The following is a 217,974-nucleotide window of genomic DNA, read 5'->3' on the forward strand; positions in this document are numbered from 1 at the left end:
TGGAGGACGCCGCCGGAACGGTCCAGGCCCTGCCGCTGGCCCACAGACTGGTGCGGGTGGACGGGGTACTGGTCTACGACCCGGGCCCGACCCTCATGGACCTCCTGGACCGACAGCGCGACGGGGAGCGCGTCCCCGCGCTCGCCGCGGCGTTCCACCTCACCCTGGCCGTCGTGACCGCCGAACTCGTCGCCCGCGTCGTCGATGACGGCGCCCCGCGCACCGTGTGTCTTGCCGGAGGCTGCTTCCTCAACCGCCGTCTGCTCACCGAGGTCATGCGCGGGCTGCGCGCCCGAGGGCTGCGGGTCCTGGTGTCCCGTGCCGTCCCGGTGGGCGACGGCGGCATCAGCTACGGGCAGGCCGCCGTCGCAGCCGCTCGACTCGCGAAGGAGTGAGCACCATGTGCCTGGGCATTCCCGGCAGGGTCCTGGAGATCAGGGACGACACCGGCCTCCGCATGGGCACCGTCGACTTCGGTGGCGTACGGCGCCAGGTGTGCCTCGCCTATACGCCGACGGCCACGGTCGGCGACTACGTCATCGTGCATGTCGGGTTCGCCATCACCGAGGTCGACGAGGCCGAGGCCGCCAGGACACTGGACGTGCTGCGGGCGATGGCGGGTGCGGTGGAAGGTGAAATCGGCGAGCCGCTGCCCGACCCGCCCCCATAGGGCCGATCGGCCCCCGGCCCTACCCGGCCAGCCCCTGGGGCGCCGCCCCCGGCCGCCGGATCCTCGAAGGGTCAACCTGCCGTCAGGAGGCCCGAGATGACGAACGACGAGGGCAGCCGACCTCCGGTCCACGCCCTGCTCGCCGACGGGACGACCACCCGCATCCGGGCCGTCCGACCCGACGACCACGCTCAACTTCAGGGCCTGTACGAGGAGATGTCGCCGGAGAACCTGCGACTGCGCTTCTTCGCCGCGAGCCGTCGGTCGGCCGCACAGTCCGCGGACCGCGCATGCGCCGCTCCGCGCCCCGGATACCGGGCGCTGATCGCCGAGACGAAGGACCAGATCATCGGCCTGGCCGAGTACGAGCGGACGGACGATCCCGGAACCGCCGAGATCTCGCTCGCCGTGGCCGAAGGCCTGCACCACCGCGGGATCGGCACCCTGCTCCTGGAGCACCTGGTGTCCGCCGCTCGCGCGGAGGGCATCACCGCGTTCACGGCCGACGCCCTGGCCGAGAACCACGAGGTCCTGAAGGTCTTCGCCGACCTCGGGCTGCGCACGGCCCGCCACTTCGAGGGCCCCGAGGTGCGCTGCACCATTCCGCTGGAGGAGGACGAGGCCTACCTGACGGCGGTCGAAGCGCGCGGCAGCACCGCCGACGTGGCCAGTCTTCAAGGGCTGCTGCGGCCGGCCTCGATCGCGGTGGTCGGGGCGGGCCGCAAGCCCGGTTCGGTCGGCCGGGCCGTCCTGCGCAATCTGTGCACGGGCGGATTCACCGGGCAGCTCTTCGCCGTGAACCCGAGCGTGTCGTCGTTGCTGAGTGTGCCCGCCCATCCGTCGGTCGCCGCGCTGCCGCAGGTCCCCGATCTGGCGGTGCTCGCGGTCCCCGCGCCGGCCCTGTGCACCACTGCCGAGGAGTGCGGCAAGGCGGGCGTGCGTGCCCTGGTGGTCGTCACGGCGGGCCTGGACGGCGCACAGGCAGCCGCGCTGCTGGCCACCTGCCGGACGTACGGAATGCGCCTGGTGGGGCCCAACTGCCTCGGCATCTCCAACACCGACAAGGCGCTGTCGATGGACTCGACCTTCGCGGCCCGGCACCCACGCCCCGGCACGGCCGGTGTCGCCGTGCAGTCCGGGGGAGTGGGGATCGCCCTGCTGGACGGGCTGTCCCGGCTGGGCCTCGGTGTCTCCAGCTTCGTCTCGCTCGGCGACAAGTACGACGTCAGCGGCAACGACCTGCTCCAGTGGTGGGAGCGTGACGGCGTCACGGACCTCGCCCTGCTGCACCTGGAGTCCTTCGGGAACCCGAGGGCCTTCTCACGCACCGCGCGGCGGGTGACCCGGCGCATGCCCGTCCTCACCGTCGACGCGGGCCGTACCGAGGCAGGCCGGCGCGCCGCCGCCTCGCACACCGCTGCGGCCGCCACGCGGACCATGACCCGGCAGGCCCTGTTCACCCAGGCAGGCGTCACCGCCACGCGCACGATCGGTGAACTCCTCGAAGCCGCCGCGCTGTTGCACTGTCAACCCACACCCGAGGGGAACCGCGTCGTCATCGTCACCAACGCGGGAGGCGCGGGAGTCCTCGCGGCGGACGCGTGTGCCGAGGCGGGGCTCACCCTGCCGCCCCTGCCCGCCTACCTCATCGACGACCTGCTGGCCGTGCTGCCCGCGGGCACCTCCACCGCCAACCCGGTCGACGCCACCGCCGCCGTCACCGAGGAAGAGCTCAAGAACTGTGTGGACCGGCTCGTACTGGCCGGCGCCGTCGACGCCGTCCTGGTCGTGCTGGCACCCACCGCGGTCGCCGCGGCGACCGGCGACGATCTCGTCAGGGCCCTCACCCGCGCCCCTGGTCGTCGCTCCCGAACGGTCGCCGCGGTCCGCCTCGGCCAGGCGCTGCCCGTACAGCTCCTTTCGGCCACCGGAGGCGGCTCCGTGCCCTCCTTCGCCGATCCGCAGGCGGCGGCCCGCGCTCTGGCCCACGCCGTCCGTCGTGCCCGGTGGCTGGCCCGGCCGCCCGGCACGTGTCCGCGCCTCGCCGGGGTGGAGACCCCACGCGCCCGTGCGGTGGCCGAGACCTGGCTGGCCGGACATCCCGAAGGAGGCTGGCTGGACCCGCATACCTGCGCCGAGCTCCTTGCCTGCTACGGCATTCCGCAGCTGCCCTGGGCCTGGGCCGAGACCGAGGACGAGGCCGTCGCCGCCGCCGAGCGATTGCGCGGCCCGGACGGCCGAGTCGTGATGAAGGCCCACTGGCCGGGACTGCGGCACAAGAGCGAGCAGCGCGCCCTCCACCTCGACCTGCGGGGAGACAGCCAGGTCCGGGCCGCCTTCCGGGATTTCGAGACCCGGTTCGCCGGTCTGCTGACAGGAGTGGTCGTGCAGCCGCTCGCCGAGCGCGGCACCGAACTGTTCGCGGGCGTCGTGCAGGACGAGGTGTTCGGTCCGCTGGTCCTGTTCGGACTCGGCGGCACGGCCACCGACCTGCTGGCGGACCACGCGGCCCGGCTGGCCCCGCTCACCGACCTCGACGTACACGACCTGCTCACCTCGCCACGCTGTGCCCCGCTGCTCTTCGGGCACGGCGGCCACGGCCCGGTGGACATCGAAGGGCTTGAGCAACTACTGCACAGGCTGTCCCGGATGGCCGGTGACCTGCCGCAGCTCGCCGAGGCCGACTTCAACCCGGTACTGGCATGGCCGGGCGGCAGCACAGCACTGGACGTACGTATCCGGCTGCTGCCTCGGGCCGCCCACGACCCGTATCTGCGCCGACTGCGCTGAGGAGGAGGCAGAGATGAAGCACAGCACGATCGGATCGGTGATGACCAGCGAGGTCGTCAGCGTCCAGTACGGTACGCCGTTCAAGGACGTGGCCCAGCGGCTCGCCGAGCACCGCATCAGCGGACTGCCCGTGATCGACACCGACGACAAGGTGGTCGGAGTCATCTCCGAGACGGATCTGCTGACGCGTGAGGCGCAGGCTCCCGCCCCCTGCCGGCCGTCGCGCCGCTTCCGGATGCGCCTGATGAGCCGCGGCGCGCGCAGGGACCGGGCCAAGGCCACGGCGCGGACAGCAGGTCAGCTCATGTCCGAGCCACCTGTCTGTGTCCACGCCGACGACACCGTCGCCGAAGGTGCCCGTCGCATGGCCCGGCACAAGGTGGAGCGGCTGCCCGTCGTCGATGACGACGGCAGCCTCGTCGGCATCGTCACCCGGCACGACCTGCTCCAGGTGTTTCTGCGCCCTGATGACGAGATCCGGCACGAGGTGATCGAGCAGGTCCTGGTCCACACCCTGTGGCTGGCGCCCCGGACGATCAAGATCGACGTGCGCAACGGTGTGGTGACCCTTGAGGGACAGCTGGAGCGGCGCAGCGAGATACCCGTCGCACTGCGCACGACGCGCGAGATCGACGGTGTCGTCGCGGTCGTGGACAAGCTCACCTACCGCCTGGACGACTCCCACCTCCGGCCGAGCGACCAGGCCCTGCGAGGCGTGACCGACGACTGGCTGCGCAAACTCTGAGAGGAGGCAGCGGCGACATGACCATCAAAGTGCTCGTCGCCTACGCGACGAAGAACTGGTCCACGGCCGAGATCGCCCGCACCATCACGGAGGTCCTGCGCAAGGAGGGCCTCGGCTCCGAGATGCGGCTGGCGCGCGATGTCGGGGACCTGCAGGCCTACGACGCCGTCGTGCTCGGCAGTCCGCTCTACGAAGGACAGTGGCACAAGGACGCCCGTCGGTTCGTCAGGTATCAGAGGGAAGCCCTCACCAAACGGCCGGTATGGCTGTTCAGCAGCGGTCCCCTCGACCATTCGGCGAGCGAGGGGAAAATCCCTCCGGTGCCGGCGGTGCGCCGTGCCCTCATCCAGATCCATGCCAAGGAACACGTCACCTTCGGCGGCTGCCTCTCCGACGGCGCCAAGAGCTGGGCGACCCGGGCGATCGTCAAGGCCGGCAAGGGCGGGGACTTCCGCGACTTCAAGCAGATCTCCGCCTGGGCCCAGCGCATCGGTGCCACGCTGATGGGCGGGGTCCCGGCGCTGTCGCAGGAGTACTGACGGCGTGAACGCCGCGCCGCCGCGGCGACATCGTCGAGGCGTGCGCGCGGACGGAAGAGGGGCCGGTAGTGGGCCCTGAACTCGGTCCGGCCGGACCTGGATAGGGCCGCTCGGCCCCTGCCTCGCGCGCGCCTCCTCTTCGAGCCTGGTGGGGAGCGCACCACGCTGACTGGGAGGACGAGCATGGCGACCATCGGAGTCACGGCAGTACTCGACCGAAACGGCCTGAACGCCCTCGTCGCGGAGCTGCTGGCCGTCGGCCGCACCGTGGTCGGACCCACGGTCCGCGACGGCGCGATCGTCCTCGCCGACCTGGAGTCGGCCGACCAACTCCCGTACGGCTGGGGCGTGGAACTGGAGGCCGGACACTACCGGCTGCGGCGCCGCGAGGACGGGGCGGCGTTCGCGCACTCCGCGGGCCCGCAGTCTTGGAAGAACTTTCTCCACCCGCAGCGCGAGAAGCTGTGGAGTGCGGACCGCGCGCCCGACGGGACGGTGTCCATCAGCGCTGCGTCGGCTGAGCGGCCTGCGTACGCCTTCCTCGGGGTCCGACCTTGCGACCTGCGGGCCATCGCGATCCAGGACCGGGTGCTGAGGGGCGGTCACCACCAGGACAGCGGCTATGAGGAACGCCGGAGGGGGGCGTTCCTCATAGCCGCCGAATGCACCGAGCCGGGGGCCACCTGCTTCTGCGTCTCCATGGGCAGTGGCCCCGGAGCCGACGCCGGCTTCGACCTCGCCCTCACCGAGGTCGTCGACGACGCGGGGCACCGCTTCTACACGCGCGTCGGCAGTGAGGCGGGTGCGGAGCTGCTGGCCGGGGTCCCGCACCGGGAGGCCGACGACCGCACACGCGCCTCGGCGATCTCCGCGGTCTCCGGCGCCGTCGACAAGATGGGCCGGGCGATGCCGCCGGTGAGCCTGCGGGAGCTGATGGGGTCGAGCCTGGAGGCCGACCGCTGGCACGACGTGGCATCACGCTGTCTGACCTGCGGCAACTGCACGATGGTGTGCCCCACGTGCTTCTGCACGACCACCGAGGAGGTCACCGACCTCAGCGGCGACCACGCGGAGCGCTGGCAGCGCTGGGACTCCTGCTTCGACCTGGACTTCTCCTACGTCCACGGCGGACCGGTGCGCTCCTCGGGCCGCAGCCGCTACCGGCAGTGGCTCACCCACAAACTCGGCACCTGGCACGACCAGTTCGACAGCTCCGGCTGCGTGGGCTGCGGCCGCTGCATCGCCTGGTGTCCCGTCGGCATCGACATCACCGAAGAGGTGGCGGCCCTCAATGAGGAGGCGGAGCGGAAGGAGACGGAGCGATGACTCGCACCACGACCATGATGAGCGCCCTTCCGGCCGAGCATCGCAGTCGGCTGATGCGGATCGCGCGGCAGGTGTCCTTCCCGGCCGGGGCGCGGATCTTCGAGGAGGGCGGGCACGCCGACCGGTTCTGGATCGTCCGCGCCGGATCGGTCGTCCTCGACATGCACGTTCCGGGCCGCCGCGCACCCGTGATCGAGACCCTGGGGCAGGGTGAACTCGTCGGCTGGTCCTGGCTGTTCCCGCCCTACGTCTGGCAGCTCGGCGCCACGGCCCAGAGCCCCGTGCGGGCCGACGAGTTCGACGCCCTCGCGGTCCGGCTGATGTGCGAGGACGATGCGGCCCTGGGCGCGGTCGTCGGACAGTGGGTGGGGCGCGTTCTCGCCCATCGCCTGCAGTCGGCCAGGACCCGCCTCCTCGACCTGTACGGCCCCTACGGCAGCGGAAGGGGTGCGCGGGGATGACCGCCACGCCGGTTGCCTACCGTGTCGTCGCCCGCCGGGCGGAGACGCCGGACACGGCCACCCTCCGCCTGGAGCCGGTCGGGGAGCCGCTGCCCGCCTTCGTGCCGGGGCAGTTCGCCATGGTGTGGGCGTTCGGACGGGGCGAGATTCCGCTCTCGGTGAGCGGGATCCTCGCCACCGGGGGCCTGACGCACACGGTGCGCGACGTCGGCGCGGTATCCGAGGGTCTGTACACCGCCGAGGTCGGCGACGTGCTCGGGCTGCGCGGTCCGTACGGCACCGGCTGGGAGCTGGAGAAGGCCGTGGGGCAGGACCTCGTGATCGTCGCGGGAGGCATCGGCCTCGCTCCGCTCCGCCCCCTGGTCCTCGATGCCGAGGCCGATCCGGGATCGTACGGACGACTGAACGTCCTGGTGGGCGCACGGACTCCCGCGGACCTCGTGGCGAGGACGGAGACCCAGCGATGGAAGACCGCGTACACGGGAGTGACCGTCGACCGCCCCGACGACGGCTGGACGGGCCAGCTCGGCGTCGTCACCAAGCTGCTCGACCGGGCGCGTTTCACTCCGTGCGCCACCACCGCGTTCGTCTGCGGCCCTGAACCGATGATCCGGGCGACCGCCCGCGACCTGCTGCACCGCGGTGTGCCCGGCGACCGCGTCCGGGTCTCCCTGGAACGCAACATGCGGTGCGCCACCGGGCACTGCGGCCACTGCCAGCTCGGTCCGCTGCTGCTGTGCAGGGACGGTCCCGTCGTCGACTGGAACCAGGCGGAACCACTGCTCTACGTCAGGGAGTTGTGACATGCGTCCACCGACTCTTGCCGTGTTCAAGCTCGCCTCGTGCGACGGCTGTCAGCTCACCCTGCTCGACTGCGAGGACGAACTTCTCGGTCTCGCCGGGCAAGTGGAGATCGCCCACTTCCTCGAGACGTCCAGCGCGATCGCGCCGGGCCCCTACGACCTGGCGCTCGTCGAGGGCTCCGTCACCACGCCCGCCGACGCCGAGCGCGTCCGCGAGATCCGGGAGGCCTCCCGGCGCCTGGTGACGATCGGGGCGTGCGCGACGGCCGGCGGCATCCAGGCGCTGCGGAACTTCGCGGACGTCGAGGAGTTCAGCCGGACCGTCTACGCGCGCCCCGACTACATCGACACGCTCACCACCTCCACCGCCGTGTCCGACCACGTGGACGTCGACTTCGAACTGCGCGGCTGCCCGATCGACCGCCGCCAGCTCCTGGAGGTCATCACCGCGTACCTGGCGGGCCGGAAGCCGGACGTCCCCGCCCACAGCGTGTGCTTCGAGTGCAAGCGGCGCGGCACGGTGTGCGTCACCGTCGCCCACGGCACCCCCTGTCTCGGGCCGGTCACCCACGCGGGATGCGGGGCGATCTGCCCGGCGTACGGACGTGGCTGCTACGGCTGCTTCGGGCCGTCCGGTTCGGTGAACCTGCCCGCCCTGATACCCGTCCTGCACCGCGACGGCATGGGTGACCGCGACACCGACCGCTTCCTGCACACCTTCAACTGCACGGCTTTCGAAGAGGAGTTGCGCCGATGACGCACCGCGGTTCCCGTGTCCTGCACGTCGGCTCGCTCTCCCGGGTCGAGGGCGAGGGCGCCTTGCGCCTGAGCGTCCACGACGGCACGGTCACCGAGGCGCGGCTCCAGATCTACGAGCCGCCACGCTTCTTCGAGGCGTTCCTGCGGGGCAGGTCGTACACCGAGCCTCCGGACATCACCGCCCGGGTGTGCGGAATCTGTCCGGTCGCCTACCAGATGAGCGCCTGCGCCGCGATCGAGGACGCCTGCGGAATCACCCTTGATCCGGCCCTGCGTGAACTGCGCCGGCTGCTGTACTGCGGGGAGTGGATCGAGAGCCAGTCCCTGCACATCTACCTTCTGCACGCCCCCGACTTCCTGGGCTGTGACGGAGCCATCGAACTGGCCCGTACCGACCGTGCCGCCGTCGAACGAGGACTGCGCCTGAAACAGGCGGGCAACGCGGTCCTCGAACTCCTGGGCGGTCGTGCCATCCATCCGGTCAACGTCCGTCTCGGCGGCTTTCACCGCACGCCGACGAAGGGGGAACTGAAGCCGCTGGCCGAGCAGTTGGAGCGCGCCCTGAACGATGCCTGGCAGACCGTCGAGTGGGTCGCCGGCTTCGACTTCCCGGAAGCCGAGACCGACGCCGACCTGTTGGCGCTGGCAGCCCCGGGAGCGTACGCCATCGAGACCGGCACCCCGGCGGTCCTGCGCGCGGACGGCACCCCGACCACCTTCCCGCTCCCCACCTTCCTCGACCGGGTCCACGAGGAACACCTCCCGCACTCCACCGCCCTGCACTCCACCCTCGACGGGCGCCGTCACCTCACCGGTTCGCTCGCCCGGTTCGCGATCAGCGGCCGGTGGCTCTCGCGCACCGCGCTGGAGGCCGCCCGCGCCGCCGGGCTCGGCGATCCGTGCGCGGGGGCCGTCTGCCGCAATCCCTTCCGGTCGATCCTGGTCCGGGCCGTGGAGGTCGTGTACGCCGTGGACGAAGCCCTGCGGATCATCGGGACGTACGAGCCGCCGCGCCGCCCGTACGTCGAGGTTCCGGCCGTCGCGGGCACCGGCCACGGCGCGACAGAGGCCCCTCGCGGACTCCTCTACCACCGCTACGTGCTGGACGGCGAAGGCGTCGTCGTCGACGCGTGCCTCGTGCCGCCCACCGCACAGAACCAGGGCGCAATCGAGGCCGACCTCCGAAGGGTCGCGCAGCGGGCGATCGCTCAAGACGACGTGACGGATGAGGAGTTGACCCGACTGTGCGAGCGGGTCATCCGCAACCACGACCCGTGCATCTCGTGTTCCACACACTTCCTCGACCTGACCATCCACCGCACCTGACTCTCCGGGAGGACGCCATGATCCACTCCCCGCGCACCGTGAGCGACGTGATGACCCACACCGTCATCGCCGTGGGGCGCGAGGCCCCCTTCAAGGAGATCGTCGAGCTGATGGGGCAGTGGAAGGTCAGTGCGCTGCCCGTCCTGGCCGGGGAGGGCCGGGTGATCGGCGTGGTCTCCGAGGCGGACCTGCTGCCCAAGGAGGAGTTCCGCGACAGCGACCCCTCGCGCTTCGACCAACTGCGCCGCCTCTCCGACCTCGCCAAGGCCGGCGGTGTGACCGCGGGCGAGGTGATGAGCGCTCCCGCCGTCACCGTCCACGCGGACACCACGCTCCCGCAGGCCGCGCGGATCATGGCACAGCGGCGCGTCAAACGACTCCCGGTGATCGACGCCCAGGGGCTGCTGCAGGGCGTGGTGAGCCGCAGCGACCTGCTCAAGGTGTTCCTGCGCGCCGACGAGGAACTCGCTGATGAGGTGACGCACACCGTGACCGCCCTCCTCTTCCCGGACGGGGCCGTCACGGTGGCCGTCGAGGGCGGCGTGGTCACCCTCAGCGGCGAGGTCCGCAGCAAGGGCCTCGTTCCGGTCGCCGCGCGGCTCACCCGGGCCGTCGAAGGCGTGGTGGACGTGCGCACGGACCTCACCGAATCCGCTCCGGCGCCCTCCCGATGAAGTACCTCGACGAGTACCGCGACCCAGCGCTGGCCCGGCAGTTGCTGGGGCGACTGCGGCGCACCGCGACACGCCCCTGGCGGATCATGGAGGTGTGCGGGGGCCAGACGCACACCCTGGTCCGCCAGGGCATCGACGAGCTGCTCCCCGCGGGAATCCGCATGATCCACGGCCCCGGCTGCCCGGTCTGCGTCACCCCGCTGGAGACGCTTGATCGTGCCATGGCCATCGCCGCCCGCCCCGGAGTGATCTTCACCAGCTTCGGCGACATGCTGCGCGTCCCCGGCAGCTCCACGGACCTGCTCGCCCTGCGGGCCCGCGGAGCGGACGTGCGGGTGGTCTATTCACCGATGGACGCGGTCCGGATCGCGCAGCAGAACCCCGACCGTGAAGTCGTCTTCCTCGCCGTCGGATTCGAGACCACCGCCCCCGCCAACGCGATGGCGGTCCTGTACGCCGCCCGCCGGGGGTTGCGCAACTTCTCCCTCTTGGTCAGCCATGTTCTGGTGCCGCCCGCGATGACCGCCCTCCTGGAGCACCCGGACTGCGAGGTCGAGGCGTTCCTGGCCGCCGGCCATGTGTGCGCGGTCATGGGCTGGACCGAGTACGAACCGATCGCCGCGCGGTACCACGTGCCGGTCGTGGTCACCGGATTCGAACCGCTCGATCTGCTGGAGGGCGTCCTGATGGCGGTCACGCAGTTGGAGGAGGGCCGCTACGACGTGGAGAACCAGTACGTCCGCGCCGTGCGCCGCGCTGGCAATGCCCAGGCCCGGTCCGTCCTCGCCCGCGTCTTCCGGATCACGGACCGGGCCTGGCGGGGGATCGGCACACTCCCGGCGAGCGGGCTCGAACTCGCGCCGCGGTACGCCGCGTTCGACGCCGCTCGCCGCTTCGACACGAGCGGCCTGCACTCCGTCGAGGATCCGGAGTGCATCGCCGGGGCCATTCTCACCGGAGCGCTGATGCCCACCGACTGCGATGCCTACGGGGTGCGTTGCACGCCCCGGTCCCCGCTCGGTGCCCCGATGGTGTCGAGCGAGGGCACGTGTGCGGCCTTCCACGCCGCCGGACGAACCAGGAGCACGCCGGAATGAACTTCGACTGCCCCCTTCCGTACGACGAGAACGTGCTCATCCAGCCGGGCCATGGCGCGGGTGGGCGGCTCACCGCCGAACTGCTCGACACGCTGGTCCTGCCCGCGCTGGGCGGCCGGCCGGAGGACCCTCTCGAGGACGCGGCGCTGGTGCCGGGGGAGGGCGAACTCGTGGTCTCCACGGACTCGTTCGTGGTCAGCCCGTTGGCCTTCCCCGGCGGGGACATCGGATCGCTGGCCGTGCACGGCACGGTCAACGACCTCGCCATGCGAGGCGCCCTGCCCCTCGCTCTGACCCTGGCCGTGATCGCGGAGGAGGGGCTCCCGCTGGGGGAGCTGCGCTCCGTCCTGGACTCGGTGGGGAAGGCGGCACACCAGGTGGGGGTCCCCGTCGTCACCGGTGACACGAAGGTGGTCGGGCGTGGCGCCGCCGACCGCTTGTTCCTCAACACGACCGGCATCGGCCGCCGTATCCCCGGCCTGACTCCTTCCGCCGCGGGAGCACGTCCCGGCGACGCACTCCTGCTCTCGGGCCCCATCGGCCTGCACGGCACCGCTGTCCTGTCCACCCGCGAAGGACTGGGCTTCCAGGCGGACATCGCCTCCGACAGCCGCCCCCTGCACCGCCTGGTGCGGGCACTCGCCCCGCTCGGCGGTGCCGTCCACAGCCTGCGCGACCCCACCCGGGGCGGTCTGGCCGCCTCGCTCAACGAGATCGCGGGCTCCTCGGGTGTCGGCGTGGAGATCGCTGAGAGTTCCCTGCCCGTGCCGCAGGCGGTCGCGGCAGCCTGCGACCTGTTGGGTCTGGACCCGCTGATCGTCGCCAACGAGGGCTGCCTGGTCGCCTTCGTCGCGGCCGATGCCGCGGAAACGGCTCTCACCGCGCTCCGCACGTATCCCGAGGGGGCAGCGGCGGTACCCATCGGGCACTGCACGGCAGGCCCGCCCGGCCGGGTCGAGCTGCGAACGCTGATCGGAGCGCGCCGGGTGGTCGACATGCCGCTGGGAGAGCAACTTCCGCGCATCTGCTGAGACGGGACCGGCCGATCGGGCGGGGGAGATCCGGCCGCAGGCCGCGATGGCCCGACAGGCCCTGGGAAGGGGGACCGCCCGGCCTCGGAGAAGCCCTGGTGGCCCACTGGTGAGTGCCGGTGCGCGCGCGACCATGGAACTGGTACAGATGCGATCCGACCCACCATCTGTACCGGGACCGTCCCGGCAGTGACGGTGCCGTCGGGGCGGCAGGCGTATGCGCGCGGGACCGCGGGCGCCTGGATGCCCGTGTGGTCGGGGTCGGACTACGTCGCACGGACATTTCCCTCGGCCGGCAGAAGTCGAAACCACCGCGGTCGAGTTCGCGGACAGGGCTGCCGAGCACCTCAATCAACCGCTCCTGCGCCGAAGCACTGCACTCCTATGCCGCTCCTATGCTGCGTCCGCTCATGCTCTCGGGCTCTATGCGCACCCACAGATCGCGCGGACCACCGGCCCAGGGCGCGCTGTAGGACCGGTCCCGCAACGCGAGCACGGCGTCAGCGTCCGTCACGGCTCGGGCATGCCCACGGACGAGCACACTCCAGCCGCGGCTGAGCGCCTCGTCGATGTGGTCGACCTCGAAGGCGACCGAGGCTCCGATCGCCGCGGCGGGCGGTGTGCCGGGCGCGGTCCGGAAGACGATCGCGTCGTCAATGGTCGTGTAGTTGACGGGGACGATCGCGGGCCCTTCATCGGTGGAGACCGCGAGGCGTCCGACGCCGTGGGTGCCCAAGCGCGCCCGGCACGCCTCGGCGCTGAGCTCCGCCAGCACGGGGTGGCGCCCCGCCCGGCCGAGTCCGGGCGGCTCGTCGATGCCGCCACCGCGGAGGGCGGCCATGCTGGTTTGCAGTGCGTCGGCCAGCCGGACGAGGACACCACTACCCGGGTCAGCGGTGGGGTGTTCCTCCAGGTGCTGAAGGTAGCCGGGGGTCGTCCCCGCACGGTCGGCCGTTTCCTGCCGGGTGAGGCCGAGTTGCGAGCGTCGCTGAGCGAGTCGGCGCCCGATGTCGCTCCGAGGGCTTCCACTGGGCTCCGACGCGGCGTTCGACGGCTGTTGACCCATCATCGGCAATCACTCCTCGGGTTGGGGCGTCCTGTCCATCAGACCCGCTCGGCCCGCCTCCAGGCGGGCGGCCGGTATCCTGAAGGGGGAGCAGGAGACGTAGTCCAGGCCCACCCGGTGGAAGAACTGGATCGACTCGGGATCGCCGCCGTGCTCGCCGCAGACGCCTGTCTCCAGCCGCGGGTTCACGGCTCGCCCCGCTTCGACGGCGAGTTCCACGAGCCTGCCGACGCCCTCCTGGTCGAGCGATTCGAAGGGGGACACGCTGAAGATTCCCTCCTTCAGGTACAGGGGGAAGAAGGATGCTTCCGCGTCGTCCCGGGACAGGCCCCAGGTCGTCTGGGTCAGGTCGTTGGTGCCGAAGGAGAAGAAGTCCGCGAAAGCGGCGATGCGTCCGGCGGTGAGCGCGGCCCGCGGCAGCTCGATCATCGTGCCGATCGGGCAGTCCACCGCCCGGCCCGACTCGGCCGCGACGTCGGCGAGTACGCGCTCCGCCTCGGCTCGTGCCGGACGAAGCTCCTCGACCGTCCCCACCAGCGGGATCATGATCTCCGCTCGCGGCCGGCCCCCGGCACGGAGCCGCTGGACGACCGCTTCGGCGACGGCCCGAACCTGCATGGCGACCAGTCCCGGTACGGCCAGGCCCAGGCGCACGCCGCGCAGGCCGAGCATCGGGTTCTGCTCGTGCATGCGCTCGACAGCGGCGAGCAGCTCGCGGTCGTGGGCCTCCGGCTGTGCGGCCCGTGCGATGCGTACGGCGAGCTCCGTCCGGTCGGGCAGGAACTCGTGCAGCGGCGGGTCCAGGAGCCGGATGGTCACCGGCAGCCCGTCCATCGCCGCCAGGATGCCCGTGAAGTCCTCCCGTTGGAGCGGCAGCAGCGCCTCCAGGGCCTGTTCGCGGGTGCTGTCCTCACGGGCAAGGATCATCTTCTCGACCAGCTCGCGGCGCTCACCGAGGAACATGTGCTCGGTGCGGCACAGGCCGATTCCCTGAGCACCGAGCCTGCGGGCACGTTCGGCATCGTCAGGCGTGTCGGCGTTGGCCCGCACTTCGAGGCAGCGAGTGGTATCCGCCCGGTCCAGCGCGCCCAGGACGGCTTCGGTGAGTGGTCCGGTGCCGACGCCCGTCTCCAGCGCACGTCCCACATCAGACGGAATGAGCGGCAGAGCACCCCGGTGGACGGTGCCCGCGGTGCCGTCGACCGAGATCGTGTCGCCCTCGCCCAGCACAGATCCGGAGGCGGTGGTGAGCTGACGCGCGGAGGTATCGACGGTGATCGCATCGGCGCCGCAGACACAGACCTTGCCCATGCCGCGGGCGACGACCGCGGCATGGCTGGTCTTGCCGCCGCGACTGGTCAGGACCGCCTGCGCGGCGATCATCCCGGGAAGGTCGTCCGGGGTGGTCTCGCGGCGCACGAGGACGACGTGCTCGCCGGCCGCGGCCCTCCGTACGGCTGTTGCCGAGTCGAAGACGATGGCGCCGACCGCCGCACCCGGCGAGGCGGGCACGCCCCGGGCGAAGGGCACGTCCGTGGGACTCACCTCGAAGCGGGGGAACATCAGCCTGTTCAGCTCGGCGCCGCCCACGCGCCCCAGGGCCTCGTCCGCCGTGATCGTCCGCTCCTCGCACAGGTCGTGGGCGATACGGAACGAGGCCTCGGCCGTGCGCTTGCCGACCCTGGTCTGCAGAATCCACAACCGGCCGTGTTCCACGGTGAACTCGACGTCGCACAGATCGCGGTAGTGGCCCTCCAAGGTGCGCAGATGCTCTTCGAGTCGGGCGTACGAGCGGGGGTCGAGGGCCCTCAGTTCATCCAGGGGGACGGCGTCGCGCACGCCGGCGACGACGTCCTCGCCCTGCGCGTCGGACAGATAGTCGCCGTACATGCCCGAGGCGCCCGTGGCCGGATCGCGGGTGAAGGCGACTCCGGTACCGGAGTCGGAGCCGAGGTTGCCGAACACCATCGCCTGGATGTTGACGGCGGTTCCCAGGCCGTCGGGGATGTGCTCCCGCCTGCGGTAGATCCGGGCCCGCTCGCCGTTCCACGAGTCGAAGACCGCCCGGACCGCGCGACAGAGCTGCTCGACCGGGTCCTGCGGGAAGTCCTGGCCCGTCTCGCGGCGGACGATGGACTTGAACTCCTCGGTGAGCAGCGCCAGTTCGTCGGCGTCGAGATCGTGGTCATCGGTCACCGCCCGCTGCGCCTTGTGCTCGGCGATGGCCTGCTCGAACACCTCACCGGCCACGCCCATCACGGTGTGCCCGAACATCTGTATGAGGCGCCGGTAGGAGTCCCAGGCGAACCGTTCCTGGCCGGACGTCTTGGCGAGTCCGCCGACCGACGCGTCGTTCAACCCGATGTCGAGGATCGTCTCCATCATCCCGGGCATCGAGAACCGGGCACCCGACCGAACCGACACGAGCAGCGGGTTGTCCTGCTGCCCGAGCGTGCGGCCCATGGTGCGCTCCAGGGCGGACAGGGCCCGGGCCATCTCGACGCTCAGCTCGGATGGTTCCTCGCCGGTCGCGAGGTACACCTTGCAGGCGTCGGTCGTGACGGTGAAGCCCGGTGGGACGGGCAGCCCGAGCCGGGTCATCTCCGCCAGGCCGGCACCTTTCCCGCCGAGCAGGTCGGCCATCTCACGGCTGCCCTCGGCGAATCCGTACACGTACTGGGTCGGCGCGCTCGTCATGGCTCAGTCCTCTCGCTGGTGGGGGACGACGGCCACGGGGCAGCCGACGTGATGGACGACGGCAGGGACGAAGGGACCGGTACGGGGCTCAAAGGCCGGCCGCCCAGGCGTCTGAGGTTGGTCTGCTCCACATGGCCAGCGTCCGTCCTCGGCGGTGCGGGGTGGAGAGGCCACCCGGGACCCACCCGGGACCATCCGGCCCATGCACGCCTCGGGGGTCGGCGGCCAGGGTGGGGGCGCGGAGGGCTTGTTCTCGCTCCTGGGGAGGGGCTGTCATGGAGCGAGTGATCGTTGCCGGGGTCGACCGATCGGCGCGCAGCCGTGTGGCAGCGGACTGGGCCGCACGGGAGGAACTTCTGCGCGGGTGCGCCCTCCGCGTGGTCCACGTCTCGGCTCGGGGCGGACCGGATGGGGCGGGGCAGTGGCCCTACCGGCCGGAGACCGCGGCGGACCGGGTGCGGGAGCGGCTCACGGCCCGGCACCCGGACCTGCGGTCCGAGAGCCTCCGGCTCGCCGGCCGGGCCGCGCGGGCGCTGTGCGCGCGGAGCGAGGATGCGGCGATGATCGTGCTCGGGCTGCGCGGGGAGGGCGGCCATGCGGGGCTCTCCCTGGGAACGACCGCTTCAGGGGTGGCCGGGGCCGCCGACCGCCCGGTGGTGCTGGTGCCCAGCGGGCTCGCCTGCGAGGGCCCGGCGCACCGACCGGACAAGATCACGGTCGGGGTCGACGCACACGACCCCGCGGGCGGGGCCATCGACTTCGCCTTCGATGCGGCAGGCCGTCGCGGCGTGCGACTGCACGCGCTGCATGCCTGGACCCTTCCCCCAAGCGCGGCCGACTGGCCGTTCGGCGTGCCGGAGGCCGAGCGTGCCACCTGGGAGGATCAGGAGGTGCAGCTGCTGGCCGACGCGCTGCGACCGTGGCTCGAGAAGTACCCGGAGGCCCGCGTCCTCGAGGACGTCGTTCTGTTGCCCCCCCGCAATACCCGAGCGGGCCTGTCGTTCTGTGTACGGGATGTATACGGCTGTGTGCGGGCCCGCTCGGGCAGAGGGCTCGTGTCACGAGGCGAACAGCGCCACCTTGAGTGCGCCGCTCTCCTCCGGTCGGCCGAAGACGTCGTACGCCTCCTGCATCTCCGGCAGGCCGAAGCGGTGTGTGACGAATCCGCCGACGTCCAGCTGCTCGGCCGCCACCATGCGCAGCAGCGTCGGTGTGGAGGAGGTGTCCACAAGGCCGGTGGTGATCTTGACGTTGCGAATCCAGAGGTCCTCCAGATGGAGCGTGGCCGGGCGGCCGTGGACGCCGACGTTGGCGACGCGTCCGCCGGGGCGGATCAACCGGGTGCAGAGTTCGAAGGTGTCGGGGATGCCCACCGCTTCGATCGCCACGTCCGCGCCGAGCCCGTCGGTGAGCCCGGCGATACGGTCGACGACGCCGGACGCCGGTTCCAGCGTCAGGTGCGCGCCGTGATGTGCGGCCATCTCGCGCCGCTGGGGAGCGGGATCGACAGCGATCACCCGGCTGGGGCTGAAGAGCCGGGCCGTCAGGATCGCGGCCAGGCCGATCGGGCCGGCTCCCACGACGACCACCACATCGCCGGGCGTCACCTCGCCGTTGAGGACGCCCACTTCGTACGACGTCGGCAGGATGTCGGCGAGCATGAGCGCCGTCTCGTCGGTCACCTGCTCGGGCAGCACGTGCGTAGAGGTGTCGGCGAACGGAACGCGGGCGTATTCGGCCTGGACGCCGTCTGCCCGATGGCCCAGGATCCAGCCCCCGCCGCCCAGGCACTGGCCGTACTGGGCTTGTCGGCAGAAGCGGCAGCGACCGCAGGCGCTGATGCAGGAGATCAGCACCCGGTCCCCGGGACGCACCGTGGTGACGGACGCACCGGTCTGCCGCACGGTGCCGACGGCTTCGTGGCCGAGTATCCGTCCCGGCTCGACGGCCGGGACGTCACCCTTGAGGATGTGCAGATCGGTGCCGCAGATGGTGACCGCGTCGATGCGCACGATCGCGTCGCCGGGGTCCTGTATCGCCGGGTCGGGAACGTCGGCCCAGGATCGCTTGCCGGGGCCGTGGAAGACCAGTGCCTTCATGTCTGCCTCCTCGAGCTGTCGCATGGCGGGGGCGGCGCACGGTGGCGGACGGTCTCTCCGTCCGCCACGCGATGCGCAGGGTCAGTCGGCTTTCGGCTCGTCCGTGAGGCCGGTCGCGATGCGGCCTGCCCAGGCCTCGATCTCCGCGAAGTCACGGAAGTCCCCACCTTTGCCGGAAGACACGATCTTCCGGGCGATGAATCCCTTCGCCCCCTCTTCGAGGCATCCCCCGAAGGTCACGTGGTCCCTGGCACCGAGCCGGACCATGGCCCGCTTCACGCCGGGTACGGGTGCGATGTCGCGCTCCGAGGCCGAGGCGTCGAGCGGGCCGCTGCTGAAGAGCCACAGCGGGCGCCGGGTCAGTTCGCGGCCGTGGCGACGCACGAACCGGCGGGCGTCCTTGTGCCAGCGCCCGGCGTAGAGAGCGCCTCCGACCACCACGGCGTCGTAGGAGCCCACGTCCGTCACGGATCGGGCCGGCACTGCCGTTGCCGACATGCCCCGCTCGCGCAGGACCTCGGCGATGGTCCGCGCGATCCGCGCGGTTGACCCGTTCGTCGTTCCGTAGGCGACCAACACGCTGTCGAGCATGGCGGTTCGCCTCCTCTCACAGCTTTCGCAGCCATGCGTCGGTGACGCCGTGCAGTGACTGCTCGTCCGGCTTGAGGTGTGAGTCGTCCAGCCGGTAGGTGAGGTTGGCGACCACCGCGACGACGCCGTCGACCTGGTGCGTCATGGAGACGGCGATCTCCGTCTCGCTCTTGCGCTCCATCTGGCCGGTGAGGGTGACCACGCCTTCGGTCACGGAGACGTCGATGATCTGAGGCGCCAGCCACAGGGTGCGTACCAGAACCTCCTTGATCACCTCGTCACGGATGTCGGCGTCGGGCCGCAGGAACACCTGAAGCAGGTCGTGCCGCGTGACGATGCCGACGAGCCGTTCCTCCTCGTCCAGAACGGGCAACCGCTCCACGCGCCGCTGCGCCATGGTGCGGGCGGCTTCGACGATGGTGTCGTCGGCGTGCACCGTCACGGGCGGTTCGGTCATCAGCTGGCCTGCGGTGCGGGCCTTCGCCTTCGCGGCCTGTTTCCTGGAGCCGCGGGTCAGCGCGGCGAGCCGGAGATGGTGCTGCGGCTCGAAGGGGTCGGGGGCGGCTGCTTGACGGGCCATCAGGTCGGTTTCCGAGATCACCCCGACGACCTTCTCGTCCTCGTCCACCACCGGCAGCCCACTGATGTGGTGGTCGGCGAGCAGGCGTGCCACTTCCTTGAACGGGGTGCCGTATGCGGCACGGATGACCTCCGTGGTCATCACGGAGCCGACCTTGTCGTGCTTCATGAGTGTTCCTTCCTCAGCGAAGTCGGCGCAGAGGACCGCGAGGTCGACGGGCCGCTGCGAGCACGGGGGGCAGCCTGTCGTCCGTCATGACGGATCTCCTCCATGTCTGGTGACACTTCGAGCATCCAGCCGCCGGGAGCGGGGCCCCATGGGCTGTCCGGGGGCCATATGGGGCCGGTCGGCCCTAAGCCACGGTGTCCGGCGCGACGTCAGCTCGGCAGGGTCAGTGCGCAGGACTCCCCGGGTGCCACCGACACCGTGCGATCCGCGAAGGCGACGGAGATCGGTTCGCGATCGGAGTCCGGCACGGTGATGCGCAGCGTTCCCGCCCGCAGTCGCAGTCGGATGCCCCAGTGGCCCTGGTAGCGGATCGAGAAGCCGTACTCCGACAGCTCCGGCAGCGGGACGGGGTCGAACCGCAGGGCACCGCCCCTGGTCTCCAGGCCCGTCAGACCCCGCTGTACGAGATCGAGCGTGCCCGCCATGGCACCCAGGTGGATGCCCTCGCCGGTGGTGCCGCCCTGGATGTCGGCGATGTCTCCGGAGAGCGCCTCCTGCACGAAGTCCCAGGCATGGGCGCGCCGGGCGCGGGCCAGTACCCAGCCGTGGACGAGGCTGCTGAGGGTCGAGCCGTGGCTGGTGCGGGCCAGGTAGTAGTCGACGGTGCGCTGCCAGGTGATGTCGTCGAGCGTGTGGCCCAACCGCCGGAACGTGCCCTGGAGTTCGGCGGGCGCGAAGAGGTACCCGAGCATCAGGACATCTGCCTGTTTGGACGCCTGGTAGCCGTTGACGGTGTCGCCCTCGGCCTCCAGGATCCGGTCCAGACGCCGGATGTCCCCGTAACGGTCCCGGTAGGCCTGCCAGTCGAGCTCGGCGAGGTCGCCGTATCCCTGGAACTGGCTGATGACACCGGCGTGGAAGGGCACGTGCAGCTTCCGGGAGACGTCCTCCCACGTGTCGAGCTCGGCGGAGTCGAGCCCGATGCGCTCGAAGAGGTCCCGGCGGCGGGGCTCGGGCAGATCGCGCAGGACATCGAGCGTGCGGGCGAGGACCCAGGACGCCATCACGTTGGTGTAGGCGTTGTCGTCGAGGCCGGGGGAGGCGGCGCCGGGGTAGCTCTCGTGGTACTCGTCGGGGCCGACGACTCCGCGCATGCGGTAGCGGCCCAGCGTTTCGTCGTACGTCGCCATGCCCGTCCAGAAGCGGGCGATCTGTGCCAGCATCTCGGCGCCCTTGGTGTGCAGGAACTCCGTGTCGCCGGTGGCCTGGCAGTACTGCCACACGTTGTACGCGACGGCCGAACCGACGTGGTGCTGGAGCCGTGAGTGGTCGGGCAGCCACCGTCCTGAGCGTGGGTTCAGGTGGAGCTGCTGGGTCTCCTCGCGGCCGTCGCTGCCGCTCTGCCAGGGATACATCGCACCGCTGTGCCCGGCGTCGCGGGCGGCGACGCACGCCTGCTCCAGGCGCCGGTGACGGTAGGTGAGCAGAGCTCGGGAGACCTCCGGGAAGTGCAGGTTGAGGTAGGGAAGGACGAACAGCTCGTCCCAGAAGACGTGGCCGCGATACGCCTCTCCGTGCAGCCCACGGGCCGGGACACCGACATCGAGTTCCGCGGTGTGCGGGGACAGGGTCTGCAGCAGGTGGAAGAGGTGGAGCCGCAGCACCGGACCCGCACCGGTCGGCACGTCCAACTCGGCGTTGCGCCACAGCTCTTGCCACGCGGTGCGGTGGGAGACGAGCAGGGAGCCGACCTCGGGGGCGCGGCCGACCCGGTCGACGGCCGCGTGCAGCGGGTCGCCGATCGCCGGATCGCGTGAGGTGTGCAGGGCGACCGCCTTGTCGACGGTCACGGTCCGTCCGTCGGTCAGGGAGAGGCGCAGCAGTTGGGAGGCCCGCCCGCGCTCGTGCTGTGTCGTGGTGCGGGCGGGCGCGTCGGTGACCGTCCGGGCGGCCAGGCTCACCCGGATGTCCGAGGTGCTGGTGCGACAGCGCAGCCACACCGTGTCCGGCGCCGAAGCGCCGGTGTGGACGTGTGTGAGGTGCTGGGAGGCCAGTGAGCGGTAGCGCTCGACGCCCTCGTTGGCCACCGTCCCGTCGAGGGCGGACTCGACCTCGGCTTCTCCGGACCAGCCCTCGGCGGTCAACTCGGTGCGCAGAACGGCCAGATGGGGGTCGGCCATGTGGGCCAGGCTCAGTTGGCGCACGGCGAGACGCCGGCCATGCTCGTCCTCGTAGCGCACGGTGCGTTCCAGGGTGCCGGCGGCCAGGTCGAGAGCCAGGTGGTGGTCGAGCAGCTTGTGGGTGTCCGGTGTGAGCCAGGTGCCCGTGTCCGTGCGGACGCGCAGCGGCAGCCAGTTGGGCAGGTTGACCATGTCCTCGTTCTCGACCTGGCGTCCGGCCACTTCCGAGGTGAGCCGGTTGTAGCAGCCCGCCACGTACGTCCCCGGATAGTGGACGGAGTCGGCTGCGCACTCGGGGGCCGCGCCGCGGGTGGCGAAGTAGCCGTTGCCGAGGGTGCACAGGGACTCGCGCAGACGCACCTCCGCCGGGTCGTATCCCTCGTACTCCCAGGTCCAGTCGTGCATCCTCAGTCCTCCGAGTCCAGTAGCTCCGCGAGGTCCTCGACCACCAGGTCCGCCCCGTGCTTCAGCAGCGCGGCACGGGTGGCCGAGGTGCGGGTCCGGTCCACCCCGATCACCGCGCCGAAGCCGCCGCGGCGCCCGGCCTCTACTCCGGCCAGGGCGTCCTCGACGACGGCGGCGCGAGCCGCGGGGGTCCCGAGACGGCGGGCCGCCTCCAGGAACAGGGCCGGGTCGGGTTTGCCGGCCAGCTGAAGGCGGGCGGCCTCGGAGCCGTCCACGAGTACGTCGAAGAGAGCGCGCACTTTGGCGTGTTCGAGAAGTTCACGCGCGTGCCGGGAGGCCGACACCGCGGCTGTCGCGAGGCCGGCGGAACGCAGGACCCCCAGCAGCCGGACGGTGCCGGGATAGGCGTCGATGCCGTGCTCGCGCAGGCGGTCGGTGAACAACCGCTCCTTGTCGGCGGCGACGGTCCGGACCTCGGCCCGGGAGGGGGACAGGCCCTGGGACTCCAGGTAGGCCCTTGCTCCGTCGAGACGCGACTTGCCGTCGACGTACCGGAGGTAGTCGTCCTGTACGTCGAAGGGGTGCCTGCCGCGCAGCAGAGGGAAGGCGTCGAAGGCCGTCTTCCACGCGGCGGCGTGCACCCGGGCAGAGTCCGTGATCACACCGTCGGTGTCGAAGACCACGGCCACCAGCGCCGTGAGGTCCAGGAGCCGGTTGGTGTAGCCCCACTCGTTGTCGTACCAGCCGAAGACCTTCACCAGGTTTCCGTTCGCCTGCGTCAGGGCGGGGTCGAAGACGCACGACGCCGGGTCCCCGATGACGTCGCGGGAGACGATGGGCGACTTCGACACCCGCAGGATGCCGTTCAGCGTGCCGTTCGCGGCTTCGGCGAAGGCGGAGTTGACCTCGTCGGCCGTCGTGTCGCGGCGCAGCACCACCGCGAGGTCGGTGAGCGAGCCGTCCTCCACCGGCACGCGGACGGCGATGCCGTCCAGGGCACCCGCCAGCTCCGCCAGCACCAGGCCGACGGCGCGGGCCGCACCGGTACTGGTCGGGATGATGCTCAGCGCCGCCGAGCGGGCCCGCCGCAGGTCCTTGTGCGGGCCGTCCAGCAGGGCCTGGTCGTTGGTGTAGCCGTGGATGGTGGTCATCACACCCCGGTCGATGCCGAAGGTCTCGTGCAAGACCTTTACCATCGGCGCCACACAGTTGGTGGTGCAGGAGGCCGCCGACACGATGCGGTCACCGTCGTGGTCGTACGTGGCGTCGTTGACGCCCATCACGATGGTCGCGTCCGCGTTCTTGCCGGGTGCGGAGAGCAGCACCGTGTGGGCGCCGCTCTTCAGGTGCAGGGCGGCCGAGTCGCGGTCGCGGAACCGGCCGGTGGACTCGACGACGATGTCGGCACCGTGGTCGGCCCAGCGGAGGGCCGCCGGGTCGTGCTCGGCGGTGACGGCGATACGCCGGCCGTCGACGGTGATCGAGCTGTCGTCGTGGGTGACCTCGCGGTCGATCCGGCCGAACGTCGAGTCGAATTCAAGCAGGTGGGCCAGGGTGGCGGGTGGCGCGACGTCGTTGACGGCGACGACCTCGACGTACTGCGTCCCCGCGTCCGCCCGGTCCAGTGCCGCGCGCAGGTAGGTGCGGCCGATGCGGCCGAAGCCGTTGATGCCGACACGTAGGGTCATGGCGATGAACTCCTTAGCGACGTGAGGGTTTCGGGCGGTCCAGGACCAGTGCCGACCGGTAGCTACGCCCGCCGGGTGACCCGCGGACGTACACCTTTGGCCACGGCACTCACACTCTCTGCGGTACGACGGCGACCGGGCAGGCGGAGTGGTGCAGGACGGCGTGCGCGACCCGGCCCAGCTGGAGTCCGAAGCGCCCGTGCCGGCGTCGGGCGCCGACGACGAGCAGGTCGGCATCGGCCGAGGCGGCCAGGAGCGCCTTCTGGGCGGGGCCTTCGACGGTCCGCCGGTGCAGCTCCACTTCCACCGGGAGGTTCAGCAGCGCCGCTTCCAGGAGCGAGGCGGCCCGCTGCTCGTGCAGCCGGGCCGGTTCGCCCGTCAGGAGCGGATGGTCGGTGGTCTCGTGCGCCGGGCACCGCCAGGCACGTACCGCCTCCAGGGACACCCCGCGGTGCGCCGCCTCCTGGACGGCGAAGCGCACGGCCGCCGAGCTCTCCGGCACCTCGCCGACCCCCACCACCACGCGTCCGTGCGTCGCGGGCCTCGCCCGGTTGTCGTGACTGCCGCGCAGCACGATCACGGGGCAGTCGGCACGGGCCGCGACCGCGAGGCACACCGAGCCGAGCAGCAGCTCGGCGATGCCGCTGCGGCCGCGAGAGCCCAGCACCAGCGCGCACGCGTTGCGCCCTTCGTCCAGCAGCGCGGGCACCGGCTCGTCGAGCAGTACCTCGGTGGAGATCTTCACGTCCGCCTCGCGGCGGTGTGCGCGCTGCGCGGCGGCATCGACGATGGTGTCGGCCTGTACGGGTTCCGAGGTCTGGCCCATCTCCCCGGCGAACGCCGTCCCCTCGTAGCGCTCCCACAGCGAGGCGTACACCAGCCGCAGCGGCGCCCCGCGCAGGGCGGCCTCGCCCACAGCCCAGTCGACGGCGCGAAGACTGGTGTCGGATCCGTCGACGCCCACCACCAGGGGCAGTTCCATCGTCGTCACCTTCCTGTGTCGCGATCGAAGCCGAAAGCTCGTACGACGGCTGCCTTCATGACGTCCTCCCGTCCCGGCCGGTCATTGGTGCGCGACGACGGCGACGGGGGCGGCGGCGTGGTGCAGGACGGCGTGGGTGACCGGACCGATGTGGGCGCCGACGGAACTACGCCGGATGCGACGGCCGACCACGACCAGGCAGGCCGCTCGGGAGGCGGCGACCAGCTGGTCGGCCGGCGTCCCGTACCGGGACTCCTCGACGACCTCGACGGAGGGGAATTTCCGCCGCCACGGCCGCATGATCTCCCTGAGCGCGACGGCCTCCTGCCGGGACAGCTCGCTGTGGAAGTCGAGGTCGGCGCAGAGGCCGTAGGCGTAGTAGGGCGGTGGATTCCAGGCGTGGACGACCCGCAGGGTGGTGGCGCGGTGCTCGGCCGCGTCGAAGGCGAACGCGACGAGCGAGGCGTCCGGGTCGTGGTCGGTGGCCAGACCCAGGACCACGGGCCGATAGGGGGTCGCGGCGGACGGGATGCCCGCCGGGTCCATCAGATGCTCGTCCGCGGCCTGTTCACCGGCGCGGACCAGGACCACCGGCCGCTCCGCGTGCGCCACGACGGCCTGGCCGACCGAGCCGACCAGGAACCCGCCGATCCCACTCATGCCGCGGGAGCCCAGGGCGAGCAGTTCGGCGTCCTTCGCCAGCCCCGACAACAGAGCGGCGGGCTGCCCGGAACGGTCCTCCGCACTGATCTCGACACCGGGGTGTCGCAGCCGCAGGCCCTCGGCCGACTCGCGCGGCACCCGCTCGCCCCAGTGCTGCTGCGTCTCCGTGCCGAGGAGCGGTGCCTGCGCGATCGGATCCGGCAGGGGCTCCCGGACGTGGACCAGCTTCAGCGGCAGTCGGCGCATGGCGGCCTCACGGGCCGCCCATTCAGCTGCTGCCTGGCTCTCGGGCGAGCCGTCGAGGCCCACGACGATGGGGCGGGGCATGGTCTCCACCTCCTGAAGTCCTTGTCCGGTTCCAGCTTCGTGCCGATCGGAACGGTCGTGCAGGGGCCACAGGTACCTGGCTGGGGCCGTTCGGCCCTAGGGCATTCAGTACGCCGACAGTCCGTACGCGCGGAACTGGTCGCGGACCCGCTCGGTCAGGCCGGGGGCGGGGGACGGGTGGTCGCGCAGCGGGAAGGGAAGGCCCAGAGCCTCGTACTTGGCGGCACCGAGCTTGTGGAAGGGAAGGACGTCGACGCGTTCGACGCTGCCGAGGCCCGCGACGAAGCGGGCCAGACCGTCCACGGCCGCCGGGGCGTCGGTCCAGCCGGGAACCAGGACGTACCGAATCCACATCGGGACGCCGAGCAGGTCGAGCCGCGTGGCGAAGTCGAGGGAAGGCAGCAGCTCGGCGCCGGTCAACTTCCGATAGGTCGTGGCGTCGAAGGACTTGATGTCCAAGAGCACCAGATCCGTGTCGGTGAGCAGCTCGTCGGTGGCGCGGGCGCCGAGGAAACCGGAGGTGTCCACGGCGGTGTGCAGCCCGGCTTCCTTGCAACGGTGCAGAAGTTCCGCAGTGAAAGCGGGCTGGAGCAGGGGCTCGCCGCCCGTGATCGTCACCCCTCCGCCGGCCGCGGTGACGAAGGCCCGGAACTTCTCGATCTCGGCCATCACTTCGTCGACGGTGGCGCTCCGCCCGTCCCGCATGTGCCAGGTGTCGGGGTTCGCGCAGTAGAGGCAGCGCAGAGGGCAGCCACTGGTGAAGAGCACGAACCGGGTCCCGGGGCCGTCCACGCCGGTGGACAGGTCCCAGGAGTGGATCCGGCCGGTCGTCATCGTCTTCACCGTGCTCACAGCGCGCCGTGGAAGGTGCGGCTGATGACGTCGAGCTGCTGCTCGCGGGTCAGACGCACGAAGTTGACGGCGTACCCGGAGACCCGGATGGTCAACTCCGGGTACTTCTCCGGGTGTTCCATCGCATCCTCCAGCGTCCCCCGGTCCAGCACGTTGACGTTCATGTGAAAGCCGCCGGACGCGGTGTACGCGTCGAGGACGCCGACCAGGTTGGCCGCGCGCTCGGCCGGGTGGTGGCCCAGGCCCTCCGGCGTGACCGTCGTGGTCAGCGAGATGCCGTCGCGGGCCTGCTCGTACGGGAGCCTTGCGACCGAGAGCGCGGAAGCGGCCACGCCGTGGCGGTCGCGGCCGTTCATGGGGTTGGCGCCCGGGGCGAAAGGTTCACCGGCACGGCGCCCGTCGGGAGTGTTGCCCGTGTGCTTGCCGTAGACGACGTTGGAGGTGATCGTCAGCACCGACTGGGTGTGCTCGGCGTCCCGGTAGGCGGGGTGCTCGCGCACCTTGGCCATGAAGGACTCGACCAGCTCCACCGCGATGGAATCCACGCGGGCGTCGTTGTTGCCGAATGCCGGCCAGTCGCCCTCGGTCTCATAGTCCACCGCCAGCCCGGTGGCGTCCCGGATCACCTTCACCCGCGCGTACTTGACGGCGGACAAGCTGTCCGCGACGACGGAGAGCCCCGCGATGCCGCAGGCCATGAAGCGGTGCACGGGATGATCGTGGAGGGCCATCTCTATGCGCTCGTAGGCGTACTTGTCGTGCATGAAATGGATGACGTTGAGCGTGTTGACGTACGTCGCCGCCAACCAGTCCAGCACCTGGTCATAGGCGGCCATCAGCTCGCCGTAGTCCAGGTACTCGCCGTCCAGTGCGGGCCTCTTGGGCGCGATCTGCTCCCCGCTCATCTCGTCCCTGCCGCCGTTGATCGCATACAGCAGCGCCTTCGCGAGATTGACCCTCGCCCCGAAGAACTGCATCTGTTTCCCGACGGCCATGGCCGACACGCAGCAGGCGATCGCGGTGTCGTCGCCGGTGCGCGGGCGCATCAGCTCGTCGGACTCGTACTGGATGGAGCTGGTGTCGATCGAGGCCTGGGCGCAGAAGTCCTTGAACCCGGCCGGCAGCCGGGGCGACCACAGCACCGTCAGGTTGGGCTCGGGCGCCGGCCCGAGGTTGTAGAGGGTCTGAAGGAAGCGGAAGGAGGTGCGCGTGACCAGCGGCCGGTCGTCGGCGCCGATGCCGCCGATGGATTCCGTCACCCAGGTCGGATCGCCGGAGAAGAGCGCGTCGTACTCAGGAGTGCGCAGGAACCGTACGATCCGCAACTTGATCACGAAGTCGTCGATCAGTTCCTGGGCGCGGGTCTCGTCGATGGCCCCCTCGGTCAAGTCCCGCTGAAGGTAGATGTCCAGGAAGGTGGACGTGCGGCCCAGCGACATCGCGGCGCCGTTCTGCTCCTTCACGGCGGCGAGGTAGCCGAAGTAGAGCCACTGCACGGCTTCCCGGGCGCTGGTCGCGGGCCGGGAGACGTCACAGCCGTAGGTGGCCGCCATGCGCGTCAGCTCGTCCAACGCCCTGATCTGCTCGGCGAGTTCCTCGCGGTCACGGATGACGTGCTCCAAGGACGGCTGCGCGTCCAGCAGAGCGCGTTCGGCGCGCTTGGCCGCCGTGAGCAGGGCGGTTCCGTACAGGGCCACCCGTCGGTAGTCGCCGATGATCCGGCCGCGACCGTACGCGTCGGGCAGCCCGGTGATGATCCCCGCCTTGCGGGCGGCCCGCATCTCGGGGGTGTACGCGTCGAAGACCCCGTCGTTGTGTGTCTTGCGGTACGTCCCGAAGACGCGGGTGACGAAGGGGTCGAGCTCGTACCCATAGGCCTTGAGCCCGCTCTCGACCATCCGCAGGCCGCCGCCCGGCATGATGGCGCGCTTCAGTGGGGCATCGGTCTGCAGGCCGACGATCAACTCCCGCTCGCGGTCGATGTACCCCGGCTCGTGCGAGGTGATCGTCGACGGAGTCGCGGTGTCGATGTCGAGGATGCCGTTGCCGCGTTCCTTCGGGAACAGTGCGCTGACCGTCTCCCATACGATGCGCGTGCGATCCGTGATCCCCGACAGGAATGCGGAACTGCCTTCGTAGGGCGTGTAGTTGGCCTGAATGAAGTCACGCACGCTGATGCTGTCGCGCCATCGTGCCCCGATGAAGCCACGCCACGCGCGTGCCTGATCCCGGTCCACCGTCGCTGCTTTCATCGCGGGTCTCCCTCGGTCCGTCACGGCCGTTTCAGTTGTGCGGGACAACGGCCACCGGGCAGTGGATGTGGTGCAGCGCCGCGTGCGTGACGGCGCCGATGTGCGCGCCGAGGCGCCTGTCCCGTATCCGGCGTCCCACGACGACGAGAGAGGCTCCCGCTGACGCGCTCACCAGTGCGGTGGCGGCCCGCCCTTCGCGGACGGTCTCGACCACGGAGACCTCCGGGTACTTCTCGCACCACGGACGCAGCGTCGCGTGTACGGCACGTTCCTGTGCGGCGAGCAGCTCCGGTCCGCGGAACGGAACCTGCGGGCCTTCGGCCGGCTGGTCGTGTGTCACGCGAAAGGCGTGGATCACGTGCAGTTCGGAGCGGTGGCGCCGCGCGAACTCGAAGGCGAACTCGATCAGCTCATCACAGGGGTGGTGGGTGTCCAGGCCGAGGACGACATCGCGGAACGGGGTCTCGGGTATCTCGTCGGGGGAGATGCCGTCCACGGCGGGAAAGTGCTCGGCGGCGCTGGTCTCGCCCATCCGTACGAGCACCAAGGGGCGGGAGGACCTGGCGATGACCCGCTGGGAGACCGAACCGAGCATGGCTCCGGCGACTGCGCCGAAGCCACGGGAACCGAGCACCAGAAGCTCCGTGTCGGCGGCCGAGGTCAGCAGGGCGGCCACCGCGGAGTCGGTCACCAGCCGCTCGACGACCGGCAGCCCCGGGTGCGCCGCGCGAATGGCGCTCGCCGCCCGGTCCAGGATCTGTTCGGCCCACTCGTGCTCGCTCCTGTCCGCGGGGACGGAGGGGGCGGGCCGGGGGTGCCACGTCCAGGCGTGCACGAGATTCAGCGCGGCACCACGACGCACGGCCTCACGGGCCGCCCAGTGCGCGGCGGCGAGACTTTCGGCGGATCCATCGATTCCTGCGGTGATGTGCGGACGCATGGTGGGGGCCCTCCTGTATCCGTTCCCGTCCCGTCTCGTACCGAGCCTTGTACGGGAGCGCCCTCGCGCGCAGGGGCCGCACAGCCCTTTCACGGGACCCTTCGGCCCAGGGGGGCACCGCCGCTCTTCGCCGACGTGCCGCGCGCCTTCGCCGGACCAAGGGTGCGCCGTGCGGTGCCGGTTGGCCCGGTCGGCGGGCCAGGTGGCCCATGGTCTGCGATCACGGCACGGGCACATGCTGAACGTGGCAGGTCAGTACGCCCGTCCTGGAGGGCCGTCATGAACTCTTCGACCACTCACAGCATGCTGCGGGCCCTGCCCGCCGAGTATCACCAGCGGTTGATGCGCATCGCGCGCGAGGTGTCCTTTCCGCAAGGAACCCGTCTCTTCGAGGAGGGCGGACGCGCCGACCGGTTCTGGATCATCCGCACCGGCGCGGTCAGCCTCGACATCCACGTGCCCGGCCGGCGGCCCGCCGTCGTCGAGACCCTCGGACACAACGAACTCGTCGGCTGGTCCTGGCTGTTCGCACCGCACACCTGGCACCTGGGGGCCGAGACCACGACGCCTGTACGGGCGTACGAGTTCGACGCCGCCGCGGTTCGGGCCCTGTGCCAGGACGACCCCGCCCTGGGCTGCGCGGTCAGCCAGTGGGTGGGCAACATCCTCGCCCGCCGGCTGCGTTCGTCCCGCGTCCGGCTGCTTGACCTGTACGCCCCGTACGGAAGCGGAAGCACCCTGTGACAGACCGGACACCCGACGCGATCAAGGAGGGACGATGCACGGCACGCCGCACATCGTGAGCGACGTCATGACCCACACGGTCGCCGCCGTCGGCCGCGGGGCGCGCTTCAAGGAGATCGTTCAGATGATGCAGGAGTGGCAGGTCAGCGCGCTGCCGGTCGTGGAGGGCGAGGGCCGCGTCGTCGGTGTGGTCTCCGAGGCCGACCTCCTGCCCAAGGAGGAGTTCCGCGACAGCGACCCCGACCGCTCCACGCAGCTGCGGCGCCTGACCGACCTCGCCAAGGCCGGCGCCCTGACCGCGGGAGAGCTGATGACCACTCCCGCTGTCACCGTCCACCCGGACGCGACGCTCGCCCAGGCCGCACGGACGCTGGCGCACGCCAAGGTCAAGCGCCTCCCCGTCGTCGACACCCTGGGCTTGCTGGAGGGCATCGTCAGCCGCGCGGATCTGCTGAAGGTGTTCCTCCGCGACGACGAGGAGATCGCCGAGGAGGTCCGCAGGGAGGTCGCCGCGTACCTCTTCCCTCCGCCGGCCTCAAGCGTCCGGATAAAGGTCCGGGAGGGAGTCGTGACGCTCGCCGGGCACGTCCGCGACACGTCCTTGGTCCCCGTGGCCGCGCGGCTGGTCCGAGCCGTCGAGGGCGTCGTGGACGTGGAGTTCGAGGTTGACGGGCACGGCCGGTCTTCGGAGGAAGCGGCCGCCATGTAGAAGAGAAAGGTGGCGGCCGCAGCACGCACACCGTGGTCAGTGGGCCGGGCAGGGCGCATGGTGGGTATGAGTGGGCCGGTCGGCCCTAGTGGATCCAGACCCGGAGGGTGATGATCGCCTCACGGACAGCCCGCAGTCTGTCAGCCGTCGGGGAACAAGGGGTCGTCATGACCGAGGCACGCATCTTCACTGAGCAGCACCCGATCCGCGTCTTCCTGCTGGACGACCACGAGGTCGTACGGCGTGGTCTGGCCGACCTCCTGGACGCCGAACCGGACATCTTGGTGGTCGGCGACGCCGAGAACGTCGAGCACGCGCTCGTCCGCGGCCCTGCCCTCCGTCCGGACGTCGCCGTCCTCGACGTGCGCCTGCCCGACGGGGACGGGATCACGGTCTGCCGCGAGCTGCGCAGCCAGATGCCGGAGCTTGCCGTGCTGATGCTGACGTCCTTCGACGACGAGGACGCCCTGCTCGACGCGATCATGGCGGGAGCCGCGGGTTACGTCCTCAAGCAGATCAAGGGCTCCGATCTGATCTCGGCCGTACGTACCGTTGCCTCGGGCCAGTCCATGCTCGACCCCGCGACGACCGCCCGGCTGATGCGCTCGCTGCGCGCCGATCCCGCCGACACCCCGGCCGTCGCCCCCGAGCTGGCAAGCCTTTCGCCGCGCGAGCGGGACATCCTCGAGCTCATCGGAGACGGGCTCACCAATCGCGAGATCGGCAAGAAGCTCTACCTGTCCGAGAAGACCGTCAAGAACCACATCTCCCGCCTGCTGGCCAAACTGGGCGTGCACCGGCGGGTCCAGGCGGCGGTCCTCGCCTCCCAACTGGACCGCCCCGAATCGGGTGAACGGCCCGCGCGGTGACGTGTGTTCGGGCCGTCCGGCGCCGGCGGAGGCCGGTCGGCCCCTCCTCCCTCGGCTCCCGGCAGCCGCACGCTGGCAACGGCCGCCGAAAAGCCCTGTTGCCCCTCGGCGCAGGGCGGGGAGGAGTTTTGATGAAGTCTCCGACTCTCGATGTCCCGACCCTGGAGACGCTCGTCTCCGCCGCGGTGGCAGCCCCCTCGATCCACAACACCCAGCCCTGGCGCTTCCGGCTCGACCCGGACACCGTCACGCTGGAGATCCGCGCTGCCGCAGGCCGCGGTCTGCGGCACACCGATCCGAGCGGGCGTGCCCTGCACCTCTCCGTCGGCTGCGCACTGTTCAACCTGCGGGTGGCGGTGGCGCGGTTCGGCTGGGAACCGGTGCCTCGCGTGCTGCCCAGGCCGGACGAGCCCGACCTGCTCGCCACCGTACGGCTCGGCGGCGCAGCCAGGACCTCCTCGTCGTGCACGCGCCTGTACGACGCCCTGTGGCGTCGGCACAGCAGCCGGTTCCCCTTCTCTGACCGGCCGGTGCCCGCGAGTACGGGCGCCGAACTCACGGAGGCCGCCCACGCCGAAGGGGCGCTCCTGAGCCGTCCCGGGGCACGCGAGACCGACCGCCTGCTGCAGATCACGAGGGAGGCCGAGCACCGCAACACCGCCGACCCCGACCGGGCCACCGAAAGCCGCCGCTGGGTGCGTGAGCCGGACCTCATGGACCTGGGGATTCCGCTGGAGACGATGGGACAGCAGGACTTCCGGGAACTGCTCCCGATGCGCGACTTCGGCGCACACCGGCACCCCTCGGTGCTGTCCGCCAGGCCCTTCGAGAAACGGCCGACGATCGCCGTGCTGTCGACCGGCCACGACCGCCGGGCCGACTGGCTGCGTGCCGGCCAGGCACTTGAGCACGTACTGCTCGTCGCCACCGCCCACGGCCTGCGGGCATCGCTGCTGCACCAGGCGCTGGAATGGCCTGACCTGCGAGTACGGCTCCTGCCGCTGGTGAGCGACCGGCGCGGCTACGCTCAGATGGTGGTCCGCCTGGGGTACGGCCCCGAGGGGCCCGCCTCTCCGCGGCGCGCGGCTCGGCACGTACTCGACGGCGCGCCGTCAGCTCCCTGAACCCGTCGGCACACGCCACATCAGACGGGTCCCGCCGCCACCGGGCCGCTCACCGAGCGTCAGGATGCCACCCAGTGTCCGGGCCCGGTCCTCCAGGTTCTTCAGCCCGCTGCGCTCGACCCCGGCGGGCACCCCGCAGCCGTCATCGGTCACACTCAGCGCCAGCTCTCCCTCAGCGCAGCGCAGATGCACGTCCACCGACCGTGCCCCCGAGTGCCGGGCCGCGTTGCTGAGCGCCTCGCCGAGCACCGCGAGCGCATGATCCGCGACATCGCCGGGGACGTCGGTGTCGACCAGACCCTCGATCCGCAGCGCGGGAGCGAAGCCGAACGAGGAGGCGGAGGCCTGTACCACCGCGGAGGCCCTGCCGCGCAGGCCGCTGTCCTCCTTGGCCCCGCCCCCGTGCGTGCGCAGCCCGAAGATGGTGGACCGAATAATCTTGATGGTGTCGTCGAGGTCGTCGACGGTCCGAGAGAGCCGTTCGGTGGCCTCGGGGTGGTCCACGAAGCGCTGCGTGCTCTGCAGGGTCATGCCGGCCGCGAAGAGCCGCTGGATCGCCAGGTCGTGCAGATCGCGTGCGATCCGGTCGCGGTCCTGGAGCAGCGTGATCTGCTCCGCGTCCCGGCGCCGCTCGGCGAGCTCCAGCGCCAGTGCCGCCTGGTCCGCGAAACCGAGCAGCGGCCCGGTGTCGGCGTCCGAGAACGGCGTGTGGCCCGCCAGCCGCCCCAACAGCAACACGCCGCGCGCCTTGCCGCCCGCTCCCAGCGGCACCGCGACCACCGGCCCGAGCCCGGCCCACTGCGAGTCCCGCTCTCCGGTGCGGGCGTCCTCCGCCACGTCGGCGCTGACGACCGGCTCCGTCGTCGTGAGCACGGCCCCGACGAGTCCCTCCTGAGCCGGGAGGACCAGCCCGCTGCGCTGCCCCGCGTCCACCCCGACCGCGAGCATCGGCTGCAGCTCCTCGGCTCCGGACACGTACTCCGCGATCATCCCGACATCCGCGGAGGCGATCTCCCTGGCCTGCTCGACGATCAGTTCGAGGACCTCGGCACTGGGGGCGCCCGACAGCAACGTGCTCGTGACCTCCGCACTGGCCCGCATCCACCGCTCGCGCAGCCGGGTCTCCTCGTACAGCCGCGCGTTCTCGATGGCCACCCCGGCCGCGACGGCGAGCGTGGACAGCACCGCCTCGTCCTCGGCGTCGAACTCCTCAGCACCGCGCTTCTCGGTGAGGTAGATGTTCCCGAACACCCGGTCGCGCACCCGGATGGGCACTCCCAGGAAGGAGTGCATCGGCGGATGGTGGGCCGGGAAACCGTAGGAGGAGGGGTGCTGCGACAGTTCCGGCAGCCGCAGCGGGACGGGGTGCCGGATCAGCTCGCCGAGGATGCCGTGGCCGCTGGGCAGGTCACCGATCTCCGCGCTCTGCTCCTCGTCGATCCCCACCGTCAGGAACTCCGAAAGGCGGCGGTCGTCCCCGATCACGCCCAGCGCTCCGTACTCGGCGTCCACCAGCACCACGGCAGCTTCGACGATGCGCCGCAGCACCTGCGGCAGATCCAGCTCCCGGCCGACCGACAGCACCGCTTCCAGCAGGCTGTGCACGCGGTCCTGCGTCCCGCGCGCCGCGTCGATCCGCGACTGCAGCTCGTCCAGCAGCTCGTCCAGCCGCAGCTTGGGCAGGTGCTGCTCGGCGCCCTCGCCGCGTCCCTCCCCGCTCATGGCTTCCTCCAGCTGGTGCAGACAAGGCGCAGCGCATCGCGCTCCTCAGTCTCACCGTAGTAGTTGAGCAGCCGGACGGGGACTCGTGCGTGCCGCGGGTGGAGGCTTGGCCAATTTGCGCGCACGTCGGGGGAGGCCGGCCATCCAGGGCCGAATGTCCCTTGTTGGGGCCGGTTCGCCCCTGCCGGGTCGGCCTGTTCGGTGGAACGGTCCGCAGCAGAGCCCCTGCCGGGGGCGTGGTGGAGGGTGGTGGCAGCGTGGACAGGCCCCTGATCGTCGTGGACAGGCCCTTGATCGTCGGAGTCGACGGCTCGGATTCGAGCCTGCGCGCCCTGGACTGGGCGGCGGACCAGGCCGCGGCGCACGGTGTGCCGCTGCGTGTCGTGCATGCCTCACGGTGGGAGTGGTACGAGGGGCACCAGCCCTCCTTCGGCAGCAACCGGCCCTCCGCGCAGGTGCTCGCGGGCCACATCGTGGCCTCGGCGGTCGAGCGCGCCCAGCGGCGCACCACCACCGTGAAGGTCACCGGCGAGGTGCTTTCCGAGGATCCGGCCCACGCCCTGGCGCGGGTCGGCCCGGACGCCGGCGCCGTCGTGCTCGGCAGCCGGGGCCGCGGCGCGTTCGCCGAACTGCTGCTCGGCTCGGTCAGCCTGTCCGTCGCCGCCCATGCCGCCTCGCCCGTGATCGTGGTACGCGGCCGCGAGAAGAACCTCCAGGCCGGATTCCACAACCTCGTCCTGGGCATCGACACCCCCCAAGAGGCCGCCCCGGCCGTGGAGTTCGCCTTCCGCGAGGCCCAGGCGCGCAACGCCTCGGTGACGATCGTCCACGCCTGGCGCTGCCCGGCCCGGGAAGTCCCCGACTTCCCCACGATGGTCCACGACGAACACCAGCAGCGCGCCTCGGCCCAGGTCGACGAGGCCGTACGGGAGGCGATGGCGACCCACCCCGACACCACGGTCTGCCGCGAGATCACCGAGGGACACCCCCGCACGGTGCTCCTCGACGCCTCCCGCACAGCCGACCTCCTGGTGGCCGGCGCCCGCCACCGCAAGGGCCACATCGGCATGCAACTCGGCCCCATCAACCACGCCCTGCTGCACCACGCCGCCTGCCCAGTGGCCATCGTCCCCCACACCTGACCACCGAACGCATGCCCATCGCCCCCGAACACGGAGAAGCGCGCCGTCGATCGGAGCTACCTCCCGAGCACCGGCTCGGGCCGACCGGATCTCGACCCGTTGATCCCCTGACCGAACCGTGGAGGTGCGCACCATGACCCCGCAACAGACCGTCACCGCAGGCATCGACGGTTCCCCCGAGAGTCTGGAGGCCGCCGACTGGGCGGCCCGGGAAGCCCTGCGGCGCGATATCCCGCTCCACCTGATCCACGCCTACGACCAGCCGGCGGAGCGCAGCCGGCTGCCCGAGATCGAGGTCCCGTTCCACCGTGAGAGCGGTGCGCTCGACCGTGCCGTCCTGCGGCTCTCCCACGCGCACCCCACCCTGGGGATTCTCGACGAGCAGGTCACCGGCCCACCGGTGCGGGCGCTGTCGGCAGCGGCCGAATCCTCGGCCCTCCTGGTGCTCGGCTCACGCGGCTTCGGTGCGCTCGCCGGTGTCCTGGTGGTCTCGGTCGCCCTGGCCGTCGCGTCCCGGGCGGCCTGCCCTGTCGTCCTGGTGCGGGCGCGAGAGCATTCCGAGGACGAGCGCGAGGGCTCGGTGGCAAGCCCATCGCGCCCAGTTGTCCTGGGCCTCGACCTGGACCATCCTTGCGACGAGCTGATGGAGTTCGCCTTCTTCGCCGCGGCCGTCCGCGACGCACCGCTCCATGTCGTCCACACCTGGGCCATTCCCCTGATGCCCAGCGCCGACGCCACGGACCCCGCGCCGGAGAAGTCCCGTCTCCTCGCGGCCGCGCTGACACCGTGGAAGCACAAGTTCCCGGGGACGCAGGTCACCGAGCAACTCGTGCACGGACTGGCCGGACACCATCTGGTCAGGGCCGCGGCGGGGGCCGACCTGCTCGTCGTGGGCCGTCGGCTGCCTGCCGGGGAACGTCTCGGACGGACCGCACACTCGGTGATCCATCACGCCAAGGGGCCGGTCGCGATCGTTGCGCACAACTGATGTATCTCCGTCACGCCAAGGGCGGCACTCAGGGCGCGGAGCGCCAGCGGACGTGACGGCGTGACGGTCCGCACGGCGTCGTGCGAGAGCAGGGCCGGGTGGCCCGGCTCCGGGACCTCCGGCCCATGGAGGGCATGCCCGCGTCAGCGTGAGGATCAGGGGCGAGGCCGGTGGCCACAGCCGCAGGCCCGTCGTACCGGACCCGGAGGTGTTATTCATGCTCCGCCCCATCACCGTAGGCCTGGACGGATCGCCCGAGAGTCTGGCCGCCGCCCACTGGGCCGCCCGCGAGGCACGACGACGCGACCTGCCGCTGCGCCTGGCGCACGCCTGGATCTGGCAGCCGCACGATGTGCCCGTCGCCCAGGACAGGGAGGCCCAGAAGCACTGGGCGCTGCGCATCCTGCGCGAGACCAAAGCGGAACTGGAGGGCCTGTACCCAGAGCTGACGATCGACACTCGGCAATTCTCGGACCTGGCGGTCGAGGTGCTGCTCGATCAGGGGGAGAGCGCCGAGATGCTGGTCCTCGGCTCCAGTGGGCACGGCGCCATCGCCGGCTTCCTGCTCGGCTCCGTCGGTCAGACGGTGCTCGCCCGGGCGCGGTGCCCGGTGGTGATGGTACGGGCGAACGAGCGCTCGACCGCGGCGAGCGACGACAGCGAAGTGGTCGTGGGGGTCCAGGACTTGGGCGCCCCGGCCGAGCCGCTGCTGGAGTTCGCCTTCCGTGCGGCCGCCGCGCGCGGGGCCGCGCTGCGCGCCGTGCACGCCTGGAACCTCCCGCCGCTGTACGGGCACAGCCCCGTCGCCGGGCAGATGGCCAGCAAGGAGGGCGGTCTGACAGGGCAGATGGAGTCGGCCCTGTCAGACGTGCTTCAGCCGTGGCAGGACAAGTACAGCCAGGTCACGGTGGTCAAGACGGTCGACCTCGCCTTCGCGTCCGGAGTGGTGCTGCAAGCAGCCGCGGACGCCGGGCTCGTGGTCGTCGGCCGTCGGATGCACCGTCCCGCCCTCGCCATGCGCATCGGCCCTACCGCTCATGCCGTGCTCCACCACGCCGCCGCCCCCGTCGTGGTCGTCCCGCACGACTAGGAGGCCCCGGCTCCTGGCCCCCGCCTCTCGCCGATCCGACCAGGCAGGAGTGGTGGACCCGATGCTGTCGGTCGTGCCACGTCAGCGCAACGCGCGTCCAGCAGCGGCCCATTCCGCTGTCCTGGTAGGTCACCTTCCAAGCGCTCGGTACGCCGTGCCCCGAAGAACCCCGTCGCGGTGGTGCGCGGAATCGCGAGGGGCCGGGCTCTTGAGCAGCCCGGCGGTGAGGCAGGGGTGGCGCAGGCTGTTCGGCCCTGGCCGTCCTCAGCGCCTGGTCCGGCTCAGGTGGGCGGGTGAGGCGCCGGGAAGGCTGCGGAGGAGACGGTGACAGCTCCTGTACGCACACCGATCGTCGTCGGCGTCGATGCCGCTTCGCCTTGCCGCACGGCCCTGGCGTGGGGAGCCGACGACGCGCACCGGCGCTGTCTGCCACTGCGCCTGGTCCTTGCCCAGAGGCCCGTCGATCAGCGCGGGCCCGTGCCCCTACGTCGTCGTGGTCGTGCGACCCGTCTGCCTGGAATCCGGCAGGCCCGTGACCCGCGCGCCGCCGCGGAGCAGGCCCTCCGTGAGGCGGTCGCCTTCGTGCGGAGCCGGCACCCTCGGCTTGAGGTCTCCATGCTGCTCGCCGCGGACGCGCCCGTGCCGGTTCTGCGCCGGCAGGTCCGCACCGCCGCAGCCCTGGTGCTCGGCTCCCGGGGGCCGAGCCGGCGCCAGGGCCCCTTCCCCACGGCCTCGGTCGCGCTGCCGGTCATCGCGCACGCCACCTGTCCGGTGGTGCTGGTGCGCGAGACCGCGTCCAGCCGACAGCCACCCTTCCTCGTCGTGGGTGTGAACGTCGGTTGGGACGGCCGCCGTCATTCCGCGGCCGCGGTCATCCATGCCTTCGAGGAAGCCGCCCGGCGCGGTGTGACGCTGCGGGTGCTGCATGTGTGGCGCCCTCCGCTCCTCGGCGTCCTGGACGAGCAGGCGGCCGTCCGCGAATGCCGCCGGATGCTGTCGGACATGGTCGCGGGCTGGCGCGTCGCTCACCCGGAGGTGGACGTGCACCACGCGGTGCTTTCCGGCCACCCGGCGCAGGTACTGACCCAGGAGTCCGCACACGCGCTCGCTCTCGTGGTGGGCACGCGCGGCCACGGCGGTGCGAGCGGCCCGCTGCGCGGTTCGCTCATCTTCCGCACGCTTCGTCGCGCCCGGTGCCCGGTCGTCGTCGTCCCGCAGCCGGGCGCCTGTCACCGGACAAGGGGAGGGCCGCGCCTCCGGCGGCTGTCCCGCGGGCCCCGGGTGGCTGTCGGCCGTTGGGTCCGCCTGGTCGCCTCCTTCGCCCGTGCCCGGCCGCAGTAGCCGAGGGGGAGCAACGCGTCCGCTCGGCACCAGGATTCCGCTCCGCTCGGATCCGGCAGGTCTGTTACGGCCAGATGTATTGACACGGCCCCAGGGGCGGGCGAGCATCTCTCCCAAGTTAATTAACTATCTAGTGCGTTAACTACAGCACGTGCCGGGTGCGCACCCCCTCGCCACCCGTTCCGGCGTTCCCCCCAGCAGCGCCGGCGCCGGCCCCCCGTCCCCCTCGCAGCCCGCCCCAGCCCGTGGGGGCGCTGCTCTCCCCGAGGAGTTCACGTGTCCGCTCACCCACACCCACACCCACACCCACACCCACAGGCCGACAAGCCGTCGGCCGAGCCGCCCCGGGGCAGGCCCCGCAAGGCCGCCTTCGCCGCCTGGATCGGCAGCGCGCTGGAGTACTACGACTTCTTCATCTACGGCAGTGCCGCCGCCCTGGTCTTCCCCAAGGTCTTCTTCGACCCGGACGACCCGGCCACCGCCACCTTGATCTCGATGGCGACCTTCGGCGTCGCCTACGCCGCCCGCCCCCTGGGGGCTCTCGTCCTTGGCCACTTCGGTGACCGGCTCGGCCGCCGGAAGATCATGGTCTGGACGCTGATCCTGATGGGCCTCTCCACCTTCCTCATCGGCTGTCTGCCCACGTACGCGCAGGTCGGCACCGTCGCTCCGGTGCTCCTCGTGCTGATGCGCGTGTTCCAGGGGCTCTCCGCGGCCGGCGAGCAGGCCAGCGCCAACGCGATGACGCTGGAGCACGCGCCGGAAGACCGGCGCGGCTACTACACGAGCTTCACCCTCAACGGCACCCAGGCCGGTCAACTCCTCGCCACCCTGGTGTTCCTGCCGGTCGCAGCCCTTCCGGACGAGCAGCTCTACAGCTGGGGCTGGCGCATCCCGTTCCTGCTGAGCGCCCTGGTCGCGGTCGCCGGGTACGTCATCCGCCGCACCCTGGAGGAGACCCCCGTCTTCCGGCAGGTCTCCGCCGACCAGGAGGTGGCCAGGATGCCGCTGGCGGAGCTGGTCAGGAACCACTGGGCCGATGTGCTGCGGGTGGTCGCGGCGGCGCTGATCGCGACGGTCAGCACGATCTTCTCCGTCTGGGCCCTCTCGTACGCCACCAGTGACGCGGTCGGTCTCGACAAGACCGGCATGCTCTGGGTCGCCGGCAGCGCCAACGCGGTGGCCCTGCTCGCCATCCCGCTCTGGGCCAGGCTCTCGGACCGCATCGGCCGCAAGCCCGTCTTCCTCGTCGGAGCGCTCGGCAGCGCAGTGATGATCTTCGTCTATCTGTGGGCGATCTCCACCGGCAGCTACCCGCTGGTCTTCGTGACCGGAGTGCTGCTCTTCGGTGTCGTCTACAGCGCGGCCAACGGCATCTGGCCCTCGTTCTACGGCGAGATGTTCCCCGCCAGGGTCCGCCTGTCCGGCATGGCCATCGGCACCCAGATCGGCTTCGCCGTCGCCGGCTTCGCGGTCACCTTCGCGGCACAGATCGCGGGCCCCGACGGCGACAACTGGCTCGGCGTCGCGATCTTCACCGCCGCCTTCTGCGCGATCTGCGCCATCGCCGTGGCCACCGGGCGCGAGACGCACCGCGTGCCCACGGCCGACCTCGGCCTGCGCGCCGGGGACGCGAAGGCGCCGACGACCGCGCCCGAGGCGGCCGCCCTCTGAACCGGCCGCGCCCACCGCGACATCGTGAACGACCGTGCCAAGCCGACCCCCAGGAATACTCGATGACCTCGTACCTCACCGGCCTGATCGGCTCCGGCATCGGCCCCTCGCTGAGCCCCGCCCTGCACGAACGCGAGGCGGACCGGCACGGCGTGCGCCTGGTCTACCGCACCCTCGACATCGACGTCCTCGGCGTCGCGCCCGAGGCCGTCGGTGACCTGGTGCACGCCGCCCGGAGCCTCGGCTTCGACGGACTGAACATCACCCACCCCTGCAAGCAGTTGGTCATCGAGCACCTGGACGAACTCGCCCCCGATGCCGCCGAACTCGGCGCGGTGAACACCGTCGTCTTCCGGGACGGGCGTGCCATCGGGCACAACACCGATGCCACCGGCTTCGCCCAGTCCTTCGCCCGCGGCCTGGCCGACGCGCCCACCGGCGACGTCGTGCAGCTCGGCGCGGGCGGTGCGGGCGCCGCCGTGGCGCACGCCCTGCTGAACCTCGGCGTCGACCGGGTCACCCTGGTCGACACCGACCCGGCCCGCGCCGCCGCCCTCGCCGCCGCACTGACCGCTCGCTTCGGCCCCGGCCGCGCGGTGTCCGCGCCGACCGGGGCGATGGCCGAGCGCCTCGCCGCCGCGGACGGGCTCGTCCACGCCACACCGACCGGCATGGTCGCGCACCCGGGCCTGCCCCTGCCGGTCACGCTGCTCAGGCCCGGACTCTGGGTGGCCGAAGTCGTCTACCGGCCGCTGGAGACCGAGCTGTTGCGTGAGGCCCGTGCCGTCGGCTGCCGCACCCTCGACGGTGGCGGTATGGCCGTATTCCAGGCGGCCGACGCCTTCCGGCTCTTCACCGGGCTCGAACCGCACACCGGGCCGATGCTCGCCGACCTCGGCGATCTGGCCGCCTTCCCGGCCTGATACGGCCTCATGCCGCTCTGGTAACCGGCCTCGTACCGGCCTCACAGGAGGACATCATGCGTAAATCGATCGCCACCGTCTCGCTCAGCGGCCCGCTGTCCGAGAAGCTCACCGCCATCGCCACCGCCGGATTCGACGGCGTGGAGATCTTCGAGAACGACCTGGTGGGCGGGCCTCTCAGCCCCGAGGAGGTACGCCTTCGCTGTGCGGATCTGGGCCTGGGCATCGACCTCTACCAGCCGTTCCGCGACTTCGAGGCCGTCCCCGCCGACGTCCTCGCCCGCAATCTGCGCCGCGCGGAACGCAAGTTCGCCGTGATGGAGCGCCTGGGCGCGGACCTACTCCTCGTCTGCTCCAGCGTCGCCCCCGAGGCGGTCGACGACGACGCGCTCGCCGCCGAGCAACTGCGGCTGCTCGCCGACCGGGCGGCGGCCCACGGCATCCGCATCGCCTACGAGGCCTTGGCCTGGGGTCGGCACGTCAGCACGTACGACCACGCCTGGCGGATCGTCGAACAGGCGGACCACCCGGCCCTGGGCACCTGCCTCGACAGCTTCCACATCCTCTCCCGCGGCTCCGACCCCAAGGGCATCGCGGACATCCCCGGCGAGAAGATCTTCTTCCTCCAGCTGGCGGACGCACCGCTGATGGCGATGGACGTCCTCCAGTGGAGCAGGCACTACCGCTGCTTCCCCGGCCAGGGCGGCTTCGACCTCGCCCCGCTGGTCGCCGCCACCGTAGGGGCCGGATACCAAGGGCCCCTGTCGCTCGAAGTGTTCAACGACGTCTTCCGGCAGGCGGGGGCGGCATCCACCGCCGTCGACGCGCTCCGCTCGCTGCTCCTCCTGGAGGAATCGGCCGGCCTGTCCACGCTCCCCGCCGCGGCCGTGCCCTCCGGCTTCGCCTTCGCCGAGCTGACCGCGGCCGACACCGAACCGCTGCGCGGAGTGCTCGACGCCCTCGGCTTCGCCCACACCGCACGGCACACCTGGAAGCCGGTCGAGCTGTGGGAACAGGGGGAGGCCCGCATCCTGCTCAACACCGGGGTCAGCGGCCGTCGTCAGGACCCGGCGCTGACGGCCATCGGCGTGGAGACCCCCGAACCGCACCGGGCCGCGCGGCGCGCCGAGGCGGTGCTCGCACCTGTGGTGCCGCGCCGTCGGGCAGCACGTGACGCACCGCTTGACGCGGTGGCCGCACCCGACGGCACGGAGGTCTTCTTCTGCCGCACGGACCAGCCCGACCACCCCAGCTGGAGAGGCGACTTCACCGACCTGCCGGCGCGCGCCGTGCCGCCGCAGCGGCGCGAACCGGCCGCCGCCGTCCGCCGCATCGACCACATCGCCCTCACCCAGCCCTGGCACCAGTTCGACGAGGCAGCGCTGTTCCACCTGGGCGTGCTGGGCCTGGAGGCGGACGGCAGCCTCGATCTGGCCGATCCCTATGGCCTCGTACGCAGCCGGGCCGTCGCGTCCCCCGACGGCGGTGTGCGCGTCGTCCTGAACATCGCCCCGGCGCCGGACGCCGAGGGCGCCCGCCTCCAGCACATCGCGCTGGCCACGGACGACATCGTCGGCGCCGCCCGGCGCGTCCTGGACAGCGGCACGGGCCTGCTGCCGATCTCCGCCAACTACTACGACGACCTCGCCGCCCGGTACGAGCTGGAGCCCGAGCGCCTGGCCACCCTCGCGGAGCTCGGCATCCTCTACGACCGGGACGAGAACGGGGAGTTCCTCCACTGCTACACCGCCACCGTCGGGCGCGTCTTCTTCGAGTTGGTGCAGCGCACGGGAGGCTACCGGGGCTACGGAGCGCAGAACGCGGCCGTACGGCTGGCCGCCCAGCACCTTCATCAGCATTAGCCGCCATCCGCACCAGCATTAGACTGACCGGCGCCGATGAGTCCGCCCTGAGGAGCCGCATGGCCGCCGCCGTCCCCCCGCCGTCCCCGCCTGCCAAGCGAACACGGGACGCGGCCCGTACGCAGGGGGAGATCCTCGATGTGGCCACCGAGGAGTTCGCCCGCATGGGCTACGCGGGGGCCAGGGTGGACGAGATCGCCGCCCGCATGCGGACCACGAAGCGGATGATCTACTACTACTTCGGCAGCAAGGACCGGCTGTTCACCGCCGTCCTCGAGCGGGCGTACAAGGTCATCCGGTACGAGGAGCAGCAGCTCGACGTCGGGCATCTGGACCCGGTGGCCGCCATCCGCCGCCTGGCCGAGCTCACCTTCGACCACCACGAGGCGCACCCGGACTTCATCCGCCTCGTCAGCATCGAGAACATCCACGAGGCGCAGCACATCGCCGCGTCGCCGAGTCTGGCCTCGCTCAGTTCGCCGGCGATCGACGTCATCGCCTCGATCCTCGAAGCCGGGCGTGAGCAGGGCGTGTTCGCAGCCGAGGTGGACGCCGTCGACCTGCACGCGATGATCAGCTCGTTCTGCTTCTTCCGGGTCTCCAACCGGCACACCTTCCGCACGCTCTTCGGCCGCGACCTCACCGAGGTCTCGCGCCGCGAGCACTACCGGACGATGCTGGGGGACATGGTCATCTCCTACCTGACCGCGGATCTGCCCGGTCCGGACCGGAGTTGACCCCTCGACGGGCGCGTCACCGATCGCGGGCAGGCACCACCATCACCTCGGTGCCGGCCGCGCGCACCGCCCGCACCTGCTCCGCCGCAAGGCCGTCGTCCACGATCAGCAGATCGAAGTCGGTGAGCGGCGCGAGCGCGTACAGACCGTCCTTGCAGAACTTGGTGTGGTCCGCGACCAGTACCCGCCGCGCCGCGCACTCCATCATCGCCCGCTTGACCTGCACGGTCTCCGGCGAGGTGTGGTAGCAGCGGCCGTTGGTGACGGCCGTCGTGGACATGAACAGGACGTCGGCGCGGAAGGCACGGACCGCGTCCGCGGTGTGCAGGCCCATGAAGGCGTCGTACGCCGGGAAGTACGCACCGCCCAGCGTGATCAGTGAGATGCCGGGTTCCTTCGCGAGCGTGGTGATGGCCGGCAGGGAGTTGGTGATCACGGTCAGCGGGGTGTGCTCGGTGGTCTGGTGCGCGAGCAGCAGGCAGGTCGTGCTGTCGTCGAGCAGCACCGTCTGACCCGGCACCAGCAGCGTCGCGGCGGCCCGCGCGAGCAGCTGCTTGGTCTGCGCCATGGTCGCCATCCGCTCCGCGACACTGCCGTGGAACTGCGCCGACGGCAGCCCGGTCGCACCGCCGCGCACCTTGCGCAGCCAGCCCTGTGCCTGCAGGGCGTCCAGATCGCGGTGCGCGGTCATCAGACTGACGCCGAACTCCTCGGCGAGGTCCGCGGTGCGCACGAAGCCGCGCCCGATGACGGCCTCCCGCAGCTGCCGCCGCCGCTCCTCCTGCGCCTCCACCCGGTCCATCGCAGCGCTCCCTCCGGTATCCGCGCCCTGGCCCGCAGGTGGCACGTGAACTCGCCGCGATATGTTCGCACGGATCTAACGCGCCCCGCCCGCGGAGCGCGGCGTCGGCGAGCGGCTCCGGTTCGACGCAACACGGCAGGTCGCCGCCCCGATGGGAAGATTCCGGCCGCCATTGACTCGTCTTTCCGGCCAGCTGTTCCATCAGCTCGTCCGTCCCTCCTGCCGCCGCCGCAGAAAGGGGAGAGCCGATGCCGACTCCTCCGACCCCTCCTCCGCGTTCGCTGATCACACGCCTGGGCATTCCGCCGACCCTCGCCTGGGGCTACCTCGGGCTGCTCCTCTTCATGATCGGGGACGGGGTCGAGTCCGGTTATCTCTCTCCGTACCTGATCGACGAGGGCATCTCGCAGCCCCGGGTCGCGCTGCTGTTCACCGTCTACGGAGCCGCCGCGGCCATCGCCGCCTGGCTCTCCGGAGTCCTCTCCGACCTGTGGGGCCCGCGCCGTGTCATGTGGGCCGGCCTGGGCATCTGGGGCGTCTTCCAGCTCCTCTTCCTCGTCCTGGCCATCCCCATGACCAGCTATCCGCTGATGATGCTCGGGTACGGCCTGCGGGGCCTGGGCTACCCGCTGTTCGCCTACGGGTTCCTGGTCTGGATCGCCTCGGTGGCGCCGCGCGCCCGGCTCGGCACGGCCATGGGCTGGTTCTGGTTCGCCTTCACCGGCGGCCTGCCCACCCTCGGCTCGCTGGTCGCCAGCGGACTCATCCCGCAGATCGGCGCCTACGCCACCCTGTGGTCGGCGCTGGTCCTGGTGGCCGCGGGCGGTCTGATCGCCCTGCTCCTCGTCCGCGACGACGGGGGCGGGAAGCGGCCGCGGGGCGAGACCGAGGGGCCGCTCGCCACGCTCGTCGGCAGCGTCACGGTCCTGTGGCGCAATCCCCGGGTCGGCGCGGGATCGCTCGCCCGGGTCATCAACACGGCCTCGCAGTTCGGCTTCTTCGTCATCATGCCGATCCACTTCACGAAGACGGTCGGCTTCAGCCTCACCGAGTGGCTGCACCTGCTCAGCGCGATGTTCGCGACCAACATCTTCGCCAACCTGCTGTTCGGCGTGGTGGGCGACCGGTTCGGCTGGCGCCGCACCATCGCCTGGTTCGGCGGCGCGGGCTGCACCGTCAGCACGCTGCTCCTCTTCTACGTGCCGAACGCGGCGGGCGACAACTTCCCGCTCGCGCTGCTGGCCGCCGCCTTCTACGGCGCTACGCTGGCCGGGTATGTACCGCTTTCGGCACTGGTGCCCTCGCTGGAGCCGCGGCACAAGGGGCAGGCGTTGGCCGCGCTCAACCTCGGCGCGGGCGCCAGCACGTTCATCGGCCCCGCGGTCGTCGCCGTCTTCGTCGGGCCGCTCGGCGTCACAGGGGTGGTCTGGATATTCGCGGGGATGCATGCGGTGAGCACCGTGCTCGCGCTCTTCCTGAAGCTGCCGGACGACGCGGGCGCGGCACCGGCGGACGGCGCCGCGCAGGACACCGGCGCCCCGCAGGACACCGCCGCGCCGGAGCACGCCGCACCGGAGCACGCCGCGCCGGACGCCGCGCCCGCCACCGCCGCGCCCGCCACCGCCTCGGCCGGTGTGAAAGGACTGACCTGATGTCCGTACTGACCATCGACGTCGGCACCACGATGATCAAGTCGGTCGTCTTCGACGACCAGGGCAAGGAGATCGCGGTCTCCCGGCTCGCCACCGAAGTCCTGCGGCCCGACCCCGGCTGGGCGGAGCAGGACATGGACGCCGTCTGGAACGCCGTCGTCCATACCGTCCGCAGCGTGCTCTCCGGCCTCGGCGACCCCGTCTGGCTGGTGTCCTTCACCGCCCAGGGCGACGGCGCCTGGCTCGTCGACGAGGCCGGCCGCCCCACCGGGCCCGCGATCCTGTGGTCCGACGGCCGGGCCGGCGACCTGCTCACCGCCTGGCAGCGCGACGGCGTACTCGAAGCCGCATTCCGCCGCAACGGATCGCTGACCTGCGCCGGCATGCCCAACGCCCTCTTCAGCTGGCTCGCCGCCCACGACCCGGACCGCCTCGCACGCTCCAGCACCTGTCTGACCGCCGCGGGCTGGCTCTTCCTGCGCCTCACCGGTGTCCGCGCCTGCGACGAGTCCGACGCCTCCGCCCCCTTCCTCGACCACTCCACCGGCGACTACGACCCGCGGATCCTCGACCTGTTCGGCCTGAGCGCCTACCACCGCCTCCTGCCGACCGTCCTCGGGGAGTCGGAGCGGATCGCCGAGATCACCGGCGAGGCCGCGGGCCAACTGGGGCTGCCCGCCGGCCTTCCGGTCGTGATGTCCCCGTACGACATCGCCGCCACCGCCCGCGGCGTCGGCGTGGTCAATCCGGGCCAGGCGTGCAGCATCCTCGGCACCACCCTGTGCACGGAGATCGTCCGCACGGACGTGGACACCGGCGGCGAACCCTCCGGCATCAACATCGCCTACCGGGGCCGCGAGCGGGTGCTGCGCGCCTTCCCAACCCTCAACGGCGCCGAAGTCCTCGGCTGGGCCGCGCAGATGCTGGGCCTCGCCGGGCCGCCGGACCTCGCGCGGCTGGCCTTCGCATCGGAGCCCGGCGCCCGCGGGCTGCTGTTCCTGCCTTACCTCTCCCCGGCCGGCGAACGCGCGCCCTTCCTCGACCCGCACGCCCGCGGCTCCTTCTGGGGCCTGTCCCTGGAACACTCCCGTGCCGACCTGGCCCGCGCCGTCTTCGACGGGCTCTCGCTGGTCCTGCGCGACTCGCTGGCCGCCGCCCGCACGGAGGTGAGCGAGCTGCGGCTGTGCGGCGGCGGCGCCAACAGCGACGCGTGGTGCGCGCTGATCGCCGACGCGACGGGCGTGCCGACCGCCCGCTCCGGCGACACCGAACTGGGCGCCAAGGGGGCCTTCCTGACCGGCCTCGTCCGCTCCGGCGCCGAGAGCAGCATGCACACCGCCGCCGCCAAGTACGTCCGGATGCAGAGCAGTTGGGAACCCGACCCGGAACGCGCCCAGTTCTACGCCGCCCTGTACGAGGACTTCCTCGACCGGCGGGCCATCGCCCGCGGGGCCGGCTGGCGGGGCGGTGCGGTCTGGCGGGGGAGCAGTGCCACGGGGTCGACCGGGAGCCCACAGGACGGCGACCGTTCCCCCATCGGCCCAGGAGGCATCCATGCCTGAGAGTCCTTCCGCCGACGCCCTCCTCGACGGCACCGGGCGGGCCATCGCCCGCGGGGTCGGCTGGCGGGGCGGTGCGGTCTGGCGGGGGAGCGGTGTCGCGGGGCCGACCGGGAGCCCACGGGACGGTGACCGTTCCCCCATCGGCCCAGGAGATCTCCATGTCTGAGAGTCCTTCCGTCGACGCCCTCCTCGACGGCACCGGGCGGGCCATCGCCCGCGGGGTCGGCCGGCGGGGCGGCGCGATATGGCAGGGGAGCAGTGTCGCGGGGCCGCGCGACGACGGCGACGACAACCGCACCGACCCGGGAGACATCCATGCCTGAGACCCCCTCTGCCGACCACGCCCCGGGACCCCTCGACGGCATCTGGCTCGGCCTCGACCTTGGCACCCAGAGCGCCCGCTGCGTCGCCGTCGACGGCACCGGGCAGCTCCTCGCCAGTGCCTCCCGGCCGCTGACCAGCCACCGCGACGGCGTACGCCACGAGCAGGACCCCGAGCAGTGGTGGACCGCCCTGTCCGCCGCCTGCCGCGAGGCCCTGGCCGGACTCGACGCGCGGCGCGTCCGCGGGCTCGCCGTCGACGGCACCTCCGGGACGATCCTGCTCGCCGACGCCGCGGGCCGCCCGCTCACGCCCGGCCTGATGTACGACGACGGGCGCGCCGCCGACCAGGCGGCGACCGTCAACGAAGCGGGCGGCGAGGTCTGGCGCGAGCTCGGCTACCGCAGCATGCAGCCGTCCTGGGCGCTGCCGAAGCTGGCCTGGCTCCTGGACCACGACGCGGCGGCGTCCCGGGCGGGGGCCCGCCTCCTGCACCAGGTCGACCGGGTCACCTGGCGACTTGCCGGACACCAGGTCGCCGCCGACGCCAGCCACGCCCTCAAGACCGGCTACCACCTGGTCGACGAGCGCTGGCCGCACAAGGTCATGGCCGAACTCGGGGTGCCCGAGGGCCTGTTGCCCGACGTCGTACGCCCCGGCAGCGTGCTCGGTACGGTGTGCGCCGCGGCCGCGGAAGCCACCGGCATCCCCGAGGGCACCACCCTGGTCGCCGGCATGACCGACGGCTGCGCCGCCCAGATCGGCGCCGGAGCCCTGGAGCCCGGCGCATGGAACGCGGTGCTCGGCACCACCCTCGTCCTCAAGGGCACCAGCCCGCACCTGGTCCGCGACCCGGCGGGCGTCGTGTACTGCCACCGCGGGCCGGGCGACACCTGGCTGCCGGGCGGCGCCTCCAGCAGCGGCGCCGGAGTCGTCTCCCGGCACTTCCCCGGCGAGGACCTGGACGCGCTCACCGCTCAGGCCGCCGCGCTCGACCCGGACGCGGTCGCCTACCCCCTGGTCTCCACCGGCGGCGAACGCTTCCCCTTCCGCGCCCCGCAGGCCGAACCCTTCATCCTCGGCCAAGTCCCCACCCGTGCCGCCGAGTTCCACGCCTACCTGCTCGGCGTCGCCTGCCTGGAACGGCTCTGCCTCGACTACCTCGACCACCTCGGCGCCCCCGTCGACGGCCCCCTCACCCTCACCGGCGGCGGCGCCCGCAACCGCTACTGGTGCACGCTGCGCGCCGAGGTCCTCGGACGTCCCGTACGCCTGCCCGAACAGGCCGAAGGCGCCATCGGCATGGCGGTGCTCGCCGCCACCTCCTCCGGCGCGAGCCTCCAGGAGACGGCCGCGGCCATGGTCCGGACCGGTGCCGAGATCCACCCGTCGCCGGACCGCACCGCCCGCTACCTCCCCGCCTATCTCCGCTTCATCGACGAACTCACCCGCCGCGGCTGGCTCGACCAGGCCGTGGCCGACCACGCCCGCAGGAGGGCAGCGCAGTGACCGACTTCATCCTCGTACGCCACGGCGAATCCGTCTGGCACGCGGAGAACCGCTACGCGGGACGCACCGACGTACCCCTCACCCCGCACGGCCGCGAACAGGCCGCCGCGCTCGCCCAGTGGGCCGTCACCGCCGAACTCACGGCCGTCTGGAGCTCCCCGCTCTCCCGCGCCCGGCTCACCGCCGCGCCCGCCGCCGAGGCCTGCGGTCTGCCCCCGCGCGTCGACGAGCGGCTCAACGAACTCGACTTCGGCGAGGGCGACGGCCTGACCAGGGACGAGATGCGCGAGCGCTTCCCGGAGCAGCTGGCGGCCTTCCTCGACGACCCGGTCGCCCACCACCTCCCCGGCGGCGAGGACCCGCGCAAGGCCGCGGCACGCGCCGCCGACTGCCTGGCCGACATCGCCCGCGCACAGCCGCACGGCAGGGTCCTGCTCGTCGCCCACTCCACCCTCGTCCGGGTGCTGCTCTGCCACCTCCTGGGCATTCCGCTCGCCGACTACCGCCGGGTCTTCCCCCAGCTGTACAACGGCGCCCTCACGGAGATCCGGATCGAGGACGGACACACCGCGCTGCTGCGGCTCAACACCCCCGCGACGCACCAGACCCCCGACATCCGCTGACCGGCCACCCCACCCCACCGCCCTTCAGGAGAGACCCACCCATGAGCACCACCGTCCTCGCCGCCGGCAACCACTTCATCCGCCCGAGCCTGTTCACCGAGGCCGTGCGGGCCGCCGCCGGGGAGCTGCCGCTGGACGTCCGTGAGCTCCAGTTCCCCTGGCCGCACACGCCGTTCGGCCCGGTCGGAGAGGTCATCGAGGCGTCCGGCAGCGAGGAGGAGATGATCGAGGCGCTCCAGGGGGTGCAGGTCTGCGTCACCGAGCACGGCCCGCTCACCGAGCGCATCCTCGCCAACTGCCCCGACCTGAAGCTGTTCTGCACCAGCCGCGGCGGCCCGGTCAACGCCAACCTCAACGCCGCGACCCGGCACGGCGTGGCGGTCTGCTACGCCCCCGGCCGCAACGCCACCGCCACCGCGGAACACACCCTCACACTCATGCTCGCCGCCGCCCGCGGCGTCGGCGACACCCACACCGCCCTGCGCGAGGGCACCTGGCGCGGCGACTACTACGACTACGACAACTGCGGCATCGAGATCGACGGCGCGACCGTCGGCCTGATCGGCTACGGCGCCATCGGCAGCCGGGTCGCCAAGGTCCTGCGCGCCATGGGCGCCGAGATCCTGGTGCACGACCCGTACGTGCGGCCCGAGGCGCTGGCCGGTGTCGCGGAGCAGGTCTCCCTCGCCGAACTGCTGCGCCGCTCGCGCATCGTCTCCCTGCACGCCCGGGTCACCGACGAGACCAAGGGCATGATCGGCCGCGCGCAGATCGCCGCGATGCCCCGCGGCTCGATCCTGGTCAACTGCGCCCGCGGCGCACTGCTCGACTACGAAGCCGCCTGCGACGCACTGGACTCGGGCCACCTCGCCGGAGCGGGCTTCGACGTCTTCCCCGAGGAGCCCCTGCCCGCCGACTCCCGTCTCCTCACCGCCCCCGGCGCCGTCCTCACCCCGCACATCGCGGGCGGCAGCCGGCAGGTCGCGCACAAGGCCGCGAACATCGTCGCCGCGGAGGTCGGCCGCTTCCTGCGCGGCGAGCCGCTGGAGCACTGCGCCAACCCCGAGGTGTTCAAGGCGGGTTGAGCCTGGCAGCGGCGGCGTAGCCTGCGGTCAGGAGGTGGTTGTATGCGCGAGACATCCTCATCGGGGCAGCCGGGGGCGGCGGACCGGGCCCCGGCCGACCCGGGGCTCTTCGGGCCCTCGTCCGTGACCTGGCAGATGCACGGCGACCCGATGATGTGGGTCGCCGGTATCCGCGCCCTGTATCTGCAGGCCCTGCACCCCCGCGCGGTCCGCGGCGTCATGCAGAACTCCGATTTCCGCAAGGCTTTGAGTACTGAAGGTCGTTTGACCTGCATGTACACGGAGATCAGTTCGCCCGAAGGAGCCCGTGGGGAGGATCTGGGGAGATCCAGAACTGTCAGGTCTCAGCAAGCACTTCAGGCCCCGCAGGCGCTGGCGCCTGCACCTGCCTAGCAGTATCCAGCATGCGCCCCAAGGCGGCCACCGCCCGCTTCCCCGACTTCGGCATGAAGTGGACGTAGGTCCGTAGGGTGAAGGCAGGGTCGCCATGCCCCAGCCAGTCTGCCAGCTGGCCGATCGTCTCCCCTTCGGCGAGCACCACGCTGGCAAACGTATGCCTCAGCACATGGAAGCCCTCCTCGCGAGGCATCTCCCACGTCGTCCGACGCCACGGCTTTTTGCCCTTGCCAGGCACGCGCTCCACGACCGGCCTGGGGATGACGCCAGCCTCGGCGAGCGCAGGCTTCCACTGGGTGTTGTTGAAGGTGTCCCGGTAGACAGAGTCCGCCGAGGAAGGTGTCGTCACGTACAGACGAACCGTCCGCAGCTCCCGATCGGCCCAGGGAAGATTCGGCCGGTCGGGATCGATCCACGGCAAGGTGACCTGCACCGAGGGAAACCGCTCCGCATACTCCGTCAACGCGTGTCCCAGCTCGGGCGGGCAGGGAGCCTCGCGTGTCTTGTTGCCCTTGGGTGGCGCGAACGCCATCTTGCCGCCCACCACTACGACTTGCCGAGTCACCTTGATCACGTCGTCAGTGCCGCCGGTGATTTCGACGTCGTCGGGCGAAAGGCCGAACGTCTCGCCCTGGCGCAGCCCGGCCGTAACAGCCTCGTCCAACAGGATGCGGTAGCGGTCGTCCAGACAATTCCTGACAGCCATGACTGTCTCCAACGGCCACGCCTTGGCCCGAGACTTCGGCGGCCTGGGCGCCTTCAGCTCCGGGTCCCTGAACGGATTCTCAGGGACCCGTCTGGCCTTGTAAGCGGCCTGCAGGATTGACGAGAAATGTGCCCACGTGGCCGCGAGGGTACTGACGTCCAGGCTGCACTCTGCCCTGGTTGACCAGCTCTTGATCTCGTCGTGGCCGATGCGGCTGAGTGGAAGCGCACCCACGTGGGGCAGGATGTGGTTGAAGACCCGGCGCTTGACGGACTCCTTGGTCGTCGGCGGCATCCGAACGTTGGGCCACCAGTGCTTGCGCACATACTCGTCCAGCGTGATCTTGCCGTCGCGAGGGTCGTAGAACGCGCCGCGGGTCGTGTCGGTGGCCGCTTCCTTCAGCCAGGCCTTGGCCCCGCCGTCTCCTTCGAGCTTAGTGAAGGACCGACTCCGCACCCCGGGGATGCCGGCGACCTTCCACCGCTTGCCCTGATTGCACCGGGCCGTCGGCACGCGTGTGGCCTTGCCCGTCTTGGGGTCGGGCGGCCCCTTCTTGTACCAGCGGTCCTCGATGTACCCCGGCATGGAACCCCCTCGAACGAGCCGTCAGGCGGGGACAATCTCAGGGGAGTCCATCGTGACGATCTCCCCGCGCCACAGCTGGAACCAGCATCCCCCAGCCAGGAACTCTTCTATGGCCGGGTTGATGGCGTTCACGAGCACATCGACTGACGCGAGGGGGGAGATGTGCAGGGCGACCAAGCCCTTGTCCTCGCATATGTCCAGCAGAGGTGCTGGCCGGAGGCGGGACAGTTCGAAGGTACAGCTGAGCGGACTGCCGGGGGACTTGGCGGATATGACCTCGCCCTCCCAGATCTGATACCACTCCGCCCGCGAGAGGAAATCCGCAAGCGTGCGGTTGAGGGAGGGGATGAACTGGTGCGGCCTAGCGTCCCGGGCGACGGAGATCTCCACGAGCCCCCGATCTTCCCGCCAGTCGGAGAACGCGCCTCCCGCAAGGTCATCAGTGGCTCTGTACACAACACGCAGCATGGATGCCTCCCCACGTTCGGTACACCTGTGGCCAAAAGGTCGCAGGTGCACGGTTGTGGAAGAGTACGACCCGTGCATAGTCATCGACAATCGGTTGTCGAGAATGCCTACTTGAGAATCTTGTCGATCAACCATCCGGGCAGGGCGGGGCGTTGTGCTACTCCTCGCGGCGTGACCGTTGGTCGGCTTCGATCATCGCGAGCCAGCGCTTCTTCTCCTGCTCCGACATCTCGCCCAGGTGCGAGACGATGATGCGCGTCGTGTCCCCGTAGCCGGTTAGCTCGGTCGCCCGGTACTCCAGCCACTGCTCGGCGGCAGCTTCTTTGACGCGTCGCTCCGACTTGCCGATCGCGGCGGCGATGGCGCGCATCTGCAGGGGGGTGGGGGCGCTCGCGGGCGGGTTCTTGATCAGCTTCTGGAAGTACTGCCAGGAGATTTGTTCGCCCGTCTCCGGGTCGATGGCGGCCTTGCCGAGCTGCCGCAGACTCTTGCCGGCGTCGAGGGCTTCCTGGATGAGCTTGGAGAGTGCGCCTGCGGGGGAGGGGGCGGCCGTGCCGGGGTCCGGGGTGGTGGCCGGGGCCGTCATGTCCTCGTTGTCCTCTCGGTTCACTCTTCCACCTGCTGTTTCTGTCTGTGGGGACGGGCGTCGGGAAAATAGCAGGTCAGCCCGTACAACCATCCCCGTTTGTAGACGGATCGTCTACGGATCGATGCTATCCGGCCGGAAACTTTGCCGATACTCGACACCAGGGTGACCCAATCTGTAGACACGGTGACTACGGGAGTGCTCTACTGGAACCAGTCAAAGCCACTCCGTACCACTGGAGATCCACTTGAGCCACGCCCGCTATCCACTGAAAAGTCCAGCGATCTTCAAGTGGGCCATGGAGAACCCCGGCAACGGGATCCCCTACTCGGTTCGGAAGCTGGCCACCGCCAGTCAGTGCGACGCAGGGACTATCCAGAAGCTGCGTGACGGCAAACAGCAGACCGTGAGCGTCCCCGATGCTCACGCCCTCGTGGAGGCCCTGGGCTATCCCCTCCTCGGTCTTTTTGCGCCCCCGGTGACGCCGAATCGCGTCACTTCGACTACGGATCAAGAAAAGGAGTGATTGTGCCGCGTACCCCCCAGTACTCCCAGCCCGCTCCGCCCGGCTACGTCTACGCGGATGAAGCGTCCCGCCTCACCGGGCGCGCCATCGAAACCCTCTACAAGGACCGGCAGAAGGCCCCTGAGGACAACCCAGGACCCCGGTCCGAAACACGTAACCGCAAGGCCGTCTGGAGCCTCGAAGCCATCGCCGAATGGCACGAGCAGCAGAAGAACCCGAGCCCCGACGCGCAGCGCGAAGCGGAGAACCGGCCGCCGGAGCCCCGTCGGCCCCGCAAGAAGAGCCGCGCGCACAGCCCGAAGCGTTCCACCGCCGCTTACGACCCCGCCGCCTAGAGCGGCATGCGGCCCCGACGCCGGGGGCTACCGGCAGCCGGGGCCTGGATCCACCCCTAGAACCCTGAAGAAACAGGAGTGAACCGTGAGTTCATCTTCCCATTCCCAGAACCCTGGCGTTCCACAGATCACGACGATGCGCGGCTACGTCGAGGCAGTCAACGAACTGCGCGACCTGACGCCGGTCGAGTCCCGTGACCGCATGTACGACCTGCTGACGGGGATCGTCGGCTACGTCGAGGACCAGGCCCGCGCGAAGGTCGTCGAGCGCGCCGTTCGCGCCGAGGTGCTCCGCAAGGCCGAGGGCGTCGCCTCGGAACTGTTCGACGCCGCCGATGAGCGCGGGGACCGTGCTGGTGCGGAGGTGGCCGAGCAGATCGCCGACCGTCTCGCCCGTATGGCCAACGAGACCGAGGGAGGCGCGTCGTGATCTCGATGACGTTCCCCGACGTGCCGACACCTCCCGCTGTTGAGGTCCGCATCGGCAGGAGTCTCCCGCCGCACGTGCTCGACGCGCTGGCCGAGCAGAAGACGGCTGGCAAGAACGTCGTCACGATGTCCCGCCTGCTGACGGCGGGCGAGATGTCTGCCGACGCGCGCCGTGCGGTGAAGGTGCGGATCGCTGAAGACCTTCGTCGTCAGGCTGCCGCGAACAAGGTGCTGGCCGCGTACAACCCGGGCCTGATCGTGCGGATCGGCGGTGGCGAGCGATGAGCGCCCGCCTGTCGCCGCAGCGCGAAGCCGAGATCGCCGCCCGTCTGGAAGCCGCCGCTCCTGGTCCCTGGACTGCTGTGGAGCTGCCGCCGAACGAGGAGTCCAAGCACCCTGCGCACTGGGTGAAGGCCGAGTACGAGGACAGTTCGGGCTTCGTCACCTCCGAGGTGATCGCGGACTGCCCGTGGCGGCAGACCGACGCCGAGTTCATCGCCCACGCCCGCGAGGACGTGCCCGCACTCCTTACTGAGGTCGAGCGCCAGCGCGCCGAGTTGGCTGCGGTCCGCGCTGCGGTCCGCGCCGAACGCGACGAGGTGGCCGTCGAGGTCGCCCGCTTCGGAATCTACGGAACGGCGACGTCGGCAGCGAAGGCGCTCGTCGCACGGGCGAGCGAACTGGTCGACGAGAACGCCAGCTTGCGCGCCGAACGCGACGAGGCGCAGGAGCGGGTCGACGAGTTGGAGGCCGAGCTCGCGGACCGGAACGAGCCGGACGTGGACGGTGCCGGGCGCACCTACGAGTCGTACCACCCGCAGGAAACGGATGAGGGTCGCTGCCTGGACGCGCATGCCTTCAGCCCGCGCGACGGCTGGCGGATGGTCTGCGCCCGCTGCGACCACACGAAGGCCGCCTCCTGCCACGAGGGCGGTGCCCGATGACGACGACCCCGCACCGCACCATCGCCGACCTGGACGTGGACCCCGACACGGTGGCCGCCGAGGCTGAGCGGCTGGCCGCCCAGCGGAAGGTCGCGGAGTCGGTGGCGAAGCTCCGCTACCTCCTCGCCCACCCTGGCGAGTTCGCGAAACCCGCCGACGACGCGCACCGCGCCGAGTACGGCCACCTTCTCCACGACGCGGACCCGGACTCGACCGTCCGACCCTTCCCCGACCTCACCAAAGGCACCCCCTGGAGGGCGTCATGACCGACACGAAGGCGTGGCCGTTCGGCGCCGACGCCATCCAGGACGACCCGCTGACCGCGCTCCGCATCCCGGTCGTCACCAGCTTCAACCCGAACTGGTGCTACGTCGCCGCCTACCTCGGCACCAACGCCGACACCGGCAGCGACTGGAGCCCACCGTGGCCGTTCGCCAGCGCCGAACGGCCCACCGACGCCGAAGCCCAGATGCTCGTCTCGTTCCTCCAGGAGCACCGCAACTACTGGTTCAGCAACCAGGGCTACGCCCGAAAGATGGATCAGCGGCCCCTCGACATCGACTCCGGCTGGAACACCACCGTCTTCATCAAGTACGGGCCAGACGACTGGGGTTACCGCCGCTGCTCGTGGATCTACGGGCCGACGTTCGTGCCGGGCCCGCCCAACTCGCGTGGCACGAAGTACGCCCACGCGAAGCACCCCGGCCCGCTCTCGCTGGAGCAGGTCATGGACCGCCGACACACGATCGTCGACGAGGTCATGCCGCACTGGGCTGACTGGAAGACCGCCCACCCGACCACCTTCGGCGTCCAGGAGGCGTCATGAAGAACACCCGCATCGTCCACGTATCGGCGTTCCTCGACGGCGCCCCCGACAGTGTCCGCGTCGACCACTACGACGGGCAGCCGGTGCTGCAGGTCGGCGACGCGCTGACGCTGCATCTGGAGCACGCCACGCCGGAGCTGCTGTTCCGTATCGCCAGCGTCCTCGCCGACACGGCAGCCGAGAAGCAGGTGGCCCTCAGCGTCAAGGCGGTGGCGGCGTGAGCGAGTACCCGGAGATCGCCGAGCGGTTCGCCCGCGAAACTGCCCGGCACGAGATGGTCGTACTGCAAGACCACGGCCTGTACCGGCGCCTGGTGTTCAGGCCTCAGGGCCACAGCTTCTACTGGTTCGAACTGATCACGACGCCCGGCCAGCTGGTCTTCTCCGGCGACGGCGAGAGCTACGTCTTCCGTCGCCTTGACGACATGTTCGAGTTCTTCCGCAGCGGCTTGCGGCGCGACGGCTCGGTCCGCATCGACCCCGGCTACTGGGACGAGAAGCTCGCCAGCAACCGGGACGCGGCCCGCACCTACAGCCAGAAGCGGTTCGATGAGGAAGTCGCCCGCGATCTGGAGATCGCCGAGGAGAGCTACCCCGGCGTCACCGCAGCCTGGGCCGAGCATCTCGAAGACGAGTTCAACACCGAGTACGAAGAAGAGGCCCGTCGAGCCCTCGACGAGTTCAGCTTCGGCGAGAGCTACAAGGCCACCTGCAAGGCGTGCGACTGGTCGACGGAGCGGAGCTCCTGGTGGTCGACGCATAGCGAACTCACGAACCACCGCAACGATGCAGGTGCCGAGCACAACGGCCCCGTCCGCGATCAGACGTTCCACTTCACCGACACCTGGGAGTGGCAGCTCCGGGATCACGACTGGTGGTTCCTGTGGGCCTGCACCGCGATCGTCTCCGGCATCGCCCGCTACGACAAGCTCCGTAAGTACGGCCTGCTGAACACCGCCCGCAGCACGAAGGCGGTGGCGTAGATGGCGACCGCGATCCGCCCCCGCGACAAGGCCGTAGCCCAAAGCGTCAAGGTCGACGCCAGCTACCGCGACTGCTACGGCACCGACCTCAATACGTGGCCCAACGGCGCACTCGCCGCGTACTTCGAGACGCTCAGCTCCCACGACACCGAGACACTGCCCATCCACCCCAGGAGGGTGTCGGCAAGCCGACGCCACCGCAACCAGAACCGGCTCGCGTACCGGATTCACGAGCTCGCTCCGGGCGCCGCCTCGGTGCTGATGATGCCGATGCCGATCGATGACGCAGACCGCGTGATGGTCACCGTGCGGGTCCTCACCGGCGCGGGACTACCTGTGCGGCTGCCGCTCGGAGGATCGCACCGGCTCGTCGAGCTGATCCAGGCCGCCTACCCGGTGGCTGACTGGAGCCGAGCCCAGACGTGGCATGCCGACAACAACCGGCTGACCACGTGGGGTCCGACGGCCCGCGACTTCCGGGCCAGCACGGAAGCCGGACACGTCGAAACGCTCGGCGCCGACAGCATCCGCCTGGCAGCCAGGGAGGCCCGCGATGCCTGAGCTCGCCAACCAGCCCACCGCCACCGACATCGCCGACGTACTCGACAAGGCCGTCCAGGTCATCGACCGTGTCGGCTGGCACCGCGGCTACCTCTACGACGAGGAGCAGTACGAAGAGGGTACGGCGTTCGGCGAGTGCCGGGTCGACACGCTCGGCGCGATCAACACGGCCGTCACTGGAAGCCCGCTGCTCGGCGTCAGCAAGCACCGCCTCGAAGACCGCATCGAGCTGGCCGACGCGACAGCGCTCGCAGTCGCCCGCCACCTCAAGATCCCCGCCATCCCGCGGCAGATCGCCTGGTGGAACGACGAGCTGGACCGCAAACAGGACGACGTCATCCAAGCGTTCCGCGACACCGCGGCCGAACTCCGGGCGGGGGCGACGGCATGAGCGTCCTCGACACCGCCCGCGCCTACGCCGACTGCCGCGGCCTCACCCGCCGCCAGGTCATCCAGAAGGTCGGGCAGCTGGTACGGGAAGCCGACAACGCGGCCTGCCAGATGGTCGCCATGGCTACCGAGGTCGACGAGCTGAAGGCCTCACGTGACGAGGCGCAGGACAACTTCGATCAGGCCGCTGTCGCCTATTCGGGAATCCTCGAAGACCTGCGCGGTGTCACCGACCAGCTCGCCGTGGCGAACGCCGAACTCGCCGAGCTGCGCGCCTTCAAGGCCAACGCCACCGCCGTCGACGTCCCGCCGATGGAACGCGACACCCGAGCCGTCGAGGACCAGGCCACCGGACCCATCGACGTCCGCCCGCTTCACGAGGCCGCCGCGGCCGGGCTCCTCGGCCCCGTCGTCCGCGTGTCGACATCCGGCACCTCCGCCGACCCCGGCCACGTGCCCGTCGCGTCGGGCCGCGGCGGCGAGGACACGCAGCCGCTGACGACCGTGAAGGGGGTGGCGTCATGAAGCACGTGGTGATGACGTCCGGCGGCCTCAGCAGTTACGAGGATCTGCGGCGCACGATCAAGCAGCACGGCGTCGACAACGTGGTCGCTCTGAACGCGAACGTTCACGCCGAGGACGAGGACAACTACCGCTTCCTGAAGGAGATCGCCGCCCACCTCGACATCGAGATCATCGAGGTGTCGGATCCGCGGCAGCGGACGCCGGTGCAGGTGTTCTTCGACGAGGGCATCCTTGGAAACTCGCGGGTCGCCCCGTGTTCGAAGCGGCTCAAGCAGGACCCCACCTATGTGTGGCTGCGGGCGAACTGTGTGCCGGCCGACACCGTGATCCACGTCGGGATCAAGTGGGATGAGCAGACCCGCATTCCGGGAATCCTGGCCGGCTACCACCACGACGGCAAGGCCTGCCGCAACAGGGACCGGTGCAAGCCCTTGTTTACCGAGGGCGGCCGGCTGCCGGGGGAGGGCTGCTCAAACCTGCTGCCCTTCGATGAGTCGTACACGGTCGAGTTCCAGCTCGCCCAGCCCCCGTACTTCGAGCACCGTGACGTCGTCGCCGAACTCGCGGAAGCAGGCATCGCCGAACCGGCCATGTACCGCGAGGGCTACCCGCACGCCAACTGCGGCGGGCTGTGCGTCCGCGGCGGCCAAGCGTACTGGGAGCTGACGCTGCGCATCCACCCCGACCGGTTCGCCTACATGGAAGCGGAAGAGAACCGCTTCCGCCGCGAGAAGGACCCCAGCGTGGCAATCCTCCGCGACTGGAAGGACGGCGGACGACCGCTGCCGCTCACCGAGCTCCGCGAACGCATCGAGACAGCCCGAGCCGCACAGCCCACCTTCGACGACCTCGAAGACGACGCCCCGTTCGACCCCGACGACTGGGGCGCCTGCGGCGGCTGCTTCACCGACGCCGCGGACGCCGCCTAACACTCCGTCGGCCGTGCGGGAGACGGATCACCGCACGGCCGACGGCCAACTACCTGGAGAACCGCATGAACGAGCACGTCACCGCCGAACCCGTCCAGTCCGCCCTGTTCCCGCTGGCCGCGGTGCAGACCGAGGGCTACGCCAAGCCGGAGCCGCGCGGCGCGCAGGCCGAGGTTACCGACGACACGGAGGAGGAGGCAGCCTGATGTTGGCCACTGTCCCGCAGCCCGAACTCGCCGCCGCGGCCCGGTGGGCGGCCCGCCAGCTCCCGGCCAAGCCGTCGCAGCCCGTTCTGCTTGGCTCCCGCCTCGAAGCAACGGAAGGCCGACTGAGGATCAGCGTGTGGGATGGCGCGAACGCCGCCCACGCCACCCTCAACGCTGACGTCGAAACGTCCGGCGTCGTCATCCCGTCCGGACAGATGCTGGCGAATGTCGTCGCCAACCTCAACAAGACGGACGTCACCTTGGCTGGCGACCACGATCTCACCGTCACCACCCCGACCGCCGAGTTCCGTATCCCCGGCATCAACGTCCACGACTATCCAACACTGCCGCAGCTACCCGAGACGCTCGGCAAGGTCGACGGTAACGAGTTCGCCGTCGCCTACCAGCGCGTCCACCGGGCCATCTCACCGAAGGCTGTCGGCCAGTTTGCTGGCATGGCCGGGATCCGGCTGAAGGTACTGGCGGGCATGTTGAAGCTGTCCGCCACCGACAGGTTCCGAATCGCCTCTGCCTGGCTGCCCTGGGACGGCGACTTCGAGACTGAAGCAATGGGCGTCGTCCCCGGCAAGGTGATGGCGGACAACGCCAAGGTCTTCGACGGTGACCTTCGGATTGCGCTGCCCGCAGACGGCAACGGCACGGTCGCGCTGATCTGCGGCGAGAACGCGGTCGCTGGCCTCCTTATCGATCCGACCGTGTTCCCGCACAAGGTCGACACTCAGATCCCCAATGAGTTCACCGGCCACATCCTCGGATCCGCCGCCGACCTGGTCGCTGCGATCCACGCAGCGATGGCGGTATCCACCGGCAACCTCCTGTGGATCAACACGAGCGGCAGCAAGGTCACCCTGCGGGCCGGCGCTGACGCCTCCAGCAAAGTCACCGCCGACGCCAAATACGACGGCGACCACAACGAGTTCGAGATCGCCATCAACGCCGGCTACCTCCTCGACGGGCTCGCCCCCATCGCCGGTGACGCCCTCATCTCCCTCACCACCCCGGCGCGCCCGGCCCTCGTCGCAGACGTCTGCGACGACACCTACCAGTACACCGTCGTCCCGATCCGCGACCCCGCCAAAGCCGCCGCCTGACCCAACTCCCATAGACGGCCGCTGGAATCCCCCATCCGCGGCCAGCCAGGGCCCCGCTGCCCGACCAACCCCCCGGTCTGCGGCGGCGGGGCCCCGGCACCTCACACCCAGAAAGCGAGCCTCATGAGCAACACAAGCCCCACCATCCCGGCGGAAACCGCCCGCCACGTCCTGTGGACGTTCGCCTGCGAAGGCGGCTACCAGCCCGGCAGCTTCACCCAGAAGCTCCTCGAACTCCTGGCCGCCGCCGACGTCGTCAACACCGCAAAGCTCGGCCTCGCGTTCCCGGCCGAGGCGGAAGCCGTCCGTATGGCGAAGAACGACGAGGACGGCATCGCCAAGCTCACCGCCATCGCCGAGGGGAAGCCGTCCACCAACTGCACCTGCGGTGTCGGCCCGTACACCCTCGACGGCCGCTGCGAGACCTGCACCGAGGCCGCCGCATGACCGCCGCGCAGCCTTCCCCGCCCGCCGGCCGCCTGCTCGGCACTTTCGTACCCGGCAGCCCCGAGTGGCACGCCGCCCGCGCCAACGGCATCGGTGGCTCCGAGATCTCCGCCGTCCTCGGCCTCAGCCCCCACGAGTCGATGTTCTCCCTGTGGCACCGCAAGCAGGGCAACATCGGCCCGGTCGCAGAGTCCCGCGAAATGTACTGGGGCAAGAAGCACGAGCCGACGATCTGCGACGAGTTCACCGAACGCCATCCCGAACTGATCGTCCTGCCGTCCGGCACTTACGCGGCCACCGACCTGCCCTGGTGGATCGCCAACCCTGACCGCCTCGGCTTCACCGCCGACGGCGACCTCGAAGTCATCGAAGCCAAGACCGCCTACGACGACTTCGAGTGGGGCGAGGAAGGCACCGACCAGATCCCCGTCCACTACAAGGCGCAAGTCCGCTGGTACATCCGCGCACTGGGCGCGACCCGTGGCCGTGTCGCCGTCCTCATCGGGCTGTCCGACTACCGCGAGTACACCGTCGAGGCAGACGACGCCGACACCCAGCTGATGCTCACCGCAGGCCAGGCCTTCATGGACTCCCTCGCCGCCGGCCAGGCCCCCTCCATCGACGGCCACACCGCCACCTACCAGGCCGTCAAGGAGATCCCCGACGGGCTCGCCGACGTCGACGTCCCCATCGACCCCGTCCTCCGCGACCGCTACTTCGCCTCCCTCGCCGCCTTCAAGGCCGCCGAAGAGGAGAAGCGTTGCGCCTCCGGCCTCGTCCTCGACCAGATCGCCGACGGCCGCCGCGCCGTCGTCGGCGACGACCGTGTCGCCACCCGCACCGTCCGCAACGGCAAGACCTACTCCCTTCAGCCCGCACGAAACAGGAGCACCGCCGCATGACAGAGCAGACCGTCTCCACCGCCATCGAGAAGCGCGACAACGGCCCCGCTGCCATGGTCGAGCAGTACCGCGAAACCCTCGCCCTCGTCATGCCCAGCCACCTCCAGCAGCGCGTCGGCGCCTGGATCCGCTCCACCCAGGGCCTCCTGCGCCGCGACCCCAAGCTGATGGAGGCCGCCCAGAACGACGTCGGGCAGTTCATCGCAGTCCTCATGGACGCCGGACGTCTCGGCCTGGAGCCCGGAACCGAGCAGTATTACCTGGTCCCGCGCTGGAACAAGAGGAAGCGGTGCACCGAGATCACAGGGGTGCGCGGCTATCAGGGCGAGATCGAGCTCATGTACCGGGCCGGAGCCATCTCCTCCGTGATCGTCGAAGTGGTCTACAGCAACGATCAGTTCCAGTTCCGGCCCGGTCACGACGAGCGCCCCGTCCACGACATCGACTGGGACGCCGACGACCGCGGCACCCTCCGCCTCGTCTACGCCTACGCCGTCATGAAAGACGGTGCCACCAGCAAGGTCGTCGTCCTCAACAAGGGTCACATCGCCAAGGCGCGCGCAAAGTCCGACAGCGCGAGCGGCAAGTACCCGGAGCGCTCCCCGTGGAACACGGACGAGGAAGCCATGTGGCTCAAGACCGGAGCCCACCGACTGACCAAGTGGGTGCCGACCTCCGCCGAGTACATGCGCGAACAGTTGCGCTCCCAGGCCGTCGTCGACAGCGAACAGAGCCCGGAACCCTCGCCTGTTGCGATCCCCACGCCCGCGCCGGGGACGGTCGACGGCGACTACGACGAGGGCCCCATCGAGGGCGAACTCGTCGAGGACTAGCCCGCACACGCCAGAGCCGCCCGCGGGCTTAGCGCGGGCGGCTCGTAACCCCAAGGGAACCAGATGACCAAGCACCTCACCGTCGCCGAGCGTCTAGCGTCGACCGAGAAGGACGCGCTCCTCGCCGACATCGCCAAGCACTCCGAATGGGACCGCTTCCTCGTCGAGCAGGCCGTCCTCCACTTCGGGGAACGACGCGCCGAATGGTCGTGCAACCAGATCCGGGACGTGCTCCCCGACCTCGGCCCCGGCTTCCTCGGCGCTGCGATCACCTCGCTGCGGACCGCGGGAATCATCGAGCACACCGGGCAGTACGTGCCCTCCACCAGCCCCAGCACCCACGCGCACGTGATCGCCGTCTGGAGGCTGACCGCGGACGGACTGCGGATCGCACGGCAGCGACGTGCCGCCCGCGCACAGCAGCGGAAGGCCGCCGCGTGATGGACCTCCTCGACCGCATCCCCGACCACTGCCTGACCGTCGGCATCGTCATCATCGCCGCCGCCCTGTACGCCATCGGCTGGGGCTCCGGGAGGCGGACGTGACAGTCATCGACGCCGCCTACTGGGGCCACCGCGCCACCACCACCTTCGGCCCCGGCCTCGCCGTCGCAGCCGCCATATGGCTGCTCAGCCGGGCCATCGACCCCCTCGTCGGGCGACTCGTCGACCACGCCGTCCACCGGCGGACCGTCGCCGCCCGCAGGCGCGCACTCGCCGCAGAGCGACGAGAAGCCGCCCAGCGCCGCGGCGAACTCCGCGCCGAAACCCGGGCCGGCCATGACCAGAACGCACTCGACACCTGCAACGCCATCTACCAACTGCCCGCCCGAGAGGGGGAGAACCAGTGACCATGCTCTCCGCCGCCCGCTGCCGCATACAGCGACGCCCCTTCAATCCGCCCACCACCGAAGACCAATTCAGCACCGAAGCGATCGACTGGATCGCCGTCGCGCGGGTCGTCAACGAAGACCAGCCGCTTCCCCCACTCAACGAGGACGAGCTCCGCGAAGCCGCCCTCCTGCTGCGCCGCCGGGGCATGGCCCGCATCGAGGTGTCCGTCTACCTCTGCCTGTACGAGCGGCTCATCAAGGAGTGGGAAGCCGAAGCCGGAATGCTCGGCCCCGACCAACTGTGCACCATCGACGACTGCCGCAAGGCCCGTGTCGGTCGCGGCCTGTGCAGCGCACATCTGGAGGTCGACCGCAGGCGCCGCCGCAAGGCGGCAGCCAGGGCAGCCGAGATGGCGGTGGCCGCGTGAACACCCGCAACGCGATCATCGAGCTGCTCTACGCCGGCCACAGCGATAAGGCCATCGAACGGCAGCTGCACGTATCCCGACGCCGAGCCCGCGACCTGCGCGCCGAACTCGGCCTGCCCCAGCACAAGCCCGGCCACAAGGCCGCAGCCAGCCCCGACGACCTCTTCTGGCGGCGAGCCCAGCCCACCGACGACGGACACCTCCTGTGGCCCGGCTACAGCACCGAGCACGGCGCGAGCATCCGGCACGGCGGACGCAAGCACTCCGTACATCGCATCGCCTGGGACCAGGCCCACACCCGCGAACCTATCGGGCACGTCACCACCGGCTGCGGCGTCACCGGCTGCGTCCACCCGCGCTGCGTCGAAGACCAGGAGATGCGCGACACCTTCCGGGCGATCTTCCAAGGAGCCGCCGCATGACGAACCTCAGCCTCTGCTCGGGCTTCGGCGGCCTCGATCTGGCCGTCGAGCAGATCACCGGCAACAAGACGTTGGTCTACGCGGAGAACGACCCGTTCGCCTCCCGCGTCATGGAAGCCCGCTTCCCATGGGCTTCGAACCTCGGCGACATCACCGCCGTCGACTGGGCGGCCGTCGCCGGCGACCACGACTTCGACACTGTCTCGGCCGGCTTCCCGTGCCAGGACATCAGCCACGCAGGACTCAAGAAGGGAATCTTCGGTGCCCGCTCGGGGATCTGGAAGAACGTCTTTGAAGCTGTTCGCCACACTCGACCGCGCCTCGTCTTCCTGGAGAACGTGGATGCGATCCGCTCGAAGGACCGCGGGCTGGACGTCGTCCTCGCAGACCTGGCCTCGATCGGGTATGACGCGCGATGGACGTGCCTTCGTGCTGACGAGGTCGGCGCCCCGCACCGTCGCTGGCGGTGGGTCTGCATCGCGCATCCCGCTTCTTCCGACCCCGAGCGCAGCGGACGGTACCGGTGGCCCCGGAACCTCACCGAAGCGCAAGGGCGGCATGAATCTGCGGACCGCGGTGACGAGGCTGCCGGCCCCACCGGAGAGCTCGCCCTGATCCCGTCGCCGGCGGTCGCCGACTCCCGCGGCACCCGGAACTGGACCGCAAGGCGCAGCCCCGGCAAGAAGTTCAACGCGGGCAAGACGCTCACCGACTTCGCCTGGCTGCTGTCCGACGAAGCCTGGATCTCTGTTGACGACATCGACTACGGGCCCGCCGTGCGCCGCTGGGAGGCAGTCCTCGGACGACCGGCGCCGGCACCCACTGACCTCGGCATTAATGGAAACCGGCGCCCCCGACCCCGCTTCGTCGAGTGGATGCAGGGTTGCGACGAGGGCTGGGTCACCGACGTCGACATCCCGCGCGCCAAGCAGCTCATCGCGCTCGGCAACGGCGTCGTCACCCGCCAGGTCGTCGAGGGCTACCGCCGGCTGCTGTGCGCCGACCTGGAGGCGATGGCCGCATGAGCCGAAGCGCAGGCGTCCGGCGCGCGCCCCCGGCCTCATCAGCCGTTTGGGACACGACGTGAGCGCACACCGCCCGCGTGCGCAAACCCCATGTAACGGGGGCGAATTGACCCCCAAGGTGACGCCCGTCAAGGATGCCGCCCGCCGGCCCCGCGCCGGGCCGTAGCCGCCCGCACCCGCAGACCGATCTATCCGTACCGCTACCGACAGGACACCGACATGGGCTTCTTCCACTCCGCCTACTTCGCCTACGGCATCGAGATCCCCCCGACCGACGAGGACACCCTCGACCGCGGCATCCCTGGGGGCACCGAGGTCGGCCACCTTCACGCCGGCAGCTACGACCGTGACAAGACCTTCCTCGTCACCAAGTGCACCGAAGCCGACCTCGGCGGCTACGAGACCGTCCGCCCACAAGACACGACCAGCGACGAGTACGAGACCTGGAACACGCAGCTGGCCGCCGCAGCCAAGGCGCTCGGCGTCACCCCCGTGGACGACCCCGGCTGGCTCGTCATCCCCGACATGAGCTGACCGCACCCGCAGACCGCACGACAAAGGCCCCGCCGCGGCGGGGCTGGAGGAGAGGAGGGGAGATGTCAGTCGGGTTCGTAGTCCTGGAAGCGCTGCGCTGCAGCCGCGTCCTGTTCTTCGATCTCCATCAGGTGCTTGGCCATGGACTCCAGCAGCTTCTGAGTGGTCTCCGGTTGAGGCCTCTCACCTGCCGCGGCATGGAAGGCCCTGACCATGCGGCGGTCGGACTGTGCGGTTTCAAAGGCGTCGGGCGTGACGAGGTAGGCGCGTCGCCGGCCGCGGACGGTGAGTGCGCTGACCAGTCCGTCTTCGCGGACTTGCTCGATGAGTCGAGTGAGGAGCGCGCGCGCCCTGGTGAGCGGCACGTCCTGAATTCCGTCCTCGGCAATTCGAGGTTCGAGATCAGACGCCATGTCAAGAGTGTAAGCCATGGTCAATCCTTCCATTATTACCAATCTTTAAAGTAGTATGGCAGCGGAGGACCGGCCCTGCCAACAAGCCAGCCCTGCAGAGCAGTTGCGATCGAGAGAAGACACCCGTGGGAATCCGCCTGTTCGTCGAGGTTCTGGACCACGCGCCAGACACGTTGACCTGGCGCGAGCGGCACGCTCTGAGCGTCCTGGCTGAGAATGCCAACGACGCCACCAGGGAGTGCTGGCCCGGCATCGAAGACGATCCGGTAATCGCCCACCGCATGCGCCTGCCCGGTCGTTCGAGCCGCTACGAAGTCATGAAGGCGCTGCGAGCGAAGAAGGCGCTCGAAGGTGTCAGCGCGGGCCGACGAGGGCACCGCGCGGTCTACCGCATCCCCGTTCTCGGCCCCGCAAAGGGTCCGGGAACCCCGGACGCTATCGGCGAGAAAGGGTCCGGGAACCCCGGACATGGCATCCGGGAACCCCGGACCCAAACGAGCGAACAGGGTCCGGGGTTCCCGGACCCTAACTCGGAGAAAGGGTCCGGGAACGACAGCGATTGGGTCCGGGAACCACATGGAAAGGGTCCGGGAACCCCGGACCCCTCCCCCTCAGACTCCTCAGACTCCTCAGCTAGCAAGCGAGAGGAGCCAGCCGATCACCGCTTCGGTATCCCCGAAGCCGCACGCCCCCTCGTCGATGGCATCACCGCAGCAGGCGTCTACGTCCGCTGGCCCTTCGAGGGCAAAGGATGGTTCCCGGTCCTCTCCTTGATCAGCAAGAGCGGCGTGAGCGCCATGGTCGACCACGCCCTGAAAGCCGCCTCCCGAACCGACGTCGAGTCCGCGAACTACTTCATGAAGGGGTGGCGCGAACTCCCGCCGCTCCCCGGCCCCGACGTTGAGCGCCCCAAGCTCCGCCCCGTCGGCGGCAAGAAGCACCAGCCCTACGCGCCTCCCACCGATCACTCCGTCTACGAGAACGGATTCCACACCCATGCCCGATCCCAAGCCTCTGGCGAGTGAGGCCGTCATGCAGCGCATGCAGCAGCTGCTCGAAGCACGCGGCCTCGGCCACGTCACCGCCGGGCCCATCGACGACCAGCCCACCCCCGACGAACCCGGCCACCCGGAGTATCACCGCCGCCAGCGCACCGACATCGCCGTGAAGCGCTGGAAGACCGCCACCCCGTTCCGCTACCAGGACGCCGTCGCCGCCCACCCCAAGGTCACCGCGTGGGCGGACCGCGCGACCAACGACCCACGCACCGCCGGGATCTTGTTCCTCACCGGCCCGTTCGGCACCGGCAAAACCCACGAGGCCTACGGGGCGCTCCGCCGTATCGCCGAAGCCGGGCCCGATCGCTTCGAGGTCGTCGCCCTCACGGCCCCCGACATGTACGCGCTCATGCGGCCCGGCGGCAGCGACAAGGGCCCCGAGTACGAAGTGAAGCGGTTGATGCACATACCGCTGCTTCTCGTCGACGACCTCGGCACCGAGAAGATCAGCGAGTTCACCGAGGAAGCCACCTACCGGCTCCTCAATGAGCGCTACAACGAATGCCGCCCGCTGATCATCACCAGCAACCTGCCCGTCACCAACCCCAACGGGCCCGACCTCGTCGACCAGCTCGGCGAACGCATCACCTCCCGGCTCGCGCAGACGACCACCGTCGTCGTCATCGGCGGCAACGACCGCCGGCTCGGGGTCGCGTGATGAACCAGCTCATCGTCATCGCAACTCGCAGCGAACCCGCCGACTATCGCGGGCCGTTCGAACCGGTGCGCGCGGCCGTCCGCATCACGGCCCGCGCCACCGAATGCCACCGATGCGGGGAAGCCGCCATCCCCGACTTGATCCACCTCGCCGACCGTGACGGCATGCCGCTCTGCCCAGGCTGCACCCGCCACACCGGAGTGGCCATGCGACGTGGCTTGCAGGCCCTTAACCAGCTCGCCCATGCCGCCCGGCAGCCCGGAGTGCACCCCGCCGAGTCGCTGGTCTGGGAATGGCGGACCGCACTTGCTGTGGCCCGCCCCGAAGAGCAGCAGCTCCTCCAAGCCGCTGCAGCACTGATCGCCGACCACAACCGAGGTGCCGTCTCGTGAGCGACGCCCGGATCCCTGACGACGACGGCATCCAGCCCGCCGACATCAACGCCGTCCGCCGTGAGGGCGGCAGCGAGCTCCGGGCGTTGATGCGGGCGCAGATCGCGATCGGCCGTGCCCGCCGCGAACCGCCGAGGAAGCCACCTCCGCCGAAGCCTCCCGGACATCGGCCCGGCGCCTGGCCGCCGGGTACGTCGCCGCCCGGCCCGCCGCCGGAGTGGTCGATCCCGAAGCACGTCTGGGACGCGGCCGTCCGGCACTACCGCAACACCGAACACCGACCCGACCAGCCCTGCGACTGCGGCAACTGCCCGCCAGAGGAGACCCGATGAAACCCGTCCGCTGGAACTTCGACAAGCCCCACCGCTGCCCCGAGTGCCACGCCATCGCGGTCGACATGGAGCGCCCCAAGTCGTGGCGGATCTACACCTGCTGCGGCTGCGCCACTCGCTTCACCCGCTGGCCGCGCCTGGGCCCCCTGCTGCCCCTGGCGGGCGTCATGTGCAGCTACCACCGCGAAGGAGCAGCCCGATGAAACACGCCGGCGCCCCGATGCCCGACAGCCTGCGGCACTTCATGCGCGCCAAGGCCCACCCCGCCCGCTCTGTCGCCTGCCCGCACTGCGGGGTGGCCGCTCACCGCCCCTGCACTACCCGTACCGGTCGCCGAACCCCCGCCGAACTGCACCCGCAGCGGATCTCCGAGTGGGCGCAGACCGTCGCCTGCTGCCCCGACTGCCAGGTCACCCCCGAGGTTCCGTGCCACGACGAAGGCCGCGCCCGCTTCACCGTCCACGCCCGTCGCTACCAGGAAGCCGAGGAAACCGCCGCATGAGCACCTGGCACCAGACGCAGTGGCGGAGTTGGAAGACCGCCGACGAGTACGACGTCGAGCTCATCGTCCGTGAGATGCGGCCCGCCGGAGACCTGACCCGCCTCGAGCGCGTCCTGGTCGCCCGCGGCCTCACCGAACGGCGTGTGCCCGCGGTGGAGATCGCCCGCATCGTCGGTGTTACCCCGCGCAGCGTCTACCGCTGGCGGTCCGAGGGATTCAGGCAGGCCGCCTGATGCCCCGCTGGCAGCCCCGTCATCCGCGCGTTGAACGCCGCCCGCAGCCGTCCTGCCCGTCCGGCCGCCCGTTCGCCTCGCAGGCTCTGGCGCATGCCATGGCGGTGGTGTTGGGGCTGAGGGGGTGGGGGGTGGTGGTGCCGGTGGAGTGCGGGGGGTGTGCCGGGTGGCATCTCGTCGAGGCGCGGGTGGAGGCCCCGGTTCTCGCTTCCCGGGCCCCGTCGCGGTCGCTGAGGGGCCCCCAGGGCGCCTCTGGGGTGTTCGGTGGCGCTCGGGTTGGCCCGGTGCCTTCTGGCGGCTCTCAGGGACTCTCCGCCGATCCGGTGCCTCCGTGAGGCCCCTCGCCCGGTTACTGGCCAGTTAACTCCCTGACGGCTTCGACCCCCACCCCTCGGCCCTGCGCCCGGATCGACCCTCAACGACCGCCTGCGGCCCCACCATTCGCCGAATCGAGGCACAAATGCAGCCCACCGAAGACCCTCACCCCGACCAACTCGCGATCAAGGAGCAGAACATGACCAACCCGACCGACGGCCCGATCCACGCGTACTTCGAACTCACCTACGCCGATCACCTCGTGAAGAACCGCACCCTGCTCCAGTCCATGCCGACCGAGTGGCAGGAGCGGTTCGTCGCCCTGCTGGAGCAGCTCGACGCAGCCTTCGAGCACGTCACCAAGCCCGAGGGCTACCGCGTCACCGCAGGCCACTGGATGCAGATCGAGGACATGACCGAGTCCGAGCTGTACGCCGCAGGCATCGAACTGTCCGGCGAGGAGCCCGATGACGGGCCGAACGAGGACACGCTCTACCATCGCGCCTCCGATGGCGCCGAGCTTGAAGGCCGCGACTACGGCTTCGTGCCGGGCGTGAACCCGATCCCGCATTACCGGCACGCGTACATCGAGCCGCACGCCAAGGCCGAGGCGGTGCAGGCATGACCACCCCGATCATCTGCCGCCCGCCGCACTTCCCGATCCGCCGGATCCTCAACTGCCCGACCTGCAAGCAGCGCCGCCGGTTCGCCGGGTTCGACGGAGGCCCGTACTACGGGCCGACGATCACCTGCTGCGGCTGCGGCGACTCCTGGACCTGCGGCGAAATGCACGACCGGCCGTTCCGGCGGGCCTGGCGCCGAGAGGCGATCGCCCAGGCGAAGCGGGCGTGGCGGCGGGCCGGTGAGCACACGCGCGCCGAGCATGCGGCGTGGCTGGCCGCTGAACTCGAGGCCGTCATGGCCACCCACCCCACCCCGTGATCCCCAACCCGACCCGAAGGAGCACCACATGACCACCGACCGCTACGCCGTAATCGACGCCAGCCGAATTGAACTCGAGGGAGGCGACGTGATGCTCCAGGAGTTGAGCGTCGGTGACCCCGTCGAGATCGAGAAGCAGACCGGTCCGCTCGAGCCCGGCATTTGGATCGTCACCACTTTCGAGACCAGCGACCGCAGTCGAGCCCGCATGCGGCGACTCACCGCGCTGGAGATCCGCGCCCGCCGCGACGCCGAGGCTCGCGGGCGGATGTACGAGTGACCACCCCGCAAGCCGATCGCCGCCTGTTCGAGGCAGGCGGCGACCGTCCGGCCATCATCCACCACCGAGGAGACGCACCGTGACTGACCGCACGCCGTACTGCCACAAGATCCGCTACGGGATCACCGGCGCCCCCACCCTCACCGAAGACGAAATGAGCGGCAGCCACGCCCCAGGCGTCGGGATCAGCCCCACCCTGATCGAACTCGTCTACAGCGCCGCCCGAGACGACAAGCCCGCACGCATCTCCGCGTCCGTGACGGGCTGGTGGACACGCTTCGGCAAGCGCGACGAACCAGCCAACGAGATGACGACGCACTTCGCGGACGGCCCCGACGGCTGGCCGGGCTGGCTGGCCGAGGAGGCGCGGCTACACGATCCCGCCGCCGCGCCGTCTGCGCCCGCCGAGCGCTGCGGTGACGTCCTGACGCCGGTCCTGGGTGGCGAGTCCACTGAATGCGTTCTGCGCCCCGGACATCAGGGCAGCCACGCCGATGAGGCTGGAACGCGGTGGCGCCTTGCCGCACCGTCCGCGCCCGCCGACGAGCCGCAGTTCGGCGTCGACGGCTGTACCTGCCGCCCGTGGACCCGCAAGTACGGAACGCCGCGCTACTGCGGGCCGCACGAGACCGTGACCGACATCGGCGGCTGGGAGCGGGGCCGCGACTGCCCGCACCACGCCGCGCCGTCTGCACCCGCCGACCGGGACCTTCGCGACCGCATCGCCGCCGCCATCTGGGAGCGGCAGAACCCCGGCCGCCGCTACGCCGACTGCGAGTACCGGTGGCAAGCGGACGCTGAGGCTGACGCCGACGCGGTGCTGGCCGTTCTCCCCGCGCCCGCCGACCGGGCCGCCGTGCTGCGGGAAGCCGCCGACCACCTCGACGCGGACATGGAGCGCTTCTTCACCGAGTGGCCGGACGAGCCGCGCAACTCGCCCTACGCGAACGGGCGCAAGGACGCCGCCGCCGAGCTCCGCCGCATGGCCGACGAGGCGCAGCAGGCGTCGGCGTCGGCGCTGTTGTTGTGGAACGAGGCTGAGGGCGGATCCCTCAACGACGGGCGGATCACCATCCCGATCGACAAAGCGGTCAGCCTTTCCGAGACCGCGCCCGTCGGCGACTTGATCCTGCAACTCCCGACGGCCCGAGCTCTCCGACCTCAGCTGACCAGCTGGCTTAACGATGCCGACGAGGCGCACCGCCCCGCCGAGCCGGAGGTGTTCGGCCCCGACGTCGTCGCCTACCGCCACCCCACGACCCCCCGCACCTACCTGTGCCGCGCACACGGCGACGGACGGCCGGGCCTGACCCCGCTCGAAGCGGACGACCTGGAGTACGGCGGCGGCTGCGACGTGTGCGGCGTCGACGTGCTCATCCCGCAGGCGGGGGAGGGACCCCGTGGCTGACTTCACCTCCGAGACGGTCACCCGCACGATCCGCCGCTGGCGTGTCCCCGCCGCAGATCCGTGGGGCGCTCCGGCTCAGGAGATCAGTGCGGCGTGGGCGGTCGCCGAACGCGCCTACCGCGACCACCACGAGATCCCCGACGACAAGCCGCTGTACGGCGACGCCCTGCGCTTCCACGTCGGCGACGACGAGATCGTCATCAGCTTCGAATACGAAACCCCCGCCAACTGACCGCCTGTGGGCGGTGGTCACCACCACCCCCCACCCCCGCACCCGGAGGAACACCGATGCGTGATCCCGAGAGTGACCGCCTGCTCCGCGATGTACAGACCGCCGTCGTCGCGGCCCGCGAGGGAGGCGTCACCACCCGCGCCTGCATCTTCGACGCCACCACCGCAGCCGTCGACGCGCGCGCCGCATGGCCCACCCAGGAGGCCCGCCGTATTGCCGACAACGCCTGCCGCGCCATCGAGCCGCCGGACGCCATGGCCGACCCCGCGGCCCGTACCAAGCCGCCAGCGCTCGCCCGAATGTTCTGGGGGCTCGCCAACCGCATTGCCGCACGGAAGGCCGCCTCATGACCGGCCCGCGTCTCACCCTCGACGCCGACGGCCGCGCGAAACCCGCCAGACCCGCCAAGCCTGCCGCCCGCAAGTACGTCAACCACACGGCCGCCCGCATCCTCGCGACCTGCTACCCCGGCCAAGTCCCCGCCGCCGTCATCGAACGCGCACTCACACAGATGGCGAAACGCGACGGACTGGCCGTACCGAAACCACCGACCAGGAGGACACCGTGACCGCGAATCTCCGCGACCGGATAGCTGCCATCGCAGGTCTATCCGCTGCCGATCAGATCGTCGAGCTTCTTGAGGAAGAGGCGGCGTCACGGTGCAGCGACGCTGACTGCCTGCGCCGCCTTCCGCACAGCCGCCTCGCCCGCCACGTCTGGCGGCACGAACCCTCCGCCCCTCTGACGCGCGGCTTGCTCGGTCGGAAGTGCTTCACCTGCGGACAGGCCACCTGGCGCCGCATCCACCGCACCAGGAGGATCACGTGACCAGCCCCGCCGACGAACTCCGAGCCGCCGCCGAGAAGCTGCGCTCTTGGGCGGCGGAGGAACCGACCGCCCCGTGGGGGCCCTCCGCGGTCACGCAGTTCGGCCCCGCCCTCAGCGAGCTGATGGAGCTCGCGGGCAAGCACTGGGACGACGGGTTCCTGTGCTGCGAGCACGGCGCAGACTCGTGCAGCGAAGTCGTGGCCCCCACCCTCGCCGTCGCCCGCGCGATCAACGAGGCCGCGTCGTGACCGCCGCGTGGGTCGTCGAGCCGTGCGGCCCCTCCGACACCAGCCCACTCATCGGCGAAGACACCGACCCACGACCCGCCGACATACGCGGACAACGAGTCAGCGAAGAGCAGTGGGCGGGCGTCCAGGACGTCAACACGGGGGAGTGGCTGTGAGCAGACCCGCCCCGAGAGGCCTCCCCGCAGACCGGGCCCTGCTCACACCCCGTCGCCTGCAAGTCCTGCGCCTCGCCGCCAACGGCCACTCCAACGCCGACATCGGCCGCCTGCTGTGGATCTCCGAAGACTCCGTGAAGACCCACGTCCGCCTCGCCTACGACCAGCTCGGCGCCCGCGACCGCGCCCACGCCATCGCCATCTGCCTCGTCCGGGGCCTCATCCACCCCCACGAGATCGAACTCTGCCCGCCCAAGACCCGCCAGGAGTCCGCATGAGCACCATTCAGCCCGGCCAGATCTACCGCAGCTGCGACCCGCGCGGCGGGCCCCGCATCCGCATCTCCTCGTTCACGCCTGGACACAGCCGCGCCCACGTGATCGACGCCGACACCGGGAAGCGATACCGGCAGATCCTCGTCACCGCCCTGCATGCCAACCCGAACACCCGCGACGGACAGCCCCGCCGCACCGGATACGTCCTGGAGGTCGACGCATGAGCACCGCCCTGACCGTCGCCGTCTGGCTGGTCTGCGCCTGGATGGTGATCGGCTTCATCGCCCTCGGAGTCGCCATCCACCGCATCCGCCGCGACCGCAAGGAGCAGCCGTGACCGCCACCCCAACACCCCCGCAGGCGGCCACAGATGGCGCTGAGAGCGTCCCGCAGGGCCGAGATGGCGCCGGGCGACCTCTAGGGGCCCCGGAGGCGGCTCAGGGGAACTCGGCGGGCTCCGGCGCCCACGACGGGCCGACGGTCGCCGAATGCGCCGCCGACGACAAGCGCTGGGATCTAGAGAAGGGCGGCGAGTGATCTGCCGCCTCGCCGTCTGCTAGCGGCCGTCCGGATTCCGTAGTGGCCTCCGAGGTGCATCCCCAAGAGCCCGTGCGATCGCCTGGCCCCGCTTCGAAATCTTGAGCGGCTCTTCGTCGAAGGCCTCGGCCTCCCGCGACGGGACCCGGGCGGCCAGGTTCGACAGCAGCACCCCGGCCGCCTCGATGTCCGCCTGGCCGCCGGACGCCACCGCGGCCAGCACGTCGAGCACGGTGTGCGCCTCGCCGAGCGTCAGCAGCGGCAGGAGCGGGGCCGGCGGGTCCACGGCGGTCGGAAGGTCGGCGGAGAGATCCATGCCGGGGTAACGACAGTGGCGGAGGTGGGGGACGGGCGGCACTACGAAGCCCCCGCCCGGATCTCCGGTGCAGGGGCTTTCGTGTGTCCGGCCGTGAGACCGGGGTGCTTCTAGCCCCGCAGAGGCGGGGAGCAAGCCCAGCCTTCTGACTGCTGGTCTCTCTTCTACTGGTTCACCCCCACGGAGGTGGGGAGCACTGCGAGTTGCCAACTAACAATGGATCATCCCCGCGTTGGCGGGGAGCAGTGGGACGAGGTTACTCGGCCGCGTAGTGCAGAGTCAGCGCTTCGCGGATTTCGTCGACCGTCTCGGCGCGGACGATGTACCAGTAGCGCACGTCGAGGTCTTGGGGGTTGTCCTTGAGTAGCTCGGGGCGCGCGGGCCGAGCTGCGATGACGACCTGGCCCTCCTCTCCGAGGTCGACGAGCTGCTGCAGGTAGGCGTGGATGGCCTCGTGTGCCTCGCGCTTGCCGAGCCCGTACTGGTCCATGACCTCGTCGAGGAGGTCGTAGGAGGCGATCTGTCGGCCGGGGAAGTTGTCGAAGATCTCGGGCTGGGCGTCGCGGTAGCGGGCGGCCAGGCCGTAGACCCGGGTCTTGGAGATGCCGAGGGTGGTGGCCGCTTCCTCGGCGCCGTGCTCTTGCAGGAGGTCGTGGGCGATGCGGTCGCGGCGTGCGGCGACTGCGGTTTTCGCCTCGTCGATGATTTTCCCGGCGGCGTCGTAGGCCTCGCGCGGGCTGAGGTTGTCGTGCTCGGTCCAGTCGATATGCAGAGCCATGTCGGGTCCCGTGGGTCGCAGTGATGTTCAGGCGGCGAGCTGGGTGCGCAGCTGGGTGGCGAGGTCGAGGACGTCGTCGACGGTGATCTGGGGGATTTCGCCGCTGTAGGTGGTGCGCAGCTGGCCGGACTCGCGGGCCTGCGGGTCGCCGTCCCAATCGGCGTCGGTGAGGTCGGTGATGACGATCGTGACGCGGTTCAGGACGGTCACGGCGTGGAGGCGGGCACCGAGGTCGGCAATGGCGTCGATCTTCTCGGCGAGCAGCGGGACGATGCCGGTGACGCTGATCAGGTTCTGGCCGTTGCGGCTCCGACGCTTGATGACCGGGGTGATGGTGACGGGGCCTTCGCCGGGGAGGTCGGTGGTGTAGGCCGCGGTCAGGTCGAGAGGCATGGGGGCCTGCTTCCTGGCGCGCATGGCGCCGATGGCGATGCGGGCGGCGAGGGATGCGGTGTCGATGATCCAGCGGCCGGCCACCTTGATGGCGCCGATCACGTTATGGCGGCACCAGGTGCGGATGGTGGCGGTGGTGACGTGGGCCTGGGTGGCGGCTGCTGCGGTGTCCATAACGCCATTCAACCCTAGGCTTGAATGACTGTCAAGCCTAGGGTTGAAAGTGCGATCGAGTCGCACCGTTGCACCGCAACCCCCACAGCGGGACCCTGGCGTGGACGCAAGGAGACCCCCGTGACCGACTGGACCCCGCCCCCGCCCGGCGACACCCGCGAACAGCTCCCCGACGACGTCCTCGGGTTGATCCGGGTGCGGCCGTACACGTCCACGGCCTGCGAGACCGCCCAGGCCCTCACCGACGCCGCCACCGCCCACCCAGGCCGGGCCGGCGAGCTCAACGTGTGGGCGCAGCGTATGCACCAGCGGTGTCGGATCAACCACAAGTACACCGGCAGGCTCTGCGACTGCCGGTGTCACTGACGGGGACGCCTTGCTGCCCGCGGTCGACAGCGGGACCCTGACAGGGAACGCAAGGAGCAGCCATGGCCTGGGTCGACCGCGAACACATCCCCGCCCTCGAGCAGGACTACCGCTACACCCGGCTGATCAACCTGTCGAAGCGGCTCCTGGAGGCCAAGGTGCCAGCCTGCGGGAACTGCGTTGGCGGGACCATCACCGTGCGGGACGCCGACGGGAACGAGACCAGCGTTCAGTGCGATGCGTGCGGCGGGACCGGGGTGGTCGGCACGCTGCAGGACAATGAAGACAACGGGGAAGCCGGCGGACGGTAGCGCGCTCCGGCACGTGCGCCGGGTACGTGCCACCCGATGGCCGGATTGCCCGCTTGTCGCCAATTCAACCGGGCCCCACGCTGGCCACGTCAGTCGACGACCACAGGGGGGCCAATGGCGATCTTCGGCAACGACAATGCAGAACTGCTACGGCAGGCGATCGGCCAGCTCGGACAGATCGGCGCCGACCTCGCCGCACTCAAACAGCAGGTCTCCGACCAGCAGCTCGCCATCGACCAGATCAGGCAGGACGCCACCGCCGCCATCAACACCGGTCTCACCGAAAACCGGGCCGTGATCCGCGACGGGCTCACCCGCACCCACGACACGATCGGTGACCCGCTCACGCGCATCAGCACCGAGCTCGTCGCCATTCGCGGCGGCATCAGCCAGCTCGACAGCCAAGCCAAGAGCACGGCAGCTGTCCAACCGGTCTCGCTGGAGCGTGAAACCGCCCCGGAGCCGATGCCTATCCAAGATGGCAAGCCCACGGCGGTGGCAACACCAGAAGCGGCCACGGCGGACGAGGCCATCCTCCGTGCTGCGGCGGGCATCTCCGCAGCCACCCTCCAAGCCCACCGCGACACGTGGGAGTTCCTCGTCAAGCACGCCGGACCCGACCAGCACTTCCACGTCCCCGGCGCCGTCACCATGCAGAACGGGGCCGTCACCGCAGCCGTATCCGGGCCAAGCCTCGTAGCCGCCATCACCAGCCTCGACGTCGTGAGCCGGACCGGAGACACGCCCGGCACCCGCGCCATCGCCGCGCACCTCCACAGTCGCCTCACCGACACCGTCCGGGCCATCGTCGAAAACCCGCAGCAAGGCCAAGGCGCCGAACCCGTCGCCATCGTGATCGACGACCGAGCCGCGGCGGATGGCAGTAGCGAAGGGAACGGGCAGCCCGACCACGAGTAGGGAATGGCGCCCCTGCCCGGAGATCGGGCGGGGGCCGGGTCGCGGAAAGTAGCGCGCAAGCCCCATGCCGGCCAGCTGGCGATCAGGCCACCTCGCCTCGCGCGCGAGCAGCGGCGAGCAAGCCAGGCTAGGTGTGCCCGCCTCGTCGCGCATTCGCAGCCTTGGCCACCGCGTCCACGGGATCCCGATCGCCGAAGTCGAACCATTCCCCCTGAAGGCGAATGTCGGCGAAGTGGTCATGCAGGTAACGCTCCAGCCCCCACCCTCCGGGCGTGCGCCAAAGCGCCTCAAGGCGCAATGGGTAGCCCGACTGCAAGCTCCTCACCCGATGTTGCAGGCTTGATGTGGTCCCGATCTTGACGACTGGGTTGCCGTACTGACCAACCACGTAGACGTCGCAGTCATGGTCACGATCCGCTGGTGGCGGAATGGAGTCCCACATGCCTGGAGTGTCGATGACCTCAATGCACGACTCGGGATTGACGCCGTTCCCGATCAGACGGCGAACCAGGTAGCCAGCTTCTTCGAGCTCGCAGAGAGTGTTGCGTATCGCCTGTGCGCCCTGCCCTGATGCGGCTCCTGTGAGGACCTTCTGTCGCTTGGAAATGTCTGCGGCCAGAGAGTTGAGATTGCAGTGGTCCCACTTCTCCCCGGGGTGGCTCAGTAGCAGGCCAAGAAGTCCGCGCGCCCGGAAGCTGAGGCGTTCGTCCTGCATTGCATTGAGGATCGCCTGCGCAGCGTTCTCTGGTGACGCGGCTGGATGGATGATCAGCATTCGCCTTCTCTTCTCGGGTGGGCTTCGACGAGGGCGGCCTTTCGCGATTAGGGTGCGGCCAGGAGCTCCGGCTCCAGCTCGGTGATCTGATACCCGTCCGGCGGATCCGGCATCGGCACGTGGAGTGCGTCGCCCAGTAGGTGGCGCGTGATCATGTCGCGCTCCCAGTCGGAACGCTCCGGCGGCAACGCCAGGACGATGTGGGCACCTTCACGGACCACATATCCCGTGAATGTCGGGTCGGTGATCCGCGACGTTGCCACCTCCACATCCAGCTCGGCCAGCAGTTGGGGGAGCGGGGTGGTGAGGACGTCGCGCGAGGTGATACGGCATCGTGCTAACGAGGTCGAGACGGTACGCTGCATGGCAGGTCCCCTTTGACGAGACGGATCTGATGATCAGCGAGTTCACGCTCGCTGGTTCGATTCGGCCCGGTGTTCACGCACCGGGCCGATCGTTGTTCGGGGTGCCCATTCATTCACCCCCGTGCAGTGCTGTGCCAGTTCTCGGCTGGTGACAAGCAACCCACTACGTTCAGTGAGGCAGCGCGCCGTCGAGGTACTCCTGCACCGGCTCGAATAGGCCGTAGGGCACGTACTCGCCGATCTCTGCGTGGGTGACCCAGGCCACCGCGTTGAGCTCCTCGTCGTCCGCGACGTGCGCCTCGCCGGACAGGGGGGAGCAGGCCGTGTACGACATGAAGCGCCCCGACTTCGGGTGCACGCGATCGCCGATCAGCTTGACCGCCTCCACGGTGAGCCCCGTCTCCTCGGCCGTCTCGCGCACTGCCGCCTGCTCCGGCGTCTCGCCCTCCTCGATCGCGCCGGCGGGGAACTGCCAGGACAGTTCGCCTTCCTTCACGCGGCGGCGCACCATCAGGACGCGACCCTCGGACACGATGATCGCGGCGGAGATGCCGGGCTTGTCAGTCGTCTCGCTCATACGGTCGCCTCCAAGGCGCTCAGGATCGGCGGATAGATCTGGTCCTGCGGAATGAAGCGGGTCAGCGCGGCACGCGGGACCCAGGTGACGTCGACGTTCTCCAATGCATCCCTGTTCGAGGCGTCCCCTGCCAGGAAGTCACACAGGTAGTAGGCGGCGACCACCCCCGTCTTCGGGTGGAGGCGCTCCCCCAAGTCCTGGCGGATGGTGCAGTGAACCCCGGTCTCGCCATGGGTTTCCTGCACGGCGACTGTCGCCGGGTCCGCGCCCGGCTTCACCATGCCGGCCGGGAACTGCCAGCGCAGTTCGCCATCGCCACGTCGGCATACGAGCAGCACGTCATCGCCCCGCAGCACGATGGCGATCGCCACTCGTAGAGCCTGAGCTTCTACGCGTTGCGCGGGTGGGCGCAGAAGGAGGGCGAATCGCCGTTGCACCGTCTCCTCCGCTCTTTCGTGTGCCAGGTCCAAGATCTGTTGCACCTCGGTCCGGTGCGTCATATCCGGGTGTGCGTGCCATCGGCTGATGGTGCGCTCGGAGATGCCGAGGCGTTCAGCGAATGCCTCGTTGGTGAGCCGCATGGCCTGCTGTAGGAGGCAGGCCGAGCGCCCGGTCCAGGTGTCTACGATTTCCACAATGGGGCTCCCGTGCTCGCGGCGCTCGGGTCTGACGGTCCGGCGGCGGGTCGGTGTCCGCGCCGTGTCGGGTGGTGCTCGCTATGGCGTTGTCGTGTCGTCGTCGCGTCGTTCTACCGCGCCCGTGCGGGGCGTTGACTCGGCGGCATGAGTGTTCATGTTCTAGCGCGCGCCACGCGAGATCTGTTCGGCTCGGGAGCCTGTGACTCCGAGCAGTTCGCCGACCTGTTCCCAGGTGCGCCCTTCGTACAGGTTGCGGGCGGACCTCGCCTTGATCTCTTTGAAGGTGTCGCCGAGTCGCAGTTCGAGGTCCTTGACGGTCTGGTAGCGCTCGACGTCGTCGCTGATCTTGTTGATGGCGTCGACCAGCGTGACGCGGGCGGGTTCCAGGGAGTCGGTCATGAAGTGAGAGTAGGGGTGATTTCAACTCACTTCAAGCAGTCGCTTGACGCCGATGGCAGACGCCTCTACTGTCGAAATCAGCGAATCCAAGCAGCGCTTGGAATCGTGATCGTCGCCCACTCCTACCGGACCCAGTCCGCGGGCGATGCACAAATGAAGACGGGCCGGACACCGCGACTCCTACACCGCGGGCCGGCCCTCACCACCAGGTTCTAACGAGGAGATCCTGTGGCTACCCAGATCGTACCGGTGCCTCTGGGCGCCGATCACCCCACCGCCCCGCTGCCGTTCTACGCCGACCGCGCCGTGCGTCGTCTGGAGCTGGCGTTCGCTCCGCAGGTTGTCGTGAACTTCGACCGCTTCGGCTCCCTCTGGGGTGTCTGTTCGGTCGCGGAGATCGAGAGTGACATCGCCGAGGCGCGCGCTGACGGTGTGGCCGTCGACGAGTGGGCGACCGTTGATCGTGACGGCAGCCCGCTGCGTATCGTCCGCATCGCCGAGTCGGGCATGCACGGCGGAATTCACGCCTTCACCGTCTGGAACGGCCTCGCCGAGCAGGTGGCGAAGTGAGTACCCCGACCCTGCGCCCCGCCCCCACGCAGCCGGGCTTGTCGGTGAACGACCGCATCGCGCACGACTTGACGATGCAGGTCCGCGCCCCGCAGCCCGCCTCGCCGGTGGACCGTGCGGTCATCCGTTTCGAGCAGTGCCTGGCGAGGGTCGAGCGCCTGTCCCGCGTCGATGTCCGTGACCGGACGCCGGTGCAGGTCGAGTCGCTGGACGAAGCCCTGTCGGACCTGGCCGCCCTCCGCGCCCTGCTGGCCGCAGCTGGCGCGTTGCACCGTGTGGAGCTGTCGTGAGTACCGCGCTGGTCGCCCCGGTTCGTATGCCGGCGGATGTGTCGGATCGGCTGTTGCAGCGCCTGCACGCCGAGGACGCGCGGCAGGTGCCCGCCGGGCGGCGCACCACATGCCCGTTGCACCTGGACTGGGCGGCCCGTTGCGCGCCGCTGCACCCGCCCGCCGCGTAAACCCCTAGACCGGCTGCGGGCGGGGATGACCCCCGGCCCTGCCCGCAGCCTCTGTTCGCCGCCGGTGGCGGGTGTTCCTTCCCCGCCGCCCGCGGACCAACTCCTTGATCCTCGAAGGGATCGTCATGTCTCCGCACCTGTCTGTCGCTGCATCTCTCGTCCCGTCGGCCGAGGTGTCGAAGCCGTTGTCGGTTGAGGAGCAGCTGGTTGCCGACTGGATGGCGGCCCGTGCTGACGATGACCGGGCTCGTATGCGGTCGCTGCGCACGTTCGCCCGCGCCATCAACCCGGACCTGCTGGCCGAGCTCGACGGCTTCGACTACCCGGCGGCTGCCTGATGCCCGCGGTGGAGATCGTCAGCTTCGGTTTTCTGCACGCTGATGCGCCTGTCGCGGATGTGGTGCTGGATTTGCGGCGGGCGTTCCGTGACCCGCATGTCGATCCGGGCCTGCGGGAGTTGACGGGCCGTGACCGTCTGGTGCGGCGTGCGGTGCTGCGTACCCGCGGTGTCCGTTCGCTGTTGCGGGCGAGTGTCCGGCTGGTGCAGGCGTTCAGCCGTGGCCCGTCTGGTGGCCGGATCGTCGTCGGCTCGGGGTGTGCGGGTGGCAGGCACCGCTCGGTGGTGGTTGCCGACACGCTCGCCCGCCGTCTGCGGCGCCGGGGTTTCACCGTGACTGTCTCGCACCGGGACATCGGCAAGCCGGTCGTGCAGCGCTGACGGCTGCCCTTGCTGCCCGGGCGGCCGGGCGGTGAGGGGAGCCGGACACCCCGTCCGGACCACCACTTCCACCAAGGAGATCACTGTGACTGCACGCCACTACATGAAGGCCGGAAGCATCGGCCAGGACGACCTGATCGCCGACATCCAGGCGGACATCGCGTCGGCGCACGGTGCGGCGAACGGGCTCGCGGCTGCGGCTTCGCCGACGACCGAAGCGATGCGTGACGCCACCGACTCGTACCTCGACGAGCTGGCGGCGGCCAAGGCCGGGACGTGGAAGCCCAACCACCCCGTCTGAGCCAGCACACAGGCCCCGGCATCTCGCCGTGAGGGCGTCGTATCGAATGCGGCCCGGGGCGCGCACCACTTCCATCCACCGATCTGAGAGGGGCCCGTCATGGGTGACAAGCAGAGCTACAGCGAAGCCGCCCGCGAGTACGCCGACGCGAAGCGGATGGCCGCCACCGCCGAAGGCATGGGAGCGGGCGAGTCCGCCCAGGCCTGGCGCGATGAGGCCGCCGAGGTCCGGCAGGGCTTCTTCGGGCGCGACAAGAACTGACCGGCTGCCCGCCGGGCCCGTCTCGCACGGGCCCGGTCGAGGGGAACCGCATCAGCGACTTCCACACCGACCAACCGAAGAGGAGTTCGACATGGGCCTGTTCGGCAAGTCACCCGAGGAGAAGGCCGCGATCGCCGAGCTGAAGGCCGCCGACGCCGCTCTGCACGCGAACCAGCGGCGTGAGGAGAAGGCCGGTATCCGTCACGAGACGCCGGAGTACCAGCGGCTCAACGCGGCGGCGAACCAGGCCGCAGACAAGGTCTCGTGGTGGCACGGCGGCACCAAGAAGGGGAGCTGACCTGCAATGCCGGACGCGGATGTTCCTCCCGGCGAGTGCCGAGTGTGCTGGCCGTGCTCCAAGAAGCACCAGCAGGAGGCGGGGCTTCTGGCGAATTTCCTGGGGATCGGCGCCGCCGCTAACAAGCCCTGCTCGTGCGAAGGCCACGTCGGCGGTTGCCCGCCAAACATGATCGTTCCCAGGCAGTCCATCTGGCGCTGACTAGACCGTCGCCAGTCCACAAGCCTTGATCACGCCCGAACGAAGGGAGGCCGCCATGCGGCCCCGACTGTCCGTACCGCTGCTGGTGGCCTTCCTGCTCCTGGTGGGCGTCTGCCCGCCGATCGCCTCGGTGATCGGCAGCACTCTCGGCCTGATGTTCGCCGGGATCGGTGAACTCCTCGCCCAGCCGTCTGTGTTGCTCACCGTCCTCGGAGTCCTGGTCGTCACCGCCTACCGAGGCCGCCCCCGCACCCGTACCGCCTGACCCGAGAGGAAGCCCCATGCGTAAGCCCCGATGGTCGGTCACGTGGCCGACCCGCCCGTCCGGCCTTCTCACCGTCTACGTCCGCGCCGACGACCCGACCGACGCCGTCCGGATCGCCGCCCAGTTGGAGTGGCCGACCGAGCCCGGCTGGCGGATGGCGTTCGACTACACGCCGGAGGTGTGGCGTCTGCGCCGCCCCTACTGGCGGCGAGCCCGATATTCGGCAGGCCCGCACTACCCCGACCGGGAGCGCGGCGCCGTCGTGTTCCGGCCCGAGCCGCTGGTGGAGACCTGATGCCGCTCATGTTCCGCAAGAGCTTCCGGATACTCCCCGGCGTCCAGCTCAACATCAACCGGCGCAGCTGGTCGATCACGTTGGGCGGCCGGGGAGGACCGCGCCACACGATCTCGTCGACCGGACGGCGCACCACATCCATGGATCTTCCGGGGCCGCTCGGCTGGAGGAAGACCACCACCCGACGCAGCCGAGGAGACCACTGATGTCGCTGCTGACCCTTCCCCCGTTCCTGACCCGACGTAAGGAGACTGTCATGCCCGAGACCACCACTGAACCCGCCAAGACCGAGCCGAACGTCCTGATGCGGTTCCTCACGCGGGGTGGCGCCTCTGTCGAGCTCTACGAGAAGGCGTGGACGGTGCACCGGTACGCCACCCCTGGCCGATCGGCCCACGACTTCGACCGCACAGGCTTTCAGTGGGCCTGCCGTGGCTGCGACGCAGGCGGCCGGGATCGCGAGCTGGGTTGGGGTTACGCCGAGAACACGCCTGTCAAATCACGCGACGAGGCCAACGCCCACGCCGAGACGTGCCGGGCGATGCCGAAGCCGGAGGCGTGATGCCCACCCTCCGGGCCTTCGCCCCGTATCCGCCCGCCGGTGCCGCCGCCTACAGCACGATCGTCGCCCTTCAGGCCGCGGGGATGCCGGAACGGCCCGCGCACGCCCTGGGGGCGGTCGCACTCCTCGTCTTCCTGCAGCTCACAGCCGCGCTGATCAAAGCCATCAGCCCTGCCGCCGCACCCGCACGCCACTGAACACTGAAAGGACTGATCCGCCGTGAGCAGCAGCTGGTTCGAAGAGCGCCGCGCAGACAAGCGTGAGGAGGCTCAGCAGCGGCGCGAGGACACCAAGTTCGCGTCCAAGCTGCGCCGCGAGGAACGCCTGGAGGAGAAGAAGGAACGCCGCGAGGAGAAGGCGCAGCGGCGACGCGACCGGATCGCCCGCAGGCAGTCCCGCGCCGCCCGCCGGGAGAAGACCCTCACGCCCGGCAACGTGTACCGCAAAGGCACCCTCGGCCTGGTCACCCTGTCCGCGCTGGCGTCCCTTCCCGCGCAGATCCTCCACTTCATCGGCATCCACTGGATGCTGGCCCCGATCGGGCCTGCCGTCGAAGGTGCCGCCTGGGTGATGGCAGCCGGCGTCGCCTATGCGGATGCCCGCAAGCTGTCTCCCTGGGTGCGCTGGCTGCTGCGGGTACTGTCGCTGTCGGCCGCCGGGTTCGCCGCCAACATCAACTACAAGTACGGGCTGTCCCTCGTCGACCACGGGATCAGCGCGGACAACGCCCGTGCCGCCGGTCTGGGGCTTGCCGCCGTCACGCTCGGCGGACCGCTGTTCTTCGAAGTCCGCCAATGGGTGCTCACGCTCACCGCAGCGGCGTCAGACCCGAAGAAGAAGGCAGAGACGAAGGCGCGCTCCAGGCACGAGAAGCGGCGCGCGAGGACGTTCAAGCGAGTCGCCGCCCGCCAGCAGCAGCTGCTGCTGGCCGCACCCTTCGGCACCCTCAAGCCCGAGGATGCGTGGGCCCGCGCCTGGTGGGACATCGAGGGCGCCCCCGTCAACGTCACCGCCAACGTCATTGCCGACCGCCTTGACGCCGAGGCTGACGTGTCTGCGGTGCTCGACTACGCGGACCAGGCGCCCGAACGCCTGGCCGTCGAATTGCTGTTGGCCGACATCTTCGGCACGGAGGGCGGAGACGGAGGCCCTTCCGGGGCCGGATCGGGTACCCCGGCGGGCGGTCCGCGTGACGGCGCCCCCAAGGCCCGTACAGCCCTTGGGGGTAAAGGGAAGCGCCGCATTCGGAGTACGGCCGACACGGAGCCCCTGAAGCCCCTCGCCGAGGCGGACTTGAAAGCCGTCAGGAAGCTCGCCGACGCGCTCGGCGGAACCGAGCGTCTGTCCGCCCGCAACGTCCGCGAAGCCGTCGGCTGCCGCAACGAATACGCCCTGCGACTGCGCGACGCAGTCCGCGCCGAGAAGAAGGACTGAGGACCCGCCATGGCTAGCCCGATGAGCGATGAGCGCGCCACGCTGACGCTCGTCCCCGAGGCCCCGGCGACGGAGGCGGCGACGATCCCGCAGCCGCCCGCGTGGGTGGTGGAGAAGCGCCCGCGCCCCGCGTGGATGCTGTCCGCGAAGGAGCTGCGGCAGTGGGCGGTGTACGCCCGCGACAACACGCTCGACTGGATGCAGTTCCACGCCACCCACAGCCCCTACTACCTGGGCTGGTCGGTGCGCGGCTACCGCAACCTGTGCCTGCGCTGGTGGAAGGCCTACCACGACGGCTACCGGCAGCAGATCGCCACCGCGAAGCTGATGCTCAAGCAGGCCAAGCAGATGCCGCGCGGCAGCGCCCGCGCTGCGGAGGAGTCGAAAGCCCGCGCCGTCCTCGAGGTCCGCCGTGCCGAGTACAAGGCGCACAAGAAGAAGCACTGGATCCGCACCGGCATCAGCGGCCTGGTCGTCGCCATCGGCGTTCCGGTCGGCGCCACGGTGGGCGGACTGTGGGTGCAGCTCCTGATGGCCCTCGCCTTCATCCTCACCGGCGCCTACTTCGGCCGGCCCGAAGACCCCGCCACCCTCCCGGTCACGGCGCCCACCCGCACCTCGCACCTGGGCGAGGACACCATGCGCCGTGTTCTCGTCGAGGCTGGCGCAGTGCCGGATAAGCGGGCCGGAGAGATCCGCGGTGTCGGAATCCCGCACACCGACGGACCCGGCATCGCCTACGCCATCCACACTCCGTCCGGGATCCCCGCCTCCGTCGCCGTAGGCAAGAAGCAGCAGATCGCCGCCGCGCTCGGCGTGCACTCCGACTGGATCGATCTCAGCGTCGGCAGTGTCGAGACAATGCTGCAGATCTGGGTCGCCAGCGAAGACCCGTTCGGCGTGGTCCGACGCTCCCCGCTCGTCGGCCACCAGGGCCCGCTCGACCTGTGGAACGACGGTGCTCCGATCCTCTTCGGCAAGCGGGGCAACGTCATCCGCATGCTGCTGCGCGACCTGATGATGCTGATCGGCGGACGGACCCGGAGCGGCAAGGGGATGCTGCTCGCCAACCTGAACCTGGCCGTGGCGAAGGACGCTCGGATCAACGTCCGGCTCTTTGACGGCAAGGCGTCTGGTGAGCACAACGCTCTCGCCCCGCTGCTGGCCACGTTCGTGAAGAAGAACCCGGAGCGGCTACTGCTGTTCACGCGGGCCGTACTGGAGGATCTCGACCGGCGTGCGGACTTCCTCGACGACCGCGGTAAGTCCAAGCTCACCGAGGACCTGATCGAAGAGATCGGCGGCATCGAGGTCATCGAGATCGATGAGCTTGCGACCTTTACCGCTAAGAGCACCAGCCCATACGTCGAAGAGATCGTTGAGAACCTCTGCCAGATCGGCGCCGTCGGCGCTGGCCTGGGTGTCCTCCTGGTGCTTGCCACGCAGGTGCCCGAGGTGGACGTGGTGCGCGGTCGGCTGCGGCAGAACCTCGTCGTGCGGGCCGCGATGAACACGGAGTCTCCGCAGGCATCCAACACGATCATGGGCGACGGCATGGCCGGGCAGGGCTTCGACGCCTCAACGATCCCGCTCAGCCAGCGAGGCCGGTGCTGGCTCGACACGCCCGACACGGGCACGATCTCGGCCCGCTCTGGTCTGGTTGAGGACGACGACCGACCGCCGATCATCGCCGACGGCTACGAGCTGCGAAAGGCTGCGGGACGGCTGCCCGGACAGTGGCGCGACCCGATCGAGGAGTACCTCGTGGCCCAGACGGGAGTGTCGTCGGCGGCCGGAGGTGATCGTGGAAACGGGCGCATCGTCCGGACCACGCTGCTTGAGCGGATTGAGATTGTGGCCCGCTCCACCGGTCGAGACTGCGCCACCAACGCCGAGATCTATGAGGCCCTGGCACTCGCCGATTCGGTCAAGTATGGGCGGCAGGACGGTGAGGCAGACCGCGGCTGGTCGATTCGCGTCGGGAAGCTCTTGAAGGACGAACTGCAACGGCTCGGCGTCGACATCGAGGTGAAGAAGGTCATCGGACCGGACGGCCAGCGCACGCTCGGCTATCTACTCACCGACGTTACTGCGGCCCGAAATGTCCGCGCCTGACATCGGACAGGCATCGGACACGCGCTACAAAACTCCAGGTCAGCTATCGGACAGGCATCGGACAGGACTGGCCGCTTACCCCTGCGGCTGTCCGCTCGTGTCCGATGCCTGTCCGATAGCCCACCTGCAGGTTTCCGTCCCTTGTCCGCTTCTTGTCCGATCGAAATGAGAGGAAAGTCCGGAAGATGCTCACCATCAAGATCGAGCAGATGACGATCGACGGACACCCCTACCGATGTCCCGAGTGCGCCTCCGAGGCCTTCACCTTCGACGGCGCCGGGTTCATCGACGCGCTGCCGGTGTGGGCGAATTGCTGGCAGTCCCACTCCTGGCAGGAGCCCCTCGTCACCCTCGGGACGCTGAAGCAGATCCAGGCCGCCAGCTCCGGCCGCCAACAGGCCACGGACGAGGACACGTTCGAGATCACCGTCGGCGGTGCGGTCCTCGCCGGGACGCTGCACCCGCAGATCACCGTCGACGACGTGAAGCAGGCCAGCCGCGTGTACTGGCGGCGGATCGCCAAACCCGCCGTGCGACGTCGGAAGCGGGCCGCGATCCGCAGCGTGACGCGCCCCGTGAAGAAGGCGGCGAAGGAAGTAGTCGGCGCGGTCACCGGCACCGCCGACAAGGCGGTCGCCGCCACCAAGGCCGCGGCCCTCACCGCCGCTTGGGACGCCCAGACGGGCGGCCACGAGCCCGACCCCGACTACAAGCCCGAGCCGACCAACCCGTGCGCCGTCTGCATCGACGGCTACATCCCGCTCGACTCCCACATCCACGACATCGCCAAAGTCCGCTGCACCGTGTGCTGCGGCACCGGCAACATCGACTAGGAGACCCCTCATGTCCAGTCCGCAGCCTGAGCGGCACCCGATCCACGCCGCACCTGCGGCTGGACAGTCCGAGCCCACCGACGCCGACCGTGCAGCCGCCCGCCGCCTCATCGCCGCCCTCGATGAACTCCCCACCAGCTTCCGCGACGACACCCCTGTACCGAAGATCGGCGACGCCCCGCCCGTCCAGCAGCCCGGCCGCCCCGCGATGAGCGAGAGGGCCACGGACGCCAGCGTGATGATGATCGCGGGCGGGTTCTTCTCCCTCTGCCTCGGCGCCGCGGTCTCCGCAGTCCTGCACTACTCCGGTCACGCCAACCCGGTCGTCGTCGGCCTCATCTGCGCCGCCCCGCCCATCGCGTTCTTCTCCATCCGGGGCCTGGTCAAGAGCCTCAAGCAGGCCCTGCCCGCCGAGATCCACAACCACTACGAGGGAACCGTCTACCAGGACCAGCGCAACGTCCGCTCGTCGACTCGCGGCGTGTGGGCTAAGACCAACAACACCCCCTGAAGGAGACCTCCGCATGCAGTGCGGAGGGGGCGTCGCGTTGACCGTGCGCCTTCGGCGGCGCGTAAGCGGACGCGACTGTTCGAAGCCCGGAGGGGCATGCCTGCCGCATGCCGACAGGGGATGACGAACGCCGACGAGCGGAAGACGCCCGCTTGTGGGAGCACGGGCTTCACGAAGACACGATGCTGTTCCAGCGCGGCAACCTGTTCCTCGTCGCACAGTCGCTGCTGGCTGTCGCCTACAGCACGACCGTGACGGCTGGAGACACCAAGGCGGCAGCGCGCGTGATGGCCGCATTCGGTATCGCGTTGACCGTGATCTGGCTGTACGTAGGGCACCGTCATCTGCGCTATTGCCGGGCTCTGCAGCGGAGGGCCGCCGAGCGGCTCCCGGATTTCGCGGAGACGCAGGCGGCTTGCCGGCTGCCGGGGTTGAGCGCCCTGCCGTTGATCGTCTACGGCCTGCCCGTGCTCGCCGCGGTGATGTGGGTCGTCCTGCTCGTCGTCACCTAGGGCGGGCTACCCAAGTCTGAGCCCGGCCGTCTCCGTCCGGGGCTCTCCTGTGCGGGCACGGCCCGCGCCATCCACCTGTCGTCCGTGACCTGCCGCGGCGGCAGGGCGGGCTCCAACCCAAGCAGCCCGCACAGGAGTTCTAGCGCCTGCTGGCACTCCCGTTGCGTGTCTGCCTGCACTCCGAAACGGACGGCCATGAGGGCAGTGTGGCGCGGTGGGTGGGGTGGTGTGAGGGGATCTCCGGAAGTCGCCCGTCGCGCCCTCGACTGTGCCATCGGTCTACCGTGTCAACCCGCTGGTGCACAATTGGCTCATCCGTCACCCTGCTTCCCGAACCACCGCGAGGAGCCTGCCGTGCACGACCACCCCACCACCCTGGACGAATACGAGTGGCCCGTCTGCGTGACGCCTGGCTGCGGACGGCAGCTTTGGGTCAGCGAGGCAGGCCGATGGGTATGCCGACCGGATGAGGACGCCACCGCGAAGCGCCTCACCGAACTCCCTGCCCTATTCCGGCACCTGGACACGACCGCGTCGCTGATGCGGGGGGCGCGGCGAATAGGCGGCGGGGGTTCCGGCTCGAAGACGCCGCCGATCCCGCCCCGACTGGAAGTCCTCGCGCTCGTCGGCCCCGGCGGTGTCGCGGCCCGGCTGTCGGCGATCGAGGACTCGTGGCGGCAGGCGCTGGGCTGGACCATCGCACCGTGGCGCGGTTCCCCGGCCCAGGCTGTCCCGCCGCTCGCGAAGTTCCTCGCCGACAATCTGCTTTGGGCGTGCGGCGGTTACGAGTCCGTAGGCGACGACGTCGAGGCGGTCCGCAAGTTGCACGCGGAGTGCACGGCGATCGTTAACGACGAACGCAAGCCCGGCCGCGTCCAGATCGGACTCTGCCCCGTCCAGCTCGACGACGGGCTCTGCCGGGAGCAGCTCACCGCGTCCGCCGCTTCACACCGTGTCCGGTGCGGGAACTGCGGCAGCCGGTGGGAGACCCTGGGGGAGTGGCGGCAACTCCGGGTCGCGCAAGAGCAGGTACTCGCGGAAGCGGCAGGGGTGGCGGCGTGAGCGACAAGATGACGTGCTTCGGCTGCGACTCGCATACTTCATCCGTTCTGCAAGCCTTCCAGGAAGGTGGACCCTGCCCCTACTGCGGCCTGTCCGCTGAAACGATGCTGGAGATCCGGAGCGTCCGCAGGGCGCAAGCAGACGAAGCCCTCAAGGCGAAGTGCGAGGAGACGCTGAAAGAGTTGGGGCAGACGCGGGCGGACCTGAGACGGGCGAACGCGCGGCTTGCTTACATGGAGAGCCTGGTCTCGGACGCGGCCACTCGGCTTGCTACGCCACTCTCCGAAGAAGAGATCGATCAGGTGCAGTGGTGAGCGAGATCGCCAACTTCCTGCGGACCCGGTACGCAGAGCGGCGGGCACTCGCCCTGGCAGCGAAGCCGGGCCCCTGGCATAGCGACGGCGGCAGCGTCTACGCCGCGCATCCCACCGATGAAGTCGTGGACTACACCGAGAGTGCGGACCACATCGCTGCCAACGACCCGGCCGACGTCATCGCCGACCTCGACGCGAAGCTCGCACTCGTGGAGATGCATCCCCCCGAAGAGATCCCAGAGCACAGCCGACGCCCGTGGCACACCTTCACGGTTCAGTGCGCGAGCGAGTCTTGGAAGGTTTACGGCGACGCAGAGAACCGTGTCGAGTACCCGTGCAGAACCCTCCGCCTTCTCGCCCAGCCGTTCGCCGGGCATCCGGATCACAAGGGGGAGGAGTGGGCGCCGTGACGGACCACACGACCCTCGGCGACCGCATGAAGCGGTACGAGGCCACCTATCGTGCCGTGCTCCCGCGGCGCACGTACACGCTGCTCCGTCTGGACGGACGGGCCTTCCACTCCTACCTGCGCGGCGCCGTGAAGCCTTTCGATGAGACCTTCATGGCCGACATGGACGCTGTCGCCGAAGCCCTCTGCGTTGAGATCAGCGGCGCTGCCTTCGCCTACTCGCAGTCCGACGAGATCAGCATCCTCGTCACCGACTTCGCCAGCATCCAGACCCAGCCCTGGTTCGACGGCGTCGTCGCGAAGCTCCTGTCCGTGTCCGCCTCGCTGGCCACCGCTGTCCTCAACGAACGCCGCCCCGGCAAACGGGCCCTCTTCGACGCCCGCGCCTTCACCATCAGCGACCCCGTCGAAGTCGCGAACTACTTCCTGTGGCGGCAACGCGACGCCGTCCGCAACTCGATCAGCATGGCCGCCCAGGCCCACTTCTCCCACAAGCGCCTCCACGGCGTGAGCAGTGCAGGCATGCAGGAACTCCTCTTCACGGAAGCCGGAGTGAACTGGAACGACTACCCCGACGGCTGCAAGCGCGGGCGTGTCGCGGTGCGGCGCACAGGGGAGCGCTCCGTCGAGTACGTCGACAAGCGCACCAGTGAAACCGTGAGCACGGTCGCGGTGCGGTCATGGTGGGAGACCAGCGCGGCCCCGCACTTCACCACCAAGCCCGGCGACTGGCTCGCCAACACGATTCCTGAGATGCCGTCACTGCACGCCCCTTGACATCTTCAGCGCCATGGGTTGCGTCCGTGACCAGGGCGAGCTTATGGTGTGCTTCAGTCGATCTAGCTGTCTGAAGGGCCGTCCTCACCGGGCGGCCCTTTTGTGTGTCCTGGGGGTGACTGAATGCCCGGCCTGCTTATCCCCATCGATCTCGCCGCTCACGTCGCAGGGCATCCCGCAGCGACCATCCGGCGATGGGCCTGCGAAGGCCGCCTCACCCGCCACCCTGACTCGTCAAGACGTAAGAACGGCGTGCTGTACGACATTGACGAGATTCCCGAAGCGGTCCGCGACAAGGACACGCTGAAGCTCGTCGAGCCCGGCGCAACGCCGCCCCACATCGACAGCCCGGCCGCAATGGCCGCCTGAAGCCCCCTGCGCGGTGGTCGACGCAGGGCGGGCCTTGTAGCGCACCCCCAGCGCTCGGCCCCTTGCTGTCCGCCCGGCCGTGGGGGCCGGGCGGACACGCAACCCCCAGACGGCGCGGCCCGGTTGCTCATCCGCCCTCCGTCCCGCCACCTACTTCACCCATGCCGGGCGGCGGGACACCCATCACGGAGGTGGCGGCGATGCGGCGCGCACTCACCACGGTCGGCATCGCTGCCGGACTGCTCCTCGCCAGCGTCGCCGCACCCACCACCGAGGCTGGACCGACGTGGAAGCTGCGCTTCTCCGACGCCTTCAACACCACCGTGGCGAAGGGCCGCTTCACCGACTGCGATCACCACGCCGACACGCCGACCGCGTACTGCGGCGGCCTCACCGGCGCGGTGCGGACCAACTGGTGGGCGTACCCGAAGGGCTGGCCCGACACCGCCACCCAGCGCTCGTATCCGGTCGGTGGCGTCTACGATCCGGCGTCCACGGTGTGGGTATCGGGCGGGCAGATGCACATCCGCATGTGGCGCGGCAGTAGCGGACCGGTGCATTCGGCAGCCGTCGTGCCGAAGAAGCTCATGAACCAGCGCTACGGCCGGTACGAGGAACGCTTCCGGGTGTCCAAGGTCGCGGTCGGCTACAAGAGCGCGCACCTGCTGTGGCCCGTCGTGAATGACGGCTGCTCCGAGATCGATTTTCCCGAGTTGGAGTGGGCCGAGACCATCGCGGCCTTCGCGCACCCCTCCAACTGCGGGCGCCAGGCCGCGTTCGACACCGGCAAGCGGTGGTCCGACTGGCACACCTCGCGGATCGATTGGAAGCCCGGCGAGGTCAGCTTCTACCTCGACGGGAAGCTGATCGGCCGCTCCAAGAGCAGCGTCCCCAGCAAGCCGATGAGCTGGATCATCCAGAACGAGGCTGCGCTCAACGGGGACCGGGCCGCGCCGAATTCGTCCGCGCAGATGGACATCGCTTACGTCAAGGGCTGGACCTGGGGCTGACCCCCGAGAGGAAGATCAAAATGGCCAACATCGTCTTCAATGTGGCCCTCGGGAAGATCGCTAGCCTCGCTGCGCTCCCCGCCACCAACGACGCCCTCATCGCCGTCCCCATCGAAACATCCGGCATCGTCGCCGACTCCGTCATGCGCGACTACGACGACCTCGGCGCGCTCCTCGCCGGCGCCTCCAACGAGCAGACCACCATGGGCCGCAAGACCCTGACCGGTGTCACCGTCACCGTCGACGACACCAACGACCGGGTAGCCGTCGACGCAGCGGACATCTCATGGACCGCCGCCACCGGCAACGCGATCTCCGCGATCGTCATCTGCTACGACCCCGACACCACCGGCGGCACCGACGCCGACATCGTGCCGCTGACGAAGCACGACTTCACGCTGACCCCAGACGGCTCGGACGTCTCGGCAACGGTCACGGATCTCTTCCGCGCGACGTCGGCGGCCTGATCATGCCGCTCGACGCGACAGGACGAGCACGCACTCTCGCCCAGCTGATGCGGGACTCCAGCCTGTCGTTCGCCGGGATCACCAAGCCGGATCTCGCCGCGGCAGTAGCCGCGACAGACGACTGGATCGACGCCAACCAGGCTTCGTTCAACAGCGCGCTCCCGCAGCCGTTTCGCGGAGCCGCAAGCCTCGCCGTGAAGACCTTGCTGTTCTGCTACGTGGCGATGCGCCGGGCGAACCGGCTCCGGGCGGAGGAGGACGGCTGACATGGCCAACGTCCGACTCGACCTCGACCCCGAGCAGGCCGTGTTCCTCGGCAGCGCGTTCCCGCAGTACGACAAGTTCAACGGCACGAACTTTCCCGTGAGCGGCTTGCGGTATGACGCGGCCGGTACGGAGACGGCGTACTGGAAGCTCGACAGCTTCGGCTACGGCTCCGGGAACATCACCTGCGACCTGCTGTGGCAGGCGGAGAACGCCACCAGCGGCGTGGTCCGCTGGGAGGTCGCCATCGCGGCCATTACCGCGGACACCGACAGCCAGGATGTCACGACGAAGGCTTTCGCGACGGCACTGACCGTCGACGACACGCACCTGGGCACGACCGGCAAGCGCGTCATGCTCGCCACCGTGGCCATCTCCAACCTCGACAGCGTCGCCGCCGGCGACCTGGTCTGGGTGAAGATCTCCCGGCTCGGTGCGCATGCCAACGACACCATGGCCAACGATGCGTGGCTCCTTCAGGCGAGGCTGACGTACTCGGACACGTAGGGGACCGATCATGGCCGTCAGGTTTGCAGCGGACGGCCAGGACTACACCACCTCGCTCACCCTCGGCTCGCAGGCCGCGATCTCCGCCAGCTGCTGGGTGAAGATCACCACGGACCGGAATGCGTTCTCCACGGCCATCAGCCTCGACAGCGGCACCGGCGACGCGCTGTTCATCCAGACCGCCGTCAACGGCACCACCATGGGGATCTATGAAGAGCCCCTCGGGAACTTCGCGGGCACCGGGCGGGCGCTGACCGTCGGTACCTGGTACTGGTTCGGATTCTCGATCAACGGCACCACGGGCACCATGTACTCGCGGGCCCTGGCCGACACCACCGTCGCCACCGCAGCCCTCACCGGCCTGCAAGCCACCCACAACATCGCGACCCTCCGCATCGGCGAATCCGCGTGGGGCACCGAGTGGTTGAACGGGGCTGTCACCGCCGTCAAGGTCTGGACGGCGGCGCTCGCGCAGGCCGAGCTGGAGAACGAGGCCCTCGCCCACCGCCCGCGGCGCACCGCCAACCTGGCCGCCTGGTATCCGTTGACCCGGGCGGAGACCGCCGACTACAGCGGCAACACCAAGACCCTCACGGGCGGGACCGGTGCGGCCACTGAAGACGGTCCCGGTATCGGCTGGGGGCCTGGACGGCCGCGCCGCGTCAAGAAGGCCAGCAGCGTCAGCCAGGCGCTCACCCTCGCGGCCGAGACCGGCACCGCGCAGGCGTTGGGCATGGCCAAGCGGCGCGACCTCGGTGTGGCCTCCGCGCTCGGCACCGCGCAGAGCCTCGCCCGCCGCAAGACCCAGACGCTCTCGATCGCCGCAGAGACCGACACGGCGCAGGCCGTCACCAGCCCCGGCACCCCGCTCGCCTCGCTGGTCGACGACTTCAACGACGGCACCGTCGACACGGTCCTGTGGCCCAACAGTTTCGGCACCTACTCCGAGACCGGCGGCCGGGCACGCGTCGCCTGCGCCACCGGATACAGCGCCTTCAGCTCGGCCCTCGACTACACGCTCACCGACTCGTCGGTGTTCCTGCGCTCCTACCCGCCCGCAGCGGGTGGCGCGACGACCGAGGCCTGGTCGCAGATCCTCATCAAGTCCGCTGTGGCCGGTACGGATATCGGGTTCGAGCACCGGCTGACGACCGGCGAGCTCACGATGTTCAGCCGTGTCGGGTTCGTCGACGGCGGCGAAGTCGCCATCGCCTACTCGGCCACCGATCACGCCTGGTTGCGGATCCGCGAGACGGGCGGCACCACCTACTGGGACACCAGCCCCGACGGTGCGACCTGGACGAACCGCCGCTCCCTGGCCAGCCCGGCCTGGACGAGCGACAACAACCTCGAGTTCCAGCTCATCGCCCACCGCTCCGACGGCACCGACGACTTCGCCGAGTTCGACAACGTCAACGTCGCCCCCGCGATCGTCATCGCGGTCGGGACAGCGGGGGAGTCCGACGGCGCCCAGCAGCTCGGCGCCCGCAAGACAAAGACTCCGGGCCTCGCCAGCGAGACGGGCAGCGCCCAGGCCCTCGCGGTACGCAAGGCCAAGACGGTCGGGCTCGGCGCGGAGAGCGGTGCCACTCAGGCGTTGACCCGCCGTAAGAGCAAGACCGTCGGCCCGTCGACCGCCACGGAAACGTCGCTGGGTCTCGGCAAGACGAAGCGGCTGCCCCTCGGCGTGGCGCAGTCCGCCGACGCAGCGCAGCCTCTCCAGTCGACCAAGACCGCACCTGTCCCCACCGCTCAGAGCGGCGAGGACGCGCGGGCGCTCGGCAAGAGCAAGACGACCGCGGTCGGCACTACGGGCGAGACGGATACAGCCGTCCAGCTCGCAGCTGGCCGGGCGCGCCTTCTGGCGTTGGCAGCCGAGGAGGGCACCGCTCGGCAGCTGGGGCGGAGCCGATCCCTCGGCCAGTCCTTCGAGGACGAGGCCGCGCAGCCCATCGGCCGAGTCAAGACCAAGCCCTTGCAGTTGACGGCCGAGTCGACAGTCGGCCAGGCGTTCGGCGCCGTCAAGACGCGGCAGCTGTCGCCTGCTGTCGGGCAGGAGGCCGCGCAGGCGCTGGGCCAGACCCGGAGCCGCACGCTCGGGACTGCGGTCGAAGAGACGGCAGCTCTGCCGATCGGGGCCGCCAAGAGCAAGGTGCTGCCGTCCCCGCTCGGCGCGGAGGCTTCGCAGCCGCTGCTCGCCGTCAAGACCGGCTCCCTCGGTCAGGCGTCGGGTGTCGAGGCGGCTCAGCCTGTCGGCCGGGTCAAGGCCCTGCCGCTGTCGGCCGTTACGGCCGACGAGGTGGCTCAGCCGCTCGGCGGTGCACGCGACGTACCCCTGGGTTCTGCCGGCGAGACCGGCACGGCCCTGCCCCTCGGCTCGAGCAAGACCGCGGCACTCTCGCCCGCCGACGGCCTGGATGCCGCTGTCGGACTGACGGCGGGCAAGGCCCGTGCCGTTGGCGCGGCGGACGTGGTGGAAGTCGCCCAGACTCTCACCTCGGCCAAGCGGCGGGCGCTCGCACCTGCGGCCGTCGTCGACACGGCTCAGCCGCTGGGTGCCCGCAGGGCGCGCCCGATCGGCATCGCCACGGAGTCGGCGCAGGCCCTGCCGCTCACTGCTGCCGACTCCATCGCCGCGGCCGTCGAGGTCGGGACCGCGCACCCGCTGGGTCGCAGCAAGACGAAGGCCATCAGTGGCGCCGTCGAGACTGCGGCGAGCATCCCGCTCGCTGCGGGCAAGATGGCGGCCCTCGGTACGGCTGTTGAGGCGGACGCCGCACGCCCCGTCTCGACGGCACCGCGCTTCGGCATCGCGGCCAGTACCGAGTTCGCGATGGCGCTGCGGCGGGCGAAGCGGACCGCCCTCAGCGCAGCGGGGGCTGCGGAAGCATCCGGGCTGCTGGCCGTTCGCAAGGCGCGGCCGATCAATCCGGCCACGGAGGCGGACGCTGCGCTCGCCTTCGGCTCCAGCGTTCCGCCGCCCACCGACCGGGACATCGTCGTCGGCGCCCCGTACAGCCCCTGGAAGTCCGGCGAGCCGCACGGCGACACCTACACCAGCGGCATCACTGCCAGCCCCTGGCAGCCCGGGACGCCGCACGGCGACGACTACAGCGCGGGCGCCCCGGATGACTCGGACTGGGAGGTGGCCGCCCCGTGCTGATCCCCGCCACCAGCACCGAGTACCTGCACGTTCCCGTCACCGCCCCGGCTGGTGTCGACCTCACCGGAGCCCCGGTGAAGATCGCAGCTGTCGCGCACCGCGACAACCCCAGCGGCACGGAGTGGAAGACCGCCGAATGGAATGCAGGCGAAGCCCGGCTACTCATCGGCCCCGGCAGCGAACTCGCGCTCACCCGCGGCGATTACAGCGTCTGGGTGTCCGTCGATCCCCCGGGCGCCGAGAACATCACCCGTAAGTCCGGACACCTCGGCGTCACCTAGGAGGCGGCGGCGGGAGGGGTTCGCTGCGGGGCGGCGGCTCTTACGAAGTTTCGTTCGCCCCGCGCCTGCCGGTCGACTATTGATCGCCCTATTCCGAGACGCCGGGCGATGCTCAGGTGGCTCTCTCCCGTCTTGAGGGCCGCTTCTATTTGAGTGTCGATCTCTGGTGTCGTTGCCACCGGTCGACCGCGCGGGAGATTCTTCTCCTTCAGGTCGGTCATGTTGTCCTGATGAGTTCCCAGGAACCAGTGGCGTGGGTTGTGGCACCATCCGTGATCGCATGTGTGGCAAACATGAAGATCGCCGGGCGGGAATCCATTCCAGACCTCCCAGCCCACACGAGTTGCTATGCGCGTCTTCCCCTGCCAGCGGAACGCCCCACGGTCACCTCGCGTGTAGGCGCCCGTCCACGGCCAACAGTCGTCAGGGCCAAGTCGGTCGACTTTGTCGAAGTAGCGGTCTCGCTCACTTCTCCGTGGCGCTGACGCCAAAGGGTCGCCGAAACGATGCCAGCGCAGATAGTGAGCTCGACACCATCCGCGCGACTGGACGTGAATTGGGTTTGCGCAATCGGCTATTGAGCACATGCCTGCATTTTATTCGATAACCGGCCGAAAAGGCGGTGATTGTCATAAGTGACAACCTTTCAAATACGGCCGAGAACCGGACCCTCGACTGGATCATGGGGACGGCGACGACCGCGCCCACGTTGCCGCTGAAGGTAGCCCTCGTTACCGCGAACGGATCCGACTCTGCGGCGGGCACCGAGGTCACCGGCGGGTCCTACGTCCGCAAGAACTTGGCGGTCGGAGCCGCCTCCAGCGGCGCAACCTCCAACAGCGCGGACATCGTCTGGACCGGCATGCCCGCCGGGACGATCGTCGGCGTCGAAATCTGGGACTCTGCGGGCAGCCCGGTGCGCTGGTGGTACGGGACCCTCGCTGCCAGCCGCACCCTCGCCTCCGGGGATGAGTGCAGATTCCCGGCAGGCACCTTGACCTTCGCGCTGGCGTGATCGGGGGCGGTCGTGGCCCTGATCGGAACTCTCCAGGACAACTTCAACGACAACGCCATCGGGCCCGACTGGGGCAACAGCTACGGCGGCGTCAGCGAGACCGGCGGTAAGGCCCGGGTCCCGTGCGTGGCAGGGGTGTTCGCCGGCTATCAGACCGCGAAGGACTGGACGCTGGCGGGCAGTAGTGCCTTCGTCCAGTTGCCGTTGGCTGCGGCGGCGAACGGCGCTTCGACGGAAGCCCAGACCACGTTCAACATCATTCAGGCGACTGCCGGAACGTCGATCGCCATCAACATCAACACGGTGGCGAACACGATCCGCTTCGAGAACAACGTCGGCTACACCGACGGCTCTGCGGTCTCCCTCACCTACAGCGCCGTCACCCACGCCTGGCTCCGCATCCGCGAGACCGGCGGAACACTGTTCTGGGATACCTCCACCGACGGGTCCTCCTGGACGAACCGGCGCTCCATCTCCACCCCCGCCTGGGTCACCAGCAGCGTCAACGCGGTCGCGGTTGAGATGTACTCGTGGCGCAACAGCGGCAGCACGAACTACTCCGAGTGGGACAACTTCAACACGGCGGCAAGCTCGGCGGCTGTGCACTTCATGTCGGCCACCCTCACCGCCGACGGTGCTCTCGGGTCCGCTCTCACTCCGTCAGCGGTCCTCGGCGCCAGCCTTGAAGCCGGGAGCAGCCTCGACGCTTCCGTCACACAGGTAGCCGTCCTCGGCGCCGACTTGACCGCCAGCGCCACCCTCGGTGCACAGACCGACGCCGCAGCCCGCGATGACCTCACGCCTCTTCTCGGCAGGCCGCAGGGCGGATGGACGGTGAGCGCGCCATGGATCTAGCCGCGATCTCCACCGAGTACGTGAAGGTCACCGTCGTGGCGAAGGCGGGCGGCGCCACCATCAATCCGGCCGTCCCGCCACAGTTCGCGTTCCTCGCCACCGACGTCAGCCCCGAACCCGGCGACTGGCTCACCGGCGAATGGCTCGCCCCTCACGCCCGCGTCCTTGTTGGCCCCAACGGTGGCAGCGTCACCCTCGAACCGGCCGACTACAAGGTGTGGATCAAGTTCGCGGGTGGCTCCGAAACCCCCATCCATCGCACCGGCACTCTCACCGTCTACTAGGAGCCCGCGCCATGGCCGACGATCTCCTCGTCATCATCCCCACCCGCGGCAGGCCCCAGGCCGTGCCGGAGATCATGCAAGCCTGGGACGACACCGGCGCCACCGCCGACGTGTTGTTCTGCGTCGACAAAGACGACCCCGAGCTCGCCGCGTACAAGGCGCACGCCAAGACGTATGCCGACGACGGCCGGGTCAGGTTCGTGTTCTGGGCGCGCAAGCGGCTCTGCGGGACGTTGAACCAGGCCGCAGTGAAGAACGCCGGCGCCTACCGATTCCTCGCCTTCCTTGGCGACGACCATCGGCCGCGCTCGGAAGGCTGGGACGCCCGGTTCCGCGAGTGCCTCTCCGGCGGCGGTCCCGGTCTCGTCTACGGCAATGACCTGCTCATGGGTGAGCAGATGCCGACTGCCGTCGCCATGACGTCAGACATCGTCACGACGCTGGGCTACTTCAGCCCGCCCGTGCTGGTCCACCTGTGCCTCGACCTGGTGTGGCTGGAGTGGGGCCGCGGTCTCGGTCGCATCACCTACCTCGACGACCTGGTCATCGAGCACATGCATCCGGCGAACGGCAAGGCGGTCGTCGATGCGGGCTACGAGGAGTGCAACAGCCCCGAGCAGGTCGGAGCCGACGGCGCCGCCTACTACGACTACCGGGACAACGGCGGCCTCGAAGCCGACCTCGACAAGCTGAGGGCGCTCCTGTGACCCGCCAGCGTCTCCGGCCCGCGCACACGACCGAGCAGCTTGCGGAGATCTACCCGCAGCCCCATGATCACACCCGGTGGCGCGACCACCACGTCCGCGTGGACGCCACGATCGCGCTCGCCAAGGGCGTCGAGAACGTGCAGTCGGTTGCCGACCTGTCCTGCGGGGACGCCGCCATCGCGCGGGCCGTCGGTGCGGAGACGACGATCCTCGGCGACTACGCGCCCGGCTACGACATCCAGGGCGCCATCGAGGACACCATTCACGGCCTCCCCGACGTCGACCTGTACGTCTGCTCGGAGAGCATCGAACACCTCGACGACCCGGACGCGGTGCTGAAGCTGATCCGCGGGAAAGCCCGGCATCTGGTGCTCACGACCCCGGTCGACAACTGGGGCGACGCCAACATCGAGCACTACTGGGCGTGGTCCCGCGCCGACGTTGAGCAGATGCTCACCGCCGCCGGATGGACGGTGCAGGTCACCAACATCCTCGACATGCGCGGCGCCTGGTCCCCCTACTGCTTCGGCATGTGGGTCTGCGCGTGAACCATCCACCCCCAAGCGTCGGCGCCATCGTTCACTACGTCAGCCGCGGCGAGGTGTACGGCGACAACTCGTGGCGTCCAGGGCCGTGCCGAGCCGCCATCGTCACGAACGTGATCGAGCCCGGAAAGCCAGATTCCTACGTCGACCTCGTCATCTTCGACCCCAACGGCTGGCAGATCGACGGCGCCGTCAAGCGAGACGACGCCCGCGCCGCTGACCAGACGTGGCACTGGCCCACCCCCGACTGCTGAGGAGGCGACATGCGGGTCCTCCTCTCTGGCGCTTCCGGCTTCGTAGGCCGTCACCTGCATCAGGCGCTGCTCGACCGGGGCGACAGGGTCCTCGGAATCGACCTCAACGCCACCCCGCTCGCCCACGGTGGCGATGCCCTCGACTTCTTCCGCAAGGACGACCGGCGCTGGGACCTCGCGATCCACGCGGCGGCGGTCGTCGGCGGCCGGGCCAGCATCGACGGATCGCCGCTCGGAGTCGCCACCAACCTCGCGCTGGACAGCTGGTACTTCCGGTGGCTCATCCGTACCGGCACGCCGCGCGCCGTGTACTTCTCCAGCAGTGCGGCGTATCCGGTCGCGTTGCAGCAGCGCGGCCCGGTCCGCCGGCTCGTCGAGACGGACATCGACTACAAGCAGCCCGGGCGCCCCGACGCCACCTACGGGATGGCGAAGCTGGCGGGTGAGCAGCTCGCGAAGTATGCCGAGGCTGAAGGCTGCCGCGTTCACATCCTGCGGCCGATGTCGGGCTATGGCGAAGATCAGGCGGACTGCTATCCCTTCCCCGCGTTCATCCGCCGGGCCCGCGAGCGGCAGGACCCGTTCGAGATCTGGGGCGACGGCAGCTCGACGCGGGACTGGATACACATAGACGACCTCGTCGGCGCCACGCTTGCGGCCGTCGACCAGGACGCGGCCGGGCCGATCAACGTCGGCTGGGGCCGGGCCACATCCTTCGACGAACTCGCCGAGCTCGTCACCGCCGAAGCCGGATACCAGCCCGAGCTGAAGCACCTCGCGACCGCGCCGCAAGGCGTGCATCACCGGGTGTGTGATCCGAAGCGGATGCTCGACGTGTACCAGCCCAAGATCGAGCTGGAAGAGGGCATCCGCCGTGCACTCGCAGGGAGATGACGGCATGCCCGCACCCGACTACGCCCTCATCGACCGCCTCGAACGCGAACTCGGCATCGGTGATCGCGCGCGCAAGAAGCACATACAGACGGCCCGCCCGGTGTGCCTCATCAAGGACTGCGACGGCACCGACACCGACATCAGCACCTGGGGCGGCGGGCTCGTCATGCGCATCCACGAACACTGACCACCCCACACCGGAAGGCCCGCGCCAATGGCCGAGTTACTCAAGGAAGCCCGCCTCGAACCCGGCGGAACGTGGACCATCACTTTCAGCGACGGCAGCGCCCAGACCGTCAACGCCGACTGGATCGAACCCGTAGGCCGCTGGGTTGAGTTCCGCTCTTCGGACGGGCTCGTCGCCATCGCGAGAGCCGACGCGACCGACCTCGTCGCCTACACGCCACCAGGAAGCTGACCCTCCGGAGCCCGCGCCATGGATCTCCACGCCTGGATCACCCAGCAAGTCGACCGTGCCGAAGCTGGCGCGCGTGACGCCCTGGACGAGTTCGTCTACTTCGACGTCACTGACGATCGGATCGCCCAGCACTACCAGCGGTCAGGCTCACCGGAGACCGTCCTGCGTCGCTGCGAGGCGGACCGCCGCATCCTCGCCCGGCGCCGAGTCGACCCGACTGCGGCAACCAGCCGGACGTTCGCCACAGCCTGCGACGGCTGCCGCAGCGAATGGGTTCAGGACGACTGTGAGCCGCTCACCGACAACATCAACGACTGCCCCGAACTCCTCGACCTCGCCCACGCCCACGGGCTGACCGACGAGATCCTCGCCGGACTCGACCGACCGCAGCCACCCGAGCCGACCCCGGCGCAGAAGCGGAGACTCCGCGAACGCGCCCGCTTGATCGTTCCCATCACCACCAGCGACGGGCCCGAAGCGCTACGCGGGCCCCGCCGGAAGTAACCGACCACCCCACAGGAGCCCGCGCCATGGCCCGCTACCGCAAGAAGCCCGTCGAGATCGACGCCGTTCAGTACGGTCTCGCCGAGTACGCCGACAATCCGTGGGAGATCAGAGGCGAGGTCCCGCAGTGGCTGCAAGACGCGGCCCGCGAGGGTGTCGTAGTACCGGAGTTCCGCAGCGAGGATTACTGGTACCTGAAGATTAAGACCCTCGAAGGCGACATGTACGTTTCTCCGGACGACTGGATCGTGCGAGGTGTTCAAGGAGAGTTGTACCCGGTCAAGCCCGGCATCTTCGCCGCCACTTACGAGGCGGTGGACGGCTGATGCATGACCCGCTCACCGTCGCGTTCGAGATCCGCCGCCCCTGGCCGAAGCCGGACAGGTGGAAGACCGAGCACTCCGCTCGGACCGGGACTCGCTGGCAGTTCAACGGCGCCTTCTGGGTGGTCGCCGGACGCGGTCTCTACTGGCCCTGTCTGATCACCGTGTGGCACCGGGACCCGTCCGGCTACGACGACACCACCTGTCGCGGCACACGCTGGCAGTGGCACGTCCACCACTGGAAAATCCAGGTCAGTCCACTTCAACAACTCCGGCGGCGGCTCCTCACCCGCTGCGCCTGGTGCGGCGGGCGATCCGTGAAGGGCGACGCGGTCAACCACTCCCACCAGTGGGACGGGCCGCGCGCCCGCTGGTGGCAGGGGGAACGAGGCCTGTTCCACGCGGACTGCTCTTCGATCAGGCGGGCCCATTCGACCTGCGTGTGTGCACTACCCGTCCTGGATAGCGGCAACTACGGGCGCTGCGGAGAATGCGACCTGTTCCGGCCCTTCGGATCCACGGACGCCAACCTCGCGCGGGCCAGGCACTTGCAGGCCGTACCGCGCGGCGGCCGTCGTGCCGACACTGAGGAGGGGCCCGTGCGGGACGAGGCGGTGGACGGCTGATGGCCCGCATCCAGATCCTCGAACTCCCCATGGTCCACGTCGGCGACGTCAGCGAGACACCGTTCCTGCTCGTTATCGATCAGTGGACTGCCGACTCCCTCGAAGAACATGCGGCACTGACCGCGTACTGGGACGATCTCGCCAACAAGATCGGCGCACGAGGGGTTCTCTGCACCGACCGAACCATCGACATCCCCGCCAACGGGGTGGAGTTCGGTACCGACGCAGCCTTCAAGGCTGACGTTCAGGACTGGGCCGCAGGAACCAACGAGACGCTCTGGCGCATCGTCGAGGCGGTCGGCGGCACGAAGCGCCCCAGGCGAGACACGAGCCCAAGGCCGGTACCCCACGACTACGCCGCCGATGCCTGACGTGACCGTCAAGCTGTCCGACGGCATCCGCGAAGTCTCCGTTGAGATCCACGGCAGCGACGACGACCCCCTCGCCCACGCCGAAGCAGCGGCGGTCCGACTCCTCGGAGTCGCGGCAGCCACCGCACCGGCCGGGCAACGGACCGGGTTCGCAGGCTGGGCACTCGCCAGCGACACCGAACGCAGCCCCGAGGAGTAGCGATGACATCCTCCTGGAACTCCCTGCCCCGCTGGCTACATCGCCACGGCGTCGCCCGCACCCTCAGCAGCAGAAGCAACAGCGACTGGCCCGACGTGGAATACCTCATGGAATCCCGCCGGTGGACACCCCGCTGGCTCGTCATCTGGGCAGCGAACTCGAACTTCGCGTGGTCATACAGCAGTCGGGCCTCCCGCCTCCACCTCGCCGACGTGCAGAAGCACGCCACTGCGCGCGACGGAAGCCGACGCTGGACGATTTGGTACCGGCCGACATGAGCGGCGGATGGCAGAACAGTGGGCGCAAGGCGAGGCTGCCGTCCGGATGGGCGAGGATTCGAGCGCGGATCTTGGAGCGCGACAAGACGTGCGTTCTCTGCGGCCTGAGGCCGTCGACCCACTGCGATCACATCGTGGCGAAGGCGGACCTCAACGGACCTGCGGATCTTCAGGGAGTTTGCGGACCCTGCCATGATCGAAAAAGCAGTCGCGAGGGGAACGAAGCGCAGCGCGCCAACCCCAGGCCCGGACGGAAACGACCGCCCGAACCCCATCCAGGTATGAGGTGACCTCATGATCTCCACCTACGTCCGCGTCCCGCACGGCACCGACCCACTCGACGCCGCCATGAACGAGATCCTCTGGAGCGCTGCCAAGAAGTACGTCTTCCTCAAGCGGCCCCTCGACCTCAAGCTCACCCCGACAACGCAGGGGCACGCTCAGCTCGCCACCATCCTCGGCCTCGAACCTGACAGCGGCCACGACGTGTACCGCGTCGACAGCGAGACCGAACCATGCCCGCATACCTGATCATCCACGCCGAACGGCGTGGCGACGACACCCTCATCGAAGACCCGAAACTCACCCTCCAGTTCACCGACGGCTGGGTCATCTTCAAAGACCACACCCCCTTCGGAGAACACGACCTCACCGGAGGAACCCACGTCGTGCTCGCCATCCCCGCCGCGCAAGTCCTACGCGTCGAACGGGTAGACGAAGGCCCGGAGCCCGAAGACCAGAAGCCCGCGCCAAACGAGGAGTGATCCACGTGGCGAGCAAGGGACGAGGAAACCGCAGCCGGCGAGGGAACGCAGCCCAGCTCAAGACCTACTGGTCGACCGGAGCAGGCTCAGCAAAGATCCGCTGGAACACGCGGGGTGATCACACGCGATGCTCCAAGCAGCTGGCGAAGTACCTCGGACCCAGAGCCAAGGCCTACTGCGCGAGGCTCCACTTCGAACGCACAGGAGTCTGGCCAGGCGACCGACGCAACGTCGGTCGGCGACGGTGAGCTCCACACTGCACGTCACGCCACTGCGTGACCTAGTCAGCCACGACACCAGCACGGTCGAGCCCGACTGCGTGTGCGGACCTGAGGTCAGGCCAGTCACCCGAGAGGACGGGTCGACGGCATGGCTGCTGGTCCACCACTCCCTCGACGGCAGGGAGCAGGGCTACCCCGAGGGGTAGGGCAGGCGGTGCCGCCGCCCCTATGTCCGCCTCGTACCGGGGCAGGCGGGCAGGGCACGGGCAGGGCAGCGGTCGGGGTGAGGCATGCATGCACTGCATGGTGATGCGATGTTGATCGCGTCAGAGTGATCAGTTGTTGATCGTCGAGTTGATCAATGATGAAGTCGAAGAAGATCAAGAGTAAAGATCGATTCGTGAGACCAACTGGCTTGAGTAACTGAGGCCTTAGGGGATTTCATGGTCAACGCGACCGCCTGGATGACCTCGGAGTGATCTCTGACTGATCCAAGCGATCTCGGATGTGACCGACACAATGATCACGCCTCTGACCTGGGGGGATAGGCCTGACCTGCGATTATGCGGATCGGGACCGTATACGCGCTGTCCTTCTGTACGGGTCTGGGGATTTTGGGGGTGGCCTGGATGGGCGGTGTTGGGCCAGCACCGAAGGACCCTTCTCGTCGGGCGCGCCGCAACAAGGAGGGGCAGCCGCAGACGATCCTTCGCTTTGAGCGTGCCGAGCCTCCCGTGCTGCCGGACTTTCGCATCGAGCAGGACGGCGACCTCGTCGAGTTTGTCTGGCCGGAGCGCACGCGTGAGTGGTGGCAGATGTGGATCGACTCGCCGCAGGCCGAGCATTTCGGGTCGACCGACTGGGACTTCCTGTTGGACACCGCTCTGATCCACGCTCGCCTCTGGCGTGGCGACCTCTCAGTGGCTCCCGAACTGCGCCTCCGGGTGGCCAAGCACGGCGCCACGATGGAGGACCGGGCGAGGCTTCGGATGGCGTTCGCCGAGGCCGACGGCGCAGACGGCGGGCAGGGCTCGTCAGGTGCCGAGGTCGCAAAGGCGCGGTACGCGAAGCTGCGGGTCATCAAGCCCGGCCAGGGGGGCGAAACTTCCGGGGGGTGATCCGATGCCGTGGCGCGGACCCACATATGCCGGAGAGATTCCGACGCTGGGCTATCAGGTTCTCGGATGGATCGCTGAGAATCTGATCGTCCCCGACGGGCCCGCGGCCGGCGAGCCGTTGGAGTTCACGGACGAGCAGGCGATGTTCGTCTTGCAGTTGTACGCCATCGACCCGCGCTTCACGGGACCTGCCATCGGCGGTCGTGCGCTTCGTAACGGGCGTCGGATAAGGCGAGCCGTCCTCTCTCGCCCGAAGGGGTGGGGCAAGTCCCCGATCGTTGCAGCGCTGTGTCTCGCTGAGGCGTTGGCTGACGTAGTCCCGGACGGCTGGGACGCGGATGGAGAGCCTGTCGGACGGCCGTGGACGACCTTGGGCTTCAAGGCCAAGGTTCAGATCGTCGCCGTCTCGGAGGACCAGACTGCGAACACGTGGGATCCCCTGCTGGAGATGGCGCGGGGCGGGCCGGTGCTGGATGCCTACGACATCGAGCCGATGGAGACCTTCGTCAACGTCCCGCGAGGCCGCGTCGAGTTCGTGACCAGCTCAGGTACGAGCCGGGAGGGGTTTCGCCCCGTGTTCTCGGCGATGGACCAGACGGAGTCGTGGATTCCTTCCAACGGTGGTCGGAAGCTGGCTGCCACGATCCGCCGCAACCTCGGCAAGGTGAACGGCTGCTCGGTCGAGACGCCGAACGCGTTCATTCCTGGCGAAGGGTCGGTGGCCGAGCGGTCGTTCGAGGCGTGGACGAAGCAGCAGGAAGGCAAGCTGAAGCTCGACGAAGGGCTCCTGTTCGACCATCGCGAGGCACCGGCTGAGACCGACCCGGCCAACGAGCGGTCCTTGATGGACGGTCTGGCCGTGGCTTACGGGGACTCGGCTGACAGGAACGGCGGCTGGGTGAACCTGCGTCGCCTGCTCGCGGAGTACTGGGACCCGGACACCGACCCGCAGGACGCCCGTCGGTACTACCTCAACCAGGTCACCCACGCAACGGACGGATGGATCAGTCAGCCCGAATGGGGTGGGGTGGCGGCCGTTGAGAAGGTGGTCGCGGACCAGGACGAGATCGTCCTCGGATTCGACGGTTCGCGCCGCCGCTCGCATGGAGTGACGGACGCTACGGCGCTGGTGGGCTGTCGAGTATCGGACGGGCACCTGTTCCTTCTCGGCTGCTGGGAGCAGCCGGACGGCCCGTTCGGTGCGGACTGGCAGGTACCCACGGTCGAAGTGTTGGCCGCGGTTGAGGATGCATTCCGGGACTACCGGGTGGTCGGCATGTATGCGGACCCCGCGAAGTGGGAGTCGCATATCGCTGCTTGGGAGGCCAAGTTCGGGCGCCGGCTGAAGGTGAAGTCGTCGACCCAGCATCCGATCGAGTGGTGGATGACCGGCGGCCGGTCCGTGCAGATCGTTCGCGCCTTGGAGAAGTTCAGGTCGAGTGTCGTCGACGGCGAGCTGTCGCACGACGGGTCGAGCGTGCTGACGAGGCACATCCTCAACTCTCGGCGCCGCGAGTCCCGGAGCGGCATCCAGATTATGAAGGAACACCCGGACAGCCCTAGAAAGATCGATGCCGCCATCGCGGCCGTCCTGGCCTGGCAGTGCCGCGTTGACGCGATGGCCAAGGGTCTCGGCCGTAAGAAGGCTGGCAAGTCGGGACGGGTGGTGGTGCTGCGGTGACCCTCTCGATCCCTGAACTGCCGCTGGTGTACCTGTCAGATGACGAACTTGCCTTGATCAACCTGTTGCGGGCGGACATGCTGCGCGACCGGCACGCCCTGTTGCTGCGGGACGCCTATTTCAACGGCGAACAGCTGATCCGTGACCTCGGGATCTCGATTCCTCCGCAGCTCAAGGGTCTGCATACGGTGATCGGCTGGCCGCGTGTCGGGGTCGAATCGCTGGAGGAGCGCCTTGACTTGGAGGCGTTCCGCTGGGCTGACGGTGCGGACTCCTCGGACCTGGAGGAGATCGCCGACGCCAACGATTTGTTCGACGAGTCGAGTCTGGCTCACCTGGATTCGCTGGTGTACGGGCGCGAGTACTTGGCGGTCGGTTCGGGGGACGAGGGCTACCCGCCGCTGATCACCGTCGAGTCGCCGCTGGATATGACGCTGATGTGGGACGCCCGCCTGCGCATGGGTACGGCGGCGCTCCGCGAGTGCGCGGCTGATTCGTTCATAGAGTCGGGCCCGGACGAGCGGATGCTGGTCTTGTACCTGCCTGACCAGACGGTGACATGCCTGCCCTCGGAGTCCGGTGGCTGGGAAGTCGTCGAACGCGACCAGCACAACCTGGGCGTCGTGCCGGTGGTACGGCTGGCGAACCGGCAGCGGACTGCGGACCGGGTGGGGAAGTCTGAGATCACCCCCGACGTCATGTCGATCACGGATGCCGCATGCCGACGTCTGATGGGTATCGAGGTCGCGGCCGAGTTCTTCGGAGCCCCGCAGCGGTACATCCTCGGCGCGTCCGAGTCGGCGTTCCAGGACGCGGAGGGCAACGCCAAGAGCGCCTGGGAGACGTACATCGGCCGGGTTCTCGCCCTTGAGCGGGACGAGGACGGCAACGTGCCGGACGTCGGTCAGTTCTCGGCGCACGATCCGTCCGGGCAGACGAAGATTGTTGACCTGTATGCGCGGATCATGTCCAGTCAGTTCGGACTGCCTCCGCACATGCTCGGCTACACCACCGACAACCCCGCCTCCGCGGACGCCATCCGGTCGACCGAGGCGAAGCTGGTCAAGCGCTCCGAGCGCCGCATCCGCCGCTTCGGCCGGGCCTGGCAGGACGCGATGCGTCTTGCCCTGTGGGTGCGGGACGGTGAACCGCCGGAGAAGACGCGCCGTATCGAGACGGTGTGGCGCAACCCGGCGACGCCGACGGTGGCCGCGCAGGCGGACGCCACGGTGAAGCTCGTCCAGGCCGGGATCCTCCCCGCCGAATCGGACGTCACGCTGGAGATGGCGGGGTTGACGGAGGGGCAGCGGCAGCGCGTGACAGCCGATCGCCGTCGCGCCGATGGCCGGGCAGTCCTCGACCGTCTGGCTGCCCTTGGCGCCCTCGAGGACGAGGGCCAGTCCCCGGAGGTCGTCGATGGCGACGCTGGTCTCGGATGACGATGCGGGCGCGAACCGGCAGCGGCGGGTTCAACGTGGACTGACGCGGTTCCTGGTCCGGGACATGCGGACGCTGCGTCGTCTGATCCGCCCGCAGGATCTGGAAGGCACGGTGCCGGACTGGATTGAGGCGGTGCGCGCCCTGGTGGCGCAGTACGGCAACGCCTCGGCCACGGCGGCGGCCGACTTCTACGACGCCGAGCGGGTCGCCGCTCGGGTGACGGGCCGGTTCACGGTGCCGCTGTTGGATGCGCCTCCGGACGAGAAGGTCAACAACAGTCTGCGGTGGGCGACGAAGGATCTGTGGCCCCGCGACCCGGACGATCCGTCGACGACCGAAGCTCAACTGCAGCCGCTGGACGTGCGCCTGGAGGCGGCCGAGAAGAAGGCTGAAGCGGTCGCGCAGAAGCTGGTGACCGACCAAGGCCGAGGGACCGTCCAGGAAGCTGTCCGGCAGGACCGGATGGCGGCTGGGTACGCCCGAGCGGCAGCTCTGGGCGCCTGCGCCTTCTGCCGGATGCTTTCCAGCCGCGGAATGGTCTACAAGCAGGACACGGCGGGCTTCCGAGCTCACGACGGCTGCAACTGCGGTGTCATTCCCGTCTTCCGCGGCCAGCGCTTCGAGCTTTCTACGCATGCCCGGGAGTGGGATCGCTTGTACCGCGAGTTCGCGGCCCCCTATCCGGGCGATCAGCTCCGCCGGTTCCGGCGGGCGATAGCCGAGCACGGCTGACGGCCGCGCTCGTCCGTTCAACGAGGTCGCCCTGGTGGCGGCCTTTCTCATTTCCACAGCCCCTGGAGGGCCGATTCGTCATGCCTGAAGAGAACGAGCAGAGCACTGAGCAGCAGGAGTCCGGCGCCGAGGAGACCGTCGAGGAGACGGCGACCGAGGACAACGGCACCACTGAGACCGCGGAGGACGCCCCGGAGGCGGACGCCGAGGTCGAGGAGAAGCCGTTCGACAAGGCCAAGTACGAGGCGGAGCTGCGCAAGAAGAACAGCGAAGCCAAGAACCTCCGCGACCGCCTGAAGAAGGCCGAGCCTCTCCTGGCCGAGCTGCAGCGCATCAAAGACGCCGACAAGTCAGAGTCCGAGCGGCTCAACGACCAGCTGGCGCAGGTGCAGGAGCAGGTCACCAAGACGCGTCAGCGGCTGGTGCGCTCCCAGGTGCAGGCGCTGGCCACGGTCGGGTTCGCGGACCCGGAAGACGCAGTCGGCGCGCTGGATCTCGACTCGTACATCGACGGCGATGGCGACATCGACGAGGCGGCTATTGAGGCCGACCTCCAGGCGCTTTTGGAGCGCAAGCCGCACTGGGCGAAGCCCCAGCCCCAGGAGGGCCCGCGGCGTCCGGCACCGGATCGCACTCAGGCGTCCGGCGCCAACAAGCAACGGTCCCTCGACCCTGCCGACGAGTTCGCGGGGTTCATAAAAGCGCGGCTGCAGTAGCCGCTGAAAGCAGGAAATCATGGTGGCTACGCCCCCGATCAAGCTGTCCGATGTCAATGCGTCGCTTCTGCCGCGCACGATCACGGCGCCGATCTTCGAAAAGTCGGTCGAGCAGTCCGCGATCATGACGCTGGCGCGGCGTGCACCGCTGGCGATCGACGCGACGACGTCGGTGCCGATCCCGATGGACGTGCCCACCGCCGACTGGGTCGGCCAGGCCGCGAAGAAGCCGCTGTCCAGCGGTGGCGTCGACGTCAAGCAGATGACCGCCAAGAAGCTGGCCGTCCTCATCCCGGTCGCTGAAGAGGTCGTCATGACCAACGCGGGCGGCCTGTGGACGCAGCTCCAGTCCGATCTGCCGACGGCGTTCGCGCGGGCCTTCGATCACGCGGCGATCCACGGCAAGACGATGAAGGGCGCGGCTGGCCCGTTCGACGACTACCTGGCCATGACCACCAACTCGGTGGCGCTGGGCACCGCTTCGCAGGGGACCGGCGGCATCTGGGCAGACCTGGTGACCGGCATGGAAGAGGTCATCGACGACGACTGGGACTACACCGGCACCGTCGCCGACCACCGCCTCAAGCCGAAGCTTCTCCTGGCGACGGACACGACGGGCCGTCCGATCCTGGTGGACACGCAGACGCCGGGCACTGACATGGCGGCGGCGGGCACGCTGATCGGCGAGCCGCTCGCCTACTCGCGCAGCGTGTCGGGCAAGCAGCGCCGGCAGTCCGCGTCGACCGACACGGGGCTGCGCGCGATCGGCGGCGACTGGTCCCAGTCGGCGTTCGGCGTGGGCACGGACATCACGGTGCGGATCTCCAAGGAGGCCACGTACATCGACGAGGACGGCGGCGTGCACTCCGCGTTCCAGGAGAACCTGGTGCTCCTGCTGGCCGAGGCGTTCTACGGCTACGTGCAGGGCGACGCGGATGCGTTCGTGAAGTACACCGGCACGCCGAGCGGCTCGTGAGCAGGGCCGTCCCGGCTTCCGCGCCGGGCGGGACGGCCAAGCCGCTGAAGATCGTCGCCAGGGTGCACGCCTTTCCGCCAGAGCACAATGCGGGGGCCGAGCACATGCTCGTGTCGATGCTGCGCCCCCTGGTGGAGCGTGGGCATGACGTGCAGGTGTGGCTGTCCCGCTACGGGCAGGCCCACAAGGAGTACGAGTACCGCGGCATCCAGGTGATCCCACTGGAGTCGCGGCTCGACTATCCGACGGCGGTCCGGCGGGCGGATGTGGTTCTCGCGCATCTGGAGACGGTGCCGCCGACCGCGTCGCAGGCCCGCGGGTACGGCAAGCCGCTGGTGGTGGTCTGCCACAACACGCACAAGCCGACCTTCCGCGACGCTGCCGCTGGCGGGACTGCTCTGGCGGTCTACAACAGCCTGTGGATGGAGCGGGAGGCGGAGATGTTCTTCGCCGAGTACCCGAAGTCCACCCGCCCCGAGAAGTCGCTGATCGTGCGCCCGCCGGTGTTCGCCGACGAGTACGCAACGAAGCCCGGCAAGGCCATCACGCTGGTCAACTGCAATCCGGAGAAGGGCGGCAAGGTTTTGAAGGCCCTCGCCGAACGTATGCCGGATCAGCAGTTCCTCGCGGTGCGCGGCGCCTACGGCGAGCAGATCCTCCCGGACCTGCCCAACGTCGAGACCGTCGAGCACGTCGACGGCCAGGACATGCGGGACAAGGTGTACGCCCGAACCCGCGTCCTGCTGATGCCGTCGTCCTACGAGTCGTGGGGCCGGGCCGGCTGTGAGGCGATGGCGTCCGGCATTCCCGTCGTCGCACACCCCACTCCGGGGTTGTGCGAGTCGCTGGGCGAGGCCGGGATCTTCGTTGACCGGGCTGACATCGACGGCTACGAAGCGGTCCTGCGGAAGCTCACGTCGGCCGCCGAGTACCGGCTCGCCAGCAAGCGGGCCAAGGCCCGCTCTGCCGAACTCGATCCGACAGTCGACCTTGCCGCCTGGTGCCAGGCTGTGGAAGCCCTGCCCGCATAGGAGGCGAGATGGCGTTCGTTGCCCCGACAGCCGAAGAGCTCGGCCTCTTCCTCGATCTCGAGGAGATCAACGGTGATCGGGCGGACTTCCTTCTACGGAAGGCGGCTTCACTGTGCCAGACGGTGGTCAAGCCGCTGCCTGAGGGCGCCGATTCCGTTGTCCTGTCCGTAGCTGGGCGGGCCTACATCAACCCTGGCCAGGTGTCCTACGAGACCATCGGTCCCGCCTCCGTCCAGCGCCCGACGGGCTCTGGCGGCATCTACCTGACGAAGGCCGACAAGACGGCATTGAAGGCTGCCGCTGGCCGCGGGGGAGCGTTCACGGTTGACCCGACGCCGGATACGGCGGATCCCTCGCCGACCTGGCCCATCGACGACCTGGGCTTCGCCGACGAGTTCGAGCCGGGCTGGGGTTACACCTGATGCCCGGCCCCTACCCCTATGGGGAGACGGTCGTCCGCCTGAGACGTGGACCTTCACCAGGCCGGGACCCGAGAGGCCAGCCCATTCCCGGCCCGCTCCTGGAGAAGCCCGTGAAGGGCTGTGTCGTGACGCCACGCCAGTCCACGCCCCAGGTCGGCGGGGATGACCAGCAGGCTCGCGACACCGTCATTGTCGGATGGACCGTGTACGCGCCTGCGGGCTCCGACTGGCGAACCACCGATCAGGTGCGGGTGCGCGGCGAGGTCTGCGAGATCACTGGCGAGCCCGGCGACTGGGGCCGCAACCCGTTTACCGGCACTCATGGCCCCGTGCAGTTCGCTGCGGACCGGGTGACCGGCTAGCCGAGCGGAGGTTGCCATGGCCGCACGGTTCAAGATGTCCAACAAGGGTGTGGGCCAGCTGTTGCGCTCGGAGATGATCCGCGTGGAGATGGTGCGGCGTGCCGAGCTCATCAAGTCCGTGGCCGAGTCGATCTCCCCTGTCGGTGGCGCGTCGGATCCGCACCCCGGCCACTACAAGTCCAGCTTCAACGTCACCAGCACGCTGCGCGGAGGCCGCCGCCGAGACCGGGCCACTGCCACCGTCAGCAACACCGCCTACTACGCGCGGTTCGTGGAGTACGGCACCGAGAAGGTCCACGCCCACCACGTGCTGCTCCGCGCAGCGCAGGCGGGAGGCCGCTGATGGCCGCCGTCGGATCCGTGGATGTCGAGCTTGAGGTCATCCAGTGGCTGCAGGCGAAGTTCGGCGATGACGTAGTCGTCCGGGACGAGACCGACAACAACCTCCTCGACGAGCTGCCGACCGTCCAGGTGCAGCGTGTCCCGGCCGGAGGCGATGACGGGTTCCGTCTCGACCGGGCCTTCATCGACATCGACGTGTACGCGGCCACCCGCGGGGAGGCGATCGCCTTGTCGGCGACGATCCGCGGCTGGCTCATGACCGAACTGGCCGGCTCGGCAACCGAGTCCGCTGTCTTCGGACGCATCCAATCAAACCCGCCCCCGGCCGCACGGTCGTATGAGAACACGGCTCTCCGCCGCGTTGGCGGCACCTACCAGATCTATAGCCACCCGGTCTCCTGACGACCGTTTGCGGGCCCGCGCCGGACCCCTGACCCGCCCGTGCGCGGGCTTCACGCATGTCTGGAGACAACGATGGTCAACATCACCCGCGCAGCGGACCTGACGGAGGTCGGCGCGAATGGCGGCGGTTGGACTGCCGATCTCGGCACTCTGTCGCCGGGGGACCCGCTGGTTCAGCCTCTGTCGCCGTGGGAGCCGCTCGGCGCCATATCGGACGACGGTCTGGTGCAGGGCTTCGACGAGGACTCGCAGGAGTACACCCCTTGGGGGTACACGTCGCCGATCCGCACCACGATCACGAAGTCCCTCCGGACCTTCAAGATCACGGCGTGGGAGACGGGCCGTACCACGGTGCGGTCTCTGCAGTACCGCATCCCTGTCGCGGACTTGGCGCCGGTGAGCGGCCTGACCACGTTCGCGGAGACCGCGTCCCCGCTTCCGGACCGTCGCGCGTTCTGGTTCGTCGTGCTCGATGGCGAGACCTCGCTGGGTTTCTACGTGCCGGAGGGTGAGATCAGCGATCGATCGGACGTCACGCACAAGCAGGACGAGATGGCCGGCTTCGAGTGGACGATCACGGCCTATCCGGACCTGGCCGGGAACACCGTCTATCACGCGGACCGCGTGCCCGCGACGCCCGCCTACACCGGCTCCTGACCCCCCTCTGACTGGTGGGCGGGCCGCATAGCCAGCCGGCGCGGGCCCGGCCCGTCCACCTTCAACCACCGCCCGCGCCATAGACAAAGGAGGCCCGCGCCCATGGCCGCAAACGCCAGGACCGCAACCGCCCGCAAGAAGACCACCACCCGCACGCCCCGCAACACCGCGGCAGTAGTCCCGGACGTGGAGCCGGAAGAGGACTTCGACGCCGCTGACGCACAGGAAGCTGAGGCGGAGGGCCACTACGTAACGGCGCTCCTCGCCGACGTGGAGATCCGCGTCGTGCCGCCCGGTGCCTGGCGCCAGTCGTGGCAGGTGCAGTTGGCGTCCGGCCAGTTCGCCGCTTTCGCCGCGCACGTGCTTCACCCCGATGACGTCGACCTGTACTGGGAGGTCGACCCTACGAACGACGACTTTGAGGCGTTCGTCGCCGACGCCGCAGGTCAGTCCGGTGAGAGCCTGGGGAAATCGCGTGGACCCAACAGGTCCTCAAGGCGCACGCGGAGGCGGTAGAGGCCGACCTCTGGCGCTTCTACCAGCGGGACGTCTTGGACGTGCACCGTGGGGCGATGACGTGGCGGCAGTTGCGGGTCCTGATCGAGCATCTGCCGCCCGAGTCGTCCACGATGACGGCGCTCCGCAACAAGCTCACGGACGAGGAGCTCGCCGAGCAGGCGGAGAAGGGCGAGCCGGAGAAGGGCCGCTGGTCACAGCTGGAGCAGCTCACGGCCTCCGTGCTCGATGCGATCCGGCGTCTTGAGCACGTCTACGTCTGCTCTCACGTCGAGAAAGAGCGCGATCAGCCCGAGCCTCCGACGCCTACGCGCAGGCCGGGCGCGAAGCCGCGCAGGCCGAAGCCGAAGATCACTGATCAGGCCGCTGAGCGTCTTTTCCAGCTCATCAACGGAGGCGCCGCGTAGCAGCGCTGCGAGGGGAGGCCCCTCGTGGCGATCCAGGTCGGCTCCGTTGAGGTTGACGTTGTACCGAACACGAGGCAGATCTATTCCAGATTGCGTGCCGGGCTGGTCCCGGCCGCGACACGTGCTGGTGAGGATGCGGGCAACGCGGCTGGCCGCAGCTTCGGTCCGGCGATGCAGGCGCAGGTCGGCAACGTCGGCCTGACGATCGGCGAGCAGATCGGGCAGCAGATCGCTTCCCGGATCACCTCCGCCCTGCGTGATGCGATCCGCGACGGCGTCACGCAGGGCGGGCGCACCGCCCGCCCGTCGGCTGTCCGACAGGGCGACGACACGGCGGGCGCCTTCTCGCGAGCGATGAAGGTCCACCTTCAGGCGGCGTTCCGGTCATTGCCGAAGCTGCAGATCGGCGCGGACACCTCTGAGGCGGACTCTGACCTGCAGGCTCTGCGTTTCCGCATGGAGACGCTGGCGGACAAGCGCATCGGCATCGATATTTCCGCTGCTGACGCCAAGGCTGAGATCAAGGCGATCGAGGCTGAGCTCACCCGCCTCGGGGCGAAGCATCCGAACGTCCAGGTCAGGGCGGACACGGCAGCGGCGCTGACTCAGCTAGCTACCGTCCGGGCGGCGATTGCCGCAGTTGACGGCAAGCGGATCAACATCAACACCAACGTCAGCACGGCCCAAGCCACGGCCGCCCTGTTCCAGCTGACCGTCGCTCTCGGTTCGGTGGCTGCGATCCCAGCTATCCCGGTCCTCGCTGCGGGGATTGGTGCTATTGCCTCGGCGGCTGTTGCCGCCGGGGCGGGCGTTGGCGCGCTCGCAGCCGTCGCCGTCCCGGCATTCGTCGGGATCGCCGGAGCCTTGCAGGCGCAGAAGTCTGCCCAGGATGCGGCGGCGACCGCGTCCATCAAGGGGGGTGCGGCCAGCGGCCAGGGCGCCTCGAAGGCCCTGCAGTTGGCGGGCGCGCAGCAGTCTCTGGCGACCGCGCACCGCAATGCGGCTCAGCAGATCGCGCAGGGTCAGCGGGCGGTCGCGGACGCCGTCGAATCGGGTGCCCAGCGGGTCCGGCAGGCGCAGGAAGGCGTCAAGGACGCGGTACGCAGTGCCGCAGAGGCGAACCGGTCGGCCGCACAGCAGGTGAAGGCCGCCCAACAGTCGGTGGCGGACGCGGTACAGCAGGCCGCCGACCGGCAGCGGGACGCCGCCGAGCGGGTCTCGCAGGCCGAGGACTCCCTCGCGGACGCCCAGCGCACCGCACGGCAGGCCCAGCAGGACCTCACCCAGGCCCGCAAGGATGCCGTCCTCGAGCTGGCGGAGCTATCGACCCGTCTGGCGGGTGCGCAGCTTTCCGAGCGGGATGCGGTCTTGTCGGTGCAGGAGGCCCGGAACCGGCTGCGGGCGACGCAGGCCGTCGGGTCGAAGGCCACGCTGCTGGAGCAGCAGCGCGCCCAACTGTCTTACGACCAGGCGGTGCAGCGGCTCCGCGAGCAGCAGGCTGAGACGAAGCGGCTGGCCGCGGAAAAGAAGGCCGCGGACAAGGCCGGCGTTGAGGGCTCCGACACCGTCAAGTCGGCACAGCAGCGGCTGGCCAGCGCCCAGCGCAACGTCGGAGATCAGCAGAAGGCGCTGGCGAAGGCCCATCAGGACGCGGCGCAGCAGCAGATCCAGGGGACCAGGGACATTGCCGCCGCGCAGGCGAAGGTGTCGGAGGCGCAGCGGAATGCGGCGCGCACACAGGAGGACGGGGCCCGGTCGGTAGCCCGCGCGCAGCGTGAGGTGACCCAGGCCGCGGAGGACTCCGCGGAGGGCGTGACGCGCGCGCAGGAGCAGCTGGCTCAGGCGCGAGTGTCGGCGGCCGATTCGATTGCGTCGGCTGAGCGCCAGGTTGCCTCCGCGTCGCAGCAGGCGGCCGGGGGCGTCGATCAGGCTGCCGTCGCACAGGCCAAGTACCAGGCTGCGCTGGGCAAGTTGACCCCGGCGGCCCGGAAGACGTTCGACGCGTTCGTCTCACTGAAGGGCGCTTTCGGGGACTGGTCGAAGTCGCTGCAGCCCGACGTCATGCCCATATTCACGCGGGCCCTGAACGGCATCAAAAACTCGCTGCCGGGGCTGACGCCGTTCGTGAAGGCCGCCGCCGACGCGATCGGTGAGCTGCAGGACCGGGCCTCGCGCGGCTTCAAGTCCAAGGGCTGGAAAGAGTTCAAGACCGATCTGGCGGGCGCCGTAAAGCCCGCGATCATCGGGCTGGGTGTCGCCTTCGGGAATCTCTTCAAGGGCATCGGCGGCATCGTCCAGGCCTTCCTGCCGCACATGGACTCGATCAGCCAGCGGATGCAGTCCATCACCGAGCGGTTCGCCAACTGGGGCACCAGCCTCAAGGGGTCGCCTGCGTTCGAGCGGTTCCTCTCCTACTCGGCGCTCATGGGCCCGGTCCTGGCCAGCGCGCTCGGCGACATCGCTTCGGGCTTCTTCCAGGTCGCCAAGGCTCTGGCACCACTGTCGGGGCCGATCCTGCTGACCCTTGGTGCGCTGGCCCGCGGGGTGGGGTCGATCGCGGAGACTCTGCCGTGGCTGATCCAGGGCATGTACCTCGCCTACATCGCGACGAAGCTGTGGACGCTGTCGCTGTTCCTGCTCAACGCCGTGATGAAGGCCAACCCGATCACGCTGATCGTGATCGGGATCATCGCACTCGTCGCCGCCGTGATCTACGCGTACAAGCACTTCGACTGGTTCCGCAACGGCGTTCAGGCGGCCTGGTCGGGGATCCAGACGGCCGCTTCGTTCGCCTGGAACTCCGTACTGAAGCCGGTGTTCGACGGGATCGTCGCAGGGGCGCAGACAGTGGGCCGCTGGGCGATGTGGCTGTGGCGCAACGCCATCAAGCCTGCATTCGACGGCATCTCGCTGGCAGCCCGGATCCTCGTCGCCGTCATCGTCACGCTGCTCGTCGCCCCAATGGTGATCGCTTTCCAGTTGGCTGCTGCCGTCGGCAGGTGGCTGTGGAGGGTGGCGCTGGGCCCGGCGTTCCGGGGGATCGGCGCCGTAGCGACGTGGCTGTACCAGAAGGCCATCAAGCCCGCCTTTGACGGGATCGGTGCGGCGGGGCGGTGGTTGTACCGGGTCGCCATCAAGCCTGCGTTCGACGGGATAGGTGCGTCCGGCCGCTGGCTTTACCGCGTCGCGATCAAGCCTGCCGCGGACGGCATCGTCGCCAGCTTCCGGTTCGTCGGAAAGATCGGATCGTGGCTGTGGCGGTCCGCGATCAAGCCCGCTTTCCGTGGCATCGGCGACGCCGGCAAGTGGCTCTACCGCAGCGCGATCAAGCCCGCTTTCGACGGGATCGCGAGCCGGGCGCGGTGGCTGTACGACAAGGTGCTGAAGCCGACGTTCAACCGGGTCAAGGAAGCGGTCCGGCTCGTTGGCCGGGCCTTTGACTCGGCGCGGAAGACGATCGGGACGGCCTTCGGCAAGATCAAGAGCATCACGAAGGCGCCCGTCAATTTCGTGATCGAGTACGTGTACCGCAAGGGCATCAAGGCGGTATGGGACAAGGTCGCGGACTTCGTGAAGCTGCCCCATCTACCGAAGGGGCCGGACCTTCTCGCCGCCGGTGGCACGGTCGGCCAGGGATGGAATCCTGCCCGGCCGATGGTCACCAACAAGCCGACGGCGATCGTCGGGGAGGGCAACAGCCGCTTCCCCGAATACGTGATCCCCACGGACCCGAAGTACCGCAGCCGCGCTATGGCGTTGCACGCGGCGGCTGGCACCAAGTTGATGGCCAAGGGCGGCATCCTCGGTCCACTGGACGGTGCGTGGGACTGGACGAAAGACACCGTTAGCGACGTCGTCGGCAAGGGGATCGACTGGGCGAAGGCGGGCGCTGACCTGCTCGTGCACCCGTCGAAGATCTGGACGAAGCTCGTCAAGCCCGTCGTCGGGAAGATCTCCAAGGGGGTGAGTGTCGCCGGTAAGTGGGGCTCGGCCATCGGCAAGATCCCACTGAAGATGATCTCAGGCCTCAAAGACAAGATCGTCAAGGCTGTCGCCAGCATGTTCGCCGGAGGCGCTGGCGGGGCGGAGTGGTCGAAGCCGGTCAACGCCAAGTACGGCACACGGTTCGGCAAGAAGGGCTCCATGTGGTCCTCCGGGTACCACACCGGCCTGGACTTCCCTGCCCCTACCGGCACGACGATCCGCGCCGTCAACGACGGCACTATCAACCAGGTCGCCTCAGGCGGCCCCTACGGCAAGCACGTGAGCATCGATCACGGCGGCGGCCTGTCGTCCTTCTACGCGCACATGTCGTCGATGGTCGCGAAGATGCACAAGCACATCAACCGCGGGAAGCCGATCGGCAAGGTCGGCTCGACCGGCAACACCACCGGCCCGCACCTCCACCTGGAGGCCCGCCGCAAGGGCAAGCCGGTCGACCCGATGCCGTTCCTCACTGGGGGTGGCGGCGGGTTCGCGGCCGGAGCAGTCGGCGCCGCCCAGCGCTACGCAAAGTCGATCCTCGGCCGATACGGCTGGGGGCCCACCCAGTTCGGGCCGCTCAAAAAGCTGTGGCAGGGTGAGTCGAACTGGCGCTGGAACGCCCTCAACCGCAGCTCAGGCGCCTACGGCATCCCGCAGGCGCTCCCAGCGTCGAAGATGAGGTCGGCGGGTGCGGACTACCGGACGAACTACAAGACCCAGATTCGGTGGGGTCTGGGCTACATCAAGGGGCGTCCGGACTACGGCAGTCCGGCACGCGCCTGGTCGAAGTGGCAGTCACGTAGCCCGCACTGGTACGACCAGGGCGGCTACCTGGAACCAGGCCTCAACCTCGCCTACAACGGCACCGGGAGGCCCGAACCCGTCTTCACGTCGACGCAGGCCAACGCCCTGACACGACTGGCCCTCTCGCCCACGGCGGGCGGAGGCGGGGAGTTCACCGGCGACCTCTACCTCGACTCCGGGCAGTTCCTCGGTCACGTCCGCGGCGAAGTGCAGCAGACCATGACCGACCTCACCAACACGCTGACCGCAGGCCGGAGGTGAGCTGTGGCCATCCCCGGCAACCTCCTCAGCCAGACAACCGAGTCGGTCGACCCAAACACCAGCGGGTGGACGACGAAACTCAACTGCACGCTGACCAAGGGGACGGGAGGGAGGAACGGCGACGGCTGCCTCGTCGTCAAGTCCGTCGCGGCGGGGGAGATGCAGGCCCGCACCGTCTCCTCCTACCCCGTCACCGCAGGCACCGTCTACCAGACGTTCGCGGACGCCGCCGGGGTCGTCCCCGAGCGCATCGGCATCCGCTGGCTGTCGGCAACCAGCACCGAAATCTCTGTGACCTGGTCGCTTGTCACGTCGGCGGCGTCCAGCGGCTGGCACCGGGTCGGGGTGGCCGGGATGGCGCCGGCGGGGGCGACGCAGGCGCAGGTGCTGCTGTCGTCGACCCCGGCGGCCGGGCTGGTCAACCAGTACTGGGAAAACGTCTACCTCGGGCTGCCGATCCGCACAACCGGCAACCTGTTCGCCTTCGGCACCGAGAGCGCCGAGATTGACACCTCCGGCTGGACGGCGGAGGTCAACGCGTCCGTCTCCCGCCAGGTCCCCGTCGCGTCGTGGGCGGTCGACAACTATCTGGCGGGCGGCCACACCATCGCGGTCACCGCGACCGGCGGCGGCAACGCGGCTGCCGTCTCCACCGACCGGCCCACCGTCACGCCGGGCACCGACTACCTGGCCTACGCCTACCTCAACCCGCCGACGCTGCTCGCCGACGTGTGGATCGAGCTCCGCTACTACGACGCCAACGGAAACCAGATCAGCGCCACCCGCTCCACCCTCGTCTCGCCCTCGCCGGGTTCGGGCTGGTACCGGCAGCGAGCCTCCGCCATCGCCCCGTCGAACGCTGCCACCTGCGGCATCGCGGCGGGCGTCAACGGCGCGTCGGCCGGCCAGGTACTGCGGCTGGAGGGCGCGGTCGTCGCGGTCGCCCCGGTGCTGCAAGCCGGGACGACCCTCCCGTATGCCGACGGATCGTTCGAGCAGGGCGTCGCCGGGTGGACGCGGCCCTCCGGGGTGGCGGTCATCGGCCGCTCCACACCGTGGGGGCAGACCGCCTTCGACGGCTCCTACTCCCTGTCCGTCACCTCCGCGACAGCCACGGCCAGCGTCGTCCGCTCGGCGAAATTCGCCGCCCCGGGCGGCGTGGGCACCAGCTACCGGGCACAGATCCTCGCCACCCTCGGCGCAGGCTCCTGGACTGTGAACGTCAAGGTTCGCTGGTACGACGCGGCGAACGCCGACCTGGGAACCACCGGCGGCACCAACTACACCTTTCCCGGCGCCAGCTGGTACGCGATGGCGACCGACGCCAGCGTTCCTGCCGCCGCCACGCAGGGCGCCATCGAGCTCACCCTCACGGCAGGCGCCACATCGTCGGCGATGTACGTCGACGTGGCCGCCCTGTGGCAGGCCGTGCCGCTCACCGCCGTCACCGTCGTCGACGAGTCCGCCAGCATCACCCTCACCCTGCGGGAACTCACCGTCGGCCAGTCCATCAGCGTCTACCGCGAAGGCGAAGACGGCATCCGCACCCTCGTGCGCGGTCCCTCCGGCCTCCTCGACCGGACGCGCATCACCTCCGACCTGATGATCATCGAGGACTACGAGGCGCCCCTCGGTGTACCCGTGCGCTACCGGATCGAACTTTGGCCGGACGGCGCCACGACCCCGGCCACCCGCACCTCCGACACCGTCACCATCACCGCCGGAGACCCCAACTTGGCCTGGCTGAAGGACCCGGGGAATCCGCAGCGCAACATCCGGCTGATGATCTCGAAGGCGCCGGACTGGCAGCGGCCGGTGGAGCAGTCCGTCTACCGGGTCAAGGGACGGCGCAACGCGGTGATTCTCAGCGATACGCGAGGTGGCCTGGAGGGCGACCTCACCCTGTGGACCCGCTCCGACGACGAACGGGCCGCCCTTCACTGGCTGCTCGACTCCGGCAACACCCTGCTGTGGCAGGCCGTGCCCGGCATGGGCGTCTCCGACATGTACGTCAGTGCCGCCCAGGTCACCGAAGCCCGCGTCGGCGGCACCGCGCAGGAGCAGTGGCGGGCCTGGACGCTGCCCCTCACGCAGACCGACATGCCCGTCACGACCGGGCTCAGCGGATCCGCCGGGCGCACCTGGCAGGACGTGCTCGCCGAATTCGACACCTGGGCAGACCTGCTTCCCGTGTACGCCACGTGGGAGGACGTCCTCCTCGACCGCAGGCTGGGGTGATCGATGTACCCCGTCTCCGCCCGTTTCCTGCCGCGCCTCGGAGAGTCGCACGCGCCCGCCACCGAGGTGAAGCTATTCAAGACCGATGACAGCGTCGTCACGCTTGAGCACACGGGCGGCTCCGTAGCGGTGGACCGCGGTCAGGCCATCCGCCGCACCTGCACCGTCACCTCGGCGGACGTCTCCCTGATCCCGCGCACACCCAATGATCAGCTCGCCACCTACGGGGCCCGGCTGCGGATCGCGCGCGGCGTCACCTATGGCGACGGCTCCCAAGAGCTCGTCCCCATTGGAGTGTTCCGCCTCGACGACGTCGACGGCGACCCCTCTGACGGGCCCGTCACCTTGCAGGGCAAGAGCCTTGAAGCGTGCGTCGCCGACGACAAGTTCACCGAGCCGTACAAAGCCACCGGGACTGTCGTCGGCGCCGCGAGCGCACTCATCCAGCGATCCCTGCCGGACGCCGACGTCATCAGCCTCATCGTCGACACCCCGATCGGCGCACGCACCTTCGACGTCGAAGCCGACCCATGGGCTGGCGTACAGGAGATCGTGGCCGCGGCCGGAGCCGAGTGCTACACCAACGCGGACGGAGTCTTCGTCATCGCGGCGTTGCCAGAGCTACTGGCAACACCCGCCGTCTGGGAGGTCGCTGCCCAAGAGGGCGGCGTGTACGTCCAGGGCAGCCGCGGCATGAGTTCCGACAGGGTCTTCAACGGCGTCTTGGCCCGCGGTGAGAACACCGAGGAGAACGTCGCCCCCGTCTCCTACCTGGCCACGGACAACGACATCAACTCGCCGACGTACTGGAACGGACCCTACGGGCGCCGCCCCGACTTCTACAGCTCCAGCACCCTGACCACGGTCAACGCCTGCGCGCAGGCCGCCAACCTGAAGCTCATCGCCGGGAAAGCCCCCAACGCGAGCGGCGACTTCTCCAGCCTGCCGAACCCCGCCTTGGAGTGCGGCGACGTCATCCGCGTCGTCCATCCCGACGGCACCCGCGAGCTCCATCAAGTCCAGTCCTTCTCCGTGCCGCTGGACACAGGCGGCGACTTCCCGATCACGACGATCGCAGCGAAGGAGGACTCGTGAAGGAATCCTTCGGCACCGTCCGCAAGCTTGCCGACGCCCTCCAGCAACAGGCGGTGTCCGCCGGCGCCACCGCCACCAGCGTGCGGGGCGCGGACTGGCGGCTCGCCACCGTCCAGACCGTCAACGCAGGCGGCACGGTCGTCACGGACGACGGCATCACGGTGCGGCAGATGGAGACGTACACGCTGGCCCAAGTCGGCGACGTCATCGCCATCACACAGTCGAGCAGCGGCAACTGGCTGGCCTGGGGCCGCACCAGCAACGGCGATCCGGGCTGGACGACGCCGACGCTCGGCACCGGCTACACGCAAGGCAACAGCTCCTCAACAGGCAACAACAACGGCCCGATCAGATACCGCAAGGTCAACTGGCTCGGTACGTGGTTCATGGAATGGGACGGCGGCGCCAACCGGGCTGGGGGCGCCCAGACGGCGAACATCCTCTCCGCCGCCCTGGCCGTCGCCTACCGGCCGGTGAACAGGGCCTCGATGGTCATCGCCCGCAATGCGGCCGAGATCTCCGGCACTGCGAACTCCACCTCCGTCTACCACTCCTGCAAGATCGACTTTCTTCAGGACGGCGCCGTATCCCTCGTCAGCGCCACCGTCGGCAGCCCAGAGACCTCGTGGTTCTCCCTAAAAGGCGTCCGCTACCCACTCGACTGAAAGGGCTGCCATGGCCGCCCCTGCCACCTACAGGATCTTCGTCAACGGTGGAGAATCCCGCCTCGACGTATCCCTCTCGGAAGGCGACTACTCGCCCATCACCGACCCCGACATGCCCTCCCTCGTCTGGGAGCTGGCCAGAGCCGTCTCGGACGTCGAGGGCGCCACCACTGTGACCGTCGACCGCACTTCGCCGGTGACCACGGACGTACCGGAGGTCTGATGCCGATCACCGACGACTACGGCCAGAACGTCCAGATCGCCGCCCTCACCGACGCCCCCGACGCGGGGAAGCTCGCCAAGGACATCACCAATGCCATCGTGCAGCGGGGCGTCCTGCGCTTCGCCTCCGCATCCGGCCGAGCCGCCACTCTCACCGGGGCTGCGGCTCCCGTCGAGGGCATGCAGACGTGGCTCCAGGACGTGAACCGCCTGGATGTGTACGACGGTTCGGGATGGGTGGCCGTCTCTACGGGCGCCTCCGCGTGGACGACGATCAACCTCGCGTCCGGCTTCCAGCAGAACGGCAACTCCAACGGGACGCTCCAGTACCGGCTGCTCAACATCAGCGGCGAGGAATCCCTGCAGCTCCGCGGGGCGGTCGGTCGGTCGTCGTGGCCGTCGACGCCCGCGGGCAGCTACATCATCAACTCGTCGGCTCTGCCATCGATCGTCCGTCCGTCCACGCTGCGCACCGTGACGATCCCGTGCAGTGATATCGCCTCCGACCGCATCGCGTTGAAGCTCGATGTGCAGACGGACGGCTATCTGCAGGTGTTCGGCACCGGCAGCGGCGTGAAGCCGCCGTGGATCGGCTTCAACGGCACCATCGTCAGCCTGTAGGAGGTCGCCGTGGCCACCGTGTGCAAGCTGTACCGAGGCGACAAACCGCAGCTCATCCAGCCTGAGGCGTGGACGCTGCTGACGTTCGAGCGGGTCATCACCAACGACCGCTCCATGGCGCGCAAGCTCTCGCTGATCCAGCCACCGTTCGGCGGCGACTTCATCTGGTCCCGCAACCTGCGCTGGGCCGCCATCACCGTCCCCGAAGGCGACTTGCGGCCAAGGCAGTTCATGAGCCGCTTCATCCGGGAACCGCACGGCGAGCGCGATGACACCGGCGCCGCCGACCGCCTCGCCACCCCAGGCCGCAGCTGGGAGACCACGACCTGGCAGTTCTACGGCGAAGCCAACCAGCCCGTCGGCGTCGAGGTGTGGCACGACCACCACGAACCCTGGGCCGTCGAACACGCCCAATTCGTCGCCACCACCTGCGACTACTAGAAGAAGGGGGACGAGGCTATGGCTGCACCACTGTCGGGGGACACGCTCCTCGCCAAGCTGAAGGCCGAAGGAGTGCGCGTCGCCGAGCATCCGGGCTGGCGCACCCACAACCGCAACCACAAAGGGCTCTGGGGGCCGGTCAACGGCATCGTCATCCACCACACGGCCGGATCGAACAGCCTGAGCATCTGCATCAACGGCGTATCCGGGCTACCAGGACCCTTGTGCCACACCCACCTGAGCAAGCCGGGTCTCGCGACGATGGTCGGCCACGGCCGCGCGAACCATGCGGGCACGTTCGCGGCCAACGCACATCGCGCCGTCGTCAACGAGGCATCAGTGCACCCGCAACCGGATGCTGCCGAACTGATCGACGGCAACCAGCACTACTACGGCATCGAGATCGAAAACCTCGGCAACGGTCGCGACCCCTACCCGTCGGTGCAGTACGACCAGGCGGTCCGCTGGGCTACCGCGATCTGCCGGGCGCACGGCTGGTCAGCCGACTCCGTGATCGGCCACAAGGAAGGCACTCGCCGCAAGATCGACCCCAGCTTCGGTATGGACCAGTTCCGCAAGGACGTCGAGGAACGACTTGCCCACGACGCCGGTTGGAGTCCCGGCACCGAACCCCCCAAGGAGGACGAAGTGCCGCATACGCTCGGCCAGTTCGACGAATCCGACCGCACCGTCGTCCCCGGCAAGTGGACAAGTCTGCCCATCGAAGGTCTCGACCTGCTGACCGGGGCCACCGCCTACCAGGCGATGGTGCAGCTCACCACCACCGTCCCGGCAGGCTCAACGCTCCAGGGGCGCTTCTACCACCACCGCACAGACGGCACCCGCTGGACCGGCGGCATCACAGAACGCCAGGGCAGCGAAGGATCGACCTTCGCCGACTTCCACAACTCCGGCTCCATCAAGGCCACCGAGAAGCTCCGCTTCGAACTCGCCTACTGGCCGGCTGACCCCGCCGACCGGAAGTCCATCACCATCTCCACCAGCCGCCTGCGCGGCCTCTACTGGAAGTAGAACGCCATGAACGCTGCACTCGACAAGGCCTACTGGATCGGCCTGCTCATCTCCGTCGTGCTGCCGGTCCTCGTCGGACTGGTCACCAAGCAGGTCACCCATGCAGGCATCAAGGCTGTGCTGCTGCTCGGCCTCAGCACGCTGAACGGGTTCCTCGTCGAGTACGCGAATCCCGGTCCCGACTACGACTTCGGCACCGCCGTGATCCTGGCGCTCGTCGCCTTCGCTGTCGGTGTGCTCTCTCACTTTGGGCTCTGGAAGCCCACCGGGGTCAGCGGCAAGGCGCAGGCAGCGCTCGGCGGCGGCAGCCCGCGGGCGGCCTGAGTGCCGTGCCGTATCGTCCGGCGGCTGGGGTGGACGCTCGGCCGACGCGGGGTAATCCTGCTGTCCTATGGCACGGTGTGGGCCCTGTACGGGTACGGGCAGATCATCACCCCGCAGCCGGATCAGCGGGGCCTGCAACTGCTCCTCAACCTCATGCCACTTGAAGCGTGGGCCAGCCTGTGGATCGGCACAGGCCTCGCCGCGATCGTGTGCGCATTCCTTCCGCAGGGCCGCGACGCGCCAGGGTTCGTATCCCTGGTCCTGATCGTCATCCCGTGGATGTCCTCCTACCTGCTGTCGTGGTGGCCGCTGGGAACCTTTCCGCGCGGCTGGGTCGCGGCAGCAATCTGGGTGGTGATCGCCGTACCGGTGATAGTCGTGGCCGGGTGGCGTGAATCGCCGCGGCCCAAGAGAGTGGGGCCGCCCTATGAGTCCTGAGGTGATCTCATCCGTCGCGGTGTCCGTACTCACCGCACTGTGTGGCCTGTGGGCGGCACGGTCGGCACGCAGGACACCGCGGCAGGAGAAGCGGGACGACTTCACCGCCATCACAGACCAGCAGGGCAAAGCCATTGGGCGCCTGGAGCATCGCATCCAGGTACGGGAGGCCGAGGCTGAGCGGCAGCGAGAGCGGATCAGCGAGCAGGACGAGGCGATCGGCTGGCTCCTCAACCGGGTCCGTGGCCTGGTCGGCTACATCCGCGGTACTGGCTTGGAGCCTCCGGCGCAGGAGCCGATGTCGGAGAGGGCCCGCAAGTACATTCACCACATCGACGGCTGAGCGAACTGGAGTTCCCATGCCCGACCCGCGCCCCATGGACCGCCGGACGGACGACTCGGCAGGCGACATGCCCAGCCTCGTCGTCCTCGGCCTCGCCGAACCACAGCCGCAACCCTCTTACGAGGGCCTCTTCGTGGAACCAGACCTACCACCCGCTGGGCCTGCAGAATGACCAACGCCCCGCTCCTGCCGTATGGCAGGAGCGGGGCGCTTCGTCATGTCACGCTTCTTTAGCGGACATTGCAATGCTTGAGATTCCGATGACTGCCATGGTGAAGATCGACCAGTGCGCCCACATCCAGCGGACGATGTCGAAGGCGATGAAGTCCACGATGTCCCCCTGAAAAGCGGCGGCGCCCCGAGTGCCCCCGGGGCGCCGCCTGTGGAGCGAAGCTGGTACCAGGTGCCCCCAGTACCGGCCTTGTGCTGCCGGGCTTCTCTGTCTGACCGATCAGCTTGAGGTGCCCCTCATCTGACGCGGTACCCGTGCTGCAGATCCACGTGCCCCGCGCCGGATTCGAACCGGTCGTGATCTCCTCGTGGGGCCCTTGTGCTGTTCTCTTGTTGTGCTCTACTTCATTTATAGGACCCTCTAACGTCCATGTCCAGGGGTCTCGTCAAGATTCTTTAGAGGGCCCTATAATCCACTCATGGATGACACTCCAGGGAGCCGCGTCCGCGCCGCTGTCGAGGAAGCTCTGGCCATCGAAGATCCGGCAGGCCGCGCCCGTGCGATCACCGAGATCCTCGCCGTGATGCAGGACTGGGGACCAGAGATGAAGCACACCAGACGGACCGACGTTCAGAAGCTGCGAGAAACACTCGTGCTGCGGGAGGTCGCCGAGCTGATCGGTACCAGCATTTCCCGCGTGGACCAGATCGAGAAGGGAAAGTCCTGACGCCTGAAGGGCCCGTCGGGGCGCTCTGCTGTGCGGTGTGGGGGAGTTGAGGCGAAACGCGCTGCGCGTTACCGGTTGATGCGGGTATGGTGGTGACACAACTTCATGCACCTCCCGGTGCGCAGGCATCGCGGTTACTTCTTTGGCAAGCACCGCACGCCGACTTTGATCTCGGGAGGCACAGCATCGGGGGTGCCCGGTGCGACGATGATCGATACTTCTTCTCAACAAAGAAGGACGCGGGTTCGAATCCCGTCGCCAGCCTCACGGTTGGTGTCGTCTAGCGGCCGAGGACACTATTCGATCGTCAACTTGATCTCGGGCACCCCACGCTGCGCTTCCCCTCCATGTGAGGGGTTTTTCTATGTCACGCTTCAACACCCGCGCTACTCGCCCCGCCGTCCACTCGCCCGTGACCACCACCGGGGAGCAGGCTCGAACCCACGAAGGCGGCGCTGGACATCTCCGCGACGCGAAGAGCGAGCTGTTCCTGCTCGCTGTCTCTAACTTCGTTGGCCAGGACGTCTTCTACGAGAAGGGCGGTCAGCGCGACGACCGCTACACGCAGCTCATACGATCCCTCGCCGTCGAAGACCCCGACTGGTGCGTCGACTTCCTGCGCTGGCTCCGCGGTGAGGCGAATATGCGCACCGCATCCCTCGTCGGAGCCGCCGAGTTCACCGCAGAACGCATCCTCCAGAACGCCCCCGGCTTCGGACGTCAGGCGATCGACGCCGTGCTCCAGCGCGCCGACGAACCCGGTGAGATGCTCGGCTACTGGACCTCCAAGTACGGCCGCAAGCTGCCCAAGCCGGTGAAGCGAGGCATCGCCGACGCCGTCCAGCGCCTCTACAACGAGCGGTCGCTCCTCAAGTACGACACCGACTCCAAGGGCTACCGCTTCGGCGACGTCCTCAACCTTGTCCACGCCGCACCCGCCGACGGCAAGGCCTGGCAGGGCGACCTCTTCAAGCACGCCCTCGACCGGCGCCACGGCGGAGAAGACGAGATACCGACAACCCTGAAGACGCTCCGTCGCCGAGACGAACTGGCAGCCTGGCCGATCGAAGACCGTCGGAAGATGGTGGAGCGGCACGACCTGGCGCCCACGCTCGAAGCTGCTGGCATGACGTGGGAGGCCCTGGCCGGCTGGCTACAGGGCCCGATGGACGCCGCGGCGTGGGAGGCGGTCATCCCGTCGATGGGCCTGATGGCGCTCGCCCGGAACCTGCGGAACTTCGACGAGGCTGGAGTCTCCGACGAGGTCGCCGCCCAGATCTGCGCCCGGTTCGCCGACGCCGAGCAGGTCGCCAAGTCCCGTATGTTCCCGTTCCGCTGGTGGGCCGCCTACAAGCACGCCCCGTCCCTGCGATGGGCTCACGCCCTGGAACAGGCCCTCGGTCATTCGCTCGCCAACGTGCCGCGCCTGAAGGGCAGCACGCTGATCCTGGTGGACCGCTCGCCGTCGATGTTCCCCGGCTACCACTTCTCCACCGACAACACGTCCGACATCACGCTCGCCGAGCAGGCCGCAGTCTTCGGCTCCGCCCTCGCCCTGCGCGCCGAGAAGCCCACGCTCGTCGAGTTCGGCGGCAACTCCAGGAAGCTCGACGTCGTGAAGGGCGGCAGCATCCTCAAGCACATCGAGGCCTTCGGGGCGAACGACGGCACCGACATCCCGACCGCCGTCAAGAAGCACTGGTTCGCCCACGATCGCATCGTCATCGTCACCGACGAACAGACCCGCCCCGGATACCTCCCCTCCAACATGCACCGCTACGGCGGCATGCAGGAGACGGCAATCGACGATCTCGTGCCAAAGAACGTGCCGGTCTACATGTGGAACATGGCGGGCTACAAGCCTGGCGCCATGCCCTCCGGCCGCGCCGGGCGGCACACTTTCGGCGGGCTCACCGACCAGGCGTTCCGGCTGATCCCGCTCCTGGAAGCCGGACGCGACGCCGACTGGCCGTGGATGCAGACTGCGGCCTGACAGGAGTAGCACGGAGCCCCGCCCCTCCCCAAGGGGTGGGGCTCTTCTGCATCTACTGCGCCAACTGCTTCTTCAGCTCGGCGGCGTGGGGCCCACTGTCCGTCGCGGGCACCTTCCAGCGGTGGGCAGTCTCCTCGCCGTCCACGTAGATCAGCGTGCCGCCCTTCGCCTGCGCGGGCGTGAGGTCGAATGCCCGCAGCCGGCGCTGGTATGTGCCGGGCTGCACCGGGTCCTCGTTGTTGTACCGGTCGACGACGACGTTGTACGACTCGCCGCCGCCTTCGTCGATGGTCTCACCGTCCGGGGCCATCCACTTCCAGCCCCCGCCGCTGATCGGGGCCACCTCGTCAGCCGCCGTCCCGGTCATCGCCTTGTCCTTCAACGTGACCACGGCGAAGACGCCGTTCTCGGCGGTGTCCATGCCGCTCTTCTTCACGTACACGATGGTGTCCGGTGTGATCTGCAGGACGCCGGTCCCGCCGTCGCCGATGGTCTGCGCGGGCTCGCCGAGCTTCCGGGTCTTCGCCTGCCCTTCGGTCCCGTCCCCGCCGGTGCCTTCCTCGCCAGCGCAGTGATCCATCCATTCCTTCTGGCTGAGGTACTCGTCCGTACAGTCGATCTTCTTCGAGTCGCTGGCCTTCGCTCCGCCTGCTGGCTTCTTGTCGGCCTGGCCGCTGTCGCCGTCATCGCCGCATGCGGTGAGAGCGGCGAGGAGAAGCGCGGTGATTGCGGTAGCAGTACGAATCCGCATGTGGGCCCCCAAGGTTGAGCTAGAGGGACACCGTAGGGCAGAAGCGACGAGCGGGGGAGGGATGGTGCCGGAACGCGCGGCCCGTCGTTACTGCGGCATGGAGCACCAACACCGACATCCGCCCCACGCCGACGCGCACTACTTCTGCCGTCAGTGCATTGAGGTCCGGCTCGGACCGGCAGCGGTCGAGGCCGCGCGCTGCAACGTGGCAGCTGCCCAGGCGTTGCGGCCCGAGCAGCGTGATTTCCTGCGGGTTCCCTTCGCCTCGGCGGCCGTGGGGCAGCGCGGTGTGAGGTAGCGCAGCCGAGGCGGGACCTACTCTTTGTCGCGCTGCTGGGCTCGGCGAAGGAGTCGGAGCAGGAGATCGGCAAGCTGAACCACTTCGGCGGCTTCGACCGGGTCGTCGAAGTGGACCGCCCGATGGCTTGCGGGGTTCTTGAAGGCCCCGATTGATCCTGCGAAAAGCTCCATGAGCGCCACGACCTCGCCACCGTGGGCGCCCGGATCAGCCAGTGGCCCGCCGGGCTTGAAGGCCTGCCGCATCAAGTCCACACCGACGAGCGAGGAATCGAGCCCAGAGGCGGTTCGGACCTCGACTTCGACTGCCTTCATCGCCGCGAAGCAGGCGGTCTCGTAGTCGCCCAGGTTGAAGATCGGGCGCACCTTTTCCTCAAGTGCGGGATCGAGAGCGCCGGCGAGCCGGTCTGCAGACCAGAGCTTCGCCTGCCCGTGCGAGTCGTCGGCCAGCTCGCGACCGTCCGTGGTCACGCACTGCCAAGCGGAGTCTGTGTTCTTGGGATGCGGCCCGATAAGTCCGCGCGATGCCAACCACGCCCAGGCGTCGGACAGTCGGCGAAGTAGATGGTCCTTGTCGCGCTCGCCGTTCTGATCGAAAGCAGTCTCGGCCCCTCTGAGCATGTTGTTGGCGTTGATCGTGCGACCGTCCCCAAAGGATCGAAGGAGAGCCATCGCTAGCTCAGGCGTGGGGAGCTCGCGGATCTGCTCAGTCGGTACGGGGCCTGAGTAGCGCATCATCATCTCGCGAAGCTAGCACCGGTACCTGCGCAGTGGGGTCGTTCATCAATCGGTCGGGACGTGAATCTGAAGACGATCAAGAGGCAACTTGCGTTACCCGAAGACGAGTTGTTCAGAAACCCGTTCATCAACTCCCTTCGTTCATCTACTCTGGAGACCCGTTAGATGAACGAAGGAGGGGTTCTATGGCCCTAGTTGGCCTCGTCCGAGTAAGCACCGACAAGCAGAACACCGAGCGGCAGCACGACGCCCTCGACCCGATATGCATCAAGGTCTTCGAGGAGAAGATCAGCGGCAAGCTCCAAGCTGAGGAGCGTCCCGCGCTCACCAGCGCCATCGAGTACCTGCGCGACGGCGACATGCTCTGCGTCCAGGAAGTCGACCGGCTCGGCCGCAACCTCCTCGAAGGGCTGATCGTCCTCAACGATCTCTTCGAGCGCGGCATCGCCGTCAAGGTGCTCGAAGGCATCGCTTCCGGCGAGCACAAGGAGCGCTCGCTGATCCTCGACCTCGCCCTGGCTCTCGCCGAGGATCGCAGACGCGACATCGTCAAGAAGACCAAGGACGGCCTGGAGTCCGCCCGCAAGCGCGGACGCGTCGGAGGCCGCAAGCCCGTCATGACCGAGACGCTCACCGTTCAGGCCGCCGCTCTGCGAGATCGAGGCTTCACTATCCGGCAGATCCAGCCCCACCTTCGTATCGCCGAGGGCGCCAACAAGGGCAAGAACCCCAGCGTCGGAGCCATCTCGCAAGCACTCCGTCAGCACGACGAAGAGAAGGAGCGCACATGACGGACAATCCGTCGAAGTTCTGGGACATGATCCCGGAGGCCGCCGCCCACGTCGGCGCGCTGATGGACCTCTTCCGACAGGCGTGCCAGCGGCAGGGGTGGGCTCTGTGTGCGGAGCGCGGCTTGATCGGCTGGACCGAGGTCAGATGCAGTGGCGGGCACGAGTTCAGCGTGCGCGCGTGGGACCTCGTATCCGGCAGAAGGCCTCCTGGGATAAGCCCAAGTGAGCCCTGGTGTACGAAGTGCCGCAAGGCAGATTGGGTCGCGGAGTGTCTGACCGTTCTGAAGTCGGTGGCTGACGCGCAAGGCGTGGAGCTTACGGCTACGGACGAGCGGGACAAGTCCGGGGAAGGTCACGTCGTGTTCGCGGCGAAGTGCCGGAAGGGCCACCACTTCAAGGCGACTGGGGCTGAGGCAAGGAGTCGGCGCGGCGATCCTGTCGACGTCCTGTGTCCCGGCTGCCGGGATGCGGCTGCGTTCGCGGAATGGTTCGCCGAGGTTGAGGCGGTCCTCCGCGTGACTCGATCCACGATGGTGAAGAGGTACAGCAACGCCTCCGAAGTCAGGTGCCGTCGCGGCCATGCACACACGTTCTACGTGGATGACTGGCGTAGGCGGAAGACCATCAGTCCAGACTTCTGCGGCGCCTGCAACAAGCTGGGGCAGTTCCAGGAGTTCTCGGAGCAAGCCAAGGATCTCGGCATCACCGTGCTTGAGTCGCAGTGGATAGCGGCGTCGCGCGCCCACCGGTCGGTCTGCTTCGCCGGACACGAGTTCGGCCTTGTCCCGAACAAGATCAAGCGTGGATGCCCCGAATGCCCACGAGGGATGTACGGCGGCGCTGTCCCGCCTCACGACGTGTACTACATCGCGAGTGGCTTGGACGCCGCGACCGGCGAGGAGACCGTGAAGCCCGGCATCAGCTCCGGGAGCGGCTACAACCGGCTCCGGCAGCATGCCGAGGACGGATTGACGGTCCAGCATCTTCGGATCTCAGGGCTGCTTCCCGGTATGGCGAGAGTGTTGGAAAGGTTCGTCCTGGACGGACTCGACAGAGAGGGGTGGCTGTCCACCCGAGGCGTCGAGTACTTCCCGCTGGCAGCTCTACAGGACGTCATGGACCTGGCGGGCGAGTGGTTCACAGATCAGCCTGGGCTCTCCATCCGCCCAATCGTCATCGACCCCCGCGACATCCTCGACGCCGCTAAGACGCCGGAGTCGCTTGACGTTGTGGACCTAGACATCGACACCGCCGTCGTCTTCGATTCGGACGACGTGACAGCCGTTGCGGCATTGACGCGCTGAGCCGCCACTGTGCCGCACGCCCGCCGCGTCCCCGCCCGGGCGGGAGCCTCTTCCTTGTCGGCGTACCGTGCCAGACTGGTCTTGGTCCTGGTCTCCCACTAGGTCAGAGGCGTAAGCGCGGAGTGGAAGCTCACAGCCCGCCAGGACCATCGTCTGCCGAGATCAGCCGGGCGCGGGGAACCGCAGTCCCTCCCGCCATCGACGGCCCAAACAGGGGCCTATCAGCGAGGCGGGGTAGAGGCCCCCGGAGACGGTTGCCGAGCACCCGCCCCCGACGAGGGGGCGGGCGTTCGTGCGTTCAGTCGCCCATGACGGTGCCTATGAAGATGGAGCCGGCTACGACGAGCAGAAGTACAAGGAAGACGAGGAAGCACTCGAACACCACCTGCCGCTTATTCAGCTCCCGGTTGTTCAGTTCGTGGCCACTGCTCCGCTTGAGTTCCTTGATCAAGGATTCAGTAAACGGCTTCCCCTTCTTGGCGTAGGAAGCCAGGTCTTCGCCCGAGACGCATGCGATGGACCAGTTGCGGCACGGGAAGGACATGTAGCAGGTAACCAACAGGCTGGAGACCAGGGCGACCCCAAGCATGGCGATCCCCCAACCGGGCATGTTGTGATGCTCGCGGAACCCGACGGCGAAGATGATCGATACACCGATAGTGATGATCTCGAACAGGTGAAGCGACCGATCTCGCAGACTGGTGATCGCATCGGCCTGCGTCTGCCGCATCCTCATCTCAACGTCAACGGCGATCTTGAGCAGCTCCCTGGTGTCCTCAGCTGCCGTGCGCATCGCGTCGTCGTTTTGACCGTCTGGGGCGCCGCTGTTGCCGACGTTGGCTTGGTCTGAAGAATCATCGACCACGCCGATCACCTCTTCGAACACTGCTGTACGGCTTCGCGCTGGCTGCCCCTCGCCATCGCACCCCACCCATACATTCAGAATGCGCTTGACAGCATTCTTTGGCATGTCGGTGATGTGGTCGGCGCCTACCGGACGCGCGTCACAGCGACCGTCGCATGCCGTGTCGTACCCGCCTCGACCTCGACGATCAGCCCCCGGCCTGTCGTCGTGTACGTCTCCCCGTCATCGGTCCGCGCCCGACGCCCCGGCCCGGACTCGGCGACTAGGCGCGCGACCGCGGCGGCGATCGGCGCGGTGAGGGCCTGCGACAGGACGCGGCGCCCGTCGGGCAGGCGCACGGCCACGCGATGCGGTCGGCCGGCGGGCCCGACGTAACCGACGACGGTCGCGTCGACGGTCTCGCTGTGCCGGATCTTCCGCCAGATCCTGGTCGGCCGGTACGTGCTGGACGCCGCCTTGGCGACGACGCCTTCGATGCCCTGTTCTGGAAGGTGCTCGTACCAGGCGAGCGCCACGTCGATGTCGTCGGTCGCGGGGGTCGCCTGGATCGGCGGCGGCACGTCGGCGAGGACATCGAGGAGCGCGGCCCGCCGTTCCGTGTACGGCCGACCGCGCAGATCCACCCCGTCCAGTTGGAGGCAGTCCCAGACCACGTAGTTCGCGGGGTACTGCCTGGCCAGTGTGGCGGCTCGCTTCGAGGTGGAGGTGCCGCGGGCCTGCGCCGCCGAGAAGTCCAGCCGTCCGTTGACCCAGACGACCGCCTCGCCGTCGAGCACGGTCCCGGGTCGCAGCGCGGCTTGTCCGGCGACGGCGAGGTCCATCCACGCGGAGGTGACGGTGCGCCCGGAGCGGGTGTGGCAGCGGATCGTCTCGGTGCCCCGCCACATGACCAGCCGGTGGCCGTCGAACTTCGGTTCGTACCACCAGCCGTCGCCGCGGGGCAGGCGTGTGACGGCCTCGGCGAGGGCGACAGCGACGGGATACTTCACGGCTCCAGCGTCCGGCCGTGCAGCAAGGTCTGCGCGGCGGGCTGCTCCGGTCGGCTGTGACTCGGCTGCGGGTGTCGCAGCCCTCGGGGTACCACTCCCGAGGGCTCACGTGACGGCCCACCACGGTTCAACGTCAGCACAGCCACCGTACCCGTGCCGCCAGGACGAGAAGCCCTGAGCTGAGGGGATGTCCGCAGATCGGGGGCGGTCATTCCAGCACCCCGAGTTCGGTGTCGGGTCGGCAGTGCGGGCAGGCGTCGACCTGCTCGTACAGGGCCTGCCGCGCCTGGTCCTGGGTGACGCCGCGGGACCGCTTGCCCGCCATGTGGCAGTCGCCTCGGTGGACGTAGACGGGGGCGCGGCCGTCGAGGCCCTGCTCGATGAGCCAGTCCGGGGCGGGAGGCCGGGCGGCGAGGCCCCGGAGTCGTTCGGCCTCCCGCCGCTCCTCCGCCGCGATCCATGTCCGGGTGCGCGCGAGGTCGCGTTCCTGGACGCGTTCGAGGAAGCGCAGGACGTCGATGCGGCGGATCTCAGACATCAGGTGATCCGGTAGTCCCGCCAGCCGGTGCCGCTGGCTCGCACGACCGCCCCGGCCTGTTCGAGGCGGCGCAGCTGGTAGAGCACGGAGCTGGGGCTGGACAGGCCGACGGCACGCCCGATCTCCCGGACGGAGGGGACTTCGCCGTGGTCGGCGATGTGGTCGCGGATGCAGGTGAGGACGGACTGCTGCCGGTCGGTGATGTCCCAGGAGCGGCGGGTGCGGGCTGGGGTGGGGTTCGTGTGCACCATGAGGCTAGTAGAGCATGTGTTCGAATATCTGCGCGAGTCGGAGTTCGACCCCAGCCGCGTTGTCAGCGCCTGCCGCTAGCCTGTCCTTATCTATCCGCGCTGTGGCTGCAGCGCTGCCGCCCCGCCCCCGTGATGCAGGGGCGGGGCGCTCGGCATTGGGAGGGCTTGTGGCTACACACACCGTGCTACTCGAAGATGGTGAGTTGGAGTTCGAGAATGACGTCGAGTGGATCTACTCGGATCTCCCCGAGCCTGACCCGAACTGGCGAGGCTCGGACAGCAACGGCCACGAGCACCACTACGCCGAGGGCCCGGACCGCTATCCGACGCTGAAGCAGGTGGCGGGCGAGCCGTACTGGTGCGATAGCTGCGAAGACGAGCACGTGGACACCTGGCTGGAGTGCCCGATCTGCGGCGAGCAGGTCACCCCCGGTACGCGCCCATCGTCCCCGAAGCCGATTTCGATGGGGCAGCGGTACTACTGGAACGGCGAACCGATCAGCCACGAGCGCGCCAGCGAGATCATCAGCGTGGCCGAGCGCGCCCGCGACGAGGCGGCACGGATCACCGAGCGCCCATCGATCGGCTCCCGCGTTCGGTTCGGCGAGGATGTGGTCACGATCGTCCCGACCGCGGAAGCCGAGCCGACGAGTCGCGTGACCGTGATGCGCGACGGCAGCGGCGCCACGGAAACCGTCGACCTCGATCGACTTCGCCGCACCTCCTGACCTAGGAGGCCGGAACGCCTTCGGTCCTGTGGGGCAGCCGCCGACGTAAGATCCTGTTGAAACCCGAACAGACAGGACTCGCCATGAGCACCCCCGCGCACGAAGAGGTCACCTACGAGCCCCCGCTCCAGGGAGCAGGACCGTGCGCGACGCCGAAGTGCGAGCGGCAGGCGCAGAAGTACGGGCCGTCGAACGGCGGGCGGCCGAGCAGCCCTCTGTGCAACGTGTGCCTGGCGGAGGTCGAAGCCGCGCGGAAACGTTCAGTCAGCGCGTAGGGGCTGACCTGCACGCTTCGGAGCGCCCCGAAGCGGCTAACCCTCGCCCTCGGAGTGCGGGTGCCGGGTGGCCTGCCGCAGCTGCTTCTCGACGTCGAAGCGGTTTAGACCCGCGTCCTTGGCGAAGGCGTTCGCTGCCGCCTGAGCTTTCGCCGCCGCTTCGAACCACACCGCCCTCTGGCTGACCTTCTCCTCGTTGTCGAGATGCTCGATCTTGCGACCCTCGTCGTCGGCGGTCTGCTGCAATGCGATCAGGTCGTCAGGGAGTTCGATAGCCACGAGCGGATCATAGATCGTTCACCGATTCCCCTTGGGAACGGCGCTCCCCGTAGTCGAGCCTGGATGCATGGACCTCATCAACCTGGACGCGAAACGCCGCGAGCGCGAAGAACCCCAGCCGGGCTACACGTCCTGCGAGTGCGGGGAAGCCTGGTTCGAGCTGCGGGGGCGGGGCGGGCCGAGTGCGAACGGTGCCGTCTGCATAGCGCCGGACGGGCGCATCACCGGCTACTTCGGCACACCTTGCTGCGTGAGCTGCGGGAAGCCCGTCACTTTGCGGTCATCCGCAAAGTGATCAAGCCGCCTTCACGACCTCGCCGCGTACCGCCGCAGCCCACTCCGCGACCAGCGCCTCATACTCCGGGCGCTGCTCCGGACGCAGCCTGCCACCCGACCGCACCATCATCCGGCGGATCTCGTCATTCACCACGGCCGCAGAGCGCACCGGGCCACAAGGCGGAGAAGCGGGGGACATGGTGATCAGTCTAGGCCGCCGGTCGGACATCACCCAGAATGCGGCCAGAACGGCATACGCGATCACGGGTGGTCATCCCCGCGGACCAACTTCACCAACAGCTCCGTGTCCCGGAGATCCGACAGCACGACTTCCGCGCCCGCCTCCCGCAATGCCGCCTCGTCGCTGCGCCCCGTCGCCACAGCGATAACCCGCACCCCGTTCTCGTGCCCGCCCTCGACATCGGCCGAGGTATCGCCGATAAGCACCGTCTCACCGGCCGGTACCCCAGCCCGCTCAAGCGCCAGCCGAACCAGTGCCGGGCGCAAGTCATCGTCCTCCCCGTAGGCGCCCGCCTCCCAGTCAATGTGCGTGTCCAGGCCGAACACACTCAGCTTGATCTCGGAGACAGGCCGGACGTTCCCGGACACCACGACCTGCCGGACGCCAGCCGCATTCAGGGCAGTCAGAGCCGCAGCGGCACCAGGGAGGGCATGGCCGCGCTCGCGCAGCTCACCGACGCGGCGTAGATGCTCCTCGGCGAGAGCCTCGGCGAACCGCTCGAAGTCCCCGCGGTCCGTGGTCAGGCCGTGCAGCTTCGCCGTCTCGCGGAAGATGACCGGCTCCGTAATCCCGTCGATCTTCGCCTGCTCCCTCATGGGCTGACCGAGCGTCCGCTCAAATGCCCCCGCCGACAACTCCCGGCCCACACCCCGAGTCGAGATCAACGTGTGGTCGATGTCCCACAACACCAGCCGCGCCATAACGCACCCTCTCCCGCCCAGCGGTAACAACCCGTCACCCATCCGTGCAATCACCGTCCCACGACTACCCACCCAAGCCATACGCTGTGCCCACCAGCTGGCACAAACACGGAGGTGGCAGGCATGACCACACCACGCCTCCCCGTCGGCGCCCGCATTCGCTACCACCGCGAACAAGCCGGACGCAGCCAAGTCGCCATCGCCGGACTGTGCGGCATCACCGAGCGCTACCTCTCCCTCATCGAAAACGGCAAGAAGAGCCCCTCACCCGACCTCCTCGGACGTGTGGCCGCCGAACTCGGCGTGACCATGGCCGCGCTGCTCAGCGACGACCCTGTACCCGAAGCCGTCCCCGCCATCACCGCCGCCCCGAGTGTCGCCCGCGCCCTCATGGGCTGCACCACGCCGCGCAGCAACCAGCCGGTCGACCCCGCCGACCTCCGCGCCCGCGTCGAGGACGCCTGGCGCATCTGGCAGACATCCAAGACCCGCTTCACTGAAGCCGAACCACTCCTGCCGGCTCTCATCGCCGACATCGAACACGCCGACCGCGTCTACAGAACCAGCACCAACCAGCAGGCGCGCCGTGAAGTCCTGCGCTGCGCCGCCGACCTGTACGGGCTGCTCCGCTCCTACTGCCGCCGCGCCGGACGCCTCGACCTGTCCCTCATGGTCGCCGACCGGGCCATGCGCGCAGCCGAAGACGCCGACGACCCCATCCGGATCGCCGCCGCCCAATGGAATCTGGGCCACGTCCTGCTCTCCCACAACGACGCCGGCGCCGTCGAGCATGCCCGGGAAGTCGCCGTCCTTGCCGTCGAAGACCTCCAGCACGTCCCCGCCGGGCAGGAGAAGGCGGCCGTCACGGGAGCCCTGGAGCTGGTGGCAGTCGTCGCGGAGGCGCGCACCAGGCGCTGGTGGGAAGCCCGCGCCCGGCTGGAGAACCGAGCCCTTCCCCTGGCCCGCGAGGCTGGAGAGGGCAACGCGCAAAGGACCGTGTTCGGCCCGACCAACGTCCGCCTGCACGCCGTGAGCATCGAAATGCTCGCCGGGGAAGCCGCCGAAGGACTCCATGTCGCCGACAAGATCGACGTCAGTCGGATGCCGTCCCGGGAACGGCAGTTCACATTCGGGCTCGAGGTGACCCGCCTGTACGACCTGCGCCGCGAAGACGCCGCGGTCCTCGTCCACCTCCTCGGCCTCGAGGAACTCGCACCCGAAGACCTCGCCCGCAGCCCCCTCGCCGTCGAACTGGTCGAAAGCCTCTTGCGCCGGGTGCGCCCCACCTACCGCGGTCAGGCCGTCGGCCTCGCCAGGCGCCTCGGCCTCCTCTGACAACCCGAACTCGCAGGCACCCCGAACTGTCAGTTCGGGTAGCGCACGCTTCGCGGCAATAGCGTCTGCGCATGACCAGCGGAAATGCTCCCTACGTGCCAGGTCCGGCAGGAACCCGGATCGTGGCCGCCGGAGTCGACTGGGACGCCGTCAAAGTCGTCCGGTCCTTCGGCCTCCAAGCCCTCGACCGGATAGCCGATCCCGGCGCGGTCGTCGTGGACCCCAGCGCGGCTGCTCCGTCCTTGTACTTCTTCGTCCGCCCCGGCACGACCGAGGGCTGGGACGTTCCGCAGTCCACGGCGCTGAGCATCACCAACCATGTAACTCTGCCGCCAGAGAGCCGGGTCATGCCGCCCGGACCGTACTGGCTGACCTCGCCAGCTGCCGGGCGCCTCCACACCAATGCAGCCGCGCTGCGGGCGGCCCTCGAAACGGTCGCAGGGCCGCGGCCGGCCTGGAGCCCCAGGACGGAGCACTTCACATGAACGCCCCCAAGTACGCGCGCACCGAGATCCGCGGCCTGTGCTGGGACCAGAAACCCGACGACGTCCTGCACTGCACCCTCGAGCAGGACCACGACGGCGACCACTTCCACGCCTACACCAAGACCCGGTGGCCGAACCGGTCGCGGGAGAAGCGGCGGCAGCGGTGAACTTCCGCCCGCTTCCCGACGGCGAGCGGTACCGGGTGGCGGGCGGGACTAGATGAGGACGATGCGTGGGTGTCATGTGGCTGACTGGTGAATCGTTACCCCTAGCTTGACCAGGGGTGATCGGTTCACACGGGGCTCGAACGGAATGCCTTTACCTGCCCATGCCACAGTCTTCCGCCACGTGGATATATGCATTTGAATGTCGGACGGCAACAGTCAGTCGGTGGGCTGGCGGATCTAGTGGAGGAGGTCGGTGACGTGGCAGCGCAGCTCATGCGCCACGCGCAGAAGGTGGCTCATCTTCATCTCCTCGCCTGCCTCCATGCGCTGGATGGTGCTCCGGCCGAGGTCCGTGTTGTACGACAGGGTCTCCTGGGTCATTCCCAGGTGGTGACGCCGGACGCGGACGCGGTCGCCGATCGCTCTGAGGGCGTCGGTGATCCATCTCGGCTGTTCGTCGGGCACCGGACCAACGCTTTATCGATCAAGATCATATGTCAGCATCAGATTTGAGGCTTTCTTTGATCTTGGAGTGAGCGCCCGGTCCCCGCGCTCACCAGGCGCCCGGACCCCGCGCCGCACCCCCCACGCATTCCGGCCCTGCGGCTGCCTGGCATATGCCGCAGGGCTAGAGGTAGTGTCCGAGATTCGAACGCGTGTTCACTCGAAGGGGCGAACAACGCTCTACCTGCGGTTTCCGTTGGGCAGGGAGGGAAACATGCGCGTCACCCCCACAGCAGCCAGCCCAACCCACAGGAGACGGAACGACATGGACGACGAGGCGATCCTCGCCCTCTACGACTGGGCCCTCGGGGCCTGCTTCCGCCACCCAGTGGCCGGCGAAGTCGAGACCACCACGGTCAAGAAGGTCCACCCCCGGCACGGCGGCGAAGAGGAAGTCCGCGCCTGCCGCACCTGCGTCCTCGCTATAGAGGATGACCGCCGCGTAGCGGCGCTGAAGGCTGGCCTGCCCTACGCACCCGGCCACGCCGGGGAAGGTTTCACGGGCCCATAGGCGCAGATCGAAGCCCTGTCTGTGCCTTCTCTCTGGGGAGGATCTGGGGAGCCGCAGCCTGTGGGGAGGGGGTGGGGAGGGCTAGATGTACCCCTCGGCGCCACTCCGTACCATCCGGGGCCACTCGATACCACCAGGTCAGAAGGCACCCCTGGCCCGCTGAGAGGAACGCCGCAGCTCGGGTGCTCTCGTCCATGCAGAACTCCGATTTCCGCAAGGACGCCTGGGGCCGCCTCATGCGCACCGCGAACTTCGTGGGCACCACCACGTACGGCACCACCGAGGTCGCCGAGCACGCGGGCGCACGGGTGCGGAAGATCCATACGATGATCAAGGTCACCGACCCCGACACGGGGGAACGGTACGGCGTCGACGAGCCCGGCCTGCTGCTCTGGGTGCACTGCGCCGAGATCGACTCCTATCTGCACGTCGCACGCCGCTCCGGATTTCGCCTGACCGACGAGCTCGCCGACCGGTATGTCGACGAACACCGCGAGAGCGCTCGGCTCGTCGGCCTCGACCCCGCCGACGTACCGGCGTCGACCACCGAGCTCGCCGCGTACTTCGAGCGGGTGCGGCCCGAACTGGCCGCGGGGCCCGAGGCGCGCGGCGTCGACGACTTCCTCCAACGTCCGCCGACCCACCCCCTGTTGGTCCCGGCGCGCGCCCTGCTGTGGCGGCGCGTGGCGAATCTGGCGTACGCCGCGCTGCCGCCGTACGCCCACGAGCTCTACGGCAGGGCGGCCCCGCCGCCCGCCACCGTGACCCGGCGACTCGTCACCACCGGCACCATCCTGCGCACCGTTCCCGCACGTCTACGCTGGCAACTTCCCCCGAAGCACATTCTGCGCGCCATGGCCAGGCTCGGGCCCGGCGCCCGGCCTGCCCCGTACAAACTCGACAGGCGGACAGCCATACTGGACGGGCCGGGGAGGGCGAAGCGAAGCAACGGGGGCGACGGCGGGAGATGGCGGACACCAGGCTGATCCAGGGCCGGTACCGGCTGCTGGACCTGATCGGGCGCGGCGGCATGGGCGAGGTGTGGCGTGCCCGCGACGAGTCCCTCGGGCGCAGGGTCGCCGTGAAGTGCCTCAAGCCGATGGGGCCCCAGCACGACCAGTCCTTCACGCGCGTGCTGCGCGAGAGGTTCCGGCGCGAGGCACGCGTCGCGGCGGCGCTGCAGCACCGCGGCGTCACCGTCGTCCATGACTTCGGAGAGCACGACGGCGTCCTGTATCTGGTCATGGAGCTGCTCGAAGGGCGCAACCTCAGCCAGCTCCTGGAGGACAACAAACAGCATCCGCTGCCCGTCGCGGACGTCGTGGAGATCGCCGACCAGGTGGCGTCCGCACTCGCGTACACCCATGAACAGGGCATCGTGCACCGGGACCTGAAGCCCGCGAACATCATGCGGCTCACGGACGGCACGGTGAAGATCTGCGACTTCGGCATCGCCCGGCTCGGCCACGACATCGGCTTCACCTCGCGCCTGACCGGCACGGGCATCGCGATGGGCACCCCGCACTACATGTCGCCCGAGCAGATCAGCGGCTCCCAGGTCGACCAGCGCAGCGACCTCTACTCCTTCGGGTGCGTCCTGTACGAGATCGCCACGGGGGCGCCGCCCTTCGACCTGGAGGACGCCTGGGCGGTGCTCGTCGGCCACCGCGACACGGCGCCCGAGCCGCCGCGCAGGCACCGCGACGACCTGCCCGAGTACTTCGAGAGGATCGTCCTGGACCTGCTCGCCAAGGAGCCGGACGCGCGGCCCCGGGACGCGCGCGAACTGGGGCGCCGCATCGTCTCCGGCCGCACCGTCCCCACGTACGTCCCCACCGTCGTCACCCCGCCGGTGCGCCGCCCGGAGCAGCCGCCCTCGCGCGAGCCGCGGCTCCCCTCGTGGACGCGCGGCATGACCACCGGGCACAAGGCGAACGGCGCGTCCGAGCTGCGGATCACCCCGCCCGACACGGCCGCGGGCCTGACCGGCGAGTGGATCCCGCGCGCCGACGCGCGCCGGACCGCGACCCCGCGGCAGCCCGAGCGGCCCACCCCGTCACCGGAACTGGTCGCCACCCTCGTCAGCCGGCACAACGCGGGCCTGAGCCTGGGGCGCCTCGGCCGGTGGGCCGAGGCGGGCGAGGTGCACCGCGCGGTGGCCGCCGAGCGGGAGCACGCCCTTGGCCCCGACCACCCCGACACGCTCGCCAGCCGCTACGAAGTGGGCTTCACGCTCAGCCGCACCGGCCGCGCCGCCGACGCCCTGCGCGAGTACGGCCGCGTCGCCCAGGGCAGGGAGCGCACGCTCGGCCCCGAGCACCCCGACACGCTCGCCGCGCGGCAGGAAATGGCGTACGTCATGGGGCAGTTGGGGCGGCACTTCGAGGCGCACCAGATGTACACGTCGGTCCTGGCCGTCCGGGAGCGGACCGCGGGCCCCGACCACCCCGACACCCTGCGCTGCCGGCACAACCTCGCGTACAACCTCAGCAGGCTGGGCCGCCTGGAGGACTCCTACCAGCTGGCCCGCCAGGTGGCGTTGGCCCGCGCGCGCGTCCTGGGCGAGACGCACCCCGACACGCTCGTCACCCGCTACGAAGTCGCTTACGCGCTCGGTCAGTTGGGCCGCTGGCCCGAGGCGCTGCAGACCTACCGCGAGGTCGCCGACGCGCGCGTGCGGGCGCTGGGCGCCGACCACCCCGACACCCTCGCCGCCCGCTATGAAGTGGGCATCAGCCTCGGCAGGCTCGGCCGCAGCGGCGAGGCCCTTGAGCTGTACCGCGACCTGATCGACGACCGCACCCGGGTGAACGGCCCCGCCGACCCCGAGACCCTGCGCGCCCGGCACGGCCTGGGCGTGAACCTCGGCCGCCAGGGCCGCTGGGAGGAAGCCCTGGCCGAGGCCCGTGACGTGTGCGCGATACGCGAACGCGTCCTGGGCGGCGACCACCCCGACACCCTGGTCAGCCGCCGCGAGGTGGCCGTGGGCCTGGGCTGGCTCGGCCGCTGGGCCGACGCCCTGACCGATTACCGCCGGGTCGCCGCCGCCCGCGAGCAGGTCCTGGGCACCGACCACCCCGACGCCCTGGCCAGCCGCAACGACGAGGCGCACTGCCTGGAACAGCTCGGGCGCGGCACCGAGGCGGTCGAGCTCTACCGGCGGGTGGCGGCCCTGCGCCAGCAGCGGGCCTCCGGCGGGCACTGAGGCGCTGGGCGCGGGGAGCGTGGGGGGCTTCGGTCCGTGGGCGCCTGTCGGCGCGTCGTGGGTGGTCGCGCAGTGCCCCGCGTCCCTTCGGGGCCCTCCACGTGTTACCAAGGGCTATGCCTCCTCGCGATCGATACGACGCCGTCATCGTCGGCGGTGGTCACAACGGACTCGTCGCCGCCGCCTACCTCGCCCGCGCCGGACGTTCCGTCCTGCTCCTGGAGCGGCTCTCCGGCACCGGTGGCGCCGCCGTGTCCAGCCGCCCCTTCGCCGGGGTCGACGCCCGGCTCTCGCGCTACTCGTACCTGGTCAGCCTCCTGCCGCGGAAGATCGTCCGGGACCTCGACCTGGACTTCCGGGTGCGCACCCGCACCGTCTCCTCCTACACCCCCACCGAGCGCGACGGACAACCGGCCGGACTGCTCGTCGGCGGGGGAGAGGCACGCACCCGGGACGCGTTCGAACGGCTCACCGGCGGCCCGCGCGAGTACGAGGCCTGGCGGGAGTTCTACGCCATGACCGGGCAGGTCGCCGAGCAGGTGTTCCCCACACTGACCGAACCGCTGCCCACGCGCGAGGAACTGCGTGGGCGGGTCGGTGACGAGGCCGCCTGGCGGGCGCTCTTCGAGGAGCCCATCGGCGCCGCCATCGAGGAGCGGTTCGCCGACGACCTGGTGCGCGGCGTGGTGCTCACCGACGCCCTCATCGGGACGTTCGCCGACGCCCACGACCTGTCCCTGCGCCAGAACCGCTGCTTCCTCTACCACGTCATCGGCGGCGGCACCGGCGACTGGAACGTGCCGGTCGGCGGCATGGGCGCGCTCACCGGAGCCCTGGCCGCCGCGGCCCGCGCGGCGGGCGCCGAGCTCGCCACCGACCACGAGGTCACCCGGATCGAGTCGGACGGGCAGACGGCCGAGGTCACCTACCGCACGCCCGAGCGCGAGGCCACCGTCGCCGCCCGGCACGTCCTGGTCAACGCCTCACCGCAGGAGCTCGCCGCGCTCGTCGGCGACACGCCGCCCGCCCCGGCCGAAGGCGCCCAGCTCAAGGTCAACATGCTGCTCGAACGGCTGCCGAGACTGCGCGACACCTCCGTCGACCCGCACGAGGCCTTCGCCGGGACCTTCCACATCGGGGAGGGCTACGACGAGTTGGCGGCCGCGTACACCCAGGCCGCCTCCGGACAGCTGCCCGCCGCGCCGCCGTCCGAGATCTACTGCCACTCCCTGACCGACCCCAGCATCCTCGCCCCCGACCTCGCCGAGCGCGGCTTCCAGACCCTGACCCTCTTCGGGCTGCACACGCCCGCCCGCCTCTTCGCCCACGACAACGACGCCGTACGGGCCGAGCTGCTGAAGTCGACCCTGGCGCAGCTGGACGCGCACCTGGCCGAGCCGCTCGCCGACTGCCTGGCCACCGATGCCGAAGGACGCCCCTGCATCGAGGCCAGGACCCCGCTCGACCTGGAGCGCGACCTGCGCCTGCCCGGCGGCAACATCTTCCACCGCGACCTCGCCTTCCCCTACGCCCAGGACGACACGGGACGCTGGGGCGTGGAGACACGGCACGCGAACGTCCTGCTGTGCGGGGCGGGCGCCGTGCGCGGCGGCGGGGTCAGCGGCATCCCCGGACACAACGCGGCGATGGCGGCGCTGGGGGAGTAGGGCGGCGGGCAGGCCGGCTTGCGGCCTGCCCTCGGTTCCCGGCCCGCCCTCAGTCGGCCGACGAGGTCCAGCCCACCGCCTCGACGCGCGCCGCGTCGGCGGGCCGTGCCTCGTCGAAGGCCGTACGGCCGCCGTCCTCGACCCGCAGCCCGTCGGCGTACGCGCCGCGCCCCACGTAGAGCTGGTCCGTCGCGTACCGCCAGCGCAGCCGCACCCGTTCGCCCCGCAGGGCCGAGAGGTCCGCGGTCAGCCGGTGCCAGACGCGACCGGACCAGCCGGAGGCCGTGCCGTCGGGATGCTGCCGGGGGTCCGACCCCCTGTGCTGCGTCGTGAACGGCACCGGCTGCCACGTCGTGCCGTCGTCGCGCGATGCCTCCAGGCGCAGCTGGTCCGAGCCCGGCTCGGTGTCCCACCACAGCGAACACCGCAGCCGCGCGCGGTCCGTGGTGAGGGTCAGCGGCGGCAGCGTCAGGGTGGCCGTGGTGGCGTTCGCCATGCCGGAGAACCAGGCGGTGCGCCCACGCGCGGGACGGACCGGGACGGCGCGGGCCATGCGGTTGGCCGCCGCCACCCTGGGGGCGGAGCCGGAGCGCCAACTGCGCACCGGGTGGACCGAGTTGCCGAGGACGACGAGGAAGGAGTCGGTCGTGGGGTCCAGGACGAGGGAGGTGCCGGTGAATCCCGTGTGGCCCGCGGTGCGCGGTGTCGCCATCGCGCCCATGTACCAGTGCTGGTAGAGCTCGAAGCCCAGGCCGTGCTCGTCGCCGGGAAAGGCGGTGTTGAAGTCGGTGAACATCAGCTGCACGGACTCGGCGGACAGGATGCGGGAGCGGCCGTAGACCCCGCCGTTGAGCAGCGTGCGGCCGAGGACCGCGAGATCCCAGGCGCAGGAGAAGACGCCCGCGTGCCCGGCGACGCCGCCGAAGGCGAAGGCGTTCTCGTCGTGCACCTCGCCCCACACCATGCCGCGGTCCAGGCCCGACCAGGGCAGGCGGGCGTCCTCGGTGGCGGCGATCTTGGGCTGCCAGGACGTGGGCGGGTTGAAGCGCGTGCGGCGCATCCCGAGGGGAGCGGTGATCTCGTCGCGCAGCAGGGCGTCCAGGCCGAGGCCCGTGATCTTTTCGAGGACCAGCTGGAGCGAGATCAGGTTCAGGTCCGAGTAGAGGTACTTGGTGCCCGGCGGGTTGAGCGGCGCCTCCTGCCAGATCAGGCGCAGCCGCCCCTCGCGCGTGGGCTCCTTGTAGAGGGGGATCCAGGCGCGGAACCCCGAGGTGTGGGTGAGGAGCTGGCGGATGGTGATGTCCTGCTTGCCCGCGCCCCCGAAGTCGGGGAGGTAGGAGGCGACCTTGGCCTCCAGCTCCAGCTTCCCCCGCTCGATCTGCTGCACCGCGAGCAGCGAGGTGAACAGCTTGGAGACGGAGGCCAGGTCGAAGACCGTGTCCTCGGCCATCGCGATCTGCCGGTCGGCCGGCAGCTCGACGCCGGTGTCGGTCTTCTCGTCGTACGCCGCGTAGCGCACCGCCTTGCCGATGGGCCGGTGCAGGGCGACCGTGCCGCCGCGGCCCGCGAGCAGGACCGCGCCCGCGTACCAAGGGTGCTTGGGCGATGGGCCGAGGAACTGCTCGGCGTCGGCGACCAGTTGCCGCAGATGCCCGGCGAGCAGCCCGGCCCGCTCGGGGGTGCCGGGCCGCAGCGTCGGACGCCCGGCGCCGGCCGCGGACCCCGTCACCGCCGCGGCGGGACCCGCGGGGAACGGCACAAGGGCGAGCGCGCCGCCCAATGCCGCAACGCCCGCGCCCAGTTGGCGTCGGCTGAGACCGCCACCGCCCGCTCTGTCCGCCGCCCCGCTGTCCTCGGCCATGACCGTGCCCCCTCCTGGAACGCTCCGGAGCTGAAATTATCTTTCGGGATCACAAGAGACTGCTGAAACTTTCATGTCACTGCCCGGCCCTGTCAACCGCGGGCGCCCGGCAAAGATCTGACACTGCATCAGAAAATCTCTTCCGTCGTCCGGACGGCTGCGGCATCCTGCGCCCATGCAGACAGACCTGAGCAGGAAACTGGGGATCGAGCACGCCATCTTCGGCTTCACGCCCTTCCCCGCGGTGGCCGCCGCCATCAGCAGGGCGGGCGGATTCGGTGTGCTCGGCGCGGTCCGCTACACGGCGCCCGACGAGCTGGCCCGGGATCTCGACTGGATGCAGGAGCACGTCGACGACCGGCCCTACGGACTCGATGTCGTGATGCCCGCCAAGAAGGTCGAGGGGGTGAGCGAGGCCGACGTCGAGGAGATGATCCCCGAAGGACACCGGCAGTTCGTCCAGGACACCCTCGGCAAGTACGGCGTACCCGAACTCGCCGAGGGCGAAGCCTCCGGCTGGCGCATCACCGGCTGGATGGAGCAGGTCGCCCGCAACCAGCTCGACGTCGCCTTCGACTACCCGATCAAACTCCTCGCCAACGCGCTCGGCTCACCGCCCGCCGACGTCATCCGGCGCGCCCACGACCACGACGTCCTGGTCGCCGCTCTCGCGGGCAGCGCACGCCACGCGCGCAAGCACGCGGAGGCGGGCATCGACGTCATCGTCGCGCAGGGCTACGAGGCGGGCGGCCACACCGGCGAGATCGCCTCCATGGTCCTGACGCCCGAGGCCGTCGAGGCCGTCGCGCCGCTGCCGGTCCTCGCGGCCGGCGGCATCGGCAGCGGGGAGCAGATCGCGGCCGCGTTCGCGCTCGGCGCGCAGGGCGCGTGGCTCGGCTCCCTCTGGCTCACCACGACGGAGGCGGACCTGCACTCGCGGGCGCTCACCGAGAAGCTCCTGGCGGCGGGCTCGGGCGACACGGTCCGCTCGCGCGCCCTGACGGGCAAGCCCGCACGCCAGCTGCGCACCGAATGGACCGACGCCTGGGACGACCCGAACGGACCCGGCACGCTGCCCATGCCACTGCAAGGGCTCCTGGTCGCCGAGGCGGTGTCGCGCATTCAGAAGTACGAGGTCCAGCCGCTGCTCGGCACACCCGTCGGGCAGATCGTCGGCCGGATGAACAGCGAACGCAGCGTCCAGGCCGTCTTCGACGAGCTGACCCGCGGATTCGAGCGTGCCATCGACCGCGTGAACCGCATCGCCGGACGCGGCTGACGAGACGACGGAGGAGAGGCCCCTATGAGCAGCACGCCCCCCAACGGCTTCTGGGCGCAGGCCCAGGCCGACCCGGACCGTGCGGTACTGATCGCGCCCGACGGCGAGGAGTGGACCGCGCGACGCCTGCACGCGGCGGTCAATCAACTCGTCCACGGGCTGCGCGCCGCGGGCCTCGAACGCGGCGACGCCTTCGCCGTCGTGCTGCCCAACGGCGTCGAGTTCCTCACCGCGTACCTGGCGGCCTCACAGGCCGGTTTCTACCTGGTCCCGGTCAACCACCACCTGGTCGGACCGGAGATCGCCTGGATCGTCGCCGACTCCGGTGCGAAGGTGCTCGTCGCGCACGAGCGGTTCGCCCAAGCGGCGACCGACGCCGCCGACGAGGCGAAGCTCCCCGCCACCCACCGGTACGCCGTGGGCGCCATGGAGGGCTTCCGCCCGTACGCCGAACTCCTCGCAGGACAGCCGGAGTCCGTGCCCCGGGACCGCACGCTCGGCTGGGTCATGAACTACACCTCGGGCACCACGGGACGCCCGCGCGGCATCCGCCGCCCGCTGTCCGGCAAACTCCCCGAGGAGTCCTACCTCGGCGGCTTCCTCGGCATCTTCGGCATCAAGCCCTTCGACGGCAACGTGCACCTCGTCTGCTCGCCGCTCTACCACACCGCGGTCCTCCAATTCGCGGGCGCAGCCCTGCACATCGGCCACCCGCTGGTCCTGATGGACAAGTGGACGCCCGAGGAGATGCTCCGCCTCATCGACACCTACAAGTGCACGCACACCCACATGGTGCCGACCCAGTTCCACCGCCTGCTCGCACTGCCGGACGCCACGAAGGCGGCGTACGACGTGTCGTCCATGCGCCACGCCATCCACGGCGCCGCGCCCTGCCCCGACCACGTCAAACGGGCGATGATCGAATGGTGGGGCGAGTGCGTCGAGGAGTACTACGCGGCCAGCGAGGGCGGCGGCGCCTTCGCCACCGCGCAGGACTGGCTCAAGCGCCCCGGAACCGTCGGCAAGGCCTGGCCCATCAGCGAACTGGCCGTCTTCGACGACGACGGCAACCAACTGCCGCCCGGTGAACTCGGCACCGTCTACATGAAGATGAGCACCGGCGGATTCTCGTACCACAAGGACGAGTCCAAGACGAAGAAGAACCGCATCGGCGACTTCTTCACGGTCGGCGATCTCGGACTCCTGGACGAGGACGGTTATCTCTATCTCCGCGACCGCAAGATCGACATGATCATCTCGGGCGGCGTCAACATCTACCCCGCAGAGATCGAGTCCGCACTGCTCACCCACCCCGCCGTCGCGGACGCCGCCGCGTTCGGCATCCCGCACGACGAGTGGGGCGAGCAGGTCAAGGCGGTCGTCGAGGTGGCGGATGGCCATGAGGCGGGCGACGCGCTCGCCGCCGACGTCCTGGCCCACTGCGAGCGCCAGCTGGCGGGCTACAAACGCCCGAAGAGCGTCGACTTCATCGAGGTCATGCCCCGGGACCCGAACGGCAAGCTCTACAAGCGCCGCCTGCGCGAGCCGTACTGGGAGGGCAGGGAACGGGCGGTCTAGGGGCGGGTGCCGTACAGCGCGGGCAGGAGCTGTTCCTCCTCGTAGGCGAAGTGCTCCTCGAGGCCCGACGCGAGTCGGTCGAGTTCGCCGGCCAGGTCGGGGGCCGCGTCCGGGTCGGCGACGAGCGCCTCCAGTTCGGCCAGGGTCCGAGCGACCGTCTTGTGCTCCTCGCGGAGTCTGGCGATCCCCGGGGCCAGCTCCGGGAACTGGCGCTCCAGGTCGGTGAAGGCGCCGTCCTCGTTGGTGTGGTGCTCGTGGAGCGCGCCGCAGAGGGTGAGGCAGTGACGCGTGAGCTGGTGGCCGAGTGACAGTGCGGGGCGGTCGGCGCCGGTGGCCCGGTGCTCGGCCGCCTCCTCGCGTAAGGCGGTGAGTTCGGCGCGCAGTTCGGCGTGCACGCGGACCAAGTGGTCGGCGATCGCGCGATGGCGCGCCGGGTCGGCCGCGCTCAGGCGGTGCAACGCGATGACGGGGATGGTGCGGGCCGTGCCCTGCTGGTAGGCGGTGAAGGCCGGATCGCGCTCGCACTGCGCCGCGTACTGGCGGTCGCGTTCCTCGCCCTGGAGGGGCTCGGCCGTGGCCGGGAAGCGGTCGATGCCACCCTCGCCGTCGGCGATCTCGACGGTGATCCGTGGGTCGGCCAGGAGGTTGTGGTACCAGTCGGGGTTCTTGTCGCCGCCGCCGTTGGAGGCGAAGACGAGGAGCCGGTCTCCGTCGCGGGCGTACACGGCGGGGTTGCTCCGGGGCTGCCCGCTGCGGGCGCCGGTCGTGGTCAGGAGGACGAGCGGGGCGCCGGCGAACATGCCGCCGACCTGGCCGCCGCCTGCGCGGAACTCCGCCATGAGCTGCTGGTTGAACGCGGCGGGGGAGAAGGGCTGTGCGGGCTCTGCGGGGTGTTTCCCGGGCATGGCTGTGAACCCTTTCGATAGCATCGGCAGCGCAAGCGCGTTTGCTTTGAAAGCGAAATAGCTTTGAGTTCAAAGCTATTGAGGAGGGTGGCGAGTGTCAACCGGCGACCAGGCCGGTCCGGAGGTCGACGACGCCGTCCGGGCCCTGCTCCTGCTGATGCCGCGCATGGTCGGGCGGGTCAAGCGGATCAAGATCCCCGAAGAGCTGCAGTCGCTCGCGCTCGCGCCCCGCCACCTCTCGCTGCTCGCCTACCTCCTCTTCGACGGCCCGATGAGCGTCAACGACCTGGCCGCCCGCCTGGAGGTCGCCCCGACGACGGTGAGCCTGATGGTCGGCGAGCTGAGCCGTAAGGGGGTCCTGGAGCGGCGGGAGGACGAGGTCGACCGCCGGCGCAAGATCGTCAGCATCGCGGACGACCGCCGCGCGGCGATCGACGGCTGGCTCGGCCGCGGCGCCGTCGCCTGGCGCAAGGCGCTCGCCCCGCTGACGGCGGCCGAACGGAAGCTGTTCGTCGACACGCTCGCCGCGTACGAGGACGGGCTCGCCGACGACTGACTCCCTCCGCGCCACGTGGAGCAGTACCGCGCGGAGCCGCACAGCACGAAGCCGCACAGCACGGAGCCGGGCCACACCGCGCTTCAACGCGGCATGACCCGGCCCCAGTCGGTGCGGCGCCGCCTCAGCGGTGCTCGCGCACCTTGACCACCTTCAGCTTCGGGTCGCCCAGGATGTCCTTCTCGCAGAACCGCGACGTCACCCAGCGCTCATCGGCGTACAGCCGCGTCTGATCGCTGTAGTGCGGCGAGTTGGGGTTGGACGACTGCGAGTAGCTCAGGAGCGTGCGCGCCTGCGGGCAGCGCCCCTTGTCCCAGCCGACGGCCTGGATGTGGCTCGAACCGTGCGCCACCTCGGTGTAGCCGCCGCCCTTCGCGTCCCAGACCGGCTCGACCTTGTTCCACACGCCGATCGACTCCGTCCCGCCGTGGATCGGCAGCCGCTCCGCACCGCGTACGACGAACTGGTTCCTGCCCAGCGGCGCGTCGAGCGCGATGCCCGCCCCGCTCAGCTCGGTCACCGTGTCGGCCAGCGCGGTCGCGAAGCCCGGCGCGGCCGTGTTGAGGGTGTTCGGCGTGCGCACCGGGTCGGCGGCGGAGAACGGCACCTTCCACAGCTGGGCGTTCGGCACGGCCGCCACGAGCTTGCGCCAGAACCGGTCGAAGAGCAGAGCGCCCTTGCTGTCGGTGTTCATGCCATGGTCCCAGGCCTTGAGGGCGGCACAGGCCTTGCGTACGTCGACGGCCTTGCCGTCACTGCCCGTCGCGGTGCCCCCGGGCAGTGCGGCACACGCCCGCGCCGCGTCGTCGGCGGCCAGATCGCCCGCGGGCGCGCGGTTGGCGAACTGCTGCTTCTGGAGGTCCTTGACCGTCAGGCCGCCCTCCTTCGCCATCGCCGCCACATCCTCGACGGCGCCGCGCGTCCGCATGGAGCGCTGCGTGCCGATCGTCCCGAAGATCCGCTCGTAGCCCGTGATCGGCCGGTCCGCATTCGTGAGCCAGGCGCTGTCGTTGGAGTTCTCGGCGTACGGGGCGTCCTTGAGCGTGGGCATCTTCGAGGGGCCGAAGATGCCGGGCTGGAGAGCGTCCTCGTCCGAGCCGAGCGCGCAGTCACCGCGCGAACCGTCCAGCACGGCCACGCCCGACGCGGGATACGTCACCTTGCCCAGGTCCGTGGAACAGCGCCGGGCCAGGTCGTCGGTGATGCGGGGCAGCACCTGCGACTGGCTGAGCAGCGAGTGGCCCTTCCTGTCCGCGGCGATGGTGTTGACCCAGGGAAGGCCCTGGGTCTCGCGCAGCGCCTTCAGGACACCGTCGGTGGAGCGGGCCTTGCCGAAGCCGAGGTCGGTGTCGCTGCCGCGCAGGTTCGTGGCGTTGGGGTCGTTCAGGGCGTACGCCGTCTTCGCCGACCACGGCAGCGGGAGCTGTGCGCCCATGCCGGTGGTGACCGGCCCGTACCGGGTCCACCACTGGGTGCGGGTCACCGGAGCGCCGTCCTTGACCGGCACCTGGACCGTCCGCTTCGTCATCTTCTCCGGCTTGCCGTCCACCAGATAGGCGGTCGGATCGGCCGGGTCCAGCGTGAGCTGATGCAGGTTGAGGGTCACCCCGGTCGCCACCGTGTGGCTCCACGCCACATCGCCGTTGAAGCCGATGTTGACCACGCTCGTGCCGAGCAGCGAACCGCCCGAGACGTTCAGCTCGCCCGGGATGGTCTGCTGCGACTGCCAGAAGCGCCGGCCACCCTGCCAGGGGTAGTGCGGGTTGCCGAGCAGCAGACCCTTGCCGTTCGCGGTGGTCCTCCCGCTGAACGCGACGGCGTTGGAGCCCATGACGGCCTCGTCGGCCGAGAACAGCTTGCGGGCCTCCTTCGCGGTGCGCTCGGGGTCGGGCGCGCGGTCCGGGGCCGTCGCGGCCGGCGGCTGAGCGGCGGTGATGCCGTCGATGCCACGCCCCTGACCGCCGAGGACCTGCACGGCGAAGCCCTGGCGGGCCACGTCCAGGGAGGTGATCGGGCGCAGCCACTTGGCGCCCTTGCAGGCCGGGTCGGTGACGCGGTTCTGCTTCAGCCAGGCGTTGTAACCCGCCGCGAAGCCGCGCATCAGCTTCTTCGACTCGGCGCTCGGCCCTGCCGGGGCGGGCTGCTTGAGGAGTCTCTCCACCGTGTGCGTGTCGCGGACCCCGCCGAAGTAGAGGTCGCTGGAGAGGTTCGTCGTCGCCGAGGAGAGCGAACCGTCGGGCTTGCCGTCAGGACCGAAGTGACGTGACCGCTCCCCGCGCACCGTCACGTACCCCTCGGCCAGGGTGCACACCTGGTCGGCGGCCTGCGCCCAGCCGGTGCCGAAGCCGAGGTTCTCGTAATCCTTGGCGAGGATGTGCGGAATGCCGTACTGGGTGTAGCGGACGGTCGCGGACAGGCCGCCACCCGACGGGTGGGCGTCGTGCGCCTGCGCCGCGCCGGCGGTGACACCGGACGACGGCAGGAGGGCCGTGGCGGTCAACACGCTGATGCCGAGGGCCGTCAGGCGCCTGGAGCGGATGCGCATTGGTGCCTCCCAACTGGAGTGAGGGCAGGGGCGGTTGAGCGTACCAATCGGTATGTCCCTTGATCGAGCACCGGGACGGACCAGTTCGTACCGTGTCCGGAACCTTGACCGCCGAGACGCGCGCGGCACAGGATCACGCCATGACGGGTGTACGCAGCAATACGGTCGACGGGGTCCTGCGGCGCAGTGCGCGGCGCGTGCCGGGGCGAGTGGCTCTGCGCTATGGGGAGCGGGTCTGGACGTACGCCGAACTGGACACGGCCGTGTCGCGGGCCGCCCAGGTGCTGCGCGAGGAGGGCCTGGGCCACGGCGACCGCGTCGGCGCCTACGCCCACAACTCGGACGCCTATCTCATCGGCTTCCTGGCGTGCTCGCGGGCAGGCCTGGTCCACGTGCCGGTCAACCAGAACCTCGTCGGCGAGGACCTGGCGTACATCGTGGGGCAGTCGGGCAGTGCACTGGTCCTCGCCGACCCGGACCTCGCCCCGCGCCTTCCCGGTGACGTGCGCGTCATCGCCCTCCGCGACGCGGACGACTCACTGCTCGCGCGGCTCCCGGGTGCGGTGGCGTACGACGGTGAGGAGCCCGGCGCGGACGACCTCGCCCAGCTGCTCTACACCTCCGGCACCACAGCCCTCCCCAAGGGCGCGATGATGACGCACCGCGCCCTGGTGCACGAGTACGTCAGCGCCATCACCGCCCTCGACCTCAAGGAGACGGACAAGCCCGTCCACTCGCTGCCGCTCTACCACTCGGCCCAGATGCACGTCTTCCTGCTGCCGTATCTCGCGGTGGGCGCCGAGAACACCGTCATCGACGCGCCCGACGCCGAGCGGATCTTCGAGCTCGTAGAGGCGGGCCGCGCCGACAGCCTCTTCGCGCCGCCCACCGTGTGGATCGGCCTCTCGAACCACCCCGGCTTCGCCACCCGCGACCTCGGCGCCCTGCGCAAGGCCTACTACGGGGCGTCGATCATGCCCGTCCCCGTCCTGGAGCGGCTGCGCGAACGGCTGCCGTCGCTCGGCTTCTACAACTGCTTCGGCCAGAGTGAGATCGGCCCCCTCGCCACGGTCCTGGGGCCCGATGAGCACGAGGGGCGGATGGACTCCTGCGGGCGGCCCGTCCTGTTCGTGGAGGCGCGGGTCGTGGACGAGCGCGGCATCCAGGTGCCCGACGGGACACAGGGCGAAGTGGTCTACCGCTCGCCGCAGTTGTGCGAGGGCTACTGGGACAAGCCCGAGGAGACCAAAGAGGCGTTCCGCGACGGGTGGTTCCACTCCGGGGACCTCGCCGTGCGGGACGAGGAGGGCTACTTCACGGTCGTCGACCGGGTGAAGGACGTCATCAACTCCGGCGGTGTGCTCGTCGCGTCGCGCCAGGTCGAGGACGCGCTCTACACCCACGAGCGGGTCGCGGAGACGGCCGTGATCGGACTGCCGGACGAGCGCTGGATCGAGGCGGTCACCGCCGTCGTCGTACGCAACGGAGAGGTGACCGAAGCCGAACTCATCGACCACGCACGCGAGAAGCTCGCCCACTTCAAGGCGCCCAAATGGGTCCTCTTCGTGGACGAGCTGCCGCGCAACGCGAGCGGGAAGATCCTCAAGCGGGAGCTGCGGGACCGCTTCAGCGCGTCGTAGGCGCTGCGTGGTCGGCCGCTCGGCTACTTGTCCCGCAGATCCACGATCCGCTTGAACTTGCCCACCGACCGCTCGATCGTCTCCGGATCGACGATCTCGACCGCCACCGAGACGCCGATGCCGTCCTTCACCGCCGACGCGATCTCCCGGGCCGCCGCCTCGCGCCGCTCGGGGGTCGTGTCCGCGCGGGACTCGGCCCGCACCGTCAGCGCGTCCATGCGGCCCTCGCGGGTCAGGCGCAGCTGGAAGTGCGGGGCGACGCCCGGGGTCCGCAGGACGATCTCCTCGACCTGCGTGGGGAAGAGGTTCACGCCGCGCAGGATCACCATGTCGTCCGAGCGGCCCGTGACCTTCTCCATCCGGCGGAAGGTCCGCGCGGTGCCGGGCAGGAGGCGGGTCAGGTCGCGCGTGCGGTAGCGGATGACGGGCATGGCCTCCTTGGTGAGGGACGTGAAGACCAGCTCGCCGCGCTCGCCGTCCGGGAGGACCTCGCCGGTGATCGGGTCCACCACCTCCGGATAGAAGTGGTCCTCCCAGATGTGCAGGCCGTCCTTGGTCTCCACGCACTCCTGGGCCACCCCGGGGCCGATGACCTCGGAGAGCCCGTATATGTCCACCGCGTCGATCGCGAACCGCTCCTCGATCTCGCGGCGCATCTCCTCCGTCCACGGCTCGGCACCGAAGATGCCGACCTTGAGGGACGTCGTGCGCGGGTCGACGCCCTGGCGCTCGAACTCCTCCAGGAGCGTCAGCATGTACGACGGGGTCACCATGATGATCTCGGGGCGGAAGTCCTGGATCAGCTGGACCTGGCGCGCCGTCATGCCGCCGGAGGCGGGGATCACCGTGCAGCCGAGCCGCTCGGCCCCGTAGTGCGCGCCCAGACCGCCGGTGAACAGGCCGTACCCGTACGCCACATGGACCTTGTGCCCGGGACGGCCGCCCGCCGCGCGGATCGAGCGGGCGACGACGTCCGCCCACATCGACAGGTCCTGCTCGGTGTAGCCCACGACCGTGGGCCGCCCCGTGGTGCCGCTGGACGCGTGCAGGCGCCGCACCTCGGACTGCTCGACCGCGAACATCCCGAAGGGGTAGTTGTCCCGCAGATCGGTCTTGGCGGTGAACGGGAAGCGGGCCAGGTCGGCGAGCGAGCGGCAGTCGTCGGGGCGCAGGCCCGCCTTGTCGAACGCCGCCCGGTAGAAGGGCACGTTCTCGTACGCGTGCAGCAAGGTGTCCTGCAGGCGCTCCAGCTGCAGTGCTTCGAGCTCCTCGCGCCCGAGGCGCTCCGCCGCGTCCAGCATGGCCGTCATATGGAGTTTCTCCCGTCCCAAACGGGCGACCGATCATTCGGTCGTGGATCTTCTGTCGAGGTCAGTAATCCAGCCCCGGAGGCGGCCGTCAAGAGATCGCACAGGGCCGCTTTGAGCTGGGGCGCTTTGCGGCCCAACGGCATTGTCCGGGCGCGGCGCGAGATGTGATGATCACCCCCATGCCGACATTCACCGCATACGACGGGACCGAGCTCGCCTACCACGAGAAGGGGGAGGGCGAGCCGCTGCTCTGTGTGCCGGGCGGCCCCATGCGCGCCTCCGCCTACCTCGGCGATCTCGGCGGCCTGACCGCGCACCGCCGGCTGATCCTGCTCGACCTGCGCGGCACGGGCGACTCCGCGGTGCCGACCGACCCGGCGACGTACCGCTGCGACCGACTGGTGGACGACGTCGAGGCGCTGCGCGAGCACCTCGGCCTCGAAGAGGTAGACCTGCTCGGCCATTCGGCGGCGGGCAACATCGCCACGCTGTACGCGGCCCGCCACCCGAAGCGGCTCCGCCGCCTCGTCCTGATCACCCCGGCCACGCAGTCGCTCGGCCTCACGCTGGGCGCGCGGGATCACCTGGACGCCGCCTTCGCCCGGCGGAACGAGCCCTGGTATCCGGCCGCCGAGGCCGCCCTCAAGGAGATCGCGGGCGGGCGCGATCCCCTGGAGGTGTGGGAGGCGATCGTGCCCCTGGCCTACGGGCGCTGGGACGACGCGGCGCGGGCGCACCAGGCGGCGAGCGCGCGGGAGAAGAACGCGGAGGCGGCTGCTCTGTTCTACGGTGACGGAGCGTTCGACCCCGCGGGTACGCGCGCCGCCCTGGCCGGGCTGACGGCGCCGGTGCTGGTCCTCGCGGGGGAGTACGACGCCGCACCGAACCCCGCGCACGCGCAGGAGTTCGCCGGGCACTTCCCGGGCGGGGTGCGCCAAGTGCAGCCGGGCGGTGGGCACTTCCCGTGGCTGGACGATCCGGAGTGGTTCGCGCGGCGGGTGGCGGGGTTCCTCGCGCAGGACTAGGGCTGCCAAGGCTCCGATCAGCAAGACTCGGACCACCAAGGAGAAAACTGTGCGTCTTACCTCGTCCGCAGGGCGTCTGTTCATCGCCGGGGCTACGACGGTGGCTCTGTTGGCCGGGAGCGGGGCGGCCGTCGCCGCTGCCGCGCAGCCGTCCGCGGTCACGTCGTCCGTCGCCTCCTCGGGGGCGTACGCCCGGCTCCACCCGCTCGTCGATCTCGCCGCGCAGCGCCTGGCCACGGCCGATCTTGTCGCCGCCGCCAAGTACGGCACCGGTAGCCCTGTCGACGACCCTGCCCGCGAGCAGCAGGTTCTCGACGATGTCGAGCGGCAGGCGCGGGAGTGGGGCGCCGATCCCGAGGCGACCGTGCGGATCTTCCGGGACCAGATCGAGGCCAACAAGGTGGTGCAGCGGGAGCTGCACCGGCGGTGGGACGCGGATCCCTCGCAGGCGCCGGGGCCGGGGGAGCGGCCTGACCTTGCGGAGGTGCGCAAGGAGATCAACCGGGTGAACGGGGAGTTGGTGCGGGGGATCGCTCTGTCTTCCGCTGCGCGGTCGGCTTCGTCCTGCCGGGGGCTTGTGGTCGTGGGTGCCGTGCGGGTTCGCCATGAGCGGCAGCTTGATGCGCTGCATGCGGTGGCTTTGGGGCGGGCGCTGCCGTCCGTCTGCGCGGCGGCTTGACGGTCCCTTCCAGACCGCCGCTTCGCGACGGATGCTTTCCCGCCCACCCACCCGATCACCCTGCGGTGTGTCGGCTTGGGTGGGTGGGGTTGTCCGGCGGTGTGTCGGCTCGGGGTGGGTGGGATCACTCCGGGGTGTGTCGGCTCGGGTGGGCAGGACCGCCTCGTGGCGTTGCCGGCTTGGGTGGGTGGGCTTGCCCTGCGGTGTGTCGGCTTGGGTGGGTGGCATTGTTCTGCGGCCGTGTCGGCTCAGCCCTTCGCTGCCACCGACTTCGCCCACCGGTAGTCCGCCTTGCCGCTCGGGGAACGCTGGATCTCGGTGGTGAAGACCACGGAGCGGGGGATCTTGTAGCCGGCGAGGTGGGTGCGGCAGTGGGTCTGGACGGCTTCCAGGTCCAGCGGGGGTGCGCCGTCCCGGAGTTGGATCACGGCGGCCACGCGGCTGCCCCAGCGTTCGTCGGGGACACCGGCGACCAGCGCGTCGTACACGTCCGGATGTGACTTCAGCGCCTGCTCGACCTCCTCCGGATACACCTTCTCGCCACCGGTGTTGATGCACTGCGAGCCCCGGCCGAGGACGGTGACGATGCCGTCCTCGTCGACGGTGGCCATGTCGCCGAGCAGCACCCAGCGCTCGTCGCCCTTCTGGAAGAAGGTCTCGGCGGTCTTCACCGGGTCGTTGTAGTAGCCGAGCGGCACGTGGCCGCGCTGGGCAAGGCGGCCCACCTCGCCCACCGCCACCGGCTCGTGCGTGGCCAGATCCACCACCTGCGTACGTTCGTTGACCTCGAGCCGGAAGCCCTTCTCCGGGCCCGAGTCGTCCGTCGCCTTGCCGTTGGACCCGGACTCGGACGACCCGAAGTTGTTCAGGAGCAGGACGTTCGGGGCGAGCTCCTGGAACTGGGCGCGCACGGTCTCCGACATGATCGCCCCGGAGGACGAGACGCTGAACAGCGAGGACAGGTCGGTGCCCTTGAGCGGGCCGTGCAGGGCGTCGATGAGGGGCCTGAGCATCGCGTCGCCCACCAGCGACACGCTGGAGACCTTCTCGCGCTCGATGGTGCGCAGCAGTTCCTCGGGGACGTACTTGCGGTGAATGGCCACCCGCTGGCCGTAGTTGAAGGCGATGAACGACGTCAGCGTCGACGTGCCGTGCATCAGCGGGGGAGCGGGGAAGAACGTGATGCCCGGTCCGCCCGCCGCGACGCGCTCGGCCAGTTCCTCGGGCCGCTTCACCGGCTCGCCCGCGGGTTCACCGCCGAAGAGCCCGGCGAAGAACAGGTCCTCCTGGCGCCACATGACGCCCTTGGGCATGCCGGTGGTGCCGCCGGTGTAGATGATGAACAGGTCGTCGGCCGAGCGCGCCGCGAACCCGCGCTCCGGCGAACCGGCCGCCTCGGCCCGGGCGAAGGCCACCACGTCGAGCGCGGGCGCGTCGGCCGGCGGGGTCCCCACCCGCACCAGATGCCGCAGCTTCTCCGTACGCGGCAGCGCCGCCGCGACCCGCTCGGTGAACTCCGCGTCGAAGACTAGCGCGGCCAGGTCCGCGTCGCGGTAGAGGTAGACCAACTCTTCTTCGACATAACGGTAGTTGACGTTGACCGGGACGAGGCGTGCCTTGAGGCAGGCGAGCACGGTCTGCAGGTACTCGACGCCGTTGTAGAGGTGGAGCCCCAGATGTTCGCCGGGCTTCAGGCCGCTGTCGATCAGGTGGTGCGCGAGACGGTTGGCGGCCCGGTCGAGCTCGGCGTACGTCAGCCTGCGTTCCGCCCCGGTGCCGGGGTGATCGATGTACACGAGCGCCTCGCGGTCGGGGACCACGTCGACGACCGACTCGAACAGGTCGGCAAGGTTGTACTCCACCGCTCCTCCTGACCCCGGCGTCATGTCCTGTGGCGGTCATCAGAGCAGAGGCACCCACAAGTGGGAAGGGTGCTCGTTGAAGAAATCTGACTGCCTGTCAGAAAACTATTGAACTGGCTCCCCGCCTACTGCAACCTGTTCCAGGTCCGAAGCCGACAGCGGACGGTCGACGCAGGCCGGCCGTTGACGAGCCGCTAGGAGAGGGAGCACGGCTATGGGTGGGACGGAACATCTCGCTGTGCGGCGCGAAGGCGCCACACTGATACTCACGCTCAACCGGCCGGAGGCGAAGAACGCGCTCTCGCTGCCGATGCTGGTGGGCCTCTACGACGGATGGGTGGCCGCCGACGAGGACGACGCGATCCGCTCCGTCGTGCTCACCGGAGCGGGCGGCGCGTTCTGCGCCGGCATGGACCTCAAGGCTCTCGCGGGCAAGGGGATGGGCGGCGACCAGTACCGCGACCGGATGAAGGCCGACCCGGACCTGCACTGGAAGGCGATGCTGCGCCACCACCGCCCCCGCAAACCCGTCATCGCCGCGGTCGAGGGGTACTGCGTCGCGGGCGGCACGGAGATCCTCCAGGGCACCGACATCCGGGTCGCTGGCGAATCCGCGACGTTCGGACTCTTCGAGGTCAAGCGCGGTCTCTTCCCCATCGGCGGCTCGACCGTGCGGCTGCCGCGGCAGATTCCTCGTACGCACGCCCTGGAGATGCTGCTCACCGGGCGGCCCTACTCGGCGGCCGAGGCCGCGTCGATCGGCCTCGTCGGCCACGTCGTGCCCGACGGCACCGCGCTGGAGAAGGCCCTTGCCATCGCCGAGCAGATCAACGCGTGCGGGCCGCTGGCCGTGGAGGCGGTGAAGGCGTCCGTGTACGAGGCCGCGGAGATGTCCGAGGCGGACGGGCTCGCGGCTGAGCTGAAGCGGGGGTGGCCGATCTTCGACACCGCCGACGCGAAGGAGGGCTCCAGAGCCTTTGCGGAGAAGCGGCCCCCCGTGTTCCGGCGCGCTTAGGTCCCATCTCGTCTGCGGGGCCGCCGTGGCCGGTCGCGCAGTTCCCCGCGCCCCTTCGGGGCGCTCAGAAACGGAGTTCTGCTCATGGCATCCGCTCCCTCACCCGAAGTGCTGCGTGCCCCGCTCGTCGTCGAGTTTCCCTTCACCCGGTCCCTCGGGCCGGTGCAGAGCGCGTTCCTGACCGGGCTGCGTGAACGCACCGTGCTCGGCGTGAAGACCAAGGACGGCAGGACGCTCGTCCCGCCCGTCGAGTACGACCCCGTCACCGCCGACGAGATCCGCGACCTGGTGGAGGTCGGTGCCACGGGCACCGTCACCACCTGGGCCTGGAACCACGAACCCCGCAGGGGACAGCCCCTGGACACCCCCTTCGCCTGGGTCCTGGTGAAGCTAGACGGCGCCGACACCGCCCTGCTGCACGCCCTGGACGTCTCCGGTCCCGATGCCGTCAGGACCGGCATGCGTGTCCGGGTCCGCTGGGCCGCCGAACGCACCGGCGCCATCACCGACATCGCCTGCTTCGAGGCGTACGAAGGCGATGACGTGGGTGAAGTCGGCGCGCACTCCGGGGAGTTCAGCGAGCCCGTCACCGGGATCGTCGCCGCCGCCCGGCTCGACTACACCTACGCTCCGGGACGCGCCCAGACCGCCTACATCAAGGCGCTCTCCGAGCAGAAGACCGTCGGCGAGCGCTGCCCCTCCTGCCGCAAGGTCTACGTCCCGCCGCGCGGCGCCTGCCCCACCTGCGGCGTCGCCACGGCCGAGCGGGTCGAGGTCGGGCCGCGCGGCACCGTCACCACGTACTGCATCGTCAACATCAAGGCGAAGAACCTCGACATCGAAGTGCCCTACGTCTACGCGCACATCGCCCTGGACGGCGCGGACCTCGCCCTGCACGCCCGCATCGCGGGCATCCCCTATGACCAGGTGCGGATGGGCCTGCGCGTCGAGCCGGTGTGGACCGAGGGCGCACGCTTCCCCGATCACTACCGGCCCACGGGCGAGCCGGACGCCGACTACGACACGTACAAGGAGCTGGTGTAGATGCCGTCCGCGAAGCCGTCCGTGATGCGGCCCGTCCGGGACATCGCCATCGTGGCCTTCGGACAGACCGACCATCTGCGCTCCACCGACGAGCTCTCCGAGGTGGAGATGCTCATGCCGGTGCTGCACGAGGTGCTCGCCGCCACCGGCATGAAGACCAGCGACATCGGCTTCACCTGCTCCGGCTCCTCGGACTATCTCGCGGGACGTGCCTTCTCCTTCACGATGGCGCTCGACGGGGTTGGCGCCTGGCCGCCGATCTCCGAGTCGCACGTCGAGATGGACGGGGCCTGGGCGCTGTACGAGGCGTGGACCAAGCTGCTCACCGGCGAGGCCGACACCGCGCTCGTGTACTCCTACGGCAAGTCGTCCCCCGGGTCGGTGCGTGACGTGCTGACCCGGCAGCTCGACCCGTACTACGTGGCGCCGCTGTGGCCGGACTCGGTCGCCCTCGCCGCCCTCCAGGCGCAGGCCCTGATCGACGCGGGGGACACCGACGAGCCCGCGCTCGCCGGGGTCGCGGCGCGCAGCCGCCAAAACGCCACCGCCAACTCCCATGCCCAGCTGAGGGGTTCGGTGCCGCAAGGGGACTACGTCGTACGTCCGCTGCGCACCGGTGACTGCCCGCCCATCGGGGACGGGGCCGCCGCCGTGATCCTCGCGGCAGGGGACCGGGCCCGTGACCTGTGCGAGCGGCCCGCGTGGATCCGCGGGATCGACCACCGCATCGAGGCGCACGGCCTCGGCGTGCGCGACCTCACCGACTCGCCGTCCAGCCGCCTCGCCGCCGAGCGGGCCGGTGTCTTCGAACGGCCGGTGGACACCGCCGAGTTGCACGCGCCGTTCACCTCCCAGGAGGTCGTCCTGCGCAAGGCGCTGAAGCTGGGCGACGACGTCGCGGTGAACCCGTCCGGGGGTGCGCTCGCCGCGAACCCCGTCATGGCCGCCGGACTGATCCGGCTCGGCGAGGCCGCCGCCCGCATCCACCGGGGCGAGTCGGACCGGGCCGTCGCGCACGCCACGTCCGGCCCATGCCTCCAGCAGAACCTGGTCGCCGTCCTCGAAGGAGAGTCGTGATGAGTGGGGTGGGCAAGGAGCCCGTGGCCGTCGTCGGGATCGGCCAGACCAAGCACGTCGCCGCCCGGCGGGACGTCTCGATCGCGGGACTCGTCCGCGAGGCGGCCCAACAGGCGCTCACGGACGCCGAGTTGACGTGGGCCGACATCGACGCCGTGGTCATCGGCAAGGCGCCCGACTTCTTCGAGGGCGTCATGATGCCCGAGCTGTACCTCGCCGACGCGCTCGGCGCGGTGGGCAAACCGATGCTGCGCGTCCACACGGCGGGCTCCGTCGGCGGCTCCACGGCACTGGTCGCGTCGAACCTGGTCGCGGGCCGCGTCCACGGCACCGTGCTGACCCTCGCCTTCGAAAAGCAGTCGGAATCCAACGCGATGTGGGGACTCTCGCTGCCCATCCCCTTCCAGCAGCCGCTCCTCGCGGGCGCGGGCGGCTTCTTCGCCCCGCACGTGCGCGCCTACATGCGGCGCACCGGCGCCCCCGACACCGTCGGCTCGCTCGTCGCGTACAAGGACCGCCGCAACGCCCTGAAGAACCCCTACGCCCACCTGCACGAACACGACATCACCCTGGAGAAGGTCCAGGCGTCGCCGATGCTCTGGGACCCGATCCGCTACTCCGAGACCTGCCCGTCCTCCGACGGGGCCTGCGCGATGATCCTCACCGACCGTGCGGGCGCGGCCCGTTCGCCCCGGCCGCCCGCCTGGATGCACGGCGGCGCGATGCGCAGCGAGCCGACTCTGCACGCAGGCAAGGACTTCGTGTCGCCGCAGGCGGGCAAGGACTGCGCGGCCGACGTCTACCGGCAGGCGGGGGTCACCGACCCGCGGCGCGAGATCGACGCCGTCGAGATGTACGTGCCGTTCTCCTGGTACGAGCCGATGTGGCTGGAGAACCTGGGCTTCGCCGCGGAGGGCGAGGGCTGGAAGCTCACCGAGTCGGGCGTGACGGAGCTGGACGGCGATCTGCCCGTCAACATGTCGGGCGGCGTCCTGTCCACCAATCCCATCGGCGCCTCGGGGATGATCCGCTTCGCCGAAGCGGCACTTCAGGTGCGCGGCCAGGCCGGCGAGCACCAGATCGACGGCGCCCGCAGGGCACTCGGACATGCGTACGGGGGTGGCTCGCAGTTCTTCTCCATGTGGCTGGTCGGCGCGGAGCCGCCCACGACCTGAGGGGTCCGTCGAGCCGGACAGGCGGCCGTCCTCCTTCCGCGGCCTGTCCGGCATCGGTACCGAAAGCTAGGCTGGCGGGCGGACGACGCATCGGGAGGAGCACGGACGTGGCCGAAGGCACCATTCAGCAGCATCCGCTCGCAGGTCAGCAGCGCCCGCTCACGGGCTGGGACAAGCCGGAGCTCGACCTCAGCACAGCGGACTGGCAATCCAGCAGCGAGGGGCGGGGTGATGTGGAGATCGCCTTCGTCGAAGGCTTCATCGCGATGCGCAACGCAGGCCGCCCCGAGAGTCCGTCCCTGATCTTCACTCCGGCGGAGTGGGGAGCTTTCGTGCACGGCGCGCGTTCGGGGGAGTTCGATCTGACGTAGGCCGTGTGGGGCGTTGTGGACCCTCGTCTCCGGCTGTCGCGGCCGCTCGCGGCTTCCGCCGTGCTGACCTGGTGACTTCGGACTCTGCCCCCGGCCCGCCTGCTGGACGAGGCTGGGACCGGAAGCAGAGCCGGTCGACCTTGGCCTTGCGCCGGAGACGAGGAAGCCATGAGCGCCGAAGCGCCCGTTGAACCTGTTGTGGTGGCCGTCGACGGGTCCGTCGGCAGCGACCACGCCCTGGAATGGGCCCTGACCGCGGCGCGGATGCGCAACGCGCCGCTGCGGGTCGTGCATGTGCGGCAGTACGCGATGCCGCTGGCCGACGGTCCGTACATGCCGACCGTCGACCACCGGCTCGACGCCGACCCAATCATCGACCGCACGCGCAGGGCCCTGGAAAGACGCCCCGAGCTGCCCTCCCTGGACTTCGATGTCGTGGAGGGCGCCCCGGGCCGGGACGTTCCGGGCCTGGGCGACGGGGCGCAGCTGCTCGTTCTCGGGTCGCGCGGGCGCGGCGGCTTCGCCAGCCTGCTGCTCGGCTCGAAAGGGCTCGCGGCCGCCCGGGAGGCGGCGTGCCCCGTGGTGGTGGTGCGGCCGGGCGAGGAGATCAAGGCGGGCGCCGAGCCGTGCGTGGTGCTCGGGCTCGACGTGCTCAACCCGCACGACGACACGATCGGCTTCGCCTTCGCGGAAGCGGCGCTGCGGGGCGCGGCGCTCCGGGTCGTCTGCGCCTATCCGGGACCCGTCCTCGTCTACACGGCCACCGGCGACTTCGTGACGTCGGCGGAGGCGGACGCGGCGACGTCGGCGCGGTACACGGAGCTGGCGGGCGAGCAGCTCGCGCCCTTCCAGGAGCGGTATCCCGCGGTGGGCGTCGAGAAGGAAGTCCTGCCGGGGGACGCGGCCGGGCTGCTGGTGGAGGCCTCGCGGGACGCGGAGCTCGTCGTGGTGGGGCGGCATCAGAGCCGGATGCCGTTGGGGCGGCTGATGGGGTCGGTGACCAACGCGGTCCTGCTGCACGCGAAGGGTGCGGTGGCCGTGGTGCCCCCGGAGCCCCGCTAGGGCGGCCGGCCTCACAACCGGGCCTCGCCTTGCGGCCGGGCGTCGCCTCACAACCGGGCCTCGCCTTGCGACCGGGCCTCGCCTCATAACCGGGCCTTGCCTCGCGACCGGGCCTCGCCTCGCAACCGGGCCTCGCCTCGCGTAAGGGTCTGTGCCTTGCGTACGGGCCTGTGCCTCTTCGCGCAACGGACCGATGCTCCACGCATGGGCCGGTGCTCCACGCATGGGCCGGCCCGCACGCCCAGTCCTGATGCCTCACCGCAGCACCACGCACCCCCGTCCCTCCAGCCTCCGCAGCAGTTCCTGGGGCACCGAGACCTCGTTCCAGCGCAGGTCCAGCTTCTCCAGCGAGGGCAGGTCGCCGATCCAGGGCGGAAGCTCCCGCAGGCGGTTGGCCCGCAGGTCGAGCCTGCGCAGCAGGGGCAGGCCGCGCAGCGCCTCCGGCACCGTCGCGAACCGGTTCTCGCGCAGCTCCAGTTCGCGCAGCGCGCTCAGGCGGCCGACCGTGGCGGGCAGCGAGGTGAGGCGGTTGCCGCGCAGCCACAGCTCGCGCAGGGCCGTGAGCCCGCCGAGCGACGCGGGGACCGACGTCAGGTGGTTGTGCTGGGCGCGCAGCTCCACCAGGGCCCGCAGTGAGCCCAGGGTCTCCGGCAGCGACGTCAGCCGGTTCTCGCCCACGTTGAGGTACGTCAGCCGCTTCAGGTCGCCCAGCGCGTCCGGCAGCGACGTGAGGCGGTTGTCGTGGACGTACAGGAAGCGGCTCAGGGCCGTGAGGTCGCCCAGCTCGGGCGGCAGCTCGGTCAGTTGGTTGTGGCCCAGGTCCAGGGTGTGCAGTGCGGCCAGGGCGCCGATCCGCGCGGGGAGCCGCGTGAGCGCGTTGTCGGGAAGCAGCAGGACCTCCAGGGACGGGTGGTGCCACACCTCGTCGGGGACCTCGCTCAGGCCGCCGTGCCAGTAGTTGAGTACGTTCTCGCCGCCGACCGTCACGTGAGGGTCCTTTCGTCCGATGCCAATGCCAATGCCGAAGCCAATGCCACAGCCAACCGCACCGCTGTGGCCGAATCGGCTCCCGGCGGGCCCCGCGGGCGTAATCTGAAGTGCCTGAAGGCCAAGGCATGCGCAGCGGAAGGCGCCCGGCGCACCACCGTGGCGGGGGGTGTCCCATCGTGCACCACGTCACCCACGGCAAGCGGCCCCTCTTCGAACGCGAGAGTGAACTCGCCGCAGTCGACGAGGCGTTGAGCGAGCTGTGCGGTCTGTCGCGGGACGGCTCCGAGCCCACGGACAGGCCCCGAGGCGCGCTCATCGCCTTCGCGGGGCGCGCGGGGCTCGGCAAGACCTCCCTCCTGGCCGAGGCGCGCCGCCGCGCCGCGGCCAAGGGCTGCACGGTGGCGCCGGCCCGCGGCAGCGACCAGGAACAGCGGGTCGCCTTCCACGTGGCGCGGCAGCTGGTGCAGCCGCTGCTCGCCTCCGTCCCCGACGCGGAACTGCGGGACGTCCTGGGCAGTTGGTACGGCGTCGTCGGCCCCGCCCTGGGGCTCTGTGCCGCGCCGGACGACGCGCCGCCCGACCCGCAGGGGCTGCGCGACGGGCTGGACTGGGTGCTCACCCATCTCGCCGTGCAGCGCGCCCCGTTGGTGGTCGTCGTCGACGACGCGCACTGGGCCGATGCGGAGTCCCTGAGCTGGCTGTCCGCCTTCGCGCCCCGTGCGGAGGCCCTGCCGCTGCTGCTCGTCGTCGCCTACCGCCCCGAGGAACTGCCCGCCCACGCCGAGGAGTTCAGAGGCCTGCCCGGGCGTGCCGGGCAGCGGCCCATCGGGCTCGAACCGCTCAGCGCCACCGCGGTGGCGCGTCTCGTACGCGACATGCTGGGCGCCCGCGCCGACGACGCGTTCTGCCGCGAGTGCTGGGCGGTCACCGCGGGCAATCCGTTCGAGGCCGTGGAACTGACCGCGAAGGTGCACGACCGGGGGCTGACCCCCGACGAGGCGGGCGCGCATCTGCTGCGCGATCTCGCCGCCGCCGTGAAGGGCAGTGGTCTGGTCGCCCGCCTGGAGCGCCTGGGCACCTCCACCGTCCGCTTCGCCTGGGCCTGCGCCGTCCTCGGCACCTCGATCTCCCCGACGCTGGCCGCCGCCGTCGCGGGCATCGGCGAGCGGGAGGCCGACGACTGCGCCGACCGGCTGCGCCGCGCCCGCGTCCTGACCGGCGCCCGCACCCTGGAGTTCGTGCACCCGCTGATCGCCACCGCCGTCTACCGCGCCATCCCCTGCGGCGTACGCGTCGCCCTGCACGGCCAGGCCGCCTGGTCCGTGGTCAACGCGGGGCTCGGCGCGTCCGCCGCGGCCCGCCACCTCCTCGAAGTCCACCCCGACGGCGACACCTGGGTCGTGCAGCAGCTGCGCGCCGCCGCCCGCGAGACCGTCCGCGCGGGCGCCCCCGATGCGGCCCGGCGCTATCTGGCCCGCGCCCTGCGCGAGCCGCCGGCCTGGGAGGAGCGCGCCGCGGTCCTCTACGAGCTGGGCTGCGCCTCCCACCTGACCGAACCGGCCACGACCGTCAACCACCTGCGCGCCGCGCTCGAGGAGCCCATCACCGACCCCGCCCTGCGCCACGGCATCGTCTACCGCCTCTCCCAGGTCCTCGCCCACTCCGACCGCCTGGGCGAGGCCTCCGACACCCTCGCCCGCGAGATCCGGCTCACCACCGAGCCGCGGGTGCGGATCCGGATGCAGGCCGAGCAGTTCATGTGGGACGCCTTCCGGGCCGACGAACCGGACTCGCCGGCCCGCTCACGGCGCCTGGCCCGGCTCGCCGACCGGCTGCCCGGCCGCGACCTCACCGAGCGGTACATCATCGGGCTGCGCGCCTGGGACGCGATGCTGCGCGCCGAGCCCGCCGACACCGCCGTCCGGCACGCCGAGCGCGCCCTGGTCGGCGGGCTCGGCTGGGCCGAGGAGGACCGGGGCTTCGAGGTCCCCGTCCTGGTCGCGCTCACCTTCCTGTACGCGGACCGGCCGGGGCGGGCCGAGGAGCTGTTCGCCGCCGGGATCGCCGACTTCGAGCGCCAGGGCTGGCGCGGCGCCCACCTGTCGTTCGCGTACACGCTTCTCGGGTACGTGCGCTTCCGGCGCGGCCGCCTCGCCGAGGCCGAGGACTTCGTGCGCGCCGGGCTGCGGATCGCCGAGCGGGTGGGTCCGGGAACGCCCGCGCACTGGTACGCCGTGGGCATCCTCATCGAGATCCTGCTGGCCCGCGGCCGCACCGCCGAGGCCACCCGCACCGCCGATGAGTACGGCTTCGGGGAGCCGTTCCCCTCGGCCGTCGTCTTCCCCGACGCGCAGGCCGTGCACGGCGAACTGCTCCTGGCCCGCGGCCTCACCGAGGACGCGGCGGCCGAACTCGCCGCGGCGGGCCGCCGCCTCGACCCGCGCGGCATGCGCAACCCCGCCTGGTGCCCCTGGCAGCTCCACCTCGCGCTCGCCGAGGCCGAGGACGCGCCCGAGCGCGCGCTCGCCACCGCGTACGAAGCGGTCCGGCGGGCCCGCAGGTTCGCCACCGCCTCCGCGATCGGGCAGGCGCTGCGGATCACCGCCGAGGTCGCGTCGGGCTCCGCGCGCATCAAGCTCCTGGAGGAGTCCGTCAGCCACCTGGAGCGGTCGCCCGCGGCGTACGAACTCGCCTGTGCGCTGGTCTGCCTGGGCGGCGAACTGCGCCGCCTGGGCCGCCCCAAGGACGCCGCCGACCCCCTCTACCGCGGGCTCGAAGCCGCCGTCCAGTGCGGCGCGGACGGCCTGGTCGAGCGGGCCCGCGAGGAGCTGGCGGCGGCCGGGCTGCGCCCCCGTCTGCTGCACAGCACCGAGACGGAGACGCTCACGGCGCGTGAGCGCACCGCCGCCGCGCTCACCGTCCGCGGCGAGTCCGCCGCCCGCGTCGCCGAGGAGCTGCACACCGACGAGGCCACCGTCGTGCGGCTGCTGTCCGCCGTGTACCGGAAAGTGGGAACGGATCACTCCGGTCTCGCCGCCGCGCTCGGCGCCCCGCCACCCCCGCTGACCTCGCGCTGAACACAGGAGTGCCCTGTGGTCGTCCCGCGCGGGACCGCCGCCGCCCCCGCGCCGACAAGCACCGCGGGCCACGTACCATTGGCGCATGTCCTTCCTCCGCCGCCGCAGCTCCGCCACTCCCGCTGGCCCGGACTTCGATGTCCTCGCCATGGACCCCGGTGACTGGCCCGGCAACCTCGGCGCGGGCCTGCTGCCCGCCCCCGACGGCAGCTGCCAGGGCGTCTTCCTGCGCTACGACCTCTTCGGCGGCCGCGGCCCCGCGATGATCATCGGCAATCTGCCCGAGGGTTCCCCGGCGCGCGAGATCGCCGACGACGAGGTGCCCTTCGAGGTGGCCCAGCTGCTCCTCGCGCTGGAGAACGACGAGGAGATCACCGTCGTCACCACCGAGGACATGCCGGTGATGCAGGGCGACAACCTCCTGATCGTGCGCCGCCTCAAGCTCTCCGAAAGCCGCATCTCCTGCGTGCAGTTCGACCGCAGCGACGGCGTCCTGGTCACCATCGCCGCCTGGGACCGGCCGATCACCGACGATCTGTACGCCCTTTTGAAGCCGCTGCCCGCCGAGCTCTTCCAGCAGGGCTGACCCACCCCGGACCACCACAGGCCAGCTGCCCACCCCTCCCGCCGAGGGGTGGGTTTTGTCATGCGCCTTGCCAGGCCAGTCATCGGACTTTTAACGTGACCGGTCATGACTCCCGGGATCTCGCGAAGAACCACGATGAAGACCGCCGTCAGCGGAGCAGCCGTACTGGCATCGGGTGGAGGCGTGCTCGCCGGTGTCGCGACAGCAGCCGAACGGCGACGCGACACCTCCGATGAATCGCTGCTCTGGTACACGAAGCCCGCCGCCGACTGGGAGCGCGAAGCGCTGCCCATCGGCAATGGCGCACTCGGCGCCATGGTCTTCGGCACCCTCGCCTCCGAGCGGCTCCAGTTCAACGAGAAGACCCTGTGGACCGGCGGCCCCGGCTCCCGCGATGGCTACGACCACGGCGACTGGCGCGAGCCCAGGCCCGGCGCCCTCGACGCGGTCCGCAAGGACCTGGACGACAAGGGCGCCCTGTCCCCCGACGCGGTCGCCGCCGCCCTGGGCCAGCCCCGCCGCGGCTACGGCGCCCACCAGACCTTCGGCGATCTGCACCTCGACATGCCGGGCGCCCCCGACGCGCCCGACGCCACGTACCGCCGTGCCCTCGACCTGCGCACCGGCCTCGCGACCGTTACGTACACCCACCAACAAGTGCGCCACGAGCGGGAGTTCTTCGCCTCCCACCCCGACGGCGTACTCGTCGGACGCCTCACCGCCGACCGTCCCGGGAGTGTCACCTGCACCCTGCGCCACACCTCGCCCCGCGCCGACTTCACCGCGAAGGCCGACGGCGACCGGATCGTCGTACGCGGTGAACTCGCCGACAACGGGCTGCGGTTCGAGGCGCAGCTGCGCCTCGTGCACCGGGGCGGCACCCGCACGGCGAACGCGGACGGCAGCATCACCGTCAGCGGCGCCGACCACGTCTGGTTCGCGCTCGCCGCGGGCACGGACTACGCCGACACCTACCCCGACTACCGCGGCGCGGACCCGCACACCGACGTCACCCGCACCCTGGACCGGGCCGTCGCCCAGGGCCACGCCGCGCTGCGCGCCCGCCATCTGCGCGACCACGGCGACCTGTTCGGCCGCGTCGCCCTCGACATCGGCCAGGCGGCCCCCGCCGACCTCCCGACCGACCAGCTGCTCAAGGGATACGGGGCAGGCGCGAGCGCGGCCGACCGCGCCCTGGAAGCCCTCTTCTTCCAGTACGGGCGCTACCTCCTCATCGCCTCGTCCCGCGCCGGCTCGCTGCCCGCCAACCTCCAGGGCGTGTGGAACAACAGCACCACCCCGCCCTGGTCGGCCGACTACCACACCAACATCAACCTCCAGATGAACTACTGGCTCGCCGAGGCCGCCAACCTCGCCGAGACCACCGCCCCCTACGACCGCTTCGTCGAAGCGCTGCGCGCGCCGGGCCGGCGCACGGCCAAGGAGATGTTCCGCTCGCGCGGCTGGGTGGTGCACAACGAGACCAATCCCTACGGCTTCACCGGCGTCCACGACTGGTCGACCGCCTTCTGGTTCCCCGAGGCCGCCGCCTGGCTCACCGCGCAGCTCTACGAGCACTACCGCTTCGGCGGTTCCACGGAGTACCTGCGCGCCACCGCCTACCCCGTGATGAAGGAGGCCGCCGAGTTCTGGCTCGACAACCTCCGCACCGACCCGCGCGACGGCACCCTCGTCGCCACCCCCAGCTACTCGCCCGAGCACGGCGACTTCACCGCGGGCGACTCCATGGCCCAGCAGATCGTCCACGACCTGCTCACCAACACCCTGGAAGCCGCCCGCGTCCTCGGCGACTCGGCCGCCTTCCGCGCCGAGCTGGAGAAGACCCTCGGCAAGCTCGACCCCGGCCTGCGCGTCGGCTCCTGGGGCCAGCTCCAGGAGTGGAAGGCCGACCTGGACGACAAGAGCGACGACCACCGGCACGTCTCGCACCTCTACGCCCTGCACCCCGGACGCCAGATCCGGCCGGGCAGCAAGTGGGCCGACGCCGCGAAGGTCTCGCTCACCGCGCGCGGCGACGGCGGCACCGGCTGGTCCAAGGCGTGGAAGGTCAACTTCTGGGCGCGGCTTCGCGACGGCGACCACGCGCACAAGATGCTCGGCGAACAGCTCAAGTCCTCGACGCTGCCCAACCTCTGGGACACCCACCCGCCGTTCCAGATCGACGGCAACTTCGGGGCGACCTCGGGCATCGTGGAGATGCTCCTGCAGAGCCAGTTCGACGTCATCGAGGTCCTGCCCGCGCTGCCCGCGAGCTGGCCCGAGGGATCGGTGCGCGGCCTGCGGGCCCGCGGCGGGGCGCGCCTGGACGTCGAGTGGTCGGGCGGACGCGCCACACGCATCGTGCTCACCGCGACGCGCACCCGCGAACTGACTCTGCGCTGCGGCCTGTTGAGGGGCGGCGAGAAGACCTTCAAGGCGAAGGCCGGGCAGCGGTACGTCTTCGACTGAGCCGCCGCCTCACAAGCAGGGGCCGGGCCCGCCCCCACGCGGACCCGGCCCCGGCCGGCCTCGACGGCCCTAGGAGCCCGAGCGCACCACCTGGACGTCGGCCGCGCGGACATACGCCACGCGGTGCCCGAACTGGATCTCGTAGTACGTGTCCTTGCCGCGCACCACCTTGTGCGGCGCGGTGTCGAACGTCGGCGCGTAGAAGTACTCACCGGGCACCTTGTCGCCGATGGCGTACTTCTGCCCCGCCAGGAGCTTGTACGGCAGCGGCGTGACCGCCTGCACGGGGACTCCCGCCGGGTACGCCTCCTTCTCCGGGTAGGCGCGCCCGTACACCGGGACCTCCTTGGCGTCGCCCTTGGGCGTCACCACGAGCCCCTTCGCGTCGACGGCGGTCGGCTGCTTCTTCGGGTTCTTGAACCAGGCCTTCTGACCCAGGTACCAGACGGCGGTCCAGTCGCCCTCGCGGTCGGCGACCGCGTACTGCTGGCCGGTGGAGAGCCGCGCGCCGGTGTCGTTCACGCCGATCGTCGACGCGCCGCCACCGGGCCGCAGGCCGATGTCCTTGATGAGCGGGGCGTCGTCACGCGGTTCGGTGTGGACGCGCACCGCGGCCGAACCGTGCGGCACGCACTTCTCGCCCGGCTTGACGCAGCCGGTGTACTCCGGCCGGTTCTCGGAGTACTTGGGCGCCACGGTCACCAGACCACCGTTCGGGCCCGCCGTCCGCTTGAACGGCTTGCCCATCAGCGTGAAGTAGTGCTGCCAGTCCCAGTACGGGCCGGGGTCGGTGTGCATGCCCGCGATCGTCGACGGCAGCGTGCCCGGGACGTTGTCGTGGCCGATGATGTGCTGGCGGTCCAGCGGAATGCCGTACTTCTTCGAGAGGTACTTCACCAGGCGCGCCGACGAGCGGTACATCGCCTCCGTGTACCAGGTGTCGGGCGCGGTGAGGAAGCCCTCGTGCTCCAGGCCGATCGACTTGGAGTTCACGTACCAGTTGCCCGCGTGCCAGGCGACGTCCTTGGCCTTCACGTGCTGGGCGATGTGCCCGTCGGTGGAGCGCAGGGTGTACTGCCAGGACACGTACGTGGGGTCCTGCACCATGTTCAGGACGCCTTCCCAGCGCCCCTCGGTGTCATGGATGACGATCGTGTCGATGCTCTGGCTCTTGGGCCGGTTCGACAGGTCGTGGTTGCCGTAGTCGTCGTTGCCGTTCGGGTCCTTGAACTCCTCGTACGGCGCCGGGATCCATTCGCACGACACGGTGGAGGGGCACTCGGTCCCGCCCTTCGGTGCCTTGCGCAGCCCCATGGACCGCACCTGCGCGGCATCCGGTTCCAGACCGCCGACCGCGGCGAGCGCCACATGCTGCCCGGAGTCCGTGGTGCGCTCCTGGCCGTCGTGGATCACGGCGAAGACGTCGTTGGCGTACGTCGCCGCGGTGGCCTGGTCGTCCGCGCCGGAGAAGCGGGCGATCGCGCCGTACCAGTCGGCCGGGTCGTCGCTCAGCGGCTTGCCGAGCTTCTTCTGCGCGGCGGCGAGCAGGGCCGCGCCGCCGCGCACGTTGGCGGCCGGGTCGGTGCGCAGCTTCTCGGCGGACAGCCCGCTGAGTTCAGCGGCGCGAGGCAACGTCTTGAGCCGGTCCGGCAGTTGAGAGCTCTCCGGCACCTTGGCCGTGAACTCCTTGGGCTTGAGGACACCCCGTGAATCGTCGCCGCGCGGGTCCTCGTCGCCCTCGCTGTGGTGCGGGGCGCCGGCGATGGCGGTGCGCGCGTCGGTGAGGTGCATCGGGCCGTAGCCGCCGGTCACGCTCGGCGCGCCGCCGTGCGCGTCCCAGCGGGACTGCAGATAGGACACTCCGAGCAGCACGCTCTGCGGTACGCGGTATTCGGCGGCCGCGGCCGCGAAGGCGCCCTGGAGCCCGTCGTCCGACGGCGTCGAGGGCGGGGCGGACGGCGCGGCACCGAGCAGCGGAAGGAGCAGACCGGCGGAGACAAGGGCGCCCGCGGTCCTGACGGCGCGTCTGCGCGCGGCAGGGGTGCGGGCGGTGGCGGATCCTCGCAATGCAGCCTCCTGGGACGGTGAAGCGTGATGGGGCGTGCGGGGCCGGGCGTGCGTCAGTGGTACCGGCTCTCCGACGATCCGTCAATCATGCCCAGGAGAGAGAATTTCCCACGTCAGCACCGGTCCCGGCGGGTTTCGCCCCGGGAGGCCGCACGGCCTGCGACGCGTCAGTGGATTGGACCAATGAGCAGGTCGAACACCACGCCGACGGGCGGGCGGACCGCCTGGGACGTCAGAGGTCCGGTCCACCTGTTCGGGGGATGCTTGCCGCGTTCGCGGTCGGCCTCAGGGCGTTGGAGGGCCGCAGTGTCGCGAGTGTGGCGAACGCCCGGTCGCATCGCCCGCAGCAGCGGCGTGACCGAGTCACCGATGCAACGCGTGCGACTCGTGCACCAACTGTGCAGTATCGAGGGCGTCAAGGCCACGTCGAGATCCCGTGTGCGTCGGAGCCGCTGGAGTTCGACGCCTACGTGAAGTCCATCGGCGACGAGAAGCTCGTCCTGGACATGCTCGTCGGCGACCTTCGGCGAGTCGTCGAGTATCCGAAGCTCGGATTCGCCATCGAGCAGGAGGTTCCGCAGGACGTGCATGACGCGTACGAATCCCTCGTCCACGACGGCTTCACCAGCCGACTCATCTCGTGACCTGGACGACCCGGTATCCGCCGTCCGCTGCGGGCCGGATCCAAGGCACGATCCATCCATGCCGGGCAGAGGAGTGCGCTACGGGGTCTTGCCTGCGGCGGCCCTTGCGCTCAGCGGTGCCGTCCGGGAGGCGACGGTGATCTGCGGTAGATCATGGGAAACGGCAGGCGTCACCTGCCGTGCGGCTTGCTCGGTACTGCACTTGCCGCGAGCCCGTGGGCGCCACCGCCTCGGCAGCCCCTGCCCCGTACGGCCAACTGACGGAGGGGCCCTGATGCCCAACTGGTGCGGTACATCAGGAGTTGTAGCGGTCTGCCGCTGTACCGCGAGAGTTGAGACCACCCTCCATTGCCGGGTTGACGCTCCTTGGCTACGAGCGCCCTAAGTTGCTGGCCACACCGGGGCGAACGGCCGCCCGCAGCATGACGAAGCGGGTGACCCGCCCAGATCAGGTGCCACGGGGCAACAGGTCTCGTTGGTACGCGCTCCGGCCTGAGTGATCCACAGGAATCGTTCTGATGGAAACGAGGAGACGCATGCGTACAGGCAAGCGATGGGCGGCAATCACCGGTCTGGCCACGATGGCGGCTTCAGCCGGACTGCTGCTCGGAACGTCCCCGGCCTCGGCCGACACCAACTGCTCGTCCGGCTACCACTGCGTGTTCTACCAGGGTCTCAACGACTCGGCCCGCCACTCGTACTTCAACAGCGACACCGACTTCCGCAATGACACCTTCAACCAGCTCACAGGCCGTGTGGGCGGCGGCCAGACCGTGCACAACAACGTGGTGTCCGCCAGCAACTCGAGCAACAGCGGATACGAGAGCCACTTCTACACCGGGATCGGCAGCGACTGGGGCGGGTTCCTGTTCTGCGTCAACCCCGGCAGCGAGGTCAACTACATCAACCCGACTCTGCGGGACAGGGCCAGCTCGCTCCGGGTGCGGAGCACGACCAGCATCAACTGCTACTGAGCGAATGCCCCGCAGGTGCCGGGGGCGGCGGCGTGCCACACACCGCTGCCCCCGGCACCACCGCTCATCGCACCCCGATCCCGGACCACGGAGAGAAGATCTGCCATGCCCTCGCTGAAAGTGGGCCACGGGGTGGGTATCACCACTCTGGCGCTCGCCCTCCTCGCCCTTACCGGGACCCTTGTCTGGGCGCTGCACGACAACACGACGTCGCCGGCCCGACAGTCCGCACAGCAGTCCGGTCCTGAGCCTGCCGTACTGCGTTCCCGGCTCCCTTTTCATCCCCTGCTGCACGCACCGACCGCCACCTCCCGCCGCGTGTACGAGGCCCGGCAACGCCTGATCACCCGCTGCATGACCGAGCACGGCTTCCGCTACGAGGCGCCTCCCGTCGATGCCGCGCCCTTGGCAGAGGCCGGCTCAGGCCCGGCGCAGTTCGGCATCGAGACCCTCAACCTGCCAAACTCCGCCGACCGGCCTGGCATGCAGCCCGCAGAACGACCCCGTGGGAAGGCATTCGGCCGGGCGCTCTACGGGGACCCGCAACGCAAGATCTCCGCCCGCAACAAGGAGATCACCGTGAGCCGCCCCGCGACAGGCTGCCTGGCTGACGCCGAGCGACGGCTCTTGGGCGAGGGCGGGCCGCGACGCGCTCTCACTCTGCAGCTGCGGCTCGACCAGGGGGAGCGCGACGCGCTGCGCACGCTGGGAAAGGATCACGCGTTCCGCGGAGCGACGGCACGCTGGCGTTCCTGCATGCGGCAGGCGGGATTCCCCGCCGCGAAAGACCCCCAGCGGCTTGCAGCGGCGCTACGCCCGGACACCCCCCTCGCCGAACAACCCGCGGCCCGCGCCGACGTGTCCTGCAAGCGGGCCACCGGCTACCTGGAGCGCGCGTACGCCAGGCTCGCCGTGCTGCAACGGCGCTGGCTCGACGCCAACCCGCAGCCGGCGGTCGAATGGCGCTCCCTGCGCCAGCGGGAGGGCAAGGCTGCTACGAAGGTGCTTGACGCCGGGTGATGTGACGAGGGGGAGAGGCGAATGATCCGGGGGGCGGAACAAGTAAGGATCGTGGCCGATGCGACGTCGGTCAGACGAAGCGGCGTACGAACGTCAGTGCCGTGTCCGCGACCTCCTGCCAGCGGCTGTCGATCGTCAGGGCGTGGTCGCGGTCGGCCATCTCCGTGATTTCCGTGATGCCGGAGTTCTCCCGCTGCCTCTTGTACGCGCCGTTGGCCAACGCCCAGGGCACGGCGTTGTCCTTCTCCCCGGAGATGATCAGGAGGGGGCCGCGGCGGGGATTGTGGCAGTCGACCTTCATCTCCGTGCGGGGGTTGATGTTGGCCGCGGCCGCCTGGAAGGGCGGTGCGCACGAGGCCGGGACCGCGTACCTCTCGTAGAGATCCTTGGCTTCCTGCTCGCTGACGGCGTTGGCGTAGGCGTAGCGGAACTGCTCGAAGGTCAGTGGCAGCGCGCGCTTGCGGTTGGCCGGGTTGGCGATGATCGGACGCAGGGAGCGCAGCGTCGACAGGGGCAGCGCCATGATGCCGCGGAACGGCACCGGGTCGATCGCCACCGACGCGGCGGAGAGGCCGCGTCCCGCGAGGATCTGCGTCAGCAGCCCGCCGACGGAGTGCCCGATGACGGCCGGTTTGCGCTCCAGGTCGTCGATCAGACCGGCCAGGTGATCGGCGATGCGCCCGACGGTCTTGCCCGCCAGAACCTCGGGGCGCTGCCTCGCCTCGGTCACCGTCTCCGGATCGTCGGGCCACGACAGGGCCAGGGGCACATATCCGGCGGCCTCGAAGTGGGTCCTCCACAGGTCCCAGCTGCTGGGCAGCATCCACAGACCGTGCACGAACACGACCGGAACGCGCTCGGTGGCGGCGTTGGCACGGTCGATCTGCTGTGCGTCATTGAGGGACATAGCCTGAAGTTACGGGCGCAAGTGCCCCTTCGGTATGGAGGAGTCGGCGGTATGGCCGGTGTTGCATGGTGCTTGTCCGGTCTCTGCGGACCGGGGTGAGCGGGCTGTGGCCGATGCCTCTCGGCGCGCCGCGCCCGCCGCTCCTCAGCGCGCCGCGCCCGACAGGGCCCGGTCCACCTGGCGCGGGGACAGCGCGTGCTCGACCGCCAGGATGCCCGCACCGATCGCCGCCGCGTTCTCGCCGGTGCGGCTCGGCTCGATCCGCAGCACATGGGTGGCCAGCGGATGCGAGCGGCGGTACACCGCTTCCCTTACGCCCGCCAGGAGTTGGTCGTGCACGGCGGCCAGCGCGCCGCCGACCACCACCGTGTCCGGGTTGAAGAAGTTCACCAGGCCCGCGAGCACCTCGCCCACCGCGCGCCCCGCCTCGCGCACCATGCGTACGGCATCGCGGTTGCCGGACTTCACCAGGCGTACGACATCGCTGCCCGAGGTCGCCTCGAGACCGAGCCCGGAGAGCTTGCGGGCGATCGCCGCGCCGCCCGCCACCGCCTCCAGGCAGCCGGAGTTGCCGCACCGGCAGGGGTCGTCGATGTCGCCGACCCGGATGTGCCCGATGTCGCCCGCGCTGCCCTGCGCGCCCCGGTGCAGCCGGCCGTCGGCGACGATGCCGCAGCCGATGCCCGTGCCCACCTTGATGTAGAGCAGATAGCGCGTGTCGGGAAAGGCACGGCGCTGCTCGGCGAGCGCCATCACGTTCACGTCGTTGTCGACGAGGGCCCGTGGGCCGAACCGCTCGGCGAAGAACTCCGGTATGGGGTACTGGTGCCAGCCCGGCATGATCGGCGGGTCCACCGGGCGGCCCGTCGAGAACTCCACGGGTCCGGGCACCCCGACCCCGATGGACTGCAGCGACGCGGGATCGCGCCCGGCCTCGTCGAGCAGGGCGTGCAGCGTCCGCTCGACATGGCCGAGCACCTCGCGCGGGCCGTCGGCGATGGAGAGCGGGTCCTCGCGCAGGGCGAGCATCTCGCCGCCGATGTCCAGGAGGGCGACCCGGCAGTGCGACGCGCCCAGGTCGACGCCCGCGACGGCGTGTTCACGTGTGCGCAGGCGAAGGCGGCGCGGCGGCCGGCCGCCCGTCGACCCGCCGTCCGCCTCCTCGGTGAGGAAGCCGTGCGAGATGAGCGCGTCCACCCGCTGCGAAACCGTCGAGCGCGCCAACCCCGTCACCCGGGCGATGTCGGCGCGGGTCTCCGCCGCCCCCGTGCGCAGCAGGGCGAGGACTTCGCCGGGTGAGGACGGTACGGAAACGGGGTGATCCGGCGCTCCAGACATGGCAGCCACCTTAGGGACGAGTTTCGCTGCTCACAAGGCCGATGGTGTTCGGCGATCGACCTAAGTACCCGTCAACTCCCGTGCTGCGAAAGCTGCTTGGGCCCTTGACAGGTCAAAGCTCCCTCATCACATTGCTCTGCAGACCGCTGCCGAAGGAGCCGAGGGTGCAGGCGATGCAGGCGACGCAAATGATGTTGGCGATGCGCGGGGTGTCCAAGAGCTTTCTCGGAGTGCGTGTGCTGCACGGCGTATCGCTCGACCTCGCCCCCGGCGAGGTGCACGCACTGGTCGGCGAGAACGGCGCCGGAAAGTCCACCTTGATGAAGGTCCTCGCGGGCGAACACGTCCCGGACGAGGGCAGCATCGTGCTCGACGGAACAGAGCATTCCTTCAGCCACCCCGCGCAGGCACAGGCCGCCGGGATCGGCATCATCCACCAGGAGTTCGCGCTGCTCGCGCACCGCACGGTCGCCGAGAACGTCTTCCTGGGCCGCGAACCGACCCGCTACGGCCTCGTCGACCGCCGCGCGATGGAGACCCGCACCGCCGAACTCCTCGCAGAGGTCGGCGTATCGGGCATCACACCCCGCACCTGCATCCGCGACCTCTCCGTGGCCCGGCAGCAGACCGTCGAGATCGTCAAGGCGCTCGCCTCCGACGTCCGCGTCCTGGTCATGGACGAGCCGACCGCGCCGCTCGCCGACCACGAGGCGGGCCTCCTGCACGACCTCGTACGCCGCCTCGCGGCCCGCGGCCTCGGCGTCCTGTACATCTCGCACCGCCTGCGGGAGGTCTTCGAACTCTCCCAGCGCGTCACGGTGTTGAAGGACGGCCGCCACGTCACGACGGTGCGCACCGCCGACACCGACACCGACCAGGTCGTACGCGCCATGGTGGGCCGGGAGCTGAGCGCCTACTACCCGCCGCGCGCCCACCCCGACGACATCGGCGAGGTGCGCCTCACCGTCACCGGCGGCGGCAATGACCGGCTGCGCGGCATCGACCTGACGCTGCGCGCCGGCGAGGTCACCGGCATCGCGGGCCTGGAGGGCTCAGGCCGTACGTCCCTGGCGCGGGCCCTGTTCGGAGCGGCGCCCTTCACCAGCGGGGCCATGACGGTGGGCGGCGACGCCCTGCGCCCCACCGGACCGCGGCAGGCCATCCGCGCCGGGATCGCCCTGGTGACCGAGGACCGCAAGGCCGAGGGGCTCGCCCTGCGCCAGTCCGTGCGCGACAACGCCCTCCTGGTGACCCGCGCAGTACCGGCCCGCGAAGAGCCGCCCGCAGCCCGCGAACTCACCGCGCTCCTGGAGCGGGTACGCCTCCAGGCGCGCGGCGAGGACCAGCAGGCCCAGTACCTCTCCGGCGGCAACCAGCAGAAGGTCGTCATCGCCAAGTGGCTCGCCGCCCGCCCCCGCGTCCTGCTCTTCGACGAACCGACCCGAGGCGTCGACGTGGGCGCCAAGGCCGCCATCCACACCCTCGTCCGCGAACTGGCACGCGAGGGCATCGCCGTCCTGATCGTCTCCTCCGAACTGCCCGAACTCATCGGCATGAGCGACCGCATCCTCGTCATGTCCGAAGGCCGCATCGCCGGAGAACTGCCGGCGGGGGCCGCCGAGGAGGACGTGATGCGGCTCGCCACGACCGCGCCGATGGGTGAGCCCACCGCCCTGTCCGGAAAGGATTCCGTCGCGTGAGCGGTACCACCGTCGCCCCACCGTCCGCCTCCCCGAAGACCCGCGCCCCCAGCCGCGGCAGACTCACCGACCCCGCCGTCGGCGTCTGGCTGGCGGCCGGGGCCGTGACCGCGCTCGGCTGGATCGTGGTCGCCGCACGCGGCGGCGACTTCCTCACGCTCTCGAACGTCGTCGGCATCCTGCAGAACTGCGTCGCCCTCGGCCTGGTCGCCGTCGGGCAGACCGCCGTCATCCTCACCGGCTCCCTGGACCTGTCGGTGGCGTACCTGATCAGCCTCGGCACGCTCGTCGCGGCCACCACCATGGAGGACGGCGGCGTCGTCACCGCGGTGCTCGCCGTCCTCGCCCTCTCGGCGGCCGTCGGACTCGCCAACGGCCTCATCATCACCGGTCTCAAGGTCAACGCGTTCATCGCGACGCTCGGCACCGCGTTCATCCTGCGCGGCTGGATCGAGGACAACTACACGGGCCCGGCGGGCAAGGTCCCCGCCTCCTTCCAGCACCTGGGCTACGACCGGATGGGCCCGATCCCCGTCTCGCTCTTCCTGCTCGCCGCCGTCGCCGCCGCGATGTGGCTGATCACCCGCCGCACCCGCTTCGGGCACCACTTGTACGCCACGGGCGGCGACGAACACGCGGCCCGGCTCTCCGGCGTCCGCACCCGGCGCACGATCATCGCCGCCCACGTCCTGTGCTCGCTGTGCGTGGGCGCCGCCGCCCTCTTCCTCGCCTCACGCCTTGGCGCGGGCGCCCCCTGGGCGGGCACCGAGGCCCGCTACGACCTGGAGTCGATCGCCGCCGTCGTGCTCGGCGGCACCGTCCTGGCCGGTGGGCGCGGGGGAGTGGCGGGCACGCTGGGCGGTGTCCTCGTGCTCGCCGTGCTCGACTCCGTCTTCAACCAGCTCGGCGTCGACCCGTTCTTCAAGAACGTCGTACGCGGCGTCGTCATCATCGCCGCCGTCGCGATCTACGCCCGGCGCGGCAGCAGGAGGTCCGCATGAGCAGCGGTACGGCAATCTCCGTCCCCTACAAGCGAGTCGTACGCTCCCTCGGTACCGGTGCCCCGGTCTACGGCCTGCTGATCGTCCTGCTCGTCGCGCTCGCCGCCACCGACCCCGGCTTTTACGAACCCGACCGCTTCCTCGCCTTCGTCAAGCGCGCCGCGCCCCTGGTGATCCTCGCCGCCGGGCAGTATCTGGTCATCGTCTGCGGCGAGTTCGACCTGTCGGTGGGGGCGATCGTCACCGCGGGAGTCGTCGCGGCGGCGGAGGTCCACGGCTCGTTCCCGGAGGCGCCCTGGCCGCTCATCACGGCTGGGCTGCTGCTGGCGGGAGCCCTCACTGGCCTCGTCAGCGGGCTGATCACCACGCGCCTGAGAGTGCCCTCCTTCATCACCACGCTCGGCATGATGCTGATCCTGGAGGGCGCCGTCTTCTTCTGGACGGGCGGCTCCCCGCACGGACAACTGTCGGAAGGATTCCGCCAGTTGGGGCGCGGCACCGCCATGGGCTGGCTGCCCTGGGCGGTCCTGGCCTGCCTCGTCGCGGGGCTGGTCGCCGTCCTGCTCATGCGTTCCGACTTCGGCCGTACGCTGATCGCGACCGGGGACAGCGAACGCGCCGCCGCCCTGGCGGGTGTGCGCGTCCACCGCGCTCGCGTCATCGCCTTCGTCCTGTCCGGCGCGGCGGCGGCGCTCGCCGCCGTCCTTGTCGGCGGCTTCTCCGGGGTCTCCGCGCAGGCGGGCCGGGGCTACGAGTTCGAGGCGATCACCGCCGTGGTCCTGGGCGGGGTCGTGCTCGGCGGTGGCCGGGGCAGCGTCGTCGCCGCGATGGCGGGCGCCTTCTCGCTGCAGGCCCTGTTCACGCTGCTCAACCTCCAGGGCGTATCGGGCGCCCTGGAGTCCACCGTCCAGGGCGTCATCGTGATCGCCGCGGTCGGGCTCGGGGCCGCCGACTGGTCCCGGCTGCGCCGTCGTCGTACCCACTCCTCGGGAGGCAGACCCTCGTGATGCAGACCCTCGTGACGCACATCAAGCCGAACCGCAGACGCACGCTGGTGCCCGCCGCCGCACTCCTCGCGGGAGCCCTGCTCGCCTCCTGCTCCAGCGACACTCCGCCCGACTCGCCCGTCGGAGCCTCGCAGAGCGCGGAGTCCGACCAGGGCGGCGACAAGCCCTCCAAGTTCTTCGAACAGGCCGAGTACGAACGCCAGTTGGAGCTGGGCAAGGAGACCCCGCAGGGCCCGGACGCCAAGCCCTGGGAGCAGATGCTCGAACCGGAGATGACCGACACCGCCCGGTACAAGAAGAAGGGCGCGGGCGGCAGTCACCTCTGCTTCTCCAACGCCGGTGTCTTCAACCCCTGGCGCCAGGTCGGCCTGAAGAACATGAAGGCCGAGGTGAAACTGCACGACGAGATCAGCGACTTCACCGTCCTGGACGCCCAGGGCAAGGACGACAAGCAGATCTCCGACATCCAGGAGCTGGCGGGCAACAAGGACTGCGACGCGCTGATCGTCTCCCCGAACACCACCGCCACCCTCACGCCCGCCGTGAAGGAGGCCTGCGGCAAGCTCCCCGTGATCGTCTTCGACCGCGGCGTGGAGACCGACTGCGCGGTCACCTTCGTCAACCCCATCGGCGGCTACGGCTACGGCGCGGTCGCCGCCGACTTCCTCGTCGACAAGGTCAAGCCCAAGGGCAAGATCCTCGCCCTGCGCATCTCACCCGGTGTGGACGTCCTGGAGACCCGCTGGTCGGCGGCGAAGCTGGCCTTCGGCAAGAGCGAACTGGACGTCGTGGACACCAAGTTCACCGACGGCGACCCCGCCAAGACCAAGTCGATCGTCTCCGACGCGATCTCCCGGCACGGATCCGTCGACGGCGTCTGGATGGACTCCGGCGCCACGGCCGTCGCAGCCGTCGAGGCCTTCGAGGACGCGGGCGTCGACGTCCCGCCGATCACCGGCGAGGACCAGCAGGACTTCCTCCAGGCGTGGAAGGACAAGAAGCTCACCGCGATCGCCCCCACCTACCCCACCTTCCAGTGGCGCACCCCGGTCATCGCCGCCCTGCGCATCCTGGACGGCAAGCAGGTCCCCAAGGAGTGGAAGCTGCCGCAGCCCACGGTCACGCAGGCCAACCTCGACGAGTACCTCCAGGAGGGCATGCCGCCGCTGCACTACGCGATGTGCGGCTGCCAGAAGATGCCGGGCTTCCCGGGCGACTGGGGAGGCAAGAAGTGACGTACGGAGATTGGCAGTTGGGCGCCAACCCCTGGATCTGGCACTCACCGGTCAGCACCGAGGCGCTCGGCGAGACGCTGCCGCGCCTGGCGGCCTGGGGCTTCGACTCCGTGGAGCTGCCCCTGGAACAGCTCGACGACTGGGAGCCCGCGGCGGCGGTCAAACTCCTCGACGCCACGGGCCTGACGCCCGCGGCCGTGGTCGCCGTCATGCCCGAGGGGCGCAACCTGGTCCGCGCCGACCCGGGCACGCTGCGCGCCACCCAGGACTATCTGCGCCGCTGCGTCGACGCGGCCCACGCGATCGGCGCCCCCGTCATCGCGGGCCCGGTGTACGCGGCGGTCGGCCGCACCTGGCGGATGGACCGGGCCACCCGCGCGGCGGCGTACGAGGAGTGGCGCGAGCACATCGCGCCCGTCGTCGAGTACGCGGGGCGCGCCGGTGTCCGCATCGCCGTCGAGCCCCTCAACCGCTACGAGACGAGCCTGTTCAACACCGTCGCCCAGACCCTGGAGGGTCTGGCGGGCCTGCCCGAGGAGTCGATAGGCATCGCCCTGGACACGTACCACCAGAACATCGAGGAACACTCCCTGCCGCAGGCCGTCCGGGCGGCGGCCGGCCGCATCGCCCACGTCCAGGTGTGCGCCAACGACCGCGGCGCCCCCGGCGCCGACCACCTCGACTGGCCCGGTTTCCTGCGCGCCCTGGGCGATTCCGGCTACCGAGGCTCGCTCTGCATCGAGTCGTTCACGGCCCACAACGACGCCATCGCCGTCGCCGCCTCCGTCTGGCGACCCCTCGCGCCCACCCAGGACGCGCTCGCGACCGACGGGCTCGGCTTCCTGCGCCGGGCCGTGGCCGCCCTCTGACGACCGACCCCTGACATCCGGCAATCCCGCACGTCCGTCCGTCCTTCCGAGCAGACCAGCAGAGAGAGGACCAGCCCATGGGCTGTCATGAACGTGACATGAGACTGCGCGACGCGAGAGGTGCACGAAGAGCGGCGCTCGCCCTGGTGACGGCGCTGCTGCTCGCGGTCGGGTTCCTGCCCGCCACGTCGAGCGCCGCCGACAAGGCCCCCGCCTTCCGCGCGCTGCTCTTCACCAAGGCCGTCGGCTACGTCCACGACTCCATCCCGGCCGGCATCCAGATGGTCAAGGAGCAGGCCGCGGCGGAGAACTTCGAGGTCGTCGAGACGGCCGACGCGACAGTCTTCGACGACGAGAGGCTCAAGGACTTCGACGTCGTCATCATGCTGCAGAACTCCGGCATGGTCTGGGACACCGAAGCCCAGCGCGACGCCATGAAGAAGTACGTCAAGAGCGGCAAGGGAGTCGTCGCCCTGCACAACACGCTCGACATGGGCGTCGAGGACTCCTTCCCCTGGTGGGACGACCTCATCAACGCCGGTGCCCACATGCCCGCCCACTCACCGGGCGTCCTGAAGGGCACCGCCAAGGTCGCCGACCGCGCGCACCCCTCCACCAAGGGCCTTCCCGAACGCTGGGAGCGCCCCGAGGAGTGGTACAACTTCGACAAGAATCCCCGCGGTGACGTGCACGTCCTGGTCACCGCCGACGAGACCACGTACGACCCGGGCGGCTCCAAGATGGGCGCCGACCACCCCATCTCCTGGTGCCGCAACGCCGAGGGCGGCAAGGTCTGGGCCACCGCCATGGGCCACGACAAGGCCTCGTACACCGAGCCCGCCTTCCGCGAGCACGTGCTCGGCGGCATCGAGTGGGCCGCGGGCAACAAGCCCGGCGACTGCGGCGGCACGGTCTGGTCCGGCTACGAGAAGACCGCGCTCGACGACAACACCGCCGACCCGATGGAGCTGGACGTCGCCAAGGACGGCAAGGTCTTCTACGTCCAGCGCAGCGGCGAGGTGAAGATCTTCGACCCGAAGAGCCACTCCACCTCCACGGCCGGCAAGCTCGACGTCTACACCGGCGGCGAGGACGGCCTCGTCGGCATGGAACTCGACCCCAAGTTCGCCACCAACCGCTGGATCTACCTCTACTACGCGCCCGCCAAGGCGACGGACGACGTCAACCGCCTCTCCCGCTTCACCGTCAAGGCCGACAACACCCTCGACCTCGCCAGCGAGAAGAAGCTCCTGGACGTCCCCGCCTACCGCGACCGGACCTTCCCCGAACCCGGACACACCGGCGGCGCCGTCGAGTTCGGCCCGAACCGCACGCTCTACCTCGGCGTCGGCGACGACGTCCCGCCCAACCTCGATCCCAACTGGCAGGGCTACGCCCCGCTCGACTGGCGCCCGGGCAAGCAGATGCTGGACGCCGCCCGCACCGCGGGCAACACCAACGACCTGCGCGGCAAGATCCTGCGCATCAAGCCCACGGACAAGGGCGGCTACACCATCCCCCAGGGCAACCTCTTCGCCAAGGGCACCGCGAAGACCCGCCCCGAGATCTACGCGATGGGCTTCCGCAACCCCTTCCGCTTCACCGTCGACCCCAAGACGGGCTACGTGCACGCCTCCGACTACGGCCCCGACCGCGGCGCCCCCGAGACCAACCGCGGCCCGGAAGGCCTGGTCGAGTACAACGTCATCAAGAAGGCGGGCAACTTCGGCTGGCCCTTCTGCCACGGCAACAACCAGGCGTACGCCCCCTACAACCCCGACACGCAGGAGGTCGGCGCCAAGTTCAACTGCGCCAAACCCACCAACCCCTCGCCGAACAACACCGGCCTCAAGGACCTGCCCACGCTCCAGCAGCCGGAGATCTGGTACGGCTACGGCGCGTCCAAGGAGTTCCCGGAGATGGGCGCGGGCGGCTCGGCGCCGATGAGCGGACCCGTCTACCACTACGACGCCAAGAACCCCTCGAAGACGAAGTTCCCGGCCTACTTCGAGGGCGCGAGCTTCTTCTACGAGTGGGCCCGCGACTCGGTCAAGGAGATCCGCTTCGACAAGGACGGCAAGCTCCTGAAGATCAACGACTTCCTGAAGTCGGCCAAGTTCGCCAAGCCCATGGACATGACCTTCGGGCCCGACGGCTCGCTGTACGTCCTGGAGTGGGGCAGCGAGTTCGGCGGCGGCAACAACGACTCCGGGCTCTACCGCATCGACTACGCCCAGGGCCGGCGCACCCCGCTCGCCCAGGCCAAGGCGTCCGCCACCAACGGCCCCGTCCCGCTGAAGGTCGACTTCTCCAGCGAGGGCAGCAAGGACCCGGACGGCGATCCGCTCACCTTCGCCTGGGACTTCAACGGGGACGGCACCTACGACTCGACCGAGGCCAGCCCCTCCCACACGTACGAGACCAAGGGAGACTTCAACGCCCAGCTGAAGGTCACCGACTCCACCGGCCAGTCGGGCTACGCCAACGTTCCCGTCACGGCGGGCAACACGGCGCCCAAGGTCAAGGTCGAGACGCCGGTCGACGGCAAGCTCATCGAGTTCGGCGACAAGATCCCCTACAAGGTCACGGTCACCGACCCCGAGGACGGCACGATCGACTGCTCCAAGGTCACCGTCAACCCGGCGCTCGGCCACGACGACCACGAGCACCCCACCACCGACATCGCCGGCTGCGAGGGCACCGTGGACACCGGTGACCTGGGAGGCCACCCCGAGGGCGCCGACCTCACCTACGTCCTGAACGCGAAGTACACCGACAAGGGCGGCGACGGCGTCAGCGCCCTCACCGGCTACGGCCGCTCCGTCATGCACCCCAAGCACAAGCAGGCGGAGTACCACGACGACCAGTCGGGCACCCGCATCGTCTCCCAGGAAGGCGCCGAGAACGGCAAGCGCATCGGCGACATCAGCGACGGCGACTGGATCGCCTACAGCCCGATGAGCGTCGAAGGCGTCGGCAAGGTCGGCTACAAGCTGTCCTCGCCCTACGGTGTCGGCTCGATCGAACTGCGCGCGGACGCCCCGGACGGCAAACTGCTCGCCACGACACCCGTGCCCAACACCGGGGGCTGGGACACCTATCAGGCCACACCCGACGTGCCGGTCGAAGCCCTGACCGGCACCCACAAGCTGTACGTGGTCTTCAAGTCGCCACAGAACAATTCCTTTGACGTAGACGCGGTGCAGTTCACCACGTCATAGTCGCCCGGAAGTCGCCGGGGGCATACGAAGGTCCGCAGTACGCCGCTGTCCAAGGCGTACCGCGGACCTTCATCCCCGTCAGCGAGTACCGACCGCCGCACGCACGGCCCGACGGGCCAGCTGGCAGTCGTCGTGCAGCCGCCTCAGCAACAGCCGCTGTTCCTCACCGGACGGCGCGGCACCGGGATGGGCCGGTCCCGGTGCCGCCGGGGCCGCGTCGTGCATCGAGCGCTGCACGGCCATCTCGTACGTACGGATCTCCCGGGTCAGCACCAGCATCAGGTTGACCAGGAACGCGTCACGCGCCGCCGGGCCCTGCTCCTGCGCCAGCTGGCTGATCTCGCGGCGCGCCACCGGCGCGTCACCGAGCACCGACCACAGCGTCGCCAGGTCGTAGCCCGGCAGGTACCAGCCCGCGTGCTCCCAGTCCACGAACACCGGACCGGCGGGGGACAGCAGGATGTTCGAGAGCAGCGCGTCGCCGTGGCAGAACTGCCAGGTGCCGTGCTGCCCGGCCGAGTGCGCGATGCCGTGCAGAAGCTTCTGGAGGTCGCCCAGGTCCCGGTCGGTGAGCAGGCCCAGCTCATGGAAGCGGGAGATCCGCTTGCCGTAGTCCATGGGCCTGCCGAACAACTCCTGCGGCGGACGCCACCGGTTGAGGTGGCGGATCGCGTTGAGCGCCAACCGCACGTCCGCGCGTGGCGGCGGCTCCACGGGGTGGCGGGACAGCGCGGCGACGCGTCCCTGCATGCGTTCGATCACCAGCGTGCAGTCCTCGGGGTCCGCGGCGATCAGCCGCGGGGCCCGGACCGGAGGACGGTGCCGGACGAACGAGCGGTAGGCAGCTATTTCGTGCCGGATGCGCTCGGTCCAGACGGGCGAGTGGTCGAGTAAACACTTGGCGATCGCGGTGCTGCGTCCTGTGGTCCCCACGATCAGTACGGTGCGTCCGCTGCGGCGGAGCACCTGTACCGGATTGAACTCGGGACAGATCCGGTGCACCGAGGCGATCGCGGTGCGCAGTTGCGCCCCCTGGGGGCCTGACAAGTCGAGTCTCCCGCTGAGCGGTTGCGTGCCGGGCCCCGGAACGCGTCGCGTTCGGCCGGCGCCGAGCGACCCGGCCGCGGGGCGCGCGGGCTCCAGATACGGGCCGCTGCCCGGCTGTCGGCTGTGCAGCGGCCGGGGCGGGGCGGACACGGAGGACGATGCTGTGTACATGGGCGATACAGATCCCTTCGTGTGCCAGCGAATTGCTGCGCCTCCCGCCCCGGCCCCCTGGGGAGCACCCTGGGGAATGTCCCGCGGTGGGCCGGGTCGGGGTGGCGCTTTCCTACCTGACACCCGGCGTCCCCTGGCACACCATGTGGCGCACCCTGGCGAACCCTGGCGAATAGTCGCTCAGCAACTGACAGAGGGTTACTGTCAACTCAGCCGAGAACCTGGGGGCTTGACGTGAACGGACAACCCAACACCCGACTGTCGGACCTGTTCGGCCTGGCAGGCTGGTCCAAAGGGGAACTCGCGAGACTGGTGAACCGGCAGGCGGCGGCCATGGGCCATCCGCAACTGGCCACCGACACCTCGCGGGTACGGCGTTGGATCGACATGGGGGAAATCCCCCGCGATCCCGTGCCCAGGGTTTTGGCGGCTCTGTTCACCGAGCGTCTCGGCCGTGTCGTGACCATTGAGGATCTTGGTCTGGTCCGGCACGGGCGCGTGGGGAAACGGCGTGACGACGGGAGTGTGGAGAACCCCGACGGCATGCCGTGGGCGCCCGAACGGACAGCCGCGGTCCTCACCGAATTCACGGGAATGGACCTCATGCTCAACCGACGCGGCTTGGTGGGCGCGGGTGCCGCGCTCGCCGCCGGCTCCGCACTCAGCAGCGCCATGCACGACTGGCTGCACACCGATCCGGCCCTCGTTGCCGACGCTCCCCGTACCAACCATCCCCTGCACGCCGACCCCGCTGGGTTCGACCGCTATGAGGCCGCCCCCATCGGGTCGCAGGAGATCGAGGAACTGGAGACGTCCGTCGAGGTGTTCCGGGCCTGGGACGCGGCCCGCGGCGGCGGGCTGCAGCGCAAGGCTGTGGTGGGACAGCTCAACGAAGTGGGCGGCATGCTCGCCTACCGACACCCCGACCATCTCCAGCGACGCCTGTGGGGCGTCGCTGCCAATCTCGCCGTCCTCGCGGGCTGGATGTCGCACGACGTCGGCCTGGAGCCCACGGCTCAGAAGTACTTCGTGATCGCCGCGCACGCGGCCCGCGAGGGCGGCGACCGGCCGCGCGCCGGTGAGGCCCTGTCCAGGGCCGCGCGCCAGATGGTGCATCTGGGGCGTCCCGACGACGCGCTGGACCTCATGAAGCTCGCCCAGTCGGGATCGGGCGAGGAGATGCTGCCGCGCACGCAGGCCATGCTCTACACCATCGAGGCCTGGGCACAGGCATCCATGGGCAAGGGCCAGGCGATGCGCCGCACGCTCGGCATCGCCGAGGACCTGTTCGTCTCCGACAAGGGGGACGTGCCACCGCCCAGTTGGATGCAGATGTTCGACGAGGCGGACATGCACGGCATGCAGGCCCTGGCCTTCCGCACCCTCGCCGATCACGACGCGACCGCCGCCAACACCGCCCAGCGCCACGCCAAGGAGGCGATCGACCTGCGGTCCAAGGGCCGCGACCGCTCGCAGATCTTCGACTACATCTCGCTGGCGTCGGCCTGCTTCATCGGCGACGACCCGGAACAGGCCGACCGGTACGCACGGCTGGCGCTGGTCTCGATGGGGTCGAACTCCTCGCACCGCACGTGGGACCGGCTGCGCGAGATGTACCGCCTGACGGCTCAGTACTCGGACCACGCCAAGATCCAGGACCTGCGTGAGGAGATCAAGATGGCGCTGCCCAAGGCGGCGGCCAAGACCGGAGGTGTCAACCGCATCCAGGCGTAGGGCCCGGCGGGGGTTCGTTCAGGAGCCAGGCGGGGGTTCGTTCAGAGCGGGTCAAGCGGGTCAGGAATTGACCCGTGCGATCAGCAGGCAGGCGTCGTCCTCACGTGGGGCCACGCCGAACTCTTCGACGACCGTCCGAACACAGTCCTGCGCACTTCGCGTGTCCGTCGAATCCGTCGTGCCCGTGAACCGTGGCGCGAGCCCGAGCAGCCGGCTCGTGGCCGCGTCCCTGGTGCGCCGGGGGACCAGTCCATCGGTGTGCAGCAACAGCAGGTCGCCGGGCTGGAGTTGCTCTTCGGCCTGCTCGTACGTGGCGCCGGAGGTCGCTCCGAGGATCACGCCGCCCGGTGGCGTCAGCGCGCGCCCCGTCCCGTCGCGGAACAGCAGCGGGGCGGGGTGGCCCGCCTGCGCCCAGGTGAGGGTGCGGGTGGCCGGGGTGTACTGACAGCAGACGGAGCTGCCGAGGGCCGGTTGCGCGGTCGTGTCCAGTAACTGGTTGAGCCAGCCCATCAGTTGGCCCGGCCGGACTCCGGCGACCGCCATGCCGCGCACCGCGCCGAGCAGCATCGCCATGCCGGACGTGACGGTGACGCCGTGCCCCGTGAGGTCGCCGATGCTGAGCAGGAACTGGCCGTCGGGCAGTTCCATCGCGTCGTACCAGTCACCGCCGATCAGGGCGCTCGTCGAGGAGGGGAGGTAGTGCGCGGCGAGGTCGAGCGCCGCGGGTCCGCCCTGCGGGAACCGCAGGGAGCCGCGCCACGGCGGCAGCACGGCCTCCTGCAGTTCGACCGCGAGCCGGTGCTCTGTCTGCGCGATGTGCCGCTGGCGCTGCAGCGAGTCACGGGTCTCGCGCACCACTCGCTGGCTGCGGCGCAGCTCGCTGACGTCCCGCAAGACCGCCCACATCGAGGCGGTGCTGCCGTCGGCGGCGAGCACGGGCTCGCCCATCATGTGCACCTGTCGTACGCCGCCGTCGTGGCGCACGATGCGGAACTCGCCGTCGATCGGCTTTCCGTCGATCAGGCAGTCCGTGACCATGGCCGTCAGCATCGGCTGGTCGTCGACGTGCACCAGGGAGGGCAGTTCGTCGAGGGAGAGCGGGGGAGCCTGCGGGTCCCGCCCGAGGATCTGGTACAGCTCGCCCGACCAACTCGCCTCGTCGCTCAGGAGGTTCCACTCCGCGCTGCCGACCCGGCTGAGCAGGGAGCCGCGCTGCGGTTCGAGCGGTGCGGGCACGGCCGGAGCGCAGGGCTCCACGGCAGGCGGCACGGGCCCGTCCCGTAACTGCGCCAGGTGGTCGTCCAGGTCGTTGAGCTGATGGACCGCCAGGTCGCACAGGGCGCGCTGCCAGCGCTCCTGCGGGTCGCCGCCGTCGGCCCCGGTGTCACGGCGCACGGCGTCGACCTCGCCGCGGAGCCGACGCGTCTGCGTGATCAGCGCTTCGACCGAGCCGCGCTCGGGCGGCTGGGCGGAAGGGCGGTCCGCGAAGACATGGGACGGCATGAGGTGCTCCGTTGAGGATGCGGTGCGACCAAACGGGCGGGATGGACCGCTAATGACTTTCGCACAGCCGGGGGTGGCTCGTAAGGGATTTGGCAACACACGACAGGGTCATGCTTCTGGCATATGCCTATGTCCTTCGGAGCAGTGCGTTCCGGAAGCACGCCGCCGATCACCCGCGCAAGTAGCGGACAGCAGCCAGAACACGGCGGTTGTGGTCATGTGACGCGGGCAGTCCGAGCTTGTCGAAGACGGCGGCCACATGCTTCTCCACGGTGCCCGCGGAGACCACCAGGGCCTGCGCGATCGCCGCGTTGGACCGACCCTCGGCCATCAGCGAGAGCACCTCCCGCTCGCGCTCGGTGAGCGGCGCGAGCTCCTGCGCGCGGCGCCCGGCCCCGGCCAGCTGCGTGACGACCTCGGGGTCCAGCGCCGTGCCGCCCGCGGCCACCCGCTCCAGGGCGTCGGTGAACTCCGCGGTGTTCGCGACGCGGTCCTTGAGCAGATAGCCGACGCCCGCCGAACCCGCGGCCAGCAGCCGGGTGGCGTACTTCGTCTCCACGTACTGGGAGAAGAGCAGCACCCCCGTGCCGGGGTGGTCGCGGCGGATGTCGATGGCCGCACGCAGCCCTTCGTCCGTGTGCGTCGGCGGCATCCGGATGTCGGTCACCGAGACGTCCGGGCGATGCTCGGCGACCGCGGCACGCAAGGCGTCCGCGTCGCTCACCGACGCACAGACCTCGTGCCCGCGCTCCGCGAGCATCTGCCCCAGCAACTCCCGCAGTACGGCGGCATCCTCAGCGATCACGACGCGCATGGCGGAATGCTCTCACGCGTGCAGCGGCAGCTCGACGGTGACCGCCGTCGGCCCGCCCTCGGGACTTTCGACATCCATCCGCCCGTCGACCGTACGTACGCGTTGCAGGAGTCCTGTCAGTCCGCTCCCCGCCGCGGCGTCCGCGCCACCGTGCCCGTCGTCACCGACCCGCAGCAGCAGCCGGCCGTCCAGCCGTGCCACCGTGATGGCGGCCCGCCGGGCCCCGCTGTGCTTGATGACGTTCGCCAGCAGCTCGGCGGCGCAGAAGTACGCGATGGTCTCGATGGCCGGGGTCGGGCGCTCCGGTATGTCCGTCACCAGGTCGACCGGGACGCTGCTGCGCGCGGTGAGCGTGGCGAGCGCGTCCGGCAGCCCGTCGTCGAGGACCGGGGGGTGGATGCCGCGGGCCAGGTCGCGCAGTTCGGCGAGGGCCTCGGTGGCGTTGTGGTGCGCCCCGTCGACGAGTTGACGGAGCCGGACGACGTCCAGATCCAGCGATCCGCTGCGTGGCCCGCCGCCACGGCCGTCCCCGGTGCCAGCGCCCCCGCCCTCGTTCTCGCTCTTGCTCTTGCTCTCGTCGAGCCGCTGTCTGATCATGTCGAGGCTCATCGCCACCGCGACGAGGCGGACCTGGGCCCCGTCGTGCAGATCGCGCTCGACGCGCCGGAGCAGCGCCACCGAGTCGTCCACGGCGAGCGCCCGCGTCTCTTCCAAGTCACGGACACGATCGGCCAGTTGGCCGGGCCCGAGCAGGGTCCCGACGAGCCGGCGGTCGGCCTCGGTCGCCAGCCGGGTCACCCAGGGCGCGCAGAGCAGGGTGCCCACACCGATGGCGACCGCGAGGAACGTACCGGCGAAGGTGTCCGCGTCCGGACCGCCGAAGGGAAGCGGCGTGAGCACCATCATGCCGTCGGGGGAGCCGGATTCAGGGTGCTGCCCGAACACCGCCCACCGCAGCGGCGCGGTGAGATCGACCAGCCCCGTGAACCACCAGAGGACGGCGTACGCCTCCAGACAGCTGACCGGCAGCTTGACCAGCACATAGGCGGCCGACCGCCAGCCCGTCCCGTCCCACAGCCGGGCGTCGAGACGGCTGACCAGCCGTCCTCTCGGGCGCAGTCGCGGCGGCGCGGGCGTCTCGTCCCCCAGGAACAGGGCGGCGAGGCGACGGTGGGCGGCGCCCAGCGCGCGGGCCAGCTGGAGCCCCGTGACGAACAGCAGCGCACCGAGCACGGCAAGCACCACCGACACGGTGAACCCCGCGCCCAGGGCCAGCGCCACCGCGAGCAGCACGCCGCCCGCGAGGCCCAGCGGGACCGCGACCAGGCAGTACGCGACTTCGGCCCACGCCCGCCGCGTGAACGGGGCGCGCCCCACGGCTCGCGCGAGCGCGCGCGCCCCTCGCGTGCCCGTCGCCGTCCCGGGGTGCACCGGCGTAACGGAGGTGGTGGTGGGCGCTTTGGCGGCGACCGTGGTGTCGATCGTGATGGCGGAAGCCTTCGGGCGGGTGACGCGCATGGTGTCCATTGTCCTGTCAGGGGTCCTGCCAGGGGTCCTGTCAGGCGGCACGGCGGGCCAGCGTGCCACCTCGATCCGCGCGTCCTGCACCAACTCCCCCTAGCCTTAAGCGAGGTGAAGAGCTGACGTCTGCGTGACCTCGGTCCACAAGATGGGTGCCGGGCTCGAACAGGGATCGGTCTTTCACCTGCAGGGTGACCTGGTCACGGCACAGACCCTCGCCGCCCGCGCCGACCTGCTGGACACCACCAGCCCCTCGGTGCTCGTCTACGCTGCCCTCGATGGATGGCGCCGCCAGATGGTGGAGCAGGGCCGAGAGCTTCTGGACGACGCTCTTTCGCGGGCGCGTCGCGTGCGAGCGGACATCGAAGGCATCGAGGGCCTGCACGTCAACGACCGGGATGACTTCTGCGGCGACGGACGCGCCTTCGACCTGGACCCCTTCCAGATCGGCCCACTCGGACGAGCTGCCGCCTGCCCCGGAGATCCGCATCCCGGACCCCGGCGACCTCCGTCTTCGGCAGGTGACCCTTCCGCGGGACGCCTTCTTCGGTGAGGTCGAGCAGATCCCCGTGGACCAGGCAGTCGGCAGGATCTGCGCCGAGATGCTCACGCCCTACCCTCCAGGCATTCCTGTGGCCCTCCCCGGGGAACAGCTCAACCAGGACGTGGTGGACTACCTGCGGACCGGTGCGGGCGCGGGGATGCTGATTCCCGATGCCGCCGACAGCACCATCGGCACCATCCGCGTGTCCGTGCACGACGTGGGCGCCGACTGACCGGTCAGCGAGGCCAACCGCCCCGGTGCCTCTCCGGCGCGTATTGCTCTGCTCCCGCATGTGTGGGACCGGGGTCCGCGGAACACCCGGTACTCCGATGGCCGGAGCCCACGCAGGTCGTACGACGTGGGCGATCTCCGGCGTTCGCGCCTCCGCGAGGTGCGGAGCAGGCTGGAGAGAGTGGACCCGAGGAAGGAAGAGCAACGATGGGTGACACCCCGCAGGACCCGACGACGAAGCATCCGCAGCCGGAGTTCGCTCAGCAGGACCAGGCGCCGCCGGGCTGGAGCGGCCCGATGGACCCGCCTCCCGACCACGGAGAGGAGTCCTACCGGGGGAGCGGACTGCTGAAGGACCGGACGGCGGTCGTGACCGGCGGGGACTCCGGCATCGGCCGGGCCGTTGCTCTCGCCTACGCACGGGAGGGCGCGGACGTCCTGTTCACCTACCTTCCCGCGGAGGCGGAGGACGCCCGCGAGACGACTCGCCTCGTCGAGAAGGCAGGGCGCCGCGGTCTGGCCGTGCCGTGCGACATCCGAGAGGAGGAACAGTGCCGTCGGCTCGTCGAGCGGGCCGTGACGGAGTTCGGGCGCATCGATGTACTGGTGAACAACGCCGCGTACCAGATGTCCCAGCCGCAGGGCATCGCGGACATTTCCACGGAGCAGTTCGACCGCGTCGTGCGCACGAACCTGTACGGCATGTTCTGGCTGTGCAAGATGGCCGTGCCGCACATTCCGTCAGGCGGGTCGATCATCAACACCACGTCGGTCCAGGCGTACAAACCAAGCCCTCACCTGCTCGACTACGCCATGACCAAGGGCGCCATCGTCACCTTCACCCAAGGCCTCGCGCAGATGCTGGTCGACGACGGAATCCGCGTCAACGCCGTCGCTCCGGGGCCGGTGTGGACGCCGCTGATCCCGGCCACGATGCCGGACACCCAGGAGTTCGGGAAGCAGGCCCCGATGGGCCGACCGGCCCAGCCCGCGGAGATGGCGCCCGCGTACGTGTTCCTGGCCTCGGAGCACGCGAGCTTCATCACCGCCGAGATCATGAACGCCACCGGGGGCACGCCGCTCCCTTGATCCTGCCGTTTCCTTTTCCTTGACCCCGCTGCTCCCTTGCCCCCGTCGCAGGGCAATGGACGTATCGAGCGGGCAGGCGCGTCGCGTTGTGCTCAGCCAGGGGTGTGCGCGCGTGTGCGGTCGGACCAGTTCACGACGAGCGGTATGAACTGGCCGACGACGAGGAGGAGAGCTCCCACGACGAGCCAGCCCGGCTCGCCCCAGCCGATGCAGAGGAGGCCGAGCAGCGGCGGGCCGACCGCGTTGGACAGACCTTGGCCGATGGCGAACAGGCCCGAGTACTGGCCCTGGGCGTGCTCCGGGGCGAGGCCGAAGGACAACTCGAACGAGGCGGCGGCGTGCCACAGTTCGCCCACCGTGTGGACGACCACGCCGAGCACGATGACGACCACGGCGACCCATCCGGGCGCGCCGCCCGCCGCCGCGATGAGGGCTGTGGCGAGGAGGAACGCCACCCCCGCGCGACGCGCTACCCGGCCGGCCGCCTTGTTGTTGTCGACGCCGCGGCTGACCCGTACCTGTAGGCAGACCACGAGGGCCGTGTTGACCGCCACGCTCGCGCCGACGAACCAGCGCGGCGCGTCGGTGTGCCCGATGATCCACAGCGGTAGGGCGAAGATCAACACCTGGTTCTGGATGGTCATGAGGCCGTCCAGGGCGGTGAGCACCACGTACGGCTTGTCCTTCATGGCCGGCCAGCGGCTGCCCTCCGCCGGGGCCTCCACCGGCGAAATGGAGGGAATGCGGGAGGAGAGCGCCGCGGAGAGGAGGAACGTGACGGCGGTGCCGAGGATGAGGCTCACGTACGCGGTCCTGGTGTCCAACTGGACGGCGACGCCGGCCGCGAGCGCTCCGCAGCCGACGGCGATGTTGTTGAGGGCGCGCAGGTAGGAGCGGTAGCGGGTGGGGTTCGGAGCACCCAGGGTGCGGGTCAGCGGGCCGCGGGCGGCCGTACCGGCCGAGGTGGCGAGCTCGACCACGCACACGAACGCGATGAGCGAGAGGAAGGAGTGCACGAACACCAGTCCCGCCACGGCGAGGGCCTGCACGATGACCGCGAGCCGGAAGACCTCGCGCGGGCCGCGCCGGTCGGCCAGGCGGCCCACGGGGATACCGGCGGCGAGCCCGATCAGGGCGGCGGCGCCCAGGGCGAATCCGACCTGGGAGACCGGGAGGCCCACCGAGCGGGTGAAGAACAACGCGGCCCCGGCGATGAAGAGGCCCTTGCCCATCTGGTTGACGAAGGTCGCGGCGGCGAAGACGCGTTTGGGCCTCGTCTCGGGTATGAGCCCTCGCGCCATCAGCCAGGCCGGTAACCCTCCTTCGGTGCCCATCGCGGCTGCGGTCTCGGTCCGTTCGGTTTGCTGGCATTGCCTACTGGTGTCCAACTGGCCGTCCTTCCGGCTCTGGGGATGGCGTGTGCTCGGGTGCCCTCTGCGCCGAGGCCTACAGGCCCGGCGAGTTGGGCGGCGCTCAGGGTCCGCACTGCGGGGGTGCCGCCCAAGGGCAACGGCGTCCCCGTCCCGTTCCGTACGCCTCGCTCCCTTTCGTAGGATCGAGTGCCACGGTATGGATTTGATACCGGTACCTTCAACGAAACTGGGGGCCGCAATGGGCAAGGCGTACAACGTGATGGCAGCGACCTGCCCGAGCCGCACGGTGCTGCACCGCATCGGCGCCCGCTGGACCGTGTTCGTCGTCAACGCCCTCGACGACGGACCGCGCCGCTTCAGCGAGTTGAAGGGGCACATCCGGGGCATCACGCCGAAGGTCCTGACGGAGACCCTGCGCTCCCTGGAAGCCGACGGTTTGATCAGCCGCCAGGAGTTCGACGAGAACCCGCCTCGCGTCGAGTACGCCCTGACACCGCTGGGCCGCTCTCTGCTCGTCCCGCTCCGCGCCGTACGACTCTGGGCCGAAGAGCATGTCCCGGACATCGAGGCGGCCCGCGCCCGGCAGCCGATTCTCTGACGCCGAGTCGTCCGCCTGCGTGAAGACGTCCGCACCGCATTGCTCCGGCTCCCCCCATGTGGGAGAGGTCGGGGAGATGCCCTGGGAGGGAGGATTCAGCCGCGGGCCGCTCAGGAAGTCAGGCCGACGCATTGGGCGTAGAGGGCGGCTTGAGTGCGGTGGGTGGCGCCGATCTTCATGTATATGCTGCTGAGGTGATTCTTTACGGTCTTCTCGGATATGCCGAGATGCCGAGCGATGAGCCGATTGCTGAAACCCCGGGCCAGCAGACGGAGTACGCCTCGTTCGCGTGCGGTGAGGGTGGGGCCGGCGGGCGGCGCATCATCTTTGGGGACGGGAGTGAACGCCGGAGCGGGCGGAGCCGCTTCCCCCGGGCCGATCAGGCCTACGTCCCGGGCGTAGAGGGCGGCCTGTGTGCGATCGGTGGCGCCGATCTTCATGTATATGCTGCTGAGGTGGTTCTTCGCGGTCTTCTCGGATATGTCGAGCCGTCGGGCGATGAGCCGGTTGCTTAACCCAAGGACCAGCAGGCGGAGTACATCCAACTCCCGGCAGGTGAGTTTCGCGGCCGGTGATTCTTCCACGTCTTGCATCTTCCTTGCTTCTCCCGAAGGGCATAAGAAAAAATGTCCAAGGACTTCATGCGCGCGGCACCCCCGGTGCTGAGTGATGAGCGCCGACAGATCACCTGACAGGCGTCGGGCGCGGAAGGCGGCCCGGTGTCTCGCCCAGCCGGGCCGTGCGGGCCGGGGGGTGCGGGACGCCGGTGTGACGGCCGGGGAGGGTGCTGGGGGAGAAGGGGCCGGGCGTGACGTGGCGCCCGGGGACCGGGCCAAGGAGTGATCGATTTCCTCTGCCGGGTCGACGACCCTCGTTCTGCAAATCTCGTCATGAACGTCGGAGCCCGGCTGATCGATGGAAAGCGTATGTGGGCATGACGGCAATGCAATCTCCCCCGTGTATGCACGCCAGATCGTTCATAGGCGAGAATGGGAACGCCGCAAGGAGTCAGCGGTGCGACTGGAAAGCGGCACGCATCCGGTCGACGGCGGCGTCCCTGTTGACGCTCGAGTCCCGTACTGAAACTGCTCAAGCGCGGTTCAAAAGCTACAGGCTTGTTCGGGCAATTGGCTAGTGTTTCCCGGTTGAATCTTGGACCGCTCTCCCATTCAAGGTCGGAGTGGCGCGGAAACGGCGACGGAATTCCGGGATCTGTCCAAATCCGTCGACGGAATTCTGGGGTCCGTCCAAAGAAGAGGCGGAATTCTGGGGTCCATTCGAGGTCGTCGGCGGAATTCTGGGGTCCGTCCAAAGCCGTCGGCGCCCCTGTCGAGGATTCGTAGCGATCTGGACGGCGGATTCCTCGCCGAGATGACGCTTTTGACGTCGCCGCCGGCGGGGGCCCTACACCCGCCAGGCGCCCGCGATCTTCAGCAGATGGTCGTTCTCCCCGGGAGTGCCGATGGTGATCCGCACCCCCTCGTCGCCGAAGGGGCGCACCATGACTCCCGCCGCCTCGCACGCGTCGGCGAACGCCGGCGTACGCGAACCGAGGCGCAGCCAGACGAAGTTGGCCTGGCTGTCGGGAACGCTCCAGCCCCAGGACCGCAAAGTGCGGGTGACCCGGGCACGTTCGGCCACCAGGGTCTGAACCCGCCCCAGCAGTTCGGAGCCCGCGTTCAGCGAGGCCCGCGCGGCGGCCTGGGCGAGTCCGCTGACGCCGAACGGCACGGCGCAGGCCCGCAGCGCGGCGGTGACCGGCCGATGCGCGACGGCGTAACCGACGCGCAGCCGCGCCAGCCCGTACGCCTTGGAGAAGGTGCGCAGAACGGCGACGTTGGGACGGTCGCGGTAGAGCGCGATGCCGTCCGGTACATCGGTGTCGTCGACGAACTCGCGGTACGCCTCGTCGAGCACCACCAGCACGTGGCCGGGCACCCGGTCGAGGAAGCGCCCGAGCTCGCCGCGGCGCACGGCCGTGCCGGTCGGGTTGTTGGGGTTGCACACGAAGATCAGACGAGTGCGGTCTGACACCGCGTCGGCCATGGCCTCCAGATCGTGCCGCTCGTCATGCAGCGGAATCCGCACGGCAGTCGCCCCGGTGGCCCAGACGAGCAGCGGGTACGCCTCGAACGAGCGCCAGGCGAACAGCACTTCGTCCCCTTCGCCCGCCGCGGCGCGCAACAGGTCCCTGGTGACCCCAAGAGATCCGGTGCCGGGCACGAGGTGCTCCGGGGGCACCGCGAGAACCGCGGACAGCTCCGTGACCAGTTCACTGCTCGTCGGATCGGGATAGCGGTTGACGCGCCCCAACTCCTCGCGCATCGCGGCGACGACCGACGGCAGCGGGGGATAGGGGTTCTCGTTCGACGACAACTTGTCCACCAGGTCGCTGGGTGCGGCTCGGCCGGGGACGTAGCGAGGCACCCCGGAGGCATCGGCGCGCAGCCGGGGGACAGGTGTCGGTGACATCGAGGGCACCTCCTGGGCGGGGGGGGCGAGCGGACGACGGCGCGGTGGCGTTCGTCGCGGGCTCCGGAGCCACGCGTCGCGACGGGGCGCGCGGGCAGGGGATCCAGCCCGCGCGCCGACACCTCTGTCAGAGGCGACTGCGCGTCTCGCTCGCCTCTCGGGTCCTGCCGTGCGCGCCGCTGCGGCACAGCGGGGCGCCGGGGCCACCGTGGGCAGGGTCAGCCGACGGCACCAGCCGGTGCGGTCTCCTCCTCGACGGCAGCGGTCCGTACCCCTGCCCTGGCGAACTCCTCCAGGAACGTGGGAAAGGACAGCCGGACGTCCTCGAAGCCCGAGAACCGGTTGGCGGAACGCATCCGCAGGCCTGCCACGAACAGCGACATGAAGATGCGGTGGTCGCCCCAACTGGACAGCGTCACTCCGCCGGGGTACGTCCGCGCGCCGCGGACCTCGAAGCCGTCGCAGATCCCGTCGTCGTACAGGACCTCGATGTCCACGCCCGCGCGGGTCTGTTCGGCGGCCATGGCCTCGATGCGTGACGCCTTGTGGAAGCGGGTGAGGCGTCCGCCCGTCACCCGCAGGCTGCCCTGCACGTACGCCCCGATGGCGGCGAGCGTGGGCACGATGTTGGGGCAGTCCCGCACATCCACCTCGAAGGCGCCGCACAGGCTGCCCGGCGGGTTGTCGACGGTCAGCGACGAGGCGGCGCGGTCGAAGGTGACGCTCACCCCGAGCCGCTCCAGGATCGGGACGATCGCGAACTCGCCCTGCATGCTGTCGCCGTACACGTTGGTCAGGACGGTTCGGCCGGGGAAGAGTGCGGCGGCGGCCAGCAGATACGAGGCCGAGGTGTAGTCCTCGTGCATGGTGACGTCCTGGGCCTGATAGGCGGAGGGTTCCACCTGGTAGTGACGCAGGTCCTCCGACGCGGAGACCTTGATACCCGCGTCGGTCAGGCTCGCCAGCGTCTGCCGGATGTACGACTGGGAGTAGACCTCGCCCGTCACCTCGATTTCCACCGGGCCGTCGGCCAGCGGCGCGGCGAACAGGATGGCGGTGATGAACTGCGAGCTGATGTCGCCCGGCAGCCGGCACGTGCCGCCCTTCAGGCCGCGTCCCCAGTTGACGATCGGGGCCTTGTTCTCGCCGACGATCGACTCGATGTCCGCGCCGAGTTCGCGCAAGGCCTCCAGCAGCGGCTCCATCACGCGGTTGCGCAGGGTCGCGTCGCCCGTCACCACGACCGGCGACGGCTGCACGGAAGCCAGCGCCGTCACGACGCGGAACACCAGGCCGGAGCCGCGGGACTGGATGACGCGCCGGATGTGCGGGAGCGACTGTCCGATGCCATGGATCTCCAGTAATCCGTCGTGCTCGGTTATCTCGGCACCGAAAGCACGGCAGGCGTTCTTCATGGTCTCCGTCTCGTCGCACCGGAGATCATTGAAAACCCGTGACGTGCCGTCGGCCAGCGTGCCGGTCAGAATGGCCCGTTGCGTCTCCGGTTTCGAAGAGGGGACGCGGAACGTTCCGGCGAAGGAATCGACCGGATCAACCTGAAGCAGCATCCTCGTATCTCCCGTTTCACATCATTCGCCGTCTGATATCTGTGCAAGCGATGTCGCTTTGACGTCCGGGCCGGCGATGTCCGCGGAGCGAGAACATGTCATCCCACCGCTTGGCGCTTCGATGTCGGGGCGGCGGTGCAGGAAAGCATCCTGGCGCGCACGACAGCCCTCCTCCGACGGTGGGGGCGCGATATGAATTCTGTGTCCCGCGCGAGACGCGGGCAATAGGTCCATCTGCCCATGGCATTTCCGGCACCAGATGCTCCGGACATACCCCGTGGCGGGTCGCGGGCCAGGATTTCCTGCTCCGCCGGGCCCGCTGTCCCTCGCTCAGGCCAGGAACCGGAAGGACCTCTCGTAATAGACCATGGGGGTCCTCGCGCCCTCGCCCAGGCGCGCGCCCGATACCTGGCCGATCAGGATCGTGTGGTCCCCAGCCGGATGCCGGGCATGCATCTCGCAGTCCAGCTCGACGAGCGCGCCCGCCACGGCCGGCAGCCCGCCGGGCGTACGGGACAGACCGTCCGATGCGAACTTGTCGGCGCCTTTGGTCGCGAACCGTTCTGCCAGCGGCCTGTGTTCGGGGCCCAGCACGCTCACCGCGAAGTGCCCGCAGGAGGCGAACGCCCCGAAGGAATCGGCCGAGTTCGCCAGGCAGACCAGGACCAGCGGCGGGTGCAGCGACACCGAACAGAACGAACTCGCCGTGAAGCCGCGGGGCAACCCGCCCTCGCCCAGCGTCGTCACCACCACGACCCCGGCCGCGAACCGGGCCATCGCGGCCCGGAAGTCCTCGGAGCTCGCCCGTCGTACGGTCTGTGTGCTCTGCGTCACGGCAGCACCACCACCTGTCCCGTGCAATTCGGTCCGGTTTCGAAGCCCGTCCGCGGGGCCGTGTCCCAGCCGTGTGCGGCAACGGCGATATCCGTTGAGCGAGAACATGTCATCCCGCCGTTCGGCGCTTCGATGTCGGGCGGCAGTTCGGGAACGGCGTCCTGGCGCGCACGACAGCCCTCCTCCGACGGTGGAGGCGCGATAGGAATTTTGTGTGCCGCGCGATGCACGGGCAATAGGTCCATCTGCCCATGGCGCCGACGTGCCCCGCAGACTCTGGCCGAGCTCGCCCAACAGCGGGTGCCGACTGCTCACGCACCCGCTCCCGGGGGCGCTGGGACTTAGGTCCTATTCTGACCAGGCCGGTCCCGTGCCAGGCTGAGGCAGCGCGAAACAACGCGTCGGGAGCCGTTCCCGGGATTCAGGTTCGGGTTCATTCTCCGGTTCCGAAAAGGCCCGCCGTCGCCGCCTTTGACCGGCCGCTCCGGCCGGGCACATCCATGCATCCTGTGAACCGTTAGGACGAATTCCATGTCCGGCGCCATCCTGTTCTTGACCCGCTGGCCCTTGTACGAGGACGAGCGCCGCTGGGAGAACCGCCTCGCCGCCCCCGAGATCGTCTTCGGCCCGGAGACCGACCGCGTCACGTACATATGCGACGAGGGCGGCCGCAGCGGAGTGCCCGCCGACGCCGAACGGGCCCACGTCGTACCGGACTTCGGCGACCTGGACGGCGTGCTGGGGCTCGTCGACGCCGTCGTTCGCGACGAAGGCCCGTTCGACCACGTCATCGCCTTCTCCGAAATGCTCCTCGACCTCGCGGCGACGCTGCGCGAGCGGTACCGCATCCTGGGCCCGGGCCCCGAGGAAACCTCCCGGTTCCGCGACAAGACCGTCATGAAGGAGACGGTGTCGCGGGCCGGTATCCGAGTGCCGCGTTGGGCGTCCTGCCGCACCGAGGACCAGATCCTCACGGCTGCCGAGGAGTTCGGCTACCCCGTGATCGTCAAGCCGGTGCGCGGGGCGTCCAGCCAGGGTGTGCGCGAGATCGCCTCGGCGGAGGAGCTGCGGGCCTTGTGCGCCGAACGGAGCCTGCACGGCCTCGAGGTCGAGGAGTTCGTACGGGGCGAGATCCTGCACGTCGACGGCGTCGTGGACGCGGCGGGCAAACCGCTGTTCCTCTGTACCTCCCGCTACGTCTCCACCTGCCTGGACTTCGAGCTCCAGGGCGAACCGCTCGGCTCCGTCCTCCAGACGGACCCCGCGGTGCGCGGCCGCTGCGAGGACTTCGCCGTGGGCTGCCTGACCGCGCTCGGCCTGCGGAGCTCCGCCTTCCATCTCGAACTCTTCGACACCGGCGACGAGTTGGTGTTCCTGGAGGTCGGAGCCCGGGTGCCGGGCGCCGACATGCCGTACGTCATCCACGACGTCCATGGCGTGAATCTGTTCCGGCTGTGGGTGGACGTGCTGCTCGGCCGTCCGGTGGACCCGCCGGTCCCCGACCCGGAGCTGAGCGGCGGCTGGCTGATCGTCCCAGGTCCCAGGCCGCTGCCCCAGAAGGTCACCGCCGCCACTTCGCTCCTGGGTGAAGTTCCGTACGTGTACCGGGAGTTGGTGCCGAGGGCGGGCGAAGTCCTGGTCTCCCGGCCCGGCTCGTACGCCACGCTCCAAGGCGGCCGCTTCCTTTTCCGGGGTGGCACCCAGGAGCAGATCGAGCAGGCCGTGCGCCAGGCGCGTGCGCAGTACCGCCTGACGACTGAGCCTGCCCCCTGAAGAGCCTGAACCATCTCGTGCCATCGGCAATCGAACCGTCGAGTCTATGGAGGAAAACGTGGATCAGTCGAACCATGCGGAGCTGGTCGACAAGAACTTCGTGCTGTTCGCCGAGGGGTGCTTCGGCCTCTTCACGAGCAAGATCGCCGCCTCACTGATCCGCTACCGCGGGGACCGCTGCGTCGCCGTGATCGACAGCCGCAAGGCCGGCCGCACCGTCCAGGACGTCCTCGGCTACGGCGGCGCGATCCCGATCGTCGGCCGCGTCGAGCAGGCGGTGAATCTGGGCCCCGAGGTCATGGTCGTCGGCAAGGGCCTGCACTCCGCCGAATTGCCCTCCGGCTGGAAGCCGCACCTTCTCGCGGCCGTCCGGAACGGACTCCACCTGATCAACTCGATCCACTACCGCCTCACGGACGACCCGGACATCGCCCGCGCCGTCCGTGACAAGGGCATCACCGTCTGGGAGACCAAGGACTCCCCGGCCGTGCCGCTCAACAGGGCCCGCGTCCTGGACCTGGACACCTGGGTCATCCACACGTGCGGCAGCGACTCCAACATCGGCAAGAAGACCGCCGCCCTGCAGATCTGGAACGAGGCCAACCGCAGCGGCATCCCCACCGGCTTCGCCGCCACCGGCCAGAGCGGCATGCTGATCTCCGGGCACGGCCTCGCGGTCGACGGCGTGCCCGGCGACTTCATGGCCGGCGCGGTCGAGCACGTCGTGATGGAGGCCGCCGCCGGCAAGGAATGGGTCGTCGTCGAGGGCCAGGGTTCCCTCAACCACATCGGGTTCAGCGGCGTCGCCCTCGCCATCCTGCACGGCGCCCTGCCGCACGCCCTGGTCTTCTGCCACCGCCTCGGCGCCGAGCGGACCAAGGTCTGGGAGACGCCCATCATCCCCATCCCCGAGCTCATCCGCATGAACGAGGAGCTCACCGTCTTCGAACGGCCCGCCAAGGTCGCCGCCGTCAGCGTCAACAGCGTCGGCTTCACCGAGGAGGACTACCGCCGCGAGGCCGAGAAGCTCGAGGCCGATACCGGACTGCCGGTCGTCGACCCGGTCCGTGCGGGCGGCGCCGCCCGGCTCGTGGACATCCTGCGCGCCCACCAGCGCGAGACCGCGGACCGGCAACTGATCCGCCAGTACTGAGGGCGGGCCCAGGACTCCGAGGAGATGCACCGATGAAGACAGCGATTCTGCTGCTCATGCACCAAGGCAAGTCGTACACCGAGGAGATCGCCGCGGCCACCGCCGGGCTCGGCCTGACCCTGGTCGCCCTCAGCTCCCAGCCGGAGACGCCGGGGGTCCTGGACGCGAGCCGCCGCCACGTGGCGGACTGCGTGGTCACCGAGGAACCCGAACTGCGCTCCGGCGGCGTCGAGAAGGCCGTACGCGAACTCGCCGACCGGGGCTACCAAGTCGAGGCCGCCATCGCCACCTTCGAGGGCTACCGGCTCCTGATGGCCGAGCTCAACGAACGGCTCGGCGCGCGTGACTCCGCCGAGTCCGCGCTGCGCCTCTGCCTCGACAAGTACGAACTGCGCCGACACCTCTTCGCCCAGGGACTGAGCGAGGTCCGTGTCCACCGCGTCACCCCCGGCGTGACCCCCGAACTCGACTCCTCCGCACGCTGGTTCGTGAAGCCGGTGCGCGGTGCCTCGTCCTTCGCGACCTTCGTCCTGGACGACGTCGACGACCTGGCCGACCTGCCCGCGATCCAGGAGCAGATGCGCGCCGACCGGCGCATGAAGGCGATCTTCATGGACCGGTACGACTTCCTGGTCGAGGAGTACGTCGAGGGCCCGGAGTTCAGCTTCGAGACCTTCGTCCTCGACGGCCGCATCCACCACCTGTGCGTCCACGAGAAGGCCCGCGTGGAACGCCTGGAGCGGACCATCCTGGAGGGGATGTCGGTCAGCCCGCCCGTGAGCCTCGACAACGAACTCGTCCTGGAGGGAGCCGGCCACGTCACCCGCTGCCTCGCCGAGCTGGAGAGGCACGGGCTGACCGACGGCGCCTTCCACGTCGAGGTCAAGTACTGGGAGTCGAAGAAGCGCTGGGAGATCATCGAGATCAACCCCCGGATGGGCGGCAGCCTCATCAACGCCAGCGTTCAGACCGTCACCGGGCACTCCCTCCTCGACCTGTGGACCGAGTCCCTGCTGCTGCCCGACGGGGAGCGGGACGCCTTCCACGACCGGCTCTCCCGCGCCTCCCAGCTGGAGGCCCTGCGCACCGACGCGTCCACCCGGGCGACCGTGTTCCTCAGCAAGTACGGGGAGAAGGGGCGGACCGTCGACACGATCCGCTTCGAGCCGCCCACCCGCCCGCCCCGCATCCTGCGCGTCCACGTGGCGGAGGGAACCGAACTCGAGGCGTCCGACCGGGGGATCTGCCTGATGGACGCCCTGTGGGACGTGGCGGCCGACCACCTCGACGCCGAGACCGCATTCCTCGACCGACACGCGACGGAGCACTTCCATGTCCGCTACCGCTGACCGCCCGGGTTCACCCGGGTCGGCGAGCGGATCGCCCACGACCGGCCGCCACCGCGCCGGCCGACCCACACTCCGACCCGTCCGTGAACCCCGTCCGTGAACCCCGTCCGTGAACGCCCCACGCGAACCCTCTTGTGAAGGAGACACGATGAACCGCGTGCAGAACACCGGGATCACCCACCCGAAGCCGTTCTACAACGAGGAGCAGAGCCGTCTGAAGAAGGCCGAGCTCGACCGCTACATGGACAAGAAGATGGCGGAGTGGAAGGCCACCGTCCCCTTCGCCTCCCACCTGACCGAGCCCGAGGTCCACCGGGCGTACTACCGCCGCACCCTCATCGAGCACGTGTGGCGGATCCGCCTCTCCCGGGTGAGCCAGTCCAAGGCCATCTGCAAGATCGCCCAGGTGTCGCCCAGGGCCGCCCGCGACTACGCGCAGTACCAGGCCGACGAGATGCTGCACGACAAGCTGTACATCAACGACGCCGAGGCCGCCGGTGTCACCGAGGAAGAGATCCTCGCCACTGAGCCGTACCTCTCCACCCGCCTCTTCGAGGGCTTCTTCTACTACGCGCTGGAGCACGAGTCGGCCCTCGCCCCGGTCGTCTCGAATTACTTGGTGGAGTACACCCAGGTCAAGCTCCAGCCGGCCATCGTCGAAAACCTCCAGGAGCGGCTCGGCAAGGAGAACGTCAAGGGGCAGGCCGCCCACCTCCATGTCGACACCACCGAAGACCACTCCCAGGAGATGTGGGACATCCTCCGCCAGTTGATCTTCAGCGAGGAGGACTTCCAGAAGGTGTTCAAGTACATCGACGACGTCCAGGAGATCCTCGCGATGTTCTTCCGGGAGATCTACGCGGACACCGTCGCCCGGCACGCGGAGACCGCTGCGTGACCCGTACGTCCCGTCCCGGACCCACGCCGACGGCAGGACCGGCACGCGGTGCGCCTGAGGGTCCGGCCGGCAGCCGTCGCCCGGCGAGCCCGAACGGACCCCATCCCACCGCACCCGCCGCCCAGCAGAGAGGAACCCCGCGAATGTCCGCTCCCAACACAGCCGCGCTCGTCAAGGAGTACCGCGAAAACGGCTTCGCGGTCGCCGAGCGTCTCTTCGATCCGAGCGAAGTCGGCGAGCTCAACACCGCCATCACGGAGATCCTGGACGTCCCCGACATCGGCTCCGTCGCCGAAGTGGAGCCGGGTGACAACGGCATGGCCCGCCGGATCTGGTCGCCCACCAAGCAGCACCCCGCGTTCGAGCGGGCCGCCGCCCACCCCGAACTGCTCGACCACGTCGAGGCACTCATCGGCCCCGACATCCTGTTCCACTACAGCAAGCTCCACCTCAAGGCCCCGCAAGTGGGCAGCGTCGTGGAGTGGCACCAGGACTTCGCCTACTACCCCCACACCAACACCGACCTGGTGACGGCCCTCGTCTACCTCGACGACACCACCACCGAGAACTCCGCCCTCCAGGCCGTCCCCGGCTCCCATCGGCGCGGCCTCGCCGACCACTACGTCGACGGCTACTTCCGCGGCAAGGTAGCGGGCGCAAGCGCCCCCGAATCAACGCTCGCCGTGCCCATCGAGGCGCCCGCAGGCAGCGTGATCTTCATCCACTGCCTGCTCCTGCACTACTCGTCGCCGAACCGCTCCGACCGGTACCGCCGCGCCTTCCTGCCGGCCTACCGGGCCGCCGACGCCTACCCGATCCACTTCGGCCCGCACGCCGGCCACAACGAGCCCGGAGTGAAACTGCTGCGCGGCAGCGTGTCGGACACGGCACGGGTGGAAGCCGGGGCGTGGCGCCTCCCGCTCGCGGAGCGCCCCTTCGGCTCGCTCTTCCAGCTCCAGGAGGGCGCCAACCAGACCGCGACGGCGAAGAGCACCGGGT

Annotated in this window: 247 protein-coding genes and 6 pseudogenes (2 of these 253 running past the window's edge); 198 read left to right on the forward strand and 55 right to left on the reverse strand. The window is 69.9% G+C overall.

What is annotated here, in order from left to right; translation table 11 throughout:
• The 13 genes from hypF to hypE all read left to right on the forward strand — a co-directional run.
• Positions 1 to 395, forward strand: partial view of a carbamoyltransferase HypF gene (gene hypF / locus ACIGXX_RS00570; protein WP_399971422.1) — the 3' end only. The gene continues 1,900 nt to the left of window position 1, outside the view; only the last 395 of its 2,295 coding nucleotides appear in the window; its start codon lies off the left edge, out of view; the stop codon is at positions 393 to 395.
• Between the two features lie 5 nt (positions 396 to 400).
• Positions 401 to 670 (forward strand): HypC/HybG/HupF family hydrogenase formation chaperone, encoded by a 270-nt coding sequence (locus ACIGXX_RS00575; RefSeq protein ID WP_383816486.1) that lies wholly within the window; start codon positions 401 to 403, stop codon positions 668 to 670.
• 96 nt (positions 671 to 766) lie between these two features.
• The gene (locus tag ACIGXX_RS00580) at positions 767 to 3,460 is read left to right on the forward strand and encodes a GNAT family N-acetyltransferase (protein WP_399971424.1); all 2,694 of its coding nucleotides are present in this window, start codon (positions 767 to 769) and stop codon (positions 3,458 to 3,460) included.
• Between the two features lie 13 nt (positions 3,461 to 3,473).
• On the forward strand, positions 3,474 to 4,205 hold the full coding sequence (locus ACIGXX_RS00585; RefSeq protein WP_399971426.1) for a CBS domain-containing protein: 732 nt from the start codon (positions 3,474 to 3,476) through the stop codon (positions 4,203 to 4,205).
• Positions 4,206 to 4,222: 17 nt separating this feature from the next.
• Entirely contained in the window at positions 4,223 to 4,744 is a 522-nt protein-coding gene (locus ACIGXX_RS00590) for a flavodoxin domain-containing protein (RefSeq protein WP_399971428.1), read from the forward strand.
• A gap of 183 nt (positions 4,745 to 4,927) precedes the next feature.
• A complete protein-coding gene (locus ACIGXX_RS00595) occupies positions 4,928 to 6,070 on the forward strand; it encodes a 4Fe-4S dicluster domain-containing protein (protein ID WP_399971430.1) in 1,143 nt (380 codons plus the stop codon).
• The gene (locus ACIGXX_RS00600) at positions 6,067 to 6,531 is read left to right on the forward strand and encodes a Crp/Fnr family transcriptional regulator (RefSeq protein ID WP_399971432.1); all 465 of its coding nucleotides are present in this window, start codon (positions 6,067 to 6,069) and stop codon (positions 6,529 to 6,531) included. The genes ACIGXX_RS00595 and ACIGXX_RS00600 overlap by 4 nt, the downstream gene beginning before the upstream one ends.
• On the forward strand, positions 6,528 to 7,334 hold the full coding sequence (locus tag ACIGXX_RS00605; protein WP_366464416.1) for an FAD/NAD(P)-binding protein: 807 nt from the start codon (positions 6,528 to 6,530) through the stop codon (positions 7,332 to 7,334). Before ACIGXX_RS00600 ends, ACIGXX_RS00605 begins: the two co-directional genes overlap by 4 nt.
• 1 nt (position 7,335) lies before the next feature.
• Positions 7,336 to 8,091: an oxidoreductase gene (locus tag ACIGXX_RS00610; RefSeq protein ID WP_399971434.1), complete on the forward strand. Its 756-nt coding sequence runs from the start codon at positions 7,336 to 7,338 to the stop codon at positions 8,089 to 8,091.
• Positions 8,088 to 9,419, forward strand: a complete 1,332-nt coding sequence (locus ACIGXX_RS00615; RefSeq protein WP_399971436.1) for a Ni/Fe hydrogenase subunit alpha — start codon at positions 8,088 to 8,090, stop codon at positions 9,417 to 9,419. The genes ACIGXX_RS00610 and ACIGXX_RS00615 overlap by 4 nt, the downstream gene beginning before the upstream one ends.
• Before the next feature lie 17 nt (positions 9,420 to 9,436).
• Positions 9,437 to 10,093 carry a CBS domain-containing protein gene (locus tag ACIGXX_RS00620; protein WP_399971438.1) on the forward strand — a complete coding sequence of 219 codons (657 nt, stop codon included), beginning with the start codon at positions 9,437 to 9,439 and terminating at the stop codon, positions 10,091 to 10,093.
• Positions 10,090 to 11,190 (forward strand): hydrogenase formation protein HypD, encoded by a 1,101-nt coding sequence (hypD, locus tag ACIGXX_RS00625; RefSeq protein WP_399971440.1) that lies wholly within the window; start codon positions 10,090 to 10,092, stop codon positions 11,188 to 11,190. The genes ACIGXX_RS00620 and hypD overlap by 4 nt, the downstream gene beginning before the upstream one ends.
• Complete coding sequence (hypE, locus tag ACIGXX_RS00630; protein WP_399971442.1) at positions 11,187 to 12,221, forward strand: hydrogenase expression/formation protein HypE; 1,035 nt, start codon at positions 11,187 to 11,189, stop codon at positions 12,219 to 12,221. The genes hypD and hypE overlap by 4 nt, the downstream gene beginning before the upstream one ends.
• A 382-nt stretch (positions 12,222 to 12,603) precedes the next feature.
• On the opposite strand, the gene ACIGXX_RS00635 is transcribed toward hypE, so the two are convergent.
• Together ACIGXX_RS00635 and ppdK are read right to left on the reverse strand one after the other, a co-directional pair.
• Complete coding sequence (locus tag ACIGXX_RS00635) at positions 12,604 to 13,287, reverse strand: pyridoxamine 5'-phosphate oxidase family protein (RefSeq protein ID WP_366464431.1); 684 nt, start codon at positions 13,285 to 13,287, stop codon at positions 12,604 to 12,606.
• 9 nt (positions 13,288 to 13,296) lie between these two features.
• Positions 13,297 to 15,984: a pyruvate, phosphate dikinase gene (gene ppdK / locus ACIGXX_RS00640; protein WP_366464423.1), complete on the reverse strand. Its 2,688-nt coding sequence runs from the start codon at positions 15,982 to 15,984 to the stop codon at positions 13,297 to 13,299.
• Between the two features lie 275 nt (positions 15,985 to 16,259).
• Here ppdK and ACIGXX_RS00645 point away from each other — a divergent pair.
• Together ACIGXX_RS00645 and ACIGXX_RS00650 are read left to right on the forward strand one after the other, a co-directional pair.
• Positions 16,260 to 16,592, forward strand: a pseudogene (locus tag ACIGXX_RS00645) (universal stress protein); the annotation flags it as partial.
• A gap of 144 nt (positions 16,593 to 16,736) precedes the next feature.
• Positions 16,737 to 16,838 (forward strand): annotated as a pseudogene (locus ACIGXX_RS00650) (universal stress protein); the annotation flags it as partial.
• A 204-nt stretch (positions 16,839 to 17,042) separates the two neighbouring features.
• Here the strand turns inward: ACIGXX_RS00650 and ACIGXX_RS00655 are convergent.
• From ACIGXX_RS00655 to ACIGXX_RS00705, 11 genes and pseudogenes are all read right to left on the reverse strand, one after another.
• Complete coding sequence (locus ACIGXX_RS00655; RefSeq protein WP_383816505.1) at positions 17,043 to 18,083, reverse strand: zinc-dependent alcohol dehydrogenase family protein; 1,041 nt, start codon at positions 18,081 to 18,083, stop codon at positions 17,043 to 17,045.
• An 81-nt stretch (positions 18,084 to 18,164) separates the two neighbouring features.
• Entirely contained in the window at positions 18,165 to 18,674 is a 510-nt protein-coding gene (locus ACIGXX_RS00660; RefSeq protein ID WP_366464426.1) for a flavodoxin domain-containing protein, read from the reverse strand.
• Between the two features lie 16 nt (positions 18,675 to 18,690).
• Positions 18,691 to 19,422 (reverse strand): CBS domain-containing protein, encoded by a 732-nt coding sequence (locus ACIGXX_RS00665; RefSeq protein WP_366464427.1) that lies wholly within the window; start codon positions 19,420 to 19,422, stop codon positions 18,691 to 18,693.
• Between the two features lie 209 nt (positions 19,423 to 19,631).
• Positions 19,632 to 22,007, reverse strand: a complete 2,376-nt coding sequence (locus ACIGXX_RS00670; RefSeq protein ID WP_383816508.1) for a glycoside hydrolase family 65 protein — start codon at positions 22,005 to 22,007, stop codon at positions 19,632 to 19,634.
• A 2-nt stretch (positions 22,008 to 22,009) separates the two neighbouring features.
• Entirely contained in the window at positions 22,010 to 22,696 is a 687-nt protein-coding gene (locus ACIGXX_RS00675) for an HAD family hydrolase (protein ID WP_399972784.1), read from the reverse strand.
• Positions 22,691 to 23,695: pseudogene (gene gap / locus ACIGXX_RS00680) on the reverse strand (type I glyceraldehyde-3-phosphate dehydrogenase); the annotation flags it as partial. The pseudogene gap and the gene ACIGXX_RS00675, both read right to left, overlap by 6 nt.
• A 109-nt stretch (positions 23,696 to 23,804) precedes the next feature.
• Positions 23,805 to 24,677 (reverse strand): universal stress protein, encoded by an 873-nt coding sequence (locus tag ACIGXX_RS00685; RefSeq protein WP_366461698.1) that lies wholly within the window; start codon positions 24,675 to 24,677, stop codon positions 23,805 to 23,807.
• 81 nt (positions 24,678 to 24,758) lie between these two features.
• Positions 24,759 to 25,667 carry a universal stress protein gene (locus ACIGXX_RS00690; RefSeq protein WP_366461697.1) on the reverse strand — a complete coding sequence of 303 codons (909 nt, stop codon included), beginning with the start codon at positions 25,665 to 25,667 and terminating at the stop codon, positions 24,759 to 24,761.
• 105 nt (positions 25,668 to 25,772) lie between these two features.
• Positions 25,773 to 26,501 (reverse strand): pyruvate formate-lyase-activating protein, encoded by a 729-nt coding sequence (pflA, locus tag ACIGXX_RS00695; protein WP_399971447.1) that lies wholly within the window; start codon positions 26,499 to 26,501, stop codon positions 25,773 to 25,775.
• A gap of 14 nt (positions 26,502 to 26,515) precedes the next feature.
• The gene (gene pflB, locus ACIGXX_RS00700; RefSeq protein ID WP_399971449.1) at positions 26,516 to 28,771 is read right to left on the reverse strand and encodes a formate C-acetyltransferase; all 2,256 of its coding nucleotides are present in this window, start codon (positions 28,769 to 28,771) and stop codon (positions 26,516 to 26,518) included.
• Positions 28,772 to 28,802: 31 nt separating this feature from the next.
• Entirely contained in the window at positions 28,803 to 29,711 is a 909-nt protein-coding gene (locus ACIGXX_RS00705) for a universal stress protein (RefSeq protein ID WP_366461695.1), read from the reverse strand.
• 279 nt (positions 29,712 to 29,990) lie between these two features.
• Here ACIGXX_RS00705 and ACIGXX_RS00710 point away from each other — a divergent pair, with 279 nt between their 5' ends.
• From ACIGXX_RS00710 to ACIGXX_RS00725, 4 genes are all read left to right on the forward strand, one after another.
• Complete coding sequence (locus tag ACIGXX_RS00710; RefSeq protein ID WP_399971452.1) at positions 29,991 to 30,455, forward strand: cyclic nucleotide-binding domain-containing protein; 465 nt, start codon at positions 29,991 to 29,993, stop codon at positions 30,453 to 30,455.
• Positions 30,456 to 30,489: 34 nt separating this feature from the next.
• Positions 30,490 to 31,164, forward strand: a complete 675-nt coding sequence (locus ACIGXX_RS00715) for a CBS domain-containing protein (RefSeq protein WP_399971454.1) — start codon at positions 30,490 to 30,492, stop codon at positions 31,162 to 31,164.
• 167 nt (positions 31,165 to 31,331) lie between these two features.
• On the forward strand, positions 31,332 to 32,033 hold the full coding sequence (locus ACIGXX_RS00720; RefSeq protein WP_366461692.1) for a response regulator transcription factor: 702 nt from the start codon (positions 31,332 to 31,334) through the stop codon (positions 32,031 to 32,033).
• A 131-nt stretch (positions 32,034 to 32,164) separates the two neighbouring features.
• Complete coding sequence (locus ACIGXX_RS00725; RefSeq protein WP_383816527.1) at positions 32,165 to 33,157, forward strand: Acg family FMN-binding oxidoreductase; 993 nt, start codon at positions 32,165 to 32,167, stop codon at positions 33,155 to 33,157.
• Here the strand turns inward: ACIGXX_RS00725 and ACIGXX_RS00730 are convergent.
• Entirely contained in the window at positions 33,146 to 34,879 is a 1,734-nt protein-coding gene (locus ACIGXX_RS00730) for a GAF domain-containing protein (RefSeq protein ID WP_399971457.1), read from the reverse strand. The two genes, ACIGXX_RS00725 and ACIGXX_RS00730, sit on opposite strands and share 12 nt — an antisense overlap.
• A gap of 257 nt (positions 34,880 to 35,136) precedes the next feature.
• Here ACIGXX_RS00730 and ACIGXX_RS00735 point away from each other — a divergent pair, with 257 nt between their 5' ends.
• The 8 genes from ACIGXX_RS00735 to ACIGXX_RS00770 all read left to right on the forward strand — a co-directional run bounded on the left by ACIGXX_RS00735 (position 35,137) and on the right by ACIGXX_RS00770 (position 44,636).
• Positions 35,137 to 36,021: a universal stress protein gene (locus ACIGXX_RS00735; RefSeq protein WP_383816532.1), complete on the forward strand. Its 885-nt coding sequence runs from the start codon at positions 35,137 to 35,139 to the stop codon at positions 36,019 to 36,021.
• A 133-nt stretch (positions 36,022 to 36,154) separates the two neighbouring features.
• On the forward strand, positions 36,155 to 37,009 hold the full coding sequence (locus ACIGXX_RS00740) for a universal stress protein (protein ID WP_399971460.1): 855 nt from the start codon (positions 36,155 to 36,157) through the stop codon (positions 37,007 to 37,009).
• Between the two features lie 217 nt (positions 37,010 to 37,226).
• A complete protein-coding gene (locus ACIGXX_RS00745; protein ID WP_366461687.1) occupies positions 37,227 to 38,099 on the forward strand; it encodes a universal stress protein in 873 nt (290 codons plus the stop codon).
• A 324-nt stretch (positions 38,100 to 38,423) separates the two neighbouring features.
• On the forward strand, positions 38,424 to 39,440 hold the full coding sequence (locus tag ACIGXX_RS00750) for a universal stress protein (RefSeq protein ID WP_399971463.1): 1,017 nt from the start codon (positions 38,424 to 38,426) through the stop codon (positions 39,438 to 39,440).
• A gap of 381 nt (positions 39,441 to 39,821) precedes the next feature.
• Positions 39,822 to 41,114, forward strand: coding sequence for an MFS transporter (locus tag ACIGXX_RS00755; RefSeq protein ID WP_399972787.1), 1,293 nt, complete (start codon positions 39,822 to 39,824; stop codon positions 41,112 to 41,114).
• Between the two features lie 62 nt (positions 41,115 to 41,176).
• Entirely contained in the window at positions 41,177 to 42,037 is an 861-nt protein-coding gene (locus ACIGXX_RS00760) for a shikimate dehydrogenase (RefSeq protein WP_351157233.1), read from the forward strand.
• Positions 42,038 to 42,093: 56 nt separating this feature from the next.
• Positions 42,094 to 43,899 (forward strand): TIM barrel protein, encoded by a 1,806-nt coding sequence (locus ACIGXX_RS00765; RefSeq protein ID WP_351157231.1) that lies wholly within the window; start codon positions 42,094 to 42,096, stop codon positions 43,897 to 43,899.
• A gap of 59 nt (positions 43,900 to 43,958) precedes the next feature.
• Complete coding sequence (locus ACIGXX_RS00770; protein ID WP_351157229.1) at positions 43,959 to 44,636, forward strand: TetR/AcrR family transcriptional regulator; 678 nt, start codon at positions 43,959 to 43,961, stop codon at positions 44,634 to 44,636.
• 16 nt (positions 44,637 to 44,652) lie between these two features.
• Here ACIGXX_RS00770 and ACIGXX_RS00775 read toward each other — a convergent pair whose 3' ends face one another.
• A complete protein-coding gene (locus ACIGXX_RS00775) occupies positions 44,653 to 45,438 on the reverse strand; it encodes a DeoR/GlpR family DNA-binding transcription regulator (RefSeq protein WP_351157226.1) in 786 nt (261 codons plus the stop codon).
• 248 nt (positions 45,439 to 45,686) lie between these two features.
• Between ACIGXX_RS00775 and ACIGXX_RS00780 the strand changes: the two genes are divergently transcribed.
• The 8 genes and pseudogenes from ACIGXX_RS00780 to ACIGXX_RS00815 form a co-directional block, all read left to right on the forward strand.
• Complete coding sequence (locus ACIGXX_RS00780) at positions 45,687 to 47,090, forward strand: MFS transporter (protein WP_383816550.1); 1,404 nt, start codon at positions 45,687 to 45,689, stop codon at positions 47,088 to 47,090.
• Positions 47,090 to 48,652 (forward strand): FGGY-family carbohydrate kinase, encoded by a 1,563-nt coding sequence (locus ACIGXX_RS00785; protein ID WP_399971467.1) that lies wholly within the window; start codon positions 47,090 to 47,092, stop codon positions 48,650 to 48,652. The genes ACIGXX_RS00780 and ACIGXX_RS00785 overlap by 1 nt, the downstream gene beginning before the upstream one ends.
• Positions 48,645 to 48,818 carry a hypothetical protein gene (locus ACIGXX_RS00790; RefSeq protein WP_399971469.1) on the forward strand — a complete coding sequence of 58 codons (174 nt, stop codon included), beginning with the start codon at positions 48,645 to 48,647 and terminating at the stop codon, positions 48,816 to 48,818. The genes ACIGXX_RS00785 and ACIGXX_RS00790 overlap by 8 nt, the downstream gene beginning before the upstream one ends.
• Entirely contained in the window at positions 48,811 to 48,975 is a 165-nt protein-coding gene (locus tag ACIGXX_RS00795) for a hypothetical protein (RefSeq protein ID WP_399971471.1), read from the forward strand. The genes ACIGXX_RS00790 and ACIGXX_RS00795 overlap by 8 nt, the downstream gene beginning before the upstream one ends.
• Positions 48,968 to 50,482 carry an FGGY-family carbohydrate kinase gene (locus tag ACIGXX_RS00800; RefSeq protein ID WP_399971474.1) on the forward strand — a complete coding sequence of 505 codons (1,515 nt, stop codon included), beginning with the start codon at positions 48,968 to 48,970 and terminating at the stop codon, positions 50,480 to 50,482. The genes ACIGXX_RS00795 and ACIGXX_RS00800 overlap by 8 nt, the downstream gene beginning before the upstream one ends.
• Positions 50,479 to 51,105: a histidine phosphatase family protein gene (locus ACIGXX_RS00805; protein ID WP_399971476.1), complete on the forward strand. Its 627-nt coding sequence runs from the start codon at positions 50,479 to 50,481 to the stop codon at positions 51,103 to 51,105. Before ACIGXX_RS00800 ends, ACIGXX_RS00805 begins: the two co-directional genes overlap by 4 nt.
• Before the next feature lie 41 nt (positions 51,106 to 51,146).
• Entirely contained in the window at positions 51,147 to 52,190 is a 1,044-nt protein-coding gene (locus ACIGXX_RS00810; RefSeq protein ID WP_399971478.1) for a 2-hydroxyacid dehydrogenase, read from the forward strand.
• A gap of 42 nt (positions 52,191 to 52,232) precedes the next feature.
• Positions 52,233 to 52,433: pseudogene (locus ACIGXX_RS00815) on the forward strand (oxygenase MpaB family protein); the annotation flags it as partial.
• Between the two features lie 94 nt (positions 52,434 to 52,527).
• On the opposite strand, the gene ACIGXX_RS00820 reads toward ACIGXX_RS00815, so the two are convergent.
• The 3 genes from ACIGXX_RS00820 to ACIGXX_RS00830 form a co-directional block, all read right to left on the reverse strand.
• Positions 52,528 to 53,877: a tyrosine-type recombinase/integrase gene (locus tag ACIGXX_RS00820; RefSeq protein ID WP_399971481.1), complete on the reverse strand. Its 1,350-nt coding sequence runs from the start codon at positions 53,875 to 53,877 to the stop codon at positions 52,528 to 52,530.
• A 21-nt stretch (positions 53,878 to 53,898) separates the two neighbouring features.
• Positions 53,899 to 54,345, reverse strand: coding sequence for a hypothetical protein (locus ACIGXX_RS00825; RefSeq protein WP_399971483.1), 447 nt, complete (start codon positions 54,343 to 54,345; stop codon positions 53,899 to 53,901).
• Between the two features lie 157 nt (positions 54,346 to 54,502).
• Positions 54,503 to 54,955, reverse strand: coding sequence for a hypothetical protein (locus tag ACIGXX_RS00830; protein ID WP_399971485.1), 453 nt, complete (start codon positions 54,953 to 54,955; stop codon positions 54,503 to 54,505).
• Between the two features lie 223 nt (positions 54,956 to 55,178).
• On the opposite strand from ACIGXX_RS00830, the gene ACIGXX_RS00835 reads away from it, so the two are divergent.
• From ACIGXX_RS00835 to ACIGXX_RS00950, 24 genes are all read left to right on the forward strand, one after another.
• On the forward strand, positions 55,179 to 55,457 hold the full coding sequence (locus ACIGXX_RS00835) for a hypothetical protein (protein WP_399971487.1): 279 nt from the start codon (positions 55,179 to 55,181) through the stop codon (positions 55,455 to 55,457).
• 2 nt (positions 55,458 to 55,459) lie between these two features.
• Positions 55,460 to 55,792 carry a hypothetical protein gene (locus ACIGXX_RS00840; protein ID WP_399971489.1) on the forward strand — a complete coding sequence of 111 codons (333 nt, stop codon included), beginning with the start codon at positions 55,460 to 55,462 and terminating at the stop codon, positions 55,790 to 55,792.
• An 85-nt stretch (positions 55,793 to 55,877) separates the two neighbouring features.
• Entirely contained in the window at positions 55,878 to 56,222 is a 345-nt protein-coding gene (locus tag ACIGXX_RS00845) for a hypothetical protein (RefSeq protein WP_399971491.1), read from the forward strand.
• Complete coding sequence (locus ACIGXX_RS00850) at positions 56,219 to 56,506, forward strand: hypothetical protein (RefSeq protein ID WP_399971493.1); 288 nt, start codon at positions 56,219 to 56,221, stop codon at positions 56,504 to 56,506. Before ACIGXX_RS00845 ends, ACIGXX_RS00850 begins: the two co-directional genes overlap by 4 nt.
• Positions 56,503 to 57,165, forward strand: a complete 663-nt coding sequence (locus ACIGXX_RS00855; protein ID WP_399971495.1) for a hypothetical protein — start codon at positions 56,503 to 56,505, stop codon at positions 57,163 to 57,165. Before ACIGXX_RS00850 ends, ACIGXX_RS00855 begins: the two co-directional genes overlap by 4 nt.
• Complete coding sequence (locus tag ACIGXX_RS00860; RefSeq protein WP_399971497.1) at positions 57,162 to 57,431, forward strand: hypothetical protein; 270 nt, start codon at positions 57,162 to 57,164, stop codon at positions 57,429 to 57,431. Before ACIGXX_RS00855 ends, ACIGXX_RS00860 begins: the two co-directional genes overlap by 4 nt.
• Positions 57,428 to 57,991, forward strand: coding sequence for a hypothetical protein (locus ACIGXX_RS00865; protein ID WP_399971499.1), 564 nt, complete (start codon positions 57,428 to 57,430; stop codon positions 57,989 to 57,991). Before ACIGXX_RS00860 ends, ACIGXX_RS00865 begins: the two co-directional genes overlap by 4 nt.
• Positions 57,988 to 58,212 (forward strand): hypothetical protein, encoded by a 225-nt coding sequence (locus ACIGXX_RS00870; RefSeq protein WP_399971501.1) that lies wholly within the window; start codon positions 57,988 to 57,990, stop codon positions 58,210 to 58,212. The genes ACIGXX_RS00865 and ACIGXX_RS00870 overlap by 4 nt, the downstream gene beginning before the upstream one ends.
• Positions 58,209 to 58,973, forward strand: a complete 765-nt coding sequence (locus tag ACIGXX_RS00875) for a hypothetical protein (RefSeq protein WP_399971503.1) — start codon at positions 58,209 to 58,211, stop codon at positions 58,971 to 58,973. Before ACIGXX_RS00870 ends, ACIGXX_RS00875 begins: the two co-directional genes overlap by 4 nt.
• Positions 58,974 to 59,534, forward strand: coding sequence for a hypothetical protein (locus ACIGXX_RS00880; RefSeq protein ID WP_399971505.1), 561 nt, complete (start codon positions 58,974 to 58,976; stop codon positions 59,532 to 59,534).
• The gene (locus ACIGXX_RS00885; RefSeq protein WP_399971507.1) at positions 59,527 to 59,925 is read left to right on the forward strand and encodes a hypothetical protein; all 399 of its coding nucleotides are present in this window, start codon (positions 59,527 to 59,529) and stop codon (positions 59,923 to 59,925) included. Before ACIGXX_RS00880 ends, ACIGXX_RS00885 begins: the two co-directional genes overlap by 8 nt.
• Positions 59,922 to 60,449 carry a hypothetical protein gene (locus ACIGXX_RS00890; protein ID WP_399971509.1) on the forward strand — a complete coding sequence of 176 codons (528 nt, stop codon included), beginning with the start codon at positions 59,922 to 59,924 and terminating at the stop codon, positions 60,447 to 60,449. Before ACIGXX_RS00885 ends, ACIGXX_RS00890 begins: the two co-directional genes overlap by 4 nt.
• A complete protein-coding gene (locus tag ACIGXX_RS00895) occupies positions 60,446 to 61,378 on the forward strand; it encodes a hypothetical protein (protein WP_399971511.1) in 933 nt (310 codons plus the stop codon). Before ACIGXX_RS00890 ends, ACIGXX_RS00895 begins: the two co-directional genes overlap by 4 nt.
• Before the next feature lie 65 nt (positions 61,379 to 61,443).
• Complete coding sequence (locus ACIGXX_RS00900) at positions 61,444 to 61,584, forward strand: hypothetical protein (protein ID WP_399971513.1); 141 nt, start codon at positions 61,444 to 61,446, stop codon at positions 61,582 to 61,584.
• Positions 61,584 to 62,696, forward strand: a complete 1,113-nt coding sequence (locus tag ACIGXX_RS00905) for a hypothetical protein (RefSeq protein ID WP_399971515.1) — start codon at positions 61,584 to 61,586, stop codon at positions 62,694 to 62,696. Before ACIGXX_RS00900 ends, ACIGXX_RS00905 begins: the two co-directional genes overlap by 1 nt.
• A 123-nt stretch (positions 62,697 to 62,819) precedes the next feature.
• The gene (locus tag ACIGXX_RS00910) at positions 62,820 to 63,143 is read left to right on the forward strand and encodes a hypothetical protein (RefSeq protein ID WP_399971517.1); all 324 of its coding nucleotides are present in this window, start codon (positions 62,820 to 62,822) and stop codon (positions 63,141 to 63,143) included.
• Complete coding sequence (locus tag ACIGXX_RS00915; protein WP_399971519.1) at positions 63,140 to 64,045, forward strand: YqaJ viral recombinase family protein; 906 nt, start codon at positions 63,140 to 63,142, stop codon at positions 64,043 to 64,045. Before ACIGXX_RS00910 ends, ACIGXX_RS00915 begins: the two co-directional genes overlap by 4 nt.
• On the forward strand, positions 64,042 to 64,878 hold the full coding sequence (locus ACIGXX_RS00920; protein WP_399971520.1) for a recombinase RecT: 837 nt from the start codon (positions 64,042 to 64,044) through the stop codon (positions 64,876 to 64,878). Before ACIGXX_RS00915 ends, ACIGXX_RS00920 begins: the two co-directional genes overlap by 4 nt.
• Before the next feature lie 63 nt (positions 64,879 to 64,941).
• The gene (locus ACIGXX_RS00925; protein ID WP_399971523.1) at positions 64,942 to 65,319 is read left to right on the forward strand and encodes a hypothetical protein; all 378 of its coding nucleotides are present in this window, start codon (positions 64,942 to 64,944) and stop codon (positions 65,317 to 65,319) included.
• Between the two features lie 100 nt (positions 65,320 to 65,419).
• Entirely contained in the window at positions 65,420 to 65,728 is a 309-nt protein-coding gene (locus ACIGXX_RS00930; RefSeq protein ID WP_399971525.1) for a hypothetical protein, read from the forward strand.
• Entirely contained in the window at positions 65,725 to 66,138 is a 414-nt protein-coding gene (locus ACIGXX_RS00935; RefSeq protein ID WP_399971527.1) for a hypothetical protein, read from the forward strand. The genes ACIGXX_RS00930 and ACIGXX_RS00935 overlap by 4 nt, the downstream gene beginning before the upstream one ends.
• The gene (locus tag ACIGXX_RS00940; RefSeq protein ID WP_399971529.1) at positions 66,135 to 66,560 is read left to right on the forward strand and encodes a hypothetical protein; all 426 of its coding nucleotides are present in this window, start codon (positions 66,135 to 66,137) and stop codon (positions 66,558 to 66,560) included. Before ACIGXX_RS00935 ends, ACIGXX_RS00940 begins: the two co-directional genes overlap by 4 nt.
• Positions 66,557 to 67,585 (forward strand): DNA cytosine methyltransferase, encoded by a 1,029-nt coding sequence (locus tag ACIGXX_RS00945; RefSeq protein WP_399971531.1) that lies wholly within the window; start codon positions 66,557 to 66,559, stop codon positions 67,583 to 67,585. The genes ACIGXX_RS00940 and ACIGXX_RS00945 overlap by 4 nt, the downstream gene beginning before the upstream one ends.
• A 219-nt stretch (positions 67,586 to 67,804) precedes the next feature.
• A complete protein-coding gene (locus tag ACIGXX_RS00950; RefSeq protein WP_399971533.1) occupies positions 67,805 to 68,119 on the forward strand; it encodes a hypothetical protein in 315 nt (104 codons plus the stop codon).
• A 65-nt stretch (positions 68,120 to 68,184) separates the two neighbouring features.
• Here the strand turns inward: ACIGXX_RS00950 and ACIGXX_RS00955 are convergent, their stop codons facing one another.
• Positions 68,185 to 68,532, reverse strand: coding sequence for a hypothetical protein (locus ACIGXX_RS00955; protein WP_399971535.1), 348 nt, complete (start codon positions 68,530 to 68,532; stop codon positions 68,185 to 68,187).
• Between the two features lie 125 nt (positions 68,533 to 68,657).
• Between ACIGXX_RS00955 and ACIGXX_RS00960 the strand changes: the two genes are divergently transcribed.
• The 19 genes from ACIGXX_RS00960 (at position 68,658) to ACIGXX_RS01050 (ending at position 76,614) form a co-directional block, all read left to right on the forward strand.
• Positions 68,658 to 69,557 (forward strand): hypothetical protein, encoded by a 900-nt coding sequence (locus tag ACIGXX_RS00960; RefSeq protein ID WP_399971537.1) that lies wholly within the window; start codon positions 68,658 to 68,660, stop codon positions 69,555 to 69,557.
• The gene (locus ACIGXX_RS00965; protein ID WP_399971539.1) at positions 69,529 to 70,248 is read left to right on the forward strand and encodes an ATP-binding protein; all 720 of its coding nucleotides are present in this window, start codon (positions 69,529 to 69,531) and stop codon (positions 70,246 to 70,248) included. The genes ACIGXX_RS00960 and ACIGXX_RS00965 overlap by 29 nt, the downstream gene beginning before the upstream one ends.
• Positions 70,248 to 70,640, forward strand: a complete 393-nt coding sequence (locus tag ACIGXX_RS00970) for a hypothetical protein (RefSeq protein WP_399971541.1) — start codon at positions 70,248 to 70,250, stop codon at positions 70,638 to 70,640. The genes ACIGXX_RS00965 and ACIGXX_RS00970 overlap by 1 nt, the downstream gene beginning before the upstream one ends.
• Positions 70,637 to 70,972, forward strand: a complete 336-nt coding sequence (locus ACIGXX_RS00975; protein WP_399971543.1) for a hypothetical protein — start codon at positions 70,637 to 70,639, stop codon at positions 70,970 to 70,972. The genes ACIGXX_RS00970 and ACIGXX_RS00975 overlap by 4 nt, the downstream gene beginning before the upstream one ends.
• Entirely contained in the window at positions 70,969 to 71,175 is a 207-nt protein-coding gene (locus ACIGXX_RS00980) for a hypothetical protein (protein ID WP_399971545.1), read from the forward strand. Before ACIGXX_RS00975 ends, ACIGXX_RS00980 begins: the two co-directional genes overlap by 4 nt.
• The gene (locus tag ACIGXX_RS00985) at positions 71,172 to 71,474 is read left to right on the forward strand and encodes a hypothetical protein (RefSeq protein ID WP_399971547.1); all 303 of its coding nucleotides are present in this window, start codon (positions 71,172 to 71,174) and stop codon (positions 71,472 to 71,474) included. The genes ACIGXX_RS00980 and ACIGXX_RS00985 overlap by 4 nt, the downstream gene beginning before the upstream one ends.
• Positions 71,471 to 71,707 (forward strand): helix-turn-helix domain-containing protein, encoded by a 237-nt coding sequence (locus ACIGXX_RS00990; protein WP_399971549.1) that lies wholly within the window; start codon positions 71,471 to 71,473, stop codon positions 71,705 to 71,707. The genes ACIGXX_RS00985 and ACIGXX_RS00990 overlap by 4 nt, the downstream gene beginning before the upstream one ends.
• Positions 71,708 to 72,167: 460 nt before the next feature.
• Complete coding sequence (locus ACIGXX_RS00995; RefSeq protein WP_399971551.1) at positions 72,168 to 72,647, forward strand: hypothetical protein; 480 nt, start codon at positions 72,168 to 72,170, stop codon at positions 72,645 to 72,647.
• On the forward strand, positions 72,644 to 72,964 hold the full coding sequence (locus tag ACIGXX_RS01000; protein ID WP_399971553.1) for a hypothetical protein: 321 nt from the start codon (positions 72,644 to 72,646) through the stop codon (positions 72,962 to 72,964). Before ACIGXX_RS00995 ends, ACIGXX_RS01000 begins: the two co-directional genes overlap by 4 nt.
• 28 nt (positions 72,965 to 72,992) lie before the next feature.
• Entirely contained in the window at positions 72,993 to 73,244 is a 252-nt protein-coding gene (locus ACIGXX_RS01005) for a hypothetical protein (protein WP_399971555.1), read from the forward strand.
• A 79-nt stretch (positions 73,245 to 73,323) separates the two neighbouring features.
• Positions 73,324 to 74,652, forward strand: a complete 1,329-nt coding sequence (locus tag ACIGXX_RS01010) for a hypothetical protein (protein WP_399971557.1) — start codon at positions 73,324 to 73,326, stop codon at positions 74,650 to 74,652.
• Positions 74,645 to 74,884 (forward strand): hypothetical protein, encoded by a 240-nt coding sequence (locus ACIGXX_RS01015; RefSeq protein ID WP_399971559.1) that lies wholly within the window; start codon positions 74,645 to 74,647, stop codon positions 74,882 to 74,884. Before ACIGXX_RS01010 ends, ACIGXX_RS01015 begins: the two co-directional genes overlap by 8 nt.
• Before the next feature lie 56 nt (positions 74,885 to 74,940).
• Positions 74,941 to 75,234 carry a hypothetical protein gene (locus ACIGXX_RS01020; RefSeq protein ID WP_399971561.1) on the forward strand — a complete coding sequence of 98 codons (294 nt, stop codon included), beginning with the start codon at positions 74,941 to 74,943 and terminating at the stop codon, positions 75,232 to 75,234.
• On the forward strand, positions 75,231 to 75,452 hold the full coding sequence (locus ACIGXX_RS01025) for a hypothetical protein (protein ID WP_399971563.1): 222 nt from the start codon (positions 75,231 to 75,233) through the stop codon (positions 75,450 to 75,452). The genes ACIGXX_RS01020 and ACIGXX_RS01025 overlap by 4 nt, the downstream gene beginning before the upstream one ends.
• The gene (locus ACIGXX_RS01030) at positions 75,449 to 75,712 is read left to right on the forward strand and encodes a hypothetical protein (protein WP_399971565.1); all 264 of its coding nucleotides are present in this window, start codon (positions 75,449 to 75,451) and stop codon (positions 75,710 to 75,712) included. Before ACIGXX_RS01025 ends, ACIGXX_RS01030 begins: the two co-directional genes overlap by 4 nt.
• Positions 75,709 to 75,960 carry a hypothetical protein gene (locus ACIGXX_RS01035; protein WP_399971567.1) on the forward strand — a complete coding sequence of 84 codons (252 nt, stop codon included), beginning with the start codon at positions 75,709 to 75,711 and terminating at the stop codon, positions 75,958 to 75,960. The genes ACIGXX_RS01030 and ACIGXX_RS01035 overlap by 4 nt, the downstream gene beginning before the upstream one ends.
• Positions 75,957 to 76,115, forward strand: a complete 159-nt coding sequence (locus ACIGXX_RS01040; RefSeq protein WP_399971568.1) for a hypothetical protein — start codon at positions 75,957 to 75,959, stop codon at positions 76,113 to 76,115. Before ACIGXX_RS01035 ends, ACIGXX_RS01040 begins: the two co-directional genes overlap by 4 nt.
• Complete coding sequence (locus ACIGXX_RS01045) at positions 76,112 to 76,393, forward strand: response regulator transcription factor (RefSeq protein WP_399971571.1); 282 nt, start codon at positions 76,112 to 76,114, stop codon at positions 76,391 to 76,393. Before ACIGXX_RS01040 ends, ACIGXX_RS01045 begins: the two co-directional genes overlap by 4 nt.
• Positions 76,390 to 76,614 carry a hypothetical protein gene (locus ACIGXX_RS01050; RefSeq protein WP_399971573.1) on the forward strand — a complete coding sequence of 75 codons (225 nt, stop codon included), beginning with the start codon at positions 76,390 to 76,392 and terminating at the stop codon, positions 76,612 to 76,614. The genes ACIGXX_RS01045 and ACIGXX_RS01050 overlap by 4 nt, the downstream gene beginning before the upstream one ends.
• 332 nt (positions 76,615 to 76,946) lie before the next feature.
• On the opposite strand, the gene ACIGXX_RS01055 is transcribed toward ACIGXX_RS01050, so the two are convergent.
• The 3 genes from ACIGXX_RS01055 to ACIGXX_RS01065 form a co-directional block, all read right to left on the reverse strand.
• Positions 76,947 to 77,243 (reverse strand): hypothetical protein, encoded by a 297-nt coding sequence (locus ACIGXX_RS01055; RefSeq protein WP_399971575.1) that lies wholly within the window; start codon positions 77,241 to 77,243, stop codon positions 76,947 to 76,949.
• Between the two features lie 256 nt (positions 77,244 to 77,499).
• Complete coding sequence (locus tag ACIGXX_RS01060) at positions 77,500 to 78,021, reverse strand: hypothetical protein (protein WP_399971577.1); 522 nt, start codon at positions 78,019 to 78,021, stop codon at positions 77,500 to 77,502.
• A 27-nt stretch (positions 78,022 to 78,048) separates the two neighbouring features.
• Positions 78,049 to 78,588, reverse strand: coding sequence for a hypothetical protein (locus tag ACIGXX_RS01065; RefSeq protein WP_399971579.1), 540 nt, complete (start codon positions 78,586 to 78,588; stop codon positions 78,049 to 78,051).
• Positions 78,589 to 78,708: 120 nt separating this feature from the next.
• Between ACIGXX_RS01065 and ACIGXX_RS01070 the strand changes: the two genes are divergently transcribed.
• The 3 genes from ACIGXX_RS01070 to ACIGXX_RS01080 all read left to right on the forward strand — a co-directional run bounded on the left by ACIGXX_RS01070 (position 78,709) and on the right by ACIGXX_RS01080 (position 80,183).
• Positions 78,709 to 78,954 (forward strand): hypothetical protein, encoded by a 246-nt coding sequence (locus ACIGXX_RS01070; RefSeq protein WP_399971581.1) that lies wholly within the window; start codon positions 78,709 to 78,711, stop codon positions 78,952 to 78,954.
• Between the two features lie 62 nt (positions 78,955 to 79,016).
• Positions 79,017 to 79,265, forward strand: coding sequence for a hypothetical protein (locus tag ACIGXX_RS01075; protein WP_399971583.1), 249 nt, complete (start codon positions 79,017 to 79,019; stop codon positions 79,263 to 79,265).
• A gap of 114 nt (positions 79,266 to 79,379) precedes the next feature.
• Positions 79,380 to 80,183: a hypothetical protein gene (locus tag ACIGXX_RS01080; RefSeq protein WP_399971585.1), complete on the forward strand. Its 804-nt coding sequence runs from the start codon at positions 79,380 to 79,382 to the stop codon at positions 80,181 to 80,183.
• A gap of 127 nt (positions 80,184 to 80,310) precedes the next feature.
• On the opposite strand, the gene ACIGXX_RS01085 is transcribed toward ACIGXX_RS01080, so the two are convergent.
• The 5 genes from ACIGXX_RS01085 to ACIGXX_RS01105 all read right to left on the reverse strand — a co-directional run bounded on the left by ACIGXX_RS01085 (position 80,311) and on the right by ACIGXX_RS01105 (position 82,937).
• Entirely contained in the window at positions 80,311 to 80,958 is a 648-nt protein-coding gene (locus ACIGXX_RS01085; protein WP_399971587.1) for a GIY-YIG nuclease family protein, read from the reverse strand.
• A 47-nt stretch (positions 80,959 to 81,005) separates the two neighbouring features.
• The gene (locus ACIGXX_RS01090) at positions 81,006 to 81,323 is read right to left on the reverse strand and encodes a hypothetical protein (protein ID WP_399971589.1); all 318 of its coding nucleotides are present in this window, start codon (positions 81,321 to 81,323) and stop codon (positions 81,006 to 81,008) included.
• A 169-nt stretch (positions 81,324 to 81,492) separates the two neighbouring features.
• Positions 81,493 to 81,900, reverse strand: coding sequence for an NUDIX hydrolase (locus ACIGXX_RS01095; RefSeq protein WP_399971591.1), 408 nt, complete (start codon positions 81,898 to 81,900; stop codon positions 81,493 to 81,495).
• A complete protein-coding gene (locus tag ACIGXX_RS01100) occupies positions 81,897 to 82,535 on the reverse strand; it encodes an NUDIX domain-containing protein (RefSeq protein ID WP_399971593.1) in 639 nt (212 codons plus the stop codon). The genes ACIGXX_RS01095 and ACIGXX_RS01100 overlap by 4 nt, the downstream gene beginning before the upstream one ends.
• A 162-nt stretch (positions 82,536 to 82,697) precedes the next feature.
• Positions 82,698 to 82,937, reverse strand: a complete 240-nt coding sequence (locus tag ACIGXX_RS01105) for a hypothetical protein (RefSeq protein ID WP_399971595.1) — start codon at positions 82,935 to 82,937, stop codon at positions 82,698 to 82,700.
• Positions 82,938 to 83,165: 228 nt separating this feature from the next.
• Here ACIGXX_RS01105 and ACIGXX_RS01110 point away from each other — a divergent pair, with 228 nt between their 5' ends.
• From ACIGXX_RS01110 to ACIGXX_RS01470, 73 genes are all read left to right on the forward strand, one after another.
• Entirely contained in the window at positions 83,166 to 83,507 is a 342-nt protein-coding gene (locus tag ACIGXX_RS01110) for a hypothetical protein (protein ID WP_399971597.1), read from the forward strand.
• On the forward strand, positions 83,504 to 83,797 hold the full coding sequence (locus tag ACIGXX_RS01115) for a hypothetical protein (RefSeq protein WP_399971599.1): 294 nt from the start codon (positions 83,504 to 83,506) through the stop codon (positions 83,795 to 83,797). The genes ACIGXX_RS01110 and ACIGXX_RS01115 overlap by 4 nt, the downstream gene beginning before the upstream one ends.
• Positions 83,794 to 83,967, forward strand: coding sequence for a hypothetical protein (locus ACIGXX_RS01120; protein ID WP_399971601.1), 174 nt, complete (start codon positions 83,794 to 83,796; stop codon positions 83,965 to 83,967). The genes ACIGXX_RS01115 and ACIGXX_RS01120 overlap by 4 nt, the downstream gene beginning before the upstream one ends.
• A gap of 125 nt (positions 83,968 to 84,092) precedes the next feature.
• Entirely contained in the window at positions 84,093 to 84,305 is a 213-nt protein-coding gene (locus ACIGXX_RS01125; RefSeq protein ID WP_399971603.1) for a hypothetical protein, read from the forward strand.
• Positions 84,305 to 84,685, forward strand: a complete 381-nt coding sequence (locus ACIGXX_RS01130) for an ATPase (protein WP_399971605.1) — start codon at positions 84,305 to 84,307, stop codon at positions 84,683 to 84,685. The genes ACIGXX_RS01125 and ACIGXX_RS01130 overlap by 1 nt, the downstream gene beginning before the upstream one ends.
• An 85-nt stretch (positions 84,686 to 84,770) precedes the next feature.
• Positions 84,771 to 84,986: a hypothetical protein gene (locus ACIGXX_RS01135; RefSeq protein WP_399971607.1), complete on the forward strand. Its 216-nt coding sequence runs from the start codon at positions 84,771 to 84,773 to the stop codon at positions 84,984 to 84,986.
• Between the two features lie 99 nt (positions 84,987 to 85,085).
• Entirely contained in the window at positions 85,086 to 85,247 is a 162-nt protein-coding gene (locus tag ACIGXX_RS01140; protein ID WP_399971609.1) for a hypothetical protein, read from the forward strand.
• A 91-nt stretch (positions 85,248 to 85,338) separates the two neighbouring features.
• On the forward strand, positions 85,339 to 85,545 hold the full coding sequence (locus ACIGXX_RS01145) for a hypothetical protein (protein ID WP_399971611.1): 207 nt from the start codon (positions 85,339 to 85,341) through the stop codon (positions 85,543 to 85,545).
• Positions 85,546 to 85,801: 256 nt separating this feature from the next.
• Complete coding sequence (locus tag ACIGXX_RS01150) at positions 85,802 to 86,011, forward strand: hypothetical protein (RefSeq protein ID WP_399971613.1); 210 nt, start codon at positions 85,802 to 85,804, stop codon at positions 86,009 to 86,011.
• Between the two features lie 16 nt (positions 86,012 to 86,027).
• Positions 86,028 to 86,306 (forward strand): hypothetical protein, encoded by a 279-nt coding sequence (locus ACIGXX_RS01155; RefSeq protein ID WP_399971615.1) that lies wholly within the window; start codon positions 86,028 to 86,030, stop codon positions 86,304 to 86,306.
• Positions 86,306 to 86,512, forward strand: coding sequence for a DUF4236 domain-containing protein (locus tag ACIGXX_RS01160; RefSeq protein WP_399971617.1), 207 nt, complete (start codon positions 86,306 to 86,308; stop codon positions 86,510 to 86,512). The genes ACIGXX_RS01155 and ACIGXX_RS01160 overlap by 1 nt, the downstream gene beginning before the upstream one ends.
• The gene (locus ACIGXX_RS01165; RefSeq protein WP_399971619.1) at positions 86,512 to 86,868 is read left to right on the forward strand and encodes a hypothetical protein; all 357 of its coding nucleotides are present in this window, start codon (positions 86,512 to 86,514) and stop codon (positions 86,866 to 86,868) included. The genes ACIGXX_RS01160 and ACIGXX_RS01165 overlap by 1 nt, the downstream gene beginning before the upstream one ends.
• A complete protein-coding gene (locus ACIGXX_RS01170; RefSeq protein ID WP_399971620.1) occupies positions 86,868 to 87,065 on the forward strand; it encodes a hypothetical protein in 198 nt (65 codons plus the stop codon). The genes ACIGXX_RS01165 and ACIGXX_RS01170 overlap by 1 nt, the downstream gene beginning before the upstream one ends.
• A gap of 22 nt (positions 87,066 to 87,087) precedes the next feature.
• The gene (locus ACIGXX_RS01175) at positions 87,088 to 88,302 is read left to right on the forward strand and encodes a hypothetical protein (RefSeq protein ID WP_399971622.1); all 1,215 of its coding nucleotides are present in this window, start codon (positions 87,088 to 87,090) and stop codon (positions 88,300 to 88,302) included.
• A gap of 9 nt (positions 88,303 to 88,311) precedes the next feature.
• Positions 88,312 to 90,417: a hypothetical protein gene (locus tag ACIGXX_RS01180; RefSeq protein WP_399971624.1), complete on the forward strand. Its 2,106-nt coding sequence runs from the start codon at positions 88,312 to 88,314 to the stop codon at positions 90,415 to 90,417.
• A gap of 185 nt (positions 90,418 to 90,602) precedes the next feature.
• Positions 90,603 to 91,250 (forward strand): hypothetical protein, encoded by a 648-nt coding sequence (locus ACIGXX_RS01185; RefSeq protein WP_399971626.1) that lies wholly within the window; start codon positions 90,603 to 90,605, stop codon positions 91,248 to 91,250.
• A 10-nt stretch (positions 91,251 to 91,260) separates the two neighbouring features.
• Positions 91,261 to 91,761, forward strand: coding sequence for a hypothetical protein (locus ACIGXX_RS01190; RefSeq protein ID WP_399971628.1), 501 nt, complete (start codon positions 91,261 to 91,263; stop codon positions 91,759 to 91,761).
• Positions 91,762 to 91,943: 182 nt separating this feature from the next.
• The gene (locus ACIGXX_RS01195) at positions 91,944 to 92,273 is read left to right on the forward strand and encodes a hypothetical protein (protein ID WP_399971629.1); all 330 of its coding nucleotides are present in this window, start codon (positions 91,944 to 91,946) and stop codon (positions 92,271 to 92,273) included.
• A gap of 354 nt (positions 92,274 to 92,627) precedes the next feature.
• Complete coding sequence (locus ACIGXX_RS01200) at positions 92,628 to 93,335, forward strand: hypothetical protein (RefSeq protein ID WP_399971631.1); 708 nt, start codon at positions 92,628 to 92,630, stop codon at positions 93,333 to 93,335.
• Entirely contained in the window at positions 93,332 to 93,649 is a 318-nt protein-coding gene (locus ACIGXX_RS01205) for a hypothetical protein (RefSeq protein ID WP_399971633.1), read from the forward strand. Before ACIGXX_RS01200 ends, ACIGXX_RS01205 begins: the two co-directional genes overlap by 4 nt.
• Positions 93,646 to 94,059, forward strand: coding sequence for a DUF6221 family protein (locus tag ACIGXX_RS01210; RefSeq protein ID WP_399971635.1), 414 nt, complete (start codon positions 93,646 to 93,648; stop codon positions 94,057 to 94,059). The genes ACIGXX_RS01205 and ACIGXX_RS01210 overlap by 4 nt, the downstream gene beginning before the upstream one ends.
• Complete coding sequence (locus ACIGXX_RS01215) at positions 94,056 to 94,835, forward strand: tRNA(His) guanylyltransferase Thg1 family protein (protein ID WP_399971637.1); 780 nt, start codon at positions 94,056 to 94,058, stop codon at positions 94,833 to 94,835. The genes ACIGXX_RS01210 and ACIGXX_RS01215 overlap by 4 nt, the downstream gene beginning before the upstream one ends.
• Before the next feature lie 123 nt (positions 94,836 to 94,958).
• Positions 94,959 to 95,204: a hypothetical protein gene (locus tag ACIGXX_RS01220; protein ID WP_399971640.1), complete on the forward strand. Its 246-nt coding sequence runs from the start codon at positions 94,959 to 94,961 to the stop codon at positions 95,202 to 95,204.
• Positions 95,205 to 95,404: 200 nt separating this feature from the next.
• On the forward strand, positions 95,405 to 96,214 hold the full coding sequence (locus ACIGXX_RS01225) for a glycoside hydrolase family 16 protein (protein WP_399971642.1): 810 nt from the start codon (positions 95,405 to 95,407) through the stop codon (positions 96,212 to 96,214).
• A gap of 20 nt (positions 96,215 to 96,234) precedes the next feature.
• Complete coding sequence (locus ACIGXX_RS01230) at positions 96,235 to 96,681, forward strand: hypothetical protein (RefSeq protein WP_399971644.1); 447 nt, start codon at positions 96,235 to 96,237, stop codon at positions 96,679 to 96,681.
• 2 nt (positions 96,682 to 96,683) lie between these two features.
• Entirely contained in the window at positions 96,684 to 96,947 is a 264-nt protein-coding gene (locus ACIGXX_RS01235; protein ID WP_399971646.1) for a hypothetical protein, read from the forward strand.
• 1 nt (position 96,948) lies between these two features.
• On the forward strand, positions 96,949 to 97,452 hold the full coding sequence (locus ACIGXX_RS01240; RefSeq protein ID WP_399971648.1) for a hypothetical protein: 504 nt from the start codon (positions 96,949 to 96,951) through the stop codon (positions 97,450 to 97,452).
• 10 nt (positions 97,453 to 97,462) lie between these two features.
• Positions 97,463 to 100,615, forward strand: coding sequence for a LamG-like jellyroll fold domain-containing protein (locus tag ACIGXX_RS01245; protein ID WP_399971650.1), 3,153 nt, complete (start codon positions 97,463 to 97,465; stop codon positions 100,613 to 100,615).
• On the forward strand, positions 100,609 to 100,896 hold the full coding sequence (locus tag ACIGXX_RS01250; RefSeq protein ID WP_399971652.1) for a hypothetical protein: 288 nt from the start codon (positions 100,609 to 100,611) through the stop codon (positions 100,894 to 100,896). Before ACIGXX_RS01245 ends, ACIGXX_RS01250 begins: the two co-directional genes overlap by 7 nt.
• A 682-nt stretch (positions 100,897 to 101,578) precedes the next feature.
• Positions 101,579 to 101,911 (forward strand): hypothetical protein, encoded by a 333-nt coding sequence (locus tag ACIGXX_RS01255; RefSeq protein WP_399971654.1) that lies wholly within the window; start codon positions 101,579 to 101,581, stop codon positions 101,909 to 101,911.
• Between the two features lie 12 nt (positions 101,912 to 101,923).
• Positions 101,924 to 102,766: a hypothetical protein gene (locus ACIGXX_RS01260; RefSeq protein ID WP_399971656.1), complete on the forward strand. Its 843-nt coding sequence runs from the start codon at positions 101,924 to 101,926 to the stop codon at positions 102,764 to 102,766.
• Positions 102,757 to 103,050, forward strand: coding sequence for a hypothetical protein (locus tag ACIGXX_RS01265; protein ID WP_399971658.1), 294 nt, complete (start codon positions 102,757 to 102,759; stop codon positions 103,048 to 103,050). The genes ACIGXX_RS01260 and ACIGXX_RS01265 overlap by 10 nt, the downstream gene beginning before the upstream one ends.
• An 11-nt stretch (positions 103,051 to 103,061) precedes the next feature.
• Entirely contained in the window at positions 103,062 to 103,757 is a 696-nt protein-coding gene (locus ACIGXX_RS01270; protein WP_399971660.1) for a hypothetical protein, read from the forward strand.
• Complete coding sequence (locus ACIGXX_RS01275; protein ID WP_399971662.1) at positions 103,754 to 104,305, forward strand: hypothetical protein; 552 nt, start codon at positions 103,754 to 103,756, stop codon at positions 104,303 to 104,305. The genes ACIGXX_RS01270 and ACIGXX_RS01275 overlap by 4 nt, the downstream gene beginning before the upstream one ends.
• A gap of 110 nt (positions 104,306 to 104,415) precedes the next feature.
• Complete coding sequence (locus ACIGXX_RS01280) at positions 104,416 to 104,556, forward strand: hypothetical protein (protein WP_399971664.1); 141 nt, start codon at positions 104,416 to 104,418, stop codon at positions 104,554 to 104,556.
• 9 nt (positions 104,557 to 104,565) lie between these two features.
• Positions 104,566 to 105,450, forward strand: a complete 885-nt coding sequence (locus ACIGXX_RS01285) for an NAD-dependent epimerase/dehydratase family protein (protein ID WP_399971666.1) — start codon at positions 104,566 to 104,568, stop codon at positions 105,448 to 105,450.
• A 4-nt stretch (positions 105,451 to 105,454) separates the two neighbouring features.
• Positions 105,455 to 105,637 (forward strand): hypothetical protein, encoded by a 183-nt coding sequence (locus tag ACIGXX_RS01290; protein WP_399971668.1) that lies wholly within the window; start codon positions 105,455 to 105,457, stop codon positions 105,635 to 105,637.
• A 27-nt stretch (positions 105,638 to 105,664) separates the two neighbouring features.
• Positions 105,665 to 105,868 carry a hypothetical protein gene (locus ACIGXX_RS01295; protein ID WP_399971670.1) on the forward strand — a complete coding sequence of 68 codons (204 nt, stop codon included), beginning with the start codon at positions 105,665 to 105,667 and terminating at the stop codon, positions 105,866 to 105,868.
• An 18-nt stretch (positions 105,869 to 105,886) separates the two neighbouring features.
• Positions 105,887 to 106,372 carry a hypothetical protein gene (locus ACIGXX_RS01300; RefSeq protein ID WP_399971672.1) on the forward strand — a complete coding sequence of 162 codons (486 nt, stop codon included), beginning with the start codon at positions 105,887 to 105,889 and terminating at the stop codon, positions 106,370 to 106,372.
• 26 nt (positions 106,373 to 106,398) lie between these two features.
• Positions 106,399 to 106,698 (forward strand): hypothetical protein, encoded by a 300-nt coding sequence (locus tag ACIGXX_RS01305; protein ID WP_399971674.1) that lies wholly within the window; start codon positions 106,399 to 106,401, stop codon positions 106,696 to 106,698.
• Positions 106,698 to 107,321, forward strand: coding sequence for a hypothetical protein (locus ACIGXX_RS01310; RefSeq protein ID WP_399971676.1), 624 nt, complete (start codon positions 106,698 to 106,700; stop codon positions 107,319 to 107,321). Before ACIGXX_RS01305 ends, ACIGXX_RS01310 begins: the two co-directional genes overlap by 1 nt.
• Positions 107,321 to 107,692, forward strand: coding sequence for a hypothetical protein (locus ACIGXX_RS01315; protein WP_399971678.1), 372 nt, complete (start codon positions 107,321 to 107,323; stop codon positions 107,690 to 107,692). The genes ACIGXX_RS01310 and ACIGXX_RS01315 overlap by 1 nt, the downstream gene beginning before the upstream one ends.
• Positions 107,685 to 107,891: a hypothetical protein gene (locus tag ACIGXX_RS01320; RefSeq protein ID WP_399971680.1), complete on the forward strand. Its 207-nt coding sequence runs from the start codon at positions 107,685 to 107,687 to the stop codon at positions 107,889 to 107,891. The genes ACIGXX_RS01315 and ACIGXX_RS01320 overlap by 8 nt, the downstream gene beginning before the upstream one ends.
• 572 nt (positions 107,892 to 108,463) lie before the next feature.
• Positions 108,464 to 108,700 (forward strand): hypothetical protein, encoded by a 237-nt coding sequence (locus tag ACIGXX_RS01325; RefSeq protein WP_399971682.1) that lies wholly within the window; start codon positions 108,464 to 108,466, stop codon positions 108,698 to 108,700.
• Positions 108,685 to 108,933 (forward strand): hypothetical protein, encoded by a 249-nt coding sequence (locus tag ACIGXX_RS01330; RefSeq protein ID WP_399971684.1) that lies wholly within the window; start codon positions 108,685 to 108,687, stop codon positions 108,931 to 108,933. Before ACIGXX_RS01325 ends, ACIGXX_RS01330 begins: the two co-directional genes overlap by 16 nt.
• 244 nt (positions 108,934 to 109,177) lie before the next feature.
• Positions 109,178 to 109,360: a hypothetical protein gene (locus tag ACIGXX_RS01335; protein ID WP_399971686.1), complete on the forward strand. Its 183-nt coding sequence runs from the start codon at positions 109,178 to 109,180 to the stop codon at positions 109,358 to 109,360.
• A gap of 357 nt (positions 109,361 to 109,717) precedes the next feature.
• The gene (locus ACIGXX_RS01340) at positions 109,718 to 110,272 is read left to right on the forward strand and encodes a hypothetical protein (RefSeq protein ID WP_399971688.1); all 555 of its coding nucleotides are present in this window, start codon (positions 109,718 to 109,720) and stop codon (positions 110,270 to 110,272) included.
• A gap of 4 nt (positions 110,273 to 110,276) precedes the next feature.
• Entirely contained in the window at positions 110,277 to 111,953 is a 1,677-nt protein-coding gene (locus ACIGXX_RS01345) for a terminase (RefSeq protein WP_399971690.1), read from the forward strand.
• Positions 111,950 to 113,392, forward strand: coding sequence for a phage portal protein (locus tag ACIGXX_RS01350; RefSeq protein ID WP_399971692.1), 1,443 nt, complete (start codon positions 111,950 to 111,952; stop codon positions 113,390 to 113,392). Before ACIGXX_RS01345 ends, ACIGXX_RS01350 begins: the two co-directional genes overlap by 4 nt.
• Positions 113,370 to 114,125 (forward strand): hypothetical protein, encoded by a 756-nt coding sequence (locus ACIGXX_RS01355; protein ID WP_399971694.1) that lies wholly within the window; start codon positions 113,370 to 113,372, stop codon positions 114,123 to 114,125. The genes ACIGXX_RS01350 and ACIGXX_RS01355 overlap by 23 nt, the downstream gene beginning before the upstream one ends.
• A gap of 80 nt (positions 114,126 to 114,205) precedes the next feature.
• On the forward strand, positions 114,206 to 114,841 hold the full coding sequence (locus tag ACIGXX_RS01360) for a hypothetical protein (RefSeq protein WP_399971696.1): 636 nt from the start codon (positions 114,206 to 114,208) through the stop codon (positions 114,839 to 114,841).
• A gap of 19 nt (positions 114,842 to 114,860) precedes the next feature.
• Complete coding sequence (locus tag ACIGXX_RS01365) at positions 114,861 to 115,817, forward strand: phage major capsid protein (RefSeq protein WP_399971698.1); 957 nt, start codon at positions 114,861 to 114,863, stop codon at positions 115,815 to 115,817.
• Entirely contained in the window at positions 115,814 to 116,848 is a 1,035-nt protein-coding gene (locus ACIGXX_RS01370; protein ID WP_399971700.1) for a glycosyltransferase family 4 protein, read from the forward strand. Before ACIGXX_RS01365 ends, ACIGXX_RS01370 begins: the two co-directional genes overlap by 4 nt.
• Before the next feature lie 8 nt (positions 116,849 to 116,856).
• Complete coding sequence (locus ACIGXX_RS01375; RefSeq protein WP_399971702.1) at positions 116,857 to 117,270, forward strand: hypothetical protein; 414 nt, start codon at positions 116,857 to 116,859, stop codon at positions 117,268 to 117,270.
• Positions 117,271 to 117,395: 125 nt separating this feature from the next.
• Positions 117,396 to 117,632 carry a hypothetical protein gene (locus ACIGXX_RS01380; protein ID WP_399971704.1) on the forward strand — a complete coding sequence of 79 codons (237 nt, stop codon included), beginning with the start codon at positions 117,396 to 117,398 and terminating at the stop codon, positions 117,630 to 117,632.
• A 16-nt stretch (positions 117,633 to 117,648) separates the two neighbouring features.
• Positions 117,649 to 117,975 (forward strand): HK97 gp10 family phage protein, encoded by a 327-nt coding sequence (locus tag ACIGXX_RS01385; protein WP_399971706.1) that lies wholly within the window; start codon positions 117,649 to 117,651, stop codon positions 117,973 to 117,975.
• Complete coding sequence (locus tag ACIGXX_RS01390) at positions 117,975 to 118,376, forward strand: hypothetical protein (protein WP_399971708.1); 402 nt, start codon at positions 117,975 to 117,977, stop codon at positions 118,374 to 118,376. The genes ACIGXX_RS01385 and ACIGXX_RS01390 overlap by 1 nt, the downstream gene beginning before the upstream one ends.
• Before the next feature lie 72 nt (positions 118,377 to 118,448).
• Entirely contained in the window at positions 118,449 to 119,033 is a 585-nt protein-coding gene (locus ACIGXX_RS01395; RefSeq protein ID WP_399971710.1) for a phage tail protein, read from the forward strand.
• 102 nt (positions 119,034 to 119,135) lie between these two features.
• Positions 119,136 to 119,549, forward strand: coding sequence for a hypothetical protein (locus ACIGXX_RS01400; RefSeq protein ID WP_399971712.1), 414 nt, complete (start codon positions 119,136 to 119,138; stop codon positions 119,547 to 119,549).
• Between the two features lie 56 nt (positions 119,550 to 119,605).
• A complete protein-coding gene (locus tag ACIGXX_RS01405; RefSeq protein ID WP_399971714.1) occupies positions 119,606 to 119,956 on the forward strand; it encodes a hypothetical protein in 351 nt (116 codons plus the stop codon).
• A gap of 24 nt (positions 119,957 to 119,980) precedes the next feature.
• Positions 119,981 to 125,005 (forward strand): peptidoglycan DD-metalloendopeptidase family protein, encoded by a 5,025-nt coding sequence (locus tag ACIGXX_RS01410; RefSeq protein WP_399971716.1) that lies wholly within the window; start codon positions 119,981 to 119,983, stop codon positions 125,003 to 125,005.
• 3 nt (positions 125,006 to 125,008) lie between these two features.
• A complete protein-coding gene (locus ACIGXX_RS01415; RefSeq protein ID WP_399971718.1) occupies positions 125,009 to 127,243 on the forward strand; it encodes a hypothetical protein in 2,235 nt (744 codons plus the stop codon).
• 3 nt (positions 127,244 to 127,246) lie between these two features.
• Complete coding sequence (locus ACIGXX_RS01420) at positions 127,247 to 128,338, forward strand: DUF5047 domain-containing protein (protein ID WP_399971720.1); 1,092 nt, start codon at positions 127,247 to 127,249, stop codon at positions 128,336 to 128,338.
• Positions 128,335 to 129,003 (forward strand): hypothetical protein, encoded by a 669-nt coding sequence (locus ACIGXX_RS01425; protein WP_399971722.1) that lies wholly within the window; start codon positions 128,335 to 128,337, stop codon positions 129,001 to 129,003. The genes ACIGXX_RS01420 and ACIGXX_RS01425 overlap by 4 nt, the downstream gene beginning before the upstream one ends.
• Before the next feature lie 10 nt (positions 129,004 to 129,013).
• On the forward strand, positions 129,014 to 129,226 hold the full coding sequence (locus tag ACIGXX_RS01430) for a hypothetical protein (protein WP_399971724.1): 213 nt from the start codon (positions 129,014 to 129,016) through the stop codon (positions 129,224 to 129,226).
• Entirely contained in the window at positions 129,226 to 129,846 is a 621-nt protein-coding gene (locus ACIGXX_RS01435) for a hypothetical protein (protein WP_399971726.1), read from the forward strand. The genes ACIGXX_RS01430 and ACIGXX_RS01435 overlap by 1 nt, the downstream gene beginning before the upstream one ends.
• 9 nt (positions 129,847 to 129,855) lie before the next feature.
• A complete protein-coding gene (locus tag ACIGXX_RS01440; protein ID WP_399971728.1) occupies positions 129,856 to 130,287 on the forward strand; it encodes a hypothetical protein in 432 nt (143 codons plus the stop codon).
• Positions 130,288 to 130,305: 18 nt separating this feature from the next.
• A complete protein-coding gene (locus tag ACIGXX_RS01445; RefSeq protein ID WP_399971730.1) occupies positions 130,306 to 131,319 on the forward strand; it encodes an N-acetylmuramoyl-L-alanine amidase in 1,014 nt (337 codons plus the stop codon).
• 6 nt (positions 131,320 to 131,325) lie between these two features.
• On the forward strand, positions 131,326 to 131,643 hold the full coding sequence (locus ACIGXX_RS01450; protein WP_399971732.1) for a hypothetical protein: 318 nt from the start codon (positions 131,326 to 131,328) through the stop codon (positions 131,641 to 131,643).
• A gap of 75 nt (positions 131,644 to 131,718) precedes the next feature.
• Positions 131,719 to 132,081, forward strand: a complete 363-nt coding sequence (locus ACIGXX_RS01455) for a hypothetical protein (protein WP_399971734.1) — start codon at positions 131,719 to 131,721, stop codon at positions 132,079 to 132,081.
• 1 nt (position 132,082) lies between these two features.
• Positions 132,083 to 132,424, forward strand: a complete 342-nt coding sequence (locus ACIGXX_RS01460; protein WP_399971736.1) for a hypothetical protein — start codon at positions 132,083 to 132,085, stop codon at positions 132,422 to 132,424.
• Between the two features lie 650 nt (positions 132,425 to 133,074).
• A complete protein-coding gene (locus ACIGXX_RS01465) occupies positions 133,075 to 133,323 on the forward strand; it encodes a hypothetical protein (protein ID WP_399971738.1) in 249 nt (82 codons plus the stop codon).
• A gap of 364 nt (positions 133,324 to 133,687) precedes the next feature.
• Positions 133,688 to 135,316 (forward strand): TROVE domain-containing protein, encoded by a 1,629-nt coding sequence (locus tag ACIGXX_RS01470; protein ID WP_399971740.1) that lies wholly within the window; start codon positions 133,688 to 133,690, stop codon positions 135,314 to 135,316.
• A 52-nt stretch (positions 135,317 to 135,368) separates the two neighbouring features.
• On the opposite strand, the gene ACIGXX_RS01475 is transcribed toward ACIGXX_RS01470, so the two are convergent.
• Both ACIGXX_RS01475 and ACIGXX_RS01480 read right to left on the reverse strand, forming a co-directional pair.
• Complete coding sequence (locus ACIGXX_RS01475; RefSeq protein WP_399971742.1) at positions 135,369 to 136,067, reverse strand: hypothetical protein; 699 nt, start codon at positions 136,065 to 136,067, stop codon at positions 135,369 to 135,371.
• Between the two features lie 315 nt (positions 136,068 to 136,382).
• Positions 136,383 to 137,105, reverse strand: a complete 723-nt coding sequence (locus tag ACIGXX_RS01480; protein WP_399971744.1) for a TIGR02391 family protein — start codon at positions 137,103 to 137,105, stop codon at positions 136,383 to 136,385.
• Positions 137,106 to 137,287: 182 nt separating this feature from the next.
• Between ACIGXX_RS01480 and ACIGXX_RS01485 the strand changes: the two genes are divergently transcribed.
• Positions 137,288 to 137,893: a recombinase family protein gene (locus tag ACIGXX_RS01485; protein ID WP_399971746.1), complete on the forward strand. Its 606-nt coding sequence runs from the start codon at positions 137,288 to 137,290 to the stop codon at positions 137,891 to 137,893.
• Positions 137,890 to 139,197, forward strand: coding sequence for a hypothetical protein (locus ACIGXX_RS01490; RefSeq protein ID WP_399971748.1), 1,308 nt, complete (start codon positions 137,890 to 137,892; stop codon positions 139,195 to 139,197). Before ACIGXX_RS01485 ends, ACIGXX_RS01490 begins: the two co-directional genes overlap by 4 nt.
• A gap of 298 nt (positions 139,198 to 139,495) precedes the next feature.
• On the opposite strand, the gene ACIGXX_RS01495 is transcribed toward ACIGXX_RS01490, so the two are convergent.
• The 4 genes from ACIGXX_RS01495 to ACIGXX_RS01510 form a co-directional block, all read right to left on the reverse strand.
• Entirely contained in the window at positions 139,496 to 140,167 is a 672-nt protein-coding gene (locus ACIGXX_RS01495; RefSeq protein ID WP_399971750.1) for a hypothetical protein, read from the reverse strand.
• A gap of 20 nt (positions 140,168 to 140,187) precedes the next feature.
• Positions 140,188 to 141,051 carry a DNA ligase gene (locus ACIGXX_RS01500; protein WP_399971752.1) on the reverse strand — a complete coding sequence of 288 codons (864 nt, stop codon included), beginning with the start codon at positions 141,049 to 141,051 and terminating at the stop codon, positions 140,188 to 140,190.
• 208 nt (positions 141,052 to 141,259) lie between these two features.
• Positions 141,260 to 141,589 carry a DUF6233 domain-containing protein gene (locus tag ACIGXX_RS01505; protein WP_399971754.1) on the reverse strand — a complete coding sequence of 110 codons (330 nt, stop codon included), beginning with the start codon at positions 141,587 to 141,589 and terminating at the stop codon, positions 141,260 to 141,262.
• Positions 141,589 to 141,840 (reverse strand): hypothetical protein, encoded by a 252-nt coding sequence (locus ACIGXX_RS01510; RefSeq protein ID WP_399971756.1) that lies wholly within the window; start codon positions 141,838 to 141,840, stop codon positions 141,589 to 141,591. The genes ACIGXX_RS01505 and ACIGXX_RS01510 overlap by 1 nt, the downstream gene beginning before the upstream one ends.
• Positions 141,841 to 142,007: 167 nt before the next feature.
• On the opposite strand from ACIGXX_RS01510, the gene ACIGXX_RS01515 reads away from it, so the two are divergent.
• A complete protein-coding gene (locus tag ACIGXX_RS01515; RefSeq protein ID WP_399971758.1) occupies positions 142,008 to 142,568 on the forward strand; it encodes a hypothetical protein in 561 nt (186 codons plus the stop codon).
• Between the two features lie 83 nt (positions 142,569 to 142,651).
• Positions 142,652 to 142,843, forward strand: a complete 192-nt coding sequence (locus ACIGXX_RS01520) for a hypothetical protein (protein WP_399971760.1) — start codon at positions 142,652 to 142,654, stop codon at positions 142,841 to 142,843.
• A gap of 36 nt (positions 142,844 to 142,879) precedes the next feature.
• Here ACIGXX_RS01520 and ACIGXX_RS01525 read toward each other — a convergent pair whose 3' ends face one another.
• The 3 genes from ACIGXX_RS01525 to ACIGXX_RS01535 form a co-directional block, all read right to left on the reverse strand.
• Complete coding sequence (locus ACIGXX_RS01525) at positions 142,880 to 143,122, reverse strand: hypothetical protein (RefSeq protein WP_399971762.1); 243 nt, start codon at positions 143,120 to 143,122, stop codon at positions 142,880 to 142,882.
• A 295-nt stretch (positions 143,123 to 143,417) separates the two neighbouring features.
• On the reverse strand, positions 143,418 to 143,663 hold the full coding sequence (locus ACIGXX_RS01530) for a hypothetical protein (protein ID WP_399971764.1): 246 nt from the start codon (positions 143,661 to 143,663) through the stop codon (positions 143,418 to 143,420).
• Positions 143,660 to 144,340 (reverse strand): HAD family hydrolase, encoded by a 681-nt coding sequence (locus ACIGXX_RS01535; RefSeq protein WP_399971766.1) that lies wholly within the window; start codon positions 144,338 to 144,340, stop codon positions 143,660 to 143,662. Before ACIGXX_RS01535 ends, ACIGXX_RS01530 begins: the two co-directional genes overlap by 4 nt.
• Before the next feature lie 123 nt (positions 144,341 to 144,463).
• Here ACIGXX_RS01535 and ACIGXX_RS01540 point away from each other — a divergent pair, with 123 nt between their 5' ends.
• The 3 genes from ACIGXX_RS01540 (at position 144,464) to ACIGXX_RS01550 (ending at position 146,327) form a co-directional block, all read left to right on the forward strand.
• Positions 144,464 to 145,675, forward strand: a complete 1,212-nt coding sequence (locus ACIGXX_RS01540) for a helix-turn-helix domain-containing protein (protein ID WP_399971768.1) — start codon at positions 144,464 to 144,466, stop codon at positions 145,673 to 145,675.
• Between the two features lie 71 nt (positions 145,676 to 145,746).
• Positions 145,747 to 146,160: a hypothetical protein gene (locus ACIGXX_RS01545; RefSeq protein WP_399971770.1), complete on the forward strand. Its 414-nt coding sequence runs from the start codon at positions 145,747 to 145,749 to the stop codon at positions 146,158 to 146,160.
• A complete protein-coding gene (locus ACIGXX_RS01550) occupies positions 146,157 to 146,327 on the forward strand; it encodes a hypothetical protein (RefSeq protein ID WP_399971772.1) in 171 nt (56 codons plus the stop codon). Before ACIGXX_RS01545 ends, ACIGXX_RS01550 begins: the two co-directional genes overlap by 4 nt.
• 237 nt (positions 146,328 to 146,564) lie before the next feature.
• Here the strand turns inward: ACIGXX_RS01550 and ACIGXX_RS01555 are convergent, their stop codons facing one another.
• On the reverse strand, positions 146,565 to 146,792 hold the full coding sequence (locus ACIGXX_RS01555) for a helix-turn-helix domain-containing protein (RefSeq protein ID WP_399971774.1): 228 nt from the start codon (positions 146,790 to 146,792) through the stop codon (positions 146,565 to 146,567).
• 304 nt (positions 146,793 to 147,096) lie between these two features.
• On the opposite strand from ACIGXX_RS01555, the gene ACIGXX_RS01560 reads away from it, so the two are divergent.
• From ACIGXX_RS01560 to ACIGXX_RS01575, 4 genes are all read left to right on the forward strand, one after another.
• A complete protein-coding gene (locus ACIGXX_RS01560) occupies positions 147,097 to 147,342 on the forward strand; it encodes a hypothetical protein (RefSeq protein WP_399971776.1) in 246 nt (81 codons plus the stop codon).
• Positions 147,343 to 147,536: 194 nt separating this feature from the next.
• Positions 147,537 to 148,328, forward strand: a complete 792-nt coding sequence (locus ACIGXX_RS01565) for an oxygenase MpaB family protein (RefSeq protein WP_399971778.1) — start codon at positions 147,537 to 147,539, stop codon at positions 148,326 to 148,328.
• Positions 148,310 to 150,547 carry a tetratricopeptide repeat protein gene (locus ACIGXX_RS01570; RefSeq protein WP_399971780.1) on the forward strand — a complete coding sequence of 746 codons (2,238 nt, stop codon included), beginning with the start codon at positions 148,310 to 148,312 and terminating at the stop codon, positions 150,545 to 150,547. The genes ACIGXX_RS01565 and ACIGXX_RS01570 overlap by 19 nt, the downstream gene beginning before the upstream one ends.
• A 116-nt stretch (positions 150,548 to 150,663) precedes the next feature.
• Positions 150,664 to 152,214, forward strand: a complete 1,551-nt coding sequence (locus tag ACIGXX_RS01575) for an NAD(P)/FAD-dependent oxidoreductase (protein ID WP_351157205.1) — start codon at positions 150,664 to 150,666, stop codon at positions 152,212 to 152,214.
• Between the two features lie 49 nt (positions 152,215 to 152,263).
• On the opposite strand, the gene ACIGXX_RS01580 is transcribed toward ACIGXX_RS01575, so the two are convergent.
• Positions 152,264 to 154,075: a serine hydrolase gene (locus ACIGXX_RS01580; protein WP_399971782.1), complete on the reverse strand. Its 1,812-nt coding sequence runs from the start codon at positions 154,073 to 154,075 to the stop codon at positions 152,264 to 152,266.
• 175 nt (positions 154,076 to 154,250) lie between these two features.
• Here ACIGXX_RS01580 and ACIGXX_RS01585 point away from each other — a divergent pair, with 175 nt between their 5' ends.
• Positions 154,251 to 155,354 carry an NAD(P)H-dependent flavin oxidoreductase gene (locus ACIGXX_RS01585; protein ID WP_399971784.1) on the forward strand — a complete coding sequence of 368 codons (1,104 nt, stop codon included), beginning with the start codon at positions 154,251 to 154,253 and terminating at the stop codon, positions 155,352 to 155,354.
• Positions 155,355 to 155,378: 24 nt separating this feature from the next.
• Complete coding sequence (locus ACIGXX_RS01590) at positions 155,379 to 156,932, forward strand: acyl-CoA synthetase (RefSeq protein ID WP_361472858.1); 1,554 nt, start codon at positions 155,379 to 155,381, stop codon at positions 156,930 to 156,932.
• On the opposite strand, the gene ACIGXX_RS01595 is transcribed toward ACIGXX_RS01590, so the two are convergent.
• Entirely contained in the window at positions 156,929 to 157,837 is a 909-nt protein-coding gene (locus ACIGXX_RS01595; protein ID WP_361472855.1) for a nitroreductase/quinone reductase family protein, read from the reverse strand. The two genes, ACIGXX_RS01590 and ACIGXX_RS01595, sit on opposite strands and share 4 nt — an antisense overlap.
• Before the next feature lie 157 nt (positions 157,838 to 157,994).
• Here ACIGXX_RS01595 and ACIGXX_RS01600 point away from each other — a divergent pair, with 157 nt between their 5' ends.
• Positions 157,995 to 158,393: a MarR family transcriptional regulator gene (locus ACIGXX_RS01600; RefSeq protein WP_383817148.1), complete on the forward strand. Its 399-nt coding sequence runs from the start codon at positions 157,995 to 157,997 to the stop codon at positions 158,391 to 158,393.
• Positions 158,394 to 158,517: 124 nt separating this feature from the next.
• Here the strand turns inward: ACIGXX_RS01600 and ACIGXX_RS01605 are convergent, their stop codons facing one another.
• Positions 158,518 to 160,938 carry a penicillin acylase family protein gene (locus ACIGXX_RS01605; protein ID WP_399971787.1) on the reverse strand — a complete coding sequence of 807 codons (2,421 nt, stop codon included), beginning with the start codon at positions 160,936 to 160,938 and terminating at the stop codon, positions 158,518 to 158,520.
• Positions 160,939 to 161,078: 140 nt separating this feature from the next.
• On the opposite strand from ACIGXX_RS01605, the gene ACIGXX_RS01610 reads away from it, so the two are divergent.
• On the forward strand, positions 161,079 to 162,578 hold the full coding sequence (locus ACIGXX_RS01610) for an acyl-CoA synthetase (protein WP_399971789.1): 1,500 nt from the start codon (positions 161,079 to 161,081) through the stop codon (positions 162,576 to 162,578).
• A gap of 23 nt (positions 162,579 to 162,601) precedes the next feature.
• Here ACIGXX_RS01610 and paaK read toward each other — a convergent pair whose 3' ends face one another.
• Positions 162,602 to 163,888, reverse strand: a complete 1,287-nt coding sequence (gene paaK / locus ACIGXX_RS01615) for a phenylacetate--CoA ligase PaaK (RefSeq protein ID WP_361472845.1) — start codon at positions 163,886 to 163,888, stop codon at positions 162,602 to 162,604.
• A gap of 179 nt (positions 163,889 to 164,067) precedes the next feature.
• Here paaK and ACIGXX_RS01620 point away from each other — a divergent pair, with 179 nt between their 5' ends.
• A complete protein-coding gene (locus ACIGXX_RS01620) occupies positions 164,068 to 164,913 on the forward strand; it encodes an alpha/beta fold hydrolase (protein WP_399971792.1) in 846 nt (281 codons plus the stop codon).
• A gap of 49 nt (positions 164,914 to 164,962) precedes the next feature.
• Positions 164,963 to 165,592 carry a chorismate mutase gene (locus tag ACIGXX_RS01625; RefSeq protein WP_399971794.1) on the forward strand — a complete coding sequence of 210 codons (630 nt, stop codon included), beginning with the start codon at positions 164,963 to 164,965 and terminating at the stop codon, positions 165,590 to 165,592.
• A gap of 248 nt (positions 165,593 to 165,840) precedes the next feature.
• Here ACIGXX_RS01625 and ACIGXX_RS01630 read toward each other — a convergent pair whose 3' ends face one another.
• Positions 165,841 to 167,454, reverse strand: coding sequence for an acyl-CoA synthetase (locus ACIGXX_RS01630; protein ID WP_351157181.1), 1,614 nt, complete (start codon positions 167,452 to 167,454; stop codon positions 165,841 to 165,843).
• 214 nt (positions 167,455 to 167,668) lie between these two features.
• On the opposite strand from ACIGXX_RS01630, the gene ACIGXX_RS01635 reads away from it, so the two are divergent.
• The 6 genes from ACIGXX_RS01635 to ACIGXX_RS01660 all read left to right on the forward strand — a co-directional run bounded on the left by ACIGXX_RS01635 (position 167,669) and on the right by ACIGXX_RS01660 (position 173,198).
• Positions 167,669 to 168,469, forward strand: a complete 801-nt coding sequence (locus tag ACIGXX_RS01635) for a crotonase/enoyl-CoA hydratase family protein (RefSeq protein WP_351157179.1) — start codon at positions 167,669 to 167,671, stop codon at positions 168,467 to 168,469.
• Between the two features lie 84 nt (positions 168,470 to 168,553).
• Positions 168,554 to 169,513 (forward strand): Zn-ribbon domain-containing OB-fold protein, encoded by a 960-nt coding sequence (locus tag ACIGXX_RS01640; protein WP_399971797.1) that lies wholly within the window; start codon positions 168,554 to 168,556, stop codon positions 169,511 to 169,513.
• Positions 169,514 to 170,590 carry a thiolase domain-containing protein gene (locus tag ACIGXX_RS01645; RefSeq protein WP_361472829.1) on the forward strand — a complete coding sequence of 359 codons (1,077 nt, stop codon included), beginning with the start codon at positions 169,514 to 169,516 and terminating at the stop codon, positions 170,588 to 170,590. It begins immediately after the preceding gene.
• An 8-nt stretch (positions 170,591 to 170,598) separates the two neighbouring features.
• Positions 170,599 to 171,765, forward strand: a complete 1,167-nt coding sequence (locus ACIGXX_RS01650) for a thiolase domain-containing protein (RefSeq protein ID WP_351158001.1) — start codon at positions 170,599 to 170,601, stop codon at positions 171,763 to 171,765.
• A 107-nt stretch (positions 171,766 to 171,872) separates the two neighbouring features.
• Positions 171,873 to 172,136: a DUF397 domain-containing protein gene (locus ACIGXX_RS01655; protein ID WP_351157173.1), complete on the forward strand. Its 264-nt coding sequence runs from the start codon at positions 171,873 to 171,875 to the stop codon at positions 172,134 to 172,136.
• A 168-nt stretch (positions 172,137 to 172,304) separates the two neighbouring features.
• The gene (locus ACIGXX_RS01660) at positions 172,305 to 173,198 is read left to right on the forward strand and encodes a universal stress protein (RefSeq protein WP_399971800.1); all 894 of its coding nucleotides are present in this window, start codon (positions 172,305 to 172,307) and stop codon (positions 173,196 to 173,198) included.
• Positions 173,199 to 173,453: 255 nt separating this feature from the next.
• On the opposite strand, the gene ACIGXX_RS01665 is transcribed toward ACIGXX_RS01660, so the two are convergent.
• On the reverse strand, positions 173,454 to 174,185 hold the full coding sequence (locus ACIGXX_RS01665) for a leucine-rich repeat domain-containing protein (protein ID WP_399971802.1): 732 nt from the start codon (positions 174,183 to 174,185) through the stop codon (positions 173,454 to 173,456).
• 179 nt (positions 174,186 to 174,364) lie between these two features.
• Here ACIGXX_RS01665 and ACIGXX_RS01670 point away from each other — a divergent pair, with 179 nt between their 5' ends.
• From ACIGXX_RS01670 to ACIGXX_RS01680, 3 genes are all read left to right on the forward strand, one after another.
• Positions 174,365 to 177,265, forward strand: a complete 2,901-nt coding sequence (locus tag ACIGXX_RS01670) for an ATP-binding protein (protein ID WP_399971804.1) — start codon at positions 174,365 to 174,367, stop codon at positions 177,263 to 177,265.
• 85 nt (positions 177,266 to 177,350) lie between these two features.
• Positions 177,351 to 177,851 carry a hypothetical protein gene (locus ACIGXX_RS01675; protein ID WP_351157164.1) on the forward strand — a complete coding sequence of 167 codons (501 nt, stop codon included), beginning with the start codon at positions 177,351 to 177,353 and terminating at the stop codon, positions 177,849 to 177,851.
• 135 nt (positions 177,852 to 177,986) lie between these two features.
• Entirely contained in the window at positions 177,987 to 180,320 is a 2,334-nt protein-coding gene (locus tag ACIGXX_RS01680; RefSeq protein WP_399971807.1) for a glycosyl hydrolase family 95 catalytic domain-containing protein, read from the forward strand.
• A 69-nt stretch (positions 180,321 to 180,389) separates the two neighbouring features.
• Here the strand turns inward: ACIGXX_RS01680 and ACIGXX_RS01685 are convergent, their stop codons facing one another.
• A complete protein-coding gene (locus ACIGXX_RS01685; RefSeq protein ID WP_399971809.1) occupies positions 180,390 to 182,387 on the reverse strand; it encodes an N-acetylmuramoyl-L-alanine amidase in 1,998 nt (665 codons plus the stop codon).
• 425 nt (positions 182,388 to 182,812) lie between these two features.
• Here ACIGXX_RS01685 and ACIGXX_RS01690 point away from each other — a divergent pair.
• The 3 genes and pseudogenes from ACIGXX_RS01690 to ACIGXX_RS01700 all read left to right on the forward strand — a co-directional run.
• Positions 182,813 to 183,031: pseudogene (locus ACIGXX_RS01690) on the forward strand (YdcF family protein); the annotation flags it as partial.
• A 536-nt stretch (positions 183,032 to 183,567) separates the two neighbouring features.
• The gene (locus tag ACIGXX_RS01695; RefSeq protein ID WP_351157158.1) at positions 183,568 to 184,005 is read left to right on the forward strand and encodes a hypothetical protein; all 438 of its coding nucleotides are present in this window, start codon (positions 183,568 to 183,570) and stop codon (positions 184,003 to 184,005) included.
• Positions 184,006 to 184,110: 105 nt separating this feature from the next.
• The gene (locus tag ACIGXX_RS01700; protein WP_399971811.1) at positions 184,111 to 185,025 is read left to right on the forward strand and encodes a hypothetical protein; all 915 of its coding nucleotides are present in this window, start codon (positions 184,111 to 184,113) and stop codon (positions 185,023 to 185,025) included.
• A gap of 70 nt (positions 185,026 to 185,095) precedes the next feature.
• On the opposite strand, the gene ACIGXX_RS01705 is transcribed toward ACIGXX_RS01700, so the two are convergent.
• Both ACIGXX_RS01705 and ACIGXX_RS01710 read right to left on the reverse strand, forming a co-directional pair.
• Positions 185,096 to 185,932 (reverse strand): alpha/beta hydrolase, encoded by an 837-nt coding sequence (locus tag ACIGXX_RS01705; protein WP_351157154.1) that lies wholly within the window; start codon positions 185,930 to 185,932, stop codon positions 185,096 to 185,098.
• A 144-nt stretch (positions 185,933 to 186,076) separates the two neighbouring features.
• Positions 186,077 to 187,270: an ROK family transcriptional regulator gene (locus tag ACIGXX_RS01710; RefSeq protein ID WP_351157152.1), complete on the reverse strand. Its 1,194-nt coding sequence runs from the start codon at positions 187,268 to 187,270 to the stop codon at positions 186,077 to 186,079.
• 191 nt (positions 187,271 to 187,461) lie between these two features.
• Between ACIGXX_RS01710 and ACIGXX_RS01715 the strand changes: the two genes are divergently transcribed.
• The 6 genes from ACIGXX_RS01715 to ACIGXX_RS01740 all read left to right on the forward strand — a co-directional run bounded on the left by ACIGXX_RS01715 (position 187,462) and on the right by ACIGXX_RS01740 (position 196,303).
• On the forward strand, positions 187,462 to 188,970 hold the full coding sequence (locus tag ACIGXX_RS01715) for a sugar ABC transporter ATP-binding protein (protein WP_399972791.1): 1,509 nt from the start codon (positions 187,462 to 187,464) through the stop codon (positions 188,968 to 188,970).
• On the forward strand, positions 188,967 to 189,971 hold the full coding sequence (locus ACIGXX_RS01720; RefSeq protein WP_399971814.1) for an ABC transporter permease: 1,005 nt from the start codon (positions 188,967 to 188,969) through the stop codon (positions 189,969 to 189,971). The genes ACIGXX_RS01715 and ACIGXX_RS01720 overlap by 4 nt, the downstream gene beginning before the upstream one ends.
• Positions 189,968 to 190,978, forward strand: a complete 1,011-nt coding sequence (locus ACIGXX_RS01725; protein ID WP_399971816.1) for an ABC transporter permease — start codon at positions 189,968 to 189,970, stop codon at positions 190,976 to 190,978. The genes ACIGXX_RS01720 and ACIGXX_RS01725 overlap by 4 nt, the downstream gene beginning before the upstream one ends.
• Positions 190,978 to 192,213 (forward strand): substrate-binding domain-containing protein, encoded by a 1,236-nt coding sequence (locus tag ACIGXX_RS01730; RefSeq protein ID WP_399972794.1) that lies wholly within the window; start codon positions 190,978 to 190,980, stop codon positions 192,211 to 192,213. Before ACIGXX_RS01725 ends, ACIGXX_RS01730 begins: the two co-directional genes overlap by 1 nt.
• The gene (locus tag ACIGXX_RS01735; RefSeq protein WP_399971818.1) at positions 192,210 to 193,082 is read left to right on the forward strand and encodes a sugar phosphate isomerase/epimerase family protein; all 873 of its coding nucleotides are present in this window, start codon (positions 192,210 to 192,212) and stop codon (positions 193,080 to 193,082) included. The genes ACIGXX_RS01730 and ACIGXX_RS01735 overlap by 4 nt, the downstream gene beginning before the upstream one ends.
• A gap of 98 nt (positions 193,083 to 193,180) precedes the next feature.
• Positions 193,181 to 196,303, forward strand: a complete 3,123-nt coding sequence (locus ACIGXX_RS01740) for a ThuA domain-containing protein (RefSeq protein ID WP_399971820.1) — start codon at positions 193,181 to 193,183, stop codon at positions 196,301 to 196,303.
• Between the two features lie 78 nt (positions 196,304 to 196,381).
• Here ACIGXX_RS01740 and ACIGXX_RS01745 read toward each other — a convergent pair whose 3' ends face one another.
• Positions 196,382 to 197,521, reverse strand: a complete 1,140-nt coding sequence (locus tag ACIGXX_RS01745; RefSeq protein ID WP_351157142.1) for an aminoglycoside phosphotransferase family protein — start codon at positions 197,519 to 197,521, stop codon at positions 196,382 to 196,384.
• 234 nt (positions 197,522 to 197,755) lie between these two features.
• Here ACIGXX_RS01745 and ACIGXX_RS01750 point away from each other — a divergent pair, with 234 nt between their 5' ends.
• The gene (locus ACIGXX_RS01750; RefSeq protein ID WP_351157140.1) at positions 197,756 to 199,255 is read left to right on the forward strand and encodes a hypothetical protein; all 1,500 of its coding nucleotides are present in this window, start codon (positions 197,756 to 197,758) and stop codon (positions 199,253 to 199,255) included.
• Positions 199,256 to 199,315: 60 nt separating this feature from the next.
• On the opposite strand, the gene ACIGXX_RS01755 is transcribed toward ACIGXX_RS01750, so the two are convergent.
• The 3 genes from ACIGXX_RS01755 to ACIGXX_RS01765 all read right to left on the reverse strand — a co-directional run bounded on the left by ACIGXX_RS01755 (position 199,316) and on the right by ACIGXX_RS01765 (position 203,090).
• On the reverse strand, positions 199,316 to 200,758 hold the full coding sequence (locus ACIGXX_RS01755) for a SpoIIE family protein phosphatase (RefSeq protein WP_366461659.1): 1,443 nt from the start codon (positions 200,756 to 200,758) through the stop codon (positions 199,316 to 199,318).
• A gap of 169 nt (positions 200,759 to 200,927) precedes the next feature.
• A complete protein-coding gene (locus tag ACIGXX_RS01760; RefSeq protein WP_399971824.1) occupies positions 200,928 to 201,572 on the reverse strand; it encodes a response regulator transcription factor in 645 nt (214 codons plus the stop codon).
• Between the two features lie 12 nt (positions 201,573 to 201,584).
• Positions 201,585 to 203,090: a sensor histidine kinase gene (locus ACIGXX_RS01765; protein WP_399971826.1), complete on the reverse strand. Its 1,506-nt coding sequence runs from the start codon at positions 203,088 to 203,090 to the stop codon at positions 201,585 to 201,587.
• Between the two features lie 121 nt (positions 203,091 to 203,211).
• Between ACIGXX_RS01765 and ACIGXX_RS01770 the strand changes: the two are divergent.
• A pseudogene (locus ACIGXX_RS01770) lies at positions 203,212 to 203,869 on the forward strand (aminoacid decarboxylase); the annotation flags it as partial.
• A 206-nt stretch (positions 203,870 to 204,075) separates the two neighbouring features.
• Positions 204,076 to 204,957 (forward strand): SDR family oxidoreductase, encoded by an 882-nt coding sequence (locus tag ACIGXX_RS01775; protein WP_351157131.1) that lies wholly within the window; start codon positions 204,076 to 204,078, stop codon positions 204,955 to 204,957.
• 92 nt (positions 204,958 to 205,049) lie between these two features.
• Here ACIGXX_RS01775 and ACIGXX_RS01780 read toward each other — a convergent pair whose 3' ends face one another.
• Positions 205,050 to 206,291 (reverse strand): MFS transporter, encoded by a 1,242-nt coding sequence (locus tag ACIGXX_RS01780; protein WP_399971829.1) that lies wholly within the window; start codon positions 206,289 to 206,291, stop codon positions 205,050 to 205,052.
• A 277-nt stretch (positions 206,292 to 206,568) separates the two neighbouring features.
• Here ACIGXX_RS01780 and ACIGXX_RS01785 point away from each other — a divergent pair, with 277 nt between their 5' ends.
• Positions 206,569 to 206,928, forward strand: a complete 360-nt coding sequence (locus ACIGXX_RS01785) for a helix-turn-helix domain-containing protein (protein WP_351157125.1) — start codon at positions 206,569 to 206,571, stop codon at positions 206,926 to 206,928.
• A gap of 110 nt (positions 206,929 to 207,038) precedes the next feature.
• Here the strand turns inward: ACIGXX_RS01785 and ACIGXX_RS01790 are convergent, their stop codons facing one another.
• The 4 genes from ACIGXX_RS01790 to ACIGXX_RS01805 all read right to left on the reverse strand — a co-directional run bounded on the left by ACIGXX_RS01790 (position 207,039) and on the right by ACIGXX_RS01805 (position 211,745).
• Positions 207,039 to 207,512, reverse strand: coding sequence for a LuxR family transcriptional regulator (locus ACIGXX_RS01790; protein ID WP_361464161.1), 474 nt, complete (start codon positions 207,510 to 207,512; stop codon positions 207,039 to 207,041).
• 820 nt (positions 207,513 to 208,332) lie between these two features.
• Positions 208,333 to 209,400 carry a histidinol-phosphate transaminase gene (gene hisC, locus ACIGXX_RS01795; RefSeq protein ID WP_383816625.1) on the reverse strand — a complete coding sequence of 356 codons (1,068 nt, stop codon included), beginning with the start codon at positions 209,398 to 209,400 and terminating at the stop codon, positions 208,333 to 208,335.
• A 218-nt stretch (positions 209,401 to 209,618) separates the two neighbouring features.
• The gene (gene aroA, locus ACIGXX_RS01800) at positions 209,619 to 210,968 is read right to left on the reverse strand and encodes a 3-phosphoshikimate 1-carboxyvinyltransferase (RefSeq protein ID WP_399971832.1); all 1,350 of its coding nucleotides are present in this window, start codon (positions 210,966 to 210,968) and stop codon (positions 209,619 to 209,621) included.
• 330 nt (positions 210,969 to 211,298) lie between these two features.
• Positions 211,299 to 211,745: a flavin reductase family protein gene (locus tag ACIGXX_RS01805; RefSeq protein WP_366461704.1), complete on the reverse strand. Its 447-nt coding sequence runs from the start codon at positions 211,743 to 211,745 to the stop codon at positions 211,299 to 211,301.
• A gap of 588 nt (positions 211,746 to 212,333) precedes the next feature.
• Here ACIGXX_RS01805 and ACIGXX_RS01810 point away from each other — a divergent pair.
• From ACIGXX_RS01810 to ACIGXX_RS01830, 5 genes are all read left to right on the forward strand, one after another.
• The gene (locus tag ACIGXX_RS01810) at positions 212,334 to 213,575 is read left to right on the forward strand and encodes an acetyl-CoA carboxylase biotin carboxylase subunit family protein (RefSeq protein WP_399971834.1); all 1,242 of its coding nucleotides are present in this window, start codon (positions 212,334 to 212,336) and stop codon (positions 213,573 to 213,575) included.
• A 58-nt stretch (positions 213,576 to 213,633) separates the two neighbouring features.
• The gene (locus ACIGXX_RS01815; protein WP_383816634.1) at positions 213,634 to 214,728 is read left to right on the forward strand and encodes a DUF1611 domain-containing protein; all 1,095 of its coding nucleotides are present in this window, start codon (positions 213,634 to 213,636) and stop codon (positions 214,726 to 214,728) included.
• A 32-nt stretch (positions 214,729 to 214,760) separates the two neighbouring features.
• A complete protein-coding gene (locus tag ACIGXX_RS01820) occupies positions 214,761 to 216,077 on the forward strand; it encodes an acetyl-CoA carboxylase biotin carboxylase subunit family protein (RefSeq protein ID WP_383816636.1) in 1,317 nt (438 codons plus the stop codon).
• Positions 216,078 to 216,225: 148 nt separating this feature from the next.
• Positions 216,226 to 216,975 carry an iron-containing redox enzyme family protein gene (locus ACIGXX_RS01825; protein ID WP_366461651.1) on the forward strand — a complete coding sequence of 250 codons (750 nt, stop codon included), beginning with the start codon at positions 216,226 to 216,228 and terminating at the stop codon, positions 216,973 to 216,975.
• Between the two features lie 143 nt (positions 216,976 to 217,118).
• Positions 217,119 to 217,974: the 5' portion of a phytanoyl-CoA dioxygenase family protein gene (locus tag ACIGXX_RS01830; protein ID WP_361464147.1), read on the forward strand. 26 nt of this gene lie beyond the right edge of the window; only the first 856 of its 882 coding nucleotides appear in the window; the start codon lies at positions 217,119 to 217,121; its stop codon lies beyond the right edge, outside the window.

The organism is Streptomyces sp. NPDC055243, from assembly GCF_044544025.1.
GTDB lineage: Bacteria > Actinomycetota > Actinomycetes > Streptomycetales > Streptomycetaceae > Streptomyces.

What these genes read in the sequence shown, in the direction of transcription:
- ACIGXX_RS00575 (WP_383816486.1), top strand. Translation starts at nt 401, where the DNA reads ATGTGCCTGGGCATTCCCGGCAGGGTCCTGGAGATCAGGGACGACACC.
- ACIGXX_RS00580 (WP_399971424.1), top strand. Translation starts at nt 767, where the DNA reads ATGACGAACGACGAGGGCAGCCGACCTCCGGTCCACGCCCTGCTCGCC.
- ACIGXX_RS00585 (WP_399971426.1), top strand. Translation starts at nt 3,474, where the DNA reads ATGAAGCACAGCACGATCGGATCGGTGATGACCAGCGAGGTCGTCAGC.
- ACIGXX_RS00590 (WP_399971428.1), top strand. Translation starts at nt 4,223, where the DNA reads ATGACCATCAAAGTGCTCGTCGCCTACGCGACGAAGAACTGGTCCACG.
- ACIGXX_RS00595 (WP_399971430.1), top strand. Translation starts at nt 4,928, where the DNA reads ATGGCGACCATCGGAGTCACGGCAGTACTCGACCGAAACGGCCTGAAC.
- ACIGXX_RS00600 (WP_399971432.1), top strand. Translation starts at nt 6,067, where the DNA reads ATGACTCGCACCACGACCATGATGAGCGCCCTTCCGGCCGAGCATCGC.
- ACIGXX_RS00605 (WP_366464416.1), top strand. Translation starts at nt 6,528, where the DNA reads ATGACCGCCACGCCGGTTGCCTACCGTGTCGTCGCCCGCCGGGCGGAG.
- ACIGXX_RS00610 (WP_399971434.1), top strand. Translation starts at nt 7,336, where the DNA reads ATGCGTCCACCGACTCTTGCCGTGTTCAAGCTCGCCTCGTGCGACGGC.
- ACIGXX_RS00615 (WP_399971436.1), top strand. Translation starts at nt 8,088, where the DNA reads ATGACGCACCGCGGTTCCCGTGTCCTGCACGTCGGCTCGCTCTCCCGG.
- ACIGXX_RS00620 (WP_399971438.1), top strand. Translation starts at nt 9,437, where the DNA reads ATGATCCACTCCCCGCGCACCGTGAGCGACGTGATGACCCACACCGTC.
- hypD (WP_399971440.1), top strand. Translation starts at nt 10,090, where the DNA reads ATGAAGTACCTCGACGAGTACCGCGACCCAGCGCTGGCCCGGCAGTTG.
- hypE (WP_399971442.1), top strand. Translation starts at nt 11,187, where the DNA reads ATGAACTTCGACTGCCCCCTTCCGTACGACGAGAACGTGCTCATCCAG.
- ACIGXX_RS00635 (WP_366464431.1), bottom strand. Translation starts at nt 13,287, where the DNA reads ATGGGTCAACAGCCGTCGAACGCCGCGTCGGAGCCCAGTGGAAGCCCT.
- ppdK (WP_366464423.1), bottom strand. Translation starts at nt 15,984, where the DNA reads ATGACGAGCGCGCCGACCCAGTACGTGTACGGATTCGCCGAGGGCAGC.
- ACIGXX_RS00655 (WP_383816505.1), bottom strand. Translation starts at nt 18,083, where the DNA reads ATGAAGGCACTGGTCTTCCACGGCCCCGGCAAGCGATCCTGGGCCGAC.
- ACIGXX_RS00660 (WP_366464426.1), bottom strand. Translation starts at nt 18,674, where the DNA reads ATGCTCGACAGCGTGTTGGTCGCCTACGGAACGACGAACGGGTCAACC.
- ACIGXX_RS00665 (WP_366464427.1), bottom strand. Translation starts at nt 19,422, where the DNA reads ATGAAGCACGACAAGGTCGGCTCCGTGATGACCACGGAGGTCATCCGT.
- ACIGXX_RS00670 (WP_383816508.1), bottom strand. Translation starts at nt 22,007, where the DNA reads ATGCACGACTGGACCTGGGAGTACGAGGGATACGACCCGGCGGAGGTG.
- ACIGXX_RS00685 (WP_366461698.1), bottom strand. Translation starts at nt 24,677, where the DNA reads ATGGAACTGCCCCTGGTGGTGGGCGTCGACGGATCCGACACCAGTCTT.
- ACIGXX_RS00690 (WP_366461697.1), bottom strand. Translation starts at nt 25,667, where the DNA reads ATGCCCCGCCCCATCGTCGTGGGCCTCGACGGCTCGCCCGAGAGCCAG.
- pflA (WP_399971447.1), bottom strand. Translation starts at nt 26,501, where the DNA reads ATGACGACCGGCCGGATCCACTCCTGGGACCTGTCCACCGGCGTGGAC.
- pflB (WP_399971449.1), bottom strand. Translation starts at nt 28,771, where the DNA reads ATGAAAGCAGCGACGGTGGACCGGGATCAGGCACGCGCGTGGCGTGGC.
- ACIGXX_RS00705 (WP_366461695.1), bottom strand. Translation starts at nt 29,711, where the DNA reads ATGCGTCCGCACATCACCGCAGGAATCGATGGATCCGCCGAAAGTCTC.
- ACIGXX_RS00710 (WP_399971452.1), top strand. Translation starts at nt 29,991, where the DNA reads ATGAACTCTTCGACCACTCACAGCATGCTGCGGGCCCTGCCCGCCGAG.
- ACIGXX_RS00715 (WP_399971454.1), top strand. Translation starts at nt 30,490, where the DNA reads ATGCACGGCACGCCGCACATCGTGAGCGACGTCATGACCCACACGGTC.
- ACIGXX_RS00720 (WP_366461692.1), top strand. Translation starts at nt 31,332, where the DNA reads ATGACCGAGGCACGCATCTTCACTGAGCAGCACCCGATCCGCGTCTTC.
- ACIGXX_RS00725 (WP_383816527.1), top strand. Translation starts at nt 32,165, where the DNA reads ATGAAGTCTCCGACTCTCGATGTCCCGACCCTGGAGACGCTCGTCTCC.
- ACIGXX_RS00730 (WP_399971457.1), bottom strand. Translation starts at nt 34,879, where the DNA reads ATGAGCGGGGAGGGACGCGGCGAGGGCGCCGAGCAGCACCTGCCCAAG.
- ACIGXX_RS00740 (WP_399971460.1), top strand. Translation starts at nt 36,155, where the DNA reads ATGACCCCGCAACAGACCGTCACCGCAGGCATCGACGGTTCCCCCGAG.
- ACIGXX_RS00745 (WP_366461687.1), top strand. Translation starts at nt 37,227, where the DNA reads ATGCTCCGCCCCATCACCGTAGGCCTGGACGGATCGCCCGAGAGTCTG.
- ACIGXX_RS00760 (WP_351157233.1), top strand. Translation starts at nt 41,177, where the DNA reads ATGACCTCGTACCTCACCGGCCTGATCGGCTCCGGCATCGGCCCCTCG.
- ACIGXX_RS00765 (WP_351157231.1), top strand. Translation starts at nt 42,094, where the DNA reads ATGCGTAAATCGATCGCCACCGTCTCGCTCAGCGGCCCGCTGTCCGAG.
- ACIGXX_RS00770 (WP_351157229.1), top strand. Translation starts at nt 43,959, where the DNA reads ATGGCCGCCGCCGTCCCCCCGCCGTCCCCGCCTGCCAAGCGAACACGG.
- ACIGXX_RS00775 (WP_351157226.1), bottom strand. Translation starts at nt 45,438, where the DNA reads ATGGACCGGGTGGAGGCGCAGGAGGAGCGGCGGCGGCAGCTGCGGGAG.
- ACIGXX_RS00780 (WP_383816550.1), top strand. Translation starts at nt 45,687, where the DNA reads ATGCCGACTCCTCCGACCCCTCCTCCGCGTTCGCTGATCACACGCCTG.
- ACIGXX_RS00785 (WP_399971467.1), top strand. Translation starts at nt 47,090, where the DNA reads ATGTCCGTACTGACCATCGACGTCGGCACCACGATGATCAAGTCGGTC.
- ACIGXX_RS00790 (WP_399971469.1), top strand. Translation starts at nt 48,645, where the DNA reads ATGCCTGAGAGTCCTTCCGCCGACGCCCTCCTCGACGGCACCGGGCGG.
- ACIGXX_RS00795 (WP_399971471.1), top strand. Translation starts at nt 48,811, where the DNA reads ATGTCTGAGAGTCCTTCCGTCGACGCCCTCCTCGACGGCACCGGGCGG.
- ACIGXX_RS00800 (WP_399971474.1), top strand. Translation starts at nt 48,968, where the DNA reads ATGCCTGAGACCCCCTCTGCCGACCACGCCCCGGGACCCCTCGACGGC.
- ACIGXX_RS00810 (WP_399971478.1), top strand. Translation starts at nt 51,147, where the DNA reads ATGAGCACCACCGTCCTCGCCGCCGGCAACCACTTCATCCGCCCGAGC.
- ACIGXX_RS00820 (WP_399971481.1), bottom strand. Translation starts at nt 53,877, where the DNA reads ATGCCGGGGTACATCGAGGACCGCTGGTACAAGAAGGGGCCGCCCGAC.
- ACIGXX_RS00825 (WP_399971483.1), bottom strand. Translation starts at nt 54,345, where the DNA reads ATGCTGCGTGTTGTGTACAGAGCCACTGATGACCTTGCGGGAGGCGCG.
- ACIGXX_RS00855 (WP_399971495.1), top strand. Translation starts at nt 56,503, where the DNA reads ATGAGCGCCCGCCTGTCGCCGCAGCGCGAAGCCGAGATCGCCGCCCGT.
- ACIGXX_RS00860 (WP_399971497.1), top strand. Translation starts at nt 57,162, where the DNA reads ATGACGACGACCCCGCACCGCACCATCGCCGACCTGGACGTGGACCCC.
- ACIGXX_RS00865 (WP_399971499.1), top strand. Translation starts at nt 57,428, where the DNA reads ATGACCGACACGAAGGCGTGGCCGTTCGGCGCCGACGCCATCCAGGAC.
- ACIGXX_RS00870 (WP_399971501.1), top strand. Translation starts at nt 57,988, where the DNA reads ATGAAGAACACCCGCATCGTCCACGTATCGGCGTTCCTCGACGGCGCC.
- ACIGXX_RS00880 (WP_399971505.1), top strand. Translation starts at nt 58,974, where the DNA reads ATGGCGACCGCGATCCGCCCCCGCGACAAGGCCGTAGCCCAAAGCGTC.
- ACIGXX_RS00885 (WP_399971507.1), top strand. Translation starts at nt 59,527, where the DNA reads ATGCCTGAGCTCGCCAACCAGCCCACCGCCACCGACATCGCCGACGTA.
- ACIGXX_RS00890 (WP_399971509.1), top strand. Translation starts at nt 59,922, where the DNA reads ATGAGCGTCCTCGACACCGCCCGCGCCTACGCCGACTGCCGCGGCCTC.
- ACIGXX_RS00895 (WP_399971511.1), top strand. Translation starts at nt 60,446, where the DNA reads ATGAAGCACGTGGTGATGACGTCCGGCGGCCTCAGCAGTTACGAGGAT.
- ACIGXX_RS00900 (WP_399971513.1), top strand. Translation starts at nt 61,444, where the DNA reads ATGAACGAGCACGTCACCGCCGAACCCGTCCAGTCCGCCCTGTTCCCG.
- ACIGXX_RS00905 (WP_399971515.1), top strand. Translation starts at nt 61,584, where the DNA reads ATGTTGGCCACTGTCCCGCAGCCCGAACTCGCCGCCGCGGCCCGGTGG.
- ACIGXX_RS00910 (WP_399971517.1), top strand. Translation starts at nt 62,820, where the DNA reads ATGAGCAACACAAGCCCCACCATCCCGGCGGAAACCGCCCGCCACGTC.
- ACIGXX_RS00915 (WP_399971519.1), top strand. Translation starts at nt 63,140, where the DNA reads ATGACCGCCGCGCAGCCTTCCCCGCCCGCCGGCCGCCTGCTCGGCACT.
- ACIGXX_RS00920 (WP_399971520.1), top strand. Translation starts at nt 64,042, where the DNA reads ATGACAGAGCAGACCGTCTCCACCGCCATCGAGAAGCGCGACAACGGC.
- ACIGXX_RS00925 (WP_399971523.1), top strand. Translation starts at nt 64,942, where the DNA reads ATGACCAAGCACCTCACCGTCGCCGAGCGTCTAGCGTCGACCGAGAAG.
- ACIGXX_RS00945 (WP_399971531.1), top strand. Translation starts at nt 66,557, where the DNA reads ATGACGAACCTCAGCCTCTGCTCGGGCTTCGGCGGCCTCGATCTGGCC.
- ACIGXX_RS00950 (WP_399971533.1), top strand. Translation starts at nt 67,805, where the DNA reads ATGGGCTTCTTCCACTCCGCCTACTTCGCCTACGGCATCGAGATCCCC.
- ACIGXX_RS00955 (WP_399971535.1), bottom strand. Translation starts at nt 68,532, where the DNA reads ATGGCGTCTGATCTCGAACCTCGAATTGCCGAGGACGGAATTCAGGAC.
- ACIGXX_RS00965 (WP_399971539.1), top strand. Translation starts at nt 69,529, where the DNA reads ATGCCCGATCCCAAGCCTCTGGCGAGTGAGGCCGTCATGCAGCGCATG.
- ACIGXX_RS00970 (WP_399971541.1), top strand. Translation starts at nt 70,248, where the DNA reads ATGAACCAGCTCATCGTCATCGCAACTCGCAGCGAACCCGCCGACTAT.
- ACIGXX_RS00980 (WP_399971545.1), top strand. Translation starts at nt 70,969, where the DNA reads ATGAAACCCGTCCGCTGGAACTTCGACAAGCCCCACCGCTGCCCCGAG.
- ACIGXX_RS00985 (WP_399971547.1), top strand. Translation starts at nt 71,172, where the DNA reads ATGAAACACGCCGGCGCCCCGATGCCCGACAGCCTGCGGCACTTCATG.
- ACIGXX_RS00990 (WP_399971549.1), top strand. Translation starts at nt 71,471, where the DNA reads ATGAGCACCTGGCACCAGACGCAGTGGCGGAGTTGGAAGACCGCCGAC.
- ACIGXX_RS00995 (WP_399971551.1), top strand. Translation starts at nt 72,168, where the DNA reads ATGCAGCCCACCGAAGACCCTCACCCCGACCAACTCGCGATCAAGGAG.
- ACIGXX_RS01000 (WP_399971553.1), top strand. Translation starts at nt 72,644, where the DNA reads ATGACCACCCCGATCATCTGCCGCCCGCCGCACTTCCCGATCCGCCGG.
- ACIGXX_RS01005 (WP_399971555.1), top strand. Translation starts at nt 72,993, where the DNA reads ATGACCACCGACCGCTACGCCGTAATCGACGCCAGCCGAATTGAACTC.
- ACIGXX_RS01020 (WP_399971561.1), top strand. Translation starts at nt 74,941, where the DNA reads ATGCGTGATCCCGAGAGTGACCGCCTGCTCCGCGATGTACAGACCGCC.
- ACIGXX_RS01025 (WP_399971563.1), top strand. Translation starts at nt 75,231, where the DNA reads ATGACCGGCCCGCGTCTCACCCTCGACGCCGACGGCCGCGCGAAACCC.
- ACIGXX_RS01050 (WP_399971573.1), top strand. Translation starts at nt 76,390, where the DNA reads ATGAGCACCATTCAGCCCGGCCAGATCTACCGCAGCTGCGACCCGCGC.
- ACIGXX_RS01055 (WP_399971575.1), bottom strand. Translation starts at nt 77,243, where the DNA reads ATGGATCTCTCCGCCGACCTTCCGACCGCCGTGGACCCGCCGGCCCCG.
- ACIGXX_RS01060 (WP_399971577.1), bottom strand. Translation starts at nt 78,021, where the DNA reads ATGGCTCTGCATATCGACTGGACCGAGCACGACAACCTCAGCCCGCGC.
- ACIGXX_RS01065 (WP_399971579.1), bottom strand. Translation starts at nt 78,588, where the DNA reads ATGGACACCGCAGCAGCCGCCACCCAGGCCCACGTCACCACCGCCACC.
- ACIGXX_RS01075 (WP_399971583.1), top strand. Translation starts at nt 79,017, where the DNA reads ATGGCCTGGGTCGACCGCGAACACATCCCCGCCCTCGAGCAGGACTAC.
- ACIGXX_RS01080 (WP_399971585.1), top strand. Translation starts at nt 79,380, where the DNA reads ATGGCGATCTTCGGCAACGACAATGCAGAACTGCTACGGCAGGCGATC.
- ACIGXX_RS01085 (WP_399971587.1), bottom strand. Translation starts at nt 80,958, where the DNA reads ATGCTGATCATCCATCCAGCCGCGTCACCAGAGAACGCTGCGCAGGCG.
- ACIGXX_RS01090 (WP_399971589.1), bottom strand. Translation starts at nt 81,323, where the DNA reads ATGCAGCGTACCGTCTCGACCTCGTTAGCACGATGCCGTATCACCTCG.
- ACIGXX_RS01095 (WP_399971591.1), bottom strand. Translation starts at nt 81,900, where the DNA reads ATGAGCGAGACGACTGACAAGCCCGGCATCTCCGCCGCGATCATCGTG.
- ACIGXX_RS01105 (WP_399971595.1), bottom strand. Translation starts at nt 82,937, where the DNA reads ATGACCGACTCCCTGGAACCCGCCCGCGTCACGCTGGTCGACGCCATC.
- ACIGXX_RS01125 (WP_399971603.1), top strand. Translation starts at nt 84,093, where the DNA reads ATGTCTCCGCACCTGTCTGTCGCTGCATCTCTCGTCCCGTCGGCCGAG.
- ACIGXX_RS01130 (WP_399971605.1), top strand. Translation starts at nt 84,305, where the DNA reads ATGCCCGCGGTGGAGATCGTCAGCTTCGGTTTTCTGCACGCTGATGCG.
- ACIGXX_RS01140 (WP_399971609.1), top strand. Translation starts at nt 85,086, where the DNA reads ATGGGTGACAAGCAGAGCTACAGCGAAGCCGCCCGCGAGTACGCCGAC.
- ACIGXX_RS01145 (WP_399971611.1), top strand. Translation starts at nt 85,339, where the DNA reads ATGGGCCTGTTCGGCAAGTCACCCGAGGAGAAGGCCGCGATCGCCGAG.
- ACIGXX_RS01150 (WP_399971613.1), top strand. Translation starts at nt 85,802, where the DNA reads ATGCGGCCCCGACTGTCCGTACCGCTGCTGGTGGCCTTCCTGCTCCTG.
- ACIGXX_RS01155 (WP_399971615.1), top strand. Translation starts at nt 86,028, where the DNA reads ATGCGTAAGCCCCGATGGTCGGTCACGTGGCCGACCCGCCCGTCCGGC.
- ACIGXX_RS01160 (WP_399971617.1), top strand. Translation starts at nt 86,306, where the DNA reads ATGCCGCTCATGTTCCGCAAGAGCTTCCGGATACTCCCCGGCGTCCAG.
- ACIGXX_RS01165 (WP_399971619.1), top strand. Translation starts at nt 86,512, where the DNA reads ATGTCGCTGCTGACCCTTCCCCCGTTCCTGACCCGACGTAAGGAGACT.
- ACIGXX_RS01170 (WP_399971620.1), top strand. Translation starts at nt 86,868, where the DNA reads ATGCCCACCCTCCGGGCCTTCGCCCCGTATCCGCCCGCCGGTGCCGCC.
- ACIGXX_RS01180 (WP_399971624.1), top strand. Translation starts at nt 88,312, where the DNA reads ATGGCTAGCCCGATGAGCGATGAGCGCGCCACGCTGACGCTCGTCCCC.
- ACIGXX_RS01185 (WP_399971626.1), top strand. Translation starts at nt 90,603, where the DNA reads ATGCTCACCATCAAGATCGAGCAGATGACGATCGACGGACACCCCTAC.
- ACIGXX_RS01190 (WP_399971628.1), top strand. Translation starts at nt 91,261, where the DNA reads ATGTCCAGTCCGCAGCCTGAGCGGCACCCGATCCACGCCGCACCTGCG.
- ACIGXX_RS01195 (WP_399971629.1), top strand. Translation starts at nt 91,944, where the DNA reads ATGCTGTTCCAGCGCGGCAACCTGTTCCTCGTCGCACAGTCGCTGCTG.
- ACIGXX_RS01220 (WP_399971640.1), top strand. Translation starts at nt 94,959, where the DNA reads ATGCCCGGCCTGCTTATCCCCATCGATCTCGCCGCTCACGTCGCAGGG.
- ACIGXX_RS01225 (WP_399971642.1), top strand. Translation starts at nt 95,405, where the DNA reads ATGCGGCGCGCACTCACCACGGTCGGCATCGCTGCCGGACTGCTCCTC.
- ACIGXX_RS01230 (WP_399971644.1), top strand. Translation starts at nt 96,235, where the DNA reads ATGGCCAACATCGTCTTCAATGTGGCCCTCGGGAAGATCGCTAGCCTC.
- ACIGXX_RS01235 (WP_399971646.1), top strand. Translation starts at nt 96,684, where the DNA reads ATGCCGCTCGACGCGACAGGACGAGCACGCACTCTCGCCCAGCTGATG.
- ACIGXX_RS01240 (WP_399971648.1), top strand. Translation starts at nt 96,949, where the DNA reads ATGGCCAACGTCCGACTCGACCTCGACCCCGAGCAGGCCGTGTTCCTC.
- ACIGXX_RS01245 (WP_399971650.1), top strand. Translation starts at nt 97,463, where the DNA reads ATGGCCGTCAGGTTTGCAGCGGACGGCCAGGACTACACCACCTCGCTC.
- ACIGXX_RS01255 (WP_399971654.1), top strand. Translation starts at nt 101,579, where the DNA reads ATGGGGACGGCGACGACCGCGCCCACGTTGCCGCTGAAGGTAGCCCTC.
- ACIGXX_RS01265 (WP_399971658.1), top strand. Translation starts at nt 102,757, where the DNA reads ATGGATCTAGCCGCGATCTCCACCGAGTACGTGAAGGTCACCGTCGTG.
- ACIGXX_RS01270 (WP_399971660.1), top strand. Translation starts at nt 103,062, where the DNA reads ATGGCCGACGATCTCCTCGTCATCATCCCCACCCGCGGCAGGCCCCAG.
- ACIGXX_RS01285 (WP_399971666.1), top strand. Translation starts at nt 104,566, where the DNA reads ATGCGGGTCCTCCTCTCTGGCGCTTCCGGCTTCGTAGGCCGTCACCTG.
- ACIGXX_RS01290 (WP_399971668.1), top strand. Translation starts at nt 105,455, where the DNA reads ATGCCCGCACCCGACTACGCCCTCATCGACCGCCTCGAACGCGAACTC.
- ACIGXX_RS01295 (WP_399971670.1), top strand. Translation starts at nt 105,665, where the DNA reads ATGGCCGAGTTACTCAAGGAAGCCCGCCTCGAACCCGGCGGAACGTGG.
- ACIGXX_RS01300 (WP_399971672.1), top strand. Translation starts at nt 105,887, where the DNA reads ATGGATCTCCACGCCTGGATCACCCAGCAAGTCGACCGTGCCGAAGCT.
- ACIGXX_RS01305 (WP_399971674.1), top strand. Translation starts at nt 106,399, where the DNA reads ATGGCCCGCTACCGCAAGAAGCCCGTCGAGATCGACGCCGTTCAGTAC.
- ACIGXX_RS01310 (WP_399971676.1), top strand. Translation starts at nt 106,698, where the DNA reads ATGCATGACCCGCTCACCGTCGCGTTCGAGATCCGCCGCCCCTGGCCG.
- ACIGXX_RS01315 (WP_399971678.1), top strand. Translation starts at nt 107,321, where the DNA reads ATGGCCCGCATCCAGATCCTCGAACTCCCCATGGTCCACGTCGGCGAC.
- ACIGXX_RS01320 (WP_399971680.1), top strand. Translation starts at nt 107,685, where the DNA reads ATGCCTGACGTGACCGTCAAGCTGTCCGACGGCATCCGCGAAGTCTCC.
- ACIGXX_RS01325 (WP_399971682.1), top strand. Translation starts at nt 108,464, where the DNA reads ATGATCTCCACCTACGTCCGCGTCCCGCACGGCACCGACCCACTCGAC.
- ACIGXX_RS01330 (WP_399971684.1), top strand. Translation starts at nt 108,685, where the DNA reads ATGCCCGCATACCTGATCATCCACGCCGAACGGCGTGGCGACGACACC.
- ACIGXX_RS01340 (WP_399971688.1), top strand. Translation starts at nt 109,718, where the DNA reads ATGCGGATCGGGACCGTATACGCGCTGTCCTTCTGTACGGGTCTGGGG.
- ACIGXX_RS01345 (WP_399971690.1), top strand. Translation starts at nt 110,277, where the DNA reads ATGCCGTGGCGCGGACCCACATATGCCGGAGAGATTCCGACGCTGGGC.
- ACIGXX_RS01355 (WP_399971694.1), top strand. Translation starts at nt 113,370, where the DNA reads ATGGCGACGCTGGTCTCGGATGACGATGCGGGCGCGAACCGGCAGCGG.
- ACIGXX_RS01360 (WP_399971696.1), top strand. Translation starts at nt 114,206, where the DNA reads ATGCCTGAAGAGAACGAGCAGAGCACTGAGCAGCAGGAGTCCGGCGCC.
- ACIGXX_RS01365 (WP_399971698.1), top strand. Translation starts at nt 114,861, where the DNA reads ATGGTGGCTACGCCCCCGATCAAGCTGTCCGATGTCAATGCGTCGCTT.
- ACIGXX_RS01375 (WP_399971702.1), top strand. Translation starts at nt 116,857, where the DNA reads ATGGCGTTCGTTGCCCCGACAGCCGAAGAGCTCGGCCTCTTCCTCGAT.
- ACIGXX_RS01385 (WP_399971706.1), top strand. Translation starts at nt 117,649, where the DNA reads ATGGCCGCACGGTTCAAGATGTCCAACAAGGGTGTGGGCCAGCTGTTG.
- ACIGXX_RS01390 (WP_399971708.1), top strand. Translation starts at nt 117,975, where the DNA reads ATGGCCGCCGTCGGATCCGTGGATGTCGAGCTTGAGGTCATCCAGTGG.
- ACIGXX_RS01395 (WP_399971710.1), top strand. Translation starts at nt 118,449, where the DNA reads ATGGTCAACATCACCCGCGCAGCGGACCTGACGGAGGTCGGCGCGAAT.
- ACIGXX_RS01400 (WP_399971712.1), top strand. Translation starts at nt 119,136, where the DNA reads ATGGCCGCAAACGCCAGGACCGCAACCGCCCGCAAGAAGACCACCACC.
- ACIGXX_RS01405 (WP_399971714.1), top strand. Translation starts at nt 119,606, where the DNA reads ATGACGTGGCGGCAGTTGCGGGTCCTGATCGAGCATCTGCCGCCCGAG.
- ACIGXX_RS01420 (WP_399971720.1), top strand. Translation starts at nt 127,247, where the DNA reads ATGTACCCCGTCTCCGCCCGTTTCCTGCCGCGCCTCGGAGAGTCGCAC.
- ACIGXX_RS01430 (WP_399971724.1), top strand. Translation starts at nt 129,014, where the DNA reads ATGGCCGCCCCTGCCACCTACAGGATCTTCGTCAACGGTGGAGAATCC.
- ACIGXX_RS01435 (WP_399971726.1), top strand. Translation starts at nt 129,226, where the DNA reads ATGCCGATCACCGACGACTACGGCCAGAACGTCCAGATCGCCGCCCTC.
- ACIGXX_RS01445 (WP_399971730.1), top strand. Translation starts at nt 130,306, where the DNA reads ATGGCTGCACCACTGTCGGGGGACACGCTCCTCGCCAAGCTGAAGGCC.
- ACIGXX_RS01450 (WP_399971732.1), top strand. Translation starts at nt 131,326, where the DNA reads ATGAACGCTGCACTCGACAAGGCCTACTGGATCGGCCTGCTCATCTCC.
- ACIGXX_RS01465 (WP_399971738.1), top strand. Translation starts at nt 133,075, where the DNA reads ATGGATGACACTCCAGGGAGCCGCGTCCGCGCCGCTGTCGAGGAAGCT.
- ACIGXX_RS01470 (WP_399971740.1), top strand. Translation starts at nt 133,688, where the DNA reads ATGTCACGCTTCAACACCCGCGCTACTCGCCCCGCCGTCCACTCGCCC.
- ACIGXX_RS01475 (WP_399971742.1), bottom strand. Translation starts at nt 136,067, where the DNA reads ATGCGGATTCGTACTGCTACCGCAATCACCGCGCTTCTCCTCGCCGCT.
- ACIGXX_RS01480 (WP_399971744.1), bottom strand. Translation starts at nt 137,105, where the DNA reads ATGATGATGCGCTACTCAGGCCCCGTACCGACTGAGCAGATCCGCGAG.
- ACIGXX_RS01485 (WP_399971746.1), top strand. Translation starts at nt 137,288, where the DNA reads ATGGCCCTAGTTGGCCTCGTCCGAGTAAGCACCGACAAGCAGAACACC.
- ACIGXX_RS01490 (WP_399971748.1), top strand. Translation starts at nt 137,890, where the DNA reads ATGACGGACAATCCGTCGAAGTTCTGGGACATGATCCCGGAGGCCGCC.
- ACIGXX_RS01495 (WP_399971750.1), bottom strand. Translation starts at nt 140,167, where the DNA reads ATGCCAAAGAATGCTGTCAAGCGCATTCTGAATGTATGGGTGGGGTGC.
- ACIGXX_RS01505 (WP_399971754.1), bottom strand. Translation starts at nt 141,589, where the DNA reads ATGTCTGAGATCCGCCGCATCGACGTCCTGCGCTTCCTCGAACGCGTC.
- ACIGXX_RS01510 (WP_399971756.1), bottom strand. Translation starts at nt 141,840, where the DNA reads ATGGTGCACACGAACCCCACCCCAGCCCGCACCCGCCGCTCCTGGGAC.
- ACIGXX_RS01520 (WP_399971760.1), top strand. Translation starts at nt 142,652, where the DNA reads ATGAGCACCCCCGCGCACGAAGAGGTCACCTACGAGCCCCCGCTCCAG.
- ACIGXX_RS01535 (WP_399971766.1), bottom strand. Translation starts at nt 144,340, where the DNA reads ATGGCGCGGCTGGTGTTGTGGGACATCGACCACACGTTGATCTCGACT.
- ACIGXX_RS01540 (WP_399971768.1), top strand. Translation starts at nt 144,464, where the DNA reads ATGACCACACCACGCCTCCCCGTCGGCGCCCGCATTCGCTACCACCGC.
- ACIGXX_RS01545 (WP_399971770.1), top strand. Translation starts at nt 145,747, where the DNA reads ATGACCAGCGGAAATGCTCCCTACGTGCCAGGTCCGGCAGGAACCCGG.
- ACIGXX_RS01550 (WP_399971772.1), top strand. Translation starts at nt 146,157, where the DNA reads ATGAACGCCCCCAAGTACGCGCGCACCGAGATCCGCGGCCTGTGCTGG.
- ACIGXX_RS01560 (WP_399971776.1), top strand. Translation starts at nt 147,097, where the DNA reads ATGGACGACGAGGCGATCCTCGCCCTCTACGACTGGGCCCTCGGGGCC.
- ACIGXX_RS01565 (WP_399971778.1), top strand. Translation starts at nt 147,537, where the DNA reads ATGCAGAACTCCGATTTCCGCAAGGACGCCTGGGGCCGCCTCATGCGC.
- ACIGXX_RS01570 (WP_399971780.1), top strand. Translation starts at nt 148,310, where the DNA reads ATGGCGGACACCAGGCTGATCCAGGGCCGGTACCGGCTGCTGGACCTG.
- ACIGXX_RS01575 (WP_351157205.1), top strand. Translation starts at nt 150,664, where the DNA reads ATGCCTCCTCGCGATCGATACGACGCCGTCATCGTCGGCGGTGGTCAC.
- ACIGXX_RS01580 (WP_399971782.1), bottom strand. Translation starts at nt 154,075, where the DNA reads ATGGCCGAGGACAGCGGGGCGGCGGACAGAGCGGGCGGTGGCGGTCTC.
- ACIGXX_RS01585 (WP_399971784.1), top strand. Translation starts at nt 154,251, where the DNA reads ATGCAGACAGACCTGAGCAGGAAACTGGGGATCGAGCACGCCATCTTC.
- ACIGXX_RS01590 (WP_361472858.1), top strand. Translation starts at nt 155,379, where the DNA reads ATGAGCAGCACGCCCCCCAACGGCTTCTGGGCGCAGGCCCAGGCCGAC.
- ACIGXX_RS01595 (WP_361472855.1), bottom strand. Translation starts at nt 157,837, where the DNA reads ATGCCCGGGAAACACCCCGCAGAGCCCGCACAGCCCTTCTCCCCCGCC.
- ACIGXX_RS01600 (WP_383817148.1), top strand. Translation starts at nt 157,995, where the DNA reads ATGCCGCGCATGGTCGGGCGGGTCAAGCGGATCAAGATCCCCGAAGAG.
- ACIGXX_RS01605 (WP_399971787.1), bottom strand. Translation starts at nt 160,938, where the DNA reads ATGCGCATCCGCTCCAGGCGCCTGACGGCCCTCGGCATCAGCGTGTTG.
- ACIGXX_RS01610 (WP_399971789.1), top strand. Translation starts at nt 161,079, where the DNA reads ATGACGGGTGTACGCAGCAATACGGTCGACGGGGTCCTGCGGCGCAGT.
- paaK (WP_361472845.1), bottom strand. Translation starts at nt 163,888, where the DNA reads ATGACGGCCATGCTGGACGCGGCGGAGCGCCTCGGGCGCGAGGAGCTC.
- ACIGXX_RS01620 (WP_399971792.1), top strand. Translation starts at nt 164,068, where the DNA reads ATGCCGACATTCACCGCATACGACGGGACCGAGCTCGCCTACCACGAG.
- ACIGXX_RS01635 (WP_351157179.1), top strand. Translation starts at nt 167,669, where the DNA reads ATGGGTGGGACGGAACATCTCGCTGTGCGGCGCGAAGGCGCCACACTG.
- ACIGXX_RS01640 (WP_399971797.1), top strand. Translation starts at nt 168,554, where the DNA reads ATGGCATCCGCTCCCTCACCCGAAGTGCTGCGTGCCCCGCTCGTCGTC.
- ACIGXX_RS01645 (WP_361472829.1), top strand. Translation starts at nt 169,514, where the DNA reads ATGCCGTCCGCGAAGCCGTCCGTGATGCGGCCCGTCCGGGACATCGCC.
- ACIGXX_RS01660 (WP_399971800.1), top strand. Translation starts at nt 172,305, where the DNA reads ATGAGCGCCGAAGCGCCCGTTGAACCTGTTGTGGTGGCCGTCGACGGG.
- ACIGXX_RS01675 (WP_351157164.1), top strand. Translation starts at nt 177,351, where the DNA reads ATGTCCTTCCTCCGCCGCCGCAGCTCCGCCACTCCCGCTGGCCCGGAC.
- ACIGXX_RS01680 (WP_399971807.1), top strand. Translation starts at nt 177,987, where the DNA reads ATGAAGACCGCCGTCAGCGGAGCAGCCGTACTGGCATCGGGTGGAGGC.
- ACIGXX_RS01695 (WP_351157158.1), top strand. Translation starts at nt 183,568, where the DNA reads ATGCGTACAGGCAAGCGATGGGCGGCAATCACCGGTCTGGCCACGATG.
- ACIGXX_RS01700 (WP_399971811.1), top strand. Translation starts at nt 184,111, where the DNA reads ATGCCCTCGCTGAAAGTGGGCCACGGGGTGGGTATCACCACTCTGGCG.
- ACIGXX_RS01705 (WP_351157154.1), bottom strand. Translation starts at nt 185,932, where the DNA reads ATGTCCCTCAATGACGCACAGCAGATCGACCGTGCCAACGCCGCCACC.
- ACIGXX_RS01710 (WP_351157152.1), bottom strand. Translation starts at nt 187,270, where the DNA reads ATGTCTGGAGCGCCGGATCACCCCGTTTCCGTACCGTCCTCACCCGGC.
- ACIGXX_RS01715 (WP_399972791.1), top strand. Translation starts at nt 187,462, where the DNA reads ATGTTGGCGATGCGCGGGGTGTCCAAGAGCTTTCTCGGAGTGCGTGTG.
- ACIGXX_RS01725 (WP_399971816.1), top strand. Translation starts at nt 189,968, where the DNA reads ATGAGCAGCGGTACGGCAATCTCCGTCCCCTACAAGCGAGTCGTACGC.
- ACIGXX_RS01730 (WP_399972794.1), top strand. Translation starts at nt 190,978, where the DNA reads ATGCAGACCCTCGTGACGCACATCAAGCCGAACCGCAGACGCACGCTG.
- ACIGXX_RS01740 (WP_399971820.1), top strand. Translation starts at nt 193,181, where the DNA reads ATGAGACTGCGCGACGCGAGAGGTGCACGAAGAGCGGCGCTCGCCCTG.
- ACIGXX_RS01745 (WP_351157142.1), bottom strand. Translation starts at nt 197,521, where the DNA reads ATGTACACAGCATCGTCCTCCGTGTCCGCCCCGCCCCGGCCGCTGCAC.
- ACIGXX_RS01755 (WP_366461659.1), bottom strand. Translation starts at nt 200,758, where the DNA reads ATGCCGTCCCATGTCTTCGCGGACCGCCCTTCCGCCCAGCCGCCCGAG.
- ACIGXX_RS01760 (WP_399971824.1), bottom strand. Translation starts at nt 201,572, where the DNA reads ATGCGCGTCGTGATCGCTGAGGATGCCGCCGTACTGCGGGAGTTGCTG.
- ACIGXX_RS01765 (WP_399971826.1), bottom strand. Translation starts at nt 203,090, where the DNA reads ATGCGCGTCACCCGCCCGAAGGCTTCCGCCATCACGATCGACACCACG.
- ACIGXX_RS01775 (WP_351157131.1), top strand. Translation starts at nt 204,076, where the DNA reads ATGGGTGACACCCCGCAGGACCCGACGACGAAGCATCCGCAGCCGGAG.
- ACIGXX_RS01780 (WP_399971829.1), bottom strand. Translation starts at nt 206,291, where the DNA reads ATGGGCACCGAAGGAGGGTTACCGGCCTGGCTGATGGCGCGAGGGCTC.
- ACIGXX_RS01785 (WP_351157125.1), top strand. Translation starts at nt 206,569, where the DNA reads ATGGGCAAGGCGTACAACGTGATGGCAGCGACCTGCCCGAGCCGCACG.
- hisC (WP_383816625.1), bottom strand. Translation starts at nt 209,400, where the DNA reads ATGTCACCGACACCTGTCCCCCGGCTGCGCGCCGATGCCTCCGGGGTG.
- aroA (WP_399971832.1), bottom strand. Translation starts at nt 210,968, where the DNA reads ATGCTGCTTCAGGTTGATCCGGTCGATTCCTTCGCCGGAACGTTCCGC.
- ACIGXX_RS01805 (WP_366461704.1), bottom strand. Translation starts at nt 211,745, where the DNA reads ATGGCCCGGTTCGCGGCCGGGGTCGTGGTGGTGACGACGCTGGGCGAG.
- ACIGXX_RS01810 (WP_399971834.1), top strand. Translation starts at nt 212,334, where the DNA reads ATGTCCGGCGCCATCCTGTTCTTGACCCGCTGGCCCTTGTACGAGGAC.
- ACIGXX_RS01820 (WP_383816636.1), top strand. Translation starts at nt 214,761, where the DNA reads ATGAAGACAGCGATTCTGCTGCTCATGCACCAAGGCAAGTCGTACACC.
- ACIGXX_RS01825 (WP_366461651.1), top strand. Translation starts at nt 216,226, where the DNA reads ATGAACCGCGTGCAGAACACCGGGATCACCCACCCGAAGCCGTTCTAC.